This is a genomic window from Paenibacillus sp. NPDC101420 (genome assembly GCF_050277435.1).
Taxonomy (GTDB): Bacteria; Bacillota; Bacilli; order Paenibacillales; family Paenibacillaceae; genus Paenibacillus_AQ.
The window spans coordinates 747,525-978,210 of the sequence record NZ_JBNNSE010000002.1 but is presented as its reverse complement, the minus strand read 5'-3'; the positions used below and the strand labels follow the sequence as shown (position 1 = coordinate 978,210).

At 42.1% G+C, this 230,686-nt stretch carries 220 protein-coding genes and 1 pseudogene (2 of these 221 only partly in view); 40 read left to right on the top strand and 181 right to left on the bottom strand.

Annotated features, from left to right (window positions below; genetic code table 11):
• The 40 genes from ACQKMP_RS13290 to ACQKMP_RS13095 all read right to left on the bottom strand — a co-directional run.
• Window positions 1-18, bottom strand: partial view of a hypothetical protein gene (locus tag ACQKMP_RS13290; RefSeq protein ID WP_052404338.1) — the beginning only. It extends 393 nt beyond the left edge of the window; 18 of the gene's 411 nt are visible here — the first part of the coding sequence; the start codon lies at window positions 16-18; its stop codon lies off the left edge, out of view.
• 2 nt (window positions 19-20) lie between these two features.
• A complete protein-coding gene (locus ACQKMP_RS13285) occupies window positions 21-518 on the bottom strand; it encodes a chemotaxis protein CheD (RefSeq protein WP_042189431.1) in 498 nt (165 codons plus the stop codon).
• On the bottom strand, window positions 511-1,104 hold the full coding sequence (locus ACQKMP_RS13280) for a chemotaxis protein CheC (protein WP_371915738.1): 594 nt from the start codon (window positions 1,102-1,104) through the stop codon (window positions 511-513). Before ACQKMP_RS13280 ends, ACQKMP_RS13285 begins: the two co-directional genes overlap by 8 nt.
• A 36-nt stretch (window positions 1,105-1,140) precedes the next feature.
• Window positions 1,141-1,602 (bottom strand): chemotaxis protein CheW, encoded by a 462-nt coding sequence (locus tag ACQKMP_RS13275; RefSeq protein WP_042189433.1) that lies wholly within the window; start codon window positions 1,600-1,602, stop codon window positions 1,141-1,143.
• 27 nt (window positions 1,603-1,629) lie between these two features.
• Complete coding sequence (locus ACQKMP_RS13270) at window positions 1,630-3,702, bottom strand: chemotaxis protein CheA (protein ID WP_042189434.1); 2,073 nt, start codon at window positions 3,700-3,702, stop codon at window positions 1,630-1,632.
• Window positions 3,703-3,736: 34 nt separating this feature from the next.
• Window positions 3,737-5,068 (bottom strand): protein-glutamate methylesterase/protein-glutamine glutaminase, encoded by a 1,332-nt coding sequence (locus ACQKMP_RS13265; RefSeq protein WP_042189435.1) that lies wholly within the window; start codon window positions 5,066-5,068, stop codon window positions 3,737-3,739.
• A gap of 33 nt (window positions 5,069-5,101) precedes the next feature.
• Window positions 5,102-5,983: a MinD/ParA family protein gene (locus ACQKMP_RS13260; RefSeq protein ID WP_042189436.1), complete on the bottom strand. Its 882-nt coding sequence runs from the start codon at window positions 5,981-5,983 to the stop codon at window positions 5,102-5,104.
• The gene (gene flhF, locus ACQKMP_RS13255) at window positions 5,980-7,341 is read right to left on the bottom strand and encodes a flagellar biosynthesis protein FlhF (RefSeq protein WP_042189437.1); all 1,362 of its coding nucleotides are present in this window, start codon (window positions 7,339-7,341) and stop codon (window positions 5,980-5,982) included. Before flhF ends, ACQKMP_RS13260 begins: the two co-directional genes overlap by 4 nt.
• A complete protein-coding gene (gene flhA, locus ACQKMP_RS13250) occupies window positions 7,338-9,371 on the bottom strand; it encodes a flagellar biosynthesis protein FlhA (RefSeq protein ID WP_042189438.1) in 2,034 nt (677 codons plus the stop codon). The genes flhF and flhA overlap by 4 nt, the downstream gene beginning before the upstream one ends.
• A 17-nt stretch (window positions 9,372-9,388) precedes the next feature.
• On the bottom strand, window positions 9,389-10,483 hold the full coding sequence (gene flhB / locus ACQKMP_RS13245; protein WP_042189439.1) for a flagellar biosynthesis protein FlhB: 1,095 nt from the start codon (window positions 10,481-10,483) through the stop codon (window positions 9,389-9,391).
• A 22-nt stretch (window positions 10,484-10,505) separates the two neighbouring features.
• Complete coding sequence (gene fliR / locus ACQKMP_RS13240) at window positions 10,506-11,291, bottom strand: flagellar biosynthetic protein FliR (protein ID WP_042194135.1); 786 nt, start codon at window positions 11,289-11,291, stop codon at window positions 10,506-10,508.
• A gap of 9 nt (window positions 11,292-11,300) precedes the next feature.
• Window positions 11,301-11,570 carry a flagellar biosynthesis protein FliQ gene (gene fliQ / locus ACQKMP_RS13235; protein ID WP_042189440.1) on the bottom strand — a complete coding sequence of 90 codons (270 nt, stop codon included), beginning with the start codon at window positions 11,568-11,570 and terminating at the stop codon, window positions 11,301-11,303.
• A gap of 21 nt (window positions 11,571-11,591) precedes the next feature.
• Window positions 11,592-12,356 carry a flagellar type III secretion system pore protein FliP gene (gene fliP / locus ACQKMP_RS13230; protein ID WP_042189441.1) on the bottom strand — a complete coding sequence of 255 codons (765 nt, stop codon included), beginning with the start codon at window positions 12,354-12,356 and terminating at the stop codon, window positions 11,592-11,594.
• Window positions 12,353-12,880, bottom strand: a complete 528-nt coding sequence (locus ACQKMP_RS13225) for a flagellar biosynthetic protein FliO (RefSeq protein ID WP_042189442.1) — start codon at window positions 12,878-12,880, stop codon at window positions 12,353-12,355. The genes fliP and ACQKMP_RS13225 overlap by 4 nt, the downstream gene beginning before the upstream one ends.
• A gap of 9 nt (window positions 12,881-12,889) precedes the next feature.
• Window positions 12,890-13,255, bottom strand: coding sequence for a response regulator (locus tag ACQKMP_RS13220; RefSeq protein WP_036688523.1), 366 nt, complete (start codon window positions 13,253-13,255; stop codon window positions 12,890-12,892).
• A gap of 26 nt (window positions 13,256-13,281) precedes the next feature.
• The gene (gene fliY, locus ACQKMP_RS13215) at window positions 13,282-14,583 is read right to left on the bottom strand and encodes a flagellar motor switch phosphatase FliY (RefSeq protein WP_042189443.1); all 1,302 of its coding nucleotides are present in this window, start codon (window positions 14,581-14,583) and stop codon (window positions 13,282-13,284) included.
• On the bottom strand, window positions 14,573-15,571 hold the full coding sequence (fliM, locus tag ACQKMP_RS13210; RefSeq protein WP_427469536.1) for a flagellar motor switch protein FliM: 999 nt from the start codon (window positions 15,569-15,571) through the stop codon (window positions 14,573-14,575). Before fliM ends, fliY begins: the two co-directional genes overlap by 11 nt.
• Before the next feature lie 39 nt (window positions 15,572-15,610).
• Window positions 15,611-16,078, bottom strand: a complete 468-nt coding sequence (locus tag ACQKMP_RS13205; RefSeq protein WP_042189445.1) for a flagellar basal body-associated FliL family protein — start codon at window positions 16,076-16,078, stop codon at window positions 15,611-15,613.
• The gene (locus ACQKMP_RS13200; protein ID WP_042128923.1) at window positions 16,075-16,299 is read right to left on the bottom strand and encodes a flagellar FlbD family protein; all 225 of its coding nucleotides are present in this window, start codon (window positions 16,297-16,299) and stop codon (window positions 16,075-16,077) included. Before ACQKMP_RS13200 ends, ACQKMP_RS13205 begins: the two co-directional genes overlap by 4 nt.
• Window positions 16,300-16,389: 90 nt before the next feature.
• Window positions 16,390-17,208, bottom strand: coding sequence for a flagellar basal body rod protein FlgG (gene flgG, locus ACQKMP_RS13195; protein ID WP_042189446.1), 819 nt, complete (start codon window positions 17,206-17,208; stop codon window positions 16,390-16,392).
• 103 nt (window positions 17,209-17,311) lie between these two features.
• Window positions 17,312-17,698 carry a TIGR02530 family flagellar biosynthesis protein gene (locus ACQKMP_RS13190; RefSeq protein ID WP_042189447.1) on the bottom strand — a complete coding sequence of 129 codons (387 nt, stop codon included), beginning with the start codon at window positions 17,696-17,698 and terminating at the stop codon, window positions 17,312-17,314.
• Complete coding sequence (locus tag ACQKMP_RS13185; protein WP_076285418.1) at window positions 17,695-18,192, bottom strand: flagellar hook capping FlgD N-terminal domain-containing protein; 498 nt, start codon at window positions 18,190-18,192, stop codon at window positions 17,695-17,697. Before ACQKMP_RS13185 ends, ACQKMP_RS13190 begins: the two co-directional genes overlap by 4 nt.
• A gap of 32 nt (window positions 18,193-18,224) precedes the next feature.
• The gene (locus tag ACQKMP_RS13180) at window positions 18,225-19,700 is read right to left on the bottom strand and encodes a flagellar hook-length control protein FliK (RefSeq protein WP_052404339.1); all 1,476 of its coding nucleotides are present in this window, start codon (window positions 19,698-19,700) and stop codon (window positions 18,225-18,227) included.
• A gap of 25 nt (window positions 19,701-19,725) precedes the next feature.
• On the bottom strand, window positions 19,726-20,670 hold the full coding sequence (locus ACQKMP_RS13175; RefSeq protein ID WP_331281384.1) for a MotE family protein: 945 nt from the start codon (window positions 20,668-20,670) through the stop codon (window positions 19,726-19,728).
• 18 nt (window positions 20,671-20,688) lie between these two features.
• Window positions 20,689-21,132: a flagellar export protein FliJ gene (fliJ, locus tag ACQKMP_RS13170; protein WP_042189448.1), complete on the bottom strand. Its 444-nt coding sequence runs from the start codon at window positions 21,130-21,132 to the stop codon at window positions 20,689-20,691.
• A 9-nt stretch (window positions 21,133-21,141) separates the two neighbouring features.
• Window positions 21,142-22,467, bottom strand: a complete 1,326-nt coding sequence (fliI, locus tag ACQKMP_RS13165) for a flagellar protein export ATPase FliI (protein ID WP_042128931.1) — start codon at window positions 22,465-22,467, stop codon at window positions 21,142-21,144.
• Window positions 22,448-23,296 carry a FliH/SctL family protein gene (locus ACQKMP_RS13160; RefSeq protein WP_042189449.1) on the bottom strand — a complete coding sequence of 283 codons (849 nt, stop codon included), beginning with the start codon at window positions 23,294-23,296 and terminating at the stop codon, window positions 22,448-22,450. Before ACQKMP_RS13160 ends, fliI begins: the two co-directional genes overlap by 20 nt.
• A complete protein-coding gene (fliG, locus tag ACQKMP_RS13155) occupies window positions 23,289-24,305 on the bottom strand; it encodes a flagellar motor switch protein FliG (protein WP_042128934.1) in 1,017 nt (338 codons plus the stop codon). Before fliG ends, ACQKMP_RS13160 begins: the two co-directional genes overlap by 8 nt.
• Before the next feature lie 4 nt (window positions 24,306-24,309).
• The gene (fliF, locus tag ACQKMP_RS13150; RefSeq protein ID WP_042189450.1) at window positions 24,310-25,896 is read right to left on the bottom strand and encodes a flagellar basal-body MS-ring/collar protein FliF; all 1,587 of its coding nucleotides are present in this window, start codon (window positions 25,894-25,896) and stop codon (window positions 24,310-24,312) included.
• 35 nt (window positions 25,897-25,931) lie between these two features.
• A complete protein-coding gene (gene fliE / locus ACQKMP_RS13145) occupies window positions 25,932-26,243 on the bottom strand; it encodes a flagellar hook-basal body complex protein FliE (protein WP_042189451.1) in 312 nt (103 codons plus the stop codon).
• Window positions 26,244-26,335: 92 nt separating this feature from the next.
• On the bottom strand, window positions 26,336-26,785 hold the full coding sequence (flgC, locus tag ACQKMP_RS13140) for a flagellar basal body rod protein FlgC (RefSeq protein ID WP_042189452.1): 450 nt from the start codon (window positions 26,783-26,785) through the stop codon (window positions 26,336-26,338).
• A 6-nt stretch (window positions 26,786-26,791) separates the two neighbouring features.
• Window positions 26,792-27,199, bottom strand: coding sequence for a flagellar basal body rod protein FlgB (flgB, locus tag ACQKMP_RS13135; protein WP_076299245.1), 408 nt, complete (start codon window positions 27,197-27,199; stop codon window positions 26,792-26,794).
• Window positions 27,200-27,578: 379 nt separating this feature from the next.
• Entirely contained in the window at window positions 27,579-28,979 is a 1,401-nt protein-coding gene (gene hslU, locus ACQKMP_RS13130; RefSeq protein ID WP_076299246.1) for an ATP-dependent protease ATPase subunit HslU, read from the bottom strand.
• Window positions 28,980-29,012: 33 nt separating this feature from the next.
• Window positions 29,013-29,555: an ATP-dependent protease subunit HslV gene (gene hslV / locus ACQKMP_RS13125; RefSeq protein ID WP_042189455.1), complete on the bottom strand. Its 543-nt coding sequence runs from the start codon at window positions 29,553-29,555 to the stop codon at window positions 29,013-29,015.
• A 129-nt stretch (window positions 29,556-29,684) separates the two neighbouring features.
• Complete coding sequence (gene trmFO / locus ACQKMP_RS13120; RefSeq protein WP_427469750.1) at window positions 29,685-31,067, bottom strand: FADH(2)-oxidizing methylenetetrahydrofolate--tRNA-(uracil(54)-C(5))-methyltransferase TrmFO; 1,383 nt, start codon at window positions 31,065-31,067, stop codon at window positions 29,685-29,687.
• A complete protein-coding gene (topA, locus tag ACQKMP_RS13115) occupies window positions 31,067-33,166 on the bottom strand; it encodes a type I DNA topoisomerase (protein ID WP_340971005.1) in 2,100 nt (699 codons plus the stop codon). Before topA ends, trmFO begins: the two co-directional genes overlap by 1 nt.
• 36 nt (window positions 33,167-33,202) lie before the next feature.
• Window positions 33,203-34,321 (bottom strand): DNA-processing protein DprA, encoded by a 1,119-nt coding sequence (gene dprA, locus ACQKMP_RS13110; RefSeq protein WP_339796823.1) that lies wholly within the window; start codon window positions 34,319-34,321, stop codon window positions 33,203-33,205.
• Between the two features lie 221 nt (window positions 34,322-34,542).
• Window positions 34,543-35,472 (bottom strand): succinate--CoA ligase subunit alpha, encoded by a 930-nt coding sequence (gene sucD / locus ACQKMP_RS13105; RefSeq protein ID WP_042128953.1) that lies wholly within the window; start codon window positions 35,470-35,472, stop codon window positions 34,543-34,545.
• 62 nt (window positions 35,473-35,534) lie between these two features.
• The gene (gene sucC / locus ACQKMP_RS13100; RefSeq protein WP_042128955.1) at window positions 35,535-36,695 is read right to left on the bottom strand and encodes an ADP-forming succinate--CoA ligase subunit beta; all 1,161 of its coding nucleotides are present in this window, start codon (window positions 36,693-36,695) and stop codon (window positions 35,535-35,537) included.
• A gap of 351 nt (window positions 36,696-37,046) precedes the next feature.
• Complete coding sequence (locus ACQKMP_RS13095) at window positions 37,047-37,535, bottom strand: MarR family winged helix-turn-helix transcriptional regulator (RefSeq protein ID WP_269321761.1); 489 nt, start codon at window positions 37,533-37,535, stop codon at window positions 37,047-37,049.
• A gap of 143 nt (window positions 37,536-37,678) precedes the next feature.
• Here ACQKMP_RS13095 and ACQKMP_RS13090 point away from each other — a divergent pair, with 143 nt between their 5' ends.
• Window positions 37,679-38,107 (top strand): organic hydroperoxide resistance protein, encoded by a 429-nt coding sequence (locus ACQKMP_RS13090; RefSeq protein WP_042189459.1) that lies wholly within the window; start codon window positions 37,679-37,681, stop codon window positions 38,105-38,107.
• 230 nt (window positions 38,108-38,337) lie between these two features.
• Here ACQKMP_RS13090 and ACQKMP_RS13085 read toward each other — a convergent pair whose 3' ends face one another.
• From ACQKMP_RS13085 to ACQKMP_RS13035, 11 genes are all read right to left on the bottom strand, one after another.
• Entirely contained in the window at window positions 38,338-40,044 is a 1,707-nt protein-coding gene (locus ACQKMP_RS13085) for a YifB family Mg chelatase-like AAA ATPase (RefSeq protein ID WP_427469535.1), read from the bottom strand.
• A 190-nt stretch (window positions 40,045-40,234) separates the two neighbouring features.
• Window positions 40,235-40,744, bottom strand: a complete 510-nt coding sequence (locus ACQKMP_RS13080; protein ID WP_042189461.1) for a metallophosphoesterase — start codon at window positions 40,742-40,744, stop codon at window positions 40,235-40,237.
• 38 nt (window positions 40,745-40,782) lie between these two features.
• Window positions 40,783-41,196, bottom strand: a complete 414-nt coding sequence (locus ACQKMP_RS13075) for a hypothetical protein (RefSeq protein WP_156113146.1) — start codon at window positions 41,194-41,196, stop codon at window positions 40,783-40,785.
• A gap of 153 nt (window positions 41,197-41,349) precedes the next feature.
• A complete protein-coding gene (locus ACQKMP_RS13070; RefSeq protein WP_042189462.1) occupies window positions 41,350-41,736 on the bottom strand; it encodes a YraN family protein in 387 nt (128 codons plus the stop codon).
• The gene (locus tag ACQKMP_RS13065; protein ID WP_042128964.1) at window positions 41,733-42,041 is read right to left on the bottom strand and encodes an EscU/YscU/HrcU family type III secretion system export apparatus switch protein; all 309 of its coding nucleotides are present in this window, start codon (window positions 42,039-42,041) and stop codon (window positions 41,733-41,735) included. The genes ACQKMP_RS13070 and ACQKMP_RS13065 overlap by 4 nt, the downstream gene beginning before the upstream one ends.
• Window positions 42,038-44,194: a DNA ligase gene (locus ACQKMP_RS13060; RefSeq protein WP_427469534.1), complete on the bottom strand. Its 2,157-nt coding sequence runs from the start codon at window positions 44,192-44,194 to the stop codon at window positions 42,038-42,040. The genes ACQKMP_RS13065 and ACQKMP_RS13060 overlap by 4 nt, the downstream gene beginning before the upstream one ends.
• A 72-nt stretch (window positions 44,195-44,266) precedes the next feature.
• On the bottom strand, window positions 44,267-44,878 hold the full coding sequence (locus tag ACQKMP_RS13055; protein WP_042189464.1) for a ribonuclease HII: 612 nt from the start codon (window positions 44,876-44,878) through the stop codon (window positions 44,267-44,269).
• A gap of 265 nt (window positions 44,879-45,143) precedes the next feature.
• The gene (ylqF, locus tag ACQKMP_RS13050; protein WP_042189465.1) at window positions 45,144-46,004 is read right to left on the bottom strand and encodes a ribosome biogenesis GTPase YlqF; all 861 of its coding nucleotides are present in this window, start codon (window positions 46,002-46,004) and stop codon (window positions 45,144-45,146) included.
• Between the two features lie 29 nt (window positions 46,005-46,033).
• Window positions 46,034-46,642 (bottom strand): signal peptidase I, encoded by a 609-nt coding sequence (lepB, locus tag ACQKMP_RS13045; RefSeq protein WP_042189466.1) that lies wholly within the window; start codon window positions 46,640-46,642, stop codon window positions 46,034-46,036.
• Between the two features lie 296 nt (window positions 46,643-46,938).
• The gene (gene rplS, locus ACQKMP_RS13040; protein WP_042128973.1) at window positions 46,939-47,283 is read right to left on the bottom strand and encodes a 50S ribosomal protein L19; all 345 of its coding nucleotides are present in this window, start codon (window positions 47,281-47,283) and stop codon (window positions 46,939-46,941) included.
• Between the two features lie 147 nt (window positions 47,284-47,430).
• Window positions 47,431-47,721: a hypothetical protein gene (locus tag ACQKMP_RS13035; protein ID WP_042189467.1), complete on the bottom strand. Its 291-nt coding sequence runs from the start codon at window positions 47,719-47,721 to the stop codon at window positions 47,431-47,433.
• A 414-nt stretch (window positions 47,722-48,135) separates the two neighbouring features.
• Between ACQKMP_RS13035 and ACQKMP_RS13030 the strand changes: the two genes are divergently transcribed.
• The gene (locus tag ACQKMP_RS13030) at window positions 48,136-49,086 is read left to right on the top strand and encodes a hypothetical protein (protein WP_427469533.1); all 951 of its coding nucleotides are present in this window, start codon (window positions 48,136-48,138) and stop codon (window positions 49,084-49,086) included.
• A 57-nt stretch (window positions 49,087-49,143) separates the two neighbouring features.
• Here the strand turns inward: ACQKMP_RS13030 and ACQKMP_RS13025 are convergent, their stop codons facing one another.
• A complete protein-coding gene (locus ACQKMP_RS13025; protein WP_042189469.1) occupies window positions 49,144-49,371 on the bottom strand; it encodes a hypothetical protein in 228 nt (75 codons plus the stop codon).
• 206 nt (window positions 49,372-49,577) lie between these two features.
• On the opposite strand from ACQKMP_RS13025, the gene ACQKMP_RS13020 reads away from it, so the two are divergent.
• Window positions 49,578-49,754, top strand: a complete 177-nt coding sequence (locus ACQKMP_RS13020) for a hypothetical protein (protein ID WP_156113147.1) — start codon at window positions 49,578-49,580, stop codon at window positions 49,752-49,754.
• A 319-nt stretch (window positions 49,755-50,073) separates the two neighbouring features.
• Here the strand turns inward: ACQKMP_RS13020 and ACQKMP_RS13015 are convergent, their stop codons facing one another.
• The 9 genes from ACQKMP_RS13015 to ACQKMP_RS12975 form a co-directional block, all read right to left on the bottom strand.
• The gene (locus ACQKMP_RS13015) at window positions 50,074-50,208 is read right to left on the bottom strand and encodes a hypothetical protein (RefSeq protein ID WP_427469532.1); all 135 of its coding nucleotides are present in this window, start codon (window positions 50,206-50,208) and stop codon (window positions 50,074-50,076) included.
• Window positions 50,209-50,429: 221 nt separating this feature from the next.
• The gene (gene trmD / locus ACQKMP_RS13010) at window positions 50,430-51,212 is read right to left on the bottom strand and encodes a tRNA (guanosine(37)-N1)-methyltransferase TrmD (RefSeq protein WP_042194150.1); all 783 of its coding nucleotides are present in this window, start codon (window positions 51,210-51,212) and stop codon (window positions 50,430-50,432) included.
• The gene (gene rimM, locus ACQKMP_RS13005) at window positions 51,212-51,736 is read right to left on the bottom strand and encodes a ribosome maturation factor RimM (protein WP_076299254.1); all 525 of its coding nucleotides are present in this window, start codon (window positions 51,734-51,736) and stop codon (window positions 51,212-51,214) included. Before rimM ends, trmD begins: the two co-directional genes overlap by 1 nt.
• Before the next feature lie 92 nt (window positions 51,737-51,828).
• Window positions 51,829-52,059, bottom strand: coding sequence for a KH domain-containing protein (locus ACQKMP_RS13000; RefSeq protein WP_042128982.1), 231 nt, complete (start codon window positions 52,057-52,059; stop codon window positions 51,829-51,831).
• Between the two features lie 22 nt (window positions 52,060-52,081).
• Window positions 52,082-52,354, bottom strand: coding sequence for a 30S ribosomal protein S16 (gene rpsP, locus ACQKMP_RS12995; RefSeq protein WP_036688604.1), 273 nt, complete (start codon window positions 52,352-52,354; stop codon window positions 52,082-52,084).
• A 47-nt stretch (window positions 52,355-52,401) separates the two neighbouring features.
• Entirely contained in the window at window positions 52,402-53,787 is a 1,386-nt protein-coding gene (gene ffh, locus ACQKMP_RS12990; protein ID WP_042189471.1) for a signal recognition particle protein, read from the bottom strand.
• A gap of 20 nt (window positions 53,788-53,807) precedes the next feature.
• A complete protein-coding gene (gene ylxM, locus ACQKMP_RS12985) occupies window positions 53,808-54,164 on the bottom strand; it encodes a YlxM family DNA-binding protein (RefSeq protein WP_427469531.1) in 357 nt (118 codons plus the stop codon).
• 149 nt (window positions 54,165-54,313) lie between these two features.
• On the bottom strand, window positions 54,314-54,961 hold the full coding sequence (trhA, locus tag ACQKMP_RS12980; RefSeq protein WP_042189474.1) for a PAQR family membrane homeostasis protein TrhA: 648 nt from the start codon (window positions 54,959-54,961) through the stop codon (window positions 54,314-54,316).
• A gap of 56 nt (window positions 54,962-55,017) precedes the next feature.
• Window positions 55,018-56,535: a carboxypeptidase M32 gene (locus ACQKMP_RS12975; RefSeq protein WP_339796846.1), complete on the bottom strand. Its 1,518-nt coding sequence runs from the start codon at window positions 56,533-56,535 to the stop codon at window positions 55,018-55,020.
• A 163-nt stretch (window positions 56,536-56,698) separates the two neighbouring features.
• Between ACQKMP_RS12975 and ACQKMP_RS12970 the strand changes: the two genes are divergently transcribed.
• From ACQKMP_RS12970 to ACQKMP_RS12955, 4 genes are all read left to right on the top strand, one after another.
• Window positions 56,699-57,034: an iron-sulfur cluster biosynthesis family protein gene (locus ACQKMP_RS12970; protein WP_042189479.1), complete on the top strand. Its 336-nt coding sequence runs from the start codon at window positions 56,699-56,701 to the stop codon at window positions 57,032-57,034.
• A 21-nt stretch (window positions 57,035-57,055) separates the two neighbouring features.
• A complete protein-coding gene (locus ACQKMP_RS12965; RefSeq protein WP_042189481.1) occupies window positions 57,056-57,616 on the top strand; it encodes a beta-class carbonic anhydrase in 561 nt (186 codons plus the stop codon).
• A 201-nt stretch (window positions 57,617-57,817) separates the two neighbouring features.
• Entirely contained in the window at window positions 57,818-58,246 is a 429-nt protein-coding gene (locus ACQKMP_RS12960) for a membrane protein (RefSeq protein ID WP_042194151.1), read from the top strand.
• 8 nt (window positions 58,247-58,254) lie between these two features.
• Window positions 58,255-58,539 carry a YxcD family protein gene (locus tag ACQKMP_RS12955; protein ID WP_076299354.1) on the top strand — a complete coding sequence of 95 codons (285 nt, stop codon included), beginning with the start codon at window positions 58,255-58,257 and terminating at the stop codon, window positions 58,537-58,539.
• 47 nt (window positions 58,540-58,586) lie between these two features.
• Here the strand turns inward: ACQKMP_RS12955 and ACQKMP_RS12950 are convergent, their stop codons facing one another.
• The 7 genes from ACQKMP_RS12950 to ACQKMP_RS12920 form a co-directional block, all read right to left on the bottom strand.
• Entirely contained in the window at window positions 58,587-59,603 is a 1,017-nt protein-coding gene (locus ACQKMP_RS12950; RefSeq protein ID WP_427469530.1) for a S66 family peptidase, read from the bottom strand.
• A 128-nt stretch (window positions 59,604-59,731) separates the two neighbouring features.
• Window positions 59,732-60,112, bottom strand: coding sequence for a hypothetical protein (locus tag ACQKMP_RS12945; protein WP_339242163.1), 381 nt, complete (start codon window positions 60,110-60,112; stop codon window positions 59,732-59,734).
• 79 nt (window positions 60,113-60,191) lie between these two features.
• Window positions 60,192-60,542, bottom strand: a complete 351-nt coding sequence (locus ACQKMP_RS12940) for an Asp23/Gls24 family envelope stress response protein (RefSeq protein WP_042129003.1) — start codon at window positions 60,540-60,542, stop codon at window positions 60,192-60,194.
• 35 nt (window positions 60,543-60,577) lie between these two features.
• Window positions 60,578-61,687, bottom strand: coding sequence for an AI-2E family transporter (locus ACQKMP_RS12935; protein ID WP_042189487.1), 1,110 nt, complete (start codon window positions 61,685-61,687; stop codon window positions 60,578-60,580).
• 41 nt (window positions 61,688-61,728) lie between these two features.
• Window positions 61,729-63,147: a sensor histidine kinase gene (locus ACQKMP_RS12930; RefSeq protein ID WP_042189489.1), complete on the bottom strand. Its 1,419-nt coding sequence runs from the start codon at window positions 63,145-63,147 to the stop codon at window positions 61,729-61,731.
• Entirely contained in the window at window positions 63,125-63,829 is a 705-nt protein-coding gene (locus ACQKMP_RS12925) for a response regulator transcription factor (protein ID WP_042189491.1), read from the bottom strand. Before ACQKMP_RS12925 ends, ACQKMP_RS12930 begins: the two co-directional genes overlap by 23 nt.
• Window positions 63,830-64,025: 196 nt before the next feature.
• Window positions 64,026-64,865, bottom strand: coding sequence for a DegV family protein (locus tag ACQKMP_RS12920; RefSeq protein ID WP_042189493.1), 840 nt, complete (start codon window positions 64,863-64,865; stop codon window positions 64,026-64,028).
• A gap of 171 nt (window positions 64,866-65,036) precedes the next feature.
• Between ACQKMP_RS12920 and ACQKMP_RS12915 the strand changes: the two genes are divergently transcribed.
• Complete coding sequence (locus tag ACQKMP_RS12915; protein WP_042189495.1) at window positions 65,037-65,261, top strand: hypothetical protein; 225 nt, start codon at window positions 65,037-65,039, stop codon at window positions 65,259-65,261.
• 76 nt (window positions 65,262-65,337) lie between these two features.
• Here the strand turns inward: ACQKMP_RS12915 and ACQKMP_RS12910 are convergent, their stop codons facing one another.
• The 7 genes from ACQKMP_RS12910 to ACQKMP_RS12880 form a co-directional block, all read right to left on the bottom strand.
• Window positions 65,338-66,573, bottom strand: coding sequence for an MFS transporter (locus ACQKMP_RS12910; protein ID WP_042189497.1), 1,236 nt, complete (start codon window positions 66,571-66,573; stop codon window positions 65,338-65,340).
• A 155-nt stretch (window positions 66,574-66,728) separates the two neighbouring features.
• Entirely contained in the window at window positions 66,729-67,202 is a 474-nt protein-coding gene (locus tag ACQKMP_RS12905) for a MarR family transcriptional regulator (protein ID WP_042189499.1), read from the bottom strand.
• Between the two features lie 201 nt (window positions 67,203-67,403).
• Window positions 67,404-68,051: a FusB/FusC family EF-G-binding protein gene (locus ACQKMP_RS12900; protein ID WP_427469529.1), complete on the bottom strand. Its 648-nt coding sequence runs from the start codon at window positions 68,049-68,051 to the stop codon at window positions 67,404-67,406.
• Window positions 68,052-68,279: 228 nt separating this feature from the next.
• On the bottom strand, window positions 68,280-69,074 hold the full coding sequence (locus ACQKMP_RS12895; protein ID WP_427469528.1) for a PHP domain-containing protein: 795 nt from the start codon (window positions 69,072-69,074) through the stop codon (window positions 68,280-68,282).
• Window positions 69,075-69,108: 34 nt separating this feature from the next.
• Window positions 69,109-69,942: an energy-coupling factor transporter transmembrane component T family protein gene (locus tag ACQKMP_RS12890; protein ID WP_427469527.1), complete on the bottom strand. Its 834-nt coding sequence runs from the start codon at window positions 69,940-69,942 to the stop codon at window positions 69,109-69,111.
• Window positions 69,929-71,677, bottom strand: coding sequence for an ABC transporter ATP-binding protein (locus ACQKMP_RS12885; protein WP_427469526.1), 1,749 nt, complete (start codon window positions 71,675-71,677; stop codon window positions 69,929-69,931). Before ACQKMP_RS12885 ends, ACQKMP_RS12890 begins: the two co-directional genes overlap by 14 nt.
• On the bottom strand, window positions 71,678-72,547 hold the full coding sequence (locus ACQKMP_RS12880) for a cell division protein FtsQ (protein ID WP_427469525.1): 870 nt from the start codon (window positions 72,545-72,547) through the stop codon (window positions 71,678-71,680).
• A gap of 180 nt (window positions 72,548-72,727) precedes the next feature.
• Between ACQKMP_RS12880 and ACQKMP_RS12875 the strand changes: the two genes are divergently transcribed.
• Window positions 72,728-73,561 carry a MurR/RpiR family transcriptional regulator gene (locus tag ACQKMP_RS12875; RefSeq protein WP_427469524.1) on the top strand — a complete coding sequence of 278 codons (834 nt, stop codon included), beginning with the start codon at window positions 72,728-72,730 and terminating at the stop codon, window positions 73,559-73,561.
• A 106-nt stretch (window positions 73,562-73,667) separates the two neighbouring features.
• On the top strand, window positions 73,668-74,342 hold the full coding sequence (locus ACQKMP_RS12870; protein ID WP_042189511.1) for an SOS response-associated peptidase: 675 nt from the start codon (window positions 73,668-73,670) through the stop codon (window positions 74,340-74,342).
• A gap of 146 nt (window positions 74,343-74,488) precedes the next feature.
• On the opposite strand, the gene ACQKMP_RS12865 is transcribed toward ACQKMP_RS12870, so the two are convergent.
• The 3 genes from ACQKMP_RS12865 to aroA form a co-directional block, all read right to left on the bottom strand.
• The gene (locus ACQKMP_RS12865) at window positions 74,489-75,112 is read right to left on the bottom strand and encodes a hypothetical protein (RefSeq protein WP_427469523.1); all 624 of its coding nucleotides are present in this window, start codon (window positions 75,110-75,112) and stop codon (window positions 74,489-74,491) included.
• Between the two features lie 233 nt (window positions 75,113-75,345).
• Window positions 75,346-76,401, bottom strand: coding sequence for a chorismate synthase (aroC, locus tag ACQKMP_RS12860; protein ID WP_379423790.1), 1,056 nt, complete (start codon window positions 76,399-76,401; stop codon window positions 75,346-75,348).
• Window positions 76,402-76,419: 18 nt separating this feature from the next.
• Window positions 76,420-77,766 carry a 3-phosphoshikimate 1-carboxyvinyltransferase gene (gene aroA, locus ACQKMP_RS12855; protein ID WP_427469522.1) on the bottom strand — a complete coding sequence of 449 codons (1,347 nt, stop codon included), beginning with the start codon at window positions 77,764-77,766 and terminating at the stop codon, window positions 76,420-76,422.
• Window positions 77,767-77,871: 105 nt separating this feature from the next.
• Between aroA and ACQKMP_RS12850 the strand changes: the two genes are divergently transcribed.
• Entirely contained in the window at window positions 77,872-78,768 is an 897-nt protein-coding gene (locus ACQKMP_RS12850) for a LysR family transcriptional regulator (RefSeq protein WP_339242183.1), read from the top strand.
• Between the two features lie 41 nt (window positions 78,769-78,809).
• Here the strand turns inward: ACQKMP_RS12850 and ACQKMP_RS12845 are convergent, their stop codons facing one another.
• Together ACQKMP_RS12845 and ACQKMP_RS12840 are read right to left on the bottom strand one after the other, a co-directional pair.
• Window positions 78,810-79,070: a helix-turn-helix domain-containing protein gene (locus ACQKMP_RS12845; protein ID WP_379423787.1), complete on the bottom strand. Its 261-nt coding sequence runs from the start codon at window positions 79,068-79,070 to the stop codon at window positions 78,810-78,812.
• 15 nt (window positions 79,071-79,085) lie between these two features.
• On the bottom strand, window positions 79,086-80,078 hold the full coding sequence (locus ACQKMP_RS12840; protein ID WP_427469521.1) for a hypothetical protein: 993 nt from the start codon (window positions 80,076-80,078) through the stop codon (window positions 79,086-79,088).
• A gap of 394 nt (window positions 80,079-80,472) precedes the next feature.
• On the opposite strand from ACQKMP_RS12840, the gene ACQKMP_RS12835 reads away from it, so the two are divergent.
• On the top strand, window positions 80,473-81,192 hold the full coding sequence (locus ACQKMP_RS12835) for a class I SAM-dependent methyltransferase (protein WP_427469520.1): 720 nt from the start codon (window positions 80,473-80,475) through the stop codon (window positions 81,190-81,192).
• Window positions 81,193-81,275: 83 nt separating this feature from the next.
• Here ACQKMP_RS12835 and ACQKMP_RS12830 read toward each other — a convergent pair whose 3' ends face one another.
• Window positions 81,276-81,374, bottom strand: coding sequence for a YjcZ family sporulation protein (locus ACQKMP_RS12830; protein ID WP_231573297.1), 99 nt, complete (start codon window positions 81,372-81,374; stop codon window positions 81,276-81,278).
• Window positions 81,375-81,728: 354 nt separating this feature from the next.
• On the opposite strand from ACQKMP_RS12830, the gene ACQKMP_RS12825 reads away from it, so the two are divergent.
• Window positions 81,729-81,929 carry a hypothetical protein gene (locus ACQKMP_RS12825; protein WP_427469519.1) on the top strand — a complete coding sequence of 67 codons (201 nt, stop codon included), beginning with the start codon at window positions 81,729-81,731 and terminating at the stop codon, window positions 81,927-81,929.
• Between the two features lie 116 nt (window positions 81,930-82,045).
• Here ACQKMP_RS12825 and ACQKMP_RS12820 read toward each other — a convergent pair whose 3' ends face one another.
• From ACQKMP_RS12820 to ACQKMP_RS12765, 12 genes are all read right to left on the bottom strand, one after another.
• Window positions 82,046-82,903: a hypothetical protein gene (locus ACQKMP_RS12820; protein WP_427469518.1), complete on the bottom strand. Its 858-nt coding sequence runs from the start codon at window positions 82,901-82,903 to the stop codon at window positions 82,046-82,048.
• A 352-nt stretch (window positions 82,904-83,255) separates the two neighbouring features.
• Window positions 83,256-84,020: a VOC family protein gene (locus ACQKMP_RS12815; RefSeq protein ID WP_427469517.1), complete on the bottom strand. Its 765-nt coding sequence runs from the start codon at window positions 84,018-84,020 to the stop codon at window positions 83,256-83,258.
• Between the two features lie 2 nt (window positions 84,021-84,022).
• Window positions 84,023-84,829 (bottom strand): pyrroline-5-carboxylate reductase, encoded by an 807-nt coding sequence (gene proC, locus ACQKMP_RS12810; protein WP_339242196.1) that lies wholly within the window; start codon window positions 84,827-84,829, stop codon window positions 84,023-84,025.
• 18 nt (window positions 84,830-84,847) lie between these two features.
• Entirely contained in the window at window positions 84,848-85,675 is an 828-nt protein-coding gene (locus ACQKMP_RS12805; RefSeq protein ID WP_076299273.1) for a MetQ/NlpA family ABC transporter substrate-binding protein, read from the bottom strand.
• Between the two features lie 11 nt (window positions 85,676-85,686).
• Window positions 85,687-86,706, bottom strand: a complete 1,020-nt coding sequence (locus tag ACQKMP_RS12800; protein ID WP_339242198.1) for a uroporphyrinogen decarboxylase family protein — start codon at window positions 86,704-86,706, stop codon at window positions 85,687-85,689.
• A 31-nt stretch (window positions 86,707-86,737) separates the two neighbouring features.
• Window positions 86,738-87,397 (bottom strand): methionine ABC transporter permease, encoded by a 660-nt coding sequence (locus ACQKMP_RS12795; protein ID WP_042189536.1) that lies wholly within the window; start codon window positions 87,395-87,397, stop codon window positions 86,738-86,740.
• Window positions 87,372-88,415, bottom strand: coding sequence for a methionine ABC transporter ATP-binding protein (locus ACQKMP_RS12790; protein ID WP_042189539.1), 1,044 nt, complete (start codon window positions 88,413-88,415; stop codon window positions 87,372-87,374). The genes ACQKMP_RS12795 and ACQKMP_RS12790 overlap by 26 nt, the downstream gene beginning before the upstream one ends.
• 46 nt (window positions 88,416-88,461) lie before the next feature.
• Window positions 88,462-89,622: an amidohydrolase gene (locus tag ACQKMP_RS12785; protein WP_427469516.1), complete on the bottom strand. Its 1,161-nt coding sequence runs from the start codon at window positions 89,620-89,622 to the stop codon at window positions 88,462-88,464.
• Between the two features lie 20 nt (window positions 89,623-89,642).
• Entirely contained in the window at window positions 89,643-90,314 is a 672-nt protein-coding gene (locus ACQKMP_RS12780; protein WP_042189543.1) for a GntR family transcriptional regulator, read from the bottom strand.
• A 243-nt stretch (window positions 90,315-90,557) separates the two neighbouring features.
• Window positions 90,558-91,910 (bottom strand): sodium-dependent transporter, encoded by a 1,353-nt coding sequence (locus ACQKMP_RS12775; protein ID WP_042189546.1) that lies wholly within the window; start codon window positions 91,908-91,910, stop codon window positions 90,558-90,560.
• A 212-nt stretch (window positions 91,911-92,122) separates the two neighbouring features.
• Entirely contained in the window at window positions 92,123-92,995 is an 873-nt protein-coding gene (locus tag ACQKMP_RS12770) for a carbohydrate ABC transporter permease (protein ID WP_042129067.1), read from the bottom strand.
• Between the two features lie 15 nt (window positions 92,996-93,010).
• A complete protein-coding gene (locus ACQKMP_RS12765; protein WP_042132288.1) occupies window positions 93,011-93,961 on the bottom strand; it encodes an ABC transporter permease in 951 nt (316 codons plus the stop codon).
• A 155-nt stretch (window positions 93,962-94,116) separates the two neighbouring features.
• Here ACQKMP_RS12765 and ACQKMP_RS12760 point away from each other — a divergent pair, with 155 nt between their 5' ends.
• From ACQKMP_RS12760 to ACQKMP_RS12745, 4 genes are all read left to right on the top strand, one after another.
• Complete coding sequence (locus ACQKMP_RS12760) at window positions 94,117-95,928, top strand: sensor histidine kinase (RefSeq protein WP_427469515.1); 1,812 nt, start codon at window positions 94,117-94,119, stop codon at window positions 95,926-95,928.
• 4 nt (window positions 95,929-95,932) lie between these two features.
• The gene (locus ACQKMP_RS12755) at window positions 95,933-97,543 is read left to right on the top strand and encodes a response regulator transcription factor (RefSeq protein WP_341124719.1); all 1,611 of its coding nucleotides are present in this window, start codon (window positions 95,933-95,935) and stop codon (window positions 97,541-97,543) included.
• A 105-nt stretch (window positions 97,544-97,648) separates the two neighbouring features.
• A complete protein-coding gene (locus ACQKMP_RS12750; protein ID WP_076299279.1) occupies window positions 97,649-99,328 on the top strand; it encodes an ABC transporter substrate-binding protein in 1,680 nt (559 codons plus the stop codon).
• A gap of 119 nt (window positions 99,329-99,447) precedes the next feature.
• Window positions 99,448-99,984, top strand: coding sequence for a CDP-alcohol phosphatidyltransferase family protein (locus tag ACQKMP_RS12745; protein ID WP_256716279.1), 537 nt, complete (start codon window positions 99,448-99,450; stop codon window positions 99,982-99,984).
• Between the two features lie 4 nt (window positions 99,985-99,988).
• On the opposite strand, the gene ACQKMP_RS12740 is transcribed toward ACQKMP_RS12745, so the two are convergent.
• From ACQKMP_RS12740 to ACQKMP_RS12710, 7 genes are all read right to left on the bottom strand, one after another.
• Complete coding sequence (locus tag ACQKMP_RS12740; RefSeq protein WP_339242211.1) at window positions 99,989-100,585, bottom strand: DUF1349 domain-containing protein; 597 nt, start codon at window positions 100,583-100,585, stop codon at window positions 99,989-99,991.
• Between the two features lie 174 nt (window positions 100,586-100,759).
• On the bottom strand, window positions 100,760-103,876 hold the full coding sequence (locus ACQKMP_RS12735) for an ATP-binding protein (RefSeq protein ID WP_427469514.1): 3,117 nt from the start codon (window positions 103,874-103,876) through the stop codon (window positions 100,760-100,762).
• A 167-nt stretch (window positions 103,877-104,043) separates the two neighbouring features.
• A complete protein-coding gene (locus tag ACQKMP_RS12730) occupies window positions 104,044-104,652 on the bottom strand; it encodes an ankyrin repeat domain-containing protein (RefSeq protein WP_427469513.1) in 609 nt (202 codons plus the stop codon).
• Window positions 104,653-104,793: 141 nt separating this feature from the next.
• Window positions 104,794-106,305, bottom strand: a complete 1,512-nt coding sequence (locus tag ACQKMP_RS12725) for an S-layer homology domain-containing protein (protein WP_427469512.1) — start codon at window positions 106,303-106,305, stop codon at window positions 104,794-104,796.
• 146 nt (window positions 106,306-106,451) lie between these two features.
• Window positions 106,452-107,144 carry a response regulator transcription factor gene (locus ACQKMP_RS12720; RefSeq protein ID WP_379423773.1) on the bottom strand — a complete coding sequence of 231 codons (693 nt, stop codon included), beginning with the start codon at window positions 107,142-107,144 and terminating at the stop codon, window positions 106,452-106,454.
• The gene (locus ACQKMP_RS12715; protein WP_042189562.1) at window positions 107,122-108,621 is read right to left on the bottom strand and encodes a sensor histidine kinase; all 1,500 of its coding nucleotides are present in this window, start codon (window positions 108,619-108,621) and stop codon (window positions 107,122-107,124) included. The genes ACQKMP_RS12720 and ACQKMP_RS12715 overlap by 23 nt, the downstream gene beginning before the upstream one ends.
• A gap of 411 nt (window positions 108,622-109,032) precedes the next feature.
• Entirely contained in the window at window positions 109,033-109,875 is an 843-nt protein-coding gene (locus ACQKMP_RS12710) for a sugar phosphate isomerase/epimerase family protein (RefSeq protein WP_042189564.1), read from the bottom strand.
• 244 nt (window positions 109,876-110,119) lie between these two features.
• On the opposite strand from ACQKMP_RS12710, the gene ACQKMP_RS12705 reads away from it, so the two are divergent.
• On the top strand, window positions 110,120-111,019 hold the full coding sequence (locus ACQKMP_RS12705) for a LysR family transcriptional regulator (RefSeq protein WP_427469511.1): 900 nt from the start codon (window positions 110,120-110,122) through the stop codon (window positions 111,017-111,019).
• A gap of 8 nt (window positions 111,020-111,027) precedes the next feature.
• Here the strand turns inward: ACQKMP_RS12705 and ACQKMP_RS12700 are convergent, their stop codons facing one another.
• Complete coding sequence (locus ACQKMP_RS12700; protein WP_042189570.1) at window positions 111,028-112,017, bottom strand: aldo/keto reductase family protein; 990 nt, start codon at window positions 112,015-112,017, stop codon at window positions 111,028-111,030.
• 210 nt (window positions 112,018-112,227) lie between these two features.
• The gene (locus ACQKMP_RS12695) at window positions 112,228-113,316 is read right to left on the bottom strand and encodes a DUF1648 domain-containing protein (RefSeq protein WP_427469510.1); all 1,089 of its coding nucleotides are present in this window, start codon (window positions 113,314-113,316) and stop codon (window positions 112,228-112,230) included.
• Window positions 113,317-113,709: 393 nt separating this feature from the next.
• Here ACQKMP_RS12695 and ACQKMP_RS12690 point away from each other — a divergent pair, with 393 nt between their 5' ends.
• Together ACQKMP_RS12690 and ACQKMP_RS12685 are read left to right on the top strand one after the other, a co-directional pair.
• Window positions 113,710-114,048, top strand: a complete 339-nt coding sequence (locus ACQKMP_RS12690) for an alpha/beta fold hydrolase (RefSeq protein WP_427469509.1) — start codon at window positions 113,710-113,712, stop codon at window positions 114,046-114,048.
• 62 nt (window positions 114,049-114,110) lie between these two features.
• On the top strand, window positions 114,111-114,785 hold the full coding sequence (locus ACQKMP_RS12685; protein ID WP_197071226.1) for a CerR family C-terminal domain-containing protein: 675 nt from the start codon (window positions 114,111-114,113) through the stop codon (window positions 114,783-114,785).
• A 56-nt stretch (window positions 114,786-114,841) separates the two neighbouring features.
• On the opposite strand, the gene ACQKMP_RS12680 is transcribed toward ACQKMP_RS12685, so the two are convergent.
• The gene (locus ACQKMP_RS12680; RefSeq protein ID WP_427469508.1) at window positions 114,842-116,101 is read right to left on the bottom strand and encodes a M24 family metallopeptidase; all 1,260 of its coding nucleotides are present in this window, start codon (window positions 116,099-116,101) and stop codon (window positions 114,842-114,844) included.
• 320 nt (window positions 116,102-116,421) lie between these two features.
• Here ACQKMP_RS12680 and ACQKMP_RS12675 point away from each other — a divergent pair, with 320 nt between their 5' ends.
• Together ACQKMP_RS12675 and ACQKMP_RS12670 are read left to right on the top strand one after the other, a co-directional pair.
• On the top strand, window positions 116,422-116,814 hold the full coding sequence (locus ACQKMP_RS12675; protein WP_339242233.1) for a transposase: 393 nt from the start codon (window positions 116,422-116,424) through the stop codon (window positions 116,812-116,814).
• Window positions 116,815-117,034: 220 nt separating this feature from the next.
• Window positions 117,035-117,295 (top strand): hypothetical protein, encoded by a 261-nt coding sequence (locus ACQKMP_RS12670; protein ID WP_427469507.1) that lies wholly within the window; start codon window positions 117,035-117,037, stop codon window positions 117,293-117,295.
• Window positions 117,296-117,676: 381 nt separating this feature from the next.
• Here the strand turns inward: ACQKMP_RS12670 and ACQKMP_RS12665 are convergent, their stop codons facing one another.
• Both ACQKMP_RS12665 and ACQKMP_RS12660 read right to left on the bottom strand, forming a co-directional pair.
• Window positions 117,677-117,904: a hypothetical protein gene (locus tag ACQKMP_RS12665; protein ID WP_427469747.1), complete on the bottom strand. Its 228-nt coding sequence runs from the start codon at window positions 117,902-117,904 to the stop codon at window positions 117,677-117,679.
• A 203-nt stretch (window positions 117,905-118,107) separates the two neighbouring features.
• On the bottom strand, window positions 118,108-118,425 hold the full coding sequence (locus ACQKMP_RS12660) for a MurR/RpiR family transcriptional regulator (RefSeq protein ID WP_427469506.1): 318 nt from the start codon (window positions 118,423-118,425) through the stop codon (window positions 118,108-118,110).
• A gap of 339 nt (window positions 118,426-118,764) precedes the next feature.
• On the opposite strand from ACQKMP_RS12660, the gene ACQKMP_RS12655 reads away from it, so the two are divergent.
• Window positions 118,765-119,973 carry a GNAT family N-acetyltransferase gene (locus tag ACQKMP_RS12655; RefSeq protein WP_427469505.1) on the top strand — a complete coding sequence of 403 codons (1,209 nt, stop codon included), beginning with the start codon at window positions 118,765-118,767 and terminating at the stop codon, window positions 119,971-119,973.
• A 96-nt stretch (window positions 119,974-120,069) separates the two neighbouring features.
• Here the strand turns inward: ACQKMP_RS12655 and ACQKMP_RS12650 are convergent, their stop codons facing one another.
• From ACQKMP_RS12650 to ACQKMP_RS12590, 13 genes are all read right to left on the bottom strand, one after another.
• Complete coding sequence (locus ACQKMP_RS12650; protein ID WP_427469504.1) at window positions 120,070-120,987, bottom strand: N-acetylglucosamine kinase; 918 nt, start codon at window positions 120,985-120,987, stop codon at window positions 120,070-120,072.
• Between the two features lie 28 nt (window positions 120,988-121,015).
• Window positions 121,016-122,578: a glycoside hydrolase family 3 protein gene (locus ACQKMP_RS12645; protein WP_427469503.1), complete on the bottom strand. Its 1,563-nt coding sequence runs from the start codon at window positions 122,576-122,578 to the stop codon at window positions 121,016-121,018.
• Between the two features lie 17 nt (window positions 122,579-122,595).
• Window positions 122,596-123,738: a DUF1343 domain-containing protein gene (locus ACQKMP_RS12640; protein WP_339242241.1), complete on the bottom strand. Its 1,143-nt coding sequence runs from the start codon at window positions 123,736-123,738 to the stop codon at window positions 122,596-122,598.
• Window positions 123,739-123,836: 98 nt separating this feature from the next.
• On the bottom strand, window positions 123,837-124,544 hold the full coding sequence (locus ACQKMP_RS12635) for a PIG-L deacetylase family protein (RefSeq protein WP_076100309.1): 708 nt from the start codon (window positions 124,542-124,544) through the stop codon (window positions 123,837-123,839).
• Between the two features lie 2 nt (window positions 124,545-124,546).
• Complete coding sequence (locus tag ACQKMP_RS12630) at window positions 124,547-125,518, bottom strand: GNAT family N-acetyltransferase (protein WP_427469502.1); 972 nt, start codon at window positions 125,516-125,518, stop codon at window positions 124,547-124,549.
• On the bottom strand, window positions 125,519-126,739 hold the full coding sequence (locus ACQKMP_RS12625; RefSeq protein WP_427469501.1) for an anhydro-N-acetylmuramic acid kinase: 1,221 nt from the start codon (window positions 126,737-126,739) through the stop codon (window positions 125,519-125,521). It abuts the gene before it with no gap.
• Window positions 126,739-127,599, bottom strand: coding sequence for a carbohydrate ABC transporter permease (locus ACQKMP_RS12620; RefSeq protein WP_042129105.1), 861 nt, complete (start codon window positions 127,597-127,599; stop codon window positions 126,739-126,741). The genes ACQKMP_RS12625 and ACQKMP_RS12620 overlap by 1 nt, the downstream gene beginning before the upstream one ends.
• Window positions 127,600-127,617: 18 nt before the next feature.
• Window positions 127,618-128,520, bottom strand: coding sequence for a carbohydrate ABC transporter permease (locus ACQKMP_RS12615; RefSeq protein ID WP_042189608.1), 903 nt, complete (start codon window positions 128,518-128,520; stop codon window positions 127,618-127,620).
• Window positions 128,521-128,624: 104 nt separating this feature from the next.
• A complete protein-coding gene (locus ACQKMP_RS12610; RefSeq protein WP_036688723.1) occupies window positions 128,625-130,079 on the bottom strand; it encodes an ABC transporter substrate-binding protein in 1,455 nt (484 codons plus the stop codon).
• A gap of 57 nt (window positions 130,080-130,136) precedes the next feature.
• Complete coding sequence (murQ, locus tag ACQKMP_RS12605) at window positions 130,137-131,042, bottom strand: N-acetylmuramic acid 6-phosphate etherase (RefSeq protein WP_427469500.1); 906 nt, start codon at window positions 131,040-131,042, stop codon at window positions 130,137-130,139.
• A gap of 572 nt (window positions 131,043-131,614) precedes the next feature.
• Entirely contained in the window at window positions 131,615-132,478 is an 864-nt protein-coding gene (locus ACQKMP_RS12600) for a MurR/RpiR family transcriptional regulator (protein ID WP_042129113.1), read from the bottom strand.
• A gap of 305 nt (window positions 132,479-132,783) precedes the next feature.
• Window positions 132,784-132,921, bottom strand: coding sequence for a hypothetical protein (locus ACQKMP_RS12595; protein WP_379423757.1), 138 nt, complete (start codon window positions 132,919-132,921; stop codon window positions 132,784-132,786).
• A 288-nt stretch (window positions 132,922-133,209) separates the two neighbouring features.
• On the bottom strand, window positions 133,210-133,467 hold the full coding sequence (locus ACQKMP_RS12590; protein ID WP_427469499.1) for a hypothetical protein: 258 nt from the start codon (window positions 133,465-133,467) through the stop codon (window positions 133,210-133,212).
• Between the two features lie 88 nt (window positions 133,468-133,555).
• Between ACQKMP_RS12590 and ACQKMP_RS12585 the strand changes: the two genes are divergently transcribed.
• On the top strand, window positions 133,556-134,257 hold the full coding sequence (locus ACQKMP_RS12585; protein ID WP_149647020.1) for a response regulator transcription factor: 702 nt from the start codon (window positions 133,556-133,558) through the stop codon (window positions 134,255-134,257).
• 6 nt (window positions 134,258-134,263) lie between these two features.
• Window positions 134,264-135,655: a sensor histidine kinase gene (locus ACQKMP_RS12580; protein ID WP_427469498.1), complete on the top strand. Its 1,392-nt coding sequence runs from the start codon at window positions 134,264-134,266 to the stop codon at window positions 135,653-135,655.
• Between the two features lie 81 nt (window positions 135,656-135,736).
• On the opposite strand, the gene ACQKMP_RS12575 is transcribed toward ACQKMP_RS12580, so the two are convergent.
• From ACQKMP_RS12575 to ACQKMP_RS12560, 4 genes are all read right to left on the bottom strand, one after another.
• Entirely contained in the window at window positions 135,737-136,090 is a 354-nt protein-coding gene (locus tag ACQKMP_RS12575; RefSeq protein ID WP_042194171.1) for a YxeA family protein, read from the bottom strand.
• A 5-nt stretch (window positions 136,091-136,095) separates the two neighbouring features.
• Window positions 136,096-138,015 carry an FtsX-like permease family protein gene (locus ACQKMP_RS12570; RefSeq protein ID WP_427469497.1) on the bottom strand — a complete coding sequence of 640 codons (1,920 nt, stop codon included), beginning with the start codon at window positions 138,013-138,015 and terminating at the stop codon, window positions 136,096-136,098.
• The gene (locus ACQKMP_RS12565; protein WP_042189627.1) at window positions 138,002-138,769 is read right to left on the bottom strand and encodes an ABC transporter ATP-binding protein; all 768 of its coding nucleotides are present in this window, start codon (window positions 138,767-138,769) and stop codon (window positions 138,002-138,004) included. The genes ACQKMP_RS12570 and ACQKMP_RS12565 overlap by 14 nt, the downstream gene beginning before the upstream one ends.
• 152 nt (window positions 138,770-138,921) lie before the next feature.
• Window positions 138,922-140,070: a VanZ family protein gene (locus ACQKMP_RS12560; RefSeq protein ID WP_339265789.1), complete on the bottom strand. Its 1,149-nt coding sequence runs from the start codon at window positions 140,068-140,070 to the stop codon at window positions 138,922-138,924.
• A gap of 184 nt (window positions 140,071-140,254) precedes the next feature.
• Here ACQKMP_RS12560 and ACQKMP_RS12555 point away from each other — a divergent pair, with 184 nt between their 5' ends.
• Complete coding sequence (locus ACQKMP_RS12555; RefSeq protein ID WP_339797001.1) at window positions 140,255-141,307, top strand: DUF418 domain-containing protein; 1,053 nt, start codon at window positions 140,255-140,257, stop codon at window positions 141,305-141,307.
• A gap of 66 nt (window positions 141,308-141,373) precedes the next feature.
• On the opposite strand, the gene ACQKMP_RS12550 is transcribed toward ACQKMP_RS12555, so the two are convergent.
• The 4 genes from ACQKMP_RS12550 to ACQKMP_RS12535 form a co-directional block, all read right to left on the bottom strand.
• A complete protein-coding gene (locus tag ACQKMP_RS12550; protein ID WP_427469496.1) occupies window positions 141,374-143,014 on the bottom strand; it encodes an alkaline phosphatase in 1,641 nt (546 codons plus the stop codon).
• A 194-nt stretch (window positions 143,015-143,208) separates the two neighbouring features.
• The gene (locus ACQKMP_RS12545) at window positions 143,209-144,345 is read right to left on the bottom strand and encodes a glycoside hydrolase family 18 protein (RefSeq protein WP_427469745.1); all 1,137 of its coding nucleotides are present in this window, start codon (window positions 144,343-144,345) and stop codon (window positions 143,209-143,211) included.
• Between the two features lie 4 nt (window positions 144,346-144,349).
• A complete protein-coding gene (locus tag ACQKMP_RS12540; RefSeq protein WP_341145801.1) occupies window positions 144,350-145,450 on the bottom strand; it encodes an acyltransferase in 1,101 nt (366 codons plus the stop codon).
• 45 nt (window positions 145,451-145,495) lie between these two features.
• Window positions 145,496-146,821 (bottom strand): glycosyltransferase, encoded by a 1,326-nt coding sequence (locus ACQKMP_RS12535; RefSeq protein WP_427469495.1) that lies wholly within the window; start codon window positions 146,819-146,821, stop codon window positions 145,496-145,498.
• Window positions 146,822-147,463: 642 nt separating this feature from the next.
• Between ACQKMP_RS12535 and ACQKMP_RS12530 the strand changes: the two genes are divergently transcribed.
• A complete protein-coding gene (locus ACQKMP_RS12530) occupies window positions 147,464-148,813 on the top strand; it encodes a lytic polysaccharide monooxygenase (RefSeq protein ID WP_427469494.1) in 1,350 nt (449 codons plus the stop codon).
• 99 nt (window positions 148,814-148,912) lie between these two features.
• Here the strand turns inward: ACQKMP_RS12530 and ACQKMP_RS12525 are convergent, their stop codons facing one another.
• Together ACQKMP_RS12525 and ACQKMP_RS12520 are read right to left on the bottom strand one after the other, a co-directional pair.
• Window positions 148,913-151,501, bottom strand: a complete 2,589-nt coding sequence (locus tag ACQKMP_RS12525) for a metallophosphoesterase (protein WP_427469493.1) — start codon at window positions 151,499-151,501, stop codon at window positions 148,913-148,915.
• 89 nt (window positions 151,502-151,590) lie between these two features.
• Entirely contained in the window at window positions 151,591-152,463 is an 873-nt protein-coding gene (locus ACQKMP_RS12520; protein ID WP_076286561.1) for a chitosanase, read from the bottom strand.
• Between the two features lie 271 nt (window positions 152,464-152,734).
• Here ACQKMP_RS12520 and ACQKMP_RS12515 point away from each other — a divergent pair, with 271 nt between their 5' ends.
• Entirely contained in the window at window positions 152,735-153,574 is an 840-nt protein-coding gene (locus tag ACQKMP_RS12515) for an AraC family transcriptional regulator (RefSeq protein ID WP_042189655.1), read from the top strand.
• 21 nt (window positions 153,575-153,595) lie between these two features.
• On the opposite strand, the gene ACQKMP_RS12510 is transcribed toward ACQKMP_RS12515, so the two are convergent.
• The 10 genes and pseudogenes from ACQKMP_RS12510 to ACQKMP_RS12465 all read right to left on the bottom strand — a co-directional run bounded on the left by ACQKMP_RS12510 (window position 153,596) and on the right by ACQKMP_RS12465 (window position 164,483).
• Window positions 153,596-154,246 carry a polysaccharide deacetylase family protein gene (locus ACQKMP_RS12510; protein WP_427469492.1) on the bottom strand — a complete coding sequence of 217 codons (651 nt, stop codon included), beginning with the start codon at window positions 154,244-154,246 and terminating at the stop codon, window positions 153,596-153,598.
• Window positions 154,247-154,324: 78 nt separating this feature from the next.
• The gene (locus ACQKMP_RS12505) at window positions 154,325-154,930 is read right to left on the bottom strand and encodes a YkoP family protein (protein WP_427469491.1); all 606 of its coding nucleotides are present in this window, start codon (window positions 154,928-154,930) and stop codon (window positions 154,325-154,327) included.
• 348 nt (window positions 154,931-155,278) lie between these two features.
• A pseudogene (locus tag ACQKMP_RS12500) lies at window positions 155,279-155,688 on the bottom strand (MFS transporter); the annotation flags it as partial.
• A gap of 19 nt (window positions 155,689-155,707) precedes the next feature.
• Window positions 155,708-156,898 carry an NAD(P)-dependent malic enzyme gene (locus ACQKMP_RS12495; protein ID WP_427469490.1) on the bottom strand — a complete coding sequence of 397 codons (1,191 nt, stop codon included), beginning with the start codon at window positions 156,896-156,898 and terminating at the stop codon, window positions 155,708-155,710.
• Window positions 156,899-156,968: 70 nt separating this feature from the next.
• Complete coding sequence (locus ACQKMP_RS12490; RefSeq protein ID WP_427469489.1) at window positions 156,969-158,312, bottom strand: 2-hydroxycarboxylate transporter family protein; 1,344 nt, start codon at window positions 158,310-158,312, stop codon at window positions 156,969-156,971.
• 178 nt (window positions 158,313-158,490) lie between these two features.
• The gene (locus ACQKMP_RS12485; protein ID WP_427469488.1) at window positions 158,491-159,198 is read right to left on the bottom strand and encodes a response regulator; all 708 of its coding nucleotides are present in this window, start codon (window positions 159,196-159,198) and stop codon (window positions 158,491-158,493) included.
• Complete coding sequence (gene dcuS / locus ACQKMP_RS12480) at window positions 159,195-160,802, bottom strand: DcuS/MalK family sensor histidine kinase (RefSeq protein WP_076286517.1); 1,608 nt, start codon at window positions 160,800-160,802, stop codon at window positions 159,195-159,197. Before dcuS ends, ACQKMP_RS12485 begins: the two co-directional genes overlap by 4 nt.
• Window positions 160,803-160,957: 155 nt before the next feature.
• Window positions 160,958-162,490: a flavocytochrome c gene (locus ACQKMP_RS12475; protein WP_427469487.1), complete on the bottom strand. Its 1,533-nt coding sequence runs from the start codon at window positions 162,488-162,490 to the stop codon at window positions 160,958-160,960.
• A 182-nt stretch (window positions 162,491-162,672) separates the two neighbouring features.
• Window positions 162,673-163,083: a DUF6855 family protein gene (locus ACQKMP_RS12470; protein WP_042189670.1), complete on the bottom strand. Its 411-nt coding sequence runs from the start codon at window positions 163,081-163,083 to the stop codon at window positions 162,673-162,675.
• Window positions 163,084-163,205: 122 nt separating this feature from the next.
• Window positions 163,206-164,483: a hypothetical protein gene (locus ACQKMP_RS12465; protein WP_231573303.1), complete on the bottom strand. Its 1,278-nt coding sequence runs from the start codon at window positions 164,481-164,483 to the stop codon at window positions 163,206-163,208.
• Between the two features lie 270 nt (window positions 164,484-164,753).
• Here ACQKMP_RS12465 and ACQKMP_RS12460 point away from each other — a divergent pair, with 270 nt between their 5' ends.
• On the top strand, window positions 164,754-165,227 hold the full coding sequence (locus ACQKMP_RS12460; RefSeq protein ID WP_042189671.1) for a hypothetical protein: 474 nt from the start codon (window positions 164,754-164,756) through the stop codon (window positions 165,225-165,227).
• Window positions 165,228-165,366: 139 nt separating this feature from the next.
• On the opposite strand, the gene ACQKMP_RS12455 is transcribed toward ACQKMP_RS12460, so the two are convergent.
• A complete protein-coding gene (locus tag ACQKMP_RS12455) occupies window positions 165,367-165,945 on the bottom strand; it encodes a sugar O-acetyltransferase (RefSeq protein WP_427469486.1) in 579 nt (192 codons plus the stop codon).
• 166 nt (window positions 165,946-166,111) lie between these two features.
• Here ACQKMP_RS12455 and ACQKMP_RS12450 point away from each other — a divergent pair, with 166 nt between their 5' ends.
• Window positions 166,112-167,002 (top strand): LysR family transcriptional regulator, encoded by an 891-nt coding sequence (locus tag ACQKMP_RS12450; protein WP_427469485.1) that lies wholly within the window; start codon window positions 166,112-166,114, stop codon window positions 167,000-167,002.
• A 196-nt stretch (window positions 167,003-167,198) separates the two neighbouring features.
• On the opposite strand, the gene hcp is transcribed toward ACQKMP_RS12450, so the two are convergent.
• Window positions 167,199-168,491 carry a hydroxylamine reductase gene (gene hcp, locus ACQKMP_RS12445; protein ID WP_042189677.1) on the bottom strand — a complete coding sequence of 431 codons (1,293 nt, stop codon included), beginning with the start codon at window positions 168,489-168,491 and terminating at the stop codon, window positions 167,199-167,201.
• A 92-nt stretch (window positions 168,492-168,583) separates the two neighbouring features.
• Window positions 168,584-169,984 (bottom strand): MFS transporter, encoded by a 1,401-nt coding sequence (locus ACQKMP_RS12440; RefSeq protein ID WP_052404345.1) that lies wholly within the window; start codon window positions 169,982-169,984, stop codon window positions 168,584-168,586.
• Window positions 169,985-170,218: 234 nt separating this feature from the next.
• On the opposite strand from ACQKMP_RS12440, the gene ACQKMP_RS12435 reads away from it, so the two are divergent.
• Genes ACQKMP_RS12435 through ACQKMP_RS12420 form a run of 4 tightly spaced genes read left to right on the top strand, consistent with a single transcriptional unit; the run spans window position 170,219 to window position 174,358 of the window.
• On the top strand, window positions 170,219-171,799 hold the full coding sequence (locus ACQKMP_RS12435) for a spore germination protein (RefSeq protein ID WP_081951163.1): 1,581 nt from the start codon (window positions 170,219-170,221) through the stop codon (window positions 171,797-171,799).
• A 5-nt stretch (window positions 171,800-171,804) separates the two neighbouring features.
• Window positions 171,805-172,971 carry a Ger(x)C family spore germination protein gene (locus tag ACQKMP_RS12430; protein ID WP_427469484.1) on the top strand — a complete coding sequence of 389 codons (1,167 nt, stop codon included), beginning with the start codon at window positions 171,805-171,807 and terminating at the stop codon, window positions 172,969-172,971.
• A 5-nt stretch (window positions 172,972-172,976) separates the two neighbouring features.
• Window positions 172,977-173,219, top strand: a complete 243-nt coding sequence (locus ACQKMP_RS12425) for a hypothetical protein (protein ID WP_042189679.1) — start codon at window positions 172,977-172,979, stop codon at window positions 173,217-173,219.
• Window positions 173,220-173,242: 23 nt separating this feature from the next.
• Window positions 173,243-174,358 (top strand): GerAB/ArcD/ProY family transporter, encoded by a 1,116-nt coding sequence (locus ACQKMP_RS12420; protein WP_379423740.1) that lies wholly within the window; start codon window positions 173,243-173,245, stop codon window positions 174,356-174,358.
• 25 nt (window positions 174,359-174,383) lie between these two features.
• Here ACQKMP_RS12420 and ACQKMP_RS12415 read toward each other — a convergent pair whose 3' ends face one another.
• The 5 genes from ACQKMP_RS12415 to ACQKMP_RS12395 all read right to left on the bottom strand — a co-directional run bounded on the left by ACQKMP_RS12415 (window position 174,384) and on the right by ACQKMP_RS12395 (window position 180,334).
• Window positions 174,384-175,778: an MFS transporter gene (locus ACQKMP_RS12415; RefSeq protein WP_427469483.1), complete on the bottom strand. Its 1,395-nt coding sequence runs from the start codon at window positions 175,776-175,778 to the stop codon at window positions 174,384-174,386.
• Window positions 175,779-175,927: 149 nt separating this feature from the next.
• The gene (locus ACQKMP_RS12410) at window positions 175,928-176,353 is read right to left on the bottom strand and encodes a MarR family winged helix-turn-helix transcriptional regulator (RefSeq protein ID WP_042189684.1); all 426 of its coding nucleotides are present in this window, start codon (window positions 176,351-176,353) and stop codon (window positions 175,928-175,930) included.
• A gap of 92 nt (window positions 176,354-176,445) precedes the next feature.
• Window positions 176,446-177,552, bottom strand: a complete 1,107-nt coding sequence (locus ACQKMP_RS12405) for an endospore germination permease (protein ID WP_339265841.1) — start codon at window positions 177,550-177,552, stop codon at window positions 176,446-176,448.
• A 33-nt stretch (window positions 177,553-177,585) separates the two neighbouring features.
• Window positions 177,586-178,767 carry a Ger(x)C family spore germination protein gene (locus ACQKMP_RS12400; protein WP_340971193.1) on the bottom strand — a complete coding sequence of 394 codons (1,182 nt, stop codon included), beginning with the start codon at window positions 178,765-178,767 and terminating at the stop codon, window positions 177,586-177,588.
• Entirely contained in the window at window positions 178,757-180,334 is a 1,578-nt protein-coding gene (locus tag ACQKMP_RS12395; protein ID WP_427469482.1) for a spore germination protein, read from the bottom strand. Before ACQKMP_RS12395 ends, ACQKMP_RS12400 begins: the two co-directional genes overlap by 11 nt.
• Before the next feature lie 82 nt (window positions 180,335-180,416).
• Between ACQKMP_RS12395 and ACQKMP_RS12390 the strand changes: the two genes are divergently transcribed.
• Window positions 180,417-180,695, top strand: coding sequence for a hypothetical protein (locus tag ACQKMP_RS12390; RefSeq protein ID WP_042189690.1), 279 nt, complete (start codon window positions 180,417-180,419; stop codon window positions 180,693-180,695).
• Window positions 180,696-180,832: 137 nt separating this feature from the next.
• Here ACQKMP_RS12390 and ACQKMP_RS12385 read toward each other — a convergent pair whose 3' ends face one another.
• From ACQKMP_RS12385 to ACQKMP_RS12375, 3 genes are all read right to left on the bottom strand, one after another.
• Entirely contained in the window at window positions 180,833-181,636 is an 804-nt protein-coding gene (locus ACQKMP_RS12385) for a CAP domain-containing protein (protein WP_339302222.1), read from the bottom strand.
• Between the two features lie 86 nt (window positions 181,637-181,722).
• A complete protein-coding gene (locus ACQKMP_RS12380; protein ID WP_427469481.1) occupies window positions 181,723-183,123 on the bottom strand; it encodes an ADP-ribosylglycohydrolase family protein in 1,401 nt (466 codons plus the stop codon).
• A 118-nt stretch (window positions 183,124-183,241) separates the two neighbouring features.
• Complete coding sequence (locus ACQKMP_RS12375; protein ID WP_341124676.1) at window positions 183,242-183,823, bottom strand: LysE family transporter; 582 nt, start codon at window positions 183,821-183,823, stop codon at window positions 183,242-183,244.
• 124 nt (window positions 183,824-183,947) lie between these two features.
• On the opposite strand from ACQKMP_RS12375, the gene ACQKMP_RS12370 reads away from it, so the two are divergent.
• Window positions 183,948-184,502 (top strand): helix-turn-helix domain-containing protein, encoded by a 555-nt coding sequence (locus tag ACQKMP_RS12370; protein ID WP_076299323.1) that lies wholly within the window; start codon window positions 183,948-183,950, stop codon window positions 184,500-184,502.
• A gap of 131 nt (window positions 184,503-184,633) precedes the next feature.
• Here the strand turns inward: ACQKMP_RS12370 and ACQKMP_RS12365 are convergent, their stop codons facing one another.
• The 12 genes from ACQKMP_RS12365 to ACQKMP_RS12310 all read right to left on the bottom strand — a co-directional run bounded on the left by ACQKMP_RS12365 (window position 184,634) and on the right by ACQKMP_RS12310 (window position 199,148).
• Window positions 184,634-185,509, bottom strand: coding sequence for an amidohydrolase family protein (locus tag ACQKMP_RS12365; RefSeq protein WP_042189698.1), 876 nt, complete (start codon window positions 185,507-185,509; stop codon window positions 184,634-184,636).
• Complete coding sequence (locus ACQKMP_RS12360; protein WP_427469480.1) at window positions 185,496-188,672, bottom strand: GNAT family N-acetyltransferase; 3,177 nt, start codon at window positions 188,670-188,672, stop codon at window positions 185,496-185,498. The genes ACQKMP_RS12365 and ACQKMP_RS12360 overlap by 14 nt, the downstream gene beginning before the upstream one ends.
• 221 nt (window positions 188,673-188,893) lie before the next feature.
• Window positions 188,894-190,069, bottom strand: coding sequence for an MFS transporter (locus ACQKMP_RS12355; protein ID WP_427469479.1), 1,176 nt, complete (start codon window positions 190,067-190,069; stop codon window positions 188,894-188,896).
• A gap of 177 nt (window positions 190,070-190,246) precedes the next feature.
• Window positions 190,247-191,266, bottom strand: coding sequence for an LCP family protein (locus tag ACQKMP_RS12350; protein WP_427469478.1), 1,020 nt, complete (start codon window positions 191,264-191,266; stop codon window positions 190,247-190,249).
• Window positions 191,267-191,296: 30 nt separating this feature from the next.
• Window positions 191,297-192,418 (bottom strand): FtsW/RodA/SpoVE family cell cycle protein, encoded by a 1,122-nt coding sequence (locus tag ACQKMP_RS12345; RefSeq protein WP_427469477.1) that lies wholly within the window; start codon window positions 192,416-192,418, stop codon window positions 191,297-191,299.
• 128 nt (window positions 192,419-192,546) lie between these two features.
• Window positions 192,547-193,080: a hypothetical protein gene (locus tag ACQKMP_RS12340; protein WP_427469476.1), complete on the bottom strand. Its 534-nt coding sequence runs from the start codon at window positions 193,078-193,080 to the stop codon at window positions 192,547-192,549.
• A gap of 93 nt (window positions 193,081-193,173) precedes the next feature.
• Window positions 193,174-194,556 carry a sensor histidine kinase gene (locus ACQKMP_RS12335; protein ID WP_427469475.1) on the bottom strand — a complete coding sequence of 461 codons (1,383 nt, stop codon included), beginning with the start codon at window positions 194,554-194,556 and terminating at the stop codon, window positions 193,174-193,176.
• Window positions 194,557-194,559: 3 nt separating this feature from the next.
• Window positions 194,560-195,264, bottom strand: a complete 705-nt coding sequence (locus ACQKMP_RS12330; protein WP_427469474.1) for a response regulator transcription factor — start codon at window positions 195,262-195,264, stop codon at window positions 194,560-194,562.
• Between the two features lie 141 nt (window positions 195,265-195,405).
• Entirely contained in the window at window positions 195,406-196,488 is a 1,083-nt protein-coding gene (locus tag ACQKMP_RS12325) for a Gfo/Idh/MocA family protein (protein ID WP_149646976.1), read from the bottom strand.
• 17 nt (window positions 196,489-196,505) lie between these two features.
• Window positions 196,506-197,423 (bottom strand): helix-turn-helix domain-containing protein, encoded by a 918-nt coding sequence (locus tag ACQKMP_RS12320; protein ID WP_231573306.1) that lies wholly within the window; start codon window positions 197,421-197,423, stop codon window positions 196,506-196,508.
• A gap of 30 nt (window positions 197,424-197,453) precedes the next feature.
• On the bottom strand, window positions 197,454-198,458 hold the full coding sequence (locus ACQKMP_RS12315) for a Gfo/Idh/MocA family protein (protein WP_427469473.1): 1,005 nt from the start codon (window positions 198,456-198,458) through the stop codon (window positions 197,454-197,456).
• A 141-nt stretch (window positions 198,459-198,599) separates the two neighbouring features.
• Entirely contained in the window at window positions 198,600-199,148 is a 549-nt protein-coding gene (locus ACQKMP_RS12310) for a GNAT family N-acetyltransferase (protein WP_427469472.1), read from the bottom strand.
• An 86-nt stretch (window positions 199,149-199,234) separates the two neighbouring features.
• On the opposite strand from ACQKMP_RS12310, the gene ACQKMP_RS12305 reads away from it, so the two are divergent.
• Together ACQKMP_RS12305 and ACQKMP_RS12300 are read left to right on the top strand one after the other, a co-directional pair.
• Window positions 199,235-199,816, top strand: a complete 582-nt coding sequence (locus ACQKMP_RS12305) for a LysE family translocator (RefSeq protein ID WP_076299331.1) — start codon at window positions 199,235-199,237, stop codon at window positions 199,814-199,816.
• Between the two features lie 18 nt (window positions 199,817-199,834).
• Entirely contained in the window at window positions 199,835-200,608 is a 774-nt protein-coding gene (locus ACQKMP_RS12300) for an AraC family transcriptional regulator (RefSeq protein WP_427469471.1), read from the top strand.
• Window positions 200,609-200,635: 27 nt separating this feature from the next.
• Here the strand turns inward: ACQKMP_RS12300 and nagA are convergent, their stop codons facing one another.
• From nagA to ACQKMP_RS12235, 13 genes are all read right to left on the bottom strand, one after another.
• Window positions 200,636-201,778 (bottom strand): N-acetylglucosamine-6-phosphate deacetylase, encoded by a 1,143-nt coding sequence (gene nagA, locus ACQKMP_RS12295; RefSeq protein ID WP_339265875.1) that lies wholly within the window; start codon window positions 201,776-201,778, stop codon window positions 200,636-200,638.
• A 23-nt stretch (window positions 201,779-201,801) separates the two neighbouring features.
• Window positions 201,802-202,587, bottom strand: coding sequence for a DeoR/GlpR family DNA-binding transcription regulator (locus ACQKMP_RS12290; protein WP_081382852.1), 786 nt, complete (start codon window positions 202,585-202,587; stop codon window positions 201,802-201,804).
• A 164-nt stretch (window positions 202,588-202,751) separates the two neighbouring features.
• Window positions 202,752-203,231: a DinB family protein gene (locus ACQKMP_RS12285; RefSeq protein ID WP_076299334.1), complete on the bottom strand. Its 480-nt coding sequence runs from the start codon at window positions 203,229-203,231 to the stop codon at window positions 202,752-202,754.
• A 38-nt stretch (window positions 203,232-203,269) separates the two neighbouring features.
• Complete coding sequence (locus ACQKMP_RS12280; RefSeq protein WP_427469470.1) at window positions 203,270-204,736, bottom strand: protein adenylyltransferase SelO; 1,467 nt, start codon at window positions 204,734-204,736, stop codon at window positions 203,270-203,272.
• 196 nt (window positions 204,737-204,932) lie between these two features.
• Window positions 204,933-206,222, bottom strand: a complete 1,290-nt coding sequence (locus ACQKMP_RS12275; RefSeq protein ID WP_076299336.1) for a serine dehydratase subunit alpha family protein — start codon at window positions 206,220-206,222, stop codon at window positions 204,933-204,935.
• A 111-nt stretch (window positions 206,223-206,333) separates the two neighbouring features.
• Entirely contained in the window at window positions 206,334-207,041 is a 708-nt protein-coding gene (locus ACQKMP_RS12270; RefSeq protein WP_042189737.1) for a DNA alkylation repair protein, read from the bottom strand.
• A 160-nt stretch (window positions 207,042-207,201) separates the two neighbouring features.
• On the bottom strand, window positions 207,202-208,032 hold the full coding sequence (locus ACQKMP_RS12265) for a carbohydrate ABC transporter permease (RefSeq protein WP_042189739.1): 831 nt from the start codon (window positions 208,030-208,032) through the stop codon (window positions 207,202-207,204).
• 15 nt (window positions 208,033-208,047) lie between these two features.
• Entirely contained in the window at window positions 208,048-208,953 is a 906-nt protein-coding gene (locus ACQKMP_RS12260; protein ID WP_076286547.1) for a carbohydrate ABC transporter permease, read from the bottom strand.
• Window positions 208,954-209,127: 174 nt separating this feature from the next.
• Complete coding sequence (locus tag ACQKMP_RS12255) at window positions 209,128-210,540, bottom strand: ABC transporter substrate-binding protein (RefSeq protein ID WP_427469469.1); 1,413 nt, start codon at window positions 210,538-210,540, stop codon at window positions 209,128-209,130.
• 180 nt (window positions 210,541-210,720) lie between these two features.
• On the bottom strand, window positions 210,721-212,748 hold the full coding sequence (locus ACQKMP_RS12250) for a DUF5107 domain-containing protein (RefSeq protein WP_427469468.1): 2,028 nt from the start codon (window positions 212,746-212,748) through the stop codon (window positions 210,721-210,723).
• Between the two features lie 114 nt (window positions 212,749-212,862).
• Window positions 212,863-214,242, bottom strand: coding sequence for a carbohydrate ABC transporter substrate-binding protein (locus ACQKMP_RS12245; protein WP_339265885.1), 1,380 nt, complete (start codon window positions 214,240-214,242; stop codon window positions 212,863-212,865).
• Between the two features lie 22 nt (window positions 214,243-214,264).
• Window positions 214,265-215,908: a response regulator transcription factor gene (locus ACQKMP_RS12240; protein ID WP_427469467.1), complete on the bottom strand. Its 1,644-nt coding sequence runs from the start codon at window positions 215,906-215,908 to the stop codon at window positions 214,265-214,267.
• A complete protein-coding gene (locus tag ACQKMP_RS12235; protein ID WP_427469466.1) occupies window positions 215,886-217,688 on the bottom strand; it encodes a cache domain-containing sensor histidine kinase in 1,803 nt (600 codons plus the stop codon). Before ACQKMP_RS12235 ends, ACQKMP_RS12240 begins: the two co-directional genes overlap by 23 nt.
• A 174-nt stretch (window positions 217,689-217,862) precedes the next feature.
• On the opposite strand from ACQKMP_RS12235, the gene ACQKMP_RS12230 reads away from it, so the two are divergent.
• A complete protein-coding gene (locus ACQKMP_RS12230; RefSeq protein WP_081393246.1) occupies window positions 217,863-218,708 on the top strand; it encodes a lipase family protein in 846 nt (281 codons plus the stop codon).
• Here the strand turns inward: ACQKMP_RS12230 and ACQKMP_RS12225 are convergent.
• The 6 genes from ACQKMP_RS12225 to ACQKMP_RS12200 form a co-directional block, all read right to left on the bottom strand.
• Window positions 218,656-221,190, bottom strand: coding sequence for a GH39 family glycosyl hydrolase (locus tag ACQKMP_RS12225; protein WP_427469464.1), 2,535 nt, complete (start codon window positions 221,188-221,190; stop codon window positions 218,656-218,658). The genes ACQKMP_RS12230 and ACQKMP_RS12225 overlap by 53 nt on opposite strands.
• A 123-nt stretch (window positions 221,191-221,313) precedes the next feature.
• Complete coding sequence (locus ACQKMP_RS12220) at window positions 221,314-223,014, bottom strand: glycoside hydrolase family 3 protein (protein ID WP_427469463.1); 1,701 nt, start codon at window positions 223,012-223,014, stop codon at window positions 221,314-221,316.
• A gap of 24 nt (window positions 223,015-223,038) precedes the next feature.
• Entirely contained in the window at window positions 223,039-225,303 is a 2,265-nt protein-coding gene (locus ACQKMP_RS12215; RefSeq protein ID WP_427469462.1) for a beta-glucosidase family protein, read from the bottom strand.
• A gap of 33 nt (window positions 225,304-225,336) precedes the next feature.
• Window positions 225,337-226,692 (bottom strand): MFS transporter, encoded by a 1,356-nt coding sequence (locus tag ACQKMP_RS12210; protein WP_076286555.1) that lies wholly within the window; start codon window positions 226,690-226,692, stop codon window positions 225,337-225,339.
• A gap of 84 nt (window positions 226,693-226,776) precedes the next feature.
• A complete protein-coding gene (locus ACQKMP_RS12205) occupies window positions 226,777-227,682 on the bottom strand; it encodes a phosphatase PAP2 family protein (RefSeq protein WP_427469461.1) in 906 nt (301 codons plus the stop codon).
• Window positions 227,683-227,909: 227 nt separating this feature from the next.
• A complete protein-coding gene (locus tag ACQKMP_RS12200) occupies window positions 227,910-228,251 on the bottom strand; it encodes a DUF4181 domain-containing protein (RefSeq protein WP_042189760.1) in 342 nt (113 codons plus the stop codon).
• A 413-nt stretch (window positions 228,252-228,664) separates the two neighbouring features.
• On the opposite strand from ACQKMP_RS12200, the gene ACQKMP_RS12195 reads away from it, so the two are divergent.
• Entirely contained in the window at window positions 228,665-229,096 is a 432-nt protein-coding gene (locus tag ACQKMP_RS12195; protein WP_339242364.1) for a flavodoxin domain-containing protein, read from the top strand.
• Window positions 229,097-229,191: 95 nt separating this feature from the next.
• Here the strand turns inward: ACQKMP_RS12195 and ACQKMP_RS12190 are convergent, their stop codons facing one another.
• A protein-coding gene (locus tag ACQKMP_RS12190) for a serine hydrolase domain-containing protein (RefSeq protein ID WP_427469460.1) crosses the window boundary here: on the bottom strand, window positions 229,192-230,686 show its 3' portion. The gene runs 575 nt beyond the window's last position; only the last 1,495 of its 2,070 coding nucleotides appear in the window; the start codon falls outside the window, past its right edge — the gene reads right to left on this strand; its stop codon occupies window positions 229,192-229,194.

The window sequence follows — 230,686 nt, the reverse complement described above, 5'->3', positions numbered from 1 at the left end:
GTTTCCTATCATTTTCATATTTATATTTCCTTAGCGCCTTTTTGCACACTGCGGATGAACAATACACCAGTGTTGCAGGCAATTTCTATCGTACGGCCATAATTACCGCCCGTGTCTTCCGCAATTAACGGAATTTTCAAATTCTCAAGAGCAAGTTTACAAGATTCAACATTACGAGGCCCGATCCTCATGGTGTCGCTCCCCCCGGCAAAGGCAAACATTTGTGATCCTCCTGCCATCTTGGCTACGATCCGACTCCGAACCGCACCAAGCTCCAGCAAACGGGATAAGAGCTCCGGCACTGCAGTATCTGCAAACTTAGCGATGTTTAATTGCCCTTCCCTAGCAATCTCAGAAGTAGGGAGCATCACATGCGCCATTCCCGCGAGTTTTTTTCCAGGGTCAAACAATGTCAATCCCACGCAGGAGCCAAGACCCGTTGTACGAATCAAACTATCCTGGCTTCCAATGTTAAGATCTGCCATCCCTACTTTAATGATGCTTTGTTCTTCAATCATTTTCAAACGGAACTCCTAGCGATTTGAAGATTTTCGGGAATGATTCCGGATCGGGAATAAGGAAAAATTGCCCTTCAATTTCGTTTTTCCCCTCAAAAAAGGTAGTATCGATCAACAATGCATCGTCACCCATTTGCCCAAATTGCAGCAAACCGTAGCTTAGGATGGCTCCAGCCATATCCATAGCAAGTGCAGGAACTGTTGGATACATAGAAAGTGAGGTAAAGTCTGCAAGAGAAGATAAGTACGATCCTGCTAATATATTTCCAATTTCACTCAGCGCGGAAAGTTCCATTTCTCCAAGTTCTTGGTCACTCAAAATCTCGATGCCTGCAATGCGACTGAGTAAGTTCAAAGCGGCTTCCGGGGAAAGAATGAAAAATAGGTTGCCCGGAGCTTCTCCCTCCACACGTAAGAAAACTGCATATACTAGTTCTTCAGCTCCACCAACTTTGTCCGTTATCTCTTCAAAGTTGAGAAGCTGTACCTTGGGAACAGCCATATCAATCGGCTTATTCAAGAGCTGTGATAATGCGGTGGCTGCATTCCCAGCTCCAATATTCCCGACTTCCTTAAGCACATCCATTTTAAAATCCTTATAGTGCTTAAATAATTCCACAGGTTAGCCCTCTAGGCTTTCTAATTGAACGATTTCGTTTTTGTTAAGCACTTCTGACAGATTAAGCATGATCAGCAAGCGCTCTTCACCTATCTTGGCCACCCCATCTAAATACTTCGCTTTGATGCCGCCAACAACATCTGGAGGTGTATCGATAGAATCCCTGTTCAAATCTATTACATCATTTGCTGAATCTACAATGAAACCTACTTCCATTTCATTAACAGATACGATAATTACACGAGACTGATCTGTTTGCTCCGCCTCTTCGATCCCAAAGCGACCTCGAAGGTCAATCACAGGGATAACAACACCACGTAAATTAATTACACCCTTGATAAAAGAATACGTTTTAGGTACACGAGTTATTGGCATCATGCGCTCAATGGTTTGTACCTTCTCAACTTCGATACCGTATTCCTCTGAGCCTAATTTGAACACTATCACTTTAATATCTTCAGCCATGGAACGAACCTCCCTGTTCTATCCTAGTTATTTAATAAAAGCGTTCGGATCAATAATAAGTGCGACTTGGCCATCTCCAAGTATCGTTGCGCCAGATATCCCTTGAATTTCAGGTAAATATTTACCCAGATTCTTGATAACAATCTCGTTCTGACCAATAAAATCCTGTACAGCCAAGGCCACAAGACGTTCTCCCTTACGTACAACTACGATCTCTGTCTCTTCTTCAGTACTCTCATCATAATCAGGCACCGAAAATAGACGACTAAGAGAGACTAGTGGAATATGAGAATTCCGGAACTCTAACATTTTGTTGCCATGAATCGTACGGATTTGAGTGTTCTTCACGATTCCAGTTTCCACAATAGAGGATAATGGAATGGCGTACTTCTCAGAGCCCAATCGAATAAGCATGGCCGCAATAATGGATAGCGTAAGTGGCAGCTGTACTGAGAAATTCGTTCCTTTACCTGGTGAAGAATAGATTGTTACATTACCACCCAGTGAAGAAATCTTAGCTTTAACAACATCCAGTCCTACGCCACGACCTGAGACATCAGAAATAACTTCTGCCGTGCTGAACCCTGGTGCAAATAGTAGTTGATAAGCTTCATCATCCGTCATATTTGCCGCCTGCTCTTGCGTGATCACGCCTTTTTTCACAGCAGACTTCAAAACCTTCTCTGGGTAAATACCTGTTCCATCTTCCTCAATTTCAATGAAGACATGATTTCCGCTGTGGAAAGCACGTAGATGAACTGTCCCAGTCTCTGGTTTACCAGCAGCAATACGATCAGCAATAGATTCAATACCGTGATCAACCGCATTACGCAATAAATGCACAAGTGGATCACCAATTTCATCAATTACCGTCCGGTCAAGCTCGGTTTCGGCACCCGTTACAATTAGATCTACTTTCTTATCCAGCGACTTAGCTAGATCACGAACCATACGCGGGAAACGGTTAAATACGGTATCTACTGGAACCATCCGAAGCTTCATCACAATATTCTGGAGATCTCCGCTTACTCTGCCCATATGCTCGACGGTTTCCGTAAGATCACCATTCTGAACCTCTGAAGCCAGCTGCTCTAAACGAACTCTGTCGATCAGAAGTTCACTAAATAGATTCATGAGCACGTCTAAGCGTTCGATATCTACGCGGATCGTACGTGAAGGCGCTCCTCCAGTTTTGGTTGCTCCCGGCTTATTACCTTCATCTTTGGTAGGCAACGGTTTAGATGCTACTGGAGCAGCAGGAGCTGTTTCCTCTATAGTGGCTGTTGCGGCAACCTCTGACACGGCAGCTGCCGATTCTTGACCAAGCATTTTCAAGGATTCTTGATCTAGTGCTACTGCTGTTACTTTATCAATTTCAGACAAATTCATAATCATTGCCTGAATCTGATCAGCGTTTTTTTGGGTTATGTAATAGAGTGAGAAGCTTTGGTCAAATTTCTCTTGTTCTATATCTTGAACAGATGGGAAGGATTTAACTACTTCACCCGAACGTTCGAGCAGATCAAACACCATGTATGCACGTACAGCCTTAAGTTGGCAATCCTTGCGGATCGTTACATCTACATACAATGCATGATGCCCTTCCTGAATCGATTGTTCTAGAACAGAAAATTGGAACTCATCTAAATGTATCGGAGTTTCAGCTGCTTGTGCATCAGACGTATTAGCAGCAGAGGCTGCTCCGCCTTCAACTGGAATCTCACCCCGGACGATAGCCTGCAGGGATGAGACAATGGCTGATACATCTGCTTTACCTTCGCCACCTCTAGTAATATCCTCAACCATAGACTCTAAGGCATCCAAACTTTTGAATAACGTATCAAAAATGAAATCCTGCATGCGCAGCTTGTTATTACGTACAAGATCTAACACATTCTCCATTTGGTGTGTAAGTGAAGCCAAATCTTCAAAGCCCATTGTCGCTGCCATACCTTTTAAAGTGTGCGCAGAGCGGAATATGACCTGTACGATACTAAGATCCTCAGGATTCGCTTCCAGCCCCATCATGCTCTCGTTCAATGACTGCAGATGATCATTCGACTCATCAATAAACATGGATAAATATTGGTTCATGTCCATAGTAGAGCACCTCCCCTTCGAGTTCGCTTTTCCGTTATTTAACGGCTTGCACTAGCCTTGGAGCAATTTCTTGCAAAGGCAGTACATATTTGACGCACTGCAATTCCACCGCAGATCGCGGCATCCCGTAAACGACACAGGTCTCTTCACTTTCAGCAAATGTTGAGGTAACCCCTGAGTCATAGAGAGATTTCATCATCCTAGCACCATCACTACCCATCCCTGTCATCAGCAACACGTGCCGATCTAGAGATGTGAGTGGAAGCAATGATTCGAATAAAACATCCACTGAAGGTCGGTGGCCATTTCGCGCCTCCTCCTTCGTGAGTACAACTGCATATTGCCCTTTAGATGTTGGGGTAACCTGTAAATGATAGCCTCCAGGCGCAATGTAGGCTGCTCCTTTTCGTAATATCATCCCCTGCTCTGCTTCTAACACTTCTAGCGGACTGAATGTATTCAGACGCTGGGCTAGTGATTTCGTAAAGTTAGGCGGCATATGCTGCACAATGACAATAGGAGCTGGAAAATCCGCTGGAATTTTCTCCAGGAGTACCTTCAGTGCACGAGGTCCGCCTGTAGAACAACCGACAGCAACTAATTTGTGCAAATTCTCGCTACCAACCATTCGATCCGGAGTAAGTCCCGGAGACTCAGTAGATACCTCCACTAAAGACTCTATCACCGGTTTGGGCGGAAATGGTTTATTCTCTACTTTAGTCTTTGGTTTAGACTTTTCGATTAACGGTGTTTTAGCAGAGATGATTGGTTTGGTTGCTTTTTTAGGGATAGTACTATCTACTGGCTGTTTCCCCCGAGGTTTTCTCATTTCTTCATCTTTGAGAGAAGATTTAAGTGCTGCCTTGGATTTGTCCGGTAACAATCTCGGTGCAGTCGGCAGTAATGGCTCTAAAGGCGTGATTTCAGGCATCCTAAAAGCAGATGCTCGTGCTTCACGTTGCTCTCGAGCCAACATAGCTTCTTTCATTTGCTCTCTTAGGGATTCCCCTACGCCCGTTATATCCTGGGAATTTGATATTGAAGGTTTACGAATGAAATCAAAAGCGCCCCATTCCAGTGCAAGAATGGTTTCCTTCATACCCTCTTCATTGATGCCTGACAGCATAATCACTGGCAGCGGATCTGACGCCATTATTATTTTCAGCGCTTCCAGGCCGTTCATCTCCGGCATTTCCACATCCATAGTAACTAGATCCGGCCGAAGTTTATTTATTTTCTCGATAGCCTCGCGACCATTTGTGGCTGTTGCCGTCACCTGAAAGTCAGCGTCATTTTCAATTAAATCGGAAATGATCTTGCGCATAAATGCAGAATCATCAACAACCAAAACTTTATATGGCTTCATATCATTTCCACCTCTGTTCCAGATTCAGAACAATTATTTACTTCGCTTTAACCATTTATGGATAAAGCCTTTTATGCCTTGAACTTTTGTTTCTTTTTTACCATCTATGGTCAAATAACTTAGGGCTAGCCGATGTATATCTTTTGCAGCAACACTGTTTGGAAAAGCCAATGAAAATGGCGTCTGCCTTTTGACAGCCTGCACTACATGGGCATCTGAGCTTATATGACCAAGATAGGAAACATCTAATTGCAAAAAACGACTGGCCGCCATACGGATCTTATCACTTGTCACTGATGCTTCTCTCTCATCACCCGCTTGATTCACGATCAGTTTAAAAGAAATATCCGGATATGTCCGATTCACAACCTTCATTAATGCGTAAGCGTCTGTTATAGCAGTTGGCTCTGGTGTTGTAACTACTAGGCAATCGTCCGCAGAGGTTATAAACTTCATCGTTTCCTTAGATAATCCAGCACCTGTATCGAACAAAATATAATCCATGCTGTCCGCAATAAGGGCTATCTGGGCTGTGAAATAATTAAGGTCCGATTCCGAAAGAGAAAATAACTCATCCATGCCCGATCCACCAGCTATAAAAGGAAGCCCGTTCGGTCCTAACTGAATAATCTGCTCAATATCCGCTTCTCTTTTTAACAGATGATATAGGTTATACTTCGCCGACACGCCCATTAACACGTCTATGTTAGCCATGCCAATATCTGCATCGAACAGCAATACTCTCTTTCCCATTGCTTTTAAAGTTAAAGCGAAATTAAGTGTAAAATTCGATTTCCCTACGCCACCTTTACCACTACAAACAGTAATGATACGGGCGGATGTTTCCCCTTTTTCAGCTAGTTTAGGCTCCTGACTGGATACAAGCTGTCTCAAGGATTGTGCCTGATCCATCATGATTCACCTGTTCCAAGAAGCATCTCACTAAGTTGTTCTTTGGAAGCCATCAATAAATCGTCAGGTACATTTTGACCATTGGTCATATAAGATAATGTGAGAGGGAAATCATTCAGGACGTTAAAGAGTGGTCCATAACTTCCCGTCTCATCTAGCTTGGTAAAAATAACTTTATCCAGCTTGTACCTGCCGAAATGCTCGGCAATCAATTTCATATCACGGCTTTTCGAAGTTAAGCTGAGTACAAGATAGGTCTCACTTCTTAATTCCTTCGCAAGCAAGCTTTGCAGTTCTGCTACAAGCATATCATTACGATAATTCCGTCCCGCTGTATCCATAATTACAAGATCACAACTCTCCAATCGAAAGAGTGCTCTTTGTAAATCTCCTGGAGATTGTACAACCTCTAGCGGAACATTCAGGATAGCTGCGTATGTACGCAACTGCTCCACAGCTGAAATTCGATACGTATCAGAGGTGATAAAACCAACCTTGCGTCCGTTTTTGAATAGCTGTTCAGCCGCAAGCTTGGCTATGGTAGTAGTTTTTCCTACTCCTGTGGGCCCTGCAATATATACGATTTGGGTATCAGGTGCAATTCCATCAGCGATTCGCCCTGACAGGAATCCATCGAGCTGTTCTTTTAAGGACTCCTGAAATTTCTCAGGTCCCCAAGTACGCCCTTCATCCGCCCAACGTTCGGAAATATTACTGATCCACTCCTCAACAAGTACAGTATCCATCTCCTGCTCAATCAAAAGATCTCTAAGCTGCTGGAGACTATCCGGTAATTCTCTTGCCCCTGAAGACTGCCTCGCGATTCGTTCCATCCAAAGCTTCATATCTCTAATTTCACGAAGAACATCATTCTCCAGCGCCGAGGCAACCTCTGGCGTTTGATCTAACCCTAAAGATTCATATAAGGTTGATACAGAGGTAGTTTCATCTGGATTGGATTCAAGAGATTTCTGATCAGGCTCTGGATGTTTGGTTATCGATTCTTTTACATCAATAGCTTCCGACAAGGCAGCGGCGATTTCCGCAAAGGACCGAGGCTCTTCCGGCTTTTCCAACGTTACAGTAGAAGCAGATGATGAAGATGAAGCTTTTTGGTAAGCTTGCGGGACAGCGCTGCGCGGAATGTTCATCGCAGGCTTCACAGGCTTTTCAGGAGCACTCTCCTTTTGAGCTTTTTCAACAGCCGCTACTACCTCTATTTTTTTCTTTTTAAACAATCCTAAAAATCCGCCAATCTTAATTTCTTTAGTACTTAAAATTACTGCCTCGCTTCCAAGCTCACTACGAATGGAATGCATGGCGTCAGGCATCGTATCGACCACATAACGCTTCACTCTCATAAATTCACCACTCCGACGCTTTGTATTTCAATGTTAGGTTCTAGTTCGCTATAAGACAGTACAGGAATATCCTGCATTGTCCGTTCAATCACCTGCCGCAAATACATACGAATGGTTGGTGATGTGAGTACAATGGGCTGTTGTCCTGACTGCAGCAGTCGATTGATCTGTTCACTTAACCGCTGATAGATCGTTTGAGTCGATGCTGGATCCAATGCCAAATAACTGCCCTGTTCAGATTGCTGCACACTCTCAGAAATTTTCTTCTCTAGGTTAGGTCCTACCGTAATAACTTTCAGAGTCTCTCCAACTTGCGAGAATTGCTGAGTAATCTGTCTGGACAAGGATTGACGAACATATTCGGTAAGAATATCAGGATCCTTGGTGTACGTCCCGTAATCCGCCAACGTCTCAAAAATAGTAACCAAATCCCTGATCGATATTTTCTCGCGCAGCAGCTTGGCAAGTACCTTTTGCACATCCCCAATCGCTAATACCGAAGGAATAAGATCATCAACAAGCACTGGATAATTGTCTCTTAGGTTATCCACCAACATCTTAGTTTCTTGTCGTCCTAACAACTCATGTCCATAACGCTTAATCAGCTCCGTCAAATGAGTTGCAACAACGGATGGTGGATCTACCACGGTATAACCTGACAATTCAGCCCGCTCTTTAACCGATTCGTCAATCCACAACGCTGGAAGTCCAAAAGATGGTTCAATGGTCTCAATACCGTTTATAGATTCATCATCATAGCCTGGACTCATGGCTAAGTAGTGATTAAGTAATAATTCACCGCCGCCGACAGTATTTCCTTTAATTTTTATGACATATTCATTCGGTTTTAGTTGAATATTGTCGCGAATGCGAATAACAGGCACTACAAGACCCATTTCAAGTGCACATTGCCGTCGAATCATGATGATACGATCTAGTAAATCTCCACCCTGACCTGTATCTGCCAAAGGTATAAGACCGTAGCCGAACTCGAATTCAATAGGATCTACAGAGAGTAAATTAATTACACTTTCCGGACTTCGTACCTCTTCAATCTGTTTCTCTTCAACAAGCTGCTCTTCGGCAATCTGTTTTCGATTTAAATTTTGTCCCATACTATAGGCTGCAAAAGCCAGCAAACCAGCTAGCGGGAGCGTAGTAATCATATGTATAGGTGTAAAGAGACCTAGAAAAGCAACAGTAACTGCAACAATATATAATAACTTTGGATAGGAGAGTAACTGCCCTGTTAATTCTTCTGCCAGATTACCTTCCGATGAAGCTCTAGTAACGATAAGACCTGCTGCAGTCGAAATGAGCAAAGCAGGAATCTGGCTGACTAGACCATCCCCGATCGTCAATACGGAATAAGTAGATAACGCAGTGGAGAAATCCATTCCATGCACAACCATACCGATAATAAATCCACCAATAAGATTGATTAACAGGATAATGATACTCGCAATCGCGTCTCCTTTAACGAATTTACTCGCACCATCCATGGCTCCGAAAAAATCCGCTTCCCGTTCAACATTGCGGCGACGCTCACGTGCCTGTGTTTCATTAATCATGCCTGCGTTAAGATCGGCATCAATACTCATCTGCTTGCCGGGCATCGCATCCAAGGTAAATCTCGCCCCTACCTCAGCTACACGCTCTGAACCTTTAGTAATAACAATAAACTGAACCACTACCAAAATCAGAAACACGATAAATCCAACGGCAATTTGTCCACCGGCGATCCAGCTTCCGAAAGTAGATACCACGGAACCGGCATCTGCGTAAGTCAGGATCAATTTCGTTGTCGAAATGTTTAGTGACAGACGAAACAATGTCGTAACAAGCAATAATGAAGGAAAAATTGAAAATTCGAGCGCATTCTTCGTGTTCATAGCAACTAATATGATAATTAATGCTATAGAAATATTAATAACTAGCAAAACGTCCAAAAGCCAGGACGGGATAGGCAGAATCATCATAAGCACAATACCGATGATGCCTAGCAAAACTGTTAAATCTTTAGCTTTCAATGTCCTAACCCCCCGCCTTATTTCCTCTTACCTTTAAGTTTATATACATATGCCAGCACTTCAGCTACAGCCTGAAACAGATCATTTGGAACGACATCTCCAATTTCTGCTCTTTGGAATAATGCCCGTGCCAGCGGTTTGTTTTCCATAGTCACGACGCCATGTTCTTTAGCCAGCTCCCGTATACGAAGTGCTACATAATCCTGCCCTTTTGCAATAATCTGTGGCGCCTCCATTTTGGAACCATCATATTTTAGCGCAACAGCAAAGTGAGTTGGATTTGTAATAATTACATCCGCGTTAGGAACTTCCTGCATCATACGCTGCATGGCCATTCTGCGTTGGCGTTCCCTGATCTTACCTTTAATTAGAGGGTCACCCTCCATTTTTTTGTATTCATCCTTGATATCCTGCTTAGACATTTTCAGGCTTTTTTCATGCTCGTACTTCTGATACATAAAATCTAGAAAAGCCATAATTAGCAGGGCAACCCCGATTTTCAAACCAAGACTCATCGTCAGCTTGGCCGCAAACTTAAAAATTCCCTCCGCACTGATATGCGACAGGGATGCAAAGTTCTTCTTTTCTCCCCATAATGTGCTATATACCAGATAAGAAATAATTAGAAGCTTAAATATTGATTTCAGGAATTCTACAAACGAACGCATAGAGAAAATATTTTTGAATCCTTTTATCGGATTAATCTTACTGAATTTAGGAGTAATCCCCTCTCCTGTAGCCATAAAGCCCACCTGCGCCAAGTTGGAAACAAGTGCCATAACAAACGTAATTCCAAGTAATGGAGCTAGCAAAATCAAGATTTGCAAGCCATACTGATTAAATAGCAGCGTTATATTCTCAGGCGTAACGTCCAGCATCATTCGATTCTGAAATACGTCCGTGTATAGCTTCATAAAACGCTCTTTCATAAAACCACCAAACATCATCAAGCTAACTACCGCAGCTAGCAATACAACCGCACCAGACAGCTCAGCACTTTTGGCTACTTGGCCTTTTTTACGAGCATCCTGCCGTTTCTTCGGGGTTGCTTTTTCCGTCTTTTCACCGGCGAAGAGTTGAAGATCTAGTCTATAACGCTTCGTCTTAGGCATAATACTCTCCCCTTACGGTCACCTACGGCTTCTTCCCCATGAGACCCAGTAAATTCTCCATGGATTCGAACATGATTTCGAAGAGATTCTGAAACAACACAGCCAGACCTGGCATCAGCACTAAAAGAAGTGCAATACCTATGATGATTTTTAGAGGAACCCCTATAACAAATACATTATATTGCGGAGCCGTTCTCGCTAAAAAAGCAAGACCAACATCGGTCAGAAACAGTGCAGTTACTAATGGAGCCGACATTTGAAACGCTAATACAAACGACTGCGCAAATGTTCGGACCAGAAACTCTGACAAACTACCATCAACCATGCGTAGAAATAAATCATTATTCATAGGAATCCATTTATAGCTGTACACAATGGCATCTAGTAAATGGTGATGTCCATTCATACTCAAAAACATTAGCAGGGCTATCATATATTTGAAATTACCGAGAATAGGTGCTGACGTTCCTGTCATAGGATCAATGACGTTGGCAATACCGAAGCCAATCTGAATATCTATGAAAGAACCTGCTGTCTGAATCGCCATAAACATCAAATATCCAATGAAACCTAGCAATAAGCCTATTAATACTTCTCTCATAATAAGCAAAATATAACTAAAATCCTGCGGAATAGTAATCCCTGTTCCATTAGCACTAAAGACTACCAATGCTACAAAAAAAGATATGCCAATCTTAAAAGTTGTCGGTACCCCTTGAGAAGAAAATACAGGAACGACAACAAAAAAGGCTGTAATTCGACAAAAAATAAGCAAAAAGACGGGTAAACTTTGCAATAAGGTATCCATGTTCATTGGTTAACCAATATACATATAGAGACTGCCTAGAATTTGGCTAGTAAAGTCAATTAGCTTCGTGATGATCCACGGTCCAAATAGCAATAAAGCCAGCAGTACTGCGACGATTTTTGGAACAAACGCTAGCGTCTGTTCCTGAATCTGTGTCGTAGCTTGAAAGATACTGATTATTAGCCCTACCACCAGACCAAGAATCAGCATGGGAGCGCTGACTTCCAGCACTAAATATACGGCTTGGCTTGCTAGACCGATAATAAACTCCGTACTCAATCCTCATGCCTCCTCTTAAGGTCAGGTGTTAAAACTAAGAAGTAGTGATTTAATGACTAAGTACCAGCCGTCTACCAGTACAAAGAGCATAATTTTAAAAGGTAATGAAATCATGACCGGGGGAAGCATCATCATCCCCATAGCCATCAGCGTACTCGCCACAACAATATCAATAATCAGAAATGGAATGAAAATTAAGAAGCCCATTGTAAAAGCTTTTTTCAATTCTCCAATTGCGAAAGCTGGCACCATCACCGTCAGTGGAATATCACTGTATGTAGCCGGTTTAGCCGATCCCGTATAACCGGTATATTTCATAAATAACAAAAGGTCTTTGGAATTGGTCTGTTTAAACATAAACTCTTTCATCGGATCAGCAGCTTTATCAAAAGCCTCAGTCTGGGTAATCGTCCCCTTCATATACGGCTGTAATGCCGTTTCATTCACTTGCGCCAAAGTTGGCGACATAATGAACAGGGTCAGAAACAGAGCAAGCCCTACCAGCACCTGATTCGGAGGCATGGCCTGAGTACCAAGTGAGGTTCTAACAAAACCGAGCACGATTACAATTCTAGTAAAACTGGTCATAAGAACTAGAAACGCCGGAGCAATACTCAGAACCGTAACGAGAAGAAGAATCGATATGGAACTGGTACCACCGCTTGAACCATCTTCATTACCGACCTGAATATTAACATTAGGTATAGGATCAGCATGTATCGGCCGCATCATAACTATACTAATGAACCCGAATAGCAGAATAGCAAGAATTAGCTTCTTTTTCATAAATTCCTCGACTCATCCTTAGTAACATCATCCCGTAACAGCTCTTCCATTTTCTCTTTTCGCTCTGGTGCAGAACGAAGCTTGGATTGCAGTGTCTCGTAAAAAGATGATGTTTCACTAAGCTCGATTTCTTCTGATGGAACCTCCCCACGCAGCTTAACCTTAACCTTGGCAATAAGCGGTGCGAGAAAATTATTCTGGTTGGAGGACTGATCCTCAAATGCTGCAATGATCAAAGCCACCTCATCCGGATCAGTGACTTTATCCAAGATGGATATGTTCTCACCAATCCCGATTAAGTAAAGGCTGCTTCCCAGTTCAATAACCTGCATCGACTTGTTAGGTCCCAGCCCTACAGCACCAAGCGTTCGAATGGAGCGCCCGCTCATAAAGGTCTGATTACGACGTCCAAGAAAACGGATCAGCAGCACAATAAGTACAATGATTACCGCAAGGACAATAATAACGTTAAGCAAATTCAGCAGGGTGTTATTGCTCCCGAGCGGTTCTGAATTGAGGGGCATGTCTTTTTCCTACACACCCAACGTTTTGTTGATAGCTTCGATAACTCGGTCAGCTTGGAAAGGCTTCACAATAAAGTCTTTTGCTCCTGCTTGAATAGCATCGATAACCATAGCCTGCTGGCCCATGGCTGAACACATGATGACCTTAGCAGCCGGATCTACCTTCTTGATTTCTTTCAGGGCGGCGATTCCGTCCATCTCAGGCATAGTTATATCCATCGTGATAAGGTCTGGACGCAGTTCTTTAAATTTCTCTATAGCTTGAGAACCGTCCTGAGCTTCGCCCACTACTTCAAATCCGTTTTTCGACAAAATGTCACGGATCATCATTCTCATAAATGCTGCATCGTCCACGATTAGAATTCGGTTAGCCATTTTTACAAAATCCTCCCTAAGTATGCTTATTGTAATTTCTGAATTCGGTCCCACTGGCTGACGATATCCGTAACGCGTACGCCGAAGTTTTCATCGATAACTACGACTTCACCTTTGGCAATAAGCTTGTTGTTAACCAAAATATCTACAGGCTCACCGGCGAGCTTGTCCAGCTCAATGATCGAGCCTTGAGACATTTCTAAAATATCTTTAATCTGCTTCTGGGTCCTTCCTAATTCTACGGTTACTCTAAGCGGTATGTCCATCAATAAATTTAAATTGTTTTCATCAATATGACCAAAAGCTCCACCGTTAAGGTTAGCAAACTGTACAGGCTGTACATTTACATTGCGATTCGCTTCAGGACTAAGCGGTGGTGTCTGCCCATAAGGCATGCCTTGAGGCGGCATTCCGTAGGGTGGCATCCCTGGCATGCCATACGCCGGCATTCCTGCTGGAGGGTAATAATATCCGCCTTCTGGCATTCCTGGATAACCAGGCATCCCCTGCGGCGGGTACGGCGGAGGTGTTTCTCCTACGGGCTGTGAAGGCGCCTGTTGCACTGGAGGAGCTACAGGAGGCGTCTCTTGAGCCGGCTTAGCAGGAGTCTCTGTCGACGTAACTGCAGCCTCCTGCGCTGCAGGGCTTACATCACCCAGAAGCATCGTTACCATATCCTTAGCAAACTGGACAGGCAAGAGCTGCATAATAGTAGAGTCGATTAAATCTCCTATCTTAAGTCGGAACGAAATTCGAATTAAGGTTTCGTCATTGGGTAAGCTGCCGACACCTTCACCGCTGGACATGTTCAGAATGTCGATACCCGGAGGTGAAATATTAACAAACCGATTGAAGATCGTAGACATTGATGTGGCAGAAGAACCCATCATTTGGTTCATTGCTTCCTGCACAGCACTAATGTGAATTTCATTCAATTCTTCATCTTTAGGTTCGCCTTCTCCACCAAGCATTAAATCTGCGATGACCTGTGCATCCCTAATCTTAATAACAAGAGAGTTAATACCCTGAAATCCATCTACATATTCCACGTGTACAGCTACATGTGGTTTAGGAAAAGCCACTTCAAATTCCCCGCGTGTAATGATGGAAACTTGAGGGGTTGTAATATCAACCTTTTTCCCTAGTAATGTGGAAAGAGCTGTCGCTGCACTACCAAACGTTATATTACCGATTTCACCCAAAGCATCCTGTTCAAACGGTGTTAAATAGTCATTTACCGTTTTCTCTGAAGGAGCCAATGAGCCTTCCGCAGATTGTCTCAGAAGGGCGTCGATTTCTTCTTGGGATAAATAATCTTTACTCGTCAAATTCTTCAACTCCTTCACTGACAATCTCGTCTATTTGCACGGCTACCCGGTCTTTCACCATTCCAGGACTTCCGATGAACTTAAGCTTCTCCCCTACCTTAATCGAGAGTCCAGAATCTACATTCCTGTTTAGTGAGATCACGTCACCGACGTTAAGCCCAAGAAACTCAGATATAGATAAGCTCGATTCTCCAAGTTCAGCGACAATCGGCAGTTTCGCCTTATGAACTCTAGCTTTAATAGCTTCAAGTTCATCTGCATCCCGCGTCTTCTTCTCTGTTACAAACCATTGGTGAACAGATAGTCTAGACATTATTGGTTCCAGAACGACGTGCGGTATGCACAGATTGATCATACCTGTTGTATCTCCTATTTTGGTGCTTAACGAGATCAATGCAATGGTCTCATTTGGCGATACAATTTGCATGAACTGTGGGTTCGTTTCGAGCGCTTCCATGCGCGGATGGATATCCAGCACAGTCTTCCAAGCCTCCTGCAAGCTCTCAAAACATCTGCTGAAGATACGCTCCATAATCGTTGTTTCGATTTCAGTTAAAGCATTAATCTTAGATGGCGCAGTCCCAAAACCGCCCAGCAATCTGTCCAGCATAGCGAAAGCGATGTTTGGATGAACTTCCATTACCATTCGACCTTCTAAAGGTTCGGCTTCAAAAATGTTCAGTATTGTCATTTTCGGAATGGAACGAATGAATTCATCATAAGGGAGCTGCTCTACTTGAACGACATTAATCTGCACAAAGGTGCGTAATTGGGCTGAAAAGTACGTTGTAAGATAGCGTGCGAAATTGTCATGAATCCTTGTAAGACTACGAATATGATCTTTAGAAAATCGAACAGCCCGTTTAAAGTCATAAGATCGGATCTTCTTCTGAGTTTCTTCCTTTTTAAGTTCATCGGCATCCATCTCACCTGAAGAAAGTGCAGCAAGTAGAGCATCTATTTCGTTTTGTGATAGTACATCAACCAATTCAATCACCCCCCTATCAAAGAATTATCATGCCTGAAGCTACATAGAAGCCAAAAGGTATTTGGTGACTTCGATCTGAGTGATTTTGCCTTCGGTCAATGTCTTATTGATCAGATTAACAAGCTTGCTGCTAAGCTGGTCTTTGCCATTTGCTCCATTAAGCTCCTCAGGTTTGGTATCTGCAAGCGTTTTGATAATAATCGGTTTGATTTTGATCTCTTTTATTTTTTCGAATGCTTCCTTTGATTTCGCAGAATTCAGTTGGAAGGCGAAATCTATTTGAACGATATAATCGGGATCAGCAAGATTTGTTTTGATATCTTTGATCTCTGCCGTTAATTCGACGATTTCATCTGCAGTTAAATACTTGGTTTCCACACTTTGAACCGCAGCATTTACATCATTCGAATCTTTCGGAAAGATCTTGTCCATTAATAAAAATGCGGCGATCACGATAAGTGTAATCGCAAGTAAAATCGTAAGTAACCATGGCAGCATCTTCTTCATGTTAGCTCCTCCATTGACTGGACTTTAATGGTGGCAGCATATGTGCCTATGTCCCTGTTATAATCCCGGATCTTCGTAATAACTTCATCAGCTTTTTCAAGCACGATCAGTCTTTTTCCGGTTACTAGCGTAATATATGTATCCGGGCTTTCTTCTACCATTTCTACCAGTAGGGCATTGATCCACATCGGTGTTCCATTTAATCTCGTTACCGATATCATAACAGGCCTCCTAACAAAAATAGGGGGAGGGGTATCTCCCCCACGACTCCGCGTTAATCTTTAAAAAAAGATATTAAATTATTGATAAAATTAACGCTTCAGGTTAACTACTTCCTGCAGCACTTCATCAGAAGTCGTAATGATACGGGAGTTCGCCTGGAATCCACGTTGCGATACGATCATTTCTGTAAATTCATTCGTAAGATCCACATTCGACATTTCGAGTTGACCAGAAATGATCGCCCCAGTGCCATCTTCTGTATTATTCGCTGTAGTCGGAACAAGCTCACCTTCTGCATTCGCATTAAGTGACATACGGTATAGATTGCCACCAATCTTCTCTAATCCAGATGGATTAGTAACCTTAGCTACACCGATCTTCACACCTGCTTCAGTCGTTCCATCCGACATGGTCTGAACAATCGTTCCATCATTGGAAATGGAGAACGCTGTTACATCATCACCCAGTTGAATGGGTCCACCATCGGAATCTAGCACATGAAGTCCGTCAGAAGTTACAAGATTACGTGCAGCATCTACATGAAAATCTCCTGCACGAGTCAAGAAAGGTGTTTCTTGATCTTCTGATAGCTTTACTAGGAAAAAACCATCTCCGTCAATGCGTAAATCTGTCGGGTTATTAGTAGTTTGAGCACTACCGGGTAAATGGAGTGTATCGATAGAAGCGATACTTACGCCTAGTCCGATTTGTTTAGCATTCATACCACCTGCACCATCATCACTAGGAGCAGTTACACCAGAAACAGTTTGACTCATAATGTCCTTGAACATAACCCGTCCTGATTTAAAACCAATTGTATTGACATTGGCAATGTTATTACCGATTACATCAAGCTTAGTCTGAAAGCCTCTCATCCCCGAAACCCCTGAATACATAGATCTTAACATTTGTGTTGTCCTCCCAGATTATAGAGTCCTAATAACTTACTAAGTGAATGGGACCGCGTCAGTCGGTCAGCGGCCGCCTCGGCTTTCCGTTAGGACCAGCCGGTTATGAAATCACAATTGCACTATCAATTTGCGTAAACACGTTATCTTTAATCGAATTTCCATCCATAGCGGTTACAACCGTACGATTCGGGACACTTACGATAAATGCCAAGTCCTTCATTAATATCAAGGATTCTTTACTGCCTTTGGCAGCAGCTTTATCCACAGCAGAAGATATCTGATCCAGTTGTCTGCTTCCAAGTTCAATTCCTCTTTGTTCAAGACGCTTAGCAGCATGATTGCTGAATTTTAGAAGATTTTGTTGCAGTACGCTCTCAAAGGTGGCTTCTCCAGTCACAGTCTGCTTCGGTATCGAAGATCGCTGTAACGTTGAGGAATGTAGGGACGACGCAGGATACAGTTGGCCTATGGTCAGCCTGTCACTCATATTGTCGCCTCGCTTCCTCCGTTATTCTCCGGAGTATTACTATCTGTACCAGAACCATTCTCTGTTGTTGCGGGATTCTGAATTTGTGTAATATCGGTTAAAGCAATTCTGTCTTTCCCCACAACCGCATATTGAATCCCTTTGCTGACAACGATTGATTCAACGTTCCCTGTCTTAGGTAGATTTGTGGCGGTATCCGTCCATGTGATATCTTTACCAATCAAGCCGGATACTGATCCAAGAGACTGATTCATTGATGTAAGCTGTGTAGAGATATTCATCAGCTGCTCAACAGATGTAAACTGTGCCATTTGAGCAATAAATTCTTTATCTTGCATCGGCTGCATCGGATCTTGATTCTGCAGCTGGGTGATCAAAATCTTCAAAAACTGATCCTTACCCAAGACAGAATTTCCTGTTGTTTTAGTAGATTCAGGAGTTGTATAATTCCACTGGTCTTTAGTAGAAACAGGAGGAGTTGTTGTTGTCGTCATAACCGTTCACCTCTCTTTCACTTGTGATAAGTTTAAGCTTTGGCAGAGAAGGAGTTTCCTTGATTCTCATCTTCTTGCCCTGCGTTTGAAACCCAATCTTTCCATTCACCATTTAGCTCTGCGGCAAGAATGGCATCATTAGCTTCCTCACGACTTTCTTTGGAGCGTCTTCCCTGCTGACCACTTCCAGAACCAGGTTGGCGTCCTTCTTGACCCCACCCTGAATTGAGGGGGGTATTATTTTGTGTGACTTCCAATTTTTCTACTTGGAGGCCTTGAGACTGCAATGCCGCTCGAAGCTGGTTCATCTGCTGTTCCAACATATCCTTTGCTCCGGAATGTTCAGTCATAAACTGTGCAACCAGATGGCCGTTTTGCATAGTAATCTTAACATCTACTTGTCCGAGATTTTCTGGAAAGAGTGATATCGTAGCCTCAGCTACTCCGCCTTTTTGCACAATCTCCAATTTACCTGTAATAAAACCGGTCATTTCCTGTGCAAACTGATGAACGGGTACAGGAGCTACTGGAACCTCAGCCTTCAACGGAGCAGTAATTCCTCCCCTAAGAGCTAGTTGACCAGCAGTTACAACCTCATGATCTCCTTCTATGATAGTAGTTCCTGATGTGGAATCTTGAGCTGATTCTGCCTGCTTTGTCTCTCCAGTTGCACTGCTTTTAATCAATGGAGCGGTAAGCTCTGCTTCAGGATCTTGAACAGCTCCTGAGGTCACAGGCGAAGTTAGGACTGCTTCATTCTTAATTGCAGCTGCTTCTCCAGCACGATTACTAAGGTTTTGAATGGTTTTGTCCGTCGTATTACCTTTGCTTTCAGTCACTATAGGTTGTTGTACAGATACACCAGAATTTTCATTTGTACTGGAGTTCTTTCCCTTCCCCTTAATAGTGTTAGCGGAGGACTGTTCTAGTATTGCTGTGAAATTATTTAACAGGCTTATTCCTTTACTAGCAGCTTCTTCGTTCCCACTGACAGCAGCTTCCTGAATCATAGTAACTAAACTTTGCAAATCATCTTGAACAGCAAATCGCAGTGTATCCGCATGCTTAGCTAACGGCGACAAGCTTCCTGCCGACTCCGTATCAGATGTAGCATCACCCTCAGTCGCTTGACTTCCCGATAGAAGAGCTGATACCTGAAGTAGCCAAGCTTGTAAAGCTACCAGCACAGCAGGATCGCTATTGATGCTTTCATCTAGATTTTCAACATCAGCAGTTAGCTTCTCGATAAGATCAGAATTCTGCGTATCTTGTCCCCCTTGATCTTCTCCAGTTGTCTGCACTTCCTTTAAAAGACCTTGCAATAAAGAGGCTAGATTTCCCAGAAGCGGATCAGTAGGTACCGATGTGGTGTTAGCTGTGTTTCCTCCCATAGTTTGCACTAAAGTCTGCGCGAAAGGTACAGCAGCTGTTGTGCCAGTAGAAGTTGATGAGCTACCACTTGCGGCTGTAGCATTTGCGCTCACAAGCGATTGAACCACTAAACTCATATTATTTTTCACCTCCTTTCAATATTTATTTAGCACCCATCAAACGGTTAACAATCTTCGCGGTTTGCGCACTATCATTTTTAGTCATTTCTCCCAAAATCGAAGAACGAACACTATCACTAACGGTATTCATAATCGTTACTACTTTATCAGGGCTAATCTTATACATTTCTCCTAGTAGAGAAGCTGCATTGGCAGGCGTCATTGAACTAAAGGTTTGGTTCAACTTTTCCTTATCCAGATTTGTACTAGTTTTAGTCGTTTGAGTAGTGCTACCAGCTTCTTTTTTCAATCTAGATTGAAGAGCAGCAATTGCCATATCACCCGAAGAGGTAGTTTCTTTCAACTTAATCGTGACATCTGCCGCTTTTTGAGGATCCATTTTTTCCAGAATCGCAGTTTTACTCGCTTTATTCATCACGCTGAATATCTGCACCATCTCTTCTGTAGTCAAATTCTCCATAATCGGTGCAGCTTTGGAAGCTTTCATGCCCGCGTACAGCTTCGCCAGATCAGTAACCTGCTTCTGATAAGGATCTTCTGTTTCCTCACTGTTTACTTCAGCAGCTGCAGCAGCTTCCGTCTTCATCCCCTCAATTTGCGACTCTAGCGCCTGAACCTTGGTATCCTGGGCTGTTTTTTCATCTGTGACCTTCTTCAACTCATCTGCCTTCTGGGCAAGCTGAGCTTTGAGCTCCTTAATCGTTGAGTTTGAGCTCACTTCCTGCTTTTTGCTTTCTTCCTTCGGTTTAGAAGGATCTGTTGGCGGATCAGGAACCCATTTTTCCAGAATCGGAATTTTATTCGCAACTTCAAGCACGTTATTACGAATGTCCATATTAAAAAGCGTCAACAGTACTCCAAGCAGTACTAGCGTGAAGATAATCGGTATCATTAGAAATAAGAACCGCTCAAATTTCCCCGCTGACCCTTCATTTTCAAGTTCCATGTCATTATCAATTTTAGCCACTAGCGGAAACCTCCCGGGTTAGAGGGATTTCATCGCGAAGCGGACGGTTGCCATCTCATCCAGTTCGTTTTGTTCCCGTAAAATCATACTTTGCTGAAACTGTGTCTCAGCCTTATCTTTTGCCTTTAACCATACTTTTTCATCTAATACCTTTGTGCTTAACTGATCTTGCTTCTTCAAGACTTCCTGATGTGCACTTCTAATGTCCGTATGTTTACGGGCAATGCATATATCCAGGTATTCTACATATTCTTGTATTTCACGAATCTTCGCCATAGGTGCCTTTTGTTCTGCGGCATTTTGTAAAGATAACATAATAGCGCTCCGCTGAAAGGTGAGTTCATCCAGGCTTCTTTCTTGTGCCTGCAATTCTCCAAGCGCGCTTGAGAGCATCCATTCTGCCTGTGTCTTCTCATTGCCCTTCAAGTCAACGACTTTTTGAAAAGTATAATGAAATCTCATGATACTGAATCAACTCCTCGAGAAGTGTGAAATTAAAGACTGTTGAACTTCAGCCAGCGTAACTTTTTCATTCACTCTTTGTTTGGTGAATTCCCATATACTGTCTATATACTCCATCGACTCATCGATTTGAGCATTGGAGCCTCTCTGATACGCTCCGATATTAATTAAATCCTCTGAATCCTTGTACACGGCCATTAGTCGCTTAACATTCTCTGCTGCGGCGATCTGTTCTTCTGGCGCAATATCCTTCATTACACGACTAATGCTGGAAAGCACATCTATTGCTGGAAAATGTCCTTTGTTCGCAATACTTCGGTTAAGGACGATATGTCCATCGAGTATTCCTCTCACTGCATCAGCGATCGGCTCATTCATGTCATCACCATCAACCAATACAGTGTAAAAAGCTGTGATAGAGCCTGTAGGACCAGTTCCGGCGCGTTCTAGTAGTTTAGGTAAGCTTGCAAATACAGATGGTGTGTAACCTCTCATAGCTGGTGGTTCTCCGACTGCAAGTCCAACTTCACGTTGAGCCATAGCATAACGAGTGACCGAATCCATCATCAGCATCACATTAAGTCCACGATCCCGAAAATACTCAGCAATCGTAGTAGCAATAAGTGCTCCCTTAATTCGAATTAATGCAGGCTGATCAGATGTAGCGACAATAACAACTGACCTCTGCAAACCCTCAGGTCCCAAATCGCGTTCGATGAAATCCAGTACTTCCCTGCCACGTTCCCCAATCAGAGCGATAACATTAACATCTGCTGATGTATTACGTGCAATCATTCCCATGAGCGTACTTTTGCCGACCCCTGAACCAGCGAAAATCCCCACCCGCTGACCTTTACCAATTGTTAGCAAACCATCTATCGCTCTTACACCGATGCTAATAGGTTCTTGCACTCGTGGTCTATTGAGTGGATTGGACGGAATGTTAAAGGTCGAACTATGTGGCATTCGAGCTGGGATCAGGGAACCATCAAGCGGTTGCCCTAGACCATCCAGTACCTTACCCAGCAATTCTGAACCCACCTGAACACTAAGCGGCTTACCTGTTCCCACTACATCACAACCAGGTCCAATTGCCTGCAGTTCTCCAAGTGGCATTAATAGCACCTTGTTGTCACGGAAACCAACGACTTCAGCTTGCAGCGGCTTATTTCCTTTAGAAGGATAGATATAGCACACATCACCAATGCTAGCATCAGGTCCTTCAGATTCAACCATAAGACCGATAACCTGCGTCACTTTCCCATTGATCCTCACCGGATCGAGATTACGAAGTTGCTCCTTATAACGGTTACTATCAAGCATCTTCTTCCCCATTTCTCTGCTCATCGGTGTCCAGCGCGATTCTAACCAGCTCTTTCTTGATTTCTGCAAGCTGAGTATCAATTCGGGCATCTATGCTGCCAAAGGAGGAGCGGATTACACAACCTTGATCTTTCACAGTCGAGTCAGGCAAGATCTGTAGTTCAGCCTGCGAGTCAACCGCTAATGACAATTCTTCCCTTGCTGCGTTTACGAAAGCGAACTGCGCAGGTGATACACACAGTGAAATCAGCCCCTGCTCACGTTTACGAGCTAGATTCTTCCGAATCAAATCCATTGCAAACTGCGGCTCAACCGTTAACTGTCTGTCCACAATTTTCTCCGCAATATCACAGCTTAGCTCAACCAAGAAAGGTTCAGCTTCCTGAATAATGACATCCCTTGCCTTATAGGCTTCAGTTAAAACAGCACGAGCTTCATCCATCATCGCTGCAATTTTGAGCTTCATCTCTTGCTCAGCTTGAGAAACACCTTCTTGATACCCTAGCTGATAAGCCTCGGCTTTGACGGCCTCAACTAGATGTTCATCCTGCTCACGCCGCTCTTTCCACCACTCTTCAGCCTCCGCTTTTGAGGATTCAACAATCTGTTCCGCTTCAAGAGAGGCATTCCGTACTTGCTCTTCAGCAAATTCTTGGGCGTCTTTAAGCATTTGCTTACGTGCCACTTCAGCCTCTTCACGAGCGGGATCATGATAGTGAGTCTCGCTTACAGTCTCCTCTGGAACGGGCTCCTCAGTTAGGCCCGCATAGTGCCGGGCCTGCTCCAATCTTTTCAGTACATCAACTGGAACATACTGAGAATGCTTAATCAGCTTAGACAATGATGTCATCTCCTCCGCCACGAGCGATGATAATTTCTCCAGACTCTTCGAGTCTGCGGATCGTACCTACAATACGCGTTTGCGCTTCTTCTACATCACGCAACCGCACAGGACCCATGTACTCCATTTCTTCTCGGAATGTCTCTGCCATACGTTTGGACATATTCCGGAAAATAACATCTCGTACTTCTTCGCTTGCAACCTTAAGGGCAAGCTGCAGGTCCGCATTATCAATATCACGAATAATACGCTGAATCGAACGGTTATCCACATTGACAATATCCTCGAATACGAACATCCGCTTCTTGATTTCCTCGGCGAGCTCTGGATCTTGAATTTCGAGAGAATCCAGAATTGTGCGCTCTGTCCCACGGTCAACACCATTCAAGATCTGTACGATTGATTCGATACCGCCAGCATTTGTATAATCCTGAGTTACTGTAGCAGAAAGCTTCTGCTCTAGCACTCGTTCAATTTGTGTAATGACCTCCGGAGAGGTGCTGTCCATTACAGCAATTCTTCTAGCCACCTCCGCCTGCTTCTCTTGAGGTAATGAGGAGAGAATAGCTGCGGCTTGTTCGAATTGCAGATAAGACAATACAAGTGCGATAGTCTGGACATTCTCATTCTGAATAAAGTTCAAAATCTGGTTTGGATCAGCCTTGCGTGCAAAATCGAAAGGTCTTACCTGCAAAGTCGCAGTCAGACGGTTAATGACCTCCATTGCTTTTGCGGAACCAAGTGCTTTCTCCAGAATCTCTTTGGCGTAGTTAATACCGCCTTGTGATATATATTCCTGGGCGAGGCATATCTGATGGAACTCAGACATGATCGACTCTTTTTCACTGCTGTCCACTTTACGGACATTGGCAATTTCAAGAGTTAATTGTTCAATCTCCTCGTCTCTTAAATGTTTGAATATTTGCGCCGATACCTCGGGCCCTAGTGTGATAAGCAGGATCGCGGCCTTTTGACGGCCACTAAGCCCCTGCTGACTAGCCTTTGCCATTAGTTCACCTCTGTTCGTCTGCAAGCCATGTACGCAGCAGATTTACGAATTCGTCTGGCTTTTTCTTAGCCAAACTTTCCAATTGCTTACGAACTTGACTGTCATTCGTCACACTTTCCAAATTAATAGATGGAAATTCGGTAGGAACCTGCAATGGAATGTCTTCATCTTCCTCTTCCACAGTCTTCTTACGACTCCGATAGATTAGATATCCTCCACCTGCTCCAACCAGCAATGCAGCTGCTCCGATAGCCCATAACATCCATGTGGCAAGACCACCTGGTGTTGTATTAGCAGCGGTTCCGCCAAATTGTTGAGAATACACCGAAACCTTTTTGGTTAAATCAGCGTCTGTATATGTAGTACCTGAATCTGCGAGCGAAGCACGAACAATATTTACCAAAATGTTTTGAATTGCTGCTGATGTAGCAGCGTCCAAAGTATTTTGTCCTGTAGGTGGTTCAACTGCAACATTTATGGTTAAATCTTTAACAGTAAAGGGACTTGCGATAACATCCTTTGTAATTCGGTTTACTTCATAGTTCCTCGTTTCAGAAGATTCTTCCGAAGTAGAAGTATCCGTACCGGCTTGTGAAGGATAGCCCGCTACATCTTGTGAACCAGTGCCTGCCACTCCGCCAGTTGTATTTCCTTGACCCGAATACGAATTACTAATGATTTGTGAACTGATCTCAATCCCCTTCATGTTCTCTGTATCCACAGGGGTTACGAGATTCTCCTTCCGGTTTTCCTTGTCAAAGTTCAGCTTCGAAAATACAAGAACATCAACTTTATCTGGACCCGTAAGAGTGCTAAGGAATTGTTTCACATCTTTCTTTACTTCTTCTTCGAATTTCTTCTGAAGAGCGAAGTTCTCTTCGACTTGGCTGGAAACTCCAGCTTGTCCACCTTTGGCCGTAGGCATTAACTCGACTTCATTATTAGCAATCGTAATGTTATCGATTGGTAGATTTGGAACAGCCGTCTTTACAAGGTTAAAGTACCCATCAATATTATCTTGAGTGGGTCTGAATCCCGGATTAAATGAAAGCACAACGGATGCAGATGCTTGCTCTTGGTCAGCCTGGGAAGCAAAAACTGTTTCTTTAGGCAGATTAATCAGCACTTTAGCATCCTTAATTCCTTGCATACGTCTCATTAACTGTTCTACTTCACCGTTTAATGCATTATTATACTTCACATTAAACTCACTATCTGTCGTCCCTATCATTGACGAATTTTCATTAAAGACCTTATAACCGATAGAGCCCCCCTGAACAATCCCCTGAGAACCGATATCCACCTTTATTCGAGCCGCTTCTGTGCTTGGCACGGAGATGCTTTTTCCATCTTGGCTTAATCGGTATGAAACACCTGCTGTATCCAAGTAGTTCATTACTCCAGCTGAATCTGTGCTGTCCAAATCTTGAAACGCTACTTCATATTCTGTCTTTGAAAGCTGCATGGTTAATACTACGATTATTATTAGAATGATAAACAATGTAGAAAAGAATAAAATCTTCTGTTTACCACTAAATCTATTCCAATACAGGGTCACCTTCTCCCGATATTGGGCAAATCTTTCATTCACAGTGTCACCCCATCCGGAACTAAGCTAGGAATTAATTAAATTTGAGTTCTCATAATTTCTTGATAGGCTTCTATCACTTTGTTCCGGACTTGTGTAGTCAACTGCAAACTCAGTAAAGCCTGTTGGGAAGAAATCATCACCTCGTCTATGTTCACTTCTCCCAATACAAATTTATTACTCATATCCTTTGCTTGTTGTTCCTGATCTGCTACTTTAGTGAGTGCATTCTCAAGATAAGAACCAAAGCTCTCCATGGCATTAGCAGGAGTGGATGAAACTTCGGTAGATGTTGGTTTCATGGCAAGCTGCTGTACAGCTTGAACCCCATTAGTGATATTCTGTATCAACTGTTTCCCTCCTAAAAGTTTTGTAAGCTTATGCTTCCTAGATTCACTTCGTACAAAACTCACTGTGGAAGCGTTCCTTGTGTTAATTACGTTTAGCGCCCAATTTCGAGTGCTTTACTTACCATAGCTTTAGATGCATTCAGCATCGTGACATTGGCTTCATAAGAACGTGATGCAGATAACATATCTACCATTTCTTTGGTAATATCTACGTTTGGCATATAGACATAACCTTCGGCATCCGCATCAGGATGGCTTGGGTTGTAAACTGGCTTTAACGGTGAAGTATCTTCTATAATGGACTGCACCTTTACACCTTCACTACTACTACCGTTCAATTTCGAATTTAGTATATTCGAGAACTTATTGCTTTCGGTAGCCTCCATAACAACAAGCTTTCGACGGTAAGGAACGGCTTTGCCATCAACGACCGATGCTCTTGTAGTTTCCGCATTGGCCACGTTGGAGGAAATCACGTCCATCCGCAATCGTTGAGCTGTTAATGCTGATGCACTTATCCCAAAACTACTCCCAAAGTTCATGCAATCTTATCCTCCTTGAATTACAGCTCGCATCATCGAAATTTGACTGTTGATCTGCTCGACATAAGAACTATACCTGAGTTGGTTCTCAGCACTTAACGCCATTTCTCGTTCTACATCCACATTGTTGTCGTTATTATTCATCGAGGTAGTTTCATCCGTACTAACGACAGCTGCTGGTACAATTCTATTACTACCAAATTGAAAATGTCGGGAGTCCGTTACCTTCGCGTTAAGTGTAGGTTTTATTCCACTTTCTTGTTGCTGAAGGAAACTTTCGAATGAAACATCAGAACGTTTGAAATTTGGCGTATCTTCGTTAGCCACATTATTCGCTAGAACATTTTGTCGTTTGTAGGCAGCATCAATGCCTCCCTGCAATCGTTGAAAACTGACACTATTCAGCAATCCCAAGATAATTCCTCCTTTCAAAGCTATCATAATGAAATGAATTCCACAACTTTCCTTAAAAAACCTGCTTGATTTCGACAAATAAAGTATAAAAGTCCTCTATTTATCAGTTTCTACGTCGAACCTTGTCGCAAAGTATAACTAATTAGTATTTTCACATACATTGATTTTCATTTAATTTGTATATTATTACAATAAGAAATAAGCCCTATCTTTTTAGAAAAGACAGGGCTTTTAGCACTTTATTGCTATTTTATTCCTTTTTTAACTCAAAATTATCTTTTTAATTGCATCTTTTTACATTTTTTTACCTATTAATGACACTAAATTGTAATTTTCTAATTCAATATGCCCAAATCCAAAAGAATAAGAATTTGTCGCATTAAAGAATATATTGACTTAGATCACGATCCTGCGCAATACTTGCCAATTTCTCACGCACATACTCTGGTGTAATAACCATAGTGTCCAGCGTCAGCTCAGGTGCTTCAAAAGAAAGATCCTCCAATAATTTCTCCAAAATCGTATGAAGACGCCGAGCACCTATGTTCTCCATATTTTGATTCACTGAAGCAGCTATTTTGGCAATTTCATAAATAGCATCTTTCTGGAACTCCACTTCAATGTCCTCGGTTTTTAACAAATTAACATATTGTTTCGTCAAAGCGTTCTCTGGCTCTGTTAAGATGGAAACAAAATCTTCCAGTGTAAGACTGCTTAGTTCTACACGAATCGGAAAACGCCCCTGAAGCTCTGGAATCAGATCAGAAGGTTTAGCAACATGAAAAGCCCCGGCAGCCATGAAGAGCACGTAGTCCGTCTTCACAGGACCGTATTTTGTCATGATTGTAGAACCCTCTACAATTGGAAGGATATCTCTTTGTACACCTTCACGTGATACATCAGGGCCCGAACCCTTTCCTTGACTTGCAACCTTATCAATCTCATCGATAAAAATAATACCCGATTGTTCAGCGCGTGTCACAGATTCCTGAATGACATCATCCATATCAATCAGTTTGGTTGCTTCATCTTGAATTAGCACTTTACGAGCCTCACGGATAGGAAGCTTGCGCTTCTTCGTCCGCTTCGGAAGCAAGCTACCAAACATTTCTTGCATATTCATCCCCATCTGGTCGTTCCCTTGCCCTGCAAACATATCCAGCATAGATGGCGCTGTATCCTCAACATCTATTTCAATGATATCTTCTTCCAATTGACCAGCAAGCAGCTTAAATCTAACCCCGCGACGGCGTTCGCTTAAGCTTCCATCTGGTTCGGAATCTTCTTTAGAATCCTCTTGTGAAGAGTTCCCGCCAAAAATCATCTCAAAAGGATTCTTCTGAGATTTATTTTTTGAAGACGAAGGCACTAAAATAGAGACAATCCGCTCATTAGCCAGTTCTTCTGCACGGTCTTTCACTTTTTCCGTACGCTCTAGCTTCACCATACGAATAGAGGTCTCAACTAAATCACGCACCATAGACTCCACATCTCGCCCTACATAACCCACCTCAGTGAATTTGGTTGCCTCCACTTTGATGAACGGAGCATTAACGAGCTTAGCTAGACGCCGAGCAATCTCAGTTTTCCCTACACCAGTAGGTCCGATCATCAAGATGTTCTTAGGAACAACTTCATCACGCAGTTCCTCAGCCAGCAGACTGCGCCGATAACGATTACGAAGGGCAACAGCTACCGATTTCTTAGCTTGTTTCTGACCTACAATATATTTATCCAATTCAGCTACGATTTGACGGGGTGTTAGCGATTGATTCACCATCGTGAATTCCTCCTTGTCTCTATGGCACTGAGCCTATAATTGCTCAACAATAATATTGGAGTTAGTATACACACATATTTCTGATGCAATCTGAAGAGCTTCACGAGCGATATCCGCAGCAGCAAGATTTGGAGCATGACGTTTGAGCGCGCGACCGGAAGCAAGTGCAAAGTTACCACCGGAACCAATAGCGAGCACATCATCATCTGGCTCGATAATTTCACCATTTCCGGAGATCAAGAGCATTCCTTCCTTGTCCATAACAATCATCAATGCCTCAAGTTTTCGAAGAATACGATCTTGACGCCAGTCTTTCGCCAATTCTACGGCTGCCCGTTGCAGGTTTCCATGATGCTCCTCCAACTTGCCTTCGAATTTTTCGAACAAAGTGATAGCATCGGCCACAGATCCTGCAAACCCTGCTATTACTTGTCCTCTGTATAAGCGACGAACTTTTCTGGCCGTCGTCTTCATAATTACACTCTCTCCGAATGTAACCTGACCATCACCTGCTATAGCTGCCTGTCCGTTATGTCTTACAGCACAAATTGTAGTCGCATGAAAGCTGGGTACCATGATTGTAGTTACCTCCTTAAGATGGGCTTTGTTCAAAAATAAGAAGTATACGTTTCACGTTATACATTATCCTTATATTTCTCACTTAAACGCTAACGCTTATCATCCTTATAAGGACGCCCAAGGCGCTTATTCTTGGTTGTCGATAGCCTCCGGCTCTATATAAGCAAGGCCCGTACGATTGGCGTACTCGGCAAGACTATCTAGTGCACGATGCGCTAACATCTCATTCTTTTCTTTCTTATTACGGATTTTCTTCTCCACCTTCGGCAGAAGACCAAAATTGGCATTCATAGGCTGAAAATGCTCCGGATCAGCGGAAGTGATATAAGCAGGCATACTACCAAGCACCGTGTCTTGTGGGAAGATCAGTCCTTCTTGACCGAGTGCGGCTCTAGCAGCGTTAATGCCGGCAATCAGACCTGAAGCTGCTGATTCCACATAACCTTCCACGCCAGTCATCTGTCCAGCAAAGTACAGCCTTTCTTTACCCTTCATTTGATAAGTAGGATGCAAGAGTTTAGGAGAATTAATAAAGGTATTTCTGTGCATTACCCCATACCGAACGTATTCAGCGTTCTCAAGACCTGGAATCAGCGAAAATACCCGCTTCTGTTCGCCCCATTTCAAGTGCGTTTGAAAACCCACCAGATTGTAAAGCGTTCCAGCAGCGTTATCCTGACGAAGCTGCACTACCGCGTAAGGTAGCTTACCTGTGTGCGGATTGATAAGCCCAACAGGCTTCATCGGACCAAACAATGCAGTTTGCTTACCGCGCTTCATCATGATTTCGATAGGCATACAGCCCTCAAAGTATATCTCTTTCTCAAAATCCTTGAGTGCCGCCGTCTCTGCAGAAATCAACGCGTCATAAAACACGTCAAACTCCTCTTCAGTCATAGGACAGTTCAAATATGCTGCTTCCCCTTTGTCATAACGGGAAGCCAGATACACTTTATTCATATCAATACTGTCCTTCTCAACAATCGGTGCTGCAGCATCATAAAAATAGAAATACTCTTCACCTAATAGACCCTTAATTTCAGCAGATAATGCAGGGGAAGTTAGTGGACCCGTTGCAATAACAACAATCCCTTCCTCCGGTATATGCGTAAGTTCTTCATTTATGACTTCCACGAGCGGATGATTATGCAATGTACTCGTAATTTCTCCCGAGAAACCATCCCGATCCACGGCAAGTGCACCGCCAGCAGGTACAGCGTGGCGATCAGCCGCACCTAATACAAGAGAGTTTAAACGTCGCATTTCTTCCTTTAATACACCCACCGCATTGCCTAAACCATTTGCACGCAAGGAGTTGCTGCATACTAGTTCTGCGAATTGATTGGTGTGGTGTGCTGGCGTCTTCACCACTGGTCTCATTTCATACAATCTTACCGGTACGCCTTGAGAGGCTATTTGCCAGGCCGCTTCACTACCTGCGAGACCTGCTCCAATTACTGTTACCTTTGCTGTATCTGTCACTGTCTTATTTCCTCCTGTAGAGACTATTATTCTGCTAACTCTTCTTCGTTGTCTAAAACTGCCTCTGTATGGTCACAAGACGTACATTGCAGTTTGGTGCCTTGCTTATTGCGTTTCTCAATCATCCAAGCCCCGCAAGATGGACATGGTTTAGTGGATGGTCTATCCCAAGAGACGAAATCACACCCTGGATATTGATCGCATCCATAGAAGACACGCCCTTTTTTGCTACGACGCTCTACAACTTTTCCTTCATTACATTTAGGGCAAGTTACACCAATATCTTTGATAATCGGCTTCGTATTTCGGCAATCTGGAAAGCCAGAACATGCTAGGAACTTCCCAAAGCGTCCTAATTTATATACAAGTGGTTTACCACATTTCTCGCAGATCTCATCAGAGACTTCATCTTCAATCTCGATTTCTTTCATTTCTTCTTCGGCAAACACTAAGCGTTTCTCGAAAGACTCGTAAAATTCAGCAAGAACCTTCACCCAATCTTCTGAGCCTTCTTCCACATGGTCAAGATCGCCTTCCATATTAGCCGTAAACTCTACGTTCAATATTTCCGGGAAAAATTGTTCCATCTGCTCGATGACAAGTTCTCCAAGCTCTGTAGGCATAAATTTCTTCTCTTCAATCGCTACATAACCACGTTTCTGAATCGTTTCAAGCGTTGGTGCATACGTACTTGGGCGTCCTATCCCTAATTCCTCAAGTGTCTTTACAAGCCTTGCTTCTGTATATCGCGGTGGTGGCTGTGTAAAATGCTGCTTCGGCTCGATCTCTTGCTTATTTAAAGCATCTCCCGCTTCAAGAGGCGGTAAATACTTATCTTCATCTGTAGTTCCATCATCGTTACCTTCCACGTAAACCTTCATGAACCCTGGGAATGAAACCTTCGAACCCACCGCTCTGAATGTGGCTGTACCTGCTTCTATATCAACCGAGAGTGTATCAAGAAGAGCCGACGCCATTTGACTGGATACGAACCGCTCCCACACCAGTTTGTAAAGACGGAATTGATCCCGGCTTAAGAACTCTTTGACCATTTCCGGTTCACGAAGTGCTGAAGTTGGTCGGATCGCTTCATGCGCTTCTTGCGCTCCAGCCGCTTTCTTTGAATACTGACGAGGGGCATCAGGTAAGAACTTTTCACCATACTTAGCAGTAATCAGCTCTTTAGCTTCATCCTGTGCAGTGACAGATAATCGTGTCGAGTCCGTACGCATATAGGTGATCAAACCTACGGTTCCCTCTTTGCCTAGTTCCACACCTTCGTATAATTGCTGGGCAACAGACATTGTCTTAGCTGCACGGAATCCAAGCTTACGAGCTGCTTCCTGTTGAAGGGAACTTGTTGTAAAAGGAGCCGAAGGATGCCGTTGTCTTTCCTTCTCCTTCACATTACTTACCTTAAAAGCTGCGTTCTTGATTGCCTCAAGGACCTCTTGAACATCGCTTTCCTGATTAAGTTCCTTCTTCACACCATTCAGCTTATGAAACTTAGCTTCAAAGACAGAATCTCGAATCCCAAGTTTAGCTGTAATACTCCAATATTCAGTAGGTACAAAAGCGGAGATTTCATTCTCACGATCCATTATGATCTTTACAGCTACAGATTGAACACGTCCAGCAGATAACCCTTTTTTGACTTTCTTCCATAATAGAGGGCTAATCTTGTAACCTACTAGCCGATCCAGTATACGTCTTGCCTGCTGTGCATTCACAAGATCCATGTTAATCTTGCGTGGCGTCTTAAAAGCATCCTTCACCGCTTGTTTGGTGATCTCATTAAATACAACTCGACATTCCTGTGTATTATCTAAATCCAGGGCATGTGCCAAGTGCCAAGCAATTGCTTCTCCTTCGCGATCGGGGTCAGCTGCGAGATAGACTTTTTTCACTTTTTTACTAGCGTCTTTTAATTCCTTCAATATAGAACCTTTACCACGAATCGTAATATATTTGGGATTGAAATCATTCTCGACCTCAACACCAATTTGACTCTTCGGTAGATCTCTGATGTGTCCCATAGATGCCTTTACAATATACTTACTACCTAGATATTTGCCAATTGTCTTCGCTTTCGCGGGCGATTCGACAATAACCAATGCATCTGCCATAGACTCTTCCTCCTCGTTAACACTCGTACCTCTATATTAAATTACCTTATAAATAGCTCCTGGTAATTGTGCTACCGCTTTTTTTATGATTAAAGATAACAGAACTGAATGCAAATGTCCAAAATCCCATCCTGTCCTCACAAGCAGATCGTCCAAAATAAAGGGGCCTTGATGCAGTATATGGTATAGGTGTAACTCCTCATTTGTCAATTTCTTTTCAATTAACAAATCGTCAGCCACCTGTTTAGAGGGACCGCTTTCACCCGTTTTTGAGAGGTTTGTCGGGAGAAAAGAAGTGTATTCTTCTAAAATATCTAGTGCACCGGTTACCAGCTTTGCCCCCTGTTTAATCAAATCAAGAGCACCTCTACTTTTGGGAGATGTAATAGGTCCAGGGACAGCAAAAACATCCCGTCCTGCCTCCAAGGCAGCATCTGCAGTAATGAGTGATCCACTTCTACTATCCGCCTCTACGACCACTGTCCCGTATGTGAGGCCTGCAATAATTCGATTGCGCTGCGGAAATAACCCAGGATGACTTTTGGTTCCAAGGGGATACTCTGTTAGCACTAACCCATCACGGGAAATCAATCGTTCGAGCTCCTTATTCTCAGGCGGGTAGACCCGATCAAGTCCTGTAGCCACTACCGCTATTGTGCCCCCACCGCTTCTTAGCGCAGCTTCATGACAGACGCTATCAATCCCCCTAGCTAATCCGCTAACCACTGTTAGACCTGCTTCACTAAGCTCTTTTGTGAGAATCTCCCCTACCTTTCGTCCATAAGCTGTTGGCACACGAGTACCGACCATCGCTACACTAGGTGTCGATAACAGATCCAAACGCCCACGATAATAAAGAATCCATGGTGGCTGAGCCGTCTCCTTCAATAAATGGGGATAGTCTGCATCAAAAATCGTAACCATGTTCACAGCACTTTCTTCCATTAGTAAGCGGCGGTTTGCTATCCACTCCAACGTATATATTGAAGCAAGTTGAATCGACACTTTCTCGCTCAATCCAACCTTTTCCCAGTCTTCTGAGCTACAAGAAAATGCTTTTTCTGACAAAAGCCCAGCTCTGCGAATTTTGTCGATAGTTTTCCAGCCAATGCCTTCCACTTCATTAAAGCCGAATAGTAGTTCCCGTTCTTCCATATCATTTTTCGCCCCTTAACATGGAAGGCCTAGCCTTCCCTATTTTGTGTTACACATCATGAAAACGCAAGTATTTCTTTAAATTCAATAAATTTCTATTTAAAATAAAAAAAGCAACCTTTCATCCCTAAATAGGAACAAAAGGTTGCTTACCTCTTTAATTAATTATACACGAAATAACCTCACTACGTGGAGTGATTTCTCTGTCTTAACTACACTAATTAGTGCGATGTAAAAGCATTGAGAATACCGCGCTCTTCAAGCACACTTACGAGTGTTGAACCCATTTCAGCAGGTGTAGGGGCTACCTTGATTCCGCAAGCTTCCAGTACGGCAATTTTTTCGCTTGCTGTACCTTTCCCTCCAGAAATGATAGCACCAGCATGCCCCATACGCTTGCCTGGAGGTGCAGTTGCTCCTCCAATGAAGCCTACAACTGGCTTGGTCATGTGTTCACGAATCCACTCTGCTGCTTCTTCCTCTGCAGTTCCACCGATCTCTCCGATCATAATAACTGCCTTCGTACCCGGATCTTCATTAAACAGCTTCAAAATATCAATAAACTCAGAGCCTTTAACCGGGTCTCCGCCAATACCTACAGCCGAAGATTGCCCAATTCCACGCGTGGTCAGCTGATGAACCGCCTCATAGGTTAGCGTTCCGCTACGCGAGACCACTCCTACATAACCAGGCATATGAATATAGCCAGGCATGATTCCAATCTTACACTCTCCAGGAGTGATAACACCCGGACAGTTTGGACCGATCAACACTGTAGAACGACCTTCCATATAACGTGAGACTTTTACCATATCAAGCACTGGAATACCTTCGGTAATACAGATAACCAAATCCAGCTCTGCATCTACAGCCTCCATGATGGAGTCTGCTGCGAATGCTGGCGGTACATAAATCACACTAGCAGTTGCACCAGTAGCTGCCTTAGCAGCTGCGACTGTATCAAATACCGGAAGACTAACTTCACTGCCATTTTCAAGGGTGATATTAACTGTCGTTCCACCTTTACCCGGCGTTACCCCTCCAACCATCTGAGTTCCATAATCAAGCGCACCCTTAGTATGGAACAAGCCCGTTGCTCCCGTAATACCTTGCGTGATAACTTTCGTATTTTTATCTACAAGAATGCTCATGCCTTAAGTCACATCCCTACTTATATTGTCAAATACGATAACTGGCTTCAACTTCCGAGCCATTATTGCACAAGAGATACAATCTTACGGGCACCGTCCGCCATAGAATCAGCAGCTACAATGTTAAGTCCCGATCCTGCCAAGATTTGCTTACCCAATCCAACATTTGTTCCTTCAAGACGAACAACAAGCGGTTTAGTCAATCCCAATTGACTTGCCGCTTCCACAACACCGTTAGCAATAACGTCACAGCGCATAATACCGCCGAAAATATTAACGAAAATTCCATTTACCTTTTCATCCGATAGAATGATTTTAAAGGCTTCTGTAACTTTCTCGGTAGTTGCACCGCCCCCTACATCAAGGAAGTTGGCGGGTTCGCCTCCGTAATATTTAATTATATCCATTGTTGCCATCGCTAGGCCTGCACCGTTCACCATACAACCAATATTGCCATCAAGTGCAATATAGCTCAGGTCATACTTAGAGGCTTCGATTTCTTTCAAATCTTCTTCATCTAGATCCCGAAGCTCTTGAATATCTTTGTGGCGGAACAAGGCATTGGGGTCAAAATTCAATTTAGCATCTAGAGCCATCACATTCCCATCCGCAGTAACTACCAATGGGTTAATTTCGGCAATAGAGCAATCTTTATCCACAAAAGCTAGATATAGCGCTTGCATGAATTTAACAGTCTTGCCTACCAGTTCATTAGGAATAGAGATGCTGTAAGCTAATTTACGAGCTTGGAAAGTCTGCAAACCTACTGCCGGATCAATGATTTCTTTGAAAATCTTCTCCGGATGTGTAGCTGCAACCTCTTCAATCTCTGTGCCACCTTCTTCAGATGCCATCATAACCACTCGGCCAGTTCCTCTATCAACAACGATACCGATGTAATACTCTTTAACAATTTGACAGCCCTCTTCAATGAGCAGCCGTTTTACTACCTTACCCTCCGGACCAGTCTGGTGAGTAACTAAAGTCTTACCGAGAATTTCGGTTGCGTAAGTACGCACTTCATCGATATTCTTAGCAACCTTTACACCTCCAGCTTTACCTCGTCCACCTGCATGAATCTGAGCTTTAACTACAACAACCGGTGTACTCAGTGACTCTGCGGCTTCTACCGCTTCCTCCACTGTATAAGCTACTTTTCCATTCGGTACGGCCACACCGTACTTCTTAAGCACTTCTTTTCCCTGATACTCGTGGATATTCATAGCGGTAGCCTCCTAAAGTAGCGTGGTGACTTAACAGGCAGCCTGTTGTCATCTCGCCTTCCGTTTTGATTGCCGCGGGGTTAGGGATAGGCTGATGCTAAACATGCAGCACTATTCCGGAACCAACAGAAACTGCTCTACCACTCGTAAAAGAATGGCCTTATTTCTGTGAGAGACATTGAGTAAATCTATAAGACTAAGCTTATACTTACCTATATGCCATATAAAGGAACCCAGAATAGTGTAACATGTTTTTAAAACGCTTTCCTTAAATATATTCATGATTTGTACACATTTTTTCGCTTGATTTCATGCCGGAATGCGAACGATCGCATAGACTCCTGATTATACTTACTTTTTACTATCTTGAGTGTTCGCTTCATGAACACGATTTAACAAGCTTTTGAACTGCTCAAGCAGCTCTACAGTTTCATCGCCGGACATAGTCGTTTCTTCCATCATTTTTCCAGGAATACAAGCCGCATTGCTTTGAAGTGCCCAGCCCTGTTCCGTTAGTGAAATCAGAACTTTTCGCTCATCTTGTGTCGAACGTTCACGCACGATCAACCCTGCAGCTTGTAGACGTTTTAAAAGAGGTGTCAGCGTACCCGAATCCAAAAATAGCGCCTCACCAATTTCTTTAACCGTGCATTGCTGCCGTTCCCATAACACAAGCATTACTAGATATTGCGAGTATGTTAAACCGATCTTATCCAAATAAGGTTGATACAGCTTTGTGATCTCACGAGAGCAAGCATAAATCGTAAAACAGAGTTGATTCTCAATCAGCAGCTCAGGTGTAGTCGTCATCTTTTGCATATCTTCTTCATTCATTTTCATATCTTATTCACCTGCCTTATACCCTTATTTTATCATAATTCACTCATAACATCATGTTAATAGCAAAAAATTAATTTGACATTATAGTTAATTGTGATAAATTAGATTGTACACAAACTAATTAGGAATTGGAGAGATACACAATGATGACGATCCAGCAAAAAATGTATGAAACCACTGTTAAAGCCGTAGGAGGAAGAAACGGTTTTATCGAATCAGAAAGCCCTAAGCTCAATCTTACAATCAGCACACCACGCGAAATGGGAGGTGCCGGTGGCGAAGGTACAAATCCTGAGCAATTATTTGCAGCTGGTTATTCCGCTTGTTTCGATAGTGCACTGAATATGGTTGCCCGACTCGGAAAAGTGAAAATTGAAGGTAGCGAAGTAACAGCCACAGTCAGCTTTGGTAAAGTTGAAGATGGAGGTTTTGGTATAGCGGTTAAGCTTGATGTGCTAGTTAAAGGCGTTGACAGAGAAACCGCAACCTCTTTAGTAGAGGCTGCTCATGGCGCTTGTCCATACTCCCGCGCAACCCGCGGCAATATCGCTGTAGAATTGAATGTACTGTAAGGAAATACAGAAAAATTTTTCTCAAACGAAGCCCTAACGGACACAGATGATTTTAAATTCAATTAGTGTCTCTGAAGTCCGAAAGCACGCTCCAAAAGCTAAAAATGACCATATCATGTCTTTCGGGTCCATAAGGTTCCAGAGATGTTAACAATTTTAGCGGAATGAAATCAATAATCCAAAAACAGAGCAGCAATTCGCCAATAACGGGAATCGCTGCTCTATTTAGCTTATTCTTCTGTCATCGCCTGCCGGTCTAAATTACGGTACTGCACAGCCTCCGCAAGATGCGCGGAAGTAATATCCGGTGCGCCTTCCAGATCAGCTATTGTACGGGATAGCTTAATAATTCGATCATGCGCTCGCATGCTTAAACCTAAATTCTCCAGAATGTCATACAGCAATTGGGCACCTTCACGGCTAAGACTTGCATATCTCCGAAGGGAAGCGCCGGAAAGTTCACTATTCCAAGAAATAGGCAAACGCTTAAACCGTTTAGCTTGTATCGTCTGTGCCGCCATCACCTCTGCATACATCTCAGCCGAAGATAGAACATGCCCTTGACGATCCCATTCCTTCGGGCGAGGAACATCCACCTGTAAATCAATACGATCCAATAAGGGTCCTGATATCTTTGCGCGATATTGAGCAATCCTGGCGGGGCTGCATGTACAATGTTGTTGAGAAAGATTACTCCCAAAATAACCGCAGCTACAGGGATTCATCGATGCGGCCAGCATGAATTTTGCAGGATAGGTAAAAGAAGCTCGAGCACGACTTATGGTAACAACCCCGTCTTCGAGCGGCTGGCGTAGCACTTCAAGTACATTCCGAGAGAATTCGGGCAACTCATCTAAAAAGAGAATCCCTCGATGCGCAAGACTAACTTCTCCCGGCTTTGGAATGCCTCCACCCCCAATAAGACCTGCGGCCGATATGGTATGATGCGGAGAGCGAAAAGGACGACTACGCAGTAAGCCGTTGTGGGCATCTTTTAAAGTTCCTGCTGCGCTAAATATTTTGGTTACCTCTAGTGCCTCACTCTCAGACAATTTCGGAAGGATGCTTGGAAGGCGTTTAATCAGCATCGTCTTCCCTGTACCGGGTGGACCGATGAGCAATGTATTATGCATACCCGCTGCCGCAATGGTTAGGGCTCTTTTTACATGTTGTTGCCCTAGCACATCACTGTAATCATCCAGCATCTCGTTCATTGCATATGAGGAGTCCTCAGAAGTACCGTAAACTGGGGTATATTTAAGATGTTCCAAAGAAAGGACAAGAACCGGAGGTCGGTCATTAGTATCTATCCCCTTGGTCACAGTTACAGGAAAAGGAAGAGATGATAAAGAAGGCATATCTTCGGAAACTCCCCCATTCCTTCGATTCTGTTCGTCTTCCCCTTTTATACCCTTAGCTGAATTGGACGGTGATTCTTCCGGGTTCGGTAATGTGCACAAATGGTCGATTGCGTATATATTTATACCACTGATCAAAGCTGCCTCAGCAGCATTCCCTTCAGGAAGCATTACAGCCTTAAATCCATTTTTGCGCGCAGCTTCCACCATTGGTAGAACACCTGATACTGGACGCAGACTACCATCAAGCGCAAGCTCTCCAATAAAAAGCACCTCATTGGCTGAGGGCATTATCAGTTGACCACTAGTTATCAGTATCCCCAGGGCAATCGCAAGGTCAAAGGCAGAGCCTTCTTTGCGTAAGTCGGCTGGTGCTAGATTTATCGTAATGCGCTGCTGGGGATAACGATAACCACAGTTCTTAATAGCGGCTCTTACTCGTTCTACTGCCTCACGAATCGCAGAATCAGGCAGACCAATGATATTCGTCTGTGGCAATCCATTCGCAAGATCAATTTCTACACCTATCATTACCCCTTCAATTCCATACAGACATGCACTATGCATTTTTCCATACATAAAAACACCTCATCTCCTGAAATACACCCCTGTTTGGGTGTCACATCTTCAAGAAAAAAGGTGCTTCCTTATTTTCCGGTAATAAATTTGCTATTATATCTCATTATATATAGGAAATCTTTGCGTAATCAAGAATTATTAATAAACATCAGATTGCATAAATACGCATAAATAATCACATAGACCCACATTAACCTTCTTCGCTAACTATGACAGAGTCCCTAATCTGTTCAAAAGTCAACGGTTTATAGTTCCAATGCTCTACACAAATGTTAAAATAATTGTTCCCTTCATATTTTTGGCCGTGAATATGACCATGCACATTTACGTAAGGCATATGTTTATTCATATACATAGGCTCATGAGAGAGAAAAAAGAAATCCTTATAAATCAGCGGATATTCACTAACCTCGTCAAAGCCTGCTTCAAGCCACCAATCCCGACCGCGTCCCCGATCATGATTGCCGAGAATTAGAATCTTATAGCCATGTAACCTCTCCACAATAGCACGTGTCGCTTCCTTATTAAGAAACGAAAAGTCTCCCAAATGAAACACTTTATCATCCGGATTTACGACCGAATTCCAACTCTCAATCATGGCTTCATTCATTTGCCCCACATCTATAAAGGGTCTGGATTCAAAATCAATAATCAACTTATGTCCAAAATGATGGTCGGATGTAAAAAAAACGTTAGCCATGTTCACCCTTCTTTCTTTTTTGATCATAGTTTGTATGATTATCTCCAGTCACGCCGCTTATGTGGTCGTTTTTTATTATCGCTCTGGATCAGTTCAGCTAGAGGGGGAGTCTCTTCATTCTCAATGAGCCAGCCACGCATCTCTTTAATCGCTTCCACCTGTCCATTTCCTTTATCACGCCATGTAAGAAGCTCTATGACTTTTATAACAAGCGCTAAGAGACTGCTATTGCTGTTTTGTGATTTATCAGCACGGATTTTTTGAAATAGCGCCTCATTTTTCCAATCGATTAATATTTCCTCAGCTATAGTGGGCCGCATAACCGTGAAGTTCTTATTGCAATTTGCACAACAGACAACGGATACTGGCTCTGCGGTAAATTTCACTTCAATCTTCTGCTGGCAATATTGGCAAGCAAAACTAACCTGCATTTCAAAAGGTTTATTCTTCACTTAAACAGCCCTCCTCATGATGACATTAAAAAGTTACTCTAATGTTTACCCATTTCTTTTGAGAAATGACCCACTGTGCGGAGGCTATGTAAAGACTTTTTTCATAAGAATGCTAGTGCCCATAATGAATGGCGTGAGAATATGGGGTGCAGCTTAAAAAGCCTCACGTATATGCCCCAAAGAAGCAATGCTTAAATCTTCATTCAGTAAAATGCTAATGACGTCAAAAGTTACTCTTCGATCATCATAACCTTTCATATGCAAATAAACCTGTGCTGTATTTCGCACTTGATGTATTTTTCGTGTATTCACAGATTCCTCCGGAGTCCCTTGATATAGCTCTCCACTACGACTGCGAACTTCAACAATAATAATACAGCCTTCGTTCTCCGCAATAATATCAAGTTCTCCGGTTCGACAACGCCAATTTCGTTCTAAGATCTTGTACCCACAAGTAGATAAGTACTGCACAGCCCCGTCTTCAGCAGCGGCTCCCTTTTGTTTGCGGTTGTAGCGTTCTCTTGTGTATGGCTCTTTCATTCCGGTCTCCGTTCACCGGCGGAACGGTCGCTCTGATACACAAAGCTGAGGATTTCAGCCACTAGCTGATAAAGTTCAGATGGAATCTGTTGATCTAGATCGAGCTTTGAAAGAACTTCTACGAGAGCTGCGTCCTCTTGGACAGCAACCCCACTCTCTTTAGCTTTTTGCAGAATCAGATCCGCTATCGCCCCTTGTCCTTTGGCAACAACGACAGGTGCCTCGCTTTGTCCTGGGCTATATTTGAGAGCGACCGCTTTTTTGAGCCCTTGTGAAATTGGAGGTACAGGCTCATTCTCGTTCATATACGGTAATCCACTCCTTTATAAGCATCAGGAACATAATCAACAAGCTTACTATGGGGATTGGCAAGTTCTGTAGATAGCTTTAGTTCTGGTAAAGATTCAGTTCTTAATCCCGACAACTGATAACCAATAGATTCTACTGCCGTTTTAATGTCATCACGCCGCTGTTCCAACAGCTCAAGCACCCAAGGATGATCATTATGCAGCTTAAGACTAACGATTCGATCAACAACCTGCACATCAACCAGCGTCTGGCCGAGCTGCTTCATATCCAAATCAAACCAGAGCCTGCAATTGGCAGCATCTAATTCACCCTTGCGTCCCCGACGCGACTGAATATGAACGGAAGCTGTCTCCTGCCCATCTGGACCTTGCAGCGGCAAGAACAAAGTTACTTGCGCGAAAGGAGCCGTTCGATCTGTATTGAGCAGCAGCTGTTGTCCTGTCAGCTGCTGCACTAGTCCGCTCGCGGCTTCTTTTACCGCGGGCGGCACCTCGCTGCTGCTCATGATCTGCAGCAGCACGCCCTTTAAGGTGTCGGTGGCTTGTTCGCCTCCGACACCCGCACTGCCAAGCGCGGCCGTACCTGTCGCCGCGCGGGCCGTCTCAGCGGCGGCTACTGCGACGCCGCGCACCGCCTGCTGCTCGTGCTCCGCACCGAGCAGCTTCAGCACCCGCCCCACCCACGACTCCGCGTCCGCGGGTGGGGCGGTGTCTGGCTGCACCGGCGAAGCCGTCGCAGCCGGGGCCTCCCCGCGCGGCGCAGCAGCCGCGGGGGCAGGGCTTGCTCCCGCCGCGTCAGCAGGCGGGAGCATGGCGAGCTGCGGCAAGCTCCCGCGCAGCTCGGTGAGCACGCCCTGCAGCTTCGCAAGCAGGGCGGGACCACTTGCTGCGTGGGGTGCCGCACCAGCAGCAGTTCCTTCGGCGCTCACACTCGCGCCACCCGGCATAGCCCCGCTCTTATCCATCGAGGCAGCCCGGCTCTTATCTGCCTGTATAGCACTATCCAATGCCCCATCCTTATTCAAATTCAAGGCATTACCTTGAATCTCAACTTCACTGGAACGGATAGGATTATTCACCGCAATATCAGCTTGAGTGCTTAAAGCACTATTTAGAACGCCGGATGTCATGGCAGGTGTTGATTTACCTGCCATAGGTTCTGTAACAATACCACCCTTCGAGATCTGAGCTCCTTCACCTGTCTCATCAACTACAACTGGCTTGCCAGTTTCAATCCCCGTTTCATTATCAGAAGCTATATTAAGAGTCACCTTGACTGGCGCACCTTGTTCAACCGGTTTCAGAGCACCTTCAGCTGCTCCTTCCGAAAGAGCGGTACTTCCGCTAGCGATAGTGCCTTCAGCAGTTTTAGTTGTAGCTTGTCCATTTCCTTTAGCTGCCAATTGTACAGAGTCAGCTTCTGTAGCGTCACCCTCTACAACACCCATATTATTTCCACTTCCAGCACCTGCAGTTACCGAAGGTTCGAGTTTTCCAGTAATTGTACCCATTCCAGCTTTAGATTCTGCGGTTATTGTTTCTTCATTAGCAATTTGTCCTGCCCATATTGTAATTTGATCTTCCAGTGCTGATAAAAGCTGATGCAGCTGTGGGCCAAATACAGCCTGCTGCAATCCTTTCACACTCTCAGCTGTAACGGGTAGTCCCCGCTTTACAGAAATGACAGCTGCATCAAGCCACTCTGAAGCAGGCACACCAGCTGGTTTTGCACTCATTACCGCATCCAGCAAAGCCGCTGTCTCTTTTGTAAGTGGAACGCCTCCTGCTTGCATCGCTAGTACGATTTCTCGACCTGCTTTGGAATCAGCTAATCCTAGCGACTCCAAAGCCTCACCCATGCTTTGGGGAGTGACTAACGCCGTTTCACCGAGGGAGACCGGCTTCAATACGGGTAATCCGCCTTCTCCGGGTGATCCAACCTGTAAATTCAAGGTTTCTCCAGGCAGTAGTGGTGTTTCTAATTCTGCACGAACAGGTGTACCTTGGATTTGCACAACCGCTTCTTTGCCTGAATCCGATACAGAGAGGACAACACCACGAACAACTTGCCCTTCTTTTAACTCTAAAGACTTCGCCGCACCCGGTTTTTGATCTCCAAGCAATCCACGGATCAATGTTCCGATATTCATACCGTTTCTCCTCCCTCCATTTTCTCTCTTCTTACTATATCGGTATTCATCCTACTTTTTTAAGCATTGCTTCTAGAATAACGTTTGCTGCTCCGCGAGAATCCGCCCAATAAAACTGCGCCGATGCATAGGTGTTGGACCTAGAGCCGTAATTTGTTCCCGGTGAAGCTTGGTCGCGTAACCTTTATGTATCGCAATCCCATAATCAGGGTATAATTCCTCCCACAGACCTTCACACAACCTGTCTCGTGTCACTTTAGCGATAATTGAAGCTGCTGCAATGGACTGACTATTAGCATCTCCTTTAATAATTGCCTGTTGTGGCAAAGGGAGGTCTACCTTTTCAGCATCGATCAGCATATAGTCAGGAGTGTGCTCTAGACTCTCAACCGCCTTTTTCATGGCCAGGCGTGAAGCTTGCTTAATATTAATCTCATCAATGACAGTAGAGTCTACATACCCCACACCCACGGCCAGCGCTTGCTCCATTATAATCTCGTATAAAGCATCTCTCTTTTTAGCTGTAAGTTTTTTGGAATCATTCACTCCATCAATAATAAGCCCCTCTGGCAAAATCACCGCTGCTGCGACGACGTCCCCAAACAAGCAACCTCTTCCTACTTCATCTACGCCTGCTATTCGGCGATAAGACTGTTCCCAGCCTTCTTTTTCATAGGCCAACATATCTAACGAACTCACTAATTTGTCACCGCCAATTATGAATTATTCTATGATCTATATAAGTCAGCTTATCATAGTAAAGCTTACATGGTCATCTTAAAATAGACGTTCCAATTTAATCCATTCCCATAAAATATCCCTAACAAGTGGGGCTTAGCTTGAGGCGTACTCAGGCACTTTGTCGAGGACCCAAAACATAAAAAAAGAGCCTCCGAAATTTCGGATGGCTCTTCCATACCTAGTCCATTAAACGCAGAATTCACACTATTTAAGGCGTTTCCAGCGTAAAGCGTCCAAGCTTACCTGCCCGTAGCTCATGCAACAAGGCCCGCGAAGCTTTTTCCAGATCTACACGTCCACCGCTGATTAGACAACCGCGTTTACGACCCACGGCTTCCATAACAGCCACGATCTCATCTGGATTCTCCAGATCCTCAGGAAGCTTCTCAATGCCAAAGCGTTCTTGAAATCTAGAGCCGTAGTCCTTCACCAAATATTTCACTGCATAAAAGGCGATGTCCTCAATATTCAGGATTTCTTCCTTTATTGCACCTGTTACCGCTAGGCGATAACCTACTTCTTGGTCCTCAAATCTCGGCCATAAAATACCTGGGGTATCCAGAAGCTCCAAGTTGCCGCCTGTCTTAATCCACTGTTGACCCTTGGTTACCCCTGGGCGGTCACCAGTAGCAGCAATACTCTTACCAGCCATCCGGTTAATGAGTGTTGATTTACCGACGTTAGGAATACCAACGATCAATGCACGCATCGCTCGCGGATTCATTCCTTTTGCAATCTGCCGGTCAATCTTCTCTTTTAGCAGCAGCTTGACTTGCTCTGGAATATCCTTTACACCTGTTCCAGTAGATGCATCAACAGGATAAGCAACATGCCCTTGTGCCTTGAAGTACGCCAGCCACTTCCGTGTAATTTCTGGATCTGCCAGATCCGCTTTGTTCAAAATAATCAATCTTGGCTTGTCCCGCAAAATATCGTCAATCATCGGATTGCGGCTGGAAAGCGGCAGACGGGAATCGAGCAATTCTATTACAACATCAATCAGCTTCAGCTTATCCTCGATTTGCCGCCTAGCCTTCGTCATATGACCAGGAAACCATTGAATGGCCATTGCCGTCACCTCCTTTGACTTCTGTCAACTTAATGGTTAATCAGTGAAATATCCTTTATCGGCCAGAAGATTAAATCTGCACGGCCTACAATATCCCCCAGAGGTACATAACCGATCATTCGGCTATCCGTACTATCCGAGCGATTATCCCCCATAACGAACACATGTCCTTCAGGTACAGTACCATCTGGGAACTCTTCATTAGGGAAATCTTTATTATTATACAGAGCGTTGATACTATGCTTTGCATCAATTGCATCTTGGATATAGGTCTCATTAACAACTTCCCCGTTAACTGTAACTACATCCCCTTCTACTTTCACAGTATCTCCAGCGACACCGATTACACGTTTAATAAAATCTCTACCCTCAGATGGCACGTGGAATACTATAACCTCGCCCCGCTGCGGAGATCTAATATCGTACAAAATCTCATTTACGATAACACGTTCACCAGTATGGAAATTAGGCTGCATGGAAGGTCCATCTACAATAAAAGGCTTGAACAAAAGCCAGCGAATCAGAAAAACCAACACTAAAGCAATCGCAATGGCCTTGACCCATTCCAAGACTTCATTTTTAGGTTTACGTGGGTTCTGCGCGCTTGATTCCAAAGTTTCACTTTGTTCCTGCTGCATAGTTCACCGTCCTCTCTTAATACTACTCTTACTATACAACACAAAAAAGCTCCTGCCAAAAACCCCTCCACAGATACTCCTTCAGGAGGCCTTTTCGGAGAAGCTGATCCCCAAGCGTATATGTCGCACGCATTGTATGCCAAGCTAAAACGCCCTCAGCGTCCTTTAAGGCGGGTAAGCGTTTATACGAGAAATATAAGAATAATGTATAACGTGAAACTGATGCTTTCTTATATTTTCATAAAATAATAAAACGAAAGGGGCTTGAATTCAAGCCCCTTTCCTTTGTCACTATTCTAGCGACGAATTTCTTTAATTCTCGCTGCTTTACCACGTAGTTCACGAAGATAATAAAGTTTAGCACGACGCACTTTACCACGACGAGCCACTTCGATTTTCTCGATTTTAGGCGAGTTGATTGGGAATGTTCTTTCCACACCAACACCGTAAGAAATTTTACGAACCGTAAAAGTCTCACTGATTCCACCGCCACGACGTTTGATTACAACGCCTTCGAACAACTGGATACGCTCACGAGTTCCCTCGATTACTTTTACATGCACCTTCAAAGTGTCACCCGGGCGAAAACTCGGGATATCTTTACGAAGTTGCTCTTGCGTAATAGCTTGTAGGATATTCATTAAGGACTTCCTCCTTCCGTACAGGTGTTCTTGCCTCTTCCGGAGAGATCTTTGCTCTCCCTCATTATCCGCAGCGGACCACCGTATTCCACACAACAGAGATAATAATACCATAAAGGACGGGCTAATACAACTTATTTTTTCTATTTAAAGCGGTAGCATATCTCTTTTTTTCGCCTTCGATTGGCAGTCTTTACATAGACCAACCACAGTTCCATTATCTTGTGCATAGAAGACTAGCTTTCCATTCTTCTTCTTACAAGAAGAGCAAGGCTGCTCCCCTGGGCTCTGTTTGGCTTTACGATGACTATCCATTGAGATTACATTGCTCTGAGTGGTACGCGGATAATTTTTTGTAGTATTTATTTTCCGTTTCCAGACTAAAAAATATACGCCTGTCAAAACTACTAAGGCAAGCAAAATGGCTACATATTTCATTTGGCTCCCTCCACCCTTCAGGATTTATTAAAGAAAGAAAGTAAAAAGACCGCCCTGTTCTGCAAGTGAGGTAACGGTCTATATCTGTATACAATGTAGCCTTAGCGCACCTATGCACTTCTATCCGAAAAAAGCGATTTCCAGTAGCTGCTGAAGGTTCTATATGAGGATTTCCGCGTCCTTTTAAATATGTACCCGTATCGTATTTATTCAGCGAGTGATCTTTCATTTATTTTAGCACAATTAAAAATCGAAGTGTAGTGAACACTTTTGAGACCTAGTCTTTGGTCCAGTATAATAACCCGCCTCCAGCCGTTTTTACAGATAAATTCCATAAGCTATACTTACAGAAGTACATAACGAAATCACATATGCCAGATCACATACACCCATATATGAGGAGGAGTTTTTTCAATGAGGAAAAGGAATAATAATAGTGTATTAGCAGCAGTAGCCGTATTATCTATCGTACTTTTGGCGGGTTGCACTGAATTACCAGGCAGACAATCTGCCAAAAATGAGGTTGAAAAGAGTATTTCTGAGGATGTGCACCAGAACATTGGTGAAGTTGTCAAGCAAGAGCTAGGAAAAGCAGCTGCAACTGTGCAGCAAGCCGTTGAGGAAACAGCAACTAAGGTAGTTGACGAAGTTAAAGCAGACAGCATTAGCAAAGAACTCTCCGTATCGCAAGCGATCGGTTCAGCATCCGTACTCAGCATGGACAATGCAGTAGGAGAAATAGAAGTTACAGCTGTTACAGGAGATCTGATCCATGTAAATGCAACGATCTCAGCCCACAATAGCTCTCTCCATGCGTCTGACCGTCAAAAGATTATGGATGATGCTGAAGTTTTAGTAGAGGTCAGTGGTGATACGTTGAAGGTGTCCACGCATTCCAAATCAAGTCCTAAGAAGGACTTATGGACATGGGCGCAAGAAAAATACGGATATTCAGATTTTAGCATAAGCTATAATATAGAGCTCCCCGCCAGCATGAATAAATATAAAATCACAAATAACGTAGGTCAAATTCGTCTTCACAATCTAGAGGGGAATTATCAAATCGTCAGCAACGTTGGAGCGATCAATATTGAAAGAGCTAAAATCACTGGCAAATCCACTGTAGAATCCGATACTGGCAGCATACGAATGGATATAGCAGGGATGAAGAATGATAGCAGCCTAAAAGCCAAAACAGAGGTCGGCAGCCTCAGTGCTGTCTTAGCCGACGGTATGAGATGCAGCTTAGAAGCTAATAGTGATCTCGGGCAAATCAAAGGTGTAGAAGGCGGAAAGACCGATATCAATGGGGGCGGCCCCTTATTGTCCCTAAGCTCAAATATAGGTGCAATTACAGTACAGTAATCAGCAGTAAACAGACCGTCCGGGATAATCGGGCGGTCTGTTTTTGGTTCCTAACGATTAGATTAATGCGATGGCTAGCAGAGTGAATAAACTTAAAGTTAAGATCTGATTTCCGGCAAAAGAATTTCCCCAAAAAGCAGAAGTATGCACAGAACCATTGTCAGTTCTTAAGTAAACATTGTATCTGTCTACATCTGTAATAACGCCTTCATGCTGTCTACCGTCTCTAGTCAGAATCCGCACCCTTCTATCCTTACAACGCAAACAATTATAATAAGCTTCCACTAGTGTACTCCTCCTTGTTCGTAATGATATAATCTATGTGTAGGAGTACAGGTCGGTAACGGCGAACTTACATAGGTCGGACTTTGGGTCAATATTTACTTTTTTCGATCCTTGTATCTTTCGTATTCCTCAAGGCTATAGATAATGTAAGACCTATCTACGGCTAGCAGTCCGCAATATCCCATCCATTCGAGGAGGCCAATCTCATGAATGTAGAAAGAAAACAGTTTATTAAAGAAGGCGTACTGCGTATCACCATTTTCGTTATTTTAGCTTCACTTACTTACACCGTTCGCAACTACGCATGGGCTGTTACTGTTCTCGTATGTGTTGCGCTGTACTCACTCCTCACAGGAGTACACAAAATCTTACGCAAAGAATAACATGTGCCTCCACGAACTTTTATAGCAAGCTAAAACGCCTACGGCGCCTTTTAAGGACGGTAAGCGTTTGTGCGAGAATTATAAGAATAAAGTATATCGTGAAACTTATACTTTCTTATAATTTCAAAAATAACCACTTTTCGCTGAGATGCTAGACCTCATTGGAAAGTGGTTATTTACAGTTTAACCGGAGTAATAGGATTCAAGCTTTGTTACCTTCTAAAAGAATAAAACCATTAGCGACAGCGAACACAAAATTCACTGTATCTAATGGTTTTATTAAGCCTAACAATCAATCCTAACATTCAATCTTATATGTTCACTCTTTAAATGGCGAATGGGCATTGCGATTTGTATAAAAATCGATAATATCATTCACGGTGCGGAGCGGCTCCGCTTCCTTGTGGACTGTGTCCACGTTAGGCTTGAATTCTTCATGCGTCTTCGTAGTCACTTCAGTTCATTCCCTTCAATAGTTAAGCTTGCTGCGTTATCAGCTGCATATATTAGTGCGGCACCTCTATTCATTACCCTAAAAAGAAGCTTTTAACGCACCAATACTCATATTATTTTGAAAACTATTATTTTATTTGTTCTCAGGTACACATAACAAAAACGCCTCCTCAACGTAAGATACGTTAAAAAGACGTCAAATATACCTGTTTCATTAAATTATCACTCCGGTTTGTCCACATTCCTTAGACGTTCCAGTGTCTTTTTGTCTTTCAATGTAAGTTCTGCAGTCTCAAGCAGGTCCGGTCTGCGTTCCAACGTGCGCAGCAGTGCCTGCTCTCTCCGCCATATGTCGATGTTAGCATGATGACCACTCAGCAAAATATCCGGTACCTTCCAGCCGCGAAACTCGGCAGGACGTGTGTAGTGTGGATATTCTAGCAGTCCAGTGCTGAACGAGTCAGATATCGCAGAGGTTTCATTTCCAAGTGCTCCTGGCTGAAGCCGGACTATGGAATCTATAACCGTCAACGCAGGCAGCTCTCCACCTGTTAGCACGTAATCACCCATTGAAAGTTCATCAGTTACCAGATGCTCACGAATCCGCTCATCATATCCCTCATAATGCCCACATATGAAGATTAGGTGCTGCTCTTGCGCCAGTTCCTCTGCAATCTTCTGATTGTAAGTTTTTCCTTGTGGGCACATAAGGATGATACGCGGCTTCACAGAGCCCACTTCATCAGATCGATTGTGATCTTCCTCGTTCGGTGTAATACCAAGCACATGCTCGACTGCATTAAAAATCGGATCAGGCTTGAGCACCATACCCCCGCCACCGCCATACGGTGTATCATCCACACTATTATGCTTATTTCCCGAGAAATCACGGAAGTTCACAGCATTTAAGGAGACGATTCCTTTTTCACGTGCTTTACCAAGAATGCTTGTGCTGAATACGCCTTCGCACATTTCCGGAAAGAGCGTAAGCACATCAATTCTCATCATGGCAATAACCCTTCCATCAAATGGACAACAATTCGTTTGGCTTCTATATCCACATTCAGGACTACATCGTTGATTACAGGAATTAGGATGTCTTGTCCTTTTGCAGGCTTAACAACCCATACGTCATTCGCACCAGGCTGTAAGATTTCTGTAATCGTACCGAGTGGTTTGTTTTCATCTTCATCCGTGTATACCTCACAACCGACGATTTGGTGGAAGTAGTATTCGTTCTCAGGGAGATCCACCAGATCATTACTCGGAACCTTCAGGAGGCTTCCTTTATATTTTTCCACTTCATTGATGTTCGTATACCCTTTGAGCTTAACGATGAACATACCCTTGTGCTCACGAGCGGACTCTACAGTTACTTCGAATTTAGAACTGCCATCTGCAGGGATCACCTGCAGCTTCTTACCTGCAGCAAAACGAACATCAGGGAAATCGGTATGGGATAGTACTTTAATCTCCCCGCGAATACCATGCGTATTCACAAGTCTGCCTACGGTTAACTCTTCTGTCATACAACCCTCTCCTTTACAAGCTTCATCTAATCTATATTTGAACAAAAAGGAGCCGGGATATACTATCCCTAGCCCCTCATTGTACGCATCATTTAAGATAAAATATCTACAGTTACGCGTTTATCGCTCTTGACTGCTGCAGATGTGACTACTGTACGGAGCGCCTTAGCGATCCTTCCTTGTTTGCCAATGACCTTTCCAACATCATCAGGATGTACGGACAGTTCATAGACAATTAGGTGATCCTTCTCCACCGCTCGTACCGTCACATCTTCTGGATGATCCACTAAAGCCTTAGCAATTACTCCAACTAATTCTTCCATAGAGGACCCTCGCAATCAGTCATTATTTCTGTTGCTTAAGCTCATGAAACTTCTTCATTACGCCTGCTTTGGAAAGCAAGTTGCGTACTGTATCAGATGCTTGCGCACCTGTTTGAAGCCATTTAAGAGCTTTTTCCTCATCGATCTTAACTACTGCCGGTTGTTCAATCGGATTATAATAACCGATTTCCTCGATAAAACGACCGTCACGAGGGGACCGGGAATCGGAAACCACTACACGATAGAAAGGCGCTTTATGCGCTCCCATTCTTTTCAGACGAATACGTACTGCCACGAAAAATCACCTCCTTATAATAGTTTCGAGATATTAGAACAGCAAGATCATTTAAAAGGGAACTTCATACCTTTTCCACCTAGACCTTTAAGCTGCTTCATCGCATTCTTCTTAGAGGCTTTGCCGCCTCCGCCCATCATGCCTGAGAATTGCTTCATCATCTTACGCATCTCATCAAATTGCTTTATGAGACGGTTGACCTCGGCAACCGAAGTTCCGCTACCAGCAGCAATACGCTTGCGGCGGTTATGGTTGATGATCTCGGGCTGACGCTTTTCCGTCTTAGTCATAGAATGAACTATGGCTTCAACGCGACCCATTTGCTTGTCGTCAACCTTCAAATCCTTAATGCCCTTGGCTTTGTTCATGCCAGGTAGCATGTCAAGAATTTGATCGATCGGGCCAAGCTTCTTCACCTGATCCATTTGCTCAAGGAAATCATCAAACGTAAATTCTGCATTACGCATCTTACGTTCCATTTCCTTAGCTTTATCAGTGTCAATGTTCGCTTGAGCTTTCTCAATCAGCGACAACATGTCACCCATACCCAAAATCCGCGAAGCCATACGTTCCGGATGGAACGGCTCCAATGCGTCAATCTTCTCACCTAGCGCAGCGAATTTGATCGGGCAACCAGTTACGGCTTTGACGGATAGTGCAGCACCACCGCGGCTATCGCCGTCAAGCTTCGTCAATACAACCCCTGTAAGCTCAAGCTGCTTATTAAAGCTCTCAGCTACGTTCACGGCGTCTTGACCGGTCATTGCATCAACTACTAACAGAACTTCATCAGGATTTACAATGTTGTGAATCTGCTTCAGTTCTTCCATCAATTCTTCATCAATGTGCAGGCGGCCTGCAGTATCAATAATTACATAATCAAGTCCGTTATCCTTCGCATGTTGTACAGCTTGTCTGGCAATCTCTACCGGACTAGTCTGGTCACCTAGCGAAAATACTGGAACTTTAATTTGTTCTCCAAGTACTTGAAGCTGTTTGATCGCAGCAGGGCGATAAATATCTGCCGCAACAAGCAATGGACGATGATTGCCCTTCTGTAACAGCTTCGCCAGCTTACCCGAAGTGGTTGTCTTACCCGCCCCTTGTAAACCCGCCATCATAATGACAGTTGGTGGCTTGTTCGACTTGGCCAGCTTCGCTTGGCTTCCGCCCATCAGCTCGGTTAGTTCCTTGTTAACGATGTCGATAATGACCATCCCAGGTGTAAAGCTGTCCATCACTTCTGTGCCAATAGACTTTTCTTTCACCTTAGCCACGAATTCTTTAACTACCTTGAAGTTAACGTCGGCTTCCAGAAGGGCCAACCGTACTTCGCGCATAGCTTCGTTTACGTCATCTTCGGATACTTTACCTTTACCGCGCAGCTTGCTGAACACATTCTGCAATCTTCCGGTTAAACCTTCAAACGCCATATGCAGTTTCTCCCTTCATGCTACTCTAACCTCTGCAAGCGATCCACGATCTCCGCGAACCGAAGTTTATATTGCTCAGGCAGCATCCCATTCTCCGGCAGTCTGCGCAGTTCTTCTAAATATTTGATACGACTCTCATGCTTCACTAATAAACCAAGTTTTTCTTCATAATTTTCTAGGACTTGCTCCGCCCGTTTAATATGTTCATAAACGGCTTGGCGGCTGATTTCAAATTCAGCAGCAATCTCTCCCAAGGAAAAATCGTCGTGAAAATAATATTTAAGAAACGTTTGCTGCTTATCTGTAAGCAGTCGTTCATAAAAGGCAAAAAGCAGATTGATACGATTCGTTTTCTCGAGCCTATTCTCCTGACTCATTAAGGGCACTCCCTTCGTCAAGGAAAAACACTTTACACCTTCACAACGTCCCTTATGATACCTAAAAGAAAGAGAGATGTCAAGCATTTTTGCTTGTCATCTCTTTCTTTATTAAAAATCCCTTTTTCACGCAATAAATACGCTTGAAATTATTGGATCGGCAGTACATAAATCAATACGGCGAAGAAGTGTGTGACACTACCCGCAAGGACAAATACATGCCAAATCGCATGATGGTATGGAAACCCTCTCCATACATAAAAAACAGTACCTAATGTATAGAGTATACCTCCAGCCATCAGCAGGATCATTCCTCCGTCTGCTACAACAGCCGAAAGAGGGTTCCAAGCGATTACAATCAGCCAGCCCATTGCGATGTAGAATATGGTGGACATGAACAGAAACTTTTTAACAAAAAATGCCTTGAAGAAAACGCCGAACACTGCGATTCCCCAAATAACGCCGAACAAACTCCATCCAAGCGTACCCCGAATGGCGACTAACAAAAAGGGGGTATACGTGCCAGCAATAAACAGATAAATAGCAGAATGATCGAAAAATTCGAACAAATCCTTCGCCTTACCCTCTTTGAGACTATGCACTAGTGTTGAATTCAGATACAGAAGCAGCATTGTCGTTCCATAGATGGAGAAGCTGACCACATGCCATGTCGTTCCTTTCAGACTTGCAAAAACAACAAGCAGAACAAGTGCAGCCACGCTTAATACCGTTCCAATCCCGTGCGTAATCGCATTCGCGACTTCTTCTCTCCGGCTGTAGGTGTGAGTATTTGCCATATCCATATCCTTCCGTCTAAGCTTTCTTTCTATTATACCACGCGTACCCTACTGGATTACAGTTTGTAAATCTCCGTATACTTCGCTTCTAAATAATCAGCTAAATAATCTGGACTCAGTGGTTCCCCCGTTACTTGCTCAATAATTTGTGAAGGCGTTAAGCTATTGCCGAAACGATAGATCTTATCGGTTAGCCACTCTTTAATAGGTAACAGGTTCCCTGCAGCAATTAACTCATCAAACTCCGGTAACTCTTTGCGAAGTGTATTCAGAATCTGTGCAGCGTACATATTGCCTAAGGAGTAGGAAGCAAAGTATCCGAAATCCCCGCCAGACCAATGGACATCTTGCAGCACACCAAGTGCGTTAGATGGCGGAGTAATACCCAGATACTCTTGATACTTAGCATTCCATACTTGAGGCAAGTCTTTTACAGAAAGGCCTTCATTAAAAATAAGCTTCTCGATCTCATAACGCACGATAATGTGCAGATTGTATGTAAGCTCATCTGCTTCGATGCGGATAAATGAGTTCTCCACGCTGTTGATCGCCCGGTAGAAATCTTCCAACTCCACATTTGCAAGCTGTTCCGGGAATTGTTGCTGAAGATCTCCGTAATAACGTTGCCAGAAAGCCCGGCTGCGTCCGATCATGTTCTCCCATAGTCTCGACTGAGATTCATGAATCCCCATCGATGCACCTTGTGCCAGTGGTGTTCCAACAAAATCCTTGCTGATATTTTGCTCATAAAGCGCATGTCCACCTTCATGTAGTGAGCTGAATATGGCACTAGTCACATTATCAAGCAGATAAGCGGTTGTAATACGAACGTCACCTGGATTCAATCCTGTTGCAAAAGGATGCACACTCTCATCTAAACGACCTGCGTCAAAATCGTAGCCCATTTGCTCTAAAATAAAGTTGCCGAACTTTTCCTGCTGTTCTTTAGGGAAGATCTGCTGTAAGAAGCTTGTGTCCGGTTTATTGGGCGAAGCAGCGATAGCTTCTACCAATGGTACCAAACGGCTGCGCAGGCGGCTGAATACTTCATCCACTTTTTCTACCGTAAGATCAGGCTCATACATATCAAGAAGCGTATCGTACCGCGTTCCTTTTACACCCCAATAATCGATAAATTCTTGCTTTAGAGCAACTATCTTGCTTAAGTAAGGTTCAAAAGTAGCGAAATCATCGTTCTCCTTGGCTTCTTCCCAGATGGTTTGGGAATGTGCGGACAGGACAGCGTACTCCTCAAATCTTTTGGAAGGGATGCTCTTGCTGCGCTCATATTCTTTACGGCAATCGGTAACGATCTTCTTCTGATCATGTGATAGCTGGGAAATCACTTCAGGACGGGTAAAAAATGCAGTAAAATCTCCCATTTCCTCCGAAATTCCGAGTCTGAACAGTTCTCCACTCAGCATCCCAATCGTACCCGAACGAACCTCTACTCCCTTACGTGGCGCACCGGTGCGTAAATCCCAGTGAAGTAATTCTATGGCCTCTGAATATCCACTTATTTTTGATAATAACTCGCTAAATTTCTCCCACTGTTCCTTCACTTGCTGTTCCATTTTATTACACCTGCTTTCTCTGTTTTGCCGACTCCTCTTGATGATACTTTTTTGAATGAGTATAATCAACTTCAGAGATAACATCTCTAATTTAAAATATTCAATGGGTTACATAAGAAGCAGATCTTGCTTCGCACAAAATTCAAAGGAGCGTGAACAGGCTATGATGATTCAAGTTACACCTCTCGCAGAAAGGAAGTTGAAGGAAAGGCTTGAAGATCGGCCAGGATTTTTCAAGCTCTTTTATGATACGGAAGGCTGCGGGTGTGACGGAATTAATGTATTACTGATTGTTTCAGAAGTGGAGGACGGCGATTCCAGGATGGAAAGTGATTCCCTTCCCTTTATCGTAAGCCGCCAGCAGGAAATCTTTTATGAGGACAAGATGCGTCTGGATGCCGAGGAAAGATTCTCTTCCTTTAAGCTAGACAGTGATTCACAGATTTACGGAAAAAACATTCTGGTAAGAGATATGCGTAATGTAAGTACAATTCAGTGATTTTAGGGAGGAAGAATAGCCATGAGCCATGTATCCGATATTATTAACTTTAATAAGAGTTTTGTAGAGAATAAAGAGTATGAAGCGTATTTAACAAGCCGCTATCCAGATAAAAAAATGTTGATTATCACTTGTATGGATACCCGTCTGGTTGAACTATTACCAAAAGCGATGAATTTTAAAAACGGTGATGTTAAAATCATCAAAAATGCCGGAGCGGTTATTTCTCAGCCTTTTGGTAGTGTTATGCGTAGTGTCATGGTTGCGTTATATGAACTTGACGCGGAGGAAGTTATCGTAGTTGGGCACTATGAATGCGGTATGGCTTCCCTCAATGCAGATCATATGATCAATTCCATAAAAGAACGCGGAGTATCCGAAGAGGTGCTAAACACGCTGGAGAATTCCGGGATCAAGCTTACCAAGTGGTTACGCGGGTTTGACAATATCCAAGAAGGGGTATCCCAAACTGTGAATCTGATCAATAAGCATCCATTACTACCCCCAAATGTACCAGTGCATGGCATGATCATCGATCCGGCTACCGGAGCGCTTGAGCTTGTCGTTGATGGGTATAAATGATTTAAGTAACTACCTTCTATCTGCTAATTGCGTGGATCCTGGATCCACGCTTTTTTTCTGATTAAAAAAGTATAAATTATGACAAGCATATACTTTCTTATATTTTAAATAAAAATTGAAACCTAGTAGGACTAGCTGCGTAATACTGAACATGCACACAAATTCATACTCACAGGAGGGTTTTCGTACTAAATGAAACCAATGAAACGCGTAATGATGATTGTAATGGCCTTTACTCTATTTTTCGCCGTAGCTACCCCGAACTTTGTGGATGCGAAGCGAGGTGGTGGCGGATTTAAATCCGGCACTCGCAGCTATTCAACAACTCCAAAAAAATCAACAACCGATAACGTAAGAAAAAGCGATAGCACTAAAAGCTCCACAGCAGGATCTACTGCGAATACGAAACGGGGATTCTTCAGCGGTGGTGGCTTAATGAAAGGTATGATGATCGGTGGTTTGGCTGGGTTACTGTTCGGCGGAATGTTCGCCGGTATGGGTGCCTTCGGTAACATTCTAGGATTCGTCATTAATATGCTTGCTATCTATGTGCTCGTAATGCTCGTGATGTCCTTCTTCCGTCGCAGAAAAGAACGTCGTCGCTTAGAAGATCAAGGTGGGCGTTACTAATGTCAACAATGGTTCTAAGCATGGATGAGATCATCAATGCCCTCTGCCTACACATGGCTGAACGTAAAGCGGTTCGCCCTGAAGATGTTCAAGTAGAACTGAGCTGGGACGAAGACACCGGATACTCTGCTGAGGTTTGGGTACAGGGACGTAGTCAATATTTAGTTGAGTCCAACATGATCGAGGCGATTCTACGTTACATGCTTAGCGAATATGGCATTCGTGCATACCGCGAAGATGTAAGGCTAGACCTGGATGAGGAAATCACTGCAATTGTAAATACACAGAACTAATAGTAAAAGGGACAACCCAAATGGTTGTCCCTTTTTTTTGTATGCATTTATTCATAGAAAAATTGCTTTACCGTTCCTACTCCGTCCGTCACATCAACTTCAGCATACGCACCGTTAATAAGCGTAATTTGCGGTGGAATATGACCACAATCGATATCATACACAATAGGTACCTGGAGTTCCTCAGAAAGCTCTGCGTAGATGTCTTCGGCCGTGTAGTTCTCTACTGGTCGATTAGCAGGACTTCTGCCAAACATAATGCCAGAACAATTCTCAAACCAACCTGCTAGCTTCATCTGAACTAATGACCTACGTACATCAACCGTATTCAGTTCGCAGTTTTCCAAATACCATAGGATCGGTTCATTGTTAATCATTTGTTCTTGGAAATGCCGCAGATTGCCAAATGGTGTGCCAATCAGATGCCTAATTACATCTATACAGCCCCCTAGCAGACGCCCTTTCATAGTTACAAGACCAGAGGATACTGTCTTCCAACGGGTATCTTCTGTCAAGTGAAATACATAAGGCGTAGGAGCATCATGTTGCCATTCCCCCTGATATTTAAGCGAAGAATGCTGGACAATAGAACCCCCTGCTTTCGTCTCTAGAACCGCTTCCCACATGGCTGTGGTATCATCTGAATACTCTCCTCTTAAATCAACAAGGTTAGTCCCGTGGGCCGTAGCAATCCCCGTTCTTAACGTAACTGCAAGCAACAGCACGCTAATATCTGAATAGCCTAAGATCCACTTGTCCTTCATAGTATCAAAATCAATAAATTCAAGAACCTCAATTAACAATTCTCCGCCCCAAGGCGGAATAAGGATATCAATATGCTCACTGCCCATCATCTCGTTAAACTCCTGAGCACGAACTTTGGCCGGTGCGGATTTGGCTTTCTCTTGCGTCCATACCGTATCCCCACAAATCATATTAAATCCTTTAGATTCCAAACGGCTTGAAGTAAGCTTAATTAACTCTGCATTTTGAGCGCCTACTCCAGATGAAGGTGCTGTTACCCCTATTGTCGCATTCTTGTTCAAAATCGGATATTTAATCATATGACACCTCCAGTATTACAGCAATTATATCAAGAGTACACATCAAATACACAAAAAAAGAACATGACTAGTCGCGTCAACGTACGATCGCAAAACCAGTACATGCTCTTATTCAATAGAATTCAACTTTAGAGTAAAGAAATAGCCAGCAGTTCGAACAACACAAGCGGCAAGATCACATTATTATTAGGAGGACCTGGGTAAGGACCCGGGCCGGGATACGGACCATGACCATGACCATGACCCGGATGATACGGTTGGTAAGGGTTATAATATCCGCGTGGCATTTGCCCATTTACTGCAACGTTCAAATACAAATGTTTATTATCTACTCCGGCAATAGTGCCTTCATGCACTAAGCCATCTAAAGTCTGTACATTCACCCTATGGTTTAGGTAGGGCTTGCAAGATTGATGCAAGGAATCACGGACACCGTGCAGGTGCCGGATCACCGTAGGATCGGCCTGATAAATCACATTCTGCTCTTGCCCAGTGTTATATGTCGACATGGATGCTCTGACCTCCGTAAATGGATTTGCTCCATTCTATGCAGAAGCCTATATCACGGTGCCTATTTGAGAGATATCCTTATACTGGAAGGGCTACCTTCTCAACTTTCACATTTACCGAAACAAGGGACAAGCCCATCATATTCTCCACAGCATTACGCACATTTTTTTGCAGCATATAACAGACCTCTTGAATCACACATCCGTAATTAACAATAACCCGCAGGTCGATGGCAACGTCTACTTCCTTCACTTCTACAGACAATCCTTTTTTCACATTTTTACCGCCCAAACGTTTGGCCCAGTTGTCCGAAATATTACTTCCTGACATCCCGGCAATACCTGGCGTTTCCAGAACCACCTGTCCAACGATCGATGTGACTACATCATCTGAGATATGAATTAATCCTTGCTCCGTTCCTTCATTCATATAAACAACCTCCATATTTGCTAATTTAAGAGATATTAAAGGCTCTCCTCTACCTCTACTTCTACCTCTGACTCTGCCCTGTGGTTCTTAACAAACAAATTATACACTTTGGTCAAGAGGATTTTCACAATCATATACAATGGAATAATCAGCAATATCGCAATAATCCCGCCTATATCTCCACCAACCAACACTAAGATGATCGTTGTCAGCGGATGAATATCAAGCTTTTTCCCAAAAATGTAGGGAGCAATCAGATTATCCTGAATTTGCTGAGCTACAAGAACGATGATGATGGACCATACTGCAATGGACGGCGATTGGATGAATCCGATAATGAAAATTGGGATACTGGAGAGAATTGCACCAATGAAAGGTACAAAATTCATCACAACAGCAATCACTGTCAACAACAATGCATACTGTAGTCCAATAATAAGGAAACCAATATACATCAGAACACCAAGTGCCAGATTGACTAATACCCGACCAACAATGAATCCACTTAACGCACTGTCAATTTCACTCATCATTGTAGTCCCTTCTCCACGATACTTCTTTGGAAAGAAACTTACAATCTTACGACCAAATTTCCCACCTTCCTTAAGCATGTAAAACAACATAATAGGAAAGGTAAATAAAATAATCGCGAAATTTGAAACAAAGGAGAATAGACCCGTTACGTAGTTCGAAATCAGATTAAATCCTTTATTCAAATATTCAGTCAATTGGGAAGCAAGATCCATATCTGCTGGGATAATAGAAGCCAAGAATCCACTGTCCTCGAGCCTCAATAACTGCTGATTCACGGCTGCGATCAGATTTGGCATATTATCGACAAAATTAATTAGCTGTGTTCGAAGTGAAGGCCATACTCCAATACTAAAACCAAACAAGAGCAATGCAATGACCACATATACGATGATGATCGCAACAGATCGATTTAGTTTATATCTCTCCAAAGTATTGATTAGAGGTCGGAGTAAATAATAGAAAAATCCTGCCAACATTAAGGGCACGATAATAACATTGAACAAAGACAAGATTGGACTGAAAATAAAATTAACTTGTGAGCCTAAAAATACGATGCCTAACACCAAAAGGATCGCTATACAAACTCGAATAAATGTGTTCAGTTTAGCCATAGTTCTCTCCTATCTTCTATTTTCGGGTGTCTTTCATCTCGTTATTTGGGAATACGTATGGTGAATACCGTTGGTTCCTTCTTTCCGCGACTGAGATGAAGCGTTCCACCCATCTTCTCTGTATTTTTCATAGCAATGGATAAACCAAGACCCGTTCCGCCTGTAGTTGACCGCGCTTTATCTCCTCGAACAAACGGATCAAAAAGCGTTGACCAAAGCTCTTCAGGAATACCTACTCCGGTATCTGCAATTTCAATGGTAACCTCGCTCTCCGAGGGGATAACCTCCACTCGCAGATGAGTGCCTGGCGGGTTATAGGTTAAAGCATTGGAGATCAAATTATGAACTACGCTCGAGAGTAGCTCCGCATCGAAGCTTGCGAACACTTCCTGTTCAGGAACATTCAGCTGCAGGATGAAGTTCTTTTGTTCAATCTCACCATAGGAGTCTGCAACGATTTCACGAATAAACTCGCCCAATTCATGACGCTCCATTCGTAGTAAAAAATCTGGGGAATCTATTTTAAGTAGCTCCACCATATTTTGAATCAGCTTGGTCACTTGCGAGGATTTATTATAGATATAGGTTAAATAACGTTTCTGGCGTTCTTCGTCCTCACCACGACCTTCAACCAACGCCTGTGCAAACCCCTGTATACTCGTAATGGGTGTCTTCAGATCATGAGAAAGATCAACCATCATGCGTTTCTTACTTTCTTCTGCTTGACGTTTTTCTTTCGTTGTCTTCTCAATTACGTCCGCCATATAATTAAAAGTCTCCCCAATTTGCGAAAATTCTTTCTCTGCATATAGCGAGATACGAGTATCATAATTTCCTTCAATCATCTGCTTCAAACCAAGCGTAATAATACGCAGCGGCTTCCTGATTCTTCGTGCCACCCAATAGCTGTACACGATAATAAGCAAGAGAACCATTCCAACTCCTAAAAAAACATAGTATGAAAGCGAGTGGTTGAAGTATTCAACTAATGGATCACTATTAATTGAAATGTCGATAACTTCTCTAGGGATTTTCAAAAGCAGCCACTCTGATTCATTCTCATTATTACGTGTAGTCAACGAGTAGAAGTACGCCTGATCTTCTCCGTTTTCCAGGTTATTTAAGAGCTGATTGTCGGTATATTGTGTTACATCGTCTTTCTTCTCACCAACTACGTCGATGACCTTCTTGTCTTGACCCAAGATCTCAATCCACCCACCGCTACGCAGAAGCCGTTTGGTTTCTATCCCATGCTCCAGATTATCTCGATAGGCACTCGCTTCAACCTTCAAATCAGGATCAGCGATTTTATTTTTTTCGAACATATGGGTCACATCAAGGTTAATGAACAAATAATAAACAATCACAAGAAAAAACAAAATGCAGATGAATAACAAAAAATCCAGCGTCAGCGATGATTGTAAAGGTCGTTGATCTCTATTGCTCCATAGGCGCTTCAATTTTGTATCCCAGCCCTCTAATAGTCTTTAAATAAACCGGCTTTTTGGAATCTTCCTCGATCTTTTCCCGGATATTACTGATATGTACCATGATACTATTATCCTCGTACACATAGAAATCTTCCCATACCGCCTCATATATTTTTTTTCGTGTAAAGACCCGACCCGGTTGTTTCATCATTAATTCCAGAATTTTGTACTCAGTAGAAGTAAGAACGACGGGTTCTCCTGAACGATAGAGCAGACACTGGCTTTGATCCAGCCTCAATTCTCCCAACACAATTTGTTCAGCTGCCTTTTCTTCAATAATCTGTGCGTCAAAATGATGTACCCGCCGCAGTAAAGCTCCTGCACGAGCTACAATTTCCAATGGATTAAACGGTTTAGAAATATAATCGTCGGCACCGAGTTCAAGTCCCAGTATTTTGTCGTAATGTTCGCTTTTTGCAGATAAAAACAACACCGGGAAATGATGGAACTCACGAATTTTCTTCAATAATTGCAGTCCATCTAGACCAGGCATCATAATATCAAGAATCGCTAAATCAATTTTTTGGTTCTGCACTTGCATTAACGCTTCAGTCCCACTGTTCGCTTCCACAATGTTGTACTCTTTCTCTAAATATAATCTCAACAATTCCACAATTTCTGCTTCATCATCTGCGATTAGAATTGTATACACAGTAATCACCCCATCTAACTATAATCTTCGATTATTAAACCCACCTAAACGCAATCTAAAGAATAGCTAAATTATTACATCCATCAAATTCTTGTATTTAAATAAAAATCGCACACAGGAACTCGTCCCATGTACGATCGTATAATTCCAGAAATCTGAACACCTGCTGGCAAATATAAACGCCCTCGGAGTCCTATTAAAAAGCAACACCAATTCCACCTTCACCCGCATAGGTTCCCATTACAGGTCCCATACTTGAGAGTAAAACTTCTTTGAACGGGTGCTTTTGTAAGATGCGTTCTTTGATCTCAAGTGCAAGCTTCTCACAGTTACTGTGTACTATAGCGATAACAGCCTTCTCGTAGTCATGCTGCTTCTCATCCAAATGCGCAAGCAGTCGGTTTAATGCCTTTGGAAGACCCCGGGTCTTCTCCACTACCTCAACAGTACCCTCTTCGCTGATTTTAAGCAGTAGTTTGATATTTAGCACGGAAGCAACCGCTCCTGATATACGGCTTAGACGTCCGCCCTTCATTACATTCTCAAGTGTATCCAGTGTAAAATATGCGCGAACTTCATCCATTTGCTGAAGCACCTTGTCCTTCAGTTCCTGCAGACTTGAACAAGTCTGTGACCACTTCGCCGCAAGGCCCACGATCAGCGACAACCCGCCAGAAAAGGTCTTGGAATCTATAACCTCTATCGCATTGGTGTGTCCTTCTTCTTGGTACATTTCCATAGCGATCATAGCCGTCTGATAAGTGCTACTAATATTAGAGGACATACAAATGACCATAATGTCAGTACCTTCCTCTACTTGCCTGAATGTCTCAAGGAATTGGTTTGGACTTGGACTTGCCGTAGTAGGTAGCTCCTTGGATTCACTCATTTTAGCATAAAAGGTTTTCGTATCCGTATCCGCAGGCATTAACTCATGCCCAAAATGAACCGGAAGATGGACCACGGAAACATTATACTTCTCCATGTAGTCAAGGGGTAGGTCAGAACCGCTATCTGTTATGATCTTGATTGCCATAATATAAGTACTCTCCTTTCAATATCAGTACTATTATAGCTATCGCCAAATGAAATCTCCAGTAACCAATATAACTTGAAAAATCCTTCAATTTGTGCTTATGTCTTTCTTCCTTAACTTGTCCTAATATGATATGGTTTATGAATAAGCGTATAGAAATGGAGTGTATGTATGAGTAAGGGAAGAGTATGGAACCGAGGCAAGCATGATGGAACAGGACTATCAAGAAAAAAAAGCGTGGATCAAGAAGTTACAACATCTACTGAAACAGAAGCGACTGAAGCTTCAAGTGAACCGTCAAATGCCAGAATTGATACAGTTAAGCCGATGAATCGTACGAACTGGGTAACTCGTCCTGCACGGGTTATCAATAAAGATTCCAAAAACAAACAATAACTATGACAAATAGGGTTTCAGAACTTGTCCCAGAGTTCTGAAACCCTATTTTTATATGTTCTTAAACGTAGGTAGTTTACATAATTACATCCGGACGCTTATACAAAACGAGTATGGCTGCTGCTATAAGGATCATCCCCATAAATGCGGGTGCGGCATGGCCTAGTGATACATAAATCTGACCTCCAATGATAGGCCCAATCATTCTTGCTAAAGCCTGAATAGATTGGCTACCTCCTTGAATCCTACCTTGTTCACTAGAATCGACAGATTTGGAAAGCATCCCGTTAAATGAAGGCCCAAAAATCGAATCCCCAAAGCCAAATATAAACATTCCAGCGATAAAAAGAGGATAGAATGAGAACAACGCAGATAACGCAATAAAACTGTAACCGATAATTTCCGAAGCCATTCCAAGAATTGCTATACGTTTATCACTAAGCTTCTTCAACAGCTTTGGCATGATCAAACCTTGTGAAATGATGTCTTGGAGACCCATAATCGAAAACATAAGTCCGATTAGTGCAGGCTTCCAGCTGAAAGTATCCATCGTAAATTGAGAAAATACTGCCTGTAAAGATCCGTTAGGAATCCAGAGTAAAAACGCTGAGACTAGCAGCCTATTTAAGTTTTTCATGGAAAGTAAGTTTGCAAGCTGTGAAAATGGATTCAGTCTTACAAAGGTAATCTCCTTCAGTCTATTCTTCTTGGCAAGGCTCTCTGGCATAAAAAAGAATCCATAAACAACATTCAATAAAGTTATGATTGCTCCAAAATACAAGGGAACAGAATAACCAAACTTAGCAAGTAATCCGCCAATCGTTGGGCCAATGACGGTGCCAACACCTACAACTGCACTCACCCATCCGAAGTATTTGGTTCTCTGCTGCGAAGGAATAATGTCTGCAAAATATGCAAAGATCGTGCTTATGCTCCCGCCTGTTATCCCTTCGATTATACGTCCAGCAAATAGTACCCATAGAGCCCCTCCTATGCCAAAAACCAAGTACCCGACGGCGGAACCCAACAGGCATACTAAGAGTAATGGACGCCGGCCATATTTGTCGCTCAAAGCTCCAAGTACGGGGGCTGCAAAAAATACACAGACTGCATATACCGAGGTCAGCATCGTAACAACTATTGCTTGTTCTCCCGGACTGCTAGTATAAGGCTGCACTAAGAATGGGACGACAGGCATTATGATACTAAAGCCTATTCCGCAAAGAAACACAGAGATAAGACCGAATATTAATGCGTGTTTATCTACGGATTGTCCTGTGTTCTGTTCATTGTGTGATTTAAATATGGACATTTATGTTCACTCCTTAAAGTCACTGTTTTGATTCCTAGGAAACATGTTTATCGTATCGCCATTTTGTTTCCTTGTCAACAAAATAATAACAATAAAAATGCAGCCGTTCTCCATAGAGCACGACTGCATGTGGTTTCATTTTCATTATTCAAATTTTATTCCGATTTAATATCTTTACCCTGTTTCTTTATTTCCGCATCCAAATGACTACTATACTTTTCCACGAAACTAAGCATACTATCAAATTGTTCCTCGGTTATCTGCGCAAAGACGGCTTTATCCCGCTCTTGAAACTCTTTGTGAAGGTTCTCATGGATTTTATAAATTACTTTTCCTTGCTCAGTAAGCCTAAAATAGATTTCTTTTTTGTTATCCGACTTCTGGTAGCTTTCGATCAGGCCTTTTTCTATGAGTTTCTTAGTTAATTTACTTATAGCACCGCGAGTCATAAAAAAGGACTCCGCAAGTTTTGTTACGTTGGAATCTACATTTTTTTCAATGTATTCAATACAATGTACTTCGGAAGATGTATAACCCTTAAGACTTGCTTCCATCTTATCTTTGTTAAGCCAAACCATCTTATTATATAGGTCCCTGACACCCGTTAGGATCTGATCTTCTTTGTTCATGACCTGTCCTCCTACCCACTCTTGCATTAACAATAGTATATCACATTATTTTTTTGTTTCTATTTCAACAATATTCAAAATAATTAATTCAGAATTGAACGAACAGCAAATAGGGTTTCGAAACGGAAATCATTCGTTTCAAAACCCTATTGCTCTATAGTCTGAAGCTACCTACAAAAGCAGCCTTTGCTAATCCTAACATTATGCACGAGTGGAGAGAATGAATCTCTCTAACGCTGCTGTATCCGTAATCCTATGATTACATTCTTGGCTCTCTATGCAAATATATTGGCCAATGGAGGAGTAATCATCCGGCGAAGATTTTGCAAGCCTGGTCTTGACCGTAAAGAAGGCGAGCTGCTGCTGCCGATTACAGAACAGGCAATACCCCTTCTTGTTCATTGGTGTCATTCTACCCTCAATACCGATAAGCTGCCCTTCGAACGGATATACAATAAATAGTTTATTGGTAGCAATATCTATCCAGCTCAAATATGTCATATATCGAAAGTCGATTGCTGATAAATCAGGTACCTTCAGCTTCTTATTCTTAGGGAATAACTTCTGAATCTGTTTCGGTGTAATCTGTGGAAAAGGTTCTAAATAAGGCTCTAATCCACTAAGATACTTCTGAAAATCGTATGCAGTCTCAAAGGCAGATATTTGTTGCAGCAACTGTTGCTGACTATCACTTAGTGTTGAAAAAGCTTCTAATACATTCAACGATGAACGATATCTTACCGTCTCCAAGACTCTTCGATCCGCTACAGTTCGCAGTGTTTTTAGAAGGAAGTCTGTTTGTTTTTTAATAAAATTATATTGATGGTTTCTAATAAATGGTGTATTCATTGCTCTTCAGCCCCTTATATTTTGAAATTTCATAAGGTGCAAAGCCCATTATTAGAAACGATAATATTTAGTTTGGGCGATCATCCATCCTATCGCACCTCACGCAAAGTATCGCCCTAATTTAGGCTTTGCGTGAGGAACTTCTAGCTAATGGGCAAACCAGCATTAGCACAGTACCACCTCCGATTACATTCACGAAAAAAGTATAACAGGAATGTTTGGAATCGGCTAGACCACGTTGCCAACCTCTGCATCATCTCTGGAAGGTGCTTCACCAATGAGCTGCTTCAAAAGTTTCTTCATCATGACCGAAGCTTTCACTTTGGTGTGAAGACAAGGCGAAAGCTCAATTTCGTAGTTTCCTTGCTTAATGGTTTCTTTCAATTCCTCAACCGTCGAGCAGGTAATATTCAACCGATTCAGAACACTCCCATATTGCAGACATTGATGACTATCACTACCGGCAATCACAGGTACACCAAGCTTTTCAGCAAATGGTGTGATCAGGTTCTTATAAGTCTCTGCCCCCTGCATGTAAATATCCTTTGCATTGAAATCAAAAGCATCTAATCTCCGAAGCAGCTCCGGGTCCAGTTGATGTAAAGGCGTAGAAGTACGGAAAGGATGAGCTCCGATTTTCCAAAGGTTATGTTCGTCAGCCATTTCCAGCAGATCCTTGAAAGGAATAAAATCCCCCTCCTGCGTATGTTCATCCAGTAAAGCGCGAACTGCTAGAACATTCTCCTTAAGACCGATCAGCAGGATATGACCTGTCTCCGCGATATCCACCTCCATACCTGGAAACAGTTTAAGTCCGTTTACATCATAATAATGTCCGTTATAAGGATAAGTCTGGTCCAGCGTCTCATACATCGCAAAGAAATTAGAAGTGTTAAAGTGCTCGGTCAAAGCTACTGCCTGTAATCCATTCGCTTTCGCCTCAAACATCATTTCAGCAAAATATTCAGGGGAAAAGGTCGATTTCTTAGATAATTTACCGTGGGTATGCAGATCAATATTCATGTCTAATTCGTCTCCTTTGAGCTTATGAGTGATGTTAATACACCAGTTTAGGGTAGAGGTAGCCGATCCAGAAAAGCAAAATAACATAAACGGTGGATCCGGATAAAAAGTACCAGTCGGACCGCTTCATTTTCAAATAAGATAACTTGATCTTCTTCACTTTCTTATTATTCAGACCGTAGCTAAATCCCCTAGTCTCAAGCGCCTCGATCGTAGTCCGGGAACGTTTAGCGGTATTTAGCATGAGTGGATAAAAAGCCAGGATCACAATGCGCAAATAATACGTTACTGTTCTCCAATACAACAAACCATGTTGCAGCGGTCGTTGCCCTCTCAGTCTGAAGGATAACAAAATCTGATGGAATTCCTCCAATAACGTAGGCAAAATACGATAACCATAAGATAAGCTGAAAGCAAATGTATCAGGAATCCCTAAGGATAGCAGGCCGTCGCTAAGTCTTTCCGGATCGAGACTGGAGAACACCGTAATACTCGCTAGTGATATCACTGAAAGCTTAAGTGTCAGCGTCAACATAGGCAGCAACGATTCAATTCCTCCGCCGAAAAAGAGAGACAGGATGAACATCCACCCAATTTGGCTGATTAATCCCAGACACAATATAAAAATAATGTATGGGCTGACTCGGGAGAGGACAGTCGTTAAGACCATAAGCACGAACATCCCTAAGAGAACTGTACGGTTATGTACAAACCAAGGCACAATGGCAAAGAACAAATACCAAAGTAGCAGCGTTCGCGGGTCGAGCCTCCCCAGAAAAGTACTGCTGCTGTTATAAGCAGTCCCTAAGAGTTCCAGTTTAATTTGTTCTACAGATATACGGTCAAGTGCCCGTTTAACGGCTTCCATGGATTGCAGTTACCTCCTTTTTCACTTCCACTAGACTTACGAATTCCTCTAAGCTGCTGCAAATTTTGGGCAAACCGAGCATACGACTCAGCTCCATCAATTGTGTCTGAGCCAGACCTGCCCTCCGTAATAGAAGTCCGTCAGCGAAGATTTCATCTTTCGTTCCGTCAGCAATAATCCTTCCTTGATGCATAACGATAATCCTAGTCGCCCATTCAGACACAAGCTGCATATCATGTGTCGCGATCACCACTGTCTCAACATGACTGCGAAGTGTATCCAGCACATGAACCATTTCCTGTTTGGTCGAAATATCCAGATTCGCCGTTGGTTCATCGAGCAGCATGACGGCAGGACGAACAGCGGCACCAATGGCTAGCGATACTCGGCGCTGCTGCCCCCCACTCAGAAGTCGAGCGTCACGTTCTGCTAATTCATTGAGCCGGAAAGCTTTTAGCATTTCTGCTACTCTCTCTTCTGTGTCTGGTAGCTTCTGTGCCTTCAAATAATAAGCAATTTCTTTGCGTACAGAATCCTCAATAAACATTTCCTCTGGGTTCTGAAATACGTATGCTACGGTACTAGAGAGACGCTCGGGTGGCAGACCGTTCACGGTCATCCCTTTCACATTTACGGTTCCAGCTGTAGGTCTGACAATTCCAGCAATCAGCTTTATTAAAGAAGATTTGCCCGCTCCGTTGTTGCCAATAAGAGCGATAGACTCACCCTGCCGCAGATCTAGCTGAACACCATTCAAGACTGGATGCATCGTCTTATGAATCGTACGGTATGAGAGGTGTACGTTCTCCATCTGAACGACACTCTTCTCTTCCCGAATTACAGTAAGAGACTGCTCCTTCATATAGTCAGATGGATCATTTCTTTGGATCGTATCCTGCCGCAATATCATATGGGCGTTCCCTTCTTCAGCACTCAAGGGAAGTAATTGGGTTAGTGGCGCATCAGATTGCAACAGCCAAGCTGCCCGAGTCACATCGGGGGGATAAATGCCCAGCTCCAGCAGTTCTTTTACAGATGACAAAGCTTCACGCACCGGCTTCTGCCAGCGCATTCTCCCCTTATCCATCAGGACAACATGCTTACAATAGTCTGCAATAAATTCCGCATGATGCTCGATCACTACAATGGTCTTCCCATGCTCCTCATTCAAACGGCGCAAAATATCATAGATATGGCGGGCATGCTGCGGATCCAGCTGAGCTACCGGTTCATCAATGACCAGAATTTCCGGATCCATCGCTAGTGCTCCGGCTAAAGCGAGCAAATGTTTTTGCCCGCCACTCAATTGCCAGATGAATTCATTTCTTAAATCGCTAAGTCCGGTCAGCGCCAGTGCTCGCTCTCCCCGTTCCTTGTAATCGGCAAATCCATAATTGAGTGGCGTATACGACACATCATCAAGAACCGTCGGACGCACTAATTGATTCTCAAAATCCTGATAAACATATCCTATATGCTTGGAAAGCTCAGCTACACTTTTCCCATCCGCCGGTTGTCCACAGATCGTCGCCTCTCCAGTGAAGTCCCCTGTGTAATAATGAGGAATCAGGCCATTAAAGCATTTACACAGCGTGGATTTTCCCGAACCATTACTACCGATAATAGCAATGAAATCTCCTTCTTCTAGCGGCAAGGATACATCTTGCAGTACAGGTTGTTCGGCTCCTGGATAAGTAAAGGTAACTCCGTTCAGTTCGAGTATTGAATTACGCATCTACTTGACCACTTCCTGTCTTTTACGTGCTGAACGCCGAATCAGGGATATAATCGCTGTTGCTGCAACAATTGCCGCTACCAGCATACTCAGCCAGATTAAGCTCTCTTCATTGGACTCTGCCCACACAAACTCAAAGTCACCAAAGTTCCATCCGGATTCCGAGAGCAATTCCGATCCAAGCGCAACCATGACCAGAAGCGTTCCAAAAATGACAAGCTTAGGAGATAACCAAGCCCCTGTTGCATATTTCATGTTCCGTTCACGCGGTTTCATGCCAAGCAAAGGTTCGATTTTTCCATATAAACGTGGAACCAGATACATAGTTGGAATTAAGGCGAACAAGATACCGGAGAAGAGTACATCGTTCAAAAAACCAACTCCCTCGATTACAACGATACTCTCTGCCAGACCTTTAACAGCTTCAAGTTCTTCTACACCCACCCATACTTTCACTATATCCACAACGGAGCTGAAGAACTGGTGAATTGCTACGCCAGTAATCGCCGCCACTCCAACCTGTCTACGATTCTTCGGATCAGATACCATACGGCCAGCAGTATACATCGCCAATGAGAAAGTGATGAATTTCTCCAATTCGCCCAGCCCACCAAATTGACCTAACATTAGTTCCCCGAAGATCACTTCACCTACAGCTGCCCCAATAGCCGCATACAATGGATGGAACAGCATACATAAGGTCAAAGGAATGAAAGCGAAATATTCAATCGATAATTCAATGGGGCCTAGTTTGATCCCAGGCACAAGCTCCGTAAACATATTGGACAAGCCATAAAGCGACATCGACAGTACAAAAATCATCATTTTTTGTGACTGGGTCAGCGTGTAGCGTGTTTTTATCGTACTCATGAATATTTGGCCTCCCTACAGGAATTTATCTTTATTATAAGAAGGTCATGTCAGCACAACTTTTACCAATTGTTAAATGGGAGTAATATTTTTTTCAGTATTTTTAACGTTGTAAAAATATTTACAACATCTTCGCACGTTATATTCTATTTATTGCTTCATATTAGGAGGAATGAGAGATTGTATAAGGATTGGAATCGTCGCGCTTTCTCACCAAATCAACGAATTATTGCTGACTTTATTCAGAAAAATGAGCAACGTGTGGTCTACATGACCGAACAGGAAATGGCAGATGAGCTTCAATTAAGTATCGCCTCCGTCTCACGGTTCTGGAAAGCGGCTGGATACAAGCATGCCAAGGATTTCAAGAGCCGACTCCGTTTCCGCTTCGAGTCTACTCCTTCCATAAAAATGCGTGATGCCATGCAAAGATCGGTTGATAGTTCACTCCCTCAAGTGCTGCTGGACAATTGCTTACATCATCTGCAAGAAACACGCCGCTATTTAAGCGACGAGGCGCTGCAGCGCGCAGTGGATGCTCTGTCGACAGCACGAATTGTGTATGTATATAGCCCTGGTCCGTGTGCTGGACTGGCAGAGCTGATGATCTATCGTATGGCACGTTTTGGAATACAGATGAAAAAAATGGCCCCCAGCGGTCACGAACTGCTAGAGACCTTAATGCATGCTGATCAAAAAGATGTATTGCTTGTCTTTGGATTCGTTCAACTGTTACCTGAAATCGAAGTGATTCTGGACCATGCACGTGAAGCTAATTACCAGGTCATCCTGATCACCGATAGACTCGTGTATCCTCGATCCCAACATGCAGACATTGTACTGTATGCCGGAAGAGGTGAGGTTTGGGAGTTTCACTCCATGGTCGGTCCCACGTATATTATCGAGAATCTGATTCTTGGGGTAGGCTTAGTAAACAGGGAGAGTAGTCTGAGTAAGCTGGACAAATTGCAGCAGCTAAGGGCGCAATATGGAGGGAAGCTTCCGAGGAGCTAGGTTAAGCTATAAAGAAACGGAGTGATTGCTAAAATAGGACCATGGAAATCATGAATAATTTACCTCCTTTTACAAACACTACGAAACAAAAGGAGGCTGATGTTTCATGTGTCAACGTTTTTCTCTGGCGGCCGAACTACAAGACATTAGGGATCATTTTGAAATCAAACGGGTGATGTACTACTATAAAGACCGCTATAATATTAGTCCCACACAGGATATGCCTGTTGTATTACAGCAGGATGGTGAGCGAATTCTGGATGAGTTCCGCTGGGGCTTCGTTCCTTATTGGGGTAAAGATGCGATCAATGCGGATCTCCGAAATGTGCATCAGAATCCAACCTATCGCAAGATGGTGGACAAGCAGCGCTGTATTATCCCTTGTAATGGATTTTACTATTGGAAAAAAGAAGGCAAAAAGACTTATCCAGTTCGGGTAGTCATGAATAATCGCAGTATGTTCGGAGTGGCTGGTCTATACGAAATTTGGCGGGATACGCGCGGGGAGCCTCTTCGCACCTGCTCTCTGGTCATGACAGATGCCAATCCACTGATTAGCGAATTTGAGAGCCGAATGCCGGCGATTTTGTCCCCACAGGATATCACTCGATGGCTTGATGAGGAGACAAATGATCTGGAAGCACTGAATCCGATTCTGCGGCCTTATTCAGCAGATGAAATGCAGGTGTACCCGGTCACACCAATGATTAGTAACAACAGGAATGACTCGGCTGATTGTATTCGGGAAATGGATCTGAACGAATCCTGGGTAAAGCCCTGAAATATTAGCAGAATTAGATTAGAATACCTAAATAATGAAGCAGCGGTGCTAGGGCTGGAAACTACAGCCTTAACATACCGCTGCTTTTATTGTTACCGCTGAATATTGAAAGCAAGTAGCTGCTCGGACCTCTATTCTTCTACTGTCTACTTGACGGAGAGTTCGGTTTCATATCGTTCAAGCTTTTCAAAAACACCGTCAACCCATTCTTGATCATCCCATATTTGTGGATTGTTAATCTTCCTTTCTGCAGGGTGACCCGTTGTGAAAGTATCTACACCATCTTTGTATCCAAAGTACAAATCAACAATTTCCAATGACTTGTTTGAAGATTGAACTAATAGTTTGCAAGTCATTCCAGACCCTTCGCTTGAAAAAGGTGAGCTTAAATAGTAAAGATTCTTATCAAGTTTTTTAAACACTTCTTCCTTAAACTCATTATCAAGGCCGAAATTCACACTACTGGCACCACTCAATTTCTGCTTCTGTGTCAATTCCAACATTTTATTTGTGAAATTAAGAAGATTTGCATTCGAGATATAGTTCTCAAATACTACAGTTTCTTGTTTTGCAACAGCTCCGGTATATAGATTAATGAAGGCTTTACCAAAGGTCACAATGGAATCATAATCATCTTCACGGATCTGATCTTCTTTTATAGAAAATTTACGATTAGCCAATTCACTTAAGCTTTCTGCTGCTAATTTCTCTGACGGTTCAACAGATGCAAATAACATCAATACTACAATACCTAACGTGAATATTCTCATAAAACCACCTTTTTTAACCCGTTCTTAGTTTATTTTTGAAATTTTACTGGTTCTCTGTCGTTGTTTATTAACGCCCCTCCTTTATTTTGTATTTTGTATATTGAATGAGTTCTTTTCTGTTTTTCTAATTCCATAATATACTAAATGAGGTTTCTATATGGGGTGAAATCGATGCGTGAACAATAAAAAGCCCATTAGCGCAATATGTGCTAATGGGCTATGCCGCTTTTGTATTATCCAAGCATAGCGGCTTGTCGTTTGTACTGATCCTCCAGTACTAAACAAGCCATAGCCTCTACGACAGGTACGATTCTCGGGCAAATACATGGATCATGTCTGCCTTCGGTGCGTATCTCTTGTTCTTCCCCTTTGATGTTAGTCGTTTGCTGTGGCACAGAGATGGACGAAGTAGGCTTTACACTGATCCGAAATACGATTTCTTGTCCTGTGCTAATCCCCCCGATGATTCCTCCGGAATGATTAGTTAGAAAACCATCGTTATTCCTCGCATCATTATGCTCACTCCCCAGCATCGTTGCTGCTTCGAAGCCAGCTCCAAATTCTATCCCTTTAACAGCGCCAATGGACAGCATAGCTTTCGCCAGTTCTGCATCCAATTTATCAAAGACCGGCTCTCCAAGACCCGGAACCACGCCACGAATACGGCATTCTACAATGCCACCACAGCTATCCCCAATCTCGGCTAACCCCTCAATTTTTTTAATCATTTTGTCAGCTGCAATTGGATCACAGGCACGGACAGCGTTTTGTTCAATCACACCCTCATCGAAGGATTCACATCTTATGCCTCCGATTTCTTGTGTGTACGCTACTACCTGTACGCCTCTTCTCTCTAACAACTTACGAGCTATCGCACCTCCGGCCACTCTTGCCGCAGTTTCTCTACCTGAAGCACGTCCGCTACCGCGATGATCCCGAATGCCGTATTTCTCTAAATAAGTAAAATCGGCATGGCCCGGACGAAAAGCGTCCTGGATCTCGCTGTACGCTTCTGGTCTCATATCGTGGTTTTGAAGAACTACAAAGAGCGGTGTACCTGTTGTTTTCCCCTCAAATACTCCAGATTGTATGTGGACAACATCATATTCTTTACGAGGAGTAGTCACTGAAGATTGGCCCGGTTTTCTCCGATCCATCTGTTTCTGTATATACGCTTCGTTAATCTCGACGCCTGGTGTTACACCATCCACTATGACCCCTACCGACACACCATGTGATTCACCGAAGGTTGTAATTTTGAACACTTCACCGAATGTATTTCCTGCCATTATATATGCACTCCTTATTTAGTATTGGACCTGTACGCCTAACGCTGACAACCGGTCAAAATAATCTGGACAGGTCTTTGAGACACAACCAGGGTCGTTAATCTGAATATTCTCAATCTTCAAGCCGATTAAAGAAAGCGCCATAGCCATCCGGTGATCGTCATGAGAATTTAGTAAAGCTGGGATTGGCTGACCCGGATATACCGTTAGACCATCCTCAAACTCTTCCACACGTATTCCGAGCTTACTTATTTCTTCACATATCGCGGATATCCGATCACATTCATGATGTCTGATATGTGCAGCATCCTTTAGAGTGATTGGTCCATCTGCAAAAATAGCCATAGCAGCCATTGTTAGTGTTTGATCCGACCATTTCTTCATACTCACTGTGAATCCACCCTTAAGCCGTGGGACACCTTGTACTTCAACAAAGTTTTCCCCACGAACAACGGTACAGCCCATTACCTCCAGAACGTCTAAGAACTCGATATCAGGTTGACTTGTATTGCTAGCATTGATCCCTTCAATTCGTACACGTCCTGCCGTAAGCGCAGCTACCGCCCAGAAGTAACAGCATGTGGATACATCAGGCTCTAAAGTGATCGCTTGTCCCTGATACTTTCCTATAGGAACCGTTATCGATTGACCATCCTGAGATGCTTCTGGTGTTACACCAAAGGAGGCCATCATGGTAAGGGTCATCTCGACATAATCTTTTTGCACAACTTCTCCATCAATATACACGGTTACCGGTTTTTTGGCATACGGTGCGGCTAGCAGTAATCCACTTATAAATTGACTTGAAGTGGAGCCGGGCAGCGTTGCCTTTCCTCCTTGCAGACCTTTTGCCTCTAATGTAAAAGGTAAACAACGCTCGGCTTGTTTATACTCAAATTGTGCACCCAGGGTCGTTAATGCGTCGAGTAATGGGGCGAGTGGTCGCTCACAAAGCCGTTTACTTCCATTCATTGTCCAAGTGCCAGTCCCTGCCGCGAGTGCAGCGGGTAAGAATCTCGCAACCGTACCAGCCGCTCCTACATATAGCTCACCAGTCGGATTCGGCCAGTTGCCGCCACATCCATCAACAACAGCTGTCTCTTCTTCTATCACAACGGGAATCCCCAGTTTCTTTAATGATTCAATACACCAGTAAGAGTCATCACTTCTTAATATTCCCTTTATTTCTGAACGTCCATCAGCTAAAGCAGCGATTACCAAGGCCCGATTCGTCAGACTTTTGCTTCCTGATATGGCTATCGTTCCATTGATTACCGCTTTCGCTGGGCTAATCTTCACTATGTGTTTATCGCTATTCGTTGACCATGGAGAACGTGCTTCTAAGTCCGGTTGATTGGATTCCACTTCATCCACCCCTTTGAATTATTCCTCTAGCCTGATTATAATGAATGAAATGAAATAAATGAAATTGGATTTTTACTATAATGATATAGAGGTGATCTATACCACATGTTCAACTTGGAGTGGTATCGTATTTTCTGGCAAACGGCACGTCATCGAAATTTAACAAAAGCTGCAGGGGAACTACATATTACACAGCCTTCTGTGAGTTATGCCATTAAACAAATGGAAGAAGCCTTAGGACTGAAGCTATTTCACAGGCTGTCCAAAGGTGTAGAGCTTACAGAAGAAGGACGAGCGCTATTTGAATATGTGGAGCAATCCTTTTCCATGCTGGATTCTGCACAGAAGCATCTGCAGAGCTTGAAGCAGTTAAATGAGGGAGAAATACGAATCGGAGCCAGTGATTATCTGATCAAGCACCTTTTGTTGCCGCAGTTGAATACCTTTCATAGCACATACCCAGGTATACGAATTCGTCTCTCTCATGGGAAGACACCAGACATCACTAAGCGTTTAAAAGATGGTGAGATCGACTGCGCCTTTGTCCATATGCCGCTTCACGATCCACTGCTAAATATACAGAAGCTGGCTGTGTTAGAGGATTGTTTTGTAGTAGGTGAAGCCTATCAAGAATTAGCTAGTCGTTCACTAACCATGAGAGAAGTGTCAGAGCTGCCTTTAATCCTATTTTCTCAAGGGAGCAGCACTAGAGTATTTGTTGAACAATGGTTTGCGACTAAGGGATTATCGGTAATTCCAGATATTGAATTAGGGAGTATAGAATTGCTAGCAGAGTTCGCCAGATTAGGGTATGGGGCAGCTTTTATCAGCCGTTCTTTCGTGCAAGAGGATCTTCACAGTGGAAAGCTTCATGAGTTGAAGTTAGAAGATCCGCTTTTACCTCGCAGTATAGGTTTTGCAGTACGACGGGATCGAAAGCTGTCTGTTGCGGCTGAGCAATTTGTTCAGATGATTGGGGCACGGCTATCTGAGGGTTTATAATTCTTTGACTAAAAAAGCAAAAACACCGGGAATCCCGATGTTTAATTCATTCCTAGAGCTTCTTTAATTTGCGGGATAGATAAACCGTTTGTTTTCATCTCTTTGATCCAAAGAATGCGTACGACGGTTTCCTCTCTTTTATATCTGCGTGTTAAATTCTCCTCGGCCTGTTCAAAGGGAAGCATGCCTTCTTCTGTGTAATGTTTGAGTGTACTATAACGAGAGTTTGTGATTCTTACCAATTCACCTATAGATACATACTCTGAAGCCAAAATATTCTCCATGGAACGTTGCCTAGACATTGATAACCAACTCCTTTACAGCGGGCGCTTCGGAACAAGACGCACACCTTGGATTGGCACTTTCATCATTACAAAATGCGGGATCGCATCGTATAACAAGTTATCAATTTTAAGGGTCGCAATCGATCCTCTTTCCATCACCTTAACTTCATGTCCATAGGACAATAATCTTGTAATAACTGCGTCTAGTCTTTGATTAGAATTATCAAACCAAGACTCTGTTTCTATAAAGACAGCTCGCGATGGCTCTAGGGCAGGGAATAAAAGATTGATGCTACTACCGATAAAAGTCTTCGCAAACTTTGTCTTCAATTCTAAAAAGCGTTTGATTCCCAGCTCAATTCCATGGCGAATTTGTATTGGAAGCAATGCCTTTGCCCATACATTACTTTGGTATAGATCATGTAGTTTGATATTTACCTTTTCTATTTCATTTAGCGAGAAGAAATCATGCATGCATCCACATTCACGAAGCAGCCACAGCATACAAATGACCTCATCCGTTACTGAACCCTCTTCCAAAATCTCTGCGCGAATGTTCTCTGTAATGCTTGAGTACGCCTCCATATTACTGCGATACGCTCTAACTTCAACTTCGGCAGTATCAAAATACATGTCGCTCCCTAACAGACTTGGGATATCTTCAAGCAAATCCATTGCTTTAAGATCATCTGAAATCGCGGTCTCGAACTTTTTTAATTGTTTGTTAGACAGCATGGAGGCCTTTTTTACCCACCAATTAAGATCACCCTTCACTTCAGCATGTTTATGAAGCAAGGGCTGTAGAACCGTTTCTCTATAAAGTGCTGAATGAACTTGATCAAATCCTTCCTTGGGCAAAGTTAACTTGTTCTCTGATTGCGTAAAACATCCCTCTAAGTAAAGCTCCAATATAACCGCTGCTGCCATACAGCGTAAAGACACTTTCTTGACAGTAGTCATATGAAGACTTCTCTGTGCATTAAGCGCGATCACTGAAAAACTCGGTGCTAATTTTAAATCCATCATAACCATCCACCCCTATCCATAATTCGTATTTACTGGATGATATTTATTCCGTATGGTGAGCGTTTTGATTTACTTACTACTTACTACTTACTACTTATCACTTACAATACTCTACGTTTACATTATTTTCAAGTGTTCTTGAATAAATTAAATAAAACCCCAACTCGTAATCGGAGACTACTAAAAGAACGGACATTCATATCCTTTTTAGCAAAAAAATCCAGATCGTCAAGCAATTACGCACATTGCTTGACGACCTGGATTTTAACTTAAAAATAAACCAACATTTTCTTTTTATGTATGTTCTTAAGTCATTAATATTTAGCACTGCGGTACAAAGTTATTTTTTTTTCATATTATAAAATAAGACCCGCAGTGAAAGGAATTTACACTCATGGAATATTTGAATATGCTTGCTAAATTAGGTGTTGGAAATGCTCATCCTGGAGGGTTTACTGCAACTTTAAAGCAGTTTGAACAATATCCGCTACCACCTGCTTCCCGAATCCTTGAAGTTGGTTGTGGCACTGGCAGAACATCTTGTTATTTAGCTGCACAAGGTCATGATGTAATAGGTACAGATATTCACCCAGATATGATCTCAAAAGCAAAAATACGGGCTGAAAAAGAGAAATCTTTAATTCAATTCTTAGTAGGTGACGCAAGTTCGCTTCCTTTTCCTAACGAGTCATTTGATGTGATTCTTGTTGAGTCTGTATCCATTTTCACTGATACAGAAAAGGCATTTTCGGAATATTATAGGGTTTTGCGGACTGGAGGCAAGCTTTTTGATAGAGAAATGATTCAATATAAACCTATGTCTACAGAAATCAATCAAGTGATTAGTACATTTTATCATGTTGAGAATCTATGGGACTTTAATAAATGGTCAGCATTAGTAAACACTATGGGATTTTATCATTCACAGATAGATGGTCCCTTCTTGTTTCCTAAATCAAGTGAGGATCTTACAGAGCATCCAGACCATTATCAAGAAATGGATACTGATTCCTTTCTTGACCACACGATTTGGGAAGTGATCAGTAAGTACAACAGTATAATGGACCGTTATCATGAATACATCGGATTTATTCTCGTTATTGGAACGAAATAAAGGATTGGCATGTCCATCAACATTTGCAAAAAAAGAACAATAGCCTTGGAACAGTGGCTATTGTTCTTTCTGATAGCCTGCTATTATACAAAGAAACAAGCAGATAATATAATTACCAATAAGATATAAAGAACCAAAATTTCTCCAGTAGAAGTAAATCTGCCTCCAACTCCACCGCTCATTGATTATCCCTCCCTTTTACTTCCTAAAATATAATATGCGCCACTATTCTAAAAGTATGGACTATCACCTAAATAACCGAAGGAAAAACACGGCACGTGCTGACAAACAAAAATCACATTCCCATCGATATTAAACATTATAGATTAAGGTTAGTCATTGGACATAAAAAAGACTTGCTCGAAGTAGCGATGCCCGACTTATCATCTATCTTAAGGCTGAAGCTAGCGTCCTCTGACTCTATTACAGGCACTCCGTATATCGATATCGAACCCCAATGTTTAGCGGTGGTTGCAGGATCGGAGACATGGAATATAGCGTGTACGATTTCAACATGCCCAGAAGGTTGAGGGTGGATGGATCTGGACGATGTTAATCTCTCCAACCTCATTCGTCTCTCACATGGGAAGACACCTGAGATCACTAAGCATTTAATAGATGGTGAAATCGACTGTACCTTTGTACATATGCCTCTTCTCGATCCACTAATGCCTCTTCACGATCCACTAAGACAGAAAGAAAGCTATCCGTTGCGGCTAAGCAATTCGTTCAAATGATTGGTGTAAGGCTATTTGAGGATTTCAAATGAAGGAGGATTCCCAAAAGCGATACACATAGTTATACTCGAACGTACCATTTTTGCGATAAGTGTATGCGTCTGATGCAACATATATTAACGCTCCCATCCATTTGGATACCACTTGTCCCAGAAGGCATGAGCAGCTTTCTTGTAGTCTTCGACATTCGTGATTCTTGAATAGTCTCCGCTATAAATCTGATACTTGAAAATAACTTTGGGCTTGTCATCTTCATCCAAAGCATCTATATATGGATCGTAATTGTCAAGCATAACTCCAATCAACCCCTCGTAAGTACCAAAATACCCTCTATTCTTATGATCAACTATATAGCTATCCATATCAAAATTACCCTTTTCATAAAACATGTAATCCACCGAAAACTCTATTTCTTTATGAGCACTATCCGGGTGAGTTTCAAAGTACCTAATAAGCGCTGAGATAATTTCCCCCTCTGCTAACCAGTTTTTCTCTAGTTGCTTGTCGATGTCGATGCGATCATACATCACACCTAAGTGCAAGTCGGTAGAACTGTCCCTAATAAGTACTGGTCCTGAGATATTTTCAGGATAGATACCTTGATATTTATTAAGATGATTATCTGGGTTGTACTTCTCTAGAATATTGAAAACTTCTTGTCTCAGTTCGAAAGCATCATTATTAAAGTTATCTTCAAACTTGCCTGTTTCCAGGCGCTTCTGGATTTGAATAGCTAAGCTAGGGTCTCTCTTGTCAAAGGCCTCGGCAATAAGATCTCCTGTTTTAGTACCGTGAGCATTATTTTCATACTTTTCGTACCATACATCAACTTCTCCAATTTGGAGACCATATGTCTGCTCCAGATAGGAAGTAACCTCAGCTTTCTCTTTCGAATAATCTGGTTCTTCACTAATCAAACTGCATCCCGAAAGAATAAATAAAGAAATAAAGAATACTAGTACTGCTCTTTTCACACAAACGACCCCCTAGAACTTTTTGACCTCGCTGACCCACGTCACTAAAACTTTCCTATTTTCAACACTGTTTCCGGAAACCATTTCATAACTAATATTCCCAATTTCCACAATTATCCATTATTATAAATATTCACAAAACGTTATACAAGCACTTTTATGAACAATTAAAATCTGAAAAACACCGAATCTCTCCCACAAATGCTCATAGTGTATTTACCCTCTTGACCCTTAGAAACGCGCAAAACATCCTCTTAGCAAAAATGCCAGACCACCAAGCAATTAAGTACATTGCTTGGTGGTCTGGCTTTGTATTTAAAAAGAAATCAAAAATGTAAATATGCTACTTCCTTTATACAAAAACATACTCCCCGTCACCGATCTGAACCGTCTTCCCTTTCAGCGCTAACGAATCAGTCTCAAAAATCACCTGCTTGAACTGGTTCTCATCCCCTTGCACGAAAGCAAAAGACTTATCTCTTATCGCAAGTTTGAAGGTACCGTCCCCTGACTCTGCTACAGGCAATCCGAATATCGATCCCCAATGTTTAGCGGTAGCTGCAGGATCGGAGACATGGAATACAGCGCGCACGATTTCAACATGACCTGCAGGATGAGGCTGGATGACTCCAGACGATGATAATCTCTCTAACCTCTCTGCATCTGACCCGCTCCATTGAATGATGAACGGATAGACTAGGCCTTGAAAGTCACCACCGATAGTCATCATGCGCCACTCGATTAATCTTCCCTCGTTATCTAGACGCTTCCCATCGATGATTGGAGATAGTGATAAACCCGCTGCTTTCAGGGAAGCCGCTACTTCTTCAATATCATCTGTCCGGATGACTACTCTGCTCAAGACTTCATGCTCCGGTAGAAGTTTTACAGCGTCTTTCACCACTAGATTATGTTCAGTTGCCTTTGCCAGCTCAAGATTCTCAATGCTCAGAAATTCGAGATAGGTTAGCCCGAAATAACTTAATGCGTTATAGGTTCCCCAATCTTTATGAGAACCTCCCTTAAAAGCAACCAAATCATGAGCTCTAAAGATTTCAACCGGTTTAGACAGATCATTGACGTAGTGTACTAAGTGATCCCATTTCACTGTTGCCATGATTACTTCACTCCTAGCTCAGTAGTACGCTTCACAGCTGCCAGAACACTTCTTTGCAGACCTGCTGCGAAATCACTGTTATTTAATTCGTACAAGCCATGCATCCCAACTCCGCCAGGTGAATTATTAATATCAAGCAGTTGTCTTGGATGCAGCCCTGTCTGCTGCAGCATAGCTACCGATCCCATCATATTCTCCAGTGCAACATTCCAGGCTTGCTCACGCGGCAATCCGGCAAGCACACCTGCATCTACAAAAGACTCAATGAAATAATAAATATAGTTGGGGCCAGCTACACCAAATCCAGTGAAAATATCCATGAATGTCTCATCCAGATATTGCACTTTACCAAATCCGAGTAAGAAATGCTCCACTTGATCACGGCTAGCGTAAGCATTTAATGCTACACCGCTATATCCGTAGCCTGTATCCGTCAATGTATTTGGAATGACACGGATAATGGACCTCTCAGCTCCAAAATAACCTGCTAATTGGACATTCGTCACACCTGCCACAATCGATACGATGACTGCGGTAGGTGAAGCGAATTGTTGTACGATTTGTCCAAGTGTAGTTAAATCATCCTGTGGACGCACCGCAACCACAATCAGATCTGCAGTAGATAGGCTTTGCTCCTGTGAGCTCTTCGTATCTATTCCGTATTTGGTACTCAAAAACTGAAGACGAGCTTCATTAATGTCAGATACACTAATTTGATCTACCGACAGGGTGTTATTGGATATACATGCACGAATAATCGCTTCCGCCATCTGTCCTCCACCAATAAAATGAATCTTTTCTTGTGTCACTTGCGTTCACTTCCTTACTTAATTGTTGTCCCATGCTTCTGGCAGAATGAAACCATCATATTTCTCTATTCCACGAATATATTCTTCGAACTCTTTAGATTCATAAGCTGCTTTCAAGTCTTTCGCCCACTGTGTATTTTCATCCTTTTTATTAACCGATACGATAATTCTGTGTTCCATAGGCGTATTTTCAATTTTCAAGGCATCCGTAATCTTTCTGTCTGAATTAGCAATATAATTCCCGTTTACAACGCCGTAATCAACATCTTGCAGTGAAACTAGAATTTGAGCAGGGTCCAATATTTTAATATCAATGTTATATTTATCCGGTTCCATGCTGTTGATGTTAAAATCAGCTACGCCTGCGCCATCTTTAATCTTGATCCAACCCAATTCTTCCAGGATACGAAGTGCACGCTCTTGGTTCACCGGATCATTCGGAACAGCTACGGTTGTACCATCTTTAACATCGTCAAGTGTAGTATGATTTACGGAATAAAGACCTTGTGGTGCACCAGGCGCATAAGCAATTCCTACCATGTCTGCTTTGATTTCTTTGTTGATTGCCTCCATGTATGCTGTGCTTTGGAAGATACTTGCGTCAATGGAGCCTTCCTTCATCGCAGGATTGACCTGCATGTTTTGCGAAAAGGACTTAATTTCAACGCTATAGCCTTGTTTCTCTAGGATCGGAAGGATCGATTGGCGGAATTGCTCCTCATAGGTTCCCACACCAAATCCAATGGTAAGCTTCTTCTTATCTCCAGAATTATCGGATTGACTATTCCCGCAAGCCGTCAACACCGCTAGAACCCCTATCATCAACACTACTATCAACTTTTTCATAACTTCATCTCCTATTCAAATATAGATTGTTTTAGCTGTGCTAACGCCTCATCCGTCACATTAAGTGGGATAGCGCAATTTGGAGAAAGAATAAAAGGCTGGTCTTTCATTAATGTCAGTGCTTCTTTAGCCTGCTGCTTAATTTGTGCGATATCGTTTACAGCGAACAGCCCATGATCGACGCCACCTACTTTAGTAGCTTTAAGATCCGCCTCTAAACCAGGGTTCCCCTCGGCTACAGTATCCCAGCTGATTCCATCAATTCGATAATCATTAAATTTCTCAGGCTGGGCATAAGCCCCACAAGTATGAAGAATGTTTTTGCCGTAGCTTGCAGCTTCTAAGACAATAGAGTCATAAGGTCTGGAGAACTCGTCAAACATGGCTTCATCAAATAATCCTGGGTGAGCGGTGCCTGTCACAGCGTAGAACAAACCGTCAGAACCCACTTGCTGCAGCTCTTGTACATAATCGGCTAAGGTTAATGAAATCGCATGTAACGCATGGTGCGCTGCCGCACGATGCTCCTTAAATAACGACTCCAAAGTTACCGGATGCTCAATGCCAAACACTGTTTTTGTAACATAAGCAGAACGTCCTACAATAAATAGCAATACAGTCAATGGAGAGAATACCGTTTGGATTAGTGGGGTATCAGGTAGTCCTTGACGAATTTTTCTAACACTCTCTAAGTGTTCGGCCAAGGAAGCTGTATGCACCGCCTTTTTAACTTCGATATCCCATAGATTAACCGCTGATGGAATTGCTGTTGTTTGCTGCCTTGGAAATACAGTCTGATAATCCGTAAAATCATATTGATTGCCCCAAGCTTCCGCCAAATAAGTTGCTCTAGGATTGATCTTGACCCAGTCCCAATCATATTGTTTCGTAAAAGAAATCGTAGTTTGCGCTAAATCATCTGCAGTTTGTTCTTTGTCGATAAAATGTCGCCAACCACTTACAATTGGGCGATCTGCCTTTTCTCCAGATAATATCGCTTTAAATCGATCTTGCTTGCTCCATTCACTCATCTGCCAAACTCCCTCCCGGAATATGTAATGACTAATAACGGCGAATTTTTCTTGCTAGCGTGTTGCCTAAAGATTGAATGCCTTGCACTAAAATAATGAGAATAACAACAGTAGCTACCACGACAACCGTATCAAAACGTTGATATCCATATACAATCGCCAAGTCGCCGACACCGCCGCCCCCTACCGTTCCAGCCATTGCAGTTGCACCGATCAACCCGATCGTCGCCGTTGTCAAAGACAGGATTAATGATCCAACTGCCTCTGGCAATAAAAAGTACCATATCACTTGAAATGGCGTTGCCCCCATCGCTTCAGCAGCTTCGAGAATTCCCGGGTTCACTTCAAGCAGGGAGTTCTCTACTAAACGGCCAATATAAGGTGCGATGTAGATAATTAAAGGTACGATCGCTGCGCTTGTCCCAATCGAAGTATGAACAATCAAACGTGTGAAAGGTACAATCGCTACAAGTAAAATAATAAAAGGCAGAGAGCGTATAATGTTGATGATCGGATTTAGTATGGCGTAAAGCGCTTTGTTCTCCAAAACCCCACCAGGACGAGTGATTACAAGCAATATCCCAAAGGGTATCCCTATCAATGAGCCAACAAACAAGGAGACGCCAACCATCTGAATCGTTTCAATAATCGCCTGCAGAAATTGATCACCTGTTAATGTGGTCGAAAACATTAGATTCTACCTCCTCTACACCGACTCCATGACGTTTTAAGAAAGATAACGCATTGTTAATCTCAGCTGTATCTCCACTGCATTGAATAATTACTGTACCCAGTGTCGTTTCCTGAATCTCGGTCGTGTTCGCAAATAAAATATTGACCTTCATATCGAAGGATCGAATCATCTCGAACAGGATAGGCTCAGAGGCGCTTTCTCCAACAAAATTAAGTTTATAAAGAACACTTCCGGGTTCTGTTTTGATGGATTTTTGGACGCTTGGCGTAATGCTGTTCTGAATAACCGTCTTCACAAAATTTTGTGTGGTCTTATGCTTCGGACTACCGAATACATCTAGAACGCTTCCTTGCTCAATAATACGGCCCTCTTCCATCACCGCCACCTTGTTGCAAATCTCTTGAATGACAGACATTTCATGTGTAATGATCATCACAGTAATGTTGTACTCTGCATTGATTTTTTTTAATAGCTGTAAAATAGAATGTGTCGTCTGTGGATCTAAGGCAGAAGTCGCTTCATCACATAATAGGATGGATGGATTCGAGGCAAGCGCTCTGGCAATCCCGACCCGCTGCTTCTGTCCACCTGATAATTCACTAGGGTAACTCCCTGCTTTGTCACTTAATCCAACAAACTCTAGCAACTCTTGTACACGCTGGCGGATTTCATTCTTATTCTTTTTTAAGAGAACTAGAGGAATCGCTACATTATCAAATACTTTTTTAGATTCTAATAGATTAAAATGTTGAAAAATCATGCCGATATTCTTCTTAGCCGCCCGTAACTCTTTATCGTTATAGGTTCCTAAATCACGCCCAGCAACGAAGACCTGTCCTTCAGTAGGTCTTTCCAAATAATTGACTAAACGAATTAATGTACTTTTCCCCGCACCACTATAGCCGATAACGCCAAAGATATCGCCTTTATCGACCTTTAAATCGATCCCTTTAAGAGCATCAATCGTGATTCCTTTCCGAGTGAACGTTTTGGAAACCTGCTTTAGTTCAATCATATACATTCCTCTCAATCATCTTTAGGATTTAGGTCTAGGAGATCAATTAAGCTTTGACTTGTAGCTTCACCAGCGCTTGTTCTGCCAATAAAGCGAAGTACTTCGCAGCGGGTAAAATCGCAGCTTCATCCACATCGAATCGAGGGTGATGTAAAGCATAGGCTGGGCCTGATCCTATATTTACAAAAGCACCCGGTATCTGTTGTAAATAAAAGGAGAAATCTTCTCCTCCCATTTGCGGTGGGATGTCATGTACTATATATCCGGCATCTGAAGCGACCTCTTTGGTAAAGTCAGCCCATTCGCCATGATTAATCGTTGCTGGTGGTCCTGGAAACCAATGTAGCTTAGCCTCTGCCCCAGCAGCTGCAGCAATTCCTTCGATGATTCGGGTCATTTGGATTGGAATCTGGCGACGAATCTCTTCATTGTAAGTTCGCACCGTACCTTCTAATTCCACTTTTTCCGGCAGGACATTCCATGTGAAGCCCCCATTAATTCTGGTGACACTTAACACAACCGGTTCAGTGGTACTGTTTTGACGGCTTACGATGGTTTGTAGCGAGGTAATGATCTGAGCCGCAGTGACAATGGAATCCACACCTTTTTCAGGATAAGCAGCATGAGCGCCGACACCTTTTATCGTAATTTCAAACCGATCAACACCTGCTGTTAAAGCTCCTGTTCTTGTTCCAAAAGCTCCTGTAGGCAGGTCTGGTGAATTATGTAAACCGAATATAGCGTCAACACCCTTGAGTCCTCCTGATGCTAAGACACTCTCCGCTCCATGCCCTGTTTCTTCTGCTGGTTGGAACAATACTCTAACCTTGCCAGGCAATTCACTTTCACGTGCCTTTAACAATAAGGCAGCTCCTAGAATCGTAGCCGTGTGAAAATCGTGCCCACAAGCATGCATTTTTCCAGGAATCTCAGAAGCAAAAGATAATCCAGTCTGTTCCTCTATCGGAAGTGCATCAATATCACAGCGAATAGCTACAACAGGTCCATTACCTTGTCCGATCTCTGCGATAAGTCCGGTTTGTAAAGGAAGGTCTAGAATATGAATATTGGCATGGGTCAGCCATTCCCGTAATTTCTCTGTGGTCTTAAATTCTTCATAAGCTAATTCAGGCTCTCTATGTAGGTTTCTACGAACATCAATTAATTGATTCGCTAATGCTTGATCAACCTCATTAAGTATATTCATAGTAAAGTGCTCCCCTTTCTTTATGCTTCCAACTTTTCTTCAATACCTTTAATCCGGTCAAGTGCAGTAGCTAGACTGCTTAAAATATGATCTCGCATTGCTTTTTCAGCGCCATCTTCATTGTGGTCAGCGATCATTTGCAAGATAAGATCATGTTCTTCATCCGCCTGTGTATTCCAATCTCCATGCATGGAGACGAATCTACAATAGCGAAGGGAATGATCTCTTAATTGATTCAGAACTTTCTCGAATGTTTTTAGTTCGCTGATTTCTGATAAATAATCATGGAACTCAAATCCATAGGTTACAAAATTCTGATTGTCGCCAAGTTGGAAGGAGTGTTTCATTTTTGTAATCATCGTCGTTAAATTAACAATATCGTTCTCTGTAGCATGCTTAGCTGCATTTCTTGCGATATAGCCTTCAAGCATGCTGCGAATTTGGAATATTTCTTCAACCTCTTTGAGTGTCACAGAAGCCACCCGAAGTCTTCCATTTGGCTGTCGAATGAGAAAATCCTCGTTCTCCAATCTCTGTATCGCCTCTCTTAGTGGAGTACGACTAACCCCTAGTAACGCTGCCAAATTTTCTTCATGTACAGGCTGATTCGGCTCTAATTCACTATCAATAATTTTTTGTTTTAATGCATCATAGGTATTATCCTTTGACAACCTCCGTGATCGTATCGCCATATTTATGTAGCTCCTCATCGATAATCTGTCGGGCAAGAGCCTCAACAATATATTTGTATAATTGTATACAATTATTAGTTTTGAATTGATTCGTTCAATCTTTTTTTATACTATATTCCAATTAATCCACCTAGTCAAGTAGGATTTAGAGGAATAATGTATTTATCTTCAATATCAAAAAAAGCTCTACAACCACAATGGTCGTAGAGCTTTTTTTGATGATTTTTTAGAAATTGAATTAAATTAAAATTTAATAATCCCTGAAGTATGAAGCAACACCAAGAACACCAGAATCGGCGCAACATACCGGAGCATAAACAACCAAACGCGGAACCAACCTGCCTTAAGCCCAGCCGCTTCTGCTGCCCCTTTCCAGAAATAACCGGCAAAGATGGTAACCAACAAACCGCCTAGTGGCAACATAATGTTAGAAGTTACAAAATCCACCCAATCGAACAACGCTTTGCCGCCAAACGATAGCTCAGGGACCATTCCCAGTGACATCGCCGAAGGAATACTGAGGAGGAAACATACTAATGACAAAATCCAAACTGAACGTTTCCGGCTCCAATTCCAGCGCTCCATCGCGAAAGATACAGGCACCTCAAGCAGAGATACGGCAGAAGTTAAAGCGGCAATCGCCAGCAAGATAAAGAACAAACCACCAAAGAATGCACCAAATGGCATTGCTGAGAAAGCTGCTGGCAAAGCAATGAAAATTAGCGAAGGACCTTGATCAGGAGCAATGCCAAATGAGAATGTCGTCGGAAAAATAATCAATCCTGCGATAAACGCATATAACAAATCTCCTGCCCCGACTGCGAGTGCAGCAGTTCCTAGCGATTGTTTTTTATCCACATAAGAGCCGTAAGTCAGGAGAATTCCCATCCCAAGCGACAATGAAAAGAAAGCATGTCCCAAAGCGACTAGCGCAGATTCCGCCGTCAGCACCGAAAAGTCTGGTTTTAGGAAAAAGGCTACTCCTTCGTTTGCACCTGGTAAGGTAACCGCACGAATCATCAATACAATTAGGAGAACAACCAGACCAGGAATCAATACCTTATTAAATTTCTCAATCCCGCCTGATACTCCAAGAATAACAACACCCGCCGTTATAAGGATTGCTATCCCCTGCCAAACAATTGGCATAGGTCCAGATATAAAGGAGCTGAATTCACCTGCATAATTACTGGAACTGAACAATTGTCCATTGAAGGCAATCATTGCGTAGTTCAACGTCCATCCTGCAACAATGATATAAAAGGAAAGAATTAAAAATGGTGCAAGGACTTGCAGAAATCCGACTGCCATCCAGTTCTTCCCGCCTCCGGCTCGTACAAATGCAGTAGCCGCGCTTCCACGTCCGCTACGACCGATGGCCAACTCTGCCAACAATACGGGTAAACCGATCAATACTAAACATACAATGAAGAGAAGGAAGAAAGCCGCTCCTCCATTTTCCCCTGTGATATACGGAAATTTCCACATATTCCCCAGTCCTACTGAGCTCCCGATCGCTGCGAAAATAAAGCCGGCGGAAGAGAAACGCTCCTTCTTCTCTGAGAGAAGATTTTTTTCACCTTTAAATTGATTCATTCTTATGCCCCGTTTTCTTTTTTTTTCTTTTTTAGACCTCATTATAGCCTATGTTAGCTTGATCGTCATATGAAAATTTTCTGAATATTTTTATTGTTTTCAATAATTATCCAGTTTAGCCATGAAATCCGTCAAAATAAAAAAAGAGCTACATGTTCTAGTCTTGGACTAGAACCGTAGCTCCTTCTTCAAACTCTTTTTCTAAAAAGAGATTATTCTTTTACAGCACCTACCACAATCCCAGTTACAAAGAAACGTTGCAGGAAAGGATAAACCAATAGAATTGGCAAAGCACTTATAAAAATCTGCGAGGCCCGGATGGTTCGTTGTGATAAATTAGCAACGGCTGCCGGATCAAGCTTAGACATATCTGCCTGAACGATAATCGTCTGCATAAACGTCGCTAGCGGAAGCTTGTCTGCATCTCTGATATAAATAATACCGTCAAAATAAGCGTTCCAGTGTCCTACCATAAGGAATAGAGAGACGGTTGCAATAACAGGTAAGGAGACCGGTAAATATATTTTCACAAAGGTCTGAAAGTGTCCTGCCCCATCAATAAAAGCTGCTTCCTCAAGATCTTTAGGTACGGTACGGAAGAAATTCAGAAGCAAAATGATGTTAAATACAGCAACTAATCCAGGAAGAATAAGTGCCATCAATGAATTCATAAGACCAAGCTTCAGAATTAGAATGTAACCCGGTATCAGACCACCGCTGAACAGCATGGTGACAACAAAATACCAAAGATAAACGTTTCTTGCACGAAAGACTCTTGTTTCCTTAGACAGCGCATAAGCTGCAACCGTATTTACTACCAGCGCTAGTCCTGTTCCGAGTACTGTCCGTTCCACAGACACCCACAAGGAGTTAAGGAAATTGACATTATTAAACGTCTTTGCATAGGCTTCAAAGGTAAAGCCAATCGGCCAGAATGTGACTAATCCAGCATTAGCAGGTGCGGATGCACTAAGAGATACCATGAGTAAGTGGTACAAAGGTAGCAGGCAGAGCACGGAAAGGATAGTCAAGCACACATTATTGATAATACTGAATATTCGATATGGAATTGTTTTATGGTACATCAGTTGTCATCCTTTCTAGAAAATTCTGTACCCTGCAAATCTATAAGCAAGTCGGTAAGAGACTACAATTAAGACTAAGCTAATTAACGATTTGAATAGATTAACTGCGGTTGCGAAACTGAACTGTCCGCTTAGTAGACCTTCTCTATACACGAAAGTATCAATGATATCTCCCTGCTGATAGATCAATGGACTGTACAAGTTAAAGATCTGGTCAAAGTTTGCGTTGAGCACATTACCCAGTGCCAAGGTGGCGATTACGATAGCGATTGGGATTAACGCAGGAATTGTGATATACATCGTTTGTTTCCAACGCCCCGCCCCATCCACTTCAGCAGCTTCATAAAGTGATGGATTGATACCCGAAAGTGCCGCTAAAAAGATAATCGTATTGAAACCAAACTCTTTCCAAACATCACTAGCAATGATAGTGAACCTGAACCAGTTGCCGTCTCCTAGGAAGAAAATCGGCTTGATGCCGAATACAGATGTGAGGAATTGATTGACAATACCTGTCTGAGCAAGGATATCAATGAGAATCCCTGAAAGTGTAACCCAAGACAGAAAGTGCGGAAGATAAACGAGTGTTTGAATAGTTCTTTTAAGGCCCATTCTTCTTACCTCATTAAGCAATAAGGCGAAGATAAACGGAATAATCAAGTTCAAAACAATTTTAGAGCAAGCAAAAAATAACGTATTCCACGTAATGGACAGGAAATAATCATTCTCCCACATGTACCTGAAATGCTTAAGTCCGACCCACTCGGAATCAAAAAAACCTAGTGCAGGTTTATAGTCTTGAAATGCCATAAGAATTCCGGACATCGGAATATAAGAAAAAATAAAAACCATGATTGCCGCTGGCAACACCATAAAATGGAGAATCCATGGTTGATTAAAGCCTTTTTTTCTTTTTTTACTCGGCTGACTTTCTAGGCTCGCCTGTGGTATCGAGTTAACCTCCATATTAGCCTCCATAGCTCTCTCCTGTTCCCAAAAAAAATATTTTGTGTGTGATGGGGATCTCTGCTATAAATAGTATCAGGCGTTTCTCAGGTTTGACTATATAACATTGTTAGGCTTGATAGGGTTTTATTAGGACAACATCTGGAGGGGCATTTATGAATTTATGGAAGCGCTTTACAATACTTAGAGGAAACTTACAATCTCGATTTAGTCTGTTTGCCAAAATAAACAGCTTGATCATACTCCTATTCATTCCCATCATTATCATGTATACCTTTTCAAATAACGTCACCTTCGAGGTTGTTGGCAAAGAGTTGCAGACGTCCAATACGAAACAACTCACTTTTTTATCCAATCAGATCGATTCTCGAATTAATCAGATGATGGACTTCACCCTTATTCTCTCAAGAGATCCCAACGTCAGGGCATTCAATGGACTAAATGTATGGGAAGATCGATATGATCAGATGCAGACCAGATATATTCTCCAGGAAAAGATGGTGCTTCAAGCTGGGGTTACAGATATTTGGCCGACCAGATACGCCGTTCATTCACAGCAGAATAAAGATGTCATCGCCAACTACGACAGACCCATCGGGTATGATGAGGATTATTTAAAAGCAAATATGAGCGGAAGATGGACGTATGGTGATCATGGTGTGGAATCTCAAGGCGATTTAAAATCCTTTTACTGGTTCTTAACGGATTCCTTAGCTCAGCCGGGGACATTAACAGGAAGTAGCCTAGTCATTGAAGCCAGCTTCAGTTATACGAACATTCAGAACATGCTCGATTCGTACAAAGCAGGTGGGCAAGGCGATCCGTTCTTCTATCACAAAGGGGAGAAAACGATCCTCAACCGTAGCGCGGACAAGCAGCTATCCGACGAACTAGTTAATTACCTGGATAATCACTCTCCGGAGAATACAACTCAGGATGTAGTGAAGCTAAATGGGAAGAACTATTTGGTCAGTTCTGTGAAATCAGCCTCTTTGGATTGGCATTTAGTAGATGTTGTCCCCCTTTATCAAATTCTCAAACCGATTTCTCTTAGTCGAGATTTATTCTATATCACAATGATTCTGCTGTTTGTTGTGGGAGTATCCTCTTCCATTCTGCTATATAGAAACGTTCAATATCCGATTAAAAAACTAGTCAGTGGTTTACAGCGCGTACAGCAAGGAGATTACTCCGTACGGCTTCATAGCAATGAGCAAAATGAGTTTTCGTTTCTGTTCCGTCGTTTTAACGATATGTCCCATCAAATTCAAGACCTGATAGAAAATGTATTTAATGAAAAGATCCGTGCTCGAGAAGCTACCCTGAAGCAGCTCCAAGCGCAAATTAATCCGCATTTTCTCTATAACTGTCTTGGTTATATTATCAATATGGCCCAGATGAAAGATGAGGACGCAGTCGTCTCAATGGCTTATAATCTAAGTGCTTACTATCGTTATACCACCCGGATGGAACGGGAGACGGCTTCTTTGGAGGAAGAAATCAAGCTCTTGGTCAACTATTTAGATATACAGAAACTGCGTAATGGCAGAATTGATTATCATATTGATATTCCTGAGGATATGCTTAGCCAATCTGTACCTCGCCTAATGCTTCAACCTATGGTGGAGAATTCTGTGATTCATGGAGTAGCGAAGTCCTATTCATCAGGTGAGATCAAGATTAGTGGTGAGAAGTCAAACGGTTTCTGTAGAATTTATATCGATGACGATGGTCCTGGCTTGAATCCCGATCAGCTAGAAGCATTAAACCGTAAAATGCAGGAGCCTTTGCAGGAGGAAATGGGTTGTGGTCTTTGGAATACAAATCAGCGGATCATTCACCTGTTCGGCAATCATTCAAGTCTTACCTTCAAGCCATCCCCTCTCGGTGGATTCCGAACAGAAATTATCTGGGAAATCCCAACTGAGGATGATAGTTATAAATTAAAGGAACATCAAGGAGACTAACAACATGCAGATGATCATAGTAGACGACGAAGCACACTGGGTAGATAATCTTTCCATGACTAAACCCTGGCATACGCTAGGAATTGAACATGTGCATAAAGCTTATTCCGCACGTGAAGCGCTACAAATTATCGATACGCATCCCATTGATATAGTAATCTCAGATATTCAAATGCCAGAAATGACGGGAATCGAATTGATAGAGCGGATAAGAAAACATAACAAAAAAATTAAATGTATTATTTTATCCGGCCATTCAGAATTCGATTATGCCAAAAAAGCACTTCAGAACAAGACCGTGGATTACTTGCTTAAACCGCCGACTGATGACGAATTGCTCGGAGCAGTCAAAAATGCGATCAATCAATTGAATGCTGAATGGGAGCTTATAAGTTCTCTTAAACGAACCCAGTTTACCCTCCGTGAGAACCTCCCTGTTTTACGGGGGCGATTGCTACTGGATGCCTTACAAGGTCATCGTTTTCAAGCCGGTGAATGGGAACGGAAGCTCGTGAGTTACGATCTGCCCTTTCAATCCGGAGAATCCGCATTGATGCTGGTACGAATGGAAGAAGAATTCAGAGAATTTGATAATACCGATCAAACCTTGATTGAATATGCGATTATTAATATGGCTGAAGAGATTATGGGAGAATTTATGGAAGTCTGGGGCGTTAAAGAGGAACATGGATATCTTGTGTTTCTGCTCCAGCTTAAAGAACAAGAAACTGATCTTGGGAAAGAATCCATATTAGAGAAGCTTTCTTTACAACTTCAATATAAGGTCAAGCAATTTCTGAAAGGCTCACTATCCATTGTAATCACGGAGTGGTTCAAGTTTCCTGAGCAGCTGTCGAATCGTTTTCATCAGGCCTCCTCCTCTTTCCGCCAAATTGTCGGAGATGAGCGAGAATTCATTATGCGGGTCAGTGACTTAGAGCTTCCCTCAGCACAAGGGCCTTTAGACGCTCTTTATACCCCACCCTCTTTGATTCATCTACTGGAGAGTGGACATTGGGATGCGGCCGAAGAGAAATTGCTTGCCGTCTGTGCCGAGCTGGATGAGAAATGGTCTGAATCCTGGGAGCATTGCATGGAGGCTGGCTTTTTAATTACTGCTTCTTTCACGAATCTTGCACATCGCAATGGTCATACGCTAGCAAACTTAATGGGGACCGATATAGAAGCGTTGCAAAGTGGGGATGCTTTTACCAGCATTAGTAAACTAAGAAAATGGTCGCTAAGTGTTCTAGCCAATCTAAAAGAAGGCACATCCAACGAAATCAAAGACATACGTTCCGAGTATGTAAAGAAAATTCAAGATTATACGGATAAGAACTTGCATGATGATGTATCATTACGTGTTCTGGCTGACCATGTAAATCTCCATCCGACCCATTTATCAAAAATTTATAAGATTGAAACAGGTGAAGGCATTAGCGATTATATCTCGCGCTTGCGGATGGATCGTGCCTGTCATAAGCTGAAGACCACCAATAAAAAAGTCTATGAAATCAGCATGGAGATTGGATATATGGACCCTGCTTATTTTATCAAAGTATTCAAACGGCAGTTTGGGGTAACGCCGCAGGAATATAGAGATACTAACAAATAACATGATAGAGTCCTATCGAAACTAAAAATCTCATATAGATGACATCCCCGACAAGTTGTTAAAGTTACACTTGTAAAGATCATACACAGTAGGGGGAATTGAAGAATGATCAAGTTCAAGAAAATGTGGTCGCTTCTCACGGTCACAGCACTTATCACTCTCACAGCATGTGGCAGTAGCGGCACATCTAATGAGAATGCCAAAAATGGTAACGCTACCAATAATACCCAATCCGAAGCAGATGCTGCTTTCGCAAAAGGCAAATACGATCCACCGATCGAGTTCAGTGCCGTATTGATGCCTAAGAAGTATGTTCAAGGTGATACCAAAGAAAACAACGTTCACGATCGCTGGATGCTTGAAACATTGGGTATGAAGCATAAAGATACTTGGTATCCTGCAAATGACGATCAATACAGACAAAAGCTTCAACTTGCCATTGCTTCCGGCGAAAAGCTTCCTGATTTCGTTTTTGCACCAACTAACGCAGTATTGACCAATCAGCTTATTGATTCCGGTCAGTTCATCGCTATTGATGAGTTGTTTGATAAGTATGCAAACAAAATTCTGAAAGATCACGTTGCAGCACATCCAGAACTTTGGTACCCATTCACTAAAGACGGTAAGAAATATAATCTGCCGATCCTTGAATATACCGACAATGATGATACGCTCTTGTGGTTACGTGAAGATTGGATGGAAAAGCTGAAGCTGGAAGCGCCTAAGACCATCGCCGATCTTGAGAACATCATGGATAAATTTAAGAACGAAAACCCTGATGGGTTAGCGCCTAAAGATGTGTACCCGCTTGCAATTTCTTTGAAAAACAACACAAATACCTGGATGGGCCAACTAGACTGGTTATTCGGGGCATACGGTACAATTGAGGAACAATGGAACAAAGATAAAGATGGCAATCTTGAATATGGTTCCATTAACCCAGGTGCTAAGCAAGCACTCGCAAAGCTTAGCGAATGGATGGATAAAGGATATATTCACACGGACTCCGCCCTTTGGGATGAAGGTAAATCCGCTGAGAGCTTCACGAAAGGTGCAGCTGGTATTCTGCCAGGCGCCAACTGGGTTCCAGACTGGCCTGCTCCCGATCTTATGAAGAATGTACCTGGAGCGAAGATTAAAGGTTATCCGGTTCCAGCAGGACCAGATGGTTTGATTGGAACCAAATGGCAGAATTCCGGTGTAAATGCTAGTATCATGATTAACAAGGATGCTAAGCATCCAGAAGCTATTTTCTTGTACTATAACTACTTGCTTGATAACTTAGCTAACCCTGCTGCAGGCAGTCAATATGAATATGGCTTTGCTAAAGGTTACGACTGGGATATGATTGATGGAGAACCAACAAGTGATAAAGACAAGATTAAAGACTTCTCTAATGAATTCCCATTCTTAACAGGTCCGGCCCGTATTCCTGATCTGTTTATGAAGACTTTGGTTAAACTTGCTGACGGCGAGACACCTGTAACACCTTATGAAAAACAAATGGCAGAGTTCCGTAAACCAGAAAACTGGGCGGCAGGAAAAGTGGTTATGTCACAACTAGACGTTCGTAAACAAAACTACTTTACTGGTGCTGCTACACCAACAATGGTTTCCAAATGGAACCTGCTTCGTCAGTCCGAAATGGAAACTTTCAACAAAATTATTTATGGCAAACTGCCAGTAGACTCCTTTGACCAATTCGTTGCCAATTGGAAATCCAATGGCGGTGACCAAATCACTAAAGAAGTTAACGAATGGTTCAAGTCTGTATCCGCGCAATAAGCTTTAACAAACATAGAAACAAGCCGGAGCGAGCATTCGCTCCGGCTTGTTTTTTATAGAATTTGCACTCCTCTGGTAAAATAGAAATACGATAAGGTCGTATACAAAGGTGGGATTAAATGATGAAGAGAATACCCAATGGAATTACGTTTGGCAGAATCATTTTGGCAATGTTGTTATTATTCCTCGATCCGCTAAGTTTGGCCTTCCTTGTAATTTATATCCTTTGCGGGGTCACCGATCTGATCGATGGACCTATTGCTAGAATGACGAACACAACAAGTAGCCTTGGAGCAAAACTGGATTCCGCAGCCGACACGATACTGATAGCGGTCTCCTTATTTACACTATATCCGCTTCTGGGACTTACGCTCGAAATCATGATATGGATCTTCATGATCGCGGTCATCCGTCTAACATCGATAGGGGTTGCCCTCCGAAGATTCAAAACTTACGCAAGCATTCACACCTATGGCAATAAACTGACCGGACTCCTCTTATTTATAACTCCTCTATGGCTTCTCCACATCGATCACACCATTTGGAATGTCTTTGTATGTATCATTGCTACCATATCCGCCGTGGAGGAATTCATCATCCAATTCACTTCAAAACAATTACAGTTAGACCGAAAAGGATTGTTCATTAAAAATTGATCCATTAGAAGCGGCTTTCACCCTTCGATTCAGACAAACTCAAATAGTCGAATTTCAATGAGCAGCCTTCACCTTGGGGAGATTGTGCGACAACACCCGCTACGCATTCAGCACCTTCCTTCATTCCAAAATATCGGATCAGTGCCCAGTTCGCTCCGTCCTCTGAATAGGAGAAAGTAACACAATGATTTTGCTTGGTGATACGCAAATATGGATTATCCACAGCAACTTGTACGGAGTTACAATCATCTGACATCCCTTCCCTTGTCACCACAGACACGATTATGGGATACTGTCCGTCAAACTCAAAGCAAATTTTGGCCCAGTTATAATGGTCCATCATAAACATGAGACATCCTGAATCATATTTATGGCGCATTTCGACACGAAGTCTGGTTGTCAATTCAAATGAATCTCCAACAGGTGTAGATAAGAATGGCGCTGAGCTTACCATATGTTTTCCTGCCGGGTCTTGGAAAAAATCCGATTTAGGTGGTGCAATTATTGTAAGCTCATCTAAGTCTGTAAACTCCCAACGTTCGGGGCAATTCATCCAGCTCAGTTGTTCTCTTGTCTCGTTTACAAATAAGTTATTAGTCATTCTAATTCTCCTATCATGAATGATTTTTTGATTACAAATTTTCCCTTCTCTGTAATAATGGCAGGTAGCTTTTATTTTTACAATCAATGATGCAACAATAGTGAAATATTCACATAATTTCCTAAAGAAAACACCAAAAAGGGATAACTCCAAGGAGTTCCCCCATGATCACAATTAATCTTTATCAGGAATGATAAATAACACCGTAGTTCCCAAACCAGGGATACTTTGAATTTGCAAGCCACGTCCATATAGTTGTGTCAATCTTCTATCCGTATTAAGCAGTCCAATACCTTGATTCTTATAGCCATTCGGATTTAACAGCATGCTGACTTGTGCTTCGTCCATTCCAATCCCTGTATCTACAATGTTAAAATGAACAGCATCCGCACGTGTCTCAATGTGAATACGCAGTGTTCCGCCTTTAGCCCGACTTAAGACGCCATGTCGAACAGCATTCTCAACTAGTGGTTGAATCGTAAGCGGAGGCATCAACATTTCAAGATTCGCATCTACTTTCCATTCCACATGGAGTCTCTCCTCAAAACGCTGCTGCTGGATATATATATAATTCTCCACCAGCTCAAGCTCCTGTGACAGCGTAACGAGCTTGCCTGCATTTAAGAAGTCAAAACTTATGCGCAGATAAGTTGTGAACGCATCTGATAACTCTCTCATTTTGGCAGTATCAAAGTCACTTAAGGACATGATCGAATTCAGTGTATTGAAGAGAAAGTGTGGATGGATCTGCGCTTGTAAATAAGCACCCTCCATCCTCAACCGGTCATTGACCGCTCGCTTCATAGATGAAAGTGATAAGGCACGATACTTCAACTCCATTGCATCTACCGGCTTGGTAACATAGTCGTTTGCTCCAGCCAAGAAGCCCGCATAGACATCTTCCCGCTCACTGCGTGCAGTCAGTAGAATAATAGGTAATTCATACATCGTAAACCGCTCGCGGACTAATCTAGTCATTTCGTAACCAGACATACCCGGCATCATCACATCAGCGATGATCAGATCGAATCGATCATGGTTTAACTTATCCAGCGCTTCACGTGCAGAAGTCGCAGTCACCATCTGATATGTTCCATCTGACAAAATATTTTGCAAAACTTTTAGATTGACCGAATCATCGTCAACCGCCAGAACACGAATAATATCAGCGTCTGTATTCGAGAGTGGCTCTACTTCCTTCGTGGAGTATGTGGCGGCCACCATAGTAGATACCTCAGCAGTGATCCATTCACTGAAAGGTGACAATGGGTCCGTATCTTTTTCTATATGAATATCAGAAATGGAAGACTGTACACTCTCATTTACTTCAGGTAATTTGAAGCTGAACTTACTTCCCTTGCCCGGCTGCGATTGCAATAATAATTCACTACCGTGCAGCTCAACCAACTCTTTACAAATACTAAGACCCAGACCGATACCACCTTCACCGTAAGCTCCTTGTTCATAACGCATAAATACACGCTTTCTCAGTGCCTCATCCATACCAATTCCTGTATCCGTAACATGGATCCATACCTGCCCATCCACTTGTTCTGCTGACAGTACAACACTTCCCTGTTCGGTGAACTTAAGCGCATTATGAACTAGATTAATCAGAATCTGTACCAATCGTTCCTCATCAGCATATACACACGGCAAATCCTCATTAATGTCCATGCGAAGCTCCACCTTAGTCTCACCGGTCAGGAAGCGTAACATATCCAGCACGCCCTCAGCCAAGGACCTTACTTGCACCACCTTGATGTTCATCACAATCCGTTTATCCTGCAATCTCACTACATCTAGCAAATCGTTCAGCATGAGCGACATCCGCCGACTGACCATTATTAGCAGTTCCATGTCACGTTGACTCTCTTCATCCAGTACATGTTTCTTTCTTATGAGCACACTCTGAGCAATATTCATAATCCCATGCAAAGGAGTCCGTAGTTCATGAGATGTATTGGCCAAAAAACGATCCTTTAATTTGTTCGATTCAGCCAATTGAGCATTCAGTAACACATTTTGATGGGATTGATGAAAATATCTCCTAAACCAATAAGTAGAAAAAGCGGCAAGTGCAGCAATTAAATCTACAGGATAAAACATGAATTGTGAGGTTCCTGCGTAATAGACAGACGCCCACAATATATTATTAATCACAGCTAGCACTGAACATAATAAAAATAGAGCTCCCTCAGCTTGAATAAATACCATTTTCATAAAATAATAAGCCGTCCAAAATACTGGAATGTAATACAGGATCATATAGACCCCTTTTTCGATCGAATACAGCACTGTCTCTTCTGGACCAAAGATTATAAATAGGGTAAAACCGAGGAGTGAGAGGATATAACTATAAAAAGCCTTACCTTTCCGCAGGTTCCCAAAGAGCTCTCTTCCCATGAGGAACAGAAACAAGCAAAACCCTATGTATGAAAGAACCTTTAGCTTCAATGTCCAGGCAAAATCAACTTGAAGAAACCGGAACAATAGTCCATTATGTTCAACCCCAATAGATACAGCTGCTGCGACCATCATCGAAAAGAAAATAATCAACTCTGTTTTTCGCACATCCATCAAATAAATAATCAGTAAATAGAGCCCGTGAATCAAAAGCAATACCCCTACAACTAGCTGCAAGCCAATGGAATTCCAGTAGACTGTATCTATCTCGTGTTGAATGCCAAACTCTACAGACCTAACAATGCCTCCTTTTAACGGAGACCCGTAATTTGACGCTCGAACAAATAGATCCATTTGGTTCTGATCTGTCGGTACATAACTGATCAAGAATGACTTCGTGACAGAAACATGGCCTTCTTTCTCTTCAGATAACTTACCGAATCGTGAGAGGACTGTTCCATTAATCTCCACTTCAGAAGCAGTATAGACCGATTGAAACCAAAAGCTAAGCGGCTCAGATAAGGGTTGATCCAGCAGAATACGCAAATGATAAGTTCCGTATCCATATGCCTTCTCTTGATCTGCCGGATTGAATTTATAAGTCCAGTTACCCGGCACCTGAAGCCTCTGCCATTTCGTAGCGTTGTTAATATTGGTAGCGTTCACCCATTGTTCAGGATAGAATTCCCATTCACCATCCAGCGGAAAGGAGCTTAGTGATTCAATATCCACCCCACGTAAATCTAATACACCTTGTTTCACAGCAGGTGGATTGGACAACGAAAAATGATTATGCCAGCCCCATCGCACAACAATCAAGAGACCGATAAATACTACTATGTATAACATATGACTTAACTTAATTTTATTCTCCGAAGTTCTCATGTACGCCTCATTCTTCGATAAATTTAATAGTGCTATATTCCCATCTTCCACTATTGAATATTATAGTCTGATTATACTATATTATGAGGTTTATAGAGGTGGGTAATCCTAGTTTCAAAGGACAAAAAAAAGGAACTCCGTTTTGAGCGGAGTTCCTTTTTTAAAAATTATATCGAATCACTACTCTTGTTCATTAGCATTTCTACCATTTCTTGATAACCCCTATTTTGCGCATGCTGTAAGGGACTAACTCCGTTAGAATCTGCTATATGAATATCAGCACCATGATGTATTAACAATTGCACTATAGCCTGATGTTCTTTGCCCCCATCGCCTAGTATGATAGCTTCTAGTAATGCAGTCCAACCCAGATTATTGACATGATCAATATTGACGTCAGAACTTGTAAGAAGTTCTTTCACAATATCCACATGACCACGGTCTGCAGCAGGGATGAGTGCGGTCCCCCCAAACCTATTCACAATTGAGGTATCAGCACCTGCAGCAATAGATACCTTCACAAAATCAAGCATTCCTTCAGCGCCTGCATAAAGAAGTGGATTATCCGAGCGATTGTCGCGGATATTGATGTTGGCACCTTGTTCAAGCAATAATTTGAATATATCCAGTTGATTCGTGTGTACAGCGATTAAAGCGGGCGTTCTACCCTCATTATCTGTAACATCAATATCTGCACCGTCTGTTAATAGTTTTGTTATAAGCTCCTTATCCCCTTCACGGGTAGCAGCTAACAACGCTTGGTTCAGCTTATCCATTTCATTGTTCACCTCCTGAGTTGATTGCTGCTCTTGGCTGTTTAACACCTTGAAATCATCGATCTGACATCCTGAAATAAAGAGGAAGAGTGTTAAGACAAGAAAGCGCATGACATTCAACACCTTTCATGTAGACTCGCCTTATTTCGAAGTGAATGTGGCTTGAGAGGTTGCCCATGCGCCTAGTGGTGTTACAGTATACACTGTCCCAGCAGCCAATTTACCGCTATTCGTAATATCGAATACACCAACAGCACCTTTACGACTGGAGAATTTATAGGTTGCAACCCATTTGTCTCCGTTTGGAGCGGTTAGTTGTACACTACGGCCCGAAAACAATTCATCACCAGGGTCTTGAGCTAAGGATACATTGATGGATGTATCGCTGACAGCTTCAGCGCCAGAGATTTGCAGTGGAGCTATTTCTTTTGCTTCGAATGAAGGATTTGCTATATTGGCCCAGTCAGATGTTACGGTATATTTCACACCCGGTTTCAAGACTTGTCCTTCAGGAAGCCGGAATTTCGGCTCAATCTTGCCATCTGTTGATTGTGTAAATGGAACATACTTGGCAACGATGGATTCTCCACCTTCTGGGGTAATCGTTACTTGTCTACCTTGCATGGAAGGAATGATTTGATACGTGATGCCATTTGCTCTGTTGTTCTCATCCAAAACAAATGCGTTAGCACCACGTCCACCACTGTATGCAGAGATGACATATCCATAGTCAATGACGCCATTTGTTTTCAGTGCTTCAATCTCAAAGGTATCGCTGGTTACCTGAGTGGTTGTTGTCATATCTACCTTGGCTGCGTTTCCTACAAATGATCCTGCATTCTTACCTTTGTACGTTAAGTTATAGGTTGTTCCAGCTTTTTGCACCGATGTAGGAACAATGTACGTTGCAACAGAACCCGATTTCAGCCGCGGCATATTCGTTAAGGATAGACCGTCATTGAATACAAAATCTTCTTTTGCTTTAGCAAACACCTCATTCTCAGCTGTCAAAGGAGCATCTAAGGTTACGATTAATGTAATTTCATTGATCGATTTCACACTTGTAATTTGAGCTTTATCGGATGGCATTGCTTTACGTGCTGTATTCAGTAAGGCCGCTGTTTCGCCACGTGTTGCGGGTTCAGTAGTAGAATTCAATTGATTAACCCAGTAGTTAACCGATAAGACGTCACGCTTCAACGCCTTCGATACAACTTGCACGATTTCTTCATCCGTTACCGTTTTATTAGGGCTAAATTTACCATCTTCCGTTTCCATTATCCCTAAACCAACAAGTACTGACGCATATTTGTAATACCATACGTTCGAGTTCACATCGGTGATTGGGGCAGTGTTCTCTTCAGTGCTTTGTAATTTAAAAGTCAATACTACCATTTTCGCTAATTCTGCACGATTGATTGGATTGTTCACACCCATCGAATGATCTGCATAGCCCTGTAACACACCTAATCCCGCAAGTACTTCAACGGCTTCTTGAATTTCTTTATCTGATAACTTAGATGCAGCTGCGGATATTCCTATGTTGCCTGATGTAGGTGCTGCTTGTACATTTAACACCGCAAAGGGTAAAGAGGTTGCTCCTAGTGTTGCTGCGACCATTAATGCTGCTGCTTTTTTAGCTACGATTTTCACTATATTTCCCCCTAAGATCATTAAGTTATTTGTTGTTCATGTCTATAACTAAATGATAATTGAAAGAAATAAACTCCCCAGAAACGATTTATTAATAAAGTATTAACTAGAGCTTAAAAATATCGAAAATCGTCAAGAAAATGCCATTACACCGTAAATCGGTATCCCGCACCCCACACTGTTTCAATATACTGTGGGTTCGAGGGGTCCGATTCCAGCTTCTCCCGTATTTTGCGAATATGAACCGTAACCGTTGCGATATCTCCGCTGGAGTCCATCCCCCAGACCCGTTCGAATAAATCATCTTTGCTGAATACCCGATTCGGATGACTCGCTAAAAAGACCAGTACATCGAACTCCCGCGCGGTAAACAAAACCTCATGATTACGTACAAACACTCTGCGGGCATTTTTATCGATATGAACTCCACGGATTTGGAGCTCATGCTTCTCCATTGGCTCTAGCTTGCTGAGCATGCGTTCATATCTAGTTAGGTGCGCTTTCGCTCTTGCCACTAATTCACTTGGACTAAAGGGCTTCGTAATATAATCATCCGCTCCGAGATTAAACGCCCGAAGCTTATCGATCTCCTCTTTTTTCGCAGATACGATAAAGATCGGCACTTCCTTAGCCTCCCTAATACGGCGGCATAATTCAAAGCCATCGATGCCAGGTAACTGCAAATCTACGATAATAAGATTGTAATCCCCTTCAAGAGCCTGCCCAAGCCCCTCAGAACCTGTATGACATATATCAACGGCAAAACCGTTCAGCTCAAAATAATCCTTTTCCAATTGCGCTATCGTTGCCTCATCTTCAATAATCAGAATCCTTGTCATGCGAATGAAATCCTCCTTCATCGGTCGTTCGCTTCAAAGTAAAGAACAAGCTTGATCCCACACCTGGTTCACTTTCCATCCATATCGACCCACCATGCCCTTCAATAATCTGACGAGCTATCGCAAGACCAAGTCCGCTACCGCCTGTCGATAGGTTCCGAGAAGGCTCTGCACGATAAAACCGTTCAAAGATATGTGGAAGAGCTTCGGCATCAATACCCATTCCATTATCCTTCACTTCAGCAGTCACCCATTCGCTATCCACTTGCAAAGAAAAACGGATGAAAGGGTCCGGCTTGTCCATATACTTCAGCGCATTTCCAATTACATTCAGTAATACCCGCTTTAATTTATCCAAATCTGCTATAACCTCAATACGCTCGGAGTTATGGTCGTCCAGATGAAATGAAACTCCTTTATTTTCGTTATGGTAGCGCATCTCTTCGATACAATCCTCGAGGAATGCAATAATATCCACAGCCTCGAACGAAAACGGAACCTGATTCAAATCCAGCTTGGAATAAAGGAACAATTCATCAACCAATTTATCCATTCCAATAGTTTTGTTATAAATAATGTCGACGTACATGTCCATCTTCTCAGGTGTATTGGCGACACCATCTCGTATGCCTTCAATAAACCCTTTAATATTCGTAATCGGAGTACGTAAATCATGTGAAATATTTGAGATTAATTCTTTCCGATTCTCCTCATATTGCAGACGAAGGTTCACTGACTCTTGCAACCTCTGTCTCATCGTCTCAAACGCTTTATTTAACTCCCCAATCTCATCTTTGGACTGCAGGTTAAGTTCAAATTGGAGGTCACCCTCTTGAATTCGTTCTGCGGAATCCCTTAACTTGTTCAGTGGCTTAATAACACTTCGTGTAATCCAGCGATATAATAGCACATTCGCAATCACAAGAACGCCAATTAATATCAATGAAAAGATCGGTAGCAGCCTCCGTGTGAGTTCCGCAAAAGGGCTATGCTCTTTGATGACGAAAACACTGCCTTTCGCCCCATCCGAATATTTAAAGTCAAATTTGGCATAGCCATAAAATCTTTCTTTAATATTAAACGTGTTACGAATCTGATAGTTATTGAGATCGTAAGGAGGTAAAGCATCCTTTAATTCAGGTTGATTGAAGGTGCGCGATTCAAAAACAGGGTCATTCACTCGCCTTACAAATAGTCCCGCTTTCTCAGTCTTTAGCTTAAAATCATATTCCAGTAACAAATCCTTGTTCTGCAATTCATCCGGGTCATGCTTGGCTAAATACTTTAATTCTAAAAAAATAGATTCCTCTTGCTCCGACAACGGATTTAATTGATAGTGCACTTTATAAAAATCCCGAAGACTGTGAACATCTCCTGTAGATGCAATTGTAAATAAAGCTGCCGTCATTACGATGATAAGTAAACTAACGACTAGCATTCCCGTATAAGATAACAGTAATTTTATCCGAATCGACACGACTGTTCCCCTCTCACTAACATTGGATCCGCTAAATAATCATCTCCGTATTTTAGTGAAATACTATCAACATGGGGAGAGCGTTTGCTAACAGAAAAAAACCTCTACCAACACTTTGGCAGAAGTTTTTATAGAACTTAATTTACGCGAGATCATCAAATGCTATATAGATTGATCTGATGATTTTCCTATTTCGGGTTGGTCGCGACTCCAGAGAATGTTTGGACTTCCGGCCGCTGTTGTCTGCAGATTTCTTGATTTATACCGTTCTTAACGGTTGAAATCCGCATACTGCCTATGCTTTCGAAGCGAGCTTTCCTACGGAAAGCTTTCGGGCGGACGCTACCGCTCCTACAGTTCCAAAATTCCCTTCCACCACTTTTCCCTTTTTTGAATATTTTCAAGTTCAATCTATATGGGTACGTTTTTCAATGATGAGAATACTTTATCGAAGCCTGCTTTAGAACGAGAAAATAATTCAGATGAACTTTGCGCGGAAGCCGGCGCCAGAACTTCTTGGGCGATCACACCGGTATACCCGATCTTTTTCAGGCTTCCCAAGAATCCTGTGAGATCAATAGAACCTTCTCCTGGATACAATCGATCGAAATCTAACAATTCCACTATCGGTAGAGGTTTAGCATCATTAATATGGACATATGCAATTTGATGCGGTTGTAATTTCAACAGATCCTCACTCGTTAATCCATTCGTATGCCAATGGTAAGAATCCAATAACAATCCGATGTTCCTTACTTGAATCGTCTCCATCCAGCTCAACGTATCTTGCATCGTCCAGATCAGTGGATTTGCCCATTGTGTACGTAAGTGATGAGGGCCTACGAACTCTAATGCTAATGTAATTCCATAAGCGCCTAATATTTCCGCGCATAGTCTTAAACGTCTTGTGGCTGCAATCATAAAAGCTGCGACCGGAAGATCTGTCGAAGGTAAAATATATGTACAACATGTCGTACAATTTAATGCAGCAGCGGCCTCAGCCATTTGGGTAAGCGATTTCAACCCTTCTCTAAAGCTTTCCTCTGTTGTGCGCCAATCTACCACTAAACCAAATGATCCTAGCATGATTCCATGGCTTTCCAGCAATTGAACAGCCCCATCCTTACCATACTGCTGCACTAACTCTAATGGATTTGCGTCTATCGACTGAAAGCCGAATTGGCTCGCAAGTCTGATATATTCTTCATTAGAACTGAGTTCACCCAAGCCTGCTGTTGTTAATCCTCTTATCATCGTCGTTCTCCCCCTTATGACCAATCTAAACAGTTCGTCATATCTAGTCTAGCGCATCGTGCACTCGAATAAAACCATCTCTAGTCCCCTTTAACAAATTCTACGATCCAATTGCAATAATGTTTTTTGTCAAAAATTAAGATGGGGTGAGAGGCTTATGGGGGGACGATGAGCCCTTCCTTTCATTTTCGTTCAAAGATCCTTATACTTGCTTGGAGAAGCATTTCAAGGGAGATTGAACAGTATGGACATAAAAAAATTGCAATACTTTATCGCAGTAGCAGAGGAACTGCATTTTAACCGTGCAGCAGAGAAGCTGAATATGACGCAGCCTCCCTTAAGCCAGCAAATTCAAGCTCTGGAGAATGAGATTGGTGTGAAACTATTAGAACGGAACAAAAGACAAGTTCGTTTAACGCCAGCCGGGGCGGTATTTCTAGAGGAGGCTAAATCCATTTTATCTCAACTGGAACGCTCTATTAAAACAACACAATTAGTCGATCAAGGAATTATCGGACATTTGAACATTGGATTTATTGATTCTGCAGCTGGCGGAGTATTGGTTGATATGTTAAAAATGTTTCGGGAACGTTATCCACAAGTACAACTCACATTACATGAGATGACGTCTGCTCAGCAGTGGCAGGCTTTACATGAAGGAACGATTCACATTGGATTTGTACGTTATACAGAGTCGGGCAAACATATCGAGCATCGTCCCTTAGTCAATGAATCGCTAATTGCCGTTTTGCCAGAGCAGCATCACCTAGCTCATTTACCGGTGTTATCCATTCGCTCTTTAGCTTTAGAGCCGTTTATATCGTTTCCACGTCATTTAGGAGCACCTTTTCATGACCTCATTATGAGCTTCTGCGCCCAACACGACATGTATCCGAATGTTGTACAGGAAGCCATTCAGATGTACACCATTGTAAATTTGGTAGCTGCTAATCTTGGAGTTTCCATTGTGCCCTCTTCAGTTGCTATTTTTCAGCGTGAAGGTGTCGTATTTCGCCCCTTTGAAGAAAGCACACCATCGATTCCCCTTTATGCCGCTTGGAGAACCAATTGCGATCGTGCCTCCTTATCCGCGTTACTAGAGATCATAGGACAAATGAGTTCAGAAGCTATTAATGGTGAATAATATAATATTCAGCCCGTTTTTCTAGGATCACGTTCAACGAGTCCTTCTAGCACTCTATCGATTTGCATCATCACTTCCCTATCCAGACGAACTCCCGCAGCTTTGGCATTTTCTATTACTTGCTCAGGCTTGGATGCCCCAATAATTGCAGATGAGACTTGTGGATTTTGCAACACCCATGCTATAGCCAATTGCGGAAGCGTCAACCCAACTTCACTGGCGATGGTAGAGAGATTCGAGATCGCCTCAAGCACCTCAGTCCGAAGCCATTGACCCGCCAATTTATTCATAAAAGGTGAGCCCGCAGCTGTTGAAGCACGAGAACCCTCTGGCAATGGTTGCCCTGGCATATATTTGCCTGAAAGAATCCCTTGAGCAAGCGGTGACCAGACCACCTGTCCAATCCCTTCCCGCTCACAAGCTTGAACTACCTCCGTCTCCATTACGCGCCATAACATCGAATATTGAGGTTGACTAGCCACCAATGGCACCTTCAATTCCCTCGCCAAAACAGCACCTTCTGCTATCTGATCCGCCGTCCACTCACTTATCCCGACATAGAGAACCTTACCTTGACGCACCAGATCCGAAAAAGCCAAGAAGGTCTCTTCAAGGGATACTGTTGCGTCAAAGCGATGCGCATAATAGATATCAATGTAATCGGTCTGTAATCTGTTCAGTGAAGCATGGCACGCCTCCATAATATGCTTGCGGGACAGACCTCTTGCGTTACGTCCCGTCCCTGTGGGATGGCACACCTTGGTACACAATTCGATATCAGCTCTGTGCACTCCTTTTAATGCTTGGCCCAGCACCATCTCAGCTTTCGTATCGGAATATACATCTGCAGTATCAAATGTTGTGATCCCTACATCCAATGCAGCGCGAACACAAGCATGGGCAGTATCATTGTCCACTTGAGCACCATGTGTAATCCAATTACCATAAGCAATCTCACTTAGATGTAAGCCACTCGTTCCTAATTTGCGATAGTTCATTTTATACCCTCCTTTAGATAACAATCTGATTGTAACAAAGAGATATTAATACGAGAAATACTCTTTAATATGCGGTTTAATTCAAAAAAGATATTACTGAGATACTTAAAGATAATAAAAAAACGCCCTTTAGGCGTTTTTTCGGTAAATATTCTGTTTCGAAACTCTAACTTCGCCTATACTCCGGTGAGTATTAACCTCCAAGCCTTGTTACCGCACCACAACTAACAGTACAATAATTCCGAGCCAAAACAGCCAGCTTACTGGGTGACCGAAATTTAATCCCCAGCCGACTCCGAGTCTTTTCTTGACGATTAGGTTTGGATCTTTACGATTGAAATAAATCATACCTAATCGCCATTTATCATCATCATGGACAGGTCTGACATTGGAGCTATCGGCAGATCGCTCCAAGTGGCTTTCGCCCTGACCAGCCCAGAACGTTAAGGCCAAGGCGTATAGGATAATAAGGGCTATTATGATTAGGATAATAGGGATAGCGAAATTCATGTTAAGCAGAGATATCATGTTTAGTTGCACGACAGAAAACAGGATAACCATTAAGAAGCTTGATGTAAGCATAAAATATGACCAAGTACGGCGGTAAGTTGCGTCTTGTCTGATGGAACGGTTAGGATCATTGGGTTGAACCTGCTGCTTTACTCTGCGAATACTCCAATTCTCAAATATGAACAAAAGTGTTATGAACACTTGCATTATCGTAGGCATAAACACAGAACTAAAAGATTTAGCTGTATAGCGGTCTACGTTCCAACTGCTGTTGTAATGGATCGGAATCTGATCAGGAATCTGATCGTAGTTGCGTAGCACAGTTACAATACTAACAACAGTAATTAAAACATGAATGAGGAACCAATAATTAGACAAGCCAATGTTTCTTTTCCGAAATCCAGTGTCCACTGCCATGATCGATGGTTCCAGAGCAATAGGCAGCATAGGTAGTAAACTTTTCATTTTGAAATGATAGCTAATGTTTATGACTAGGGAGATTCCGACCATGGCGAGTGAATAAGTGACAATGATCCAACTTTGTTGCTTGGAATGTTCATCACCGTATATTAGACAGATGATACAAACAATGAATAGGATGGTATGCAATGTAGCACTAATCCTAGCATATGACTTCCGCATCTGGCGTAGAGGCTCACTATGGAATTGTACAGGGCTGACGGTGACCCCAAAACTAATCGTCTCTTTTGTTAAATAAGGCATGCTTACCATGAGTACAATGGCAGGTACAAATACAAAGATCATTACTATAACAGGCATTATCGTCATATCATTCGCCTCCTCTTATACATAAGTGTGTATTTGAAAACTCTATAGCATATCCTATTAACTTAGGATAAGTAATCGACTTCATAAATTTAATTATAATCGATTTTAGTGACTATAGGGGTGAAATTAACAATTTATCCAGTTTTTTTACTACGCAGAGCTACTCATCTGACAACTGAATTATGGCAAGTACATCTGTTTGAAATTCTATGTAGGTAAAGGATAGGATTTCGGACACTTACTTTAAATATTCTGCAATTTGGATGACTTGTGTGGATAATATATAAACATTATCCAACTCTTGTCGATTGATTCCTATGGACGCTAAAGTGACACTCGGTGCTGAATGTGATTAATCTTACGATTTAATGATGAGAGGAAACTGAACAGCATATGCCTTATATTGATCGAAATGGTATGAACATTTATTATGAATATCTTCACTCTAACTCTCTTAACCAACAAATAGACGCTATCCTGATTATCCACGGAGCGGGTATGAATTTACGTTCCTGGGATTTGATTGTTTCTTATTTGCAGCAACACTATCATATTCTTCGCTATGATTTGCGCGGACATGAATTGAGCGATAAAGGGCCAGTCAGAGTAGCTTGGAGACTGCTATTCACTCTTTTTCTTCTAGAGCGGCTCAATATTTCTTCTTTTTTCGCTGTTGGTCATGGAGAGGAAGCATATGTGCCGTGCTGCTCGGTACAATCCGTCACTACATAAAGGAAGTTAGTTTGATTAATTCATTTGAATTAATTATACTCAACAGTATGGAGGAATGGACATTGAATACAAACCTAAGCAACGATATGAATAAAGGAAATGAAGACTCCACCCAAACTCGTTTATTAGAAGCAGGGCTGCGGATCTTTGGATTAAATGGCTATGAAGGCGTACGTACGCGGACCCTTGCAGATGAAGCTGGTGTGAACCAATCGGCGATTCCGTATTATTTCGGTGGAAAAAAAGGATTGTACTTAGCGGTTGCCCGTCGCTTGACAGCAGCCGTTCAAGATGATTTTTTGAAGCAGGCTTTAATTGAGACAGAAGAGATTGAGAAACGGTCAAAAGAAGAAGCCGCAGAAGCTCTTAAAAAAGTCATGACGCAATTTTCCAAGACGATGATTGGTAATCATGAAGCCAATGCAAGAAGTGTATTTATCGCAAGAGAGCAGATGCAGCCTACAGAGGCTTATGACATTTTGTATGAACAATTCTTCCAGCCACTACATCAGATGATTGCCGTCTTGGTGAGTAAATTAATGGATCTAGACGCAAAAGATTCAAAAACGATATTAATCGCACATGCAATTGTTGGACAATCGGTTGCGTTCTCTGTGGCGAAGGAAACCTATTTGAGACGCCAAGGGATTCAAGACTTGGATGAAGTACACATTGCTTTGATCGCCAAGGAGCTTGGCGAAATGTCAATTCGTACATGCAGCGGCTATTCTCATTAAAAAGAGGGTACGTAACGAAGACATAAACATTCTTCTATACGTACCCTTTTGCTATTTTACCAAGTTGCCCTCATCAGCTGAGTAGAATTTTTATTTAGTTCAATCCCCCCAGCTTCACCCACGATCACCGTTCCTCCAAGATTAATGACCTTCTTACCAATCGCACAATTCGGCTCAAATGCAAACACCATTCCTGTCTTGAGTTCGGTCTCTAACCCTATGGATGGGATCGGCAGCACTTTCCCGTACTCTCTCACCTCAGGCAACCGTGCAATCTCATCGCCAACCCCAATAAGACCAAATGGACTAATGGAATGAATAAGCGGATGAACGTGCCAACCTCCTGCTTCACGCATCGGCTCATTCATCGCTTTAACCACGTCTCCGAAAGTAGCCCCATGCCGCAGCTCTTTTACTCCGTTCTCATACGATTGTCTCGCTGCCGCTGCCGCCCGCTCAAAATCCGGATGCACAGCTCCTACAGCGATTGAAGGCTGATGCTGCGTCTCTAGCATTCCGAATGATGAAAATACCTCGGCCAAAATAATATCTCCTTCTTGGATCACGCGCGGCTCCTCTGGTCGATATGTCCATGCGGGCAATCCCCATCCTACGAACTCTGGTCCTGATCCCATTAGTATCGTTGCCGTGAACCCGACATGGGTCGCACAAGCATTCATCGCTGCCGCATAGATCTCATTTTCTCTCACGCCTGGCTTCGTTGCCTCAAGCATCGCCTGGCACATTTTTTCCCCAACGTTCGCTGACCATTTTAATACCGCGATCTCCTCCTGACTTTTCACAGAAGACAGTGCGAAAAATTTGTGTCCCACAGGCTTAAAGGTCCCATTCGGTAATCCTTTTAGGATCGTTTGCCAAGTATTATAGGGCAGGGCTCCATCAAAGTAATAGGGAGGATAAGGCTCTAAGCCAATCACACCAAATGCTTTATTTGTAAGTCCTCTCTCTTCCATAATCTTGACAATGTGCGCACCCATTTTTCCGACATACATATTTTCCGGGCGTATCCAGCCTTGCGTATTCGTATATCCAGCTTGAATATGATCTTCCACAGCAGTGGCTAAAAAGACAACTGAGATCGGCTCTTCATTCTTAGGGAAAATGACAATAGAACCTGGACGCTCATTCGTAAAGTAGGTGTCCGGGTTAAATACAGCAGGGAACGCACCTTCTCGATCTCCATACACAATCAATACATCCACATGCTCTTCTTCCATTAGCTGATTTGCAATGTTCCATCTACGATCTCTTTCCGCAAGTGAGTAGGTAGGGATTCTAGTATCTTGATTGTTCATACCTCTTTCTCCTCCTAACGTTTATTTCTTTCCAGAGTTCATTGCTGATCGTTGCCTTTTGTCATCGTCCAACCGTATACATGCGAATGGCCCCCCTCCAATAGATGTCATGAATGAACCTGTTACATTGCAAGTATAATTCATTCATTTGATTAATTCAATTGAATTAAATTAATTGATTTATGTGCAAAAATAGCTCCAATAACTTGGAGAATTAATCTTTAAATCATTAAAATGAAAAACACTGTATCTTTAAAGAGCCTGTTCAAAAAGCTCATAAAGTTGTATTAAAAAAATGCACCTTTACGAGGAACGGTAAAATGAAGGTACCCCTACCAACATCAAACCATACGCGAGATGCATTTTCATGGACTTACAGTTTGAGCTGCAGACTTTGCGAGAAGACGTATTCCGATCACGACGCCATCAGCGGCGTTCAACGAGCGAAGGCGAACCAGAACAAGTTTTTCATTGGTTATCGCAAGCATTCCATTGTTTGCCCCAGCCCGAAAGGATCGGTCATCCCGCCCAATGATACGGCGGATGTCAAATTAATGCTGCCGCCAATTGAAATAATGAAGAAAATCGAAGGACTCAAGGTCGATTATTTGGTGGCCGATTTGGGTTATTTCGATGCCGATGATCAAAAAGAAGCGCGCCTTAAGCATGATGTAGCGGTCGTAACGGAAATCAGAAAACACGATATTTCCTGAACTCTGTTCCCATGAAGGAAAACCGGAATGTGAGCAAGGACATGCCCTTGTTTTCGACGGATTCGATAAAAAAACATATACCTCTTGTTTTCGCGGAGACGATGACAAATGCGCCGCCTGTCCGCTACAAGGCCTTTGTGAGAAGCAGTTTGGCTATTCCTTCAAGGAAAACCCGTTTTTCTACGGACCTGTTTCACAGGGCAGTATGCTACAAGAGCACATGCTGAATCTCCGTAAGCAAGTGGAACTAGCGTTTGCACAAGAATCGAATCAACTAACTTCCGTTATGAAGTATAAAAAAGTAACGGTTCGTACAACAAAGCGCGTCGAGAAGTGGTTTATCTTGCGGAATGCGTTTCGATTAATTGAGCGGATGATTGAGCACTTGCGAGCCACAATCCTGTCTCCAAATCATGTGACGACCCTCAAAAAGCTTCAAGAGATTCAAGTGGAGCAAATCTCGTTGCCGTTGGCGGGGTAAGAAAGTTGAACTCCCCCTAAAAAAAGAAAATTACGACACAAGGGATACGTCTGTTCAAAATCAGGTAAGTAACATACTTACTCTCAGCGACAGCATGACTTATCATATCTAACGGAACATCAGCTGGTTTACTCGCTTCATAACAAAGAATATGTGTAAAACTATCCAGCTGAGGATTAAAATCGGGCCTCGCAGGATAAATCTGCAATAAAATAACATTCTCATTCTTCTTGCTTTGAATTTCGTCTTTTCTTTCAAATAAGTGTTATTACTTTAGCTTCCAGAAAATCTCCTCCATTCAAAATGTCTATTCGATCTGCTTAAAGCACTTTACAATAAAAAAACTTCCACCATACTCTGGTAGAAGCTTCTTATCGCAATTTAATCATTCAAAATTCCAATCATTTTTCTTTCCTTCGCTAGCTGCTCCACAGTAAAATCATGCTGAGCAGAAGCATAAGCGCTAAAAACAATATCGAGCACAAACAATTGAGCAAATCTGGAGCTTGTTGCCGCACTACGAAGCTGTGCTTCCGGCGTACGTGATGTAAATAAAGAAACATCAGCAAGCTGAGAAAGCTTGTTATTACCAGGACGAGTGAGGCTAATTGTTTTTATTCCCTGTTCCTTAGCTTTTCACCGCTATACGAAATTCCCCAGAAGACGGCATTTTCTGATTTCGTAGCCATGGCTCCCGCCAATAAATGACGATCTGAAATCGCATATACATTTTTCCCTTACCCCATAAACATAAATAACCACTGCGTGCTCAATAGACTGCGCGTCGAGTTAACTGGCCGTATTCTGAAAGGTCAGTATGGTGTTCGACAGCAATTTATCAATGATGGAATCAACGTTTCATTCGATTCAACATCAAAGTATCTAACATGCGGCGTGTACTCTACCTCCGCGGATAAACGGATTTTCAGCGCTGGAAAGCCCTCTATTCCAAGCGACCGACAAAAACGAACAACCGCGGCACTGCTTGCCTCCGCTTTTGTCGCTAACTCATGTATGGTCATATGCAGTACTTCTTTAGCATTTGCAAGAATGTACTCCGCTACTTTTTTCTCTGATTCTGGCAATTCATTTAAGTCTAGCTCAATTTGCGAAATCATACTTCCCCGCAATTAAACCTGCTCCAACAAATGTAGGAATCATTGGTATGAAAATATTTCCCATTTTTCGCAAAAAGTTCTTGAACGGTTTATCATTCTTCGTTTTAAGCTTCGCCTTCATTTGTGCGCTTTGTGCTTGTAATTGCTCAGCCGAAGTCGCTATTTTCCCAATACTCATTTAGACTATATTGAGCAATCTAAATTTTGTATCACTTCTACGATTCCACACGTTCCATTATTGACGAATTTTTATTTCAATATTAAACTATAAATAAGAAATTAAATTCCAAAAAACCGTTTTTTTCATTTATTAAATTTATCCCAACATTACGTCGCAGGAGGAAATGAAAGATGACGACGACACCAAACATCATCGTAATGAACCATCCAACTAGAGAGCAGCTTGACAAGATTTACGATATTTTAGATGAATGCTTTTCCGTAGGCCGAGCTTATTTCCAAGAAAGATTAGACCTAGACACCACATATGATCCAGATACAACATGGTTTGCGATGGTTGACGATAAGATTGCATCTAATGTACAAATTTTTCCGTTTCATATTAGAGTCGGTCAAGCGATCTTGAAAACGGGTGCAATGGGGAGTGTCGGTACAGATCTAAATTACCGCGGGCTGGGGCTTGCACACAAAATTCTTCATGCGCAGACCAACTATATGAAAGAAACCGATTATGATATAAGCTTGCTTTTGGCTAGCAAGCATGCGTTTTATGAAAAAGCTGGCTGGAGACTTATTCCGGAGACTGCTTTCGCAATTGAAAAACCAGCAAGTTTGGAGCAGCAGCAAAACAGTGATGAAATCATTCCTTTTGAAGCCTGTTATCTCGATGATATCCGTTTCATCTATGAACAATTCAATAAGAATCGTACCTACACCGTGATCCGAAGTAGAACGTATTGGAATGATTTATTGACCTGGCCGGAATGGAAGAAAGTTGACTGCTTGCTCCTTCGCAGAAATGGAAAAATCGTCGCTTATGGCATCATTGAAAAGAAAGATACTGAACAAGTATTTATTAATGAATTATTGTATTTGAACGAAGCCGAAAACGGCGTTGAAGCTTTGTTTCATGCCTTATGTCAGCTGCGCCAAAATGCAATGCAAATATTAGCGATGCTCCCAGAGGACCATAAGCTATGGTCCTATTACCAACAGCATCAAGCAAATTCAATTCAAATCAATATGGCGATGTGGAAAATGATCAATCTCAGTTCAACTTTCCATAAGCTTCAGCCTGAATTAGAAGATCGCCTAAACCGTAGCAACATAATTGCAGACCAGGAGCTGCATATTGCACTTCGCAGCAATGAGGACTGTATCTACTTGGATTATAAGCAAAAGCAGCTTTCTGTTTCCGATGCTAGTAATCATACCAATTCCTATACTTCAATAGAAGTAGATGAACGCGAGCTAATGACTTATATCATGTTCGGCTATAATGAAGCAGGCGCAGCAAAGGACAGTACTGAGCACGCTAACATCCTTCAAGCTCTATTTCCGAAACAACAAGCCGTTTTTTATTTGACCGATAAATTTTAAGCCATTTTTGATTCCTACCATTTTAAAATAAGGGTGTGTCGCAAGTCCAACTGCTCGGACTTATGACACACCCTTATTTTTCCATAGCGACAAAGACTAGTCGTTGTTCATTTTTGATCTTCCTAACAGGACAGCACCGTAGGCTGCATCCTTAATCGGCAAAGTTAGCTTTGTTTGCGCGTAGCTCTGTGCGAGCTTTCGCTCCAAGGCTTCTTTCACAAAGCGAGACTTTTGCAGCACACTTCCTGCAATCGCAATCGGACTTTCATATAGCTTAAGCCGTTCAATAACAGGCACAACAAGCTCATATAGATTGGCTGCACATTTCTCCGCTAACGCTATTGCATGTGCATCGCCCTTCTCGCATGCCGTCGTCATAATCGGTGCAAGCTGCGCAATATCTTTTTTCGTCGTATTTTTATCATAAACAAAGCCAATAATCTCTTTCACAGTGCTTAATCCAAGCTGCTCATATACCATCGCTGGGATGACCGTATCGGTTATTCTTCCGTCCTCCACTTGAACTAATACGGATAATAGATCGCGCCCAATGCTATAACCGCTTCCCTCGTCATCAATCAGATGACCAAAGCCTCCTGTGCGATGCTGCTCTCCTTTTTCATTGACCCCAAAGCAAATCGATCCTGTACCGGCAATGAGAATGATGCCTTGCATCGCATTTTGTGCCCCGTATAATGCGGTTTCTTGATCGCCTGTAATCGTTAATGGCCCGATATAACCGTTATTTCTCACATGCTGCTCCAAAAAATTGATGACCAGCGGATTACTTATTCCTGCCGCACCTATACATATATGAGCAACTTCTTGTAAATTACCGCAGTAGAGCCTCGTTTGACTAAAAATTTCCTCAAAGGAGGCGGCAATAGCATCAGCATCACCACCGTTATAATTAATAGGCCCTACAGTAAAGGTGAATAAAGAGTCTTCCTGGTCATGCGTAATGGTGACAGCTGTTTTCGTGCCACCCCCATCAATTCCAACGATAAATGCCATACCTATGTCCCCTTGTTGCACTTTTTATCTACATCTGTATCGTAATATTGGCGGTGGGTACAACCTCACCATTTAGGATTGGAAGGAGTGATTTGAATGCATCAAGTGTATACTCAAATGCCGCAATTCCGCAGAACTCGCCTTCGATTAACGGTAAATCATACGGGCGACCTAATGTAATGGCCGTTACTTTGCAGCCTGCTGCCAGCAGCTTCTGAACAAGCGCAAGCTGACCTTTGTTTTCACGCGCATTGAACAAGCCGATAACAATATGCTTGTAGCCTTGTATCTTTGGCAGCGCAGCGTTGATTTGCTCCTCGCTCGGGTCAATGTCGATAATCTCATAAGCTGTATTAAAATGCTCCCCCATATATTGAGGAAAGCTAAGAGCTTGATTCAAGCTGCTGGACGCAAGATCGGTGCGGTATGAATAGGAACCCATAAATAACACTTGCTCGTCACCGGTATGAATGGGCTGGAGCTCACCTTTAATGAGGCAGATCGTTTCCGTACGCATTAGCTCATTTGCTCGGCGATGTACATCGCAGCCAACTAGTTCATAATCTAGCTCCTCAATCGTCGCATATTGTGCTTTATAAGCTAAAATTTTTGTAACAGCTGCATCAATTAGCGCTTCATCCAAATCACCGGTGGCTACAGCTTCTTCGATCAAATGAATCGCTTCCTTCACTGTCTCAGGAGTATGACTAATGAATACCAAATCAATACCTGCTTTAACAGCTCCTAACGCTCCTTTTGCCGTACCATAGTATCGTTTGATCGCGTCCATTTCTAAACAATCCGATACAACTAACCCTTTATATCCTAATTTTCCTTTTAATATCTCTGTAATAATGGTATGAGACATAGTTCCGGGCACACCGGATTTTTCAATTTTCGGAAATAAAATATGTGCACTCATAATCGCTTGAGCGCCTTGCTCAATTGCGGCCTTAAACGGCAGCAGCTCAAGCTGCTCTAATTCCTCAAGTGTTTTTTCAATGGTAGGCAAGCCAATATGTGAATCGACATTTGTATCACCATGACCTGGAAAATGCTTAAGTGAGGACATGACGCCTCCATCGAGCAATCCCTTCATCATTTGAATTCCATACTGGGATACTGTTGCAACAGAATCACCATATGAACGAACATTTATGACTGGATTCAATGCATTATTGTTAACGTCCATAACTGGAGCTAGATTAAAATTAATACCTAATGCTTTCAATTCTCTGGCAGTCATTCTGCCTGCTGCATACGCATTTTCAGGTCGTCCTGAAGAAGCAATTGCCATGGCTCCAGCAACATTGGTCGCGTCTTTAGGCATACGAGTGACTCGACCGCCTTCTTGGTCGATCGTAATAAAACCCGGGATACCAGTATGTGTCGTGTACCATTGCTGCAGCTCAGTAACAAGCTCGCCTAATTGATATTTATTGTCGACATTATGTGAGAATAAAATAATATTGCCGACTTTATAATGCTCAATAACTTCCTTCAGCTCAGGAGTGATCTCGGTTGAAGGGAAGCCTGTTACGAACATTTGTCCAATCTTTTCGCGCAAGCTCATATGTTCTATTGTTCTCATCAATTATTCACCTTCCTCTAGCGATATAAATGATACTGCTGTGTTATTTCTGCAAATTGCTTGCTTTCCGCTGCAAACTGTTCAAGCAGCTGCTTGGCTTGCATATTTTCCGTACGATACATGTTGTCTCCCCCCAGCAAATCGATAAATGGACGAGAGCCCTCCTTCACAGGAGGCAGGAATGAAAATTGCTCGTACAAATCTCTTATCGTAAATAATAAGGTTACCCCAACTTCTAAAGGCCTCAGCACTTGGAGATCTGTAATGTAAATTTGTACCCCGCCGCATAGCTCGCCACAATGTTTAGATGACGTTGGCTTGAAATGAACTGGACGAAAAAGCACACCCGGGATAACTTTTGCATTCATCTCATCTGCCAATTGCTGCGCTTGAATGAACGGAGCACCAATCATTTCAAACGGGAACGTTGTGCCTCGTCCTTCCGAGCAGTTCGTGCCTTCAAATAAACATGTTCCTGTATATAATAAAGCTGTTTCATATCGTGGCATTCCAAGTGAAGGATGAACCCAAGTTAATCCTGTATCCGGGAAGGACATGCTCCGTTCCCAGCCTTCCAAACGAACGACATGCAGCGATGCATTCCAATTCATTTGATCATTTGCCATCGTTGCTACCTCACCTGCTGTTAATCCGTATCGCACGGCTAGCTCGTAATTTCCAACAAATGATTTGAAGCCGGGCTTCAAGACATTCCCTTCTACCGTTACCCCGTTAAGCGGATTAACACGATCAAGAACAACAAATTCTACACCTGCATTTGCACAATCTTCAAGTGCATACAGCATCGTATAAATAAATGTGTAATAGCGTACACCAACATCTTGAATATCGTATACAATGATGTCTACTTCATTCAGCATTTCTTTTGTTAAACGCTTGGAGTCTTTACGGTACAAGCTATAGACTGGAACATTCGTAAAAGGATCCGTGTAAGTGTCTACTACTGCCCCTGCATCCAAATCTCCGCGAACGCCATGCTCAGGTGAAAACATCGCAGCAAGATTAAAATTTTCATGTAATATAGTAATCGTTGATGCAAAATCCTTCGTAAGACCTGTCGGCGCTGTAATCAATCCTACGCGCTTACCTTCGAACAAATAACGATAATTCGTTATAGAATCAATCCCATTTAACACCATATGAAGCTGCCTCCTAGCTGCTTTTTCGCATAAATGGATAGAACAAGGGAATGTTTCCTGCTATACATAGAAACACTCCCTCTTAGCTAGTTGAATAGTTACCAAAGACTAGACTGCCTAACCTTCACCGTTTCAGCAGGCACCATAAATGCTTCTGCATATGTCTTTCTTGCTTCACAGCCGCGAACAACTGCTAGTGCTTTATAGTAATCCATGTATTTGAAAGATTTGCTATTCGTCACAAACCAATGCTTGCTTAAAGCATCTATCCATAGATCAAATGCCGCTTGATCGAAATCCACATATACGTAAGGGACATAATCAACCGCATCCTCCCAGTTTTCGGAGTAATATAATCTTGCTGCAAAGTGCGCGGGGAGCGCTCGTTCAAAGGATGATAGACTTGCGAAGAAACGGGCATCATTTACGATATGATGCGTTAGCGCATGGTCCTTATGCATACTGTTTTTCCAGTGTGTAATAATAATGTTAGGCTTCACGCGACGAATTACATCACAAACCTCCATACGAATTTCCTGATTGTCAGGCAACTCTCCGTCACAATAATCATCGAATACAATGGCTTCACCGCCTAGCATATCCGCAAAAACCTGTGCCTCTTTCACTTTTTGCTGACGATATTCCTTTATATCCTGTCCTGCCGGGACCCCTCGTTCACCCGCAGTTAACGCTAGTGTCACAATGCGATCTCCCTTTAAACTATGACTTGCGAGTACACCACCAGAAGCTAGCTCCACATCACCAACATGTGCTCCAATTGCTAATACTGTGAATTTTTCGCTCATCTTTAAAGTTCCCTCCGCAATATAGAAAATTGTTTTTCAATAGTAAAGCCCGCTTTTTGATAGATTCGAAGAGCCGGATTATTATTTCCAGTGAATAGAGAGATATATTGACAGCCCACATTTTGAAAAGCTTCAACCATTCGGAAAAATAATACACTGCCAAGGCCATGCCCCTCATGCTCTGGGTGCACTCCGATACCGCAAAAAAATGCTCTTCCATCAGGCTGCGAAATAATTGGACCTGCAAAGCCCACAACCTCGTTTCCGTACACAGCTACTACAAGCGGTGCGCCAACCTTCACATAAGTAACAACATCCTTCTTCCACTGCGGATTTTGCAGGGCAGCAAGCGTTGCTTCAAGCCCAGTATGTAAATCAGGGACATAGGACGTAATGTAATAGTCCTTGCTAGTTGCATTGGTTTCCTTATCTAAAATATCTTCGGGAACTATAAAGCTTCCGAGTTTTAAATACATGCCGCATTGCGTCGCTCGATCTTCGTAGCCTCTAGCCATTAAAGCTTCATATAATGGCAGGTCCTTACTGATGCCCGGGGCATTATTATGCTCATGCTGAGGTACACTTGGAATACTCCACTTCAGCTTAACAGGGTTGAAAAACAATACATCCGCTTGTCTTTTCCCAAGTTCTTGGAATCTTTTTTCTAAACGCAATAGAAAAGCATCGTAAAGCTCCAGAGAAGCCACATGGGTATCTATAATAACACTCGTAATATAACCGGCCACATCTCCAAGAGGGAGATCTTCACCGCAGCAGCCAGCTGCAAAACCAACAATCCCTTTTTCGTCACAGCCTACCCATATACAGTCAGCGTCAAAATAAGGATGGTCGATGAATGTATCTTGAAACTCTCGCTCTGTAAATGGCTTATAATCATATTTTGTAGCCTCACGATTCCAAAGCTCTACAACTGCAGAGTGATCTTCAATTGAAAAGGGTCTGATTTGCAACATTTAAGCCTCCTGTGAACGTCCAATATAGGGCCAGGAAATTTTGCCCATTACTACTGGCTGTGAAGCTCCAGTTACTAGCGGGATATTGTTTGGTAAGCGCTCCATCGTGTAATACGCTAGCAGAGCAAAAGCAATTGCTTCCTTAGCATCACTATTACCACCGATATCCTCCTGCGTCAGCACCTGCACGTTATGCGGTGCAAATAAGTGCTGTAAATCACGCAAAAGCGTCTTGTTATAGCTTCCACCGCCGCCAATTAACAATTGCTCAGCCTGGTGCTGCGGTGCAATATACCGTTCATAGCTATCGACGATGCTCCAGGCAGTTAAGTACGTAGCTGTTGCAACAACATCTTCTGCTTTCCAGTTATTAACCTTCATCATTTCAATAATTTGTGCCACGTATTGTTGGCCAAACCGTTCTCTGCCTGTCGATTTTGGTAACGGCATCCTATAATATTTATCCTGCTGCATCCATTTCAATAGCTCATCTATCACTTGACCGCCCGCACCAATTTCGCCATTAACATCCATTGTCATTGGTGCAAATAATTGCGATACAAGGCCATCGATAATCATATTTCCAGGACCCGTATCAAAAGCAAATACCTCATCCGGTGAGGCATTTACAGGCAAAACAGTCACATTGCCTATTCCGCCAATATTTTGCATCAGAAGTGTTTTCTTTGGATTGTTAAACAATAAGTATTCGGTAAATGGTACTAACGGAGCTCCTTGTCCACCCATTGCCATGTCAGCAACTCGAAAGTCTGATACGCAAGGAATTCCTGTGCGATTGGCGATAACTGCACCATCCCCAATCTGAACGGTACAATGCAGATTATAACCGCCCATAACATTCTCATCCGGAGCATGATAGATTGTTTGACCATGCGATCCTACTGCGAATATTTGCGAAGGCGAAAGGCCGCATTTCCCTATAACGGATAATGTGGCTTGGGCGTATAATTCGCCAAGCCACATATTCATTGCGCCAACCTTATCAATCGTAGCGCTAGCGGGATCAAAAAGCTCAAATATGGAGTTTCTAACTTGCATCTCAAAAGGTGTGTTTTCAAAAGCCAGTAATTCAATCTCTACTCCATGCTCTTTTTCGGCTGATGGGAAAAGCTTAACTACTGCTGCATCAATACCATCTACTGATGTACCGGACATCAAGCCAACTAAGTATGTTGCATCAACTTTTGATTGTTTGTCCATTAACCTTTCACCGCTCCAACTGTTACCCCTTCAAGGAAGTATTTTTGTAAACTGAAGAACAAAATAAACATTGGAACTGCTGAAATGGTTGCCCCCGCCATCATCGGTGCAAAGTAAGTTGTATTCGCAAAGCGAAAGTTTTTCAAGCCGACCTGAATGGTTTGCATATCCATCGTATTCGTTACTAGGAACGGCCAGAAAAAGTCATTCCATGCCGCCATAAACGTTAGGATTGCTAGTACTGCCATAATTGTTTTAGATAAAGGCATAATGATATACCAGAAGATTTTAGGCTGGGAACAACCTTCGATTTTAGCAGATTCAATAATTTCAACTGGAATGGAGGACATGAACTGCTTAACCAAGAAGATGTTGTATACCGTTACTATGCTCGGCATAATCAACGCCGTGTACGTATTTTGTAATTCAAAAATATTTACGATCAAAATATATAGTGGAACCTGTGTGACTTGAACAGGAATCATCATAGATCCCAGCAAAATAGCGAACAAAATGTTTTTTCCTTTAAATTTCATTTTTGCAAAAGCATATCCAGCGAGTGTAGCAAAAAATACGTTAGATACCGTAATACACGCTGCCACTATAAATGAATTCAATAACCAGTCCCATGTATGTGGGCTGAAGTTAAAGAAGAATTTATAGGAATCAAATGAAATCTTCGATGGTAAGATAGAATAGCTCATTGCACCAGCTTCTACCGGATCACCGAACGAGGAGATGACCATAAAGTATATCGGGAATATGGTAGCTGCGGCAAATAGGATAAGGAACGTAATGTTTGCGCCATTACGTATGAACAGATACCCTTTGCTTCTTAAGCTGTTGTTGTACAAACCCATAGTATTCTGCTCCTTTTCCTAGTATTCTACATCTTTACCTAAAAACTTGAATTGAAGGAATGATATAAATCCGATAATCGCTGCTAGAACTAATGATTGTGCCGCTGCCTCACCAAACTCAAAATATGTGAACGCATTGTTAAAGATTAACAAACCTACCATTGTTGTTGCATGGTCTGGTCCACCGCCTGTCATAAGATAAGCGTTTTGGAATACTTGGAAGGAACCGATAACACCAGTAACAAGTAGGAATAGCGTTGTTGGCTTAAGGAAAGGGACAACGATAAACCAAAGCTTTTGCAGGAAAGACGCGCCATCAATTTCAGCTGCTTCATAATAGCTGTTATCAATAGCGAGTAATGCGGCTATATAAATAATAATTGCTGTACCATGACTTGATAACCATGACATTAACACAAGTGAGAACATTGCAGTTGCACTGGAACCAAGCCAGTTTTGATTTTCAATACCTAAAAAACTCACGAGCTTATTAGCAATACCTGATTTTAACGGATCGAAGATCCACAGCCACACAACAGAAAGCGCTACACCAGATGCAACGGCTGGCAAGTAATATAGTGCTTTAAAGATCGTTTGTGTTTTTTTCTTGAAAGGAATAATCAAAATTGAAATTAAAAATGATAGAAGAATATTAAACGGAACAGTTAATAGCGTATATACTAACGTGTTTTTCAGTGCTTTCCAGAAAAGTTCATCTGAAAACGAGTTAACGAAGTTATCCATGCCGACAAAAGTGGATCCTAATGGACCATATTTTTGTAAGCTGATAATAAAAGCATTGATGACTGGATATGCGGTAAATAAAGAAAACGCAATAAGTGCTACTGCGATAAACGCGTATCCCCAACCTGAGTCACTTTCGAGTTTCAATTTTTTTCTTTTAGTCAACGTTTGATTCATTGGGTCGCACCTCTCTTCTAAAAACAGTACAAGCTCTAGCTAATTTAGAAGGAAAGCTGTACGTTCTAGCTACGCACAGCTTTCACATGTCAGCCTAAGACAGACTAGTCAACTACAATACCATCTTTACCGAAAGATTTAATTGCAGCTGCTTTAACTGCATCATACATTTCTTGTGGAGCAATCTCATTTGCAAGTAAGGCTTGTAGTTTAGGAATAATAACTTCTGTTTCAATTTTTAATGCTTCAGCAGCCAGATCAGTAGGAATATCTGTACGAGCCGGAAGCGCTTTTGCCATCATAGCTTTACCTGCAGCAACGTTATCTTCGTTACGAGGGAATTTTTCAAGTACTTCTGCATTACGTGCAGATTCAGTAATTGGTGATAAGAACAGCTCATTACTGTAGTTAGCAGCAATTGAACCAGAAGACAAGAAATTCGTTGCTAGGGCAATATTTTTGATGTGCTCTTCAGATGGAGCTTTTTTACCACGAAGTGCGATATAACCATCAACGATTGAAGTAGGGACATAATCGGCACCGTTGAATGTTGGGACTGGAAGTGAAATATAATCAACTTCAATAGAATCTGCAACAGCTGAACCATCGTTCGCTTTAATCTTCTCATTGTTTAGACGAGCAGAGTTTTCAAATGCAGATAAACCTTTACCTGTGATCATCGTTTGACCCGTTAGGAACATGTTCCACCGTTTACCAGCATCGATAGAGCTTAGCTCTTTAGGCATAGAACCATCGTTGATCATTTCGCGAATAGATGTAAGTAGCCCCAAGAAGTTTTTGCTTGTATACGTATATTTAAGATCTTTATCGAAGTAATCTGGTAAACCAGCAGTTTTAGCAAGAATAGCTAGATAGTCTTTAGATGCTACACCAGATGTTGCGAACACGAAACCATAACGAGTAGTTTCACCTTTATCATTTTTCACTACGCCTTTAGAAATTGCATTACGGAACTCTTCATAAGTCCAACCGTTTTGTTGAATGCTTTTCCAATCAATTCCGGCTTCTTCAAGGAATTGTTTGTTACCACCGATAGTGTGGATTTCCATATACGCTGGTAGGCCGTATTGAGCGTCACCTAGTTGGAAATATTTCAATGGAACTTCGTCATAATCTGCCTTCGCTTCATCAGAAAGGGCACCGTTAAGGTCGATTAGTACATTAAGTGCTGCATATTTCGAAATTCCTGAAGCACCGATAAAAGCAATATCTGGAGGAGAACCTGCATTTACTTGAGTATCAAGTTTTTGCGTCATATCTTCCCAGCTCGCTGGCTCGATTTTCAAAGTCAAGTTAGGATGTAGTGTATTAAATTCTTTTTCCATATCAGCAAAACGTGTTTGATAGTTCGCTGATATCGGAGGTAAAAGTGCTGTAATCGTATCCTTTTTAGGCTCAGAACCACCGTTACTAGTTCCTGTGTTACCGGAATCTGTAGAAGCTGGAGCGTTATTTCCGTTTCCTCCGCAAGCCGATAATAGTGATACCATCATGATTCCTGACAAAAACAGAGTTAATCCACGTGATCTTTTTTTCATCGAAAACAGCCTCCTCAATTATTAATAGCATCCATCCTGTTATTCCACTTTTCACACCTAAACCAATGATGAGATTGCCTGTTTCAAGCGTCCTCCATTTGCGTTAAGTACTCGTTCTGCTTCTTTTGCATCTAACCCCGATTTAATCATCATAATTGCCAGCTTACAGTTCATAGATGCTTTTTTAAGTGTTTCTGCGGCGGTTGATGTATCTACACCAGTCGTGTTCATGATGATACGAATCGAGCGATCTACGAGCTTAAAATTACTAGCCTTCAGATCAACCATCAAGTTGTTGTACGTTTTTCCTAACTTGACCATTGTGCACGTTGTCAGCATATTAAGCACCAACTTCTGAGCAGTTCCTGCCTTTAATCGAGTCGAACCGCTAATGACCTCAGGTCCTACAACAGGTGTTATACAAACATCTACAATGGGTTCGAACTTTGAGCCTCTGTTGTTACAAACACCGATAGTGGCTGCTCCAAGTTCCTTTGCTTTCGCTAAAGCTGCAATAACGTAGTTTGCACTACCGCTTGCCGAAATCCCAATAAGTACATCTTTGTTTGTTACACCAATGCTTTCGATTAATGCGATCCCTTCATCCATATCGTCTTCACAGCCTTCAACCGCAGTACGCAAAGCAATATCACCACCAGCAATATAGCCCTGCACCAAGGAAGGATCTGTACCAAAGGTAGGAGGACATTCGGAAGCATCCAGAACACCTAATCTTCCTGATGAGCCAGCTCCTATGTAAAACATTCTTCCACCATTAGACAACCTATGATGTAGAATATCTACCGCCTTTGCAATCTGCGGAATCTCCTCAGCTATAGCTCTGGGGACCAGTGCATCTTGTTGATTCATTAACTGGATCATTTCTTCCGTAGTACATTCATCAATCATTAATGTGTCTGGATTCACAGCCTCTGTTGTCAATCCCGCAAGGTAGTCATTCATAGCCATCCTCCTTCTTCCCAGTCTTAATCTGTCATGTAATTAACAAAACGAGTTAGATTAACTTACAATTAGTATGTTCTTATACTAATACAACACCATCGCTTCGTCAATAGATTTTGAAATATAATTTCATAAAGAAAATAAATTCTGATGTTTTATTTCATTCCTTACACACTATGTTATACCACATTTATAAAGCGCTTACAAGATGCAATTTAAATTTTTAACAATTGCTTTGATCGCTATGGCTCTAAGGTTAAAGCGATTTAAAAAAATGTATTATTTGCTGATTATCGCTCCAAACGAAACATAAAGTTACATCATCCGTGTTCAACCGGATGATGTTTCGTCTTCGATTCCATTCATTTTCTTCCTCATAATTGTGTGCCAAGCTATTAATTATTGAATTAAACTAATTATTATATTCATTAGATCAACGTATTCATCATGTAGATAATCTGACATGGATTGATAAATAGTATATTTAAGTATACGAAGTGAATGAAATACAAAAAAAAAAGAAAGCATTGATCCATGATCAATGCTTTCCTCCACATTCATTCTATCAGAACCTAATTTCTAAGTTTTTTCTTTAATATATTATGCGTTTTTGTTAAGTAGGTTTTCACTTCTTCATATTCTGCACTTGCGACACCAGCAAATAATATGTCGATGATCGTAAGCATCGCAATACGCGAGCCCATAGCCCCACTGCGGATTGTTATTTCAGGTGTGGATATGCTCAGTACAATATCCGCCCGCTCCGCAAGCTCACTTTTATTGTACTTCGTAATCGCAATACATTTCGCTCTATTCTTTTGGGCAATTTCCAGTGCATCAATAATATCACTAGTTGCTCCAGAGTTAGAAATGAAAATGGCAACATCATCTTTCTCAAGTAAAGTTGCTGCCGTGAGCTGACTATGACCATCTGTATAGGCATGACACATCTTATTAATTCGCGAGAACTTCTGTTCCCCGTCCATACAAACGAGTCCCGAAGCACCTATTCCAAAGAAAACAATTCGCTTACTATGACATAGTAATTCTACAGCTCTTGTAATTTCTTTTCGATCAATAACACTAAGCGTATCCTCAATGGACTTGCAATTATTCAATGAAATATTTGATATAATTGTCGAGAGATCGTCACCTGGCTGAATATCTGTATATTGAGCCTTTGAATCCTCATCACGAGAACCCAAAGATGCCGATATACTCACAATAAAATTGCGGTATCCGCTGTAACCCATCGTCTTACAGAAACGAAGGACAGATGCATCGCTTGTCTTACTCGATTGAGCCAATTCCTTAATCGACAAATGAGGGATCTCTTCCGTATTTTCTAAAATGTAATCTCCGACCAATCGTTCAACTGGTGTAAAACTCTCTCGCATATCACGAATTTTAATTAATACGTTGTCATTTAGACTCATAATCTACCTACTCTAGATTTAATTAACACCTTTAATAATATCATAAACAATATAAACAACCTATTTCAATAACAAAATACGTTTTGGCATATCAAAAGCAAATATTAATTAATCTATTAAAATCATCCTACTCTTAGATCACCTGGTGACTTTACGTTGATTATAGCGTAATAAAGTTGTAAGGTATAGTCGATAATTATATACCTTCTGATATGGTGAAACAAGGGACCACAAAGGTCCCCGAAGATTCTTTCTATTGTTCTCAGCATACGTATAACGCATGTATTTTTTAATTTTACTGCCGTCTAAATATGACTCGATTTGTCAACTACATTCTTTGATGTAGCACCGTTTTTATCAACAGATATCCGGGTCAGAATCGTCGTCTTGTCTTCAGAGACTAACTGCTTCTCCAACTCCTTGCCATCTAGGTATGTAGTCATTTTAGTGATTCCAAGCTAGGATTTCTTATCCTGCAATGCCTTGATGACTGAGGCAATAGAATACTTTTTTGTATCGGTTAGGGCCTTATTGCTGCCGCTGTTAAATACCGCAATGATATCAAATGTTTCTTTGTTACTCTCATTTATGGTTTTTAACATCATATTTGCTAGAGTGCTTTGTGCAGTATCAGGTATCTTAATACCTTCCTCTCATTTCTCGGAATGAATTTTCATTCTGAACGTAGTGACAAAAGAACCTAATGCTCCTTAGTCGGAAAATCAGCAGACTCACTGCAATCTAATGGCATTCCAAAAGCTGTCTGCAAGTTCTTCTTCGAGCTCAAGCGAATACAGTAACTCACCTTCTTCCATCATTTTAGCGAACATCTTCAAAGGGCCATATACAGTGCAGATCAATGCCATGGAAGGCAGGGGGCGTAACAATTTTTCCTCCTTACCTGATTTGGCTATATCTAGAATGAATTTTAATAAATTACCGAATATTGCTTTGCTATGTTCGTCTAAGTAATACCCATCTTCATGCAAGCCTTTCTTTTGCGATTTTTTTGCGCAAGAAATAAAGAGTCCTTTATAATGTAATAATGTACATAAAGACGGATTTGGAGGGAAACAAATGGCAAGTCATAAATGGGTATTAATCATAGACGATGAAGATGATTTAGCTCGTCTGATGAAGGCAGTTTTACATAAAGAAGGTATTGCAGACGTTGTAACTGCCGGGACAGTTGCAGAGGGATGGGACAAGTTTCAGGAGTATAATCCTGAACTTATCTTGCTAGATATTATGCTACCAGATGGAGAAGGATATGACTTATGCAGAAAAATTCGGGAAACATCAAATGCACCGATCTTATTTATGTCTGCAAAGGATGAGGAAATTAATAAGCTGTTAGGACTGGCGATAGGTGGCGATGATTATATTACTAAACCGTTCAGTCCCAAAGAAGTTGCTTATCGGGTAAAGGCACAACTGAGAAGAGCTGGCTTTACAGAGGAAAAAAAGGCTCCGAAAAGTTTGCAAGTTGGCCCCTTTGAGCTCAGTGCCAATGAGACAGAATTAAAAAAGAATGGCGAACCCCTTGTGCTTACCGCCAAAGAAGTCGGTTTAATGAGCTGTTTCATGCATCATCCGAATCAGATCATAAGCAAAGAAACCTTGTTTGAACAGGTATGGGGTGAAGATTTTTTTGGTTCCGATAATACAGTGATGGTACATATTCGGCGCTTACGGGAAAAAATTGAGGTAGACCCTTCAAAGCCAACCTTTTTATTAACGGTTAAAGGGTTAGGTTATAAATTACATACCAAGGGGTGAGACAAGTTGAAATGGAAATTGACACTCCGTTTTTTAAGATCGGTTATGACTATTGTTGTGATCGTTGGTATTGTAAATGCGATTTTATTTCTTTTTCTTTTCTTTTTACAGCTAAAAAACAATAATTTTGGCACTGAAGAAGTCTCTGCAGAAACCTTTAGCCGGACCTTTTCACAATATGTAGAACTACAATCCGGCAGACCTGTTGTGAACGAGGATGGCCTCAAAAAACTACAAGAAATGAGCGCCTGGGTACAATTCTTGAATGACCAAGGGGAGCAAGTAGCAGCCTTTTATACCCCTGAAGAATTGCAAACAGATTATTCTCCTATTGAAATTGTACAAATGTACAAATATAAAGAATTAGATGCAAGCACGACTGTTTTTGTCAGCACAGCTCAAAATTTTAGCTACTTTTTAGGGATTCAAAATCCGAAAATAGGCCGCTACGTAATGACCTATGACTACGCTAAAATTTTTAAAGATGTTAATGTTTTTCTCTCCATTTTTATAGTCATAGATGTGCTTATTGTAATCATCATTGGATTTTTATTTGGGAAAAAGTTAACTGCACCCCTTCATACATTAATAGAGGGTATTCAACAGCTTAGGGAGCGACGTTTTAAGAAAATGCCTACTCCTAAAGGCGTTTATGAAGAAGTTTTCCGAAACATGAATGAACTATCAGAAAAGCTCGATCGACATGAAGAAGAACGTAAGCATCTCGACCAAATGCGTGAGGAATGGATTAGTAATGTTTCACATGACATGAAAACACCACTTGCTTCTATTCAAGGTTATGCAGAATTTATAAACGACAGTGCCACAGATTTAACAGCCCAAGAATTACAGGAATACACAGCAATTATCAAGAGTAAATCGATGTATATGAAAGATTTGTTAGATGACCTCAATTTAACGACGCGTTTGCGTAATCAGCAGCTATCCCTGCAATTTGAAGAGGTGAATCTCGTTCAGTTTCTACGAGAAATGACGATTGATCTTTTAAATGACCCGACCTTTGGTGAACGGCAGATAGAGTTTGAGGCAAATGTGGTTAAAGCCGTACATAAAGTAGATAAAAAATTACTAAAACGAGCGATCCTTAACTTTATCTACAACGCGCTGGTGCATAACGATGAAAATGTTGTGGTGAAGATTCGAGTGGAAACCATTAGTCCGCATACCCAAATTACAATTTCTGATAATGGCCAGGGTATTCCAGCTAAAGATCTGGAACAGGTTTTCGAACGCTACTATCGGGGTACAAACACAACGAGTAAGCATGGAACTGGGTTAGGAATGGCCATCGCCAGAGATATTATTTGGGCTCATGAGGGGAAACTCGATTTGACGAGCGATGAAAATACCGGTACCACCATTACTATACTTTTATAATACAAATGACTTACCTACTCATTAGCAGAGAAAAGGGCTGTTCTCCACTTACTTTATTGGAGACAGCCCTTCTTCAATCTATTAGTTTTTTAGTGCCTTTAGCGGAATATCCTCTAATTTCACTTCATCGTATGAGGAGACTTGATCACCTTTTTTCACATACATTTTCAAGTAGGCGCCTTTACGAAGATTTTTTTGTGCATTAAATTCCAGTGGAATTGTATTACCTTTGGCATTTGTAGCCTCTAGTGTATAAGAATAAGAGGTCATGACTGAACCATCGCTCAGTTTATATTCATGGGGTTCCCCATCCTCTGTGATTTGTAAGTAGTAATTTTCGGCATTGAAGCGATTGAAATCAATCTTGGCTATAGCAAAGACCCCTACAACTCCAATAACAAACAAAATACCCATAGTAATTAGAAATTTTTTCATCTCAATCATCCTTCTGTTTTATTATTTAGTGTGATAATTCGATTGTAAGAAGCTACGGTTAATAAAAAATACAACCCGTAAATTACGGTATAAGCAATCATCCAGAGCAACACAGGTTTTGCCAAATCCATCATCAGTAGACTAGAGAATGCTTTTAAAGCCACTACACTATGCAATAACCCTACTACAAGCGGTACAACAAAGATAACGAATACCTGTGACGCAATTGATTTTCGCATTTCTTTTGCACTGACACCCATTTTATGCAGCATATTGTACTGTGATTTATCCTCTTCTGCCTCTGTTAAAACCTTAAAATAAATGATACTGCCTGTAGCAGCCAGAAATACTAGACCAAGGAAACTTCCGATAAACAGTAGAGACCCCACACCTTCCAAACTTGTTTGGTAATCTTGTGGACCACTTGAAAATAACGCTTCTTCAGGTAATTGGTTTGCTATTTTTTTAGATAAATCCACAGAAGCATCATCTACCCCAAGAACACGATAGTGCAGCACTTCCCCATCATTTTGCAACACTTTATACTGATCCTCCGAGACTACCACGGTTATACCTGCTGTACCTACATTCAATACGCTTTGTGTTTTAAAGCTTTGGAATGTGAGAGGATGGCCGTTGCCTGTTGTTATAGTTTTTCCTGTATATATTGGTGAGAACCTTTTGTCATATCCGATATCTAAAATAACCGCGTAGCTGTCCTTTACATCTAATTTTTCTTTATGTTGTAGACTTGCTAATTGGTTGTATGTTTTTTCATCGATAACTGTATATTCTCTTTTATCAGAGCTATCGAATGTTGATGGCGAGTTTAACTCTTTCGTATGAAACGTAATGGATAGTGCTTCAATATTTTTATCGTATTTTGTATCTGATACTACAGCACTCACTTGCTTGTCCATTTCTGCATCTGTTGATTGATACATAAAGGTATTCGGATTAATCGTTTTCGCCGAGTCATTCGTATTGTAATAAAGGCCATAGACCGCTCCACCGGCAGTTACTGTCGTAGCACTCAACACGGCAATCACAGTTAATGTACGTGCGTTCCCACGAATACGATAGAGCAGCTGAGAAATAGTAATGACATGAAGGCCTTTCCAAAGCCACCTTTCATTTTTCTTAATCATTGCTAACACAAAGCCAGTCACACTGTGGAACAATAAAAATGTACCCAAAATAACCGTTGTTAAAATAATTAATACAGTCAAGGGGAATCCAATTTTTCCCCATACCTTAGAAGTGAAAAGGTCCTGCATTGCAAGCCAATAGCCCAAGACAATGAGTAACACTCCAAGAACAGCTACTATCATAGATGGTTTAGGCGCCACTTCTCCCTTTTTGGAAGCATGAAATAAATCAATCAGCTTAAATTGATAGATTAAGCGATAGCCTTGAAACGATGTTACTAAGAAAATAACCAGAAATACGATAGCCGTGTTCATCGCTGCCGCCGCTGAAAATGTAAAGGATGCTACAACGTCATAACCCATTAAATGAATTAAAATCGTCATAAATCCTTTTGAACATAGGAACCCAAGTACAATTCCTACTACTAAAGAGAACAATCCTAACAATAAATTTTCGAAAAAGAGCATAAAGCCTATTTGACGATTACGTACCCCTAGCAACGCATACAATGCGACTTCTTTTTTACGTTTTTTCATAAAAAATGAATTGGAATAGGCTATAAATATGAACACGAAAAAGATGAGAATGACTGCCGCCCCACTCATTAGTGAGCCTAGTTTTTGGGATGAAGCCGTCTGTTCTGCTATCGTATCGCTATATTTCAAAGTCACAAATGTAAAGTAAATGATGATACTAAACACCATCGATGCAATATATAAAAAATATTGTGAAAAGTTTCGGGCTATATTTTTTCTTGCTAGACTAAATAACGTCATCTACCTCACCCCCAATGGCCGCATGAACATCTAAGATCTCTTGGAAGAAGGCTTTGCGTGTCTGATCACGACGAAATATTTCTGTAGAAAAAGAGCCATCCTTGATGAAAATAATCCGGCGGCAGAAGCTTGCGGCAAAGGCATCATGAGTCACCATCATAATGGTCGAGTTGTTATTTTCATTTAAAGTGCTTAAGCTTTCCAATAAATCTGTTGCTGATTTAGAGTCAAGCGCACCTGTTGGTTCATCAGCCAAAATAAGTGCGGGCTCTGTCACGAGCGCTCTAGCCGCAGCGGTTCTTTGCTTTTGACCACCAGAGATTTGGTAAGGATATTTTGCCAGTAAATCTTCAATCCCAAATACCTTAGAAATCTGAGTCACGAGGTGATTGATTTTCTTCGCTGGAATTTTAGCAATCGCCAGAGGAAGCAATATGTTCTCCTTTACAGTCAAGGAATCGAGTAAATTGTAATCTTGGAAGATGAAGCCGAGATGTTCACGTCTGAAGTCTGACAAGGCTGCTTCCTTCATATCATGAATACTCTTGTTCTTCATATAAATCTTCCCTTCAGTTGGGGAATCAATAGTTGCTAACAAATTTAGCAAGGTTGATTTTCCAGCGCCCGAAGGTCCCATAATCCCTACAAACTCACCTTCATGAATGTCAAAAGACACGTTTTCTAAGGCTGTGTAAGCAGCACTTAACTTCCCGTATACTTTTTTTATGTTTTCTACTTTTAATAATGGTTCCATTCATTTCACCTCATAATTTGCTGATACTTATACTATAGGCTGTGAACCTTACAGCAAATTCATGCCAACCTTACAAAAAGCTTAAATCCAAAAAAAAGGGTACCCAGTAGCCATTTAAGACTACGGAGTACCCCTTTACGATTGAAAAGAATTCATTTTTTTCTCGTTGTATATAAATCAGAAGCTTCATCAAAGTAAAAGCGGCGTTTTTGTTTGCCAAACACGACTAATATAACATGAATGAACAACACGATCGTTAAAATGATAGAGGTCAATGCTGCACCTAACGTTAAGAATATAGATGCCTTATAGAATGGAGAATCCATTGATAGTTCCACGTTATTCAAAGTATTCGCAATGACTGTTATGAAGTACATCGCGTAAATGGCACCAAAGCGTTTAAATAATCGCTTGTTCGTTTCCACTCGACTTATTTTACTGTCATAGCGATAACGCATTATTTTTGTACCGATTGTCGATCCATTCCAAATCCATGGAATAATAAACAAAGTTACAGAAAGTGTAATTGTGCTCGCAATAAATTCACTAACCATATTAACGTTGGTCATACTCAACACAACTTTAACTACTATGTTGCTGATAAATATATCAATAATAACAGCCAGCAACACAGACATCCCTCTTACTTCATCAAGAGCCAATAATCTATCTGCTTTCTCATTAATTTTCTTTTTTGATGGGAATAACGCCAACACGGCTGGAGCAATAAAGAAGCCCAGTACCCCGCCGGTAGTATTCAACAATAAATCGTCCACATCAAAAATGCGATAAGGGCAATTATAAATCCCGTAAATACCTGTTACCTGTGTTATCTCATAAAATAATGTTAATAAGAACGTGATTGCTAGCGCTTTTTTCCAGTGTTTCTTGTCTTGAAAAAAATATCGCAAATAAACACCAAAAGGTAATAATAGCAAGAAATTAAAAAAAGCTTGATAGAATGAGGGTTGGCTAAATAACAGTCTATAAGTTGCAGGCTGTGATAACACGATACCACTATTCCCTAAGGTGCTCACTATAAATTGAAATGGCATAAGTGAATAATGTTGTGTGCCCGGTTTTTGTAGTGAACAAGTATCGCGTATCTCTGGCAACGGCAACAAGACTAAAAATAACGCTGCTAGAAAGTAAAAAATAAACGAAAATGAAATTAACGTGGTAGAAAATGGCAGATAGTTATACTTTCTATATGTATAAATGAGCCATGGGATAAATAAGGCGAATGCTAAAACAACAAAAAAGATCGCTGCCACAAAGATTGGTTGAGTATATGCTGACATTTCTAGTTCACACCCCATAATTATTTAGTATTCATATTAACCATAAAACGGATTCTAATTCAACTGAAGTTGAAACATTTTATCATATTTAAGGATCCTGTAATGTTGGCATCAATTTAATGTAAGGTTCGCAACTTATACTGACTTCTAAGCAAATGAAACTATTTTCAAAGGAGAACTTTTAATGAATCCCTCGATTTCACAAAAAGAAAGAATCGTTTCACTCGACATCATTCGCGGACTTGCTCTTTTTGGCATTCTGCTGATAAATGTTGGAGCCTTTAAAGTTATTATTGAAGGAGATCCCTTACCAGACTATAGTGGCATTAATGGAATCATCAATACTTTGATAATCATCTTCGTACAAAAAAAGTTCTTTTCTATTTTTTCATTCCTATTCGGAGTAGGTCTATACATTTTCGCCTCAAGAGCCGAAAGTCGGGGAGATAAACCTAGATGGCGTATGGCTAGACGTTTACTGATCCTCTTGCTGCTGGGAATCATTCATGTATTTATCTTTTGGGGAACCATTCTACCCGTATACGCCATTATCGGATTGTTTCTGATCCCTTTTTATCACACAACGGTTTCTACACTTAAAAAGTGGCTTATGGGTATGACATCCATTTACATCATTTCCTTGATGGTAAAAATATTTTTACCCTCTCAAGGGGCAATCTCATCTATCCTTGATATTTTTTCTAATGACGCTATGCAAATCTTTATTATGTTTTTAGCTGGTTTTTTAACTGCAAAGTCAGGTTGGCTGACACATATACAAGAATTATCAAAACCAATTAGATGGATTCAAATAGCATCATTTCTTTTGTTCGTTGGTTTCTCATTATGGATTTGGAACGCTTCTCAAAGCGGGAGCAGCAATGTAGATTCAGTTACGGGCTTAGGATCACTTCCAACCACTTTGTTTTACTTAACAACATTATTTCTACTATTAGAAAACAAACAAATGGTGAAATTCCTGACACCCATATCACGGGTGGGTCAAATGGCATTTACAAATTATGTAGCTCAAAGCATTATAGGGACGGCAATCATTTCAATGATAGGTCTCGAAGTCGTTTCACCCAAAGATATTCTCTACATCGCTGTTCTGATTTATATTATTCAAATCATTTGTAGTACCATCTGGTTCAAGTTCTTTTCCATGGGACCTTTAGAAAAGCTTTGGCGCTTGATGACCTATGGAACAAAGCCTGCAACAAAAAACCCCTCATAAAAAAGGAGTTTTCGGGTTTAAGCGCTTTAACTTTTAGTCGAAGAATCATGCCATGAACTCTAATAATTAGAGAATCAAGTCTAATGCATCCTGTGAAATCCACACTTTATCTTTAATCATTACTGTCAGTACATTGAGTTTCGTTGTTTTGCCATCCAGAATGGCGATGTTTTTATCTAAAGGCAGCTTGAGAACTTGGCCTGCTTTTTTCACTACAACCACCGGATTAGTCTTATCGGTCTTGTCTAGGGTGATCGTAGCTCCTTTGGCCTTGAATTTATCACTGGATACGTACAGTGTATCCTGAAGCTGCGCCAGATTTAGTCCGGTCACTTCTTGAATATACTTATTCACATCCGTATTCTGGATTACACCGCTGTTCACGAAATCGGTCGGTTTATAATTAGCCGGATGGTAGGCGAACAATCCAACCTCTTCCGATGTGTGATCATCCGTAGAGAAGGTTACGCCTATCTTATTCCCCAAGATTTTACCGATGACCGGCGAAAGGTTATCTTTCATGCCTAATCTGACTTGATCCGCTTCTTCTTGGGTTAAATCACTAAGTCCATAATTATCCGCTAGGACCTTTTTGAAATTGTGCTCATTAATACTGCCTTCAATGTAATAACTGGTGTGCTTCGCTTTCATCAACTCGGAGACTAGGTCTTTGGTGGAATCATAGTTCGTCATATTGAGCCCGCCAGTAGCATGATCCGAAACGGACAAGACTGCTGTATTTCCGTCTTTTTCTGCAAAATCAACAGCGGCTTTGAAAGCTTTATCAAACGCTAAGGTCTCACTCATAATCCCCACCGGATCGTTATCATGACCATACCAGTCAATCTGGCTTGCTTCGACCATCAGAATAAAACCTTTCTCGTTCTGTGACAATTTCTCTATCGCTACTTTGGTCATTTCAACAAGGCTCGGTTGCTTTTGCGGGTTCAGATCAAAATCAGCATCCAGTGCTTCGGGGTTGAACAGCCCCCAGATTTTATTCGTTTTAGAATTCATTAAACCTGCTTTATCCGTTACGTATTCATACCCATTTGATTTCAGGATTTTGGTTAAATCTTCTCCGTCCTTACGGTTAATGTCTTCTTTGCCGGGTACCAAATACCCGGACCCACCCCCGAGAAGAACATCTACACCACTGTAGACCATCTGTTCTGCAATAGACTGCGCATTGTCACGCGTGTAGGCATGACTTAAAAATGTAGCCGGCGTCGCATCCGTTAATTCACAAGTAAATACCGTTCCTGTACTTTTCCCTGCCATTCTCGCTGCATCCATAATCGTAAGCAGAGGTTTGTTCACGTCCTCTGGCTTAACTGCGTCCACGAACGGCATAGTGATTCGGTCGGGCAGTATGGATACCGTCTCACTCTTAACCTTATGGCCAGTGGCATAAGCCGTAGCTCCCGCAGCGGAATCTGTGGTAAGTGAATCCGTAGAATAGGTTCTGACCAGCCCGCTGAAATACTTATCCATCGCAAGCGCCTGTCCTCCCTGATACCATCTGGCCAAATTCACATCGGATAAGCTCATCCCATCCGTAATAAACAGGATCACGTTCTTGACTGAATTGTTTGTAGGAGCATCAGAGTTATTGGCGCCACTGGCGTAGGTCGTTCCGTTGCCTGCTGCAAGCAGACTGCAAACCATAACTGTACTGCAAATTCTCCCGATAACCTTTTTGCGCATTTGAATCCTCCTCTAGCAGATTTTGTTAAGTACGTTTCTAGTTTAAAGGAGGATTGTTTGCGGGAGCAGCACCTATTCTCTTTTAATATATTAAATTCTGTGCATATTTTGACTTGACCTGTGCTACTGATAGTGGGCTGCATCCCTAACGCCTTAACACATTATTGTCCATATAATCTTCTATTTAACAGTAGCTACTTGTTCAGATTATCAGATAAGTACTTAACAATGCCGTCGTCAGAGTCTTGAGAATACTCCCACACCATGACACCAGCCAGTTTTTTATCTTTGATATATTTAACTTTTGCCTGCAAGGCTTCTTTATCTTCATACGTAATAAAAGTATCACCATCATACAAATAAGCCGTCTTCGCTGTATCGTCAAAGTATCGTTTAAATCGATCTTGGCTCATATATTTTTCTTTTATCGTCTTGTAGCTTAAATCTACTTTGTCGATATTGATAGGTTTACCCAGTAAAAATGAGGCGTCATTATTCACATCACTTTTAACATTCTCCCATCCGTAGGAATAAGCTGGAATACCTAGGAGAAGCTTGCTCGGATCAACATCACGATCTAAATATAAATGAATAATACGATCCACGCTGGTTTTGCTCTTTTTATGCTTATCTATAAATAAATTCGAATTATACCCTGTTGTATCTGACCAAGCTCCAGTCAAGTCATAGCTCATGACATTAATGAAATCCACATACTTTTCTACTTTTTTAACTTCAACGTTTTTGAAGAACCACTCTTCATTCCCTGCAGCAAAGGTTAAATAGTAATTTTTATTTTTACGCGGGAGTCTATCCAATTTTTCATCAAGTTCCTTCATTAGACTAGTAAAGTTCTTGGTATCCTCAGGTCGGGCTTTAGTCGTATTCCATGAATCAAAAGCTGGATATTCCCAGTCTATATCGATCCCATCTAAATCTAAATCCTTAACCATTGCGATCATACTCTCAGTAAAGTTGTACCGGTTTCCATCCATTGAAGCATCGGAGAATCCGTCCGCTTTATAGCCGCCAACTCCAAGTATGAAACTCGTTTTTTTATTATTTGCTTGCAGTTTCTTTATATTTTCTTTAATGATCTCATTTTTAGCAGGGTCCAGATCAAAATACACATTCGTTTTATCAATTTTGGCAAAGGCAAGAATAGCGATATCAATGTTTTTGTCATGGAGATTAAGATCTTTAAAGTCTTTCCATAACGGTATGTACACGGAGGTTATTTTTTTGTCTGAATCATTGAGATTGTAATAGTAAATTCCCATGCCTATAGCTAATATAGCTATGAAGATTTTTGTATATACACTTATTTTCATCATGTTAACTTCTTCCCCCAAATAAGACATGTGTAATGTATCTATTTAGATTTAAGACTTTAACCGTGAAATAGCTGATTAAGAATATAATAATTACATTAAAAGTAAGGTTGCCTATAGATTGGAGTAGAGTAGCTTGTATTTCTGCTCTTCTGGATACCAATATTTCAATCAACAAGTGAATTAAGTAGATACTAAAGCTAGCTTTGGAAATGGAGCTAATTATTTTTTTGACTTTGTAATTTAACTTCTCGCTAATGGCGGTTTCTTTTTCTTTAAAATAGATAAACGTTCCAATAGCCATAAAAAATGTCGTGAGTGAATAGTTTCCATAGAACATTTCATCTAGCACACCACTGTACAAGGAAGAAAAATAGGTCGCTAATGGCGTTACAAAAAAGGATATAATGCCTAAATTAAAGAAAAGATTTTTGGCTTTCATCGATATCGTATAGTTAAAGAGATAATATCCCAGGATAAAATATCCTAAATAACCCATGAACAAAGGGATATTGGTTATAGGAATATTGATATATTCGGAGGTCAATCTGAATACAAGATCAGAGATGAATTTATAAACCACACTTATCAAGAACCATATCAGCAGATAATATTTTATATCCTTTTCACTGCATACTTTTACAAGTTTACTAATTAAAGGAACTGTTATATAGATCGCAATAATCGCGTATAGAAACCATAAATGTATATAATTCTTATCAAAGATTAAACCATACGAAAAATGAATGAAAAAATCATAAACGCCCATGCTGCTTTTTTGAATGAAATATTGGGTGTAAACGGCATAAATGAGTGACCAGCTAACTAAGGAAATGATTAAAGGAAGTACTTTTTTAATATAAAACTGCCGATATGATTTCACTTCCACTCGAAGGATCATCGCACCGCTTATCATAAAGAACACGGGCACAGCAAATCTGGATATCGAATTAAAAAAGTTGCTAATCCACCAAGCGGTTGTATTGAAATCATTTGTCCTTGTAAGCAAGTCTGCAGTGTAGTGCAGAATGATGACGGCAACGATGGCCATTATTCGTAATACATCTATAAATATAATTCGTTTATCATTCAATATATGATTCATAAGTACCTCCGGATGGGTAGTTTGTTAATAGCTACAGTTAGGAGACTAGCTGATACTTGAAACCCCTTTTCTCTCAACGAATCCCCAGCCCTCGTCATTATCAAAATATTTAAACGTGCCTACGATATTCATATAAAGCAGCAGATTTCGATAGGTTAGTAATTCAACTTGGCTAAACACAAACATCCGAATATAATCTTTAACTGAATAATTGCTGCCATATTTTTTGCATAAATAGAGAGAAATCCCGATTTGCAGCGCATTAATGACGATAACAAACAACAAGAGAATAATGGCCTGAAATAAATTGGTACCCAGAAAGAGCGATTGTATAAGATAAAAAACGCTTGTAAATGCTGTTAATGTACCTAGGATAAAACCATCTATAGCAAAAAAGAGACTGACGCCAACGCTAAACTTTCGTGATAATTTGGACCAATAGATTAATATGCAATCTACAAAAGCTTTTTGCCAGCGTATTCTTTGTTTATAAAAGTTACTTAAGTTTTCTGGACATTCCGTGTAACATACAGCTTCTGGCGCGTATACGAGTTTCTTATTTAAGTTATTCGCTTTAATAAACTCGTGAATTTTTAAGGTAATATCAATATCTTCTCCTACAGTACTACGAAACCCGTTAACATCCACCAATATACTCTTATAAAAGGCACCAAATGCGCCTGAAATAACTACGATTGAATTAAAAACAGATTGTGTTAGTTTTCTAACATAAAATCCATGGATGTAGCTGATAACTTGGCTTTTTATAATACCTTTACCAGTAAATTTATCTTGGATAACTCCGTTCCTTTTCTCAGCGCCCTGTACGATCTTCACAGTCCCACCTAAAGCGATGATCTTATCATCTTGAAAATATTGATTTACATATTTAAGCGAGTTTATTTCCAGCATGCTATCTGCATCCAGCGTGATAACAACATCAGAATTCGCACAATCGATGCCGGCGTTAAGAGAATCTGCCTTTCCGCCATTTAATTTATCAATTACAAATATTTTTTCATATTTCTCCGAAAAATAAATTCCTTTTATAGCAGCGTATGAAAGCTTACCCTCTGCTTCTCTATCACTTATCGATAAATCCAAAAGCTCATTTAATTTTTGAAACGTCTGATCCTTTGAACCATCATTAATAATGATGACTTCATAATTACAGTAATTTAGGCCCTCCATTGCATCTATGCAATTCTTAATAGTGAGCTCCTCGTTATAAGCAGGAACTAAAACGGAAATCGATTTTTCATCACAATCGTTATTCAACTTCTTAACTTTACTGAAAAATAAAGGGATGACTGTGTAAAGAGTTTGAAACCCAATAAAAATGAAGGTTAACAAATAAAAACAGTATTGCATCTCCTCACTCCTTTTTATTTATCTAAAGCTTATAATTCTATGAATTGAACTGTTCTCCAGACAGTTAATCCCACACTAATATCAATTACTTACATCCTTTGTAAGTAATTCCAACTAATAATAGTAAATAAAACCAAAAATAGCAACCTTTGAAAGCGTTGTTATTGTAATTTTCTGAATAATATATAATTTACCGCTTTATTTTACATACAGTATTTTTCATTTTTCATCACAAAAAAAAGAAAAGAAAGAGAGAGAAATTAAGAAAATAATATATTTTGTCGTTTAATCATTCTAAATGAATCTTTCAAATTCCAAGAATTATATGGAACTATAAGGGGAATATAGATCGTGTTCCGAGGGAGAGTTTTCATACTAAAAAATAGCATATTCTTTCTAAATTTGGTAGACAAATACCATTTATTTGCATATAATCACTATGGTGTTACAAAAATTGTTATCATTCAATGAATTTAGCCCTACGCACCTTTTTCTCTTACCTTTCATGTCGATATATGAGCTCTTTATGAGTTTATATAAATACGTTCAACAAAGAAAGGAGTTGTAATTGAGACAAAACGTTCGGGACTGAATGCATCATTTGTTCGCAGTGCATATTTTTATATAAAAAGGAGGAGTAAAATGTCATCTATCCGTATTTCTCATTCACCTAGGGTAAAGTTGTTAGCTTATGGGAGTAAGATCTTGATTTTTTCATTGGTTGTAATGTTATTCCCGGAAAGATCCTTTTCTCACGGTTATGTTGAAGGACCTGCTAGCCGGGCTGCACTCTGTAAATCAGGACAAAATACAGATTGTGGCCCGATTGTTTATGAGCCCCAAAGTCTAGAGGCACCTAAGGGGTTCCCTGCTGCAGGGCCAGCAGACGGGAAGATTGCAAGCGCTAACGGAGCTTTTCCCAAGCTTGATGAACAATCGGCTACACGCTGGTCTAAAGTCAACATCTCTGCCGGACAAAATACATTCACTTGGAAATTGACTGCCGCTCATTCGACGGCCAGCTGGAAATACTATATTACAAAGCCCGACTGGAATCCTAACGCCGCTCTTACTCGGGACTCATTCGACCTTACTCCTTTCTATTCGGTGAACTATGGAGGTGTACAGCCACCCTTCACTTACTCAGACACGTTTAACGTTCCGGAACGTAGTGGATACCACGTCATCTTGGCTGTGTGGGAAGTCGCAGATACTCCGAACGCCTTCTATAATGTCATTGATGTCAACTTTAGCGGAAGCAACCCTGTCGATACCCAAGCTCCTTCCGCACCAGCAGCTTTGACGGCAACTGCAAAAACATCCACCAGCGTTTCATTGGCCTGGAACGCATCCACGGATAATACCGGTGTAACAGGGTACCAAGTATTTAACGGAACTTCATTGGTTGCAACCGTATCCGGCACTACATTAAATTACACCGTATCTGGATTAACCGCGAATACTGCCTATACCTTTAGTGTCAAGGCAAAAGACGCTGCTGGAAATGTCTCAAATGGAAGCAATTCCGTCAGTGTTACTACTAATGCACCCGTTGGTAATGATACGGAAGCACCCACAGCCCCCGGCGGCTTACATGTTATGGGGACACCAACATCCTCCAGCATTCAGTTAATGTGGAATCCGTCAACGGATAATGTTGGTGTTACAGGCTACCGTATTTATAGAGGAACGACATTAATCACCACTGTACCTGGCTCCACAACGGATTATACGGTAACAGGTCTTAGCGCCGGTGCAACATATACGTTCAATGTACATGCCTTCGACGCCGCAGGCAATCAATCAGTGGCCAGCACCATCAATGGCACAACCGCTACAGCCTCTACAGCCCCAGCTTGGGCACCCAATACCCCTTACACAGTCGGTACATTGGTAACCTACGATGGTTCTGTGTATGAATGTCGTCAAGCCCATACATCGTTAACCGGTTGGGAGCCTGCTAATTCCCCGGCGCTATGGTTGTTAAAGTAATGTTGTAATAAAAACATTAAATACCTAAATCTTAAAAAACCACGAGATACAGTGAAACTGTATCTCGTGGTTTTTTTGCTTTTTAATACACTTGAGAATTCATTGCATTCCTACCTCTGCTGGAAGCGAATTATTTCTTGTCCCCACTGCTTTAATCACGAAATTGTAGGCTTTAGCAGAATCTATGCCGTTTAATGTATAGCTGTAACTCGTCTGACCGCTTACCGTCGGCACATACACGCTCCAATTTGTGCTAACTTTATCATTTTTCTCATAAATCCGGTAACCTCGCACCGGCTCAGGGCTATTTGTTGGTGCTTTCCACGAAAGAACTGCACGGTTCCCTGACTGTCTTACTGCGCTTGGATTTTCGACAATGCCGGGTTTGACGTCAGTCCGCTTGATACTGTAAGCATCATAGACGGCAAGGGGTTTATCTTTAACTGCTGTGTAGGATGTAAATTTCAGCACATCGTTTGTAATGGAAACATCCACGAACATTTTCTTGTTGGGCTGATCGTTTTTTGCTGCAAAAAAAGTGTCTGCGTCTGGATTAATAGCATAGAATTTCGAAGCAGCCGAGTTGCCCATTAGATACACAGTCCCTTTGGGATTCAGCACATTTCCTTGCTCATCGGTAATGACATTCTTAATCGGAACGTTGTTCAGCATTTGAAAAGACCTCATATACATATGGTCATGTCCCTCAAACACCATATCCACACCCAGCTCATCAAATACAGGAATCAGATATTTCCGGTAAAATTCTACCCGGTCGCTTTCTGCCGAAGCATTATCCCCTGAGGAATAAGCTCCCTTATGCATAGAGACGAATTTCCACTTCTTATCGGTCTTTGCCACCTGATTCCGCATCCATTCCAATTGCTTCGTGAACTGAATATCTGCTTTGTACGGCGTGACCTCTCCTTCGTATTGGGAATTGATCTGCATAAACAGTGCATCGCCGTATTCGAAAGCATATACCGACCCGTCATGAGCACCCGTCCCGACATCTTTTGGAAGATTAAAATGGTTATAGAAGTTATTATTCGGATAATCCTCTATCTCATGGTTGCCGATAATCGGTGCAAATGGCACATTGGCAAATTCTTTTTTCGGCACACCCAAGAACCACTGCCACAGCTGCTCCAGATCACCATCATCCGTTAGATCCCCTGTAAGAAGAACAAACTTGGGATCTACCGTTTTCTCAATAGCTCGCTTAAAAGTATCCTGCCACAGATCGAAATTCGATTTACTTGAGCCTTGGGTGTCGGTCACGTAGAGGAAATGGAAATCCTGATTATCCGCCTTGTCCGTGGTAAAAGAACCCGCCTCGCTCCAGCCGTCCGCATCACCGTTACCGGCCCGATATATATACTTAGTTCCAGGATTGAGACCGCTTGTAATAACCTTGTGACTAGCGAACTTTTTATACTTTTTGGAGCTTCGGTCTCCTGATGTCATTAAGGTTTCAATAACTGTTGAGCTGCCCTCATAAGATATTGCCAGTTGTTCCGGGAACTCACTTCCTCCCGCATTGGAGGCCTCCACCACTTGCACTACTGTACCTCTGACGGTTTCGGCTGTATACCAGTCAAAGGCGATACTTGTCTTTGGGTCCCCATTAAAAGTCATGTTCAGCAGCGTTGGTGTTTTATTGCCGGTATCCTGAGACTTCGTCTTAAAGCTCCAGGTAATATCGTTCTCAGGTGCCCGGCCATCCGTAGTCCCCTTAACAAGCTCTTTAGGGACGGTCACGTTGTAAGTTTTCCCGGCAATGAAATTAGGGTGACTGACTTTGACTGTGTCTTGACCGAGAAGGGAAGCAGAAATGTTGGTAAGAGGAAGATTGGTTTCTGTGATTACAACTTGATAACCACTGTCGAGACTGATGGCTTTATTAAACTTCACAGTGATCTCTGCATTAAGGGAAACATCTGCAGCCCCTGAAGCGGGAGTTTTGCTTACCTCAAGTGTGGGAGTGTCCCCAGGTTCGCCGCTGCTACGTGTTCCTTTAATTACTACATCTTTGATTCTACTTGAGCCTGAGCTGGACACTGTTCCCCCGCTTACGCTTTTCGTAGAGTTAACCACCCAGCGGATATAGAGTACATCTTGATTGTTTGTTCCCGCAGGCAAAACGAGGTTCGTTAATTTGCAGGAATTATTGGAACAATTAAAATTGTTCTGGGCTAGAACAAGGTTGCCGCCCGCAACATCTGTCCATTCCTGCTGATCTATACTGTATTGCACCTTAAAATCCCTAGGTCCTGTACTTGAAGAAGTTTGCTGTGAAGAGAGGAAGATACCTTCGAAGCCTTGGGTAGAAATCGTGGCAAGCCAGTATTTAGTGCCCGTTCCTTCATGCCAGCCCTGGTTGCGTACGCTGTTCTCACTGGGCTCATAGGTGTATGCATCCGTATTTGTTCCTATATCACGAATGGATGAAGCCGTCTGATATACTCCGCCTGTAGCCGGAAATACTCCGTTCTCGCCTTTGTCTTTAAAAATCCACTGGGCAATCGTTTCCTGAGCTGCAGTTACTTCGCTTGCAAGATCTTCCTCATTTCCCTCCCTTCCTGCTGAAACAAAACCGGTCAACTCCATGGCAAGCAGCAAACCTATAACCATTAGACTGATTACCTTGGGAAATCTGTTTTTGAGATAAGATTGGTGGTTATCCATTCGACCCATCTCCCTCTTCATTAATCTCACTTATCATCGAACCGCCGTCACCGAGAAGAACGGCGGTTCTGTCTACCCTTACAATCCTCTTATTGAAGTTCCCAGTCGGTGACTTGAAGGACTGCCGAATCTGCACCCTTCAGGTCTGTCTCTCCCATGTTGAGCAAATTGCTCCACTGCTTCACACGGTTCTTGCCGTTTGGCGGATCGTTATACTCATTAGTATCTACAATCTTGGTCCGTTCTTTATAGAACTTGGTCATGAAAGTCTTCTCATCCGTGCTGCTTCCTGATTTACCCAAAAGCCCTTGAAGAGTCTCGGAACCGCCGGTAGCTCCATGGTTCAGCGCTGCATCCACGAAGGAACCAATAGTTAATGCCGAGTTAAAGCCGCGATTGCGGGCCTGCTCCACACTGTATTTAATGTAGATATTGTAGAACGTTTTCCACATAGCCTCTCTCCACTCGGGATCATTTTGCAAATTGCCGATTTTTCTGCAGAAGCTCTCTTCGCTTTCATTGATTTCGAGGATCTTCCCTTTCATCGAACCCTTGACACCAATCCGGGCCAATGCGCCTTTAACCGAAGGATTACTCGCGCCTTTGGCAGCATCATATGCCTTGAACAGATCCGGACCGTCGGGACCGGTATCATTTGAGCCGCCTGTAGTCGCACCGAATATTCCAATCGTATATCCGCGGTCATCATCAATATCTTCACAATATCCGTAAAAATTGATCCAGTTCAGATCGTCCTGCTCCGGTTTGTTGACAAGCATCATAATATTGTTCCACTGCTCACCATCCAGACCTGTGTTGTCGCGCAAGAATTGAAGTGTTGCCGGTGAGAAATTAGAATCAGGGTTCCCTGCCGCATAACTTTTCTGTTGAGATGCACTGGACAGATAGCCATAAGAAAAAATCATTGAAAAACTGAGCAGGATCATCAATGAAAATCTCATCTTCTTGGAAACCTTACTATTCGTTGAATTAAGCACCGCAATCTCTCCTTTGATTAAATAGTTTAAGCGCTTTAACTTTGAGTGGCAGCGAACCTTATCCCCAACCTAGCTGAGCATGACAGCCCTCCTTTTTCCAACACTTGGTAATTCAATTTAAGCTTATCTCAAAAAGTTTGTCCAAACAGCACGTATTTTCTTGTAATTATTAATTTTTATACATATATTGCTATAACCCCTAGATTAAGTCTACAATCCTCTTAGGAGGTGCTGAATGAAACCGGTATTTTATGAGTCTACTCTTTTTGAGATCAGCCGCAAGAAACAGGTATACACCAGCATGCCTTCAAGACACTATCATGATGCATATGAGATTCTGTATTTAATATCCGGGGATTTTTATTATTTTATAGGGGACAGAACCTACCAGGTTGCGGGCGGTACGTTGCTATTTATGGATATTCACGAAATGCACAAACTGGTTAATTCCGGCTGCAATATGTATGAACGGGTTACACTGCTGTTTAAAAAAGAATTCCTGCAGCATTTTTGTACCGGTGGTCAAAGTGAGGAACTGCTCGAATTGTTCAAAAGTGATTACCGCGCTTTGAAGATGACCGGTATAGATCAGTATTTCATCGAACAGCTTTTTCAGAAGATGATTCAGGAGGGGAAGAAGCAAGCACGCGGATATGAACAGTACCAACAACTATTATTGGTGGAGTTGCTCCTCTATCTTAATCGTAAACTATTCGACAGCCGTGTTGCTCCAATGGTGGAATCCAATCGTACACACAAGAAAGTCCTGGACATCGTTAATTATGTAAATCAACATTATATGGAACCGCTTAAGCTCTGTGAGATTTCACAGAAATTCGACATAAGCTCTTCCTACTTATGCCGAACTTTTAAAGAAGCCACCGGGTTCAGCTTCATTGAATATATCAATAACATCCGCATTAAAGAAGCGCGTGATTTGCTGGTTGGCTCTTCTTTTAATGTTACTGAAATTGCGGGAATGGTTGGGTTTGATAACACCTCCCATTTTGGACGAACCTTCAAATTATTGATGGGCATCTCGCCGCTCTGCTTCCGCAAACAATTTAAGTCTTAACAGCAAAAACACTGGAATATGTCAAGACATTTCGTCAAGACGAACAAATTGCAGGTTTCTTGCCTGCAGTTGGTTTAGCACTTCCTCTAAAGATTGCAGCATAAAATAAGGAGCATGCCGGTCCGCGCCCACAGTCTCACCACTGTCGTGAAGTAGGACAACGGAGCCATCGGTGATTTTACCTAACAGAGTGGCCTGCATCCGGGTTTGACAGACCCGGGTGTTCCAGTCGCCTGCCTTCAGCGACCATAGAACAATTCGATACTGTTTGTATCGAAAGAAATCAAATAGATTGATTAATCCCCAGGGTGGACGGTAATGATTGGGTCGGGTTCCGACTATAGACTCTATAATATCAGCAGAGCGGTCCAGATGTTCTCGCCTAATCGTACGGGGCAGCATCAGCCAGTTAGAGGTATGACAATAATTATGGATGCCAATCTGATGGCCTTCCCGATCCATTCTTCTGATCAGGTCTGGATACTGCTCCGCTCTCGATCCTAGCACGAAAAAAGTAGCCTTCACTTGATGCAACTTCAATAAATCCAGCAATATCGGCGTATATTTCGGATGTGGCCCATCGTCAAAAGTGAATGCCACCTGTTTTTTTACCGTTCCTTTGCGAAAGACACCAAAGCCGCTCACTCGCGTAATCAAACTCGGAATAAACATGTAAAGAGTGGCGGTACATAGTATTCCTCCTATTAGATATGTAAGTATGATTACACCTCCTTATAACAAGCTTAAGTCCTATCCAGAGTAGTTCTGTCCGGGTGAGAATCTATTTTTCAGTGAGGCGCGTGAATGGATCAGTAACATCGGGACCAGTTGCTCTGTTCGCCGATTGATTCTTTGTCTCCCTTCCGGATGCATAGCAGACAGAAGCAATCGAAGATAAATGGTGGTGATGCGTTCAAAAACACCGGACTTTATATTTTGCTGTTCAAAACCAAGACCGTGTGTTAATCCCCGATGGAGCAGTGTAATCCCCAATAAAGCCTTGACCTGCCTGAACTCGGACTGCGATTCGAAGGCTTCATTGATTTGCTGCATTGATTTACGCAGCATGCGAGCCGTTTGGAGTGCAGCACGATCCGATCCTTCGGACTGGATCAACTTCAGAATGCTTCCATTATCGAGGTGGAGCTCTCCCACCCACTCCCCCTGGTTGATGACCGTGGCGTCCTGGCATACAATTGGCTGTCCCCGGTGTTTTTTTAGCATCACGGTACATATACCAAAACGCGACTTATGTGATCCGCGAAAATGTGAAAGCAACGCAAAAGCTTTTTCCCACATCATCCAGACGGATTGCACCGTGGTTTTACGTATTTTGAAACCCAACTCATCCACCATCCTTAATACGGTTATAGTCTCTCATTTCATACATTGTACATAACGGAACTTTCTTTTTTCTTATCCGATTCTTACAAAAATCTTAAGACTGTTCGACTGCAACAAGGAACATAATGAACTAGATTTAATCTTTTTTAACGTCTACTTCTATTTGACGTTATTCACCGGGATTTCTCTGCGCGTATATTAAATTTTTATACAACTATTTTCATTAGGACATAAGCTTCTCCAGACCACATTGCGGGTCCCATGTGACTTCAAAGTAAAAAGGTAACTTCAAATGAAGTTACCTTGAATAAACAATCGTTATGATGTCATTTCATCGTTTTTTGTTTATTGATCACAAATTTACTGGCTGTTTAACTCCCCTGCCTCCTCATGATGAATAAGACATGCTGCTATCAACCCAATGCACAGAATACATTCCAATAGAAGAAACGTAATTAAATAACTTGCATGACTCATCAATTGAAGCGAGATAATCGGACCAAAGCTTGTGCCTGTAAACAATATAAAAGTATATACAGATACAGCTATCCCGCGCATCTTGCCGCCCACTTGCCCAACAAGCGAAACAAGTGAAGGAACGGCTAGTGCGATCCCCCCACAAAAACGATTCTCATCACAATAAGCAGCGGCAGATTAGAAATCATCCCCATAGACGCCAAACCAATGATCGCTAGCAGCAATCCACCGCGAAGCGTTATACCTACGCCGACATGCTTGGATATTCTTCCAGCGAATGGAGAAACAAGCATAAGGCAGAGTTACCTAACATCAAGTATTATTGCTTTCCATTAACGTACCTATTCTTGCCACACCACTCTTGAGCGCCGCTCGAATAACCGCTTCCCGGATACGTTCCACTACCCGTGGATCAAACGCATTCGGCATAATATAAGTTTCATGAAGATCACTGGCGTCAATTACCGAAGATATCGCCTCTGCAGCAGCCAGTTTCATATCTTCATTGATTTCAGTGGCGCCACAGTCAAGGGCTCCACGAAAAATACCGGGAAAACAGAGAACATTATTGATTTGGTTAGGAAAATCGGAGCGCCCTGTCGCCATAACCTTGACGTAAGGCGCGGCAATTTCAGGATCAATCTCCGGAGTAGGATTGGCCATGGCAAATACAATCGGATCAGCAGCCATTCTTTTTACATCACCTAGCTTTAAGGCACCTGGGGCGGATAGTCCGATAAATACATCGGCACCCTGAATAACTTCAGATAAGGTACCTCTCTCCAGATGAGGATTCGTAATTAGTGCAAACTCGCTCCAATGCGATTTATCGTAATGGACAGCACGGTTAATTGCACCCTGGCGGTCCACACCGATCAAATTTACAGCACCGGCATGCAGGAGCATCTTAGATACGGCGATACCGGCGGCTCCAATACCATTGACCACTATCTTTACATTCTTAATGTCCTTGTTGCATACTCTTAACGCATTCAAAATTCCAGCCAGTACCACAATCGCCGTTCCATGCTGATCGTCGTGGAAGACTGGAATATCGAGCTCCTGCTTAAGTCTCGCTTCAATTTCAAAGCAACGAGGCGAAGAAATATCTTCGAGATTAATACCTCCGAAGGTAGGGGCGATTGCTTTGACAATCGCGATAATTTCTTCGGTATCTTTTGTATCCAGGCAGATTGGGAAAGCGTCCACATCTGCAAACTGTTTGAACAACGCTGCTTTGCCTTCCATGACCGGCATGGCTGCTTTGGGACCGATATCGCCAAGTCCGAGTACAGCTGTTCCGTCACTAACGACCGCCACCGAATTTTTCTTAATCGTATATTCGTATGCTTTATCTTGGTCTGCGGCGATAGCCTGACACACTTTAGCTACTCCGGGTGTATATACCTTGGATAAATCCTCCATGCTTCGAATAGGGTTCTTCAAGCCGGTCTCCAGCTTGCCGCCAACATGCATCTTCATTACTTCATCCATTATTTTCATTACTGTTCCTCCTGTTAATTGCAATGTATTTTTCTCTATAAGCTTTCTGGCTGTATGCTTGACATCCTAATCAGCTCCAAAACCGCAATAGAATAGTTGCCACAATAACGGTGCTGACGCCGCCGATCCGGGTGGAGATCTGGGCAAATGGCATGAGCTGCATACGATTGGAGGCAGAGAGAATGGCTACATCTCCGGTTCCACCCAAGCCGCTATGGCAGACGGTTACAATTGCCGCATCGACAGGGTACATATTGATTTTTCTTCCCACAAAATAGCCGGAAACCACCATGCTGAAGACGATGGCGAGGCAGGTCAGCACATAAGGTACAGAGATAATGGCAGCTACATCCTTCAGAGGAACATACAGCATGCCCAAACCTACCATGAGCGGCCATGTCAGGTTACCAGCAACGAACTTATACAACTGGTAAGCCCCATTTTCGAATCTTTCGGGAAGCGCCTTGACACATTTGATCAGTACGGCCATCAGAATCATGACAATCGGTCCGGGTATCCCTAAATAATCTGCAAGCAATGCCCCAACAATGAAGAAACTGCATGCGATCAGAAGTCCCGCACCCATCATCATGAAATCTTTGGGTTTGTTATCCGGATTGTCATGCTGTAGATCGTCACCGGATTTGACTAGTGTACCGTTACCGCTTAGATGGGGCTTTTTCTCGCCCAGACGTTTCAGGAAGCCCGCCACAATGATGGCGAATACGTTGCCGATAATTGCCGACGGGATCATCTGCGATACGTAATAACCCGCTTCGTGTCCACCCAGAATGCTTGAGTATGCAATGGAGAGAGGAAGAATGCCTTCACCGATTCCACCGCCAAGGATCGGTACGATAATAAAGAAGAAAGTATGATACATGCTATAACCTGTGAGCGTTCCTACCAGTAGTCCTCCCAGAACTGCGGCAATCGTCCCGACGATCAGCGGGATGAAGATCCGCGTAATACCCGCTACCAGTGTTTTGCGGTGCATACCGAGCATACTGCCACTCACCAGGATGGAGATGTACAAGTACAGAAAGTTGGCCTCTTTCATCAATGTAGTGACAGCGTCTGTCACAGTAGAGTTGAACAAATTCAAGTAAATTAACAGGGATGGGATCATAAGGGCCATGATTGCGGGGCCGCCTATATTTTTCAACAAGGGAAGCTTCATACCGATATCACTCAGCAGAATACCCAGAACCATAATGACAGCGAACCCTCCAATCATGTCATTCGGTAGCTTCCCCGCCACACTTGCAAGAAGAATGACCACTGCCAGAGCTAGATACACAGGGAGCGGAAAGACACCCACCTTAAATTGCTTACATTTTTGAATGAAGGCAGCCTTTTCTGGCAGGGGACCTTCCTTTCCTTGGGAAACAGGTGATGGAATCGTATTTTGCATTTTTCATTTCCTCCTAAACTCTTTTCTAGCCTTATAGTAGCGGAAATGAAAGCGCTTTTGTTTTTACGTAATTATTGATTGAATTATAAAAATTATTAAAGTAAGCGCTATCAAAAATAGGCAATCAAAAACCGCCGATTCCTTATAAAACACGGAACCGGCGGCCCACTCCAAAAAATTATATGAATTTAGAAATCACAGAACTGCCGCGGGAAGACATGCGATATCGCTGTACAGGTCTTCCTATGGTGCCATAGTTCAATTCACTGTTCAGCGCTCCCATATCTGCGAGGACGGCAAGATATTTCCCGACCGAAACCCGCGAGATTCCGGAACTAACTGCAATCTCTTCAGTGCTAAAGGAATTTGCATTATGGGTCTCCACCGCTTTCCAGACCGTCCGCAATGTATGCCGGGTAAAGCCCTTGGATAAATCCTGAACGGCCGAGGGCTCTTTCCTATACCCGGTTAGCTTATCTAGTTCAGACTGATCCAGGGAATCCTGATTGCGGAACAGAAAATTCTGCTCCTTGTAGGCGGAAAGGGCTGCGAGAAAGCGTTGAAACTCAAACGGTTTGATAAGGTAATCGACTGCACCGTTCTGAAGCGCGTCTCGGATACTGTCCTTATCGCTCGCAGCTGAAATGATAATCACATCTATTCGTTTACTGCCTCGACGGAGAGCGGACAGCAGCTCCAATCCATTGCTCTCTTTCATGTAAATATCCAGCAGAATCAGCTCGAAAGACTCATCTGCCAATTTGATCAGAGCTTCACCCACTGATTTTGCCCAGCCTTTACACTGAAAACCTTCCACTTGCTCCAGATAGAATTTATTCATCTCGGCTACCATCGGATCATCTTCTACAATCAATACACTAATCATTGACCATCACTCTTTGCTCGATAGGGTAAACTAACCGTAAATCGAGTCCCTTCTCCCTTTCCTGTTTCACAAACAATCTTACCTCCCATAGCTTTAAGGCTCCGCTCAACCAGATACAAGCCGATGCCTCGGTCATTTCCTTTTGTCGAATACCCCTGTTGAAAAATAAGCGGCAATTTCTCATCTGGGATACCGCTTCCATTATCGCTAACCGTAACTATCAGCGTCTTATCCTGATATTGAAAGCTGAAATGAATATATTTGCTGCCTCTACCTTCCGGCGCTTCCATTGCATTATCCAAAAGATTACCGACTATCGTAATGAGTTGGCAGGAGCGTTCCGGATCGCTAGGCTCCGGCAGAACCCCATCCTCCAGAAGCACCAGCCGAACTCCGGCTTCTCTGGCCCGGCTCAGCTTACCCAATAGAAATCCCGCCATCACAGGGTCCTTCACTTGTCTCACCACCGTTCCCATCTCTGCCTGTGTTGTTGTGACAGTACTTGTTATATACGCCTCCAACCGATCATACCTTTTCATATGTGTTAATCCTAATATTACATGCAGCTTGTTCATAAACTCATGCGCCTGGGCACGCAATGCCTCAGCATATAAGGAGATGCCAGATAACCTTTCCATAAGTATGCTGATCTCCGTCTTATCACGGAATGTGGCAATTGCACCTTCTACAGCTCCCTTTACATGAATGGGAACCACGTTTGCCAGTAACGTAACACCGCTATGCTCCACCTCCAAGTCCTGGCTGGCTTCACCGGTTTTGAGCACTGTATTCATCCGCAGTGATGGCCAAAAGCTCTCTACCGACTGGTTCAAGGGATCATCCTGCATGCCAATGGCTGCAAGCAAACGCCTGGCTTCTGTATTAATCAAAGTAATACGTGACTCTTTATCAACGGCAATGACTCCCTCCCTAACTGACTGTAGCATGGAGTTACGCTCTTCCAAAAGCTTAGCAATAGCGGCCGGTTCCATGCCAAACATCATTTTTTTGATAACACGTGCCAGCAGAAATGCTCCCGCAGCCCCTATTAGACTGCCTATAAGCAATCCCCAATAAAGGATTCCCACGTTCTCTCTTATGGCAAGTCTGATGTTTCCCAGTGATATCCCTACTGCCACCGCTCCTAATTGTTTCCCACTTGCAGAGAAGACAGGTGAAAACGCTCTTACAGATGGGCCCAAAGAACCCTCGGCTTCCGAAATGCTTTCCTGCCCCTGCAAGACTGCGGCTTCGTCGCCACCGATAAAATGCTTACCAATTTTGTCCTTGTCCGGATGGGAATATCGGATCGCATTCATATCCATGACCACAACAAATTCCACATTATTCAACAATCGGATTTCCTCAGTGTAGCTTTGCAATTCAGACGAGCTGCGTGATTTGTTTAACGCTTCAATAATTAGAGGGTTACGCGATAACGTACGGGAAATGATCACAGCCTTTTGTTCCAACGAGGATTTTGTTTGTGAGGAAACCTTTATACTAAATAGCACATAGACCACTAGCAGCATTATGATAAGAACTGCACCAATCATCAAAGTAATTGTTGTTTGCAGCCGAAGTGTATGTTTGCCAATTTTCATCAGCTGTCCCTCCGGAAATTTTTCTTCATTCTAACGTATACGTGCAAGGATGGCTATGACCTTATACGCTACACCGTTATAATAAAACAACAAACGCATGGCTAAGATGAGCCCAAGCGTTTGTTTGCCTAGCCGAAAAGAGGCAGGAGGATAACTTATTGTGCTTTTACGAATTCAGCGGATTTTATACCCGTTTGGCGGCCGAAAATAATGATTTCCGCAACAGAGTTACCGCCGATCCGGTTTTGACCATGCAAGCCTCCGGTAACTTCTCCTGCTGCAAAAAGGCCTGGAATCGGCTGTCCGTCTTTATTTAAAACTTCTGTGTTGGTGTTGATTTTCACGCCTCCCATCGTGTAGTGAATTCCCGGGCCGATTTTAATTGCATAATATGGCGCGCCGGACAAGTCATTATCCATTCCGGTTGTTCTGCCGAAGTCGGCATCCTGTTTATTCGTCACCGCGCTTTTCCAGCTGTCCAGTGTGGTTTTCAACTGATCTGCCGGTACGTCCATTTTTATTGCCAAAGCCTCGATCGAATCTCCTTGGATAACGAAGCCCATTTTTTCATATTGTTCAATCGCTTTAGCGCGAGATTTTACGCCGGAATCAAATACAAGAAACGCAGATTTCTCAGGAAGCTTATTGATTGCAGCGGTGACATTATCTCTTGTATCCAGTTCGTTTGTGAAACGTTTGCCCACACTTGAAACCAGGATCGCTCCTTCCCCACGAACAGCCTCCCCAATGAGATAGGATTTTTCCTGCTGCACAGTCGGGTGAACTTGGATTTGATCCATATCGACTGTGGTACCGCCGAGCTTCTCAATCATCTTGATACCGTCACCGGTGCTGCCCGGCTGGTTGGTGGTAACATACCCCTCCAAATCAGATCTGACTCCTGAAATCATATCTAGATTAGCGCCGAAACCGCCGGTTGTCACCACGACAGCAGACGCTGTAATCGTTTTCTCCTCCGTTTGGTCAAAGATGACTTTGACGCCATTGACCTTACCGTCTTTTTCGGTAATTTCTTTGACATTGGCGTTAACAAAAAGGGGAATGCCTTGTTCTTGTACGTTTTTCACCAAACCTTTGACAAGGTATTGTCCTACTGCAGAGCCATCTTCAGGACGGTGTGTACGTTTTTCGTTCATCCCGCCTGTAATCGTGATATTATTCAATCTAATCCCGATAGAATCCAGCCAATCAATCGCACTTGCGGAATTGTCTACGAAGAAACGAAGCATCTCTTTATCGTTCGTATCGTGGCCACCTTTTAAGGTCTCTTCATAAAACAGATCATTGCTGTCTTCAATACCTTGCTCTTTTTGGAATTTCGTTTCAGAAGCATTCATTCCCGAAGATGATTTTGTTGTATTCCCGCCGGCAACCGGCATTTTTTCAAAAATAACCGGGTTCATACCTTTTGCTCTCGCCTCAAGAGCAGCAGACATTCCGGCACCGCCTGCACCGATAATGATGATGTCATATTTATCTTTTAGTTGATCGTACGGTGTATAGCTAGCTTTGGATGCTCCCGAAACGGCTTCAGTTTCCTTTGTCTCGTTGATCTTGCTGGTGTTCTTGTTCCCGTTTCCATTGCTGCTGTTGCTATTGCCACATCCTGTGATAACAAGCATGACTGAGAGAACGAGAATAAGAGCAGTGGTTACTTTTTTATTCATGTTATAGCTTTGCCCCCTTGTGAATATTTTTACAATCAGCTTAACGGCAAAGGCCCTGCTCTTGAAAGTTTATGTAACTAAAAAAAACGTTTTGTAACTAAATTAATCACTGCAATGTGTACGAAAGACCACCGGTTAGGGGCATGGCTCAAAAAAAGAAGAGCCTTTAGGCTCTCCTTCGTTTACAAGATCGCTTTCATCCGATTGTTTCTTGGATTATGCTCTACTTCCGCAAGACCCAATTCTTCGAGCAACGGTGGGATATACATTCCGAATCGCCCCCGAAGTCCCTTCTTTAATCCATACCAACCGCCGACAGGGTTTTCAGGTGAACGCCCCCATGCTTCAACGGTACCTTCTTTTGCTGGTTTTTGCTCATCAGCACTTCCTAACTCCATCCAATCACCATTTTGTATAAGCATGGCGTGCAGATCTTCAATACAGCGGTAGTCATAATGCAAAACCGTTTTCCCTACAGTGCAAACTATAATTTCTTTACCGTCTTTTTCGACCTTATACATTTCATACTCGGATGTTTGCGGTGGTGTCTTTAACTTCCAAGGATTTTCCTTGGTTCCTGTAGCTGTCGTCATATTTTCAACTCCCAAAGTAGCTCACAAAATTAGTAAGTTCTACTCATTTTATTATATTTGCATCACCTTACTATACTTCATTACCTTTATTCGTCCTACTCAGTATAAGAAAGCTTGCACTATCATTCCAAACTACTCAACTCCACCACATCTCCACTAGTGGCCTTCACAGCATAATTACAATCTAACTTCCCGCACAGCACATACTTCTTCTGCCCAGGATCATACACATAGACGGGTGTTAATTCGAACCATCCCTTGAGCTTGTCATAAGCTTCGTCATGGCTTACAGAAATCCCCTCTTCGCTCTTGAACTCATCAAACATATCGAGCATTGGCTTGTTATCCATATAATTTATAACCTTATAATTCTGCACATCGATGAACAGGAGGATCTTACGCTGGAATATACGATTACTTGGCGCCTTCATCCTCAGTGTTGCCTGAATATGTCCTCTTTCCCGTTGAAAAGTCTTCAACATCCATTCTCCGGATTCATCCGGAAAGAGCTGGCTTAAACCAGCTTCGACTGCGGCTATACATTCGGCTTGTTCTGCGTCTGTGATAGGAAATGAGTCCGGATGCGGCTCACTAGCTATTGCCTGCTCAATGGTAACAACCTCAAGTAGACGTATCTCCGTCCTTTCGAACGGCTCCAGCTCCGTATTCTGTTGCTCCCAATGGATTACTTGATCAATATTCAGTCGTGCTCTTGTACCTGATATAAACTCAAACGGGATGGTGGTTGTTCCGTCATTTGTAATGTAGATTTCTTCTATCCCATAGATCGGCAGGAGTTGCTTCGTCTCGTACACCGGATATTCTATAAGCTGTAGTTGTTTCCTCGCCTGTGGCTCTATCGTTTGAAGTGTGAGAGTATAGTTCTCTTTATGCACAAGGGAGCTGGAAGGAAACTGGCCATATACACTGTAAAAAACAAGCCTGCCTTCCGCATCGAAGCGAAGCTCGATCCGTCCACCAGGAGTGACTGGTATGCTACCTATTTTTTCAATAAAATGATATTCTCCAATCTGTTCCTTCTCTAAGTGAAATTGTTTACCGTATACAATCCTTGCCTCATCTTCAATCCACCGGATGACTCCGTTAAAATCTATATTTTGGAATGGTGTCCCATTCGCATAAGATATCCCGCCAACAAAAATCACACTTTTATAGTTGCGGGATTGTAGGTCAATCGTGATGACGGCAGTTCCTTCCGGATTGTAATCGCCCTTCCATTCCTTCATATGTGCAGGAAACCATTCCATACTAAGAAAATAGTTGGTCTCTCCCAGTATCGTAACGTCGCGATAAATTTCATGAGAGTGTAAGTAGTAGTTGTCCAATCCATATTTTTGCTGTGTAGCATCAAGCAGTTCTTTGATTCGAATATCCATCATAGTGCACCCCATAAAATTGATGCCTACATCATACCATTACTTAGCGTTGATTACGAAGCGCAGCAGCGAATATTGGAGTCGATTGTTACTTATTAAATAGTAAAATCTTCTGAATATACTACATGCTCATGCAATGGGCTTTGGTGATGTTCAGAAAATGATCAGTAGCTTGGGTTTTAATAATGCAGAGTGTAATAATATTTTGCACAACCTTCACCAGAATTCTATACGTGAATAATAACTAAAAATTTTTAATGGAGGTAAATCATCATGAATGACATCATCGATGGAAATGCGGCATTAATACAATTTTTCCCACTTCCAGCGCATCTTTATAGTAAGGATATTGCTTGTATTGCAACTGTTGCTTATGCAGAAGAGCAGGGACCAAATTTAACGGGCCTCATAAATGCTCTATACTGCAAGGGATATATAAACCTTGATCATCTACTAAATTCCACGTGGAAAAAACTATACCAAGTTCCGAGGTTGGGACACAAAAGACTGATGCTTCTACTTCGTTTACTAGAACGAATTTCTGCAGATCCCAAGACCATAGAAAACCATACCATTGTCCCTCGTGTTACAATGCAGAGTAAAAAGGATATGAAAGAATTAACTTTAAAGAGGATTATAAAGAAGTATAACGAAACATCTGTGGTGGTATTAACTGAAGCTACCGAAAAAGAAGCTCGTATAAAGAAAATTAAAGATAGACTCCGTGAAATGGGGTTGATTATATAACAATATCCCGCCAATAATCACTGATGGGAATCTTTTTTATGATCGATTTGGCTTGTGTGCCTGGATTACCTACCAACGAAATGCAATATACTTGCATGAAAAAACTCAAGCGGCATTACGCTTGAGTTTTTAAGATGTATTACAAATTGTTAATAATTTTTTTAAGCTCTTTTGCCGGTACTCCTGCAACGACAGTATTCGCTGGAACATCTTTAGTGACAACTGCTCCTGCCGCAACAACAGAGTTATCTCCAATCGTCACCCCGGGCAGTATGGTAGCGTTTGACCCAATCCATACATTGTCTCCAATGATAACTGGAGAGGGATAGGTTACATTTCTCGTTTCTAAAGGTAACCCATGATTAAGAGTAGCAATCGTGACATTCATACCAATCATTGTACCGTCCCCTATATTAATTCCACCTCTATCTTGGAAGGAACAGCCTATGTTGAAAAACACATTCTTCGCTACAGTGATATTTTTCCCAAAATCTGTATAAAACGGCGGAAAACACATAAACGACGAATCAACTTTATTGCCTGTAAGTTCACTAAAAATCTCCACTATTTCTTCTTTTGAATGATAGGATGTATTCAATTCCATTGTGATCTTTTGAGCTTGATAACTGCATTGAGTTAATAATCCATGCAATTCTTTATCCTCACCCGAAATTGAATTTCCCTTCTTACAAAAATTAATAAATTCTTTCATCTCCATTTTTAAAATCACCAGCCCAATTTAATTATACTTCTGATAATGAGGTTCATATGTTTAGAGTTCAACCTTTTCATTCACATCATAAGTTGATATGATTCAAATGACTAATACTTATACCAAATACATTCTTATGCCTTTTAAGCATAGATATAATAAGGAGACTGTTATGGAAATTCGTGTATTACGCTATTTTATTGCTGTAGCGAATGAAGAGAATATATCGGCTGCTTCAAAACAGCTGCATTTGTCCCAACCTACATTATCAAGACAATTAAAAGACCTTGAAATGGAATTAGGAGCAACTTTATTTGAAAGAGGTAATCGGAAAATTACTTTAACAGATGAAGGGAAGTACTTATTTCAAAAAGCGAAGGAAATCGTTGAGCTAGTAGATAAAACCGAAGTCAGTTTTAAAGAATCAAAAGAACTGATTAGCGGAGAAATTTACATTGGTGGTGGTGAAACAGAAGCTATGAATTTCATTGCCAAAGCATCAAAAGAATTACTTGAACATTATCCAAGTATTCGATTTGATTTATACAGTGGTAATGCTGACGATATTACTAGTAAGTTAGACAGTGGATTATTAGACTTTGGCATTGTCATAGAACCCACAGATAAACAAAAATATGATTATATAAAATTACCTGCTACTGATGTTTGGGGTGTTTTAATGCGCAAAGATAGTCCTCTAGCGTACAAGCAGTTCATCCAGCCAATAGATTTAATAAATAAACCACTGTTAATTTCACGTCAAACTGCTGTCAGTAACGAATTCACAGGATGGTTTGGAGCGAATATCGAGGATCTCAATATTGTCGCAACTTATAATCTACTTTACAATGCTGCACGAATGGTAGAAGAAAATATTGGATATGCATTGTGCTTGGATAAACTGATTAATACATCAGGAGATAGCAAGCTTTGCTTTAAACCTTTAAACCCCAAATTAGAGGCTAATTTAAATATTATCTGGAAAAAACATCAAGTGTTTTCTAATGCAGCAAATAAATTTTTAGCTCAGCTACGAAACAATATAAAAATATATAATTCATAACTGTAGACAATAACCCTGGAAAAGCGATCCCCCCCCCAATCGTAACATGTGTTTGTATGTTAGCTTGTCTTCAAAACGCAAGAAAAGCTCAAGCTTTTTTCTCAGCTTGAGCTTAGTCTTGCGATATTAAATATTGTACCCTAACCAATGATACACAGCACTCCATATGTCTCACGTGTTAAGCACCCATATTAACCTACGATAACGCCAACATCGCGTTCATATCTTCCTCGGCAGTGGTAATCAACTTTAACCCAAAAAGCTCTACCAACACATCCAACACCCCATCCGAGATAAACTCAGGCGGTTTCGGTCCGATACGAATATCCTGAATGCCAAGACTGAACAAACCCAGCAGAATCGCTACCGCTTTTTGCTCAAACCAGGACAGCACGATGCTGACAGGTAGCTCGTTCACCGTACAATCAAATGCCTCAGCCAGAGCTAAAGCAATCTTCACCGTAGAACCAGAATTATTACATTGCCCAAGGTCAATATAACGCGGAATTCCTGTGTCTCCAACAGTTCCATAATCTACGTCATTAAAGCGGAATTTTCCGCAAGAAGTGGTTAAAATGACGGTATCGTTCGGTAAGGATGTCGCCAACTCGCGGTAGTAATTCCCACCTTTACCTGGCGCGTCACAACCCGCAATAACGAAAAACCGGCGGATATGCCCATCTTTGACAGCCTGAATGATCTCTGGTGCCAGCCCGATTACTGTTTCATGATGATATCCTGTCGTAAGTACCAGATCTGACTCTACATCAGCCGCAGGTAATGACAATGCACGATTAATCAGGGGGGAGAAATCGTCATTCGTGATTTTCGCTACACCTTCTAGTCCTGCTACTTCATATGAGAAAAAGCGGTCTGCATACGTACCCTTAATCGGCATCACACAGTTTGTAGTTGCAAGAATCGCACCAGGAAACTGCTCGAAAAGTCTGCGTTGATCGTACCAAGCTTTGCCGATGTTGCCTTTCAGATGTTTATACTTTTTGAGCGCAGGATAGCCATGGGCAGGTAGCATTTCCGAGTGGGTATAGATGTTGATGCCCTTTCCTTCCGTCTGCTGCAGCAATTCCTCGAGTGCATACAAGTTATGCCCTGTCACCACAATACATTGACCTTCTATTTTATTCTGGCTAACTGTGATTGGTTGTGGAATCCCAAAGCGATCCGTATGCGCACGATCCAGCAGATCCATGACACGAACCGCCGCATCTCCAACCTTCATCGCCATCTCCAAATGCTCCTGCGTATTAAAGTTGGAATTGGTCAAGGTCATATACAAAGCTTCGTGGGTAATACGATCCACCTCAGGATCGCTATATCCTAGCTGCCGAGCATGTGTTGCATAAGCTGCAATTCCTTTTAAGGCAAAAATCATCGTGTCCTGTAAACTCGCAATGGTTTCATTTTTGCCGCATACACCAACAACGGTGCAACCGCCAGTCGGTGTCTGTTCACACTGGTAACAAAACATATTGTTATCCTCCATATCTAGATAATCTTTCGTTACTCAAACGTAACAGAACACCAAACCTTGAGTTGTGATTACACACACATTTTTTTAGATCAAGCAGATTTAAATGGCCGTCTATTGATAACAACCATCATTATAATAACGCCTATACAAATGAAAATATTAATCCCAAAAACCATTTTGAACGCCTGTAGCTGATTCTCCTGCCCTATCTCTCCACCCACCATGCCAAGTCCAAGTGCTGAACCAAACACCATCCCCGCATTTCGTGTTAAGGCAATTATTCCTCCAATTGAACCTACGTGTTCCTTAGGCGTCTGCTGCATAATATAGCTATTATTCGGAGAAGCAATGAGCCCCATCCCAAGTCCAATAAGACATAGAATCGCAGCGATTCCATAGACCGGGATATTCTCTAAAAATACTAGCAACAGGACGAACCCGCCTCCCATAGCACTCAGCCCCATAAGCATCAGCCGACGAGAACCATAACGATCGGACCAGTAGCCTGCAAGAGGACCTGCAAAGGCCAATGCAATGGGATAAGCCGCCATAATGTAACCGGTCGTGGAGGACGAAAACTGAACCGCTGCTCCCATCAAATAAAATGGAATAAGGACAAGCAAGGTATTAGAAAGAATAAAAGAGGCACAGCTAACGATCAAGCCACCCGCCACAGCAGGAATTCTCAGCGCCCGAAGAGGTAGAAAAGTTGTCTTTTGCGTCCGTTCCCATAATAGAAACGTGACCAACAGCAGGATAACCCCCATCAAACTCGCCATCGTCTGCTTAGACACCCAGCCCCACTTGCTCCCATTTGTTATCACGAGAAGAAGCAAGGTGATCCATACCATGAACAAGCTAGCCCCCACGATGCTGACTGTTCCCGGCTTACGATCTTGCACACGGCTCGGAATGTACCGGTAAGCCATAACTGTAGCCACAATTGCCACAGGAACATGGATCAAAAATAGCCACTGCCAGCTGAGCCACTCCGCAATCAACCCTCCCGCAATAGGGCCTGTCATCCCGCCCAGTGCGACAGCCGTACTCAGAATTCCGAGTGCATGTCCTCTTTTCTCTTTCGGCATATGGATGGTGATGAGCGCAATATTCGTTGCTTGGAACATCGCAGCGCCTATTCCCTGCACAACTCTAAGCGTAAGCAATATTGGCAGATTAGGTGAAAAAGCGACCAAGATCGAACCAACTGTAAAAATCACATATCCGAGATTATGAATGCGGCGAAACCCATAACGATCACCCAGTTTTCCCATCACAGGGAGAAGCGCAGTAATCACTAGTAGGTACCCTGTTGTGATCCACAAACCCTTTGCAAGCTCCGTCTGAAAATGATTTATAAAAAAAGGAAGCGATACATTCATAATTCCGGCTGTAAAATGGGAAATAAAAGCTCCCATACAAATAGCCGCCATCATACCCAACCGCCGCCTGCGGGTGCCCGCTAGCTCTGTATTTTTTGCAACATTCATGCTGATCCCGTCCCCACTCATATTTGTCTAAGAATTACTAACAATTATAAGTAGATCCATTGCCAGGACCAATCCCATAAAGATGGGATATGAGAATCAAGCTCCATTAGTGAAAAAGCAATCTGATCAATCTAAATTTGCATTCAGATTAAAGCACACACCTACCTAGAATAAATTCCTAAATCAGGGAGAAGATAAAAATCACTTAACATCTAATTTATTAAGGAGAACTGCATGCGGAAATTTTTCAGCCCCAAGATACCTCCGGCAAATCCTAAGCTGCATCCACAAACAGAAACCAAAAATGAGCTTTCAAACAAGGATCCTTTGTCCCATGCCATCTCTGAATCTCTCGAGGACAATTTGCAGATGATTAGCGATTGTTTTGCCAATTGTTCAGATCTAAAGATTATCCCTTGGAATTATGGCCCTGATCTTAGCTATCAAGCCTTGGCAATCTACTTCAATACACTTACCAAGTCTGACCCTACAAATCATTTTAAAGATACTTTGCAAAATCTTGTTCCGCATGAGCTAGGTCCCACCTCAGATGTAAATGTTAAAGATGTCATCTCTTTCTTTGAACAAAATGGGGTTACTTCCCCACTCCTTGAATTGATGGACAATATCAATCAGGCCGTTAAGGGAATTCTTGACGGAAAGGTTGTAATTCTCTTTGATGGCTGGCAGAAAGCAGTCGCATATTATGCCCTTGATGTTGAGCAGCGTCAAACCTCTGAGCCTATTACTGAGCCAACCGTACAGGGCCCACACATCAGCTTTATAGAAAGCTTGGAGCGTAATATTGGTGTTATTCGTAGCTTATTAAAGACTACTAATCTTAAGTTTGAATTCTTCACTTCCGGTAAGCAGGTTCAAAGAACGTTGTCCTTTGGTTACCTGGATGGAGTAGTGAAACCAGAAACATTACAACAGTTCAAGCAACGCATAGCTGATATCGAAAAGGAAGAGATTATTGACGTATCCTATCTCGAAGAGTGGATCGGGGATTCTCTCTACTCTCCCTTTCCACAAGTCCGCTACACAGAACGACCAGATACAGCTATAACCGCTCTACTTGACGGGAAAATTATTGCTATGGTAAACGGAAGTCCTTCCATATTGATATGTCCTGGAAATTTCATGGAATTTTTTACGAATAGCGAGGATTATTACTACCGAACCATTTTTTCATCTTTAATACGGTTGATTAGAGTGGCTGCCTTCATTATCGCGCTGTTATTGCCTAGCACCTATATTGCGTTATCTAACTTCCATTCCGAACTAATTCCCACTGTTTTGCTACTTGCCATTCTTAACACGCGCGAAGGCATTCCCTTTCCTGCCTTGATCGAGGCATTGATCATGGAATTTTTCTTTGAGCTATTAAGAGAGGCAGGCATACGCTTACCTAGACCGATCGGGTCAGCCGTCAGCATTGTTGGTGCATTGGTCATAGGACAAGCAGCTATACAATCGCAAATTGCCTCTCCGGTTATGGTTATTGTCGTCGCCTTAACGGGGATTGCCTCTTTTGCGCTCCCTCAATACAATATGGCCATTGCACTGCGAATCTTGCGGTTTCCATTAATGATTCTTGCGGCAACGTTCGGAGGGCTTGGGATCATGGTTGGTTTTATACTGATTTATCTTCATCTGACTACCTTGCGTTCATTAGGTGAGCCGTATTTAGACTCGTTGGCTCCACTTGACCTTAAAAAAGTACGTTTTTCAATTTTCGTTCTGCCGAGAAAGCTACTGCTTCATTCACCTCGTAGTCGTCATTTATATAAAAAGACTTCAGGAAGGAAGTAGATATAGTGAAACGACTTACTATCATGCTAATCTGCCTTCTTGTTCTCAGCCTAACTAGCGGATGCTGGGATAATAAAGAACTTGACGAGTATGGGTATGTACAAGCAGTAGCCATTGACCAAGGTGAAGATGACCGTTTTATGATAACGACTCATTTCTATAATCCTTCCACCAAAATTGAAATGGGGCAGTCAGGGAATCCAGCGTCCAAGGGGATTAATATTTCAACGAGTGGAGAGACCTTTTTTGAAGCCATACGAGAGATCCCTGCAAAATTCGGCCGAAAAGCCAAATGGGATCATATGCGTGTCATTTTAATCGGTGAACAATTAGCTAGAAACTTGAACATAAGGGAAGTGCTTGATTTTTTCTCTAGGGATCAAGAGCCACGTGGTACCGTTCTTCCCCTCATTGCTGAACAAGCGGCGGCGCCTTTTTTAGATGTAAGTCCGTTTATTGAACAAACCATTGGTCAACAGTATAAGAGAATGGAAACGAGTGGTGCTCTTTATGCCGCAAAAACTTCCAAAATCCCTCTCTATGAGCTGGCTATTCAAATGTGCAGTCCCTCCAACACTTCTGTTCTACCTTACCTGCATAAGACCAGTGTAGATAATAAAGCAATAATATCAGGACTAGCGCTAATACAAGACGGGAAAATGGTAGAACTTCTGAAGGAGAAAGATACTGAGGCGTTCATGATGCTGATGGACAGATATATCTATGGAGCCTTAGAATTCCCTTGCACCAATGAGACCGAAAATGCGCTGCGAAAAAAGGAATCTCTTGAAGTGCTCACCTTCAACAGTAAACTTACTCCAACTGTGAACAATGGTTCTGTTTCCGTCGGTGTAAAAATTGCAATTGAAGGTACAATCGGAGAATTACGCTGTTCACATTTAAAAACATCTAAAGACATGAAACAATTTGAACAGCGAATTGTAGCTCAGGTAGAACAGCAGGTGAAACATACTACCGATTTTTTTAAAACAAAAAAAGTAGATGCACTTGGAATTGGTAATCAGATCTATCAAAGAAATCCGCAACAGTGGAAACAATTAGAGCCGGTATGGAAGGAAAAGATTGCTCAGACTGAATTCGATATCAATGTTGAAGTCAAAGTGTTAAGCACTGGTATGAACTCAGGTACAATATTCGGGACAAAGGAGTAGTAGCTATGCTGGGACAAATTATCTGTGTACTGCTATTAGCTTCCGCTATGCTAGCCCATGACCTCCCAAAGTTTAGACAGGCCTCCGTTCGTGATCGAGTGGTCTATGGAGTCCTTCTGCTGCCGGTTCTTTATCTCGGGTTTATCTTCATAGCAGCAAAGCCATGGCCTAATTTGGACTCGCTCTTCAATCTACTTACGGGTCCAGCTGAACACATCGTCCATTGGATCAACCCGGCTATTTCATAAGTGTATAGAAAGAGGAGGAACGTATGAATAAGCAAGAACGTGTTAGCTCTATCCAAATGTCCATGCTGTTTCTCTTCTTTATGACAGGCTCTTCAATCGTCATCGTCCCTGCTTCACTAACTAACTTTGCTGGCAATGGAGCCTGGATTTCTCTCATTATTGCCTCGGCCACAGGAATGCTTCTGCTATCCGGTATTCTATATTTAAATAGACGAGCCCCAGAGCTATCACTTGTGGAACAAAGTCGCGCTGTGCTTGGAAATGGGCTGACTCTCGTTCTATTACTTCCTTTCACATGTGTTTTGTTTTGGAATGTCGCAGGAATTGTCATTGAGATCGGTACCTTTTTCAAAAGTACGATGTTAAAAGAAACGCCTACTTATGCGGTAAATACGATGTTTTTTATAACGATTGCTATGACAGCGCTCGCTGGCATCGAAGTAATTGCCCGTATGGCCGCAGTCTTAATGTCTCTAATGTTCGGATTTATTATCTTGGTCTGGATTCTTGTAGCAGGTTTGTATCATCCCGAATACCTGCTGCCCATCATGCCTGATGGAGTTAGACCTATCCTGAGTGCTGCATATGTAGTCTATGGTTTTCCCTATTCCGAGCTAATCGTTTTTTCAATAATTTTACCGTTTGTGCATAAAGAAGATAAATCAAAGCTAGGAAAACAAATGTATCTGGCACTCCTTATAAATGCTCTGACGTTAATTGCTTCTGTCATTAGCAGTATTATGGTACTGGGACCCCTGTCCGGAAGCTTAAAATATTCATTGTACCAGTTGGCGAGGTTAATTTATTTTCAGGAAACTATAGAACGGGTCGAGTCCGTGATCGGTTTTTCATTAATTATTGGCTTTTATTTCAAGGCTTCAATCCTGCTGCTTATTCTTATTAAAGTCATGAAGGAGCTTCTCAGATTGGAAAATGAAAGACTGATTGTCTTCCCGCTTGCTTTTATTTGCCTTCTGCTGTCAGTAACGACTTACACACAAGAATCTGAGCTCACAGAAATCGTAAACACTACTTGGCCGTTGATCACTAATTTGGCATACATCCTGCCTTTTCTTCTGATTCTGTTGGTCACTTTTATTCGATTCCACATGAAAAAGCATAAGAATCAACAGTTCTGATCCAATTTTAGATTACAGTTATATATTATCTGCCTAAGCTTGCCTTCTTCGCAATTCGGAAAGTAGCTAAAAAGCTTAAAATTACGAAAAAAAGCTGGATCGATAAGGCCAAGAGAATTCCTGTCATTACGCCCCATCCAAAGGATTCACTAACGGTAATTAGGGCACCGCCTAATCCGATGCTAAGTGCAGGACTAAACGCATCAATAAATTGAATATTCGCTGAAATTGAACCTGCATCGCCATCTTCGGCATGCTGTAGTGCAATGGCTCCCGTGGTTGGATGTGCCAGCCCTATTCCAAAACCGGTAAGTATTTGTGAGAACACTGCGAGCACGATTCCATTACCTGAAATGCCTATCACGGTTATGACCAGTGCAACTCCGACAATCATAAATGCAACGCCAATCATCACCCGTTGTCTACGGCCCCTCCCATGGTCTTGTTCATCAAGCTTGGATTGCAGCCACGCTGCTATTGACCAACTTATAGCCCCAGCAGCAACGATTAAGCCCGCAACATCTGCCGATAACCCTTTAACATTTGTTAGAGCTAGAACAACGTAGGTTTCAACAGCATAGTAGCATGCAACAAACAGCCCTCTAGTAACAATGGTTGCCGACAAACCTTTTTTAACTACTAAAGCACCCTCTGGCAGCAGTTTCCGTAAAGGTTGAATCATAATAAAGCCCCCTGCAATTGAAATCACAATCCCCTTCCAAGAAGGTAAAAATCCTAATCCTGCTAATAGCAGCCCTGTTCCTAATGTTAATAAAATTGCGTATATTTCTTTATACGTCCCTCTTTTCGTCGATGAAGCATTATTATTTTCAGCTTGTAACTTACGAAATAATGGGAGCGTTAAGCATACAGATAGAACAATGAACGGCAGAACAAGCCAGAACACAAACCTCCACGAAAGATTTTCGGCTAAAAACCCTGCGATATAAGGACCAATTAATGCTGGAAGAATATAAGCACTAGAGAAAGCTGCAAGTATTTTTGTTCTTAGACTGTCAGGGTAACTTAAAGTAATGCTGGAGTATACACAAGTTAAAAGTGCACCTGCTCCGAAACCTTGAAAAGCTCTTCCGCCGATCAACATGTAAATATTGAAGGAAGTTGCTGCAATGATGATACCCGTAACAAAGATTAGAATAGAAACTACAAATGATTTATATACACCATTCTTATCAATCTGCTGTCCAATGACCATTGTGCCAATGATTTGGGATAAAAGAAATGCACTAAAAATCCAACCATAATAATGGATCGCATTCAAACTTTGCGCCACCTTTGGTGCAATCGTCGTAACCCCCAATCCTTCAAATGCTACTGTTGTGACTGCCAGAATAATACCGATAGTCAACGCTCTGTACTGGGCATCAAAAATCCCGATTTTATTATTGCTTATTCTCATCTTTGAATCCTCCTTATAATTGTCGAAGCATTAGTTGCCATAGCAAGTATTAGATAATAAACAAACGATTCAAAACAAATGGTCTTGACGATAATAGTCATAGCAACTAATTGGGTTGAGATGATCTATTCTTTTACAAACAAAATCTACTATAAATCCTTTACATTATTATGAATGACAGAAAGTAGCCTTCTAAAGGTTTCAACCTCTTCCTCAGTTAACCCTTCAATGGTCTTTCTATACGCTTCAAGAGAGGGAGCAAGAATCTCATCTTTTATTTCACGCCCTTTAGAGGTTAGATATACACGTAAAGATCTTCTATCCGTCTCATGGGTTACACGATGAACAAAGCCTTTCTTTTCAAGCTTGAAGAGCATACGCGCAATGTTCGTCTGATCTTTATATAGTCTTTCAGCAATATCCTTTTGAGTAATCCCTTCACTCTCCCAAAGAATAACGAGGATCTCCCATTGGTCCACCGTAATATCAAAGGGATTTACCACTTTTTGATAATAGTTATTCAGCTTCAAATCTGCCCGGTGTACAATTACACCTATGTATTTTTCTAATTCCAATGCTATAGCCTCCAGATAATTGATATGATCATAGTTGCTATGACGAGTATAATTGTAAAGGCTAATAAATGCAACTCTAGAATATAAGCTCCTTATTTCGCAGATTTCAGCTTCTTCTTCTCTTGAAACCAGCCCATCACTAGAAGTATTAGTGGAATGATAAACAGCATCGGAATCTGGACATAGAACCGGACGACACGTAATCCTGTATAGATAAATTCTACATAGTTTCCTGCCATCGCAATGGAACAAATAAACATAACCATAGTCACGGGGATCATTAATTTACGATAGGAGGGAATACCGAACAATGTTGCCGCACCGATTAGTGTCGCATATAAATAAATGCCGATCCGGAAAAAACCACCGACAATAGCCGTGACGAGAAACAATACATCCAATCGTTCTAGTAAAGCTCTTCCCTCAATCAACTCCGAGGTTGTCAGCAATGGGTATTGTGTTCTTGTAAATAGATCCGCACCGAGGACAGACACATTTAGCATCGTAACAAACGCGATAAAAGATCCGCTGATCAATAATCCTGTAATCACTGTTTTCTTCACTTGTTGCGGTTTATTCACATAGGGAAACAACATCAAGAACACTATAATCTCTCCAAAAGGAAATACAACGGTGCTTGGAATCGATTGCTTCAGCACGGTTAACCATCCCTCTTCGAGTACAGGTCTTAAATTTTGAAGATTTACATTCCCAGACGTAAGGATCGAGCTTAGACCGGTGACAGTAACAAGAAGTAACACAGAAAAAAAGAGCTCTGCTGTCCTCGACAACACCTCAATACCTTTTCCAATGACATACATAACCGAAAGTAGCATCAAAGCAATAATAACGAGAAAGGGAGTCTGTGTAAAAACAAAGGATACAGCCATTGAGGCAAATTCACGGACTACAAAACTCCCATTAAACAAGAAATAGACGACATATAACAAGGCGACGATACGACCCACAACGGGCCCTAATATTTTTTTCGCATATTCCGTGAGCGGAAGATCCGGATAAAATAAAGACAATCGATGATAGATTAGAAATAAACAAATTCCCCCGAGCATTCCGAGGACTGCGGTGATCCATGCATCTTGCTTGGCTTCTGCACCAAATCCGGAGATAATCGCGCTCACGATTTCAAACATCAATACAAGAATAAGCAATTGACGGGGACTGATCTTTGCTTTTTCCAACGTCACTCCTTCTCTCTATGAACAATTCATTTATCAGCTATTATCGATACTTTCCATTATGGTTCTATTACGCAACCCAGTATTACGCAAATAAGCCTCCACTTTCACTTTTACTTCAATCGTGGGAAAGGTCACATCGTTCCAATCCCGCTTTAACGTTCTCCATTGCTTAGGGTGATCACGATGCACCACTTCTCCAAATCCAAAAATGTCCGACTTTTGCTGTTGCATTAATTTAATCGTGGCTACCGCTTCATCATGAACGGCTTGCATGTACAGGCGCTCAATTTGCAAAAACAATCTCGGGTTAGTTACATCAATTGGGACATCAACCTCACCAATATTTGCATCCGCACCAATCTTCACCTCAATAATTGGTTTACCGGATTTATCAAAGCTTGAATGAAATGATGATTTGGTTCGTATATTCTCGATCCCGATTGTATGTGGCTGACCATTCCAATCCATGGTTAACAATGTCGAATTAACTCTGCCTAACACCCATAAGAATCCACGGCTTTCATTTCCGTCTAACCACTTCATTAATTTCCCATCTTTAAAAGTAGCAATCCCATTAGCCATTAATTTATCTTCTTTATTTGTAGAATCGAGTTGAATGCCAGTAATCGTAGGTTCTTTACCAGATGAGACGATGGCTTGAATGACTTGGTATATTTTCTCATCGATATTTTCACCAAAGGCTTTCTCGGTTTCAGCTACCATTTTCTTAATTTTAATGGCAGGTGAATTATCGAGACTCGTTCGTTGTTTAATGATTTCTTCTCCCGTCGTTCCCCTCGCGATAACCATTGTAGCGGAAGGACGAAACTCACTATCCCGCTCAATGCCGTCAAAAAGCTTCTTTATCCCTTGTGTTGTAGCTAAATCTTCACCTACCAAGAGAACTATCGCATGACCATAATGCAATTGCCTAGAAAGTTTTTGTGAGAGAACGCGAGTGGCATCAAATACATTATTTCCTTCTGCTGAATATGTGGTTGGAGGTAAAGGCATTGGGCTACCTCCTCCTTGTGTACTTGAGACATTTATTGGATTCACGATCTGAACCGTAACCCTAATGTTCTTTTTTTCTCCTTTATCAATCGCCATCGCAACCACAAAACCGATATCCGTTAACTCTCGACTATCCCAGCAACCCGTAAGGAGAGCAATCATAACCATCGACAAACAAAGCCGTGCCATTCTACGTCCCATCTTGATCACCCACTTGCTCTGTTGTAGGCTTCTTCATCAATTTTGGAATCAAATGTCTCATCCAAATCGGTAAAGGTGCATGAATCTGACTATTCTTTACATGCATCATTGGACTATAAGGAGCCATGTAAGGTACACCAAATGAACGTAAACTACACATATGTGCAATGATCATAATCAAGGTAAGAATCATTCCAAAGAAACCGAACGTTGCTGCACTGATCATGAGGAGAAAACGTAACAATCTCGCGGATACAGCAATCGAGAAAACAGGCGTCGCTAGACTAGAGATAGCTGTAAGTGAAACAACAATAACCATTGCCGTTGACACTAAACCTGCTTGTACAGCTGCCTGCCCAATGACAAGTGCTCCAACGATGGATACTGCTGATCCAATTGCTTTTGGCATACGAACACCCGCTTCACGCAGAATTTCAAAAATAACCTCCATTAATAGCGCCTCAACAAACGCGGTAAATGGCGTTGCTTCTAGCTGTGAAACAAGCGAAATCACTAACTGTGTTGGTATCATTTCTTGGTGAAAGGTTGTTGCTGCAATATAGAAAGAAGGTCCAATCATCGAAATGATAAACATTACGATGCGTAACAGCCGCAATGCAACACTGATATCATACCGATGATAAGAATCCTCTGTAATTTGAAAGAATTGATTAAAAACGGCTGGGATGATTAGCATAAAGGGGGTTCCATCCACCATAATTGCAATTTTTCCTTCTAAAAGATTAGCAGCGACGGTATCTGGGCGTTCTGTAGGTAGGACCGTTGGAAACGGAGTAAAACTCTGATCTTCTATCATTTTCTCAATATATCCTGATTCCAGAATGCTATCCAACTTGATCTTGCGGAGACGTCGCTTCGCCTCTTCAACAATGCTATCATCCGCAATCCCATTTATGTACATGATCCCTATCCTGGTATGTGTAACTTGACCTAATGTCATCGATTCCAGCCATAAATTAGGATTTCTTATGCGACGCCGAACCATCGAAATATTTGTCGTTAGGCTTTCAACAAACCCTTCACGAGATCCTCGAATAGAAGTATCTGTACCAGGCTCATCTATGGCGCGGACTTCACCGCCCGATGTAGCAATCGCTAGGGCTTCTTTCGATCCATCAATTAATAAAATAGTCTGCCCCCACAACAAAGCATCATAGAGTTCATCCCATTGAACAAGTGTCTTCAGACCACCGATTGGAACAATTTTATCTGTGATTACTTGAACCAGATCATTTAATGTCCTTTGTTCATTACTCAGCATGACGTTCAGCAAGACTTCCATGACAAATTGATTAATGGTTGTATTGTTAACAATGCCATCCACATAAATAATTGCGGCTTGAAGCTCCTCCTCCGAGCCCCCTATCGTAAATTCACGAATAATTATATCTCCACTATTCCCTGTCTTTTGTCGAATCTGCCCTAAATTGACTCTTAATTCTGTTGAATCAATCGGAATTGAAGGGACGGTCCATTGTGGATTGCTTCCAGCACTTTTGCCACTTGCATTGCCATCCTTTGCCATGCCCTTCACCTTTCTCTCCATTATTTGCTGCTCTTTGCGTGATTATTCTACCCATTAACAGCAAATATTATTGGAAGATTAACAATGAAAGCAGGGAAGTGGTATGAAAATATTCGTCGTAACTATACTCTTATTAATCTTAGTAATAGCACTGACCTTTCTGCTTGACTTCATTTCACTCTTTAGCATACAAGAAACATTTCGTAATCTAATGGCTTCTTTTCGCGTCATGAGTACCTCAGAACTCATTATCTTTAATTTCTTGATTGTAGGCACAATAACTTATTTAATGTGGCCACTGGTACAAAAATGGCTACCACAGCAATCTCCATCATCGCAAGGTCAACCATCCGAGCATGTCGACAAGACCCAGACGAAATAGTAATCATCTACATCGATTTCGATCTTCCAGCCATCTGTGAAATTAACTACCCTCCTTTATAAAAATAAACCCCATGTCTGATGACATGGGGTTTAAAAATTAGCTTTTAATATGTGACGTTTAGATTGCTGATCACACTAACCAATAAATTCTTGAACCCACTCGCTGTTATAGTAACCTATTCCAATTTCAGTAAAGGAACTATTCAGGATGTTGGCACGGTGACCAGGGCTATTCATCCATTGATTCATTACTTCTTCCGGGCTCGACTGGCCTTTGGCGATATTTTCCCCTGCTGTATTATAGGAGATCCCAAATGCCTTCATCATGTCGAACGGAGATCCGTAGGTTGGTGACTGATGGTCAAAATAATTGTTGTCGGACATATCCTGCGCTTTAGCCAAAGCCATTTTCGACAGCTCACTATTCAAACTAAGGGGTTTCAAGCCTGCGTTTGTTCTTTCTTTGTTTACCAGTTCCAATACTTTCTGCACAGATGCCGATGCATTGGTGGAGGTTTGCGGATTAGCAGAATATTGTGGATTGGACGATTGTTGCGGATTAGCAGAATACTGTGGCTTAGCGGATGTTTGCGGATAAGTGGTTTGATCCCCTGTTGTACCACCTGTAGGTGGAGTAGTGCGGATAAACCCATCCAGCCATTTCGTTACATCGCCGGGTACTTGTTTAGCCTTAATCGTTGATTTACCAGCATTCTCTGTGGAAATAGAAGACGCTTGAGTTAAGGTTGTTGTTGTAGCTGTTTTGCCAGCATGATGTCCAACCTTCGTTTGTTGAGTAGTCATTTGGTTGTTGGCCGATTGATTACCCGAACAAGCTGTAACGAGCAATAGCGCTACTATTACGATAAATGGTTTAATAACGACCCCTCCTGATTTGGCAAAGTTGTGACTTAATCGAATAAAGTTTTTGTAAAGCACGATTGAATTATTCATCGCTAATTCAAAAAATAAAAAGCAAAAGAATCCACAGCAACATTCATTGCTGTGGATTCTTTGTAAACTTATTATGTATCGAGATCCGTATTCTTGCTCACGTAGAGCTCACTAGGCTGAACTTGAAATCGTCCGGTTTGCAGCAGCACTGGTAAACGCCCCATCCGTTCCGCTAAACAAGAAAGACTTTGCTCATGAAAATTAGAAAGCCCCGTATGAATCCGATCTTGAAAAGGTTTAAGCCACCTTGATTCTAAGCCATCAGGACCGAAATAAACCCCAAGCAGAGAGCCAGCCGTTGCTCCAAAGCTATCCGTATCGTTGCCTTGCATCACCTGCTTGCATATTCCATCACCAACATTGTCTGCAAATCGCAGGGTATTAATTAAGGTGCCTATTTCCTGATAAACATCACAGTGACAATAATTCGCATAATTATGGTTAATGCTCTGATACGCTTCCAGCCAGTCATCTGCATTCGCTACCATCTCAAGGCAATCTTTAGTAATCTCGTAGAATCGGCTTCTTTTAGGTACGAATTGCAGAGCCGTATTGATTATTTCAATGGGATCGCGCTGCACGTGAGCAACAGCAATCGCAGCAGCAATGAACATCGTGGAGTAAATGCCGGTCCGGCGATGAGTAAAACTTGCATCCCGCCAAGCTAGCTCAGCAGCCAGCGCAGGTTGACCAGGACAGGCATATCCGTAAGCATCTGCACGAATCGCCGCACCGCATAGTTCCGTACCCTGCACCATAAAATCAGGCCAAGCCTCTATTTCAGAATGATTGAATAGTTCCTTATCATGCTCCAAATAGCTAATGCCTGATCGCATCAAAATAGCTCTTTCCGGACCCCAAGTTGTACTTAGCGGAAGATGATTTAACCATAAATCTCTTAAATTCCTTTTCGTAAAACCATCACCGAATTGTTCTAGCACCATCATTCCCATTAATGTGTAATTGATATCATCATCAGGTGCTACATAACGAATTCGCCCCCGTGTCGTCTCAAACCAAGACCAATGACGACGATCCAGTGCATGGAGAATTTCTTCAGAAATGTAATCATTCAGTGGCCATTCCCCTACAGAAGTTAAGGCTTGACGTAATTCCGACAAGCTGGGATTTACCTCTATCGGTTTGCCCAGCATTGAGCCACAGACTGAAGCGAGGAAACCTACTTCTACACGCTTGGAGCTATCCTTCAGATTCAAAATCCCGACCTGACCTAGAGGTCGAGCCGGATCACATTCCCGCCATATCTCATCTAAATCGTTCGGCTCATAGTAAGGCCAGTTGTCCCTCATTGGAATGACAGCCAAGCTATGGGCGAATTCTAGATAGGCATCATATCTTGCTGGGAGCTTTTCCAACTTAGCTAAATAACCGGAGGTTTGATGCCCCTGCTCGAATTTATTACGCAGAACGCCTTCCAATTGAAGTTTAAGAAATGTGAGTGATGGTAGCATATTGCATCTCCTTTGTCCTCGTATCTATCCACAATACATCAATATCATAAGCTTTAGAAGTAAAAGATAACTAGATAAAAAAGTATTGGTCAAATATTGATTTTCCCTTAATAATCCTTCATCCCAATACTATCGAAACTGCACAATACACTAACAACAGTCCCATCAGTACATTAAATTGACTTCTATATTTAGATATCATTTTTTTGAAAAGAGAACCACACAAACACCAACAAAAAGTGCCCATATAACCGATGAAAGCAAGAATTAAAGAATAACTCAATAATCTAAAAGAGGAAGAAGGATAGGTAAGGATAAATGTTGATGTAACTGTGATCCCATATAATATCCCTTTCGGATTGATAAATTGTAAAAGCATTCCCGCAATAAAGCTATTGTGTTTATCTCCAGCTGCATCACTTTCTGGTTGTTTACTTGTAATCATTTTAACTGCTAAATACAGCATGTAGACTCCGCCTATTACAGCCATAATAGATTTAATTTGTGGAAGAAGATTATTCAAAAGTAGATTAAAGTAGGAACATAACAATATGATTATAAAAAATCCTGTACCCACTCCTAAACAAAATTTCATTGTTTTTTTCAGCCCAACTTGGTTTGCAAAACTCATTGCCATAATGTTATTGGGTCCCGGAGTAAAACTTGCAACAAATGCATATAAAAACAAAGAAACAAACACTAAATTATATCTCCCCTTCCAGCTTGTATGCTATAATGTATCTATCAGACGTTATAACGTACATTCGTGCGTTTTATTGTATATCACGATCGTTATAAAGTAAATGGAGACAGGAGTAATTACAGTGGAAGAAATAAATCTAATTATTGCAGAAAATATAAAAAAGATAAGAAAAAGTAAAGAGTTAAGCCTGGAAAAGGTTGCCGAATTAACAGGAGTCAGCAAAACAATGATTGGTCAAATCGAAAGAGGGGAATCGACACCAACCATTACAACCCTTTGGAAAATCGCCAATGGCTTAAAAATTTCATTTTCTGCGCTGATAGATTACCCAAAGCCTGACACAAGAGTAATCTTAAGAAGTGACATTCAGCCACTGCTTGAAGATAACGGAAAATATCGAGTGTATCTATCTTTTCCATTTGAAGAAAGTAAACGGTTTGAAGGTTATACCGTGGAGATAGACAAGGGTGGATACCTTGATGCCAATTCTCATATGGAAGGTACCGAAGAATTAATCACCGTGTTTGACGGAGAATTGTCTTTCCGTGTCAATAACAATGAATACCTCTTGAAATCAGGTGATTCTATCACATTCCTCGCAGACAAACCCCATGTATATCATAATCCAGGACAAACAATAACCCGGTTAAGCATGATTTTATACTACCCCTCTTAGCAAAAAAATCCCAAGGCACTTGAGCCTTGGGACTACGTTCTCTATGATAGGGTTGCTAGATGAGTTAATATCCTTTTACAAAAAACAAGCCATCCTTTAGAAAGAACTAAAGGATGGCTTGTTCGTAATGCTTAGAGCGCCGCAATCCGCTGCTGGATGCGTGGAAATAAGGCGAAGGCATTCTCGTAAAATACTTTTTCGTGGTGCTGCTCAGGGACAAGTCGACGGACAAATTCCGCATACAGGTCAATAGGAGCAAGTGGCCAATCCGTGCCGAACAACATTTTCTCATAGTGGTCGGAATACACCAGCGCCCGGCGAAAATGATCCATGAACAGAGGTTCATTCATGAACCGTTCAAAATGAGGCCGATCACCGACTACAAGACCGGACAAATCGGCATAGACGTTTGGATTTTTGGCCACCACTTCGGCGGCATCCATCACCCACGGATCGCCAAGATGGCAAATCATAAAATTCACATCACGTCGTTGGAATGCTAATTCGTCCACCGTAAGAGGATGTGCATACTTAAGCAATCCATTCATCGAGTACGTATCACCGGTATGAATGACGACAGGCGTGCCGTACTTGGCTGCCAACTCATAGATCGGTGAATAGATTTTGTCATAAACGTAATGATGATAGTACCCGGCGTAGAGCTTAATACCAGCCACCTCGGGCGCTTGCAGCCGTGCCTCAATTCGGTCGAGCTCCTCCTGAGCATCCTTGCCTCCGAGCATATTCGGATTGATCCCCACGCATTCCATTAAGAAAGGCGGCACAGTGTCTTCCAAGTCAAGGCCCATCGGATTAGGGGAAGTAGAGTCAGGGAAAGCTCCCTTCGTCTGCTCCGATACCCCCATTCCAATGCCCAGAATAACGTCGTTCTTATCAAACTCCGCTTTGAGCCCGGCAGCAGTGTAATCAACTTTAGAGAGATCCAGTGCTGTTTGATGAAAGCTGTCGATGTCCGACAGATGAATGTGAATATCAATGATCGGCATTTAAGATCTCCTTTTCGTCAGTAGGTCTAGCAAAGGTCAGCTTCAAAAGACTGCGGACATCCTCTGAATTCAGAGCGAGTTCTCCCATGATCAGGAAGGACGGCTGTGTCCAAACGGTTTCTCCATTGAGAAGCGGAAGATGATGATGCACCCCGTGATTAAATACCTTATTGTTCACATACGCTGAGGCACTCTGATTCGGGTGACTGCTCACCATATGCAGCATATCCTTACGCGAAGATGCCCCAATTCGCAATAGTCCCTTGGCCTCAAGATAGGTTTCAACCGTTCCTAATAAGAACTTGCCCTCCTTGGAGAATTCCATCCATCCTTCGGCATAGACTGGCGAAGGTTTGATATAATTCTCCTCCGACAACGAATAATTCGGCAGGGTCATTCCGCTGTCATTGGTCACCGAATGCAACACACAGAGCACAGGGACGCCGGGGAGCATAAGGTAATGCTGATTAACAACAATCCCTCGGTTCTTTTCCTGCTTCTCGATCGAAGTAGTGATACGTAATCCTTTCCATACATTGCCCTGAACATCCATTTGCTCGGTCCAAGCTGCGCTTCTTGGCTCCTCCAAACGACTAAATCCACCTATGCCTGAAATACCTACACCGAGTCCACCATGCCAAGGATTCCACCAGGAACGTGGTGCTGCTTCCGGGTAGGAGCTATCCAGCCATTCTTCTCCATGGTGCTTCAGGGAATGCACAACACTGCCGAAATCAGGAGCAGCTGCAATAGAAAGTACTCCGTTACTCACAGTGTAAATAGGACCCGCTGGTCCCTCTTCTGTGTCACAGATAACGGCTGCTGTTTCCGTTTGAGGGAACCAGAGGCCTGCTCGCTCTTGAATACGATCCTCTCCACGATAGACGACTCGAACCTTCTGTCCTGATTGGCTGTGTTCTGAAGATGATTCCGCTTCCTCAGGCGAGAGCTCAAAGCCCGCGGAGTGCAGATTCTGCTCTCTTTGCAGATCCATCTCAGCGACTTTCTGCTCTTCTCCTCTATCCGTTTGTACATATAACTCGAGGCTTCCATTAAGCGGAGTCATCTTTCGTTCGATGAACTCCGCATGAAGCGTCCCCGCCTCAAACGGATTTCCACCGCCGAGCGTTAATTCAAGATGATCATCCAACACCGGTGTGATCGGATCCAGCTGCTTCCGTGCAAAGGTGCGGAAATCCGACCACTTCAGGAAGGTGTTTAAAGCGAACACCAGCGTCTTTGTTCGTACGACATCTCCAGCAGAGATTTGACCAAGATTATGCTCCAGTCCAAGTGGATACTCCTGACGAAGTAGCTTCAGCGAAGGGTCCCAGCAAACGCCGCATGTGACATTTTCTTCCTTGCTAAACAACCAATTTTCCGTAATTTGAGCGCTGTCCCAATAACTCGGATCTCCCGAATAAGCATCGCCCATATCTACGTAATGCCCCTGATAAGGCAGGATGAGCCGTTTGCCAAAAAATCCGAAATTCGTTAGCAGATACATATCCTCTTCCAACGTTTGGTTACTAGTATTGCGTACCTCGCTATAAAACTCAGCGATTCCGTTTGCAAAGAGCTTAGCCACTCTTTTTATCTCCAGACCCGGGAATTCATCCGATTCATAAAGGGTCTCTAGAACTTGGCCCTCTCCTTCGGAATAGATCTTTACTTCTTCAGCCTGTTTCTTCGAGAATTCTTCGGCGAATGGTTTACCTAACTTCGGATGGGTTAACCAGAAATTATGGCTCGATCCGGGATATTCAATCCAAATCCCATTGTCGTTATTATTAAGATGTACGGAGTAGGCGCCGTTTACAGCCACCCACTGATCTCCGTTTTCCCCACCGAAGCGGCCATGTGTTCCTTTCATTAGCACAGATAATTTGCTGATGAAGGACACTGCCTTCTCTCCAGTCGGAACGGCCGTCACCTCAATATCCCGTGAATAAAGGCCATATGAATTCAGGGTAAAGGGTACTCGGATGGAAGCCTTACTTTTAGCTGGAACCGAGAAGCTTACTGTCCTATCCGCCCACGTCAAAAATTCTTCCTCTGGCAAATCAAAAGAAAATTCCGCTTCCGCTGCAAAATTATTCTCAACATTCAAATATAGCTCAGCGGGAAGACCCTGATACAGCTCACGTGTTGGCAACTCCATCATCATTTTCAGCGGGAATTTAGGAGCAACACCTATGCGGAACTCAGCGCGCTTGCCACCGATGATCCATTTGCTCATAACCACGGGGTGAGTCTTCTTGTCGTTTTGCTCTTCACGAATCGGATCAAGCTCGAACTCACCTTCTACGATAAGTGTTTCTCCTGGCGCGAGTGTTGGTGCAGCAGACAATGCAAAACGAATATTTTTGTCATTTTGGCCTTTGATCTCAATAGCCAGATCAGACGCCGAACGATTCTTGATGTGATAGCGAATCTTGTAGGTGGAACCGAATACAAGATCGTGATCGTCAATCTCCGTGGAGATTTCATAGTCAGGTGTATCAAGAGCCGTCAGGCCGCGACCGGTCTTCTCGAATTCTGCACGTAAGGAGAGTTCTCCCTTTTGCCAAGTGTAATCGAAGAAATCAAAACCACGCTCCCGGCGACCATCCGGCTGAATGGGCAGTTCACGGGTACTATCTGCATACCAATCCAGCTGTTCAAAATAAGGAGCGAGTGCTTCCGTCTGCAGAACCGTCGGAATAAAGTTCATCAGATGAACGTAATCCTCATTTTTTTCCCAAAAGAATCCACATTTCTTATACATCGGTACGGCCTTCGTATTGCCTGCCCAAGTAAACAGATCAAGACGTGGCCAGCCCGCTTCAATTGTTGTGCGAACAGCGTTCAAAATCAGGTTACGACCTACCTTGTATCCGTGATAATCAGGTCGTACATTCAACAATGGGACATACAAAGCTCCTTCGTCTTGACGGTAATGAGCAAAACTGCAGAAGCCGACCACTTCCTCACCATCAACGGCGAGAAACACATTCAGATTGGACGAGATTTCCATCTCGCGGCGTACTGTATCCTCTGTTCTCTGATTGGTGCCTCCACCCCAGCTTTCGTTGCTACGGTTCCACATTTCTGCAACCGCCTTAGCGTAAGAAGGATCATATTCTATAATGCGGATTTGTTCCGCTGTAGTCTTAACAGTCATGCTCTCAGCTCCTTTTTCCTCAAATAGAGTATGTATACAACTTTATTCAAATAACTCCTACGAGTTCTTATTATACTATTAATTGGAAGGCTGTTACGAGGTAAAAAACTCTTTCTCCTTATTTTCTACATAAAGCCACTGCCAGCAGAAAGCTGCAGAATAAAAAAGCTGTCGAGACTCCCTCGACAGCTTAGAATCTACTCTATGAGCAGCATTTCTATTTAACAACTCTCCACACGATCCGCTGATCTTTTTTTCAAATTCGCGATACCTACAATACCAATCAACAGCACGCAGAAAGAATAAGGAAGTGCCATATTAGCGGTGTATAAAGCTGTGCCTATAACTGGACCTATGAATGATCCTCCACCTTGAAGGGCCGCAATAAAGGAAGCAACGCTTCTTTGCTCATGGTCTTGAACCGCCATTGAAGCACCCGCACTGTAGCCAAGCAATGTAAAGCCGATGCCAATTCCCAAGAATGTAAAGTCCACATAAGCAAATCTGATAAACAATAACAAGCCTAGCAGACCCAAAGCCACAAATAATAGCCCTACGAGCAGCACCTTTTTAGGATGCCATTTGAGATATTTGCTGATCACAATTTGCGAGAGCACCACCATTATTCCCGAGATAGCCAGACCTGTTCCAATTAGCTGTGTGGCTTGCTGGGTACTGTATCCAAGGCTGTCTTGCACAAAAAATCCGATAGTAACCTGCACGATATTCAGAGCAAACGATAGCAATAGTCCAATCCATAAATAGAGGCGTATCCGTTTGTCGTTGGGTGAAAGTGAAATCGCCTGCCGTTCGATCTCGATATTCTTTTCTTTAGGAATAAACACTAGAAATAAAATAGCCAAGGTGAATAATAATATGGCTGCGGCGTACATTGGTGAGGTGAGTCCCAGCGAAGCCATTCCTCCGCTCATTGCAGGTCCTACTACGAAGCCAAGTCCATTGGCTGCACCGAATAATGCCATTCCCTGAGTACGGGTCTCTTTTGTACTCCAGCCCATAACATAAGCTTGTGCTAATGCTGGAATACCTCCAAAGAAAAAACCGGCGATTGCGCGAAGTATAAAGAAACTCCAAAACAGGCTAGTTTTGCTCGCAGCATGTACTGCATAATCAGCCAGCAGTGCAAAAATGACTAGTGTTGCCATATAGACGAACATGATCGAAGCAAGCAGCCATTTTCGGCTCATGAACGTTTGTTTTTCCCAGAAATATCCTCCGAGCAGCCAGCAAAGTCCCGCTACCGATACCAAACATCCTGATTGAAAATCACTAAGTCCCAAATTTCGAGTAAGCGGGCCAATAATCGGATTAAATGCGGCTATCGATATCATCCCTGTAAGTACGATTAGAAACATAATACCCAGTCTGTATTTCATGAATTTCCCTTCTCCTCTCAAGTAAACCTAAACAATATACGACTCATAATCGCTGTGTTCATGGTACTACGCCTGGAAGTCAGGCCTCTACCCGTTGGCGGATTACTTTACTGGTTATCGGGATTATTAGTGGTACACAAAAAAACTGCTCCTAAGAGCAGTTTAAGTGATAGTCTGTCAATCTACCGTCCCAATATTCTCCAAGTGCAATGAACTTTCGGAGTTAACACCCGCTTCCGTACTCAGAGTAGTAAGTGCTTGTTTAAGATCCTCTTTATTCACATACACGTATGGACTCTTCCAAAGAGATTCCACATGTAAGGAATTGATATGATCTGGTTTGAGTTTGGGGAAGTTCAACAACCATTGCTGGAGATCTGCTTGTGGAATATCAGTCTTCACATTTTCACCGATGATGTCCAATACATTCCCCCATTGGGACACGCCTTGGAAATTCCCTAGCTTATCCAGAATCTGCTTAATTACTTGCTGCTGTCGATCATTGCGCTGAAAATCGGAGGATTCAGCCGTTCCTTGATTCGATTTGCGGTAACGCACAAAGTCAAGCACATGTTTGCCATCCAGCTTCTGCAAGCCCTTCTTTAAGTTGATGTTCGTTCCATCTGCCGAATCGATATATTTCATATCCATATCGACATCAATGGTTAGCCCGCCAAGCAAGTCCACCGTCTCCTTCAGCACATCAAAATTCACCACAACCATGTGATCAATTGGCAGACCTAGTAAATTGCTGAAAAACTCTTTTGTATTAGGGATAGCTTCAGTTTTATCTTTTATGTAATGGTAAGCATAATAATAATTAGCTTTGCGAGAGGGCAACGATTTAGGTTTTAGCAACAAATCCCTCGGTATAGATAAGAAACTCGTCGACTTCGTGTCAGGATTGAAGCTGACAAGCATTAGCACATCGGTATTCATTACCCCACCACCACCGTCCCGACTATCTACCCCGGCAAGCAGAAAAATCATAGGTTCAACCGATACCGTCGCCTTTTTTTCCTCTGGGGCAGCGGTTGGTTGGACGTTGACTGGAGCAGCCATGCGCTCTATCGCGTTATCCGTCTTTTTGTATAAATACCCTGCATATACTCCAATTCCGATAATCGTTGCACCTAAGATAAGTCCAATGCTCGTCAGAATTTTACGAGTTGTTGTCCATTTGCGTTTGTTAGTCATAATTCCCTCCACTCAGTTCCAGTAGCTTTTTCAATCCGTGCTTTCATCCTTATGGACTTTCACACTTAGCACTATGCCAATCGCAATCATATTAGTAAGTAACGAGCTACCTCCATAACTAATAAACGGCAAGGATATCCCCGTCAGGGGCAGCAATCCAAGATGCATTCCAAGGTTAACAGAAACTTGAAAGATAATCATGGCGATAAACCCGGTGACAACATATGCCCCTGCACGGTCCCTGCTTTCGAGTGCGATAAAGATCATTCGATAGACGAGCAATAAATATAGCATCAGCAAAATGGATGAACCTATAAAACCGTATTTTGCACCGATGACTACATAGATCGAATCGGAATACGCGTATGGAATATATCCTTTTCGCAAAAAAATACCTTCACTACCCGATAATCCACCGGAGCCAATGGCTATCATTGCGTTTTTGACATGCCAAGATTTATCGGGATCACTCTGCGGGTCCAAAAAAGCCTGAATTCGTGATAATTGATGGGGCTCGACAATCTTAGATAACAAATCGAAGTTGGCATAATAGAGCCATAGTATCGTGCCAATCGAAATAATCACCGCACCGAGGATCAAGATCATATATAGAGCACGGATGTTACCTATCCAAAGCATACTAAGCAATATGCCCGCAAAAACGAGTGCTGTACCCAAATCGGGTTGATCCATGATCAAAATAAAAGGAATTAAAAAAACGAAACAAACCGGCACTAAATCTTGAAAAAAGCGAAGCTGCTGTCCTTCTCGTTTACCCAATAGATGAGCAATGAGCAGCACCGTACATATTTTAGCCAGCTCGGAGGGCTGGAGCTGAAAGCTTCCAATACTTAACCAACGCACGGCACCATTGAGGTTCTCCCCAACCAGCTTAACTAGCACAAGTAGACCAATACCCACGCTATAAAAGAGATATGCTAACCAACCTAATAGAATCTTATAATCTACCAATGCGATGAATAACATGGGTATGCAAAATAAAGCAAATAAATACAACGAACTGATGTAAAGACCATCTAACCGTGTATCCGTAGTCGCGCCATAAATAGCAACAGTACCAATACCAACTAGGCATGTTACGAGAAACAGTACGGATCTGTCCAGCTTTGCAATTTTGGTGGTGAGAAACATGATACAACCTCTATTTAATTTCTGTATTTTTCTTGTTGTAAAATGAGCATCATAAATAATCCGCCTGAGCACTAATACATCTTGTTTCAAGATGAAGCTGAAGTGCAGCGGATTATAAAGTGGTATGATTATCTCAGATCAAATTTGTCCTGATACGCCTTCTTCGATAACAGCTTTAATTTATCTTCACTCAGCGTATAAATATCCAGCCCGTTCCCTGCCTCGCCCAATGACCAGCCCAGCGCGAGCTCGTTATGGCCATCATCATCGACATCATAGAATTCGGCATAATCCAAGCCATACCCAAACCCCTCAACCTCCGAAATCTTTTGCCACGCTTCATTTTCCTGCCTAAGCAGCATTGCTTTTATAGAAGAACCTTTGTTTTTGCTGTACTCATATACAACTACCGCTTCATCGATTCCGTCTCCATCCATATCCCCAAAGGAGATAGCATTATCCTCTTGTCCATCCAACGGAGTTATCAATTGAGCTTTGTCGGGAAGCCATTTGATAAATTCCTTGCTCGTTTTGTCTCGCTGCAGGCTTGCTTCTGATGATGGAGGCTTAATCAGCTCTCCTGGTGTCGCCGGCACTCCGCATCCTCCGAGCAAAAGTATCGTTGTTAACATAGCACCTATCTTTATGAATTTGCTCGGCATTTGGATCATCGACTCCTCGCTTGTCCGCATATATAGTATTTTATCTGTGAAAGAGATGAAAGTGGTTATGAAATAGTTAAATTTGAGCTCTATTTATATCGGCAAGTCAAATTGGACAATCGTCCCCTTACCTAAAGTACTGCTTATACGCAGCTCGCCATGATGCAACGTAATAATCTGTTCCGAGATGGACAGTCCCAAACCGCTGCCTGACGCCTGTTGATCCCCTTTGTAGAATTTTCGCCGCACATTCTCTAAATCCGCTTCTGCGATGCCTGACCCAGTATCCTCAACCGTAATTACAACTTTCCCTGGAACCGTATGGGCAGTAATAAGAATTCGGCCCGAGGAACTAGTAAATTTGAGCGAATTATCAATGAGATTAATCATGACTTGCTTCACACGATTCTCGTCAGCTTGAATGACAGGCAGATTCTCTTCTATTTTCACTTCGAGCAAGATGCCTTGTCTGGTTGCTCTAGGGGTGAGTTGTCTGCCAATATGCTGCAACAGCTCTGTTAGATCCACAGTTGTGAAGTGAATTGCGATTCTTCCGTTATCCAATTTGGAGAAATCCAATAATTCATCCACCATATGAGTCAACCTGTCACTTTCAGATTCAATGATATCTAGCCCATCATGAAACAGAGCCTGGTTACTCTCCCCACCCGCCTTCAAGGTGATTACCCAGCCTTTGATCGAGGTCAATGGCGTACGCAGTTCATGGGATACGGATGCGATAAAATCATTCTTAAGCTGTTCACTTTTCGAGATTCGACTGGCCATCATATTCAATGTATCTGCCAAGGAACCAAGCTCGTCTTGATAGCGCTTTTGTACTCTTATGCTAAAATCTCCTTCAGACATTTGGTCTGCTGCCTGTTTCAGATCTTTAATGGATCTGGTTATGGTCCAAGATAGTAATAATCCAAGCAAGGTGACGATACCAATCACGAGCAAACCTACCCCGATCAGCAAAACCGCAATTTGATTTACTGTATGTATCGTTTCCGTTAAGGAGGTAATAAACCTCACTTCCCCGACGATGTTACCTTTGGCTTGTAAAGGATAGGATACCGTAAAAATAGCTTCCTCCGTTACAGGGTCCTCACCCTTCCAACTGCCGGGCTGCCCTTTTATGGCTGCTTGCACATCCATATTATCTGTCATCGTAAAATCGCCTTGGATTCCATTAGAATCCTGCAGCAGCCGACCTTCAGCATTAATAATCTGTACCTGTGCATCGGAATGGCTGGCAAAGCCCTTTAACAACCTATCCGATTGTTCCTCTAAATCCTCATCGCTAAAATATTGCTGATAAAAAGAAGCCGACAGTTCTGCTTGATTCATCAGGGTTTGCTCTATATTATGAAAATAATAATAACGTACAGATAAATTAAGAATAATCTCAAGAATGAGCACAGTAAGACAGATCACTACAAAATAGCTTCCTACTAATCTTTTCTGAATACCCATTCTTCAACCATCCTTTCTAAAGCGGTATCCGAGCCCCCATACAGTCTCAATCCAATGCGGGTTAGAGGCATCCTCTTCAATCTTTTCTCTTAGCTTACGCACGTGAACATCTACTGTTTTCGGATCACCAATAAAATCCTCACCCCAGACCAGGTTCATTAATTCATTCCTAGATAGTGCTGTATCCGGATGCTCTAAAAAGGTCTTCATCAACTGGAATTCCTTCGGGGTTAATTCAATAATGTCATCGTGCTTAAACATCTTGTTCGAGTTCAAATCCAGGCGAATCGGTCCAGCTTGAAGGACAGTTTTTTGCGGTTTTAAAGCTGTTTCTGTACGACGCAATATCGCTTTGATCCGTGCCACCAGTTCTAATGGATTAAAAGGTTTCACAATGTAATCGTCGGCACCCATTTCAAGGCCATTGATTTTATCCAGATCTTGTCCTCTTGCTGTTAAAAAAATGATAATGACACCAGGGTCCTGCTCTCTTAGCTTCCGGCAGATCTCAAACCCATTTAAATCCGGCAACATGATGTCCAGAACAATAACGTCTGGCCGGTTCGCCTCAAAGCTCTGCAATGCTGCTTCTCCACAAGCAGCCTCACTAACCACAAACCCATTATTCGTTAAATTGATAGCTATAAACCTTCTAATATTATCGTCATCTTCCACAATAAGTACTTGATTGCGTTCTACAGTGTTCATGCTCTTCCCCCCCTATAACCCAGTATTCAAACATGCAAAAAAAACAAAAAAACTCTCCCAGTAAAGAGAGAGTCTTGTCTCAGATCCCTGTAATTAAATCACAAGTGGATATTACTCTATATCTCTATGCTTGTCAAAAATCTAATCCAAATACACAGCCTTACCCGTTTGTGCAGATTCATAAATCGCTTCTAATATTTGCGAAACAACATATGCCTGTTCAGGTGTTACAACCGGGTCTTTATCCTGTTCAATAGCTTCGATCCACTTTCTTAATTCGATGTCAGGTGCACTTTCTGCTTTACCTTCATAGTAAGCCACGCCGCCTGCCCCAAGCTCAATTTTATTAGTGTACAGCTTGCTGAATTTCTCTCCGTTAATTCTAAGTCCATCCTTCATATCTGCACCTGCTTCAGTCCCGCTCAAGCTGCATTTCGCTTCATGCACATCCAGAGAATTGAGTGCCCAGCTCGCTTCCAGCATAATTGTGGCGCCATTCTCCATTACGACCATCCCAAAGGCTGAGTCCTCCACGGTAAACTTTTTAGGGTCCCAAGGTCCCCAAGCGTTGGCGGCCTCTTCTTTTTGAGACAGTTCGTGATATTTAGTGCCCAGCACGACTTTTGGTTTATAGTTATCCATCATCCACAGCGTTAGATCCAGCGCATGGGTTCCGATATCGATCAGAGGTCCTCCACCTTGCTTCTCTTCATCGAGGAATACTCCCCATGTCGGTACCGCTCTCCGTCTGATGGCGTGTGCTTTTGCAAAATAGATATGACCAAGCTCCCCGGACTCACATGCTTTTTTCAAATATAAGCTGTCTTCTCTGTAGCGGTTGTCATATCCAATGGTTAGTTTCTTGCCTGTACGTTTTGCTGCTTCCACCATTCGTTTGGCATCTGCTGCCGTCTTGGCCATTGGTTTTTCGCACATAACATGTTTTCCTGCTTCAAGGGCTGCAATTGAAATTTCTGCATGAGCATCATTCGGCGTAAGCACATGAATAATATCAATCGAATGATCTTTTAATAGTTCTGTGTAATCCGTATATACAGCAGCTTCGCTAGTACCGTATTTCTCCGCTGCTTCTTCAGCACGTTCTTTAATAATGTCACAAAAAGCTACGATCTCCACTTTACTTTGCTTGCTCAAACTTGGAAGATGCTTGCCATTCGCAATTCCACCACATCCAATAATTCCTACGCGAAACACTTTACTCATATCTTTCACCCTCACTTCTAATTAGTTTGTTTTGTATTTCGATAAGTTGCTGGAGTCATGCCTAACCGCTTGCGGAAGACAATATGCAAATATGTAGCATTCGTAAACCCTTCCGTTTGAGCGATTTGTTCGATCGGACAATTGCTTTCTTCAAGCTTACGGCAGACCGCTTTCAACCTTATATCCTCAAGCGCCCTACTGAAAGATTGATCGGCGTTAACTTGTTTAAATACTCGCTGCAGCTGCCTTGAACTAATATTCAGCTTTTCCGCAACATTCTCCAAGGTAACAGCTCCTGAATAATTAGCTTCCATATATTGAATGGCGTATTGGTACCGATAAGTTGACATATCTCTAACAGGTGCTTCTGTTCGAATTCCACCTGCATCATACGCTCTTACTGCCTTTAATAAAATGCTGATTACGAGATGTTTAATGGAAGTGTAATATCCCGTTAGTTTACCTTCACAAGCTTCATAGGCTTCAAGAAAACATTTCATAGCGCTGTGATAATCTTGCGCTGGAACTAGTGGTAGCTGCTTTAGCTTCTGAACACAGGTCTCAGCCTCCGCAACCTCCCAAGGATCAACCTCCTCTCTGATCTTCTCTTTGATGTCCACATGTAGACACAGTTCTTCCATAGAATCATCTGGATCCGCCTCTTGGCGGTGCATGACACCCGGTCCGGTTAAATAAAACATTCCCTCAGACAAGGGGTATTTTAAATCGCCAAGAGTCACTTCTCCCTTTCCTCTTGGAATAAAATGAAATTCGAATTCAGAATGATTATGGAAATCTATGACTCTTCCCGGCGGAAAAGAGGTCAAATGAAATCTAAGAACTGTTATCTCGTAATGTCCCCATTGGATTGAAATATCCAATCTTTCGAGCATATCATGCTTCTCAAACATCATCTCATAGGGAAAGTTACTCAATGTTAAATCCTCCTAACAGGTGGAGACCGGTTAAGCGTCTAGATCTGCTAACCGAATCATACGAGCTTCTTTAGCAGAACGATTCGCCGCCTCCATTAATCTCGTAAGCTCCACAGCAATTTGAACATTCTCGGTGGCGTAAGTATCCTTTTGGATATGATTAACCCACTGATGGAATGCGCTTTCACGATTAGCATGTAGCGCTACTTCTTTCCATCCTTCCTCTTTGTCAGCGGATTTGTTACTTCTAAGAAGAAGCTTATCCTCTGGTGTTCCGTAAAGAAGAGTCCCCTCGGTTCCATGTACCTCGATGGTAAACGGCGAATGACTATTCACGAAACCAGCCTCGACCACACCAATTGCTCCTGAATCCGTAAATAATGTTACCACTGCATTATCTTCTACTTCCTTGCCCGTTACATAACCAAAATTAGCACTTACACCGGTCACATCTTGACCTAAGAAAAGCTTCGTCAAATACATAGGATGACAGCCTAGATCAATCAAAGCTCCGCCACCACATTGTTCCAAGCTATAGAAATGATCGGGAAGCCAGTTTTCTGTAGCCCCATTATGAGATAAGCGAACTCTAACGTAAGTAATCTCTCCGAGCAGTTCTTGACTTAGAACTTCTTGAATCGTTAATGCGTATCCATCATTTAGACGAGGCAAGGATACGGTCAGCTTCACCTCGTTCTCTTCCACTGCGCTTATGATCTCTTCAACTTCTTTATGTGTGGGGGCAATTACTTTTTCCGTAAAAATATGTTTGCCCGCTTTAGCCGCAGCAACAATTACATCTCTGTGCACATTGGTCGGCGCATCCACTATGACGGCATCTATATCCTCTTGCGCAAGCAGGTCATCCAGTGATTCGAAAAAAGGAACATTTAAGCTTTCGGCAGCTTTTTTCCCACGCTCTGCATCTTCATCCCAAACTGCAGCCAATACAGTATCCTCATGTTCTTGAGCTTGCTTCGTATAGTCCCAAGCATGTACATGCCAATAGCTAATCTTACCAATTCTAATCGTCATTTGCTTGTGCCTCCCGTATATATGTTATTCTGACATCTACTAATAAAATATCACAGAACAAAACCCTTTATTAGTAGGAAAATGCGACATCTAATATATAATATTACGACACGTTCGTTTCATATGATGTACAATTTCCATTTAATCACTTCTTACATTACACAACCAAACCATATGATCGGAATCGGGTCCCCAATAATCTTTTACTACCTTATAAGGCTCCCCAAATTTACGCTTCCACTTGATTTGTGCACGTTTATAGCCACTGTCTAAACAAAATTGCTCGATCCCTTGTTCGTTTAGAAATATCATCATTTTCTTAATTAATGCCGAACCAATCCCTTGCCCCTGATAGCTTGGCAACACGTATAAACTCCCCAATTCCCCCAAATGATCCAACTGATGTTCTGCACAGATTTGAATAGTCTCACCACAGGGACCATAGGAAATCGTACCCACAACCTTCCCATTGATTTTAGCGATAAAGAAATAAATATCCGAGTTTGCCTTTTCCAGTGAAGATAGCGCCTTTTGCTTTTTATGATCGGTTTCACTTTGTATATCCTCTTGTAAGTGACCTAATCCCTCTTTGTTAAAGGCATCCGATATTGATTCTTCAAATACCCGGCATGTAGATACATAATCGCCCTCAGTGAGTGTACTAATAGTTAAATGTTTTGTCTCATTCATTATGTTGATCTCCTCTGCAATAATGTACTATAAACAATCAAGTTATGAGGTTTATATTCATAAGACAACTTTTACTGGAGGTCATCATGAATATAATTTCCTTTCTTCTCTATTGCATTGTAGTTACATGTTCACCCGGTCCTGCCAATATTGTTATTCTTTCTTCCGTGCAACATTCAGGGGCTAAGAAAACCATGCGGTATGTATACGGGGCTACGATGGCTTTTGGTCTATTGCTTATCCTTTCTACCTTGATGAATCGTGTTCTGGTGGAGGTCATCCCAAATATCCTGATCATTATGCAAGTCGTCGGAAGTATATATATGCTCTATCTTGCTTATAAAATCTTTAAAATGGGTGCAATGGAAGACAAGCCTAATCCAAATGCCAATTTTCGGTCAGGTTTACTTATGCAGCTTGTGAATCCTAAAGTGCTCTTATTTACTTTAACAGTCATTCCCAGCTATGTAATGCCATTCTATACTTCTTCTCTCACCTTATTTATGTTTGTTATAATTATAACTGTGATCGGATTTTTTGCTTTTACGACATGGGTTGTATTTGGGGCAATCTTCAGAGCATTTCTGCAAAATCACCAAAAAGTTCTAAATACTCTGATGGCACTATTTTTAGTATACTCTGCCATTATGATATCGGGAATCCTATAAGTCGTGGAGGTTAAGAGCGTGGAGAAATTCAACTATAAAAAGTCAGCAGATATCCTAACATTGTCAGCTAGTATGAGTGATTTCACTTATAAAAAACATTGCCATGAGGAATACGCAATCGGTGTCACCTTACGTGGCATTCAGCAATATAACCTTGATGGTAGCTTGCAATCCTCTCATAAAAATGGCGTAATGCTATTTAATCGAGAGCAAACGCATGACGGCAATTCATATGATAAAGCAGGTATTGATTATGTCATGCTATATATCAAACCAACCTTGATACAAGAGATCCTTGGAAAAAAAGAACTTCGCTTCGCCTCTCCCATTCTATACGATGACAAATTGGCACAGTGCATATTAGCGCTAAGTCATGCCATCCAGAATGGCAAAGAGGAGTCCTTGTGCAGTGAGCTGTTGTTAAGCCTGGTTCATGTAGTATCTAATACTGAACTAGTTACAGAGCACAGGATAAATAATAAATTTGTCAAAAAAGCAAAGGAAATGATGTACTGCAGTTTAGAACATGTATTGAAACTAGATGATCTCTGTAAAGAGTTTGGACTTTCCAAATATCAATTTATCCGAGAGTTTAAGACACATACAGGAATATCACCTTATCAATTTTTCTTGAATTGCAAGGTAGAGCATGCCAAGCAGTCCATTGAGAAAACTAAGGATATCTATGCCGCTGTAGTAGATTGTGGATTTGTGGATTTAACTCATTTGAACCGGCATTTTAAAAGTGTATTTGGCATAACCGCACATGAATACAGGTTACAACTGCATTGAGCAGAAGTAACCTGTATTCATCATGATTTATGAAATTTGACCATTCACCATTGTCCAGCACACTTTAAATTCATCATCCAAGAGGACCAGATCAGCATCAAAGCCGGATGTTATTGTCCCCTTTTGTTGAAGTCCAAGAATATTGGCCGGCGTAGTTGAAGCCATCTTTACGGCGTCTATCAATGGAATTCCAGTTTCGACAGTATAACGTAAGGCTTCATTCATAGTCACTGTGCTTGAAGCTAGCGTTCCATCCTTCAGTCTCGCTACCCCCTCGGATACTGTAACATGATGGCCTCCGAACATATAATCCCCATCACCTAATCCCATAGCTTGCAGTGCATCTGTAATCAAGACCATTCCTTCTGGTCCTTTCAAGGTATGCATTAATCGAATAATTGCAGGGTGCAGATGGACGTTGTCCACAATCGCTTGAAGGCTTACATGCTTCTCTTCAAAAGCAGCCACAATTACCCCTGGATCTCGATGATGGATAGGCCGCATGCCATTAAAACAATGCGTAACATGACTTGCCCCCGACGCAAAGGCTTGTTTAGCTTCTTCATATGTGGCATCCGAATGAGCGATGGCTATAACTACACCCTTTTCTTTCAAAAAGGAAATGAGCTCCATCCCTCCCGGCAACTCCGGAGCGATTGTAACCATCTTAATAAGTGAACCCGCTTCTTCAAAAATCAGGTTCATTTCCTCTAAGTTGGGATGGCGTAGATACTTTTCGTTCTGCATTCCTTTTCGCTTCGGGTTCAAGTAAGGTCCTTCTAAATGAATACCTGCGATCTTTGCGCCCACTTCATGTCCGATCACACGCTTGACACTACGAATCATTTCTAAAAGATCTTCTAGCGTAGAACTCACAGAGGTAGCCAAAAATGAGGTACAGCCAGATGAAGCACAAGCACTTGAGACCTCTTGAATACTCTTTTCCGTACCGTCCATCATATCGAAGCCATTGGCGCCATGAATATGAACATCTATCATCCCGGGTACTAATAAATGGCCACCACCGTCAATCCGTTCATGTTGTCCCTCTGGAATCGAAAGATCCTCTGTATCTATCTTTATAATTTTCCCTTCAGAAATCCACACATTAGCCGCTGGGACAATACGATTCTGAAGCGCCACTTGTACATTTTGCAGAATATAAGACATAAATATCCTCCTCTGTTTTGTTATCAGTCTTGCTCTCGAGCCTCTTCAGTTTCTTCTGGACATTCAATCACTGTGATGTTCTTCTGATCTAGAATTTCTCTGATCTCACTGGGGAGTTCCCGATCGGTAATTAGAATGTCAACGAACTCAAAGTCTAGACGGAAAAATGATTTGCCAATAAATTTGGTGTGATCAGCCACTAAGATGACTTGATCTGATCTTCGGGCCATTTCTCTCTTCACCCGCACATCTTCTTCATATGGATAGTAGAGTCCATCAGCACGGATCGCGGATGCTCCAATAAAGGCTTTATCAGCACGGATTTCACTAAGTTTATCGATAATAGAAGGGCCATATAACAGGCGGTTTTTCACATTCAAGTAACCACCAAGAACATAAATTTGCAGATCCTCCCGCTGTGACAAGATCCCTACGTTATCAATCGAGTGCGTAACAACCGTAATATCCTTCGCACTGATCTGTTCTGCTACAAATTGCACGGTGGTAGATACATCTAAAATCACAGTCTCATGATCTTGGATAAGCTGCGCCGCAGCCTTCCCTATCCTCTGCTTACTCTCAGATTCATCGATCAATCGATCCTGATAAGATAACAATTCTTTTTGTAACTCAGGTAACGATACCCCTCCATGCGTTCGGATCACAACACCTTCTTGTACTAATCTAACAATATCCCTACGTGCGGTATCTCTGGATACATCAAATTGCGTACAGATCTCTTGAACACTCATCGATTGGTGTTGTTTCAAATATTCGAGTATTTTTAACAATCTCTCCTCTTGAAACATCATGTATGCACCTCCTAAAGTCATCATAAGTTATTAAGTAAGTATTTGCAAGTATTAAATAAGTAATTATAAGTATATGTAAGTATTTCATGCAACTTATCTTCATTGATTTTCGCAAAAAAGACGTTAGCCAGATGAATGTACATCCGTTAACGTCCTTCAATTCACTTCATAGTGCGATTCCAACTCTTTTGGAACTTTCGAATAAAAACGATTTGCCCCACGTGATACGCGTTATGTGTTGTCACATTGCCTATTACTTCCCACCACTGACTGCCTTGGAATTCTTGAACATCGGCATCCAATTGTTCCTTTGTAATCAGTTCCTGCCAACGTAAAAGAACTTCTAAGAGTTGTTGTTGAAGCTCTTGGAACGTTACTCCTTCTGCAACGACAAAGGTATTATTGTTATCCACTGAAGGAACCGCATGGATACTCTTTTCTTTATACCTTGTTTGCCAAGTTTCATTCCAGTAGAGCAGATGCTGCACTATCTCAGCAATACTATTGCTTTCTTCCGTTACTTTCCAAAATGCTTCTTCTTCGCTTAAGTCTTTTACGGCTACCTCAAAGGGCACATACCAACTTGGATCATTCGCATTAGCTAGCAACTGGTTAGCCAGAACATCATATGCATGAAACATTCTTACTTCACCTCATTATTTAGATCATTATCAGCAAATCAAGTGCCGCAGAAGGTTCGATATGGACGTGCTGATTCCTCAGGTAGTGCCGAGTATTCATCCTGTTCAGGGGAATAAGCGTAAGGATTGGAAAGAGCTTTAAGCAATTGCTCCATCACACTGTAATCTTCCTGTTGTACTGCCGCTTGGAGCGCTTCTTCTACCCTGTGGTTCCGCGGAATGATCGCAGGATTACTATTGCGCATTAGCTGCAGCGAAACCTCTTTCGATTGCTGCTGTCTGCTAAGTCTAGCCTGCCATAACTCTTGCCACTTCGTAAATTCCACTGCACCAAACAGAGCGGTTTCTTCCAGCTTCTCTAAAGTTAGGGCACGGAAGGTATTGGTATAGTCTGCCCGATATTTCTGCATCAAATCTAGCAGATCCTCAATTAGCGCTACATCCTCTACCTCTTCGTTGAAGATTCCGAGCTTCGCCCTCATACCTGAGAGCCAGTGATGGTAAGACCGCTCTTTAAAATCTGCAATTTCCTCTTCAGCGAGCTGAATCGCCTGTTCTTGATCATCAGCCAGCAATGGCAGGAGAGTCTCCGCGAATCTCGCGAGATTCCAAGAGGCAATACCCGGTTGATTGCCATAGGCATAACGACCCTGCTGGTCAATGGAACTGAATACCGTTTCTGGATGATACACATCCATGAAGGCGCAAGGACCATAATCAATCGTTTCTCCGCTAAGCGCCATGTTGTCGGTGTTCATTACTCCGTGAATAAATCCTACCAGCTGCCACTTGGCAATTAATTCAGCCTGACGTCCAATCACTTCCCGAAGCAGGAAAAGATAACGATTCTCTTGAGAAACAGCTTCCGGATAATGTCTTTGTAATGTGTAATCTGCCAGAGTACGGACATCCTCAACAGTACCCCACGCTGCAACATATTGAAAGGTGCCCACCCGTAGATGACTTGCAGCAACTCGGGTCAGAATAGCACCCGGCTGCTCTGTTTCTCGAATGATCGTTTCTCCAGTAGTTACCACTGCCAAGCTGCGAGTGGTAGGAATACCCAAACCATGCATGGCTTCGCTGATGATATATTCACGAAGCATCGGTCCAAGTCCGGCTCGGCCATCGCCACCACGAGAATATGGTGTTCTTCCCGCGCCCTTAAGCTGAATGTCTACGCGTTCACCTTGGGGTGTGATCTGCTCACCAATCAGCGCAGCTCGGCCGTCACCTAACATGGTAAAATGTCCGAATTGATGTCCAGCATACGCTTGAGCAAGGGACACAGTACCTTCAGGGACTTCATTGCCTGCAAGATTCTGAACCCCCTCCTTACTATGTAGTGCTGTGCTATTCAGCCCTAAGGCAGTAGCCAATGGTTCATTTAAAATAACTAGCTCCGGCTTACGCACAGGAGTTGGTTTGATCCTTGTAAACATGAATTCCGGCAGATGAGCATAACTGTTCTCAAAGTTCCATCCTATATCTATCTTCTCCGTCATAATATCTCCTTTTTATACCATCAGTCTATGCCTTTATGATCTCAGAATAAGTTATGTTAAAATTTAATGCAAATCTTCGCAATAACAAATACCCTTACTGAATAGATAAAAAGACCGCCCAGTCTCCTGCCATTCATGTAGGGAACCAGACGGTCTTAAATTATGATGTTCTAACCTGTTATTACCTTAAAGGAAGCTAATTCGCTCCGCCTTTGGAGAGCATGATATTTAAGATGGTCTTGTCAGTATCCGCCAGACCTTCCTGAACCAGCCGCTCCATGTTGCGGATAGTGTCTTCCACCTCTTCGAAAATAACTCCATCCTTGGTTGTAGGAGCAATATTGTTCATCGCCAGTGTGGCTGCCTGAATCGCCGTATTGGTGGAGGTGGATATCTTCAACGCACAGGTTGAATTTGCACCGTCGCAAATCATGCCTGATAAAGAGGCTATCGTATTCTGTATCCCATGCTTGATCTGCTCAAGAGTGCCGTCCATGAGATAGATGATCCCGCTATTCGCTCCAACTCCACCTGCAATTCCTGAACCACATAAAGGCGACAACCGCCCAATATAATGCTTGATATGCACAGTGACCAGATTACTTAGTGCAAGCGCCCGAGCTAGCGTCTCTTCATCCTTGCCAAGTAATTCCGCCAAAGATATAACAGGAAGCGTACAGGCGATGCCTTGATTACCGCTACCCGCTGTTGTCATCACAGGCATTGCGCTGCCATCCATGCGAGCATCTGAAGCCGCAGCAGTAGCCGCTATTATTTTGTTCGCTACATCATTGCCGAACAAATTCACAGCAGATTGCTGATTCATCTTCTTCCCTACTTGCAACCCATAATCGCCTCGGAGTCCCTCTTCGGAAATCGCTTTGTTCATCCGAGCGCCTTCCAAGAGGAAGCTAAGGTCTGAAAATGGAGCCGTAGTTATAAACTCGAATATCCGATCTACAGAGCCTTCATAGGCTTCAGTATCAGAAAGTCCAGGCTTGCCACAATCTGCTTTAGACTTCTTAGGTGTCACTTTTTTTCCGTCCAGAGCCAGATATTCTATATTAGTGTGTTCTTTAGCAAGGATGGCAGTCGCTGTATGATTCTCTGTCTTCACCTGTGCTTCAATATATAATTTCTCAGGAGTGTCCATTATCTCCACTTTTAGCAGCTTTCGATCAAGCAGGTCATTTGCCAGCTTTAGCTCATCCTGAGTCAGACCTGATAGGATTTCCAGCTCCTTGTGCGAACGTCCGACCACCGCACCAAGGGCTGCTGCGATAGGCAGACCTGTCTGGCCTGTCCCAGGGATGCCCACTCCCATTGCATTTTTAATAATATTACCACTGAGATGCAGCTGAATCCCCGTTATTTCTTCCTCGAGAAGCTCTGCCGCCAAGGAGACGGCATACGCAACTGCGATCGGCTCTGTGCAGCCTTCTGCCGGTACGACTTCCTTGTGCAAAATTTCCAATAAGTTGCCCATGTATGCTTTTCCCCCTTCTCTCTCCCACTTGGAGTCATTTCTATATAGTAACGCAGAGTGAAGTTTCAGGGAATCCTTTTTCCTTTTTCTTCTCTAGAAGCTTCTGCTAGATCAACATCTTACATGCTTGCGTTTAAAACCAAGCCGAGCTTTGTCGACTGCTTTTTGAATATTTGCGTACGCGTGAATCAATTTACTTTTTGCCTTATTCTTATCAACTTCAATTGGCCCTACAGTTCTTGCGGTTTCACTGGCCTTATCATGAAGTGGCGAATAAGATACGGCCACTGTGTACATGAAATTATTCATTGCGTATTGGGTACGTTCTGGAGAATCATGAATCGTATTTTCCACCATCTCAAGCATACCAGCAAGCTTGCTTTCGGAAAACTCAACATCCGGCCGACTGCCAAGCAGCCAGCAGTAACAGCTCCAGCCCGCTGACATTCTCAGCTCTTCACCACTCGCGATCCATTTATCGGCAACTTGTTGTGCAATATCTGCTTCTGCCAAGGTTACTGCCACTACAAAGTCGGACAGCATATAAAAATAAGCCGCATCCATCCATCGGTCATAATCCGCTTCCGTCATTGCATTGGGATCAGCAATGATGCCAGCAAAATACATGGCATCATAGTTCCCTGTCGCGTAAAGTTCCTCAGCCAATGGCTGATTTATTTTGGTTTTCTTGAAAATTGGCTTCATTGCTCCGGTAGCCACGCCAAATAGCGGTTCCTTTGCTCCATTAGACATATATATTTTCTTGGTTCGTTCCTTGCCAAGCGCTTCCAGCTCCTGCATGACCATCTCTAAATCCACTATTTAACACTTCCTTTTTCAAAGTTCTTTCCCAAGCTATCTTAGGTTTGTACTAGTTAAAGAAAGTGTACTGTATGGGTTTCCTTGTCGCAAGTTAAGTTTCCTAAGAAATCCTTATGGGTGCGCAAATAACCACCTATATTATTAGGTGGTTATTACCTCAACCTTTTACAGAACCGATTGTAATCCCAGCAACGATCTTTCTGGACACAAGAAGATAAAGTATAAACGTGGGCAGGAACACCAGAAGTGACGCAGCAAAAATACCCGAGTAATTACCAGTATTCGTATATCCTACTACGATGGATTGAAGAGCTAATGCTATTGGATGTCGATCCGGATTATTAGCAAAGATCAGAGCATAAAAATATTCATTCCAAATCCCCATCACATTAAAAATCGTTAATGTCAAAATACCAGCCTGTGCCATAGGTAAGATGATTTTGATAAAAGCTTTAATCGGCCCACATCCATCGATCGCTGCTGATTCCTCCAATTCTTTCGGAATGGATGCAAAGAACCCTGTAAGCAAAAATACAGCAAAAGGGACATTCGTAAAAATGTATACAAAGATTAACGTAAATGTTGAGCCTGTTAAATTCAATGAATAAAATAACGAAAACAACGGGATCGAGATCAATAGCCCCGGAACTGATAATGCCGAGATAAACATTAAATCAACTAACCTTTTTCCCCTAAACTGAATTCTTCCCAATATATAAGCAGCCGGAGCTGCAACAACAATAATACCTACGCAAGAGGTTACCGTATAAACTAGACTGTTCAAAAAGTACAAGCCGATCTTCGTTTCTTCGAATAATCGGGTATAGTTAGAGAAATGAAATCCGCTCGCCAGTAGTTTGTTCGTAAATATCTCTCTTGTCGTGCTGAGTGAAGCAAGGAATGCGTATCCAAAAATAATAATTGTAAAGATAAGCCAGACTACTAATGGAACATATCGTATGATTCGAGTGATTGAGTGAAAACGCATATTGTCTCCTCCTTCCTAATATTCTAAACGATCCTTCCTAAACAACAGACCAATCAAGAAGGAAAATCCAATAATTGCAACAGTAATCAATACACCAATCGCAGCCCCTGCTCCAACATTAAAAGCTTGCGTATCAGAAATTCTCTCCCCACCAAATACCTTCAAGTACATATAATAGCCAGGAGTCATCGTATGTGGATCATTTCTCCCGAAAATGGAAGACCATACAAAGAAGTTAATGGCTGTAACCGTCCATAACACCAGCGTGGTCTTAAACACATCACGGAGTAACGGAAGAGTAATATGGAAGAACTGATATACTGTGTTTGCTCCTTCCAATAATGCTGCTTCGTAGTAATCATTAGGTATCCGATCCATGGCCGCACCAAGAATTAATAAGAAATAACCAATTGATCCAAAACAAAAAGCGATCAGCATGGATAAAAATAAATGCTGGTCATCCGTCCATTGAATATTGGCTAATTGTTCAAGTCCAAGAAGGCGAAATACATGTGTCAACAATCCAAAGGTTGGATTATACACATACTGAAGCCATATTACTGACATGACAACAACAGATACAGTATTAGGCAGGTAAATCAAGGCTCTCCAGAAGCCTTTGAAACGAACGCCGGAGGAAATAAGCACGGAGAAGAAAAAAGCCATAACGAAAACAATGAGTCCACCAATAATCCAAATCTTAAGCACATTTAATGAAGAATTTAAAAAATAGGAATTATGAAATAACCCCCAGTAATTGTCTAAACCAATAAATTTCCATTCACTGATACTACTGTTTATATTAGATATCTCGTAAAAGCTCATAAACACTGCCCGCAAGGTTGGATAAAAAAAGATCGACATATAAACCAGGATAGCAGGCAGAAGGAATAGCATAATAATCGGTTTACTAATTCTCATCTTTGTATCCCCCGCATCATAATGTGCAACTTATTCTTCCTTATACTTTAAAAAATCTATATGCAGCTGCCGCTATTGACCGCCACATATAGATTTACATTAAATCTAGATTGAACAAAAAGACTCGAGAAAAGGGAACGAAGTGACGGAGGGTAATTTTGGAATTGTTATGTTTTATTTACCGGCGTAGAATTTCTTAGCTTCCGCACTTAGCTTCGGCCCGAATTCTTCTGGCTTCAGTTTGCCAGTGATAAGTTCCATGAAGGTAGGCACAATGGTAGCAAGCGTAAAGTCTCCTCCATCACCAATACCTCCACCCCAAGGCATATTTTCTTTTGCATTTAGAAAAGCAGCTTCTGCTTCAGCAAGCATCGCAGGCCATTCAGAATCAATAGTTGCTGGGATCGCAAGTGCATCCTTCGCCATTTTTTCTTGTATCTGCTTACTAACGATATGTTTGATAAGCTCAAAAGCAGCCTCTGCATTCTTGCTCGATTTATTAATGAACATCCCTTGAGATCCAAAGATCAACCCTTGTTTTCCACCTTTACCGTTTCCATTTGGAACATCTGGGAATTGAAACGTGCCCCATTTGAAATCTGGTCCTGAGGTAGCAAGCACTTCATTCGGAAGCCATGTTCCATTTAGATAAGCGGCAGAACCACCAAGCACGAGATCTTGCTGAGCCGCAGGATATTTACTTCCGGCAATTTTATTAGAGAAAAAACCTTTAGCGTTTAAATTAGCCATATCTTTAGCGAATTGAAGAATGATTGGATCATTCCACATCTCACCGGTCTTATCCTGTACAAGCTGGCTTACCCAATCTGCCCCCATCGCATTTGCCAGATAGGATCCAATAAATAAGTCCCGATATGCGTCATCAAAGGTAAGCGGTGCTGAACCTGCTGCTTTGATTTTTTCAGCATCTGCAAGGAATTCGTCCCAAGTGGCAGGCGCTTTTGTTATCCCAGCCTTCTCATACACTTCCTTGTTATAGAAAAAGAGTACTGCATACGGTTGCTGCGGAATCGAATAAATACCTTCTTCTAAACCGTACTTTGTGGATAGCGATTGTATCCAGCTTAACAAGCTTGGAATCATTGAATCCTTTACTGACTTGCCTTCCATTCCGATGGATGGCTCCGCAAGCAAATCATCAAGCTTCATAACGTAATCTTTCATCCCTTGAATACCAGCTGGGCTACCTGGATCGGCTTCCCAGATATCAATTTGCTCTCCTCCATCCAAAGCAGGCTTGATCAATTTTAAGATATCACGACCGGTAAACTTCAGATCCACTTCAACTTCTGGATTAGCCGCCTTGAATTCAGCAACTGCAGACTCAATAACCTTCGCTTGTGGTTCAGTGCTGCTCCACATCGACCAGAATACTACCTTACCTTCTAGTCCAGAAACTTTAACTTCGGTGGTAGCCTCAGTTGTAGCTGTAGGGGTGTTCTCCTTAGTTGCTTCAGGCGGGGCAGCATTGTTCGTTGTATTGCTTGATCCACAACCAGCCAATAACGTTAGAACCATCGACATAGCAAGCAACAAACCTGTGAGCTTCTTTTGTCTTTTTTTCACGTGTGTAGCATCCCCCTCAAATATGAAAGTGCTTTCACAAGTAAGTATATAACGAAGCAACTCAGGTCTAACATCGACGATATTGAACAAAGCATGCACAATTTTATCTAAATTTTAATCACCTTCAGCATCCTAAAAAAAAGAGAGCTTCGATTAAAATCATCGAAACTCTCTCTTGGTTTAAGCTCCAACTATTCTAAAATCAATGTTATTAGGCGGTGGATTTAAGGTGATAGCTTCCTTCATTAATTCTTCAGATAATACATTGTTTCTGCTCTCTGCTAGCTTCTTAGCTTGATATTTATACCACAGCTCCACAATCGTAACTTCACCTTCACGAATCACAGCAAATTCTTTCTGGAATAAGTTTAATAGGAATTCATTATGATCCAACTCCTGAGCAGCAGCTCCAATAATAATTTGAAGACGATCACTTTGCCTGAACTCTTCAGGAAGTGATTCGTACACACTCCAAGCCTTAGCAAATTGTTTATTTCTAATCAACATGCTAATATACTCATCTGCAAATGCTCTGTCTGGAAAGCCATTGTATAAAGAATACGCCAGTTCATAATAGACCAGAGCCTGATCTGCCTCTCCTCTCTGTTCAGAGGTAATCGCCAGATTACGATAAACCCAAGCAGATGGCTTCAATTCAAGCGATTGATGCCATGCAGTTATAGCTTGATCTTCCAATCCATGCTCATAGAGCATAGTGCCGTAATGCAAGTAGGAATCCCACGTTTGATTATCTGCATGCTCTAGACTGGTACGAAGCAATTCCATCCATTCTTCTTGGACCATCCAAGAGGCCGGAATATCTTGCACATCTCCCTCTGGCAAACCACCTTCTTGTAACAGGCCTAACCATGGAAGTTGCGGTGCTGCAATACTGGATTCCAAGAATAAAAATCCATCCGGAATCGACCTTTCAGCATGAGCTTTTCTGCGAATGTCCTCGAGTGCTCCCCAGCCTGAGCCTGAGTGCAATAGTTCTGATGGTGTTAAATTAGCATAAGTTTGCAACTTCTCATGAAGAATATACACTTCATCTTCTTGCAATTGTTCATTGACTTGCGTTTCAATAAAATCCCGAGCCTCAGACCAATCCCTTTGATTTGCCTTATGTGCATCCACCTGAGTAACACCGAATATTTGCGTGAAATCCCATATTGAATTCGCAGGCATATCTAGTCCATGCATCTGTGTTGGAGCAAGCCCTGCTTGTATCTCAACATAATTACCTTCGCCTGGCTTCGCTAAGAAATCGCACCATCTTCTACCACCTGCATGGTTGCCCCAGCAAAATAACTTACGATATCTTAAGAGGCTAGTCGAACGTTCGTAGAATAAACTACCATCCTCATAGGCAATCGCTTCCCACGGGGATTTATAATCTGCTTCTGTCTGAAAAAAATACTCGTTAGAGAAAGGAATTCTCATTGGATATGACGAGTCTTCATTTGGAACTGAAGGAAGCACTGGCAAATCTCCCAATCCAAACCCCTTTACTTGGTGATCAATATAGATAACCTTACTAGTGGATGAGAATACTCTTGATTGCAAGGTTTCCGGTGCTGCAATATTTGTCCAATAATACATAGGAACCGACGCTTTGCTATCATTAATGATTCTTACATAGACAGAGAGTTCCTTAGCCCCTTGAGGAAGATGAAAATCAATATGCCAAAAAATGTTCTTACAACGCTCATATTCATAAATTCTTAGAAATTCATTGCCATTATCATCCATCAATTTGGCAGCATGTACGGGAGATGCGGTCGTAAAGGTGTGACCTACCTGTCCCACATTCCATTCAATCCCTCCAGAGAACCAAGCGTTAAGAATCGCTAAATTAGCCGGTTGAAAGACAGGATTTGTATACAGTATATCTTTATTCGTACGTTTATCTTTAAGCGAATAGAGTCTACCTCCATACTCAGGTAAAAAGACTGCTTTTAAGATGTCATTTTCCAATACAATCGACTTCATAACCATCGGTTTTCTTTCACGTGTATAGCGATCCTGCATGCGATAAGGTAAATATCTCCCACCTGTATGTTCACCCAGCTGCTGTCTCAATTCTGGCGTAAGTGTACCATTATCCCCCACTTTTGTATGATGGTCTCTGTTTCTGAACATTGGAAGAGGATTCTCTCCTTCTAATAATGCGCCTTCAAGAGTTAATGTTGAAATGACTACACTCATTCACGTCACATCCAATCCCATATAGTTAATCCAATTTTACACTGCTAAATGCTAAAGCTACCATTAACAGAATTGAACAAAACCTGTACGATTTAGGACACTCAATAAACAGGTTTATTCTTTAGAAGAACTTAATTCCCGCACACTCTTGGTTATTTTCTCAACCTCATCTTGCCACTGTTTAACAGTCAGCGTATTGCTCATTAGGCCAGTTATGGGGTTCCATATTGCCTCTACGTCTTTGATGACTAGCTGCGATGCTTGTTTCCATTGAAAAACAATCGGTGCTACATCTTTTTGAGATATCTGAACGGAATCATAGAATATTGGAGAAGTGTATGGCTTTACGATTTCCAGACCATTTTTAACCGTGACTATACCTTTGGATTTCTCCGCATTTAATTGAACGATATCATCATTGTATTGATAACGCAGGAACTCCTTGGCAAGTTCAATATTCTTCGCCTTGGCGGGAATAAACAGGCTATCCAAATAGGACATGACATACCTCTGATCCCCCTTATTAAACACAGGTGGTGCGAGAAAACCAAATTCGAATCCTTCTTCGCGTGGAGTGCCTTTCATTTCATTCTCTATCCATATTCCGCAGGGAATGAACAATGCCTTACCTTGTAGAAAAGCAGCCTGTGCTTGTGTATGGCTTAACTTAACGGTTCCTGGCATGACATAACCTTTTTGTGCTATAGCACTCAACACCTCAGCTATTTGTCTGACGGAATCGGACCTAAATGCATCCTTCTCATAATTTTCCGCCTTCCAGACGTCTTCCATCCCCCCTACAGATGCCACTGACGGCCAGAAAATAGACTCTAAATAACCCGGAAACAAACCTTGGTAGGTAAATAGTGATCTTCCATCCTTCTTAGCGAGCTCACCTAACTTCAAGAATTCATCCCATGTCTCTGGGAGCTTCCAGCCTTTTTTCTCAAAAAGAGTCTTGTTATAGATTAGCCCCATTGGAGAGGTATAGAACGGTGCGGCATAAATTTTTCCATCCCCTAAGGGATTAGCATAATCTAAAATACCATCCAGCATTTTATTCTTAAGAGGTTCTTGATTATCGAGAGCATTCCCTTCAAATACATCCGTCAAATCGAGTAATAATTTATCTCTTAACATTTCTTCAATCATACCTGTCGTCTCACTCTGTGAGATATAAATGATATCGGGTGGATTACCAACTGCGATTTGCGGTTTAAGTATTTCCATGATCTTGGGGCTTGCAGTCAAATTAACAGTTACCCCTGGATAGTCTGATTCAAATCGTTGTTTCACCGCAAGCCAATAATCCTTTCCTTGCCCTCCCTCAAATACAGCTAAGTTCAGAATTTTGTTCGCGAACTCATGTTTCACTTGGGAGGATTGTATTTTGCTCAGGCTCGAATCTGAAGGAGTACATCCTGCACTAGCCCATAATAATAGGATCACACCTGCGAATATTAAACTATTTTTAATAGATTCCACATATTTCATAACAGGTGCCTCCTCCTTGGACTTATTTAGTTGCGAGTAATTTCTTACGGAAATCTGAAGGACTAAGCCCCACGATCTTCTTAAATACCCGATTAAAATAAAACGGATCATCTATCCCCACCTGTGAAGCCACCTCTTTAATCCTCGTATCCGGAAGCTTTAACAATTCAATCGCTTTATTGATTTTTAGTTCATTCATATATTGAACAATGCTTCTACCCGTATCTTGCTTAAATACACGGCATAAGTAATTAACATTCATATTTACTTCTTGAGCGAGACGGTCAAGCGTTATTTTATTCTCAACATTCTTCTGCAAAATCTCCGTGATTCGAAGTACTTCTTTGCGATAAATATTACTTTTAACTTGATACAATAGATTAATGGCTTCCTGCATCGCTTGTTCAATAGATAGACTAAGCCCTTCCATAGACTCAGCTTGTGAAATATCACTCTCAAAACTCTCTAAGAGCGTTGTTGCCCCTACTCTATTTTGTTCAGTGGATGATAGTACTTGTGTGTTCCATTTTAAGATCAAGTTGTCTAGGTCAGATAATAATCCCAAAAGGTGAAATTTTAAGGCTGAAGGGTCCCATTTGATTTGTTTTGCCTCATTAAATAATATGCTTATATTCTCCAATACTAGCTTTGTGTTCCCTACTTCAACTGCTGCTTTGACTTGATCCAACCATTCCACATAATTAATGGAGTGTAGTGACTGGGTTAACTTTGAATGCCCAGCAACCAAGACAGATGCAGGCCCCGTATAAAAGTTGTTTGTAGATGCTCGCAGACACAAAGTGTATTGTTCTCTCAGCTGCTTCAAACCTACGAATGCATCACTTAATGTAATGCTGACACTTAAATTCAAATACAGCTTAAGCATCTGCACTAAGTTATTCATCAACAGTAACCAACTGGGTTCGTCAGAATAACCGCTCTGTTCATAAACTATAACAATATACTGATTACTCTCCATCTCTATGAAATCAAATGCAAAGTGATCAGACACGGTTTCTTTCACAATATTCGCTATAGAAAAGCTAAGTAGCCTCTTGTTATTAATTTTGCCGTTACTTAGCGCCTCCACATAATCATCGATTCTTATCATAATAAGATTACCAGCAAGTCTATCGAAGGGTATCCCGTACTTCTGTGTTTCTTGTAACAAATAAACCATGTCCTGCTCCTGATCTAAAAGAAGCTCTCTCCATATGCTGTTCCGTTGCTGAAGCTGCGTTTCATTAAGCTTAATTTTCATATGAATGTCCTGTTCTTTAAGCTCTCGTTCCGTTAATAATTGCTCCGAGATCTTCGTCAGCAAGACAATCAGCTCATCTGGCTTAAGCGTCAGCTTCAACATATAATCTTCTGCTCCAAGCTTCATGGCTTCCCGCACGTAAGCATAATCATCATAATTACTAAGCACCACAAACTTCCCAGTGAATTTGCGTTCGTTGAGCGTTCGGATTAATTCAAGTCCATCCATGTTAGGCATCACTAGATCCATAATCACGATATCGATCGATTCTGTCTCTATGACCTCAAGAGCTTTGTATCCATCTGCAACAGCACCCATTAATTTAAAACCATATTCATCCCATTTTATTAGTGTACTAAGTGCAATCCTCACTATTTTCTCATCATCCACAATTAGTATCCGCATCAGCTGAGTCCTCCTGAAGTGTAGAAATATAAGGTATCGTGATGATAACATCCGTGCCTTGATCAGGCTTACTCCAAATCTCTAATCCATAGGGGTCTCCATAATGTAATTTGATTCTCTCCCGTACATTTCCAATACCGATATTTGCTAATCGATTCTCTGAATGATTATCTTTAAGTTGCAATATCTCCTGTAACTTCTCAGCACTCATCCCTTTCCCATTGTCGCTTAACTTAATCTTTAACACCTCTCCGTTCAATTCAGCAGTCATTGTAATTCTAGGTTCCATATTCTCGCCGCTTAGTCCATGAATAATCGAATTCTCTACAATGGGCTGAAGCAAAAATTTCAACACTTGAGTATCTAATAACTGTTCAGGAATTTGCACATCAACCTGTAATGACATCCCGTATCTAATTTGTTGAATAACGACATAGTTCTTGATGTTCCGAAGCTCTTCCCCAAGCGTTATCCGTTCATTCTTCTGAACAATTGTACTTCGAAGTAATTCAGCCAGTGCACCTAAACCATTGCTTACACTATCCGCCTGACTTAGCATCGCCGTCCATTTTAACGAACTCAATGTATTAAATAGAAAATGCGGATTAATTTGTGCCTGCAACATTTGTAGCTCAATACCCCTCTTCTGTGCCTGTTCTTGCTCCACACGGTCAATCAATAGTTTGATTTCCTCGATCATGGCTTCAAATTTCCCTGAAAGGTATCCGATTTCATCCGGATGATTGTCGTTTATTTCTACCTTTAAATTACCTCGCATGACCTGGTTCATTCCACTCACTAACTTCTTAAGGGGGGTGGAGATACTAACAGAGATGAAGGTTGCAAATAAGGATGAAACAACTACACATATGACGGCAATGAAGAACATTTCATTTCTAATCTCTACAGATCCCATATTCAAGTAGGCTTGCGGAATTAAACTAATTACATTCCAATGAAGTACCTCATTATGTGTATTTAAGAAAAAGTAGGGTTCTGCCCGCAGCGTTACTGTCCCCGTCTCCATACGGGAATTAATCAAATGATTTAAAGTACGATTAGCTTCCAAATCTTGATCCGACTGAAACAAGTGGTTGTTGCTCGTCAATATTTCTCCTGCATCATTCATAATGATTTGTTCACTACCCTGTCCCATATTAATGCTTCCAAACAAAATCTGTGAGAATAATTCCTCATCAATCCCCATAATGACGAACCCTACAGTTTCACCCGATCCATATGAAAGTGGAATCCTCCTAGACATTGAAAGGATATTATCACCAGCTGTGGTATGGGCTGTGGTCCAGATATCTGCACTTTTATTCTGTTTGGCCTGAGCAAATATTCGCTGTTTATCCTCTGTAGTAAATTCTTCGTATCCATAATCGTACAGAACTTGTCCATTATTAGTTAGAATCTGTAGTGTTTTGATTGTAGCAAACAGCCAAAATTTATCGCTTAACACAGTGTCTTCAAACTTCTTATGTATGTTACTAATATCAAGATCACTCAATCTATTGTAGCGGAGCAGTGCTTGCTGAATATCTCCATTCAACATGATTTGATCGGCGAAAGTCTCATATTTGGCCACTTCTGTTCCGATCTTGCTTCCTAAGAGGCGTAATATATCATTTACAAAGGTAGTTGTCTTAGAGGTGATTGCTTCATTCGATTTATGGTAAGCTAGAAAGCCGAAGGTGCACAGTGGGATAATAGCCAGCAGCAGAAATGAAATCATTAAGCGTCGCTGAACTTTTGACTTTCGAAGTAATTTAATCATTTACGTACACTAAAGTTAGATTCATATCGTTAAACCTCCTAATAACAGATCATCTGAAGTAAGTATTCAAGCGGTGTAGAATTTAGCCCTTTCACATTAGTACAGGGTCTCGCATGATATAGGAATCTCTCCCTCGTCCCCCTAATATAGTTTAGGAAGAAGGGCGGGATGCACATGGGTACCAAAAATGATCAAGAGCAAAGGGCTATCTTTCTAGCTGCTATCTGCGGACAGACCTATGCGCAGTTCTCAAATAAAGAGGGTTCGTTCGTCGTTCCATTAGATTATCAGATCGTGGATACGATTGAAGCAAGATCCATCAGCGAGGTGTGGGAACGCTTTGGATTTATTTTGGAATCTCCACAAGAGATTATCGTTGCTTTCCGAGGAACCAGCTCCACAACCGATTGGATGTCAAACGTTATGGCCTCACAAGAGAGATTCAATTACATTAAAGAAGATACCCTTACCCACCGCGGTTTCACGAATATCTACTCATCAGCGCGCGATGGGATTATCTCTACACTCGCTAAGTTATCTCCCGATAAGACCTTATACATTACTGGTCACAGTCTTGGCGGAGCACTCGCCACTTTATGTGCTATTGATCTTGCGGCCAACACCTCGCACATCTCACCTATTCTGTACACCTATGGTTCACCACGTGTAGGCGATCCGAACTTCGTTAATGCTTTTAAACAATATGTCCGCAAGAGCTACCGTTATGCCAATCTCTTTGATGTTGTTACCTACGCGCCTCCACATGTATACAGGCTACCTAAACGGGAAACGAAGTACTATTACAGTCATGTCCACACTTTTTTATCACTGTCATTTCAGAATGGATCGGCAAGTGGTAATCATATGATCAGCTACTATTTCACAGAGCTATCCAAGCTTCAACCGCAATACTCCGAGGAACTTTGTCTAACGAACCCAGGATTCTGTCCAGTTGTAAATAACCCCATCATAAGCGCATCAATTCCACCAACTGCACCTCATGCGGAGACAACTTACTAATTAACGAATAGGTGCTCGTTATTTCGACTTGTTCAAAGGTCAGTTGCGGGCAGCTCGCTTGCTTCAAATAATTAAGGGTGTCAGCATCTATAGGATGAGGCGCCCCCATTCGTACCCACAGGTCGAAAACGCTTCCATTTTGTCTGTTAATTGTATGTCTTTTGATCGTATACGAGCCTGGCTGAATATCTGTAAGCTCCAACGTCAACTCTATGTCTCCACCTTCTTCGAACACATCGTATCTATTCATGCGATTAATGAGTGAGGCATCACCTTTTTGGTACAATGAATCGATATGCGCGTAAGCATACATCATCACCTGCAGCCCCATATCACTACTAGTAATGTAATATCCTTCCCCTTGATGAATGAATTGGCGGCCTAACTTTGCAAGCAGTTTAAACGCGTAGAAGGATGGCTTTGGTATCCCGTTATATGTCATCAGCCCCAAACCTCCATGAAACGTTTCTGACGACATTTTGAACTCCTCTAGCAAATCCGTAGCCGTCCAATAACCAAAACTATGGAGACCATCCATATTTTCCAGTACATTTTTCACGATATAGGCTGCCTTAAAGCATGTATCATTCACTAAATCACGGTGTGAGCCTGTGGCATTCCATTCTGTCATATGCAGTTCAGGAACATCACTTCCCATAGCTTCCGATACGGTTTTCTTCAATTTATTAATGACTCGCGATAAATATTCTGTATCCGCTGAAAGCTCTATTTTCTGAAACAACACATCCGGATTCTCTTCATAATCCACCTGAATCACTTGAGTTGATCTTAACGATTCATCATACGGATAACTGTGAAAGGATATAAAATCAGGCTTTACGCCTCGTCTGCACACATCATTCATAAACCTTGTCAGCCAATCTGACTGCATTAACGTAAGAGATAAAACACCTGGCCCCCCCACACGTAGCTCAGAATCTATGGATTTGATGGTTTGAAATGTTGAAATGAACAGTTCACAGTAAGCTTCATAAGTATCTGGCCAAAAAATATGGATTTCCGGTTCGTTCCACACCTCGAAATACCACTGCCGCACTTCATGAATGCCATATCTATGGATGTAATGTGTAATAAACTGATGAATCATCTGATTCCACTTACCGAGGTCCTTAGGACTACCCACCAAGCTCTTTTTATAAAAAACAGAACTAGCTCCCTCTCCCGCAAGCTGGCGTGGTAAAAAAGAAAGCTCTAAAAACGGTTTCAATCCGGAGCACAGTAAAAAATCAAATAATGAATCGCTATAAGCAAAGTTTAAGCTCACTTCTCCCCGCTCATTCTCGCCATAAATCATCATCTCATCATCAAAAATACCGTGAAACCGTATATACTGAAACCCAATCTCCTGTTGCATTTGCTTGATATGTCTTTGTACCTCTGCAAACAATACCTCATTGGCCTTTCCCACCGTCATGAGCTTCTTCCAAGTATGCGCAAGCTCCTTGCTTTGGTTAGATTTTACCGAAATCTCATGGGTCTGCTTATGTATATGAAGGGCAACTGGTAGATTGGAAGTAGCTGATAAATTCTTGTTAGGCAGATATTTGAAAAGCGACTCAAACGCCTGTGTGGGATTCATGTCAAAGTAGTTAAACTGGGCCACACTGCTTTTCTGAAATGAACTGCGTCCGTCCAAGACCGTCTTCCGGTATTCTCCAGGCGTCTGTCGATAGAACTCTTTAAACACCGCATTAAAGGATTTCAGGTTGGGAAACCCATGATCATGAGCGATCTGTGTGATGGATAGATTGGTAAGCGTCAAATCTTTTACAGCTTTATCCAAACGCACCGCATTCACATATTTGGTAAAGGAAGTACCCATATACTCTTTGAAAAAACGCGACAAATACGGAACGGTCAAATACTCCTGAAGAGCCAACTGCTGGATGTTAATTGCCCGATTGTAGTTCTCTTTGACATAAGAGGTAATTCGCAATAGCCGTTCACGATGCTTATCATCATGTTTCTCAGGACTTTGGTCTTGTTCACGAAACCCTTGCATGAGTAAATAAGTTAAATTAAGAAGACAGGACTGTATGCGTAGATGATACCCTTGTGGGCGCTTATTGTGGAGCAGCATCATCTCAGCCAGCAATGTACGAAGTTCATCAAACTTAGATTGTTCTTCATAGCTAGCAGCCGCAGAATTACAATCGAATAACATTCTTTCGATCTGAGGTTCAATCAGAAGTAAATAAGAAACTGGAATTTGCAGCGCTAGCACCAAATTATTCTCTTCAGCTTTAATCGCATGAATTTCATTAGCATTAATCAAGAACAAATCTTCTTCATTTAACTCTCTAAATCTGTCCTTTGTGAAAAGTTCAAGTTTCCCCTTGAGTACGAATAATATTTCAATGCTATCATGCCAATGATTCGGGACCTGATGGGTACTGTGCAAAAACATGTGGACCGGAAGATGATCGTCCATCTCAATATTTTCGTAGGTGTAGCTTTGCAACTAGCACCCTCCTCTCACTCTCTCAATAAATGTCTTATGCCCTATTATATTATAAAAAAAGCGATTGAATAGAACTATCCTATTCAATCGCTTGATACTATTACAGATGACTATAAATTCTGATTATAGTTGTGTATCCCAATAGCCACAAAACGGATCCACAGGATTAATTCCTTTAAAGGAGGAACGTCCCACAAGCTTCTCAATCAGTGCATCTACCACATAATTACTTGGTGAATAGGCATTAATGAACGTTGGTATACGCGGGACGTCGATCAAATGATAAGGATTCGCTACAGAAATGAACATCGTTGGCATTTCTTGAATAAACCATGGCATGTCTGCCCCAAATGGAGGTGCCCAATTAATCCGTACAACGGTTTGATTACTATGGGTCTCCAGATTTGAGATATAGACCGAAGCATCATAGTGATCCGTTAACGCTTTTACACCTCCGAACATGGCACTGAAATCAACTTCACTCTTATTAAAGAGCGTTACCTCGAATCCTTCCTCTTTTAGCTTGGAAATGAAGTACGGTGCAATATCTGCCCCTCCGAATAATCCTTCCTCGCCTCCTAGTGTGAATACCAGTAGACGTTTGTGACTCTCAGGACTAATGGGGAGCATCTCCTGTGTATCCTTCACTAATGTAACTGACTCATCTGCACATTCCTGAGCCCAACGCACATGCTCTTCGCAAGCAAGGACGGAAAGGGCTTCTTTTTCTGGAACGAGCGTGCCTTGTTGTTTCTTCTTATGAAGTCCCAGCGCAGCTTTCACTGCAAGAATACGAGTCACTGCTTCGTTCACGCGTTCCTCCGTCAGAATGCCGGTCTCAATTCCTTTCATCATATAGGCAAAGTCTTCTTCTAAACTCTTGTTAAAGAGGAACATATCACAACCTGCAGCTATGGATGTCGGAACCGCTAGCTCCCGCTTCATTGCCATCGTGAATCCCGCCATTGGCGTAGCATCTGTAGTAATTAATCCATTAAAGCCGAGCTTGTTACGCAATAAATCATTTAAAAGCTCAGGAGCTAACGTTGCAGGCATAATCTCCAAATCTGTAATCCCCGGACGTAATTCTCTAGAATAGGCGGGATGAGCGATATGCCCTACCATAACCGTATGCGCGCCAGCTTCTATACAATCCGCATATACCTTTCCAAAGGTAGCATCCCACTCTTCCACTGAAAGTGAGTTAATAGAGGTCAACAAATGCTGGTCCCTTTCGTCAACGCCATCTCCAGGGAAGTGTTTAATAGATACCGCCATGCCATGATCTTGAATCGCTTCGGTATAAGCCTTGCTCATGCGAGCCACTCTCTGCGGATCAGAACCAAATGTTCTAACGTTGGTTATCGGGTTACGGAAATTATAGTCGATATCGAGAATGGGTGCGAAAGCCCAGTTACAGCCTACAGCACCACCCTCCCGCGCGGCAATGATCCCAAGTTTACGAGCCATTTCGGTGTTATCCGTCGCCGCCACTTGCAGCTGCTTGCCGAAGAAAGTACCCTCTGCCGCAGAACCATTACCTCCTGCTTCAAGATTAGCTGCAATTAGAAGCGGAATATCCGATGTATCCTGCAAGTAGCGATGTGTTTCTTGCACCATCTCTCCTGGACCGGGACGGAACATAATCCCGCCAATCTTAATCCCTTGTGTCAAAAGTGCCAGCTGCGTCTTATCATCGGTGAACCCGATCGGGCAAAATAACTGCCCGACCTTGCCCGCCAAATCCAGAGAGGCTAAGGTTTGTTCTACCCATTTAATCCCCTCATCATCTAGATGAAACGGTTTAGCTTTCAAATCTATCATGTCTTTTATCTCACTCTCCCAGATTTATTTATTGGAATTCAATAGATTAATCAGCTCATCTAACCCTTGTTCCGTCATAGCACCTTGACTGAACATAACCATTGCACGAATCGGCATGTTGCGCATCATCTCGATCATCATATCCGAGCCATCCTGAAGCATGGGCATCATCTCACCAGCTTGTGACAGCATGGCTTGAATAATAGCAGCAGCCTGTGGATCTCCCATAAGATCACCTATAGTTGAATTACGGGTATAGGATTTAGCAAGGGATACAGTTGATTCAACAACCACAGACTCAACAAGCAGGATCTCTTGGGAAGAAGCTCCCACCAAAATTTCAAATTCACCGGTTTCCACATGCCAATCTTTCAGCTTCACGTTATAATAAGCAAACGCTCTGCTATCAAGCGTAAAGCTTACCTGCTTCGTTTCCCCAGGCTGCAGATCTACCTTCGCGAAGCCCTTTAACTCCTTCTCTGGCCGCACCATATTACTGAGTACGTCTTTTACATATAGCTGTACTACTTCTTTGCCTTGCATAGCGCCAGTATTGGTAACTTTCACGCTTACTTGCAGCGTGTCAGTATCTTTCAAAGAGTGCGAACTTACCGAAAGATCAGAGTATGCAAATGTTGTATAGCTGAGACCATAACCAAACGGGAATAAAGGTGCAATTCGCTTAGCATCGTAGTAGCGGTATCCTACGAACAATCCTTCCTTGTATTCAACGGTATCTCCTTCGCCAGGGAAATTTAAGTAGGAAGGATTATGTTCCAGCTGCAAAGGGAAGGTCTCTGCCAGCTTACCTGATGGGCTTACGTTTCCGAATAACAGATCGGAGATGGCACCACCAAGCGCTTGCCCACCTAGATAACCCTCAAGCACAGCTTTGACGTTGCTGATCCAAGGCATTTCAATGGCCGATCCGTTACTCAACACAACGACAGTGTTAGGCTGAACATCAGCGACTGCTTCGATCAAGCGGATCTGACTCTCTGGAATACGAAGATGAGTCCGGTCGTAGCCTTCAGACTCATAGCGCTCTGGCAATCCGACGAACACAAGCGCCGTATCTGCTTGTGAAGCGGCTTCTATGGCTTGCCCAATAAGTTCCAGACTCGGCTCATCGCTATCAGAAACGTAACCTTGAGAATAACTCAATTTCGCATATGAACCCGCTTCTTCTAGAAGGCTGTAATATATATCATCCAACCTAGTTGGCTTGATATGTGAGCTTCCACCACCTTGATACCGTGGATTACGGGCAAAATCACCGATCACCGCATAGGATCCCTCACGTTTCAGAGGAAGAAGCCCCCCCTCATTTTTAAGAAGTACCATACTTTCTCTGGCAGCAACTCTAGCTAATTGGTGATGTGCCTCAGGATCATAGGAAGCATTTTCTTTGTCATTCTCAACAGCTTTGAAAATTATAGAGAGCAAGCGACCCACCGCACGATCCAGTGCTGCTTCAGATAATGTTCCGCTCTGAACCGCATCGATAATCTTCTGATCACCGGCACCATTACTTGACGGCATTTCTAGCTCCAAACCTGCCGCTAAGCCTTTAGCTCGCTCATTCACCGCACCCCAGTCAGAAACTACGAACCCTTCATGTCCCCATTCTTCTTTTAATATATCCGTGAGTAAATACGGATTCTCTGAAGCATACTCACCGTTCACCTGATTGTAGGAGCACATAACGGTCCATGGCTGCGCTTTTTTCACCACGCTTTCGAAGCTCGCCAAATAGATTTCCCTTAGTGTACGGTCATCTACAATTGCATCTACAGACATACGCCGATGCTCTTGATTATTTGCAGCAAAGTGTTTTAACGAAGTTCCAACGCCTTGGCTCTGAACACCTTCAATATGGCCTATTGCCATCTCGGAGGATAAATACGGATCTTCAGAGAAATATTCAAAATTGCGGCCGCATAAGGGTGAACGTTTAATATTAACTCCAGGCCCCAGTAAAATAGAGACATCTTCTGCCTGACACTCTTCCCCAATGGCTGCGCCCACCTGCTTGATTAGCTCCCGGTCCCAAGAACAAGCCATTCCAGCTCCTGCCGGAAAACAAGTAGAAGGGACACTATCGAATATACCCAAATGATCATTCCCAGCTTTTTGCTTACGCAGACCATGTGGACCATCTGTCATCATGATGGATGGAATACCTAGTCGTTCGACGGCTTTTGTCTGCCAAAAATCTAGTCCTGAGCAAAGACCTGCTTTTTCCTCTAAAGTCATTTGTGCAATAATTTCTTGAATGTTAGGTACCATGTTCATTTCACTCCTTATGAATGACTAGTTTCTTTACATAGCGATAGAAGAATTGCGACGTTCCTCGAGCTCACGCATCATAACGGGTTGATCCTTGTCAAGACGATAGAACAACAGCAAAGTAATCATAATAATTTGGCCAATAATCGGTGCCCACAAATAGTTAAATGAAATCGCAGCTAATGCGGATTCTGACTGCGCCGTGGAGTTAGCTACATAACCACCCATCGACAATATCACCCCACCAAGTGCTCCACCGAGTCCCATCCCCACCTTAACCCCAAAACTAGCAGCAGAATAAAGTAGGCCTTGTGCCCGAACACCTGATTTCCACTCCCCATAATCAACCGTGTCGGCCATCATTGCAAAAATCAGACCTGCTCCTACTCCCATGCCAAGCCCGCTTATAAGAAGCCCTGCCAACAGCACCGGAACAGAAAGGGCATTCCCCCCAGTAATTGCAATAAGGTAGCCAATGATAGAAACCACTGATCCCATAATAATTGTGTTCCTTTTTCCAATTTTCTTCACTACAAAAGGAGCGATCACCATCGAAAATATCATCAACAATTGCATCGAATTCACGATAGGAATGAGTTCAGGCTTTTTCATATAATAGGTCATATAATAAATGCTGGTCTGTCCTTGTATCGATGTTGTGATCCACAGGAACAAGCTCATCAGAAGCATGATCAACCAAGGCACATTGCCTTTGAGCGCTTTAACACCTTCTCGCATCGGAAGCGGTTTTTCATCAATGGCTTTTACTCGTTCTTTAGTGTTCGCAAACATGTTTAGAAACAGCAGCAGTGCAATGCTTGAGAACAAGATCATGGTGACCAGAAAACCCTTTGCTTGATCGCCACCACCAAAAGCTTTCACAAGCGGCATCGTTCCAGCACTAACTGTAACAACCCCAATCACGGCGAATATCATACGAACCGTATTGATCACTGTACGTTCATTAGAATTACTAGTCAGACTTGGCAGGATTGCAGACAGTGGTAGATTAATACCGGAATACATAATACCGAGCACGGTGTACGAAATGTATGCGTATACAAGTTTGCCCGTATCACCAAAATCCGGCGTCAAAAACATAAGTACTGCAGTCAAGCTGAAAGGAACAGCAAGCCAAAGAAAATAGGGTCTGCATTTCCCCCACTTTGTTTGCGTGCGGTCAATCATAACACCAATGAACGGCTCGACGATCGCGTCGATTACCCGTGCAACAAGAAATACCACAGCTACCGCACCTGGGTTCAGACCAAACACATCCGTATAGAAGTACATGAGGTAAAGTGTTGTCATCTGGAATATCAGATTTGACGCGGTATCCCCTAGCCCATAACTGATACGCTCTCTCCATGGCATTTGATTTTCATTCATACTACCATCTCCCCTGCGCCGCATTTTGTTAGCGCTTTCTTAATTGCATTGTACTGAAGCTGATTCTTTTAAACTGTCCGTATTTTAACGAAAATAGGGGGCATTTTTATCTTTTAACAGAGCGGTAGCGGTATGTTGACTATTAGGATACAGATCAACCTTAAAGAGCTTACAGAACAGCAGCATACAAGTAATTGTAATAAATGCTCCAAATAATACATCCGTTGCAAAATGATCTCCCATAATGACGCGGCTAGTCGAGGTGCTGATTCCCCACACTACCGCACAGACAAGCATGATATTGCGCCATTTATTAGCGAAAGGCATAAACATCATCCACAGCATCATGGTCCAGCCATTGGCAGAGTGACCCGAAGGAAAGGATTTGTATGCTTCCGTTGTGACGCCGTTCTCTTGAATGCCTTGGGGGAGAAACCAGCTTGTAAATAGAGAATAATCGCCCTCCATATTACGAAAACGCATCCTGCCCCAAAAGATTTTGAGGACATTTACAAGCAGAATCTCCGCGAATACGATCACGATAGCTGCCCAAGCAGCACGATTATACTGTCTTAGCGTTTGAACAGCTATACGGTTCAATAGCCATTGACACAACGTTGCAAATAGTACGGTTATAATTAAACTGTTGATCATAACATGATCTCCATCCAGCCCATACCCACGAGTTAAAGTAATCGTTATAATACCAAATCCACTAAGTAGGATGAAAAATCCGGACACCAGACGGACCATAATCTTCTTTATCAACCGTTCATTTCTAACCGTACTAAATAGAATACTCCCAGCTGCGAATAACACTAGAAAAGCTGGATGTTCTCCATATACCTCAAAAAACCAACCAAACCGCGATTCATGTTCGTTATACAGAGCTTTGGATAGATTCAGATCATTAAACGTAAAGATCGTCATTAACATGACCCATACTATAAGAAATCCCCATATAAAACGTTTTGTCCCTTTTGTCGTCATCTCCTCATCCCCTTTATACTCATTTAGGAAACGCTTACATTTGAGATTATAAAGCTCCATTCATGAATTCGGATAGGCGAATAATAACTAAAACTAGGGTAGATTTTAACCCTCCTCTTATGTGAAAAAGTGATCAATACATCAAAAGGATCGTTTATCTACAATAAGCAAAAAAGCCTAATCCCTTGTACACACTGAAAGGAGATTAGGCTTTATGGTACAAACGATTAGAAAAGAAAATAAACTAACACCACACCTTCAACTAACAAAATCAGTGAAACGATATGTTGTTTCGTATGCTTTAAGAATTTCCAATCAATAAATGACTGAAATCCTAGGGAAATAATTATGAATACAATCCAAAACCACTTCATTCCCATCCCCTGCACGCCATCAGCTATCATTATGACAATTACCGAAATTAATCCAATAAGTCCGAGTATTAATTTACCTTTTATATTTAGCTCATTACCGTCGTCAGAAAGTTTTTCTTTATCCGGGCCAACAATCCATATCCTTAGAAAAAAACCAGAAAAAGCAATAATTAATAATAAAAATGGAATGATCAATCCTGATGCCCTCCTTCTAAGAAGTTATTCATATTTATTTCTTATCATTAGTTCTTTGATTTCTCTTAACTCATTTAATATTTCTTTTGATATTTGCGTACTTCTAGAGTTATCGATGCCTAATTTAATCACGAATACTCCAAGCAAAAAATAGATGACTAGCATTACGATAATACTCAACTTATCTCCACTCCCCTCTTTATCGTTTGATTCTTAAAAGATGTAGTTAGTGATACCTTAATTATTCCTATGATACCATAATAAGGGTGTATGATTAACGCATGAGAACTTGTTTCTAACTTGACAAAAGATCTGCATTTTCGATAGTATAGATAATATCTCGATTATCAAGATATTCGATTTTCGAGGGTATTTTGAAGCCTGAACAATTTAAACTGAAAAGAGGGACCACAATGGCAGTACTTATTCTATACGCTACAAAATCAGGGGCAACAGAGCAATGCGCAAAGGTATTATCAGAAGAGCTTCCTCAGAGTAAGATCTGTAATATTGAAATAGAGAAGCCAAGTCTTGAGGCATTTGATAGCATTATTTTAGGTGCTGGAGTAAGAGACGAGAAAATATATAAAGCGATTCGTGATTTTATCAAAAAAAATAAAGATGAGTTACTAAATAAGAAGATGGGCTACTATATTTGTAACGAAAAACCAAAGACTACTGAGGAGTTAATTGAGAAGAATTTTCCGGATGATCTAAAACAAGCTGCGGTTTGCATCGAATCCTTTGGCGGTTATAAAGCCTATAAGGCTCCCAAAGAAGGTACTGATCAGCTCAAGGGGATTTTTGTAGATAAAATAAAAGAGTTTTCTAAGAATTTTAAATAGGGAATATAGAATTTTCTAATAAAAATCCTGTTATCCAGATATATTATCTGGATAACAGGATCTTTTTTAATAAAATATACTTAAATGGTTTATTACTACTTGATTGTCAATTCAAACTTCGCACCCACATCGCTTACAAATACAATCTTCCCGTTACTCGGAAGTTTAACTTGCGTAAGACCACTGACAGTAGAGAAATTCACACACACACCATTCGCATCATAAACAGCAAAGGAACCTTTAGGTGGTAGCCCTACTGTCATCAACTTGCCTGATGCTGTCTCAGGTACTTCATACCATCTCGCATATCCATCTGCTTGAATAGTCACCAATGATTGCGGGCCGGCATAGATAGGTTTAATGGCATCCTGCGTTATAAATAATTGGTTTCCAACCTTGAGATACTCCACGCCCTCTTTATTTTCAAAAACAATATCCGCAAGATCGCGCCCACCTAAAGTTGGAATTTGCACGGTCATTTCAGCTTTATTCGGCCCAGTTATTTTATTTGAGCCCATATAGCCCGGTGCATCAGGGAACATAGCAATTCCAGCTACTGGCATACTCATGTAAAATTGTGAGCTATACTTCTCACTGACATCAAAATACAATTTCCCTTGACGCTGCTGCCAAGCTGACAAGACCTCATTGGATAAAGCGTTTGCCTCTAGCTTTTCAGCCGAATATTGAGAAAGAGCAGTCTCACCAAGCCCTGGAATGACCCCGTATCCTTGAATCCAAAGGTAGACACGACCATTGCTTTCCTTCACAAAGCTGACTTTATTAGTACCCGTTGCATCTAAGAATTCACCGTTTGTATTATACGAAAATTTCTGAGCTGGAAATGTAGGTGCCATAATCGAAGATATACTCAATTCCCCAGCTTTACTAATCTCTATCTTCATCAGTTGTGTAGAATCAGCATAGACACCAGCATACTCCAGCAATCCCTGCGGCATAACCTCTTTGTTCGAAGCTTTAAATGTAGGTGTAGGTTTTAGTTCCTTGACAACTCCCTTTTCTTGTAGCGCACTGAGCAATATTTCGTTAGCAAGCATCTGATCGGTTGTGCTATCCCCACCAGAAGATACCACAGCTGCTGCCATCTGCTGATCAGGCAATACAACAAGTGAAGAATGATACAGAGTTGTATCCCCACCCTTTGTCAGAGCTTTGATCTCGTACTGATTGAATGGATATAAATTCACACTGTCCCAGCCCAATCCATACGCAAACGAATTATCTTTTCCTTTTGGCCACATTCCACGCTTGTACTCCTCTTGCTCCATCGCTTTTACTGATTTTTCTGACAGAATTTCTTTCGATCCTCCAGTGAAAATAGTTGCAAATCTCACCAAATCTTCAGCCGTAGAATAGATGCCCCCTGTTCCAATCACGTTAATCGTCTCTTGGGGTAAAGCGGCAGGATAGGTAGCATTGTATACACTTGCCAGCTGTCTAGAATCCACAGAATCTACTGGCGTTTTCGTATGCCCAAGCCCTAAAGGACCTGTAAAATTCTGATGGATGAATGTAGTGAAGTCCATTCCACTAACTTTCTCAACAATCAACTCCGCCAGCGTAAATCCA

Bases quoted from the DNA above. Each gene is read 5' to 3' on its own strand.
- ACQKMP_RS12425 (WP_042189679.1), top strand. From the start codon at position 172,977: ATGCTGGGACAAATTATCTGTGTACTGCTATTAGCTTCCGCTATGCTA.
- ACQKMP_RS12540 (WP_341145801.1), bottom strand. From the start codon at position 145,450: ATGAATCATATATTGAATGATAAACGAATTATATTTATAGATGTATTA.
- ACQKMP_RS12315 (WP_427469473.1), bottom strand. From the start codon at position 198,458: ATGACGATTAGAATTGGTAAGATTAGCTATTGGCATGTACATGCTTGG.
- ACQKMP_RS12800 (WP_339242198.1), bottom strand. From the start codon at position 86,706: ATGAGTGAATGGAGCAAGCAAGATCGATTTAAAGCGATATTATCTGGA.
- ACQKMP_RS12755 (WP_341124719.1), top strand. From the start codon at position 95,933: ATGCAGATGATCATAGTAGACGACGAAGCACACTGGGTAGATAATCTT.
- fliR (WP_042194135.1), bottom strand. From the start codon at position 11,291: ATGGATACCTTATTGCAAAGTTTACCCGTCTTTTTGCTTATTTTTTGT.
- ACQKMP_RS12815 (WP_427469517.1), bottom strand. From the start codon at position 84,020: ATGGCAACAGTGAAATGGGATCACTTAGTACACTACGTCAATGATCTG.
- ACQKMP_RS13265 (WP_042189435.1), bottom strand. From the start codon at position 5,068: ATGAAGCCATATAAAGTTTTGGTTGTTGATGATTCTGCATTTATGCGC.
- ACQKMP_RS12940 (WP_042129003.1), bottom strand. From the start codon at position 60,542: ATGAATGAAGGAACGGAGCAAGGATTAATTCATATCTCAGATGATGTA.
- ACQKMP_RS12750 (WP_076299279.1), top strand. From the start codon at position 97,649: ATGATCAAGTTCAAGAAAATGTGGTCGCTTCTCACGGTCACAGCACTT.
- hslU (WP_076299246.1), bottom strand. From the start codon at position 28,979: ATGGTGAATCAATCGCTAACACCCCGTCAAATCGTAGCTGAATTGGAT.
- ACQKMP_RS12920 (WP_042189493.1), bottom strand. From the start codon at position 64,865: ATGGCAATCAAGATCATAACAGATAGCGGTTCTGACCTACCCCTTGAC.
- ACQKMP_RS12600 (WP_042129113.1), bottom strand. From the start codon at position 132,478: ATGAGTCTAAATGACAACGTATTAATTAAAATTCGTGATATGCGAGAG.
- ACQKMP_RS12570 (WP_427469497.1), bottom strand. From the start codon at position 138,015: ATGACGTTATTTAGTCTAGCAAGAAAAAATATAGCCCGAAACTTTTCA.
- ACQKMP_RS12305 (WP_076299331.1), top strand. From the start codon at position 199,235: ATGAATATAATTTCCTTTCTTCTCTATTGCATTGTAGTTACATGTTCA.
- ACQKMP_RS12760 (WP_427469515.1), top strand. From the start codon at position 94,117: ATGAATTTATGGAAGCGCTTTACAATACTTAGAGGAAACTTACAATCT.
- ACQKMP_RS12335 (WP_427469475.1), bottom strand. From the start codon at position 194,556: ATGGGTATTCAGAAAAGATTAGTAGGAAGCTATTTTGTAGTGATCTGT.
- ACQKMP_RS12910 (WP_042189497.1), bottom strand. From the start codon at position 66,573: ATGTCCATATTTAAATCACACAATGAACAGAACACAGGACAATCCGTA.
- ACQKMP_RS12900 (WP_427469529.1), bottom strand. From the start codon at position 68,051: ATGAATACACCATTTATTAGAAACCATCAATATAATTTTATTAAAAAA.
- ACQKMP_RS12250 (WP_427469468.1), bottom strand. From the start codon at position 212,748: ATGAGTGTAGTCATTTCAACATTAACTCTTGAAGGCGCATTATTAGAA.
- ACQKMP_RS12345 (WP_427469477.1), bottom strand. From the start codon at position 192,418: ATGTTTCTCACCACCAAAATTGCAAAGCTGGACAGATCCGTACTGTTT.
- ACQKMP_RS13225 (WP_042189442.1), bottom strand. From the start codon at position 12,880: ATGCCCCTCAATTCAGAACCGCTCGGGAGCAATAACACCCTGCTGAAT.
- ACQKMP_RS12585 (WP_149647020.1), top strand. From the start codon at position 133,556: ATGGCAAGTCATAAATGGGTATTAATCATAGACGATGAAGATGATTTA.
- ACQKMP_RS12490 (WP_427469489.1), bottom strand. From the start codon at position 158,312: ATGCAAAATACGATTCCATCACCTGTTTCCCAAGGAAAGGAAGGTCCC.
- ACQKMP_RS12795 (WP_042189536.1), bottom strand. From the start codon at position 87,397: ATGTTTTCGACCACATTAACAGGTGATCAATTTCTGCAGGCGATTATT.
- ACQKMP_RS12735 (WP_427469514.1), bottom strand. From the start codon at position 103,876: ATGAGAACTTCGGAGAATAAAATTAAGTTAAGTCATATGTTATACATA.
- ACQKMP_RS12670 (WP_427469507.1), top strand. From the start codon at position 117,035: ATGCTGAATCTCCGTAAGCAAGTGGAACTAGCGTTTGCACAAGAATCG.
- ACQKMP_RS12465 (WP_231573303.1), bottom strand. From the start codon at position 164,483: ATGATGGATATTCGAATCAAAGAACTGCTTGATGCTACACAGCAAAAA.
- ACQKMP_RS12740 (WP_339242211.1), bottom strand. From the start codon at position 100,585: ATGACTAATAACTTATTTGTAAACGAGACAAGAGAACAACTGAGCTGG.
- ACQKMP_RS12325 (WP_149646976.1), bottom strand. From the start codon at position 196,488: ATGAGTAAAGTGTTTCGCGTAGGAATTATTGGATGTGGTGGAATTGCG.
- ACQKMP_RS13055 (WP_042189464.1), bottom strand. From the start codon at position 44,878: ATGTTGGCCTATGAAAAAGAAGGCTGGGAACAGTCTTATCGCCGAATA.
- ACQKMP_RS12420 (WP_379423740.1), top strand. From the start codon at position 173,243: ATGAATAAGCAAGAACGTGTTAGCTCTATCCAAATGTCCATGCTGTTT.
- ACQKMP_RS12840 (WP_427469521.1), bottom strand. From the start codon at position 80,078: ATGATGGATTTAAAATTAGCACCGAGTTTTTCAGTGATCGCGCTTAAT.
- ACQKMP_RS12330 (WP_427469474.1), bottom strand. From the start codon at position 195,264: ATGAACACTGTAGAACGCAATCAAGTACTTATTGTGGAAGATGACGAT.
- ACQKMP_RS12440 (WP_052404345.1), bottom strand. From the start codon at position 169,984: ATGAATGTTGCAAAAAATACAGAGCTAGCGGGCACCCGCAGGCGGCGG.
- fliP (WP_042189441.1), bottom strand. From the start codon at position 12,356: ATGAAAAAGAAGCTAATTCTTGCTATTCTGCTATTCGGGTTCATTAGT.
- hcp (WP_042189677.1), bottom strand. From the start codon at position 168,491: ATGTTTTGTTACCAGTGTGAACAGACACCGACTGGCGGTTGCACCGTT.
- ACQKMP_RS12545 (WP_427469745.1), bottom strand. From the start codon at position 144,345: ATGAAAATAAGTGTATATACAAAAATCTTCATAGCTATATTAGCTATA.
- ACQKMP_RS13280 (WP_371915738.1), bottom strand. From the start codon at position 1,104: ATGGATGTGCTTAAGGAAGTCGGGAATATTGGAGCTGGGAATGCAGCC.
- ACQKMP_RS12530 (WP_427469494.1), top strand. From the start codon at position 147,464: ATGTCATCTATCCGTATTTCTCATTCACCTAGGGTAAAGTTGTTAGCT.
- ACQKMP_RS12710 (WP_042189564.1), bottom strand. From the start codon at position 109,875: ATGATAAGAGGATTAACAACAGCAGGCTTGGGTGAACTCAGTTCTAAT.
- ACQKMP_RS12895 (WP_427469528.1), bottom strand. From the start codon at position 69,074: ATGAATATTGATCTGCATACCCACGGTAAATTATCTAAGAAATCGACC.
- ACQKMP_RS12695 (WP_427469510.1), bottom strand. From the start codon at position 113,316: ATGACGATAATGCCTGTTATAGTAATGATCTTTGTATTTGTACCTGCC.
- ACQKMP_RS12640 (WP_339242241.1), bottom strand. From the start codon at position 123,738: ATGGTGTTAAATGGGATTGATTCTATAACGAATTATCGTTATTTGTTC.
- ACQKMP_RS12890 (WP_427469527.1), bottom strand. From the start codon at position 69,942: ATGGAAGCCGTTAAACGGGCACTTGACCGTATATCTGTAGAACAAATT.
- ACQKMP_RS12210 (WP_076286555.1), bottom strand. From the start codon at position 226,692: ATGAATGAAAATCAAATGCCATGGAGAGAGCGTATCAGTTATGGGCTA.
- ACQKMP_RS12720 (WP_379423773.1), bottom strand. From the start codon at position 107,144: ATGACAAGGATTCTGATTATTGAAGATGAGGCAACGATAGCGCAATTG.
- ACQKMP_RS13065 (WP_042128964.1), bottom strand. From the start codon at position 42,041: ATGAACGAGAATGAGCCTGTACCTCCAATTTCACAAGGGCTCAAAAAA.
- ACQKMP_RS12505 (WP_427469491.1), bottom strand. From the start codon at position 154,930: ATGGTGGATGAGTTGGGTTTCAAAATACGTAAAACCACGGTGCAATCC.
- ACQKMP_RS13275 (WP_042189433.1), bottom strand. From the start codon at position 1,602: ATGGCTGAAGATATTAAAGTGATAGTGTTCAAATTAGGCTCAGAGGAA.
- ACQKMP_RS12240 (WP_427469467.1), bottom strand. From the start codon at position 215,908: ATGCGGATACTAATTGTGGATGATGAGAAAATAGTGAGGATTGCACTT.
- trhA (WP_042189474.1), bottom strand. From the start codon at position 54,961: ATGGCAAATACTCACACCTACAGCCGGAGAGAAGAAGTCGCGAATGCG.
- ylxM (WP_427469531.1), bottom strand. From the start codon at position 54,164: ATGAGTCAGGAGAATAGGCTCGAGAAAACGAATCGTATCAATCTGCTT.
- ACQKMP_RS12880 (WP_427469525.1), bottom strand. From the start codon at position 72,547: ATGAGTACGATAAAAACACGCTACACGCTGACCCAGTCACAAAAAATG.
- ACQKMP_RS13070 (WP_042189462.1), bottom strand. From the start codon at position 41,736: ATGAAAGAGCCATACACAAGAGAACGCTACAACCGCAAACAAAAGGGA.
- ACQKMP_RS12680 (WP_427469508.1), bottom strand. From the start codon at position 116,101: ATGAACAATCAAGATACTAGAATCCCTACCTACTCACTTGCGGAAAGA.
- trmD (WP_042194150.1), bottom strand. From the start codon at position 51,212: ATGAGAATTGATGTGCTTACGCTCTTTCCGGAAATGTGCGAAGGCGTA.
- rplS (WP_042128973.1), bottom strand. From the start codon at position 47,283: ATGAATATCCTACAAGCTATTACGCAAGAGCAACTTCGTAAAGATATC.
- sucC (WP_042128955.1), bottom strand. From the start codon at position 36,695: ATGAATATCCACGAGTATCAGGGAAAAGAAGTGCTTAAGAAGTACGGT.
- ACQKMP_RS12245 (WP_339265885.1), bottom strand. From the start codon at position 214,242: ATGAAATATGTGGAATCTATTAAAAATAGTTTAATATTCGCAGGTGTG.
- ACQKMP_RS13090 (WP_042189459.1), top strand. From the start codon at position 37,679: ATGATGACGATCCAGCAAAAAATGTATGAAACCACTGTTAAAGCCGTA.
- flhB (WP_042189439.1), bottom strand. From the start codon at position 10,483: ATGCCTAAGACGAAGCGTTATAGACTAGATCTTCAACTCTTCGCCGGT.
- ACQKMP_RS12965 (WP_042189481.1), top strand. From the start codon at position 57,056: ATGAGCCATGTATCCGATATTATTAACTTTAATAAGAGTTTTGTAGAG.
- ACQKMP_RS12675 (WP_339242233.1), top strand. From the start codon at position 116,422: ATGAAGGTACCCCTACCAACATCAAACCATACGCGAGATGCATTTTCA.
- ACQKMP_RS12525 (WP_427469493.1), bottom strand. From the start codon at position 151,501: ATGGATAACCACCAATCTTATCTCAAAAACAGATTTCCCAAGGTAATC.
- ACQKMP_RS12390 (WP_042189690.1), top strand. From the start codon at position 180,417: ATGAAAATATTCGTCGTAACTATACTCTTATTAATCTTAGTAATAGCA.
- ACQKMP_RS12365 (WP_042189698.1), bottom strand. From the start codon at position 185,509: ATGCCGATCATTGATATTCACATTCATCTGTCGGACATCGACAGCTTT.
- ACQKMP_RS12455 (WP_427469486.1), bottom strand. From the start codon at position 165,945: ATGGAGATGAAAGAATTTATTAATTTTTGTAAGAAGGGAAATTCAATT.
- ACQKMP_RS12560 (WP_339265789.1), bottom strand. From the start codon at position 140,070: ATGTCAGCATATACTCAACCAATCTTTGTGGCAGCGATCTTTTTTGTT.
- ACQKMP_RS12765 (WP_042132288.1), bottom strand. From the start codon at position 93,961: ATGGAGGTTAACTCGATACCACAGGCGAGCCTAGAAAGTCAGCCGAGT.
- ACQKMP_RS12915 (WP_042189495.1), top strand. From the start codon at position 65,037: ATGAGTAAGGGAAGAGTATGGAACCGAGGCAAGCATGATGGAACAGGA.
- ACQKMP_RS12350 (WP_427469478.1), bottom strand. From the start codon at position 191,266: ATGACTAACAAACGCAAATGGACAACAACTCGTAAAATTCTGACGAGC.
- ACQKMP_RS12845 (WP_379423787.1), bottom strand. From the start codon at position 79,070: ATGTCTAGGCAACGTTCCATGGAGAATATTTTGGCTTCAGAGTATGTA.
- ACQKMP_RS12960 (WP_042194151.1), top strand. From the start codon at position 57,818: ATGAAACGCGTAATGATGATTGTAATGGCCTTTACTCTATTTTTCGCC.
- ACQKMP_RS12380 (WP_427469481.1), bottom strand. From the start codon at position 183,123: ATGCTACCATCACTCACATTTCTTAAACTTCAATTGGAAGGCGTTCTG.
- ACQKMP_RS12595 (WP_379423757.1), bottom strand. From the start codon at position 132,921: ATGACTACATACCTAGATGGCAAGGAGTTGGAGAAGCAGTTAGTCTCT.
- nagA (WP_339265875.1), bottom strand. From the start codon at position 201,778: ATGTCTTATATTCTGCAAAATGTACAAGTGGCGCTTCAGAATCGTATT.
- fliJ (WP_042189448.1), bottom strand. From the start codon at position 21,132: ATGAGATTTCATTATACTTTTCAAAAAGTCGTTGACTTGAAGGGCAAT.
- ACQKMP_RS13060 (WP_427469534.1), bottom strand. From the start codon at position 44,194: ATGAATATCGGAACATTGATCCGTGGATTGCTTGGAGATCAAAAACCG.
- sucD (WP_042128953.1), bottom strand. From the start codon at position 35,472: ATGAGCATTCTTGTAGATAAAAATACGAAAGTTATCACGCAAGGTATT.
- ACQKMP_RS12650 (WP_427469504.1), bottom strand. From the start codon at position 120,987: ATGGCATTTATCGTTGGAATTGATGGGGGTGGCACGAAAACAGCTGTC.
- ACQKMP_RS12905 (WP_042189499.1), bottom strand. From the start codon at position 67,202: ATGAACAAAGAAGATCAGATCCTAACGGGTGTCAGGGACCTATATAAT.
- fliI (WP_042128931.1), bottom strand. From the start codon at position 22,467: ATGGGGAAGAAGATGCTTGATAGTAACCGTTATAAGGAGCAACTTCGT.
- ACQKMP_RS13205 (WP_042189445.1), bottom strand. From the start codon at position 16,078: ATGAAGAAGATGCTGCCATGGTTACTTACGATTTTACTTGCGATTACA.
- ACQKMP_RS12475 (WP_427469487.1), bottom strand. From the start codon at position 162,490: ATGAATAAAAAAGTAACCACTGCTCTTATTCTCGTTCTCTCAGTCATG.
- ACQKMP_RS12825 (WP_427469519.1), top strand. From the start codon at position 81,729: ATGGATCTGGACGATGTTAATCTCTCCAACCTCATTCGTCTCTCACAT.
- ACQKMP_RS12460 (WP_042189671.1), top strand. From the start codon at position 164,754: ATGAATGACATCATCGATGGAAATGCGGCATTAATACAATTTTTCCCA.
- ACQKMP_RS12935 (WP_042189487.1), bottom strand. From the start codon at position 61,687: ATGGCTAAACTGAACACATTTATTCGAGTTTGTATAGCGATCCTTTTG.
- ACQKMP_RS12415 (WP_427469483.1), bottom strand. From the start codon at position 175,778: ATGAGAATAAGCAATAATAAAATCGGGATTTTTGATGCCCAGTACAGA.
- ACQKMP_RS12555 (WP_339797001.1), top strand. From the start codon at position 140,255: ATGAATCCCTCGATTTCACAAAAAGAAAGAATCGTTTCACTCGACATC.
- ACQKMP_RS12955 (WP_076299354.1), top strand. From the start codon at position 58,255: ATGGTTCTAAGCATGGATGAGATCATCAATGCCCTCTGCCTACACATG.
- topA (WP_340971005.1), bottom strand. From the start codon at position 33,166: ATGGCAGATGCATTGGTTATTGTCGAATCGCCCGCGAAAGCGAAGACA.
- murQ (WP_427469500.1), bottom strand. From the start codon at position 131,042: ATGAATGACTACCTTGCGGGATTGACAACAGAGGCTGTGAATCCAGAC.
- ACQKMP_RS12535 (WP_427469495.1), bottom strand. From the start codon at position 146,821: ATGCAATACTGTTTTTATTTGTTAACCTTCATTTTTATTGGGTTTCAA.
- ACQKMP_RS12550 (WP_427469496.1), bottom strand. From the start codon at position 143,014: ATGCGCAAAAAGGTTATCGGGAGAATTTGCAGTACAGTTATGGTTTGC.
- ACQKMP_RS13200 (WP_042128923.1), bottom strand. From the start codon at position 16,299: ATGATATCGGTAACGAGATTAAATGGAACACCGATGTGGATCAATGCC.
- ACQKMP_RS12510 (WP_427469492.1), bottom strand. From the start codon at position 154,246: ATGTTTATTCCGAGTTTGATTACGCGAGTGAGCGGCTTTGGTGTCTTT.
- ACQKMP_RS12870 (WP_042189511.1), top strand. From the start codon at position 73,668: ATGTGTCAACGTTTTTCTCTGGCGGCCGAACTACAAGACATTAGGGAT.
- rimM (WP_076299254.1), bottom strand. From the start codon at position 51,736: ATGACAGAAGAGTTAACCGTAGGCAGACTTGTGAATACGCATGGTATT.
- ACQKMP_RS13285 (WP_042189431.1), bottom strand. From the start codon at position 518: ATGATTGAAGAACAAAGCATCATTAAAGTAGGGATGGCAGATCTTAAC.
- ACQKMP_RS12730 (WP_427469513.1), bottom strand. From the start codon at position 104,652: ATGGATAAGCTGAACCAAGCGTTGTTAGCTGCTACCCGTGAAGGGGAT.
- ACQKMP_RS12470 (WP_042189670.1), bottom strand. From the start codon at position 163,083: ATGACGACAGCTACAGGAACCAAGGAAAATCCTTGGAAGTTAAAGACA.
- ACQKMP_RS12790 (WP_042189539.1), bottom strand. From the start codon at position 88,415: ATGATTGAACTAAAGCAGGTTTCCAAAACGTTCACTCGGAAAGGAATC.
- ylqF (WP_042189465.1), bottom strand. From the start codon at position 46,004: ATGGCCATTCAATGGTTTCCTGGTCATATGACGAAGGCTAGGCGGCAA.
- ACQKMP_RS12770 (WP_042129067.1), bottom strand. From the start codon at position 92,995: ATGTACCATAAAACAATTCCATATCGAATATTCAGTATTATCAATAAT.
- ACQKMP_RS12520 (WP_076286561.1), bottom strand. From the start codon at position 152,463: ATGAGATTTTCATTGATGATCCTGCTCAGTTTTTCAATGATTTTTTCT.
- ACQKMP_RS13260 (WP_042189436.1), bottom strand. From the start codon at position 5,983: ATGATGGATCAGGCACAATCCTTGAGACAGCTTGTATCCAGTCAGGAG.
- ACQKMP_RS12485 (WP_427469488.1), bottom strand. From the start codon at position 159,198: ATGATTAGTGTATTGATTGTAGAAGATGATCCGATGGTAGCCGAGATG.
- ACQKMP_RS12970 (WP_042189479.1), top strand. From the start codon at position 56,699: ATGATGATTCAAGTTACACCTCTCGCAGAAAGGAAGTTGAAGGAAAGG.
- ACQKMP_RS12235 (WP_427469466.1), bottom strand. From the start codon at position 217,688: ATGATTAAATTACTTCGAAAGTCAAAAGTTCAGCGACGCTTAATGATT.
- flhF (WP_042189437.1), bottom strand. From the start codon at position 7,341: ATGAGAGTGAAGCGTTATGTGGTCGATACGATGCCTGACGCCATGCAT.
- ACQKMP_RS12355 (WP_427469479.1), bottom strand. From the start codon at position 190,069: ATGAAATACAGACTGGGTATTATGTTTCTAATCGTACTTACAGGGATG.
- ACQKMP_RS12400 (WP_340971193.1), bottom strand. From the start codon at position 178,767: ATGGGACGTAGAATGGCACGGCTTTGTTTGTCGATGGTTATGATTGCT.
- ACQKMP_RS13000 (WP_042128982.1), bottom strand. From the start codon at position 52,059: ATGGAAGAATTAGTTGGAGTAATTGCTAAGGCTTTAGTGGATCATCCA.
- ACQKMP_RS12865 (WP_427469523.1), bottom strand. From the start codon at position 75,112: ATGAGAATATTCACGTTAGGTATTGTAGTATTGATGTTATTTGCATCT.
- ACQKMP_RS12435 (WP_081951163.1), top strand. From the start codon at position 170,219: ATGCGGAAATTTTTCAGCCCCAAGATACCTCCGGCAAATCCTAAGCTG.
- flgC (WP_042189452.1), bottom strand. From the start codon at position 26,785: ATGAACTTTGGGAGTAGTTTTGGGATAAGTGCATCAGCATTAACAGCT.
- aroC (WP_379423790.1), bottom strand. From the start codon at position 76,401: ATGGCAGGAAATACATTCGGTGAAGTGTTCAAAATTACAACCTTCGGT.
- ACQKMP_RS12625 (WP_427469501.1), bottom strand. From the start codon at position 126,739: ATGGACAAACAATCAAAAGTTGATGCAACATACTTAGTTGGCTTGATG.
- ACQKMP_RS12395 (WP_427469482.1), bottom strand. From the start codon at position 180,334: ATGGAGAGAAAGGTGAAGGGCATGGCAAAGGATGGCAATGCAAGTGGC.
- hslV (WP_042189455.1), bottom strand. From the start codon at position 29,555: ATGGTACCCAGCTTTCATGCGACTACAATTTGTGCTGTAAGACATAAC.
- ACQKMP_RS12515 (WP_042189655.1), top strand. From the start codon at position 152,735: ATGAAACCGGTATTTTATGAGTCTACTCTTTTTGAGATCAGCCGCAAG.
- ACQKMP_RS12220 (WP_427469463.1), bottom strand. From the start codon at position 223,014: ATGATAGATTTGAAAGCTAAACCGTTTCATCTAGATGATGAGGGGATT.
- ACQKMP_RS12215 (WP_427469462.1), bottom strand. From the start codon at position 225,303: ATGGTACCTAACATTCAAGAAATTATTGCACAAATGACTTTAGAGGAA.
- ffh (WP_042189471.1), bottom strand. From the start codon at position 53,787: ATGGCGTTTGAAGGTTTAACCGGAAGATTGCAGAATGTGTTCAGCAAG.
- flgG (WP_042189446.1), bottom strand. From the start codon at position 17,208: ATGTTAAGATCTATGTATTCAGGGGTTTCGGGGATGAGAGGCTTTCAG.
- ACQKMP_RS12205 (WP_427469461.1), bottom strand. From the start codon at position 227,682: ATGACGACAAAAGGGACAAAACGTTTTATATGGGGATTTCTTATAGTA.
- ACQKMP_RS12310 (WP_427469472.1), bottom strand. From the start codon at position 199,148: ATGAATGAGACAAAACATTTAACTATTAGTACACTCACTGAGGGCGAT.
- ACQKMP_RS13180 (WP_052404339.1), bottom strand. From the start codon at position 19,700: ATGAGTTTAGTGGTTCAATCGCTTGTGAGCGCAAATGCTACAGCCGCA.
- ACQKMP_RS12280 (WP_427469470.1), bottom strand. From the start codon at position 204,736: ATGACGGAGAAGATAGATATAGGATGGAACTTTGAGAACAGTTATGCT.
- ACQKMP_RS12495 (WP_427469490.1), bottom strand. From the start codon at position 156,898: ATGAAAATAATGGATGAAGTAATGAAGATGCATGTTGGCGGCAAGCTG.
- ACQKMP_RS13190 (WP_042189447.1), bottom strand. From the start codon at position 17,698: ATGAGTGACAGGCTGACCATAGGCCAACTGTATCCTGCGTCGTCCCTA.
- ACQKMP_RS12260 (WP_076286547.1), bottom strand. From the start codon at position 208,953: ATGAGAATTAGTAAACCGATTATTATGCTATTCCTTCTGCCTGCTATC.
- ACQKMP_RS12805 (WP_076299273.1), bottom strand. From the start codon at position 85,675: ATGAAAAAGTTGATAGTAGTGTTGATGATAGGGGTTCTAGCGGTGTTG.
- ACQKMP_RS12775 (WP_042189546.1), bottom strand. From the start codon at position 91,910: ATGAATCAATTTAAAGGTGAAAAAAATCTTCTCTCAGAGAAGAAGGAG.
- ACQKMP_RS13220 (WP_036688523.1), bottom strand. From the start codon at position 13,255: ATGGCTAACCGAATTCTAATCGTGGACGATGCAGCATTTATGAGAATG.
- ACQKMP_RS13095 (WP_269321761.1), bottom strand. From the start codon at position 37,535: ATGAAAATGAATGAAGAAGATATGCAAAAGATGACGACTACACCTGAG.
- ACQKMP_RS12195 (WP_339242364.1), top strand. From the start codon at position 228,665: ATGGCAGTACTTATTCTATACGCTACAAAATCAGGGGCAACAGAGCAA.
- ACQKMP_RS12265 (WP_042189739.1), bottom strand. From the start codon at position 208,032: ATGCGTTTTCACTCAATCACTCGAATCATACGATATGTTCCATTAGTA.
- dcuS (WP_076286517.1), bottom strand. From the start codon at position 160,802: ATGAAAATTGGCAAACATACACTTCGGCTGCAAACAACAATTACTTTG.
- ACQKMP_RS12950 (WP_427469530.1), bottom strand. From the start codon at position 59,603: ATGATTAAATATCCGATTTTGAACAAGAATGCGACAATAGGGGTAACA.
- ACQKMP_RS12830 (WP_231573297.1), bottom strand. From the start codon at position 81,374: ATGAGCGGTGGAGTTGGAGGCAGATTTACTTCTACTGGAGAAATTTTG.
- ACQKMP_RS12835 (WP_427469520.1), top strand. From the start codon at position 80,473: ATGGAATATTTGAATATGCTTGCTAAATTAGGTGTTGGAAATGCTCAT.
- ACQKMP_RS13020 (WP_156113147.1), top strand. From the start codon at position 49,578: ATGAATGTAGAAAGAAAACAGTTTATTAAAGAAGGCGTACTGCGTATC.
- ACQKMP_RS13080 (WP_042189461.1), bottom strand. From the start codon at position 40,744: ATGGCTAACGTTTTTTTTACATCCGACCATCATTTTGGACATAAGTTG.
- ACQKMP_RS12945 (WP_339242163.1), bottom strand. From the start codon at position 60,112: ATGTCGACATATAACACTGGGCAAGAGCAGAATGTGATTTATCAGGCC.
- ACQKMP_RS12275 (WP_076299336.1), bottom strand. From the start codon at position 206,222: ATGGGCAACTTATTGGAAATTTTGCACAAGGAAGTCGTACCGGCAGAA.
- ACQKMP_RS12785 (WP_427469516.1), bottom strand. From the start codon at position 89,622: ATGAATATACTTAATGAGGTTGATCAAGCATTAGCGAATCAATTAATT.
- fliG (WP_042128934.1), bottom strand. From the start codon at position 24,305: ATGGCAAAGGCTAGTCAGCAGGGGCTTAGTGGCCGTCAAAAGGCCGCG.
- dprA (WP_339796823.1), bottom strand. From the start codon at position 34,321: ATGGAAGAACGGGAACTACTATTCGGCTTTAATGAAGTGGAAGGCATT.
- ACQKMP_RS12780 (WP_042189543.1), bottom strand. From the start codon at position 90,314: ATGGCGATACGATCACGGAGGTTGTCAAAGGATAATACCTATGATGCA.
- ACQKMP_RS12290 (WP_081382852.1), bottom strand. From the start codon at position 202,587: ATGTTTCAAGAGGAGAGATTGTTAAAAATACTCGAATATTTGAAACAA.
- ACQKMP_RS13185 (WP_076285418.1), bottom strand. From the start codon at position 18,192: ATGACGACAACAACAACTCCTCCTGTTTCTACTAAAGACCAGTGGAAT.
- ACQKMP_RS12620 (WP_042129105.1), bottom strand. From the start codon at position 127,599: ATGGGTTTGTACAACAACAGCTTAAGAAGCAAAGGGTATCTGTTCATA.
- ACQKMP_RS12655 (WP_427469505.1), top strand. From the start codon at position 118,765: ATGACGACGACACCAAACATCATCGTAATGAACCATCCAACTAGAGAG.
- ACQKMP_RS12635 (WP_076100309.1), bottom strand. From the start codon at position 124,544: ATGAGCGAAAAATTCACAGTATTAGCAATTGGAGCACATGTTGGTGAT.
- ACQKMP_RS13270 (WP_042189434.1), bottom strand. From the start codon at position 3,702: ATGGACATGAACCAATATTTATCCATGTTTATTGATGAGTCGAATGAT.
- ACQKMP_RS12700 (WP_042189570.1), bottom strand. From the start codon at position 112,017: ATGAACTATCGCAAATTAGGAACGAGTGGCTTACATCTAAGTGAGATT.
- ACQKMP_RS13085 (WP_427469535.1), bottom strand. From the start codon at position 40,044: ATGTATGGAAAAATGCATAGTGCATGTCTGTATGGAATTGAAGGGGTA.
- ACQKMP_RS12285 (WP_076299334.1), bottom strand. From the start codon at position 203,231: ATGTTTCATGCATATGATGTTCTGGCTAACCAGTTGCTAGCTAATGCG.
- ACQKMP_RS12705 (WP_427469511.1), top strand. From the start codon at position 110,120: ATGGACATAAAAAAATTGCAATACTTTATCGCAGTAGCAGAGGAACTG.
- ACQKMP_RS12575 (WP_042194171.1), bottom strand. From the start codon at position 136,090: ATGAAAAAATTTCTAATTACTATGGGTATTTTGTTTGTTATTGGAGTT.
- ACQKMP_RS13035 (WP_042189467.1), bottom strand. From the start codon at position 47,721: ATGAAATATGTAGCCATTTTGCTTGCCTTAGTAGTTTTGACAGGCGTA.
- ACQKMP_RS12615 (WP_042189608.1), bottom strand. From the start codon at position 128,520: ATGAATCAAACGTTGACTAAAAGAAAAAAATTGAAACTCGAAAGTGAC.
- ACQKMP_RS12340 (WP_427469476.1), bottom strand. From the start codon at position 193,080: ATGCCGAGCAAATTCATAAAGATAGGTGCTATGTTAACAACGATACTT.
- ACQKMP_RS12360 (WP_427469480.1), bottom strand. From the start codon at position 188,672: ATGACTGTTAAGACTACAGCGGAACAAATCCGCATTATAGAATATGAT.
- ACQKMP_RS12690 (WP_427469509.1), top strand. From the start codon at position 113,710: ATGCCTTATATTGATCGAAATGGTATGAACATTTATTATGAATATCTT.
- ACQKMP_RS12885 (WP_427469526.1), bottom strand. From the start codon at position 71,677: ATGCGTAATTCAATACTCGAACTGAACGGAGTTACCTTTACTTATCCA.
- ACQKMP_RS12230 (WP_081393246.1), top strand. From the start codon at position 217,863: ATGGGTACCAAAAATGATCAAGAGCAAAGGGCTATCTTTCTAGCTGCT.
- ACQKMP_RS12450 (WP_427469485.1), top strand. From the start codon at position 166,112: ATGGAAATTCGTGTATTACGCTATTTTATTGCTGTAGCGAATGAAGAG.
- ACQKMP_RS12975 (WP_339796846.1), bottom strand. From the start codon at position 56,535: ATGGAACAGCAAGTGAAGGAACAGTGGGAGAAATTTAGCGAGTTATTA.
- ACQKMP_RS13030 (WP_427469533.1), top strand. From the start codon at position 48,136: ATGAGGAAAAGGAATAATAATAGTGTATTAGCAGCAGTAGCCGTATTA.
- lepB (WP_042189466.1), bottom strand. From the start codon at position 46,642: ATGCAGCAGGAACAAAGTGAAACTTTGGAATCAAGCGCGCAGAACCCA.
- ACQKMP_RS12850 (WP_339242183.1), top strand. From the start codon at position 77,872: ATGTTCAACTTGGAGTGGTATCGTATTTTCTGGCAAACGGCACGTCAT.
- ACQKMP_RS12645 (WP_427469503.1), bottom strand. From the start codon at position 122,578: ATGAGAACAATAGAACATATGAGCTTGCGCGAAAAGATTGGACAAATG.
- ACQKMP_RS12565 (WP_042189627.1), bottom strand. From the start codon at position 138,769: ATGGAACCATTATTAAAAGTAGAAAACATAAAAAAAGTATACGGGAAG.
- ACQKMP_RS12745 (WP_256716279.1), top strand. From the start codon at position 99,448: ATGATGAAGAGAATACCCAATGGAATTACGTTTGGCAGAATCATTTTG.
- ACQKMP_RS12610 (WP_036688723.1), bottom strand. From the start codon at position 130,079: ATGAAAAAAAGATCACGTGGATTAACTCTGTTTTTGTCAGGAATCATG.
- ACQKMP_RS12630 (WP_427469502.1), bottom strand. From the start codon at position 125,518: ATGTTGCAAATCAGACCCTTTTCAATTGAAGATCACTCTGCAGTTGTA.